This is a genomic window from Chitinophagaceae bacterium, assembly GCA_016717285.1.
GTDB lineage: Bacteria > Bacteroidota > Bacteroidia > Chitinophagales > UBA10324 > JACCZZ01.
This window is the reverse complement of record JADKFU010000005.1, coordinates 1-227,500: the sequence shown is the minus strand read 5'-3', so window position 1 is coordinate 227,500 and position 227,500 is coordinate 1. Positions and strand designations below refer to the sequence as shown.

The window sequence follows — 227,500 nt, the reverse complement described above, 5'->3', positions numbered from 1 at the left end:
ACTTTTATGAGCGGCCAGGATTTGATAAACTTTCTGAGCCATTTTGAAAATCCTCCGCCTGATCTTATTTTTCTGGATATTAATATGCCCTGCAAAAATGGCAAGGTATGTTTGAAAGAAATCAGGAGTATTCACAAATTTGAACAGGTCCCAATAATAATGTTTACTACTTCCTCTAATGAGAAGGATATTCAGGAAACCTTCTCGTATGGAGCTAACAAGTATGTGTTAAAGTCCGACTTTTTTGAAGATGAAAAAGCCATTTTTAAAGAATTATTTGCTCAATATGAGAAAGGATCTCTTATTCACCCGACAAGAGAAAAATTTCTTTTAAAGAAAACGAACAATATCCCGTAAGATACTTGCTGTCTTTTTACTGTCTCCTCGGGCATGCTTCTTGGATGCCCGATGACACAACCCATAAATCCCCTTTTAACTTTCTACCCGTTTCACAGATTTTTCTTGTAAGAAAAATATCAGGATACTATCACGAAGATCTTTTGAATGTTTAAACAGTATTTTTATTAAAACTCCTCCATGAAAGCAGCGCATCCATAGAGAGTTCAAAGGGTGAATGTATAGCATACAATCCCAACTATTTCAAAATAGGTTCTTAAGTACCCAAAAGCAGGATAACAACTGGCGATTTCCTATTCAAAATCGAAAAATTCTTATCAATTTGTGAATCTCAATAATATTTCTGGATGAAAAAATCGCTGCGTGAACTATTAAATTTAAGAAGAGTATTTATTGGAACAGCCCTGACTCTTTTAGCACTTTGCATTTATTCATTTATTCTAATTGAAAACCTGGTGAATGCCTCTAAAATGATGAATCGCACCAATCAGGCTACGCTTTCGCTTCAAAAAATTGCCCTATATATTACCGATGCTGAAACCAATCAACGCGGTTTCCTGCTCAGCGGCGATTCAATCCTTTTAGATAAAAGGGATCTTGCTTTTGCAACGCTGGATAAAGAACTACAAGATCTTAACAGCCTGATTAATAATGACGAAAGTCAATTAAATGATTTTCATAAGCTGATTGAAGAAATTGATGCGAAGAAGGCCTCGATGAAGATCGTATTAGAATCGTATACGGCGCTTGGAACCGACCCTCGTTTCAGAATGAATATGCTCGATGGCGTTCAAAAAATGGACTACATCAAAAATTCCATTAACCAAATGACTGTTGATCAACAAATATTGCTGAATGAAAGAATCAAAATCTTCCGTCAAACGTCTCAGCTTACCCCTCTTTTTGCAATCCTGCTTATGATTGCTTCCATATTAATCCTGTTGTCTTCTTACCGGAAAATTATAAAGGAGCTGAACAATTCAAAATATTTGCAAACGCAGTTGCAGGAACAAAATAATAAACTTGAAGAACGGACAGCGTTTGCAGAAACCATTCTCAATGCTTCCGTCGCATTTGTTCAGGTTTTCGATAAGGATATGAAATTGATTACATTAAATGACCGGGCACTCAATCTATATGGCCAAAGCCGGGCGAATATGTTGGGGAAACATATGGAGGAAATTGTCCCAAATTTTAAACAAACAGATGCATATCCGGCGGTTATGAAAGCTTTGGAGGGAGAAATAGTTCACTATAAACAATACCTGTCAAAGTTCACCGGCCGTTACTACGAATCCTTTTACGTGCCCTTGAAAAAAGGCGATAATATATGGGGCATAATGATCAGTGCGCATGACATCACTGCCCTCATGGAACTGACAGAACAACTAAAAAGAAAAAATGAAGAATTATCTGACAGAAATGATTTCGTTGAAACACTTATTAATTCATCAGTCGACATCATTTTTGTATTGGACCATGATCTCCGCTATTTATCCGTAAACAAGAAAGCAATGGAAGCCTATTCGCTCTTTGGAAATGTGATAGGAAGCACAATATCGGAGGTTAATCCTCTAATTATACAAAGTCCTATTTATGAAGATATCCAGCAAGCATTCAAGGGCATAGCCGTGCATCGAGAAAAATTTAAATCAGGCACGAGCGAAGAATTTTATACGGCTGATATGATTCCTTTAACGAGACATAGCGAAACGTATGCAGTGATGGTTATACTGCACGACATCACCGACTTTTTACATACGCAGGATGAATTAAAAAGAAGCGAATATCAATATCACCTTATGGTTGGAGAAGTGGAAAACTATGCAATTTTTTTCCTCAGTCCTGAAGGTGAAATTAAAAACTGGAATAAAGGCGCGGAAAGAATAAAGGGTTATAAAGAAGAAGAAATAATCGGAAAGAATTTCTCCATTTTCTTCACTGAAGAAGATCGGGCAAAAAACCTTCCGGAAAAAATTCTTGTTAAAGCCATTCAGGATGGAAAAGCTGTTTACGAAGGATGGCGGATGAAGAAAGATAAAAGTATTTTTTGGGCGAGCATTTCCCTAACTTCATTATATGATGAGGAACAAAAATTAATTGGATTTTCAAAAGTTACCCGCGACCTGACGGAAAGAAGGATTGCCGATGAACAGGCTAAAAAATATGCGGAAGAATTGGAGCGTAAGAACAGCACCCTTGAAAAAATGAACCAGGAGTTAAGTGCATTTGCCTACGTTTCAAGTCACGATTTGCAGGAACCGCTTCGAAAGATCAAAACTTTTTCTGCGAGAATTTTGGAGAAGGAAGAGCAAGCACTTTCCGAAACCGGAAAGGATTACTTTAAAAGAATTCTGATGGCTACCACCCGCATGCAAAACCTTATCACAGATCTGTTGTCTTATTCACGCACTACTACCGATACGCGAAAATTTGAGGAAATTGATATCACGGTGCTCCTTGATGATGTAAAGGATGATTTTAAAGAGTTGATACGGGATAAAAATGCAGTAATTGAATCGGAACCTTTGCACAAAGCAATAGTAATCCCTTTCCAATTTCGACAATTGCTGCATAACCTTATCAGCAACTCACTCAAATTTACGCTACCTGAAAAACCACCCCATATCATCATAAAAAGTGAAACAAAATGGGGAAGAGAATTCAACGAAAAAAAACTTAACCCGGCAGGTAAATACTACCACATGATATTTGCAGATAACGGGATTGGATTTGACACACAGTATGAGGAACTGATTTTTGAGGTGTTTAAACGATTGCATAGCAGGCAGGAATATGAAGGGACCGGCATCGGCCTTGCTATCGTTAAAAAAATTGTAGAGAACCACAATGGAATTATAACGGCAGACAGTGCTATAAACAAAGGGACTACTTTTCACATCTATCTGCCATTGGTATAAATAGCTCACCTGCACAGACGTATTTTCATAATTGGACAGAAGCAGATTACGCATCTCCGTATGCAGGAGAAAGTTTAGTCCTCCCTTTTCAGGAAACTTTTTTCTTGCGCGAACTTAAACTTGCTTTTAATTGAGACATCAGATCATCCGTATTGCGGTGCGCTACGGTTAATTTAGGAGTTACAATCTTTGCACCTTTCGATTTTGCCTTTATTACTTTTAATAATTCGCCTGTGTATTCATCTTTATACTTTTTGAGATCAAACTTTCCAGATAACTGATCGATGAGGGAAATAGCCATCTTTAGTTCTTTGGAATCAACCTTGGATTTTCCGGGAATATTCAATTCGCTATAGTCACGTACTTCCTGGCTAAAACGAATTTTATTAAGCACAATAATATCTTCGTAAGGCTTAAGAATCGCCAACGTTTCTTTATTGCGAAGCACGTAAGTGCCTACACCCACTTTTCCTGTTTTTATCAACCCATCACGCAGGAGCGCATAGGCGCGCAATCCATTTTTGTCGGGTTCGAGATAATAGGGCGTATCATAATAAATGGTGTCGATCTCCTTTTCGAGCAAAAAATCCGATATCTCAATCACCTTCGACTTTTTGGCGCTGGCCGCTGCGAAATCCTTATCTGTGATTATTACATACTTGTTGTTTAGCTTATAGCCTTTCACAATGTTTTCCCATGCGACCTCCTTTCCGGTTTTTTCATTAACACGTTGGAAACGGATATTTGACAAATCTTTTTTGTCAAGCATATCAAAATCCAGATTACTTTCCGCAGTAGCGCTATACATCTTTACCGGAATGTTCACCAAACCGAATCCGATAGCACCTGTCCAAATAGGTCTCATTTTTTATTGATTTATGCAAGGGATGTTTCAAGAATCTTCATCAACACTTTTTCTTCAGCAGCCAGACCACTTTTGCCGTCATCTGTTTCAATTTTATCAAGTTGCTGCAGGTAGCTTTGCAGTTTATTGTTTTCATAAAGTGAAATGATGATGGGATGCACGTAATACTTTTTACAAACAGTTCTTGTATTTCCAAGGTGGGAAGAAACCTGATCGAGCGCTTCCACAATCTTTTTCTTAGTCTCCGTCGCGTTTTCACCCGGCCCCAATTCCCTAAACGCAATTAAGGCCTGCAAACTGCCTGCCCAGGTTCTTAAATCTTTAGAAGTATAATCGCTTCCTGCATATTTGCGGATATAATCATTCACCATTCCGGAATCAATTATGTGATAACCACCGGATTCATCCATGTATTGAAACAATTCCTTTCCCGGAACCTCTTTGCATTTTTTCACAATTGCGGCGAGTTTCTTATTTTTCAGACTGATGTTATGATGAACACCTTTCTTGCCTTTAAATGCAAACCTTATCCGGCTTCCGTCAATTGACACATGCCTGTCCTTAAGAGTAGATAAGCCAAAGGATCCATATAATTTTTCATAGGAAGAACTGCCGACACGAATGGTAGTTCGTTCCATCAGACTCACCACTGCAGCCAAAACTTTTTCCTGGGGAATACCCGGCAATGAAAGGTCTTTCTCCATTTGTAGCCGTAATGCCGGAAGGGCTTTGCCAAAGGCATGCAGCCTGTAATATTTAGTTTGATTTCGCAAAAGATTCCACAATGGATGGTACCTGTATTGTTTTCTCTTGAGCAAATCATAACCGGTTACCTGCAGGTGCCCTTTTTCCGACTTACAAATCCAAACATTTTCCCATGCGGGAGGAATTACCAGTTTTTTAATACGATCCAATTGAACCGGATCATCAATCTCCACATCGCCGGCACGATAGTGAAATGTTTTTCCCTTTCGTTCCCTGGCAATTCCCGGTGTGGTATCGGTTACATAAATCAGATTGATTGTCTCGGCGGCTTTAATCGGGTCTTTTCCGATTCGTCGAATCATCTTCCGGGGCAATTCCTCTATATTTTTAGTAGCAGCAAGCATCACGTTGGTTTTGTCAGCCGTTAATAATTTCTCCACCATTTGGATGCAAAAACTGTCCGGTGATATAGGAAGAATCTTCGCAGGCCAGAAATAGATACGAAGGCGCCACCTCTGCAGGTTCTCCCGCTCTTTTCATAGGAACATCGCTTCCAAATTGCGCGTTTTTCTTTGCGCTGAAACTGGAAACTATTAAAGGTGTCCATATCGGTCCAGGGGCCACACCGTTAACGCGAATATTTCTCGATACCAGATTGGAGGATAAACTACGTGTAAAAGAAACAATTGCTCCCTTTGTACTCGCATAGTCAATCAATCCGGGGCTCCCACGGTAAGCTGTAACCGAAGCTGTATTTATGATCGAACTCCCGGCAGGCATATTTTTCAATACTTCCTTCGTAATCCAAAACATAGAAAAAACATTGGTTGAAAAAGTGAGGACTAAATGGTCAGTTTCCAGATCTTCAAGTCTTTCTGTTTCATAATGAATGCCTGCATTATTGACAAGCACATCAATTTTCAAAAATCCTTTTACTGTCTTTTGTACTGCTGATTTACAATTACGTTCTTTGGAAATATCAGTGGCGATTAACATACAACGTCTGCCGTGCTCGACTTCAATTATTCTTTTAGTTTCAATTGCATCGCTTTTCTCATTTAAATACACGATTGAAATGTCTGCACCTTCTTTGGCAAATAAAACAGCTACTGCCCTGCCAATACCACTATCGCCGCCCGTAATGAGCGCTACTTTATTATTGAGTTTACCTACACTTGGTATCCCCTTATTTTCAAATACCGGTTTAGGTTGCATTTTGAATTCATAACCTGGTCTTTGCTGTTGCTGAGGTTTTCGCAAAGTTTTCTTCGAATTCGACTTTTGCATCTGGGAAGAAATTAAAAAATAGGACGCTCAGAGGTGCTCATGGAATCACGTAATGATTTTACATATAAATGAGCCTCTTGCAATTCTCTCTTTTGTTTTGAAATAAGTTGTCGGATATTGACAGGCAGAATGACATCCGCTGTCAAAGCATCATCATAGGTTCTCAGCGCAACGTCTTCTCCATATTCGCAGGAGTTTAAAATAGCTTGCCTGTCATTACCGGCAATTGCCGCTTTCACATCCATCCAAATGCGATATATTTTACCATCCAGACGTGTTCCTTCAACAGGCTTACCATCTAAAGAATGAATTTCCTGCGCCAGCACTTCAGCGAACTGACTGCTTTGGATGGCATATTTTAAAAAAAGTTCTTTGAGTTGATTGTCTACCGTTTCATTGGCGGCTACTTTATAGCCCTCATTTCTATCGTGGTTGATTTGCACCAGTTCGTTTAGGGTGTCGATAATTTTCTGAGAAGAGTTTTCCATGTTGTTTTTTGCCCTTCATTTTCAACAACTAAACCATTTCTTTTTAAATGTGAATTTTGATACTTTACTATGAGAGTCAGCGACCAAAAAAATAGAAGGGTAAAAAAAGGCGTGAAAATTGTTGAGCGGGTTCCCCAAGTGAGTATGTTACTACTCACATGAAATCTAGTACGCTACAGGGAAGAACATCTTCCTTACTTTGTTAACACTACTTAATTTAATAACTTAACCTGTTTTCAACCCACAAAAAAAATACTTTTTAAAACTATGCAGGCTATTCTGATTATTGATGATGACGTGGATATGTGTTTGCTGTTACAACGGTTTCTATCCAAGAATAATTACCGTGCTGATGTAATCCACAGTGGTGCAAAAGGATTGCAACTCCTTAGCGAACACAAATACAACCTTGTTTTGTGCGATTTCCGGTTGGGAGATACGGATGGCCGTGAAGTATTAAAAACCATCAAAGCGTTGTACCCATCGATACCTGTAATTATTGTCACAGGCTATTCCGATATCCGGATTGCTGTGGACGTTGTTAAATTAGGAGCTTACGATTATGTAACCAAGCCTTTAATTCCTGCTGAGGTGCTGAGCATTATTGAGAAAGCGCTTTCAAGTAGTAATTCACCTTCAGAAATAAATGGATTTTCGAATGTAGCGGTGGAAGAATTAAAAGCCAGGCGCGTAAGCCAGGAAACTACTGAAGATTTCTTTGAAGGCAGCAGCACGGAATCAAAAGAATTATATAAGCAAATACATGTAATCGCGCCTACCAATTACAGTGTAATTCTCTATGGAGAAAGTGGTACGGGTAAAGAAGTGGTTGCTAAAACAATCCACTCATTGAGTGAAAGAAAAGATTATCCTTTTATCGCAATGGATTGCGGAACTCTTACCAAAGAACTTGCAGGGAGTGAATTATTCGGTCACGAGAAGGGCGCGTTTACAGGAGCTGTGGCTACGAAGACAGGCCACTTTGAGATCGCACACAAAGGAACGTTGCTGCTGGATGAAGTGGCCAACCTTCCGTATGATGTGCAGGTATCACTGCTACGCGTAATTCAGGAACGTAAATTCAAACGTGTAGGTGGAATTAAAGACATTGATGTAGACGTTCGAATAATTGTTGCGTCCAATGAAAATTTACAGGACGCTTATAAGAAGGGAAGATTCCGGGAAGACTTGTATCATAGGTTTAATGAATTCAGTATTTATGTTCCTCCTTTGAGAATGCGAAAGGATGACATCATGAATTTTGCCTTGTATTTTCTTGATATTTCGAATAATGAATTGAATAAAAAAATCACTGGCTTTTCTCCTGAAGTGATAACACTTTTCCTGAATTATAGCTGGCCGGGGAATTTAAGAGAGTTGCGAAATATTATCCGCCGGGCGGCTTTGCTTACTGATAAAGGAGACGTGAAAACATCAGCTTTACCAATGGAACTTGCCAACCATCACCTCGTTCCTGATCCAGTTAATGGTTCTGAAAATGCAAGCAGTAAACCGCTCGAAACAGATCTCAAAACCGCCGCCGCTGAAGCAGAGATGGAAGCAATCAGGAGGGTATTGAAACAGGTTAATTACAATAAGACCAAGGCAGCAAAAATTTTGAACATTGACAGAAAAACTTTGTATAATAAAATGCGCCATCTTGAAGAATAAGAGTTTCATTAATTCCTCACTATGGGAAAGAATACCACAACCTATCAAAATAAACCAGCGGGACTTGTTTCCTAAACCTTACAATTCCTTAATTTAAAGAGAAGAACACTTGTTAATAAAGATATACTATAAGTTACCCGTTATTGGATGCGATCTTGCAATCAAATTACATGATAAGTTGATTTGGATAAAACGATAAAATGAAACCGCATAAAAATATAGTATGAAGGACAATACTAACGTGCTGATTGTAGACGATGAAGAGGAAATTTGTATCCTGCTGGCTGCCATTATTAAAAGAAGCAACCTGACGCCTGTATTTGTACATAATATCTCTGATGCTATTCAGATGGCTGCTAAGATAAAACCGTATCTGACCTTCCTTGATATCACCTTACCGGATGGAAATGGGCTCGACTTACTCAGTAAATTTTCTTTTCAATATCCGGCGATGAAAGTGGTAATCATCAGTGCTTTTGATGAGTATAAGAGTACCGCGTTAAACATAGGTGCGCATAGTTTTTTGTCTAAGCCGTTCACCAAGAATTCCGTAACGGATCTGCTTACTTCTAAAGTGTAGATATTGTGTATCAGAATTTTATTTCCCATTTCGTAGAATAATCTCCCCTCCATTTTACTCAACTTTGTATTTTTCTAATAAAATTGGCCCTTCAATTAATATTTCCCCCGCGTTTGAATAAAAATAAATGAAAATCAGAATTGGCAGGGTTTTGATAAGTGTATCTGCATTGTTAGCATTTTTCTAAAATAAAATAACATGAACAACCTTCTTTACATTATTGCCGTGATACTTATTATTGGATGGGCATTGGGATTTTTTGTCTATTCAGCAGGGTCCATCATACATGTTTTATTGGTAATTGCGGTGGTTGCAATTCTTGTGCGGGTCATCAGGGGTAATAATCCTATCTGATTTTTTAAAAAAATAAAAAAATAATCAGCTTATGAAATCTGAAATCATGAAAGGAAACTGGAACGAAATAAAAGGAAAATTAAAGCAACAATATGCTGATCTCACCGATGATGATCTGCTGTATGAGGAGGGGAAAGAAGACGAGTTGTATGGTAAGCTACAGAAGAAATTAGGAAAAACAAAAGAGGATATACAAAAACTCTTTGAAGGTACTCTTTAGTAAATTGGCCAGATATGGGTTTGGTAAACTAATTTACTGAAAGGGGTGGTTACAGCCGGTAGTTCTGAAAAGCTATCGGCTGTTTTCTTTTATACAATCCTGGTAATTTAACATGGCTTGTATTATCAACCTGAAATTATTTTTGAAAAGAAAATACCGGTTCCGGCTTCCATTTATGAGGGCTGAAATCAAAGGTGATGATGAATGTAGTTCCACTATTTACCCGGCTCTCCACTTTAATATTTCCTTTGTGGCTAAGTATTATGCTCTGAGTAGTCGTAAGCCCTAAACCTATTCCTTTTGATTTTCCCGTATAATAAGCTTCAAAAATTTTATCTAATTCATCGGGAGCCATTCCTTTACCGTTATCTGATATCGTCACCACACATTTATCGCCTTTACCTTCGGTAGTAAAAATAAGCTTACCCCGTTCTTCTTCCACAGCTTCAATTGCATTAATAATGATATTGAGTAGTGCAATTTTCACCTGTTCACGGTCTACATACACATCACATATGTCGTCGGAATATTTCTTTTCGATCTTAATTTTCTTAAGCTCTAACCGGTCGTGCGCAAGCTCAAGTGTTTCGTCAATTAATGCATTGATCGACAGATCTTCATAATTCAACTTCTCAGACTTGGTGGAGTTGAGCAGGTTAATAATAAGCTGGTTGATTCGGTTGCAATTGCGATCAATCATTTCTATCAGGGTTAATATTGACTCTGAAGGATTGGTCAGTTCATCCTGCAATTGCTGAAGAGCGAGCTTTACATTGGTAAGTGGATTCCTGATTTCATGAGCAATCACCTGGGCCATCCTTCCGGTGAGCGCAAACTTTTCAGCCATGCGTAAATTCTGCTCGTGCCCCAGTAATTTTTCCTGGGTTTGCGCTTGTTTTATGGAGTATCGCATGCTGCGTTCCAGGATGTTGGAATCAATCTGTCCCTTAACCAGGTAGTCAGATGCACCTGCATTCATCGCTTCAAGGTCAACCCGTTCATCTCCCTGACCCGTAAAAATGATGACAGGTATATTTGGATTTTTCTTTCGGACTTCTTTCAGAAGTTCAATACCGGTAGATGTACCAAGCATAAAATCAATGAGCAGGATGTCATAAATATTCTCCTCAATTTTTTTGAGGGCATCGTCATAACCAGGCGACCACTCAATGGAATAAGACTGCGTTTCAATGTCGCTGAGTAAATCCTGAATGATCAGAAAATCTTCCACATCATCATCAACCTGCAATACGCGAATCAAATTTTTCATGGGCAAAAAAATTTAAGTTGAGCGCGGGAGTTCTACCACTTCAAACCAATAATTACCGATCGCCTTCATTACATCAACAAGCGCTTTGTAGGTTACTGGTTTAATAACAAAACTGTTTACACCAAGCTCATAAGTCTTTATCACATCTTCCTCTTCCTTGGAAGTTGTAAGAATTATTACCGGAATTTTCCGGAGTTCAACATTATTTTTAATTTCTGACAGTGCCTGCCTGCCATCTTTGCGGGGCATGTTTAAATCCAGCAGGATGATTCCGGGCTCAATATAACGTTGCATTCCTACTCCTGCTTTTTTGTTAAGCAGGTAATCCATAAGCTCTTCTCCGTCCTTTACAAAAATAAGATCATTGGGCACATTGCATTCCTCAAAAGCTTCCCTGATAATCTCCTGATCCTCTTCATCGTCTTCAGCTATAAGAATAGGTTCTGATCTCTTCAACTTTTTCATTAGGTTCATTCTGATTAGAATTTTGTTTTAATGGTAATGTAATAATGAAGGTTGCACCTTCTCCGGATACTCCATTGGCAACGATTGTGCCTTTATGGTTTTCTACAATTTTTTTACAGAGCGCAAGTCCTATACCGGTGCCTTCATATTCACTTTTACCATGTAAGCGCTGAAAGATCTGGAATATTTTATCCTGGTATTTTTCATCAAATCCAATTCCATTGTCGCGTAATATTATACGACAATGAGTGGGTTCATTTTTAACATTTTGGGACACAACTCCGGAATTTGAAAGCATTTCACATTCAATGGTAATAATGGGTGGCCTGCCTTTCACTACAAACTTCAACGAATTTGCAATCAGGTTCTGAAACAATTGCTGAAGCTGAACTTTCATCCCTTCGATCATAGGTAATTTTGCACACGAAACAACTGCGGATTGCTGCTGTATTAAAACTTCCAGGTCATTTAATATTTCACTGATCAGTTGATTGAGATTAACAGGCTTGTTCTCAAACTGGATAGTGGACATCCGGGAAAAGCTAAGCAGGTCGCTGATCAGCAGACGCATCCGTTGCGCAGCATTATTAATACGGTACAGGTAATTGCGACCGTCTTCACTCAAGGTTTGCCTCTTCCTTTATTTGCAGGCGATCGATGAACGTGAGAATTTTACGCAATGGCTCCTGCAGATCGTGAGAAGCAACATAGGCGAATTGTTCCAGTTCTGAGTTAGAACGTTGAAGTGCCTTGAGGAAATTTTCCAGTTCAATAGCTGATTTCTTAGACTGGGTGATGTCTTGCAAAGTGAGTGTAAATCCATCTCTTAGTTTCACAGCGGTTCCATGAAACCACCGCGAATTACCCATGCTTTCACTTTCGTATTCTCCTTCGAAGGGAACGCCTGTGTTTACGACTGTTTTGTATTGTTGAAATAACTCGTCGAAAGGTTTGCCTTTATAAACCTCGCTATAAAACTTTTCAATAACGGCAGTATCCGGTTTTTTAAGCATTGTCAATGCAGCATCATTCGCTTGAATAAACCGGAAGTCAACGATTTTTCCATTTTCATCACGAACAGCTGCAAATGATTGAATAGCATTTAAAGACGAATTAAAAACACTGTCGAGCAACTGTTGCAACACAAGCCTTTTACGCAATTCCAGCAACGTAAATAGTAGTGGAACTACTACCAGTGCCAGTGCCATAAAAGAAAAAATGGTGATGGTGGTCCTTGTCTGTTTGCGGGATTTTTCCAATTCCGACTTACGAATCTGCATCAACTCCAATTCATTCTGTTTTGATTCCTCTATTTTGCTGGTGATGGCTTGCATTACTAGTTTTCCTTCTAAAATGCCATTAATTGTCATCCTGGACGCATCAAGATTAGTTTTTAAAAGGCCACGCCGTTTCACAATCAGAGAATCAAGAGTCGATAGTCGTTTTAATTGTTTCACATTGTCAGAAACAAGACCATTCAAGGCTTGCATTCTATGATAAATTTCAGGAGCAGCTTTATTGTATACTACGAGGAAAGAAGAATCTCCTGTCAGGATAAATCCACGTTGATTTGTTTCTGCCTCGGTAATTATCGACATCAGGCCATCAAATCCCGAGATGACCTGTTGCGTATGAATTACTTCTTCCACATTCTTTTGCAAATGTGAGATACTGTTCAGAGAAAGATAAATGATTGCCATCACCAATGTAAAAACAATGGAAAAAATAAAGATCATCCTTCGGAAGAGATCACTCTCACCTGGAATCAGCAATTTTTTATCTGGAGGATACTGCCTTACGCCGGTCATAGCTTTTAAATGAAAGCGAATTTAATTCAAATGAACGGTGAATGGCAAAAGAAAAAATGCGAATTGTTAATGGAGTCCTTTTGTAGGACAAAGTTTAAAACAGCTATATCAAGCCAATCAGCACCTCGTTAATCTCAATAGTGAGAGTTGTTAAAAAGAAAAGGGATATTTTTCAAAGTGGCATTTCTGCAAATTCTTGCAAGCAAGCAATACAGTTGTTCTTCATCTACGGGAAATATATGACTGGCTTTTCTTAAGCGGCAAAATACATCCTTTAGTATTTCTTCCGCGACTTTCCAGTCAGGAAAAATTTTCCAGATCACGAGAAGCAATGCATCATGATATACTTCATAGAGTATTTCCAGATCCGTATCCTGCTGTCCTAACCATTCAAATTCTTTAACTTCACTCATTGGCTCCTTTTCGCATTTGTCAGATAACATTTTTCTTAAACGCTTTCATTTAACAGTTTTATGAGAGGAAACCTACCGTCCATCTTTCATTGTTTCCGGTAATTCATTTCTTTTAGAGCATTTTGAAAATCCCAACCCTCGATAATATTAGCCTCCCAGCCGTTGGGATAATTTATGCATTAAGAATTTTTACTTACGGTTGTTTTTTTCTCTATTTCATTAACCTCCGACATAAACTTCTGAACCTCTTCGTCAGCATATGCTCCATACGCATCTGCAAGCGTTCCTTTGATTCCTTCGCTGGTTTCAATCGCATATAAAATAGAATTGGAATCAGGATCACTTTCTCCCTCAAAGCGATAAAAATTTACCACCTTTATTTCTTGCGGTTCATAGGATCTTTCAGCGTTCAGTGCCTGGAGCTTATTTTCCTTCACCATAAAGTTTTCTGTGAATCCTTCCTTTACAAGATTATTAATGCAAGAAATCATTGATTTCATTTCTGCTTTTTCGTTATCCATGCATAGTCAAATTTATTATCATCAAAAAATTTACACAGTCTTGCTTCATCCTTCATTTTTATAGGAATTGTCTTCGGAACCTGGCTGATCTCCTGTTTCAGTGTCTTCAGCGATTGGCTCCTGAACATAATTATCATCGCTTTCATCATGATCTTCTTTTATAGGAGCATGTGCAGGCTGGTCAATTTTTTCCTTTTTCATCGGATCATTCTTATCTCCCTTCTTAGTAAAATCATTGTCTTCTTCTTTCCGCTCAGGCTTTGGTAACGGAGATTCTATTTCTGTAGGCACATTACGATTATCAGATGGTGTTTGGTTTATGCCGTTGCCATTATTATCATTTTTCATATGAATTATTTTTTAGTGAAGAATGATTCTGCATTGTAAAAAGTCGTGCCACAACGCATTCCCTCTTTTTATTTTCAACTGTCCTATTCTTTACCAAAAACATACTTGATTATAATCCATTTGTAAGTGGCTTTTTTACCCAATGCGGGAAGATTACTCTACAGAAATAATCACTGTGAATAACCTCCTGTAATTAATGCATTCGCTTATGGTGGGTTCTTCCGGTTTTTAAAAACTGGCAGGAATTTTAGAAATAGAGAATTGTTAAATTATTATAAACCCTAAAAATTTTAATCATGAATTCTAAAGTATTTGTTGCCGCATTGTCAGGACTTGGAGCAGGTATGGTGATCGGAATGCTCTTCGCGCCTGAGAAAGGTACTGTCGTACGCCAGCGCATCTCAGAGAAAGCATCAGGTTTGAGTGATCAGCTTAAGTCTACCGTTAAAGGCGGTATTGATAAGATTTCTGAACTGGGTGCTACGGCCAGGGAATCATTTGATAACCTTTCAGCTCAAGTCGAAAACCAATAAGCATGTCCGTTCGCTGCACCCGCGAACGGATTCTTTTTTTCCAACCAGCCTTATAATGTTTACTGATGAATAAGACAGAAGAATTATTGCATGAATTGAAAGAATACATTGCGCTGCGGATACGTATAGGGCAATTGATTTTTAGTAATAAAAGCTCAATAGTTGCTTCTTCGCTGATTACTTACATGATCATTTTTATGTTGGCTTTTTTCTTTATACTGGTGTTAACCATCGGCCTCTCCTTATGGATCAGCACTTTGTTTGGAAAATGGTTTATCGGATTTCTCATCATGGCCGGTATTTATCTTTTCCTGGGAGTAATTATTTACAGTTTCCGTAATAAATGGATTCGTCAGCCGATGAATGACCTGATTGTAAAAGAAATTTTTGACGAAGATTAAATCATAACAAACTGCAATGGAAAAAATTAAGACTGCTATTGAACTCAAGAGGAAAATCCGCGAACTGGAATTCAGACGTGTCGAAAAAGAAGAGTTGATAAAAGACCATGTCGGCAGCCTGATAAATTATATCAAGCCCGTAAACGTGCTGAAAAGATCTGTAGTCAATTCATCTATTGTTCAGTCTGCATTTTCCGGGAAAAGCCTGCCGGCCAGCCTGCTGCAGATGGGCGGCGCTTTCCTTTTGAAAAAAGTATTTAAAAATAGAGCCCGCGCAAAGTCAGTTGAATAAATGAATTATGATTGGAAAAGGTGATAACCGACCATCTCATCAATTGGTGATTGGAGAATCTTATGGATTTTTACTCCATATTCAGCAGCAACAGTTTGTAAGAGTTCACGGAAAACAAAAGCAACGGAACCTGTACAACAAAATGGATATCGCGCATAATCCTGATAGTGAGTAATAATATTCCTGAAAAAATCTCTGAAAGATTCTTTTATCAACTCCTGAATGGCAGGGTTTGAAACATGTATTGCTGCAAACGGTACCAGTGAAGCAAGGAAACGGTTTGGGTAAGGTTGCTTGTACAATTGATGAAGCACTTCTTCTCTGTTAAGCGGAGAATAAATTGAAAATGCTTTTTGCAATGTTTCCGGAAGAAGTTTTCGCAAATATTCACGCAAAATTTTTTTACCGATGGCAGCACCACTTCCTTCGTCACCTAATAAATAGCCCAGTGAATCAATATTTTGAATGATTTCTTTTCCATCATAAAGACCACTGTTGGTGCCTGTCCCTAGTATAATAACAAAACCACCATCATTTTTTAACAAGGCTTTTGCTGCACCCAGTAAGTCTGTGCCGATAAAAAGCGTGGTTTGAGGAAAAAAAACACGGAGGGCGTGTTGAACCTGCTGTTTTCGAATTTCAGCACCACAGCCTGCTCCGTAAAAGAAAATGCGGTTGATTACTGTAGGAGATATTAACGGAAGCACCTCTAGCCTGATGACTTCTTCGAGCTCTTCCTTGCCCAAAAAATAAGGGTTCAGGCCACGGGTGGTAAACGCGGAGATCACACCATCATTCATCAACCGCCAATCTGCTTTTGTTGAACCTGAATCAACGATTAATTGAACCATGAATGCTTCTGATTTACCGGACAAATTACGAAAGTCATATCGCAGTGTATATCGTTTTCATCATGAGGCGTAAATAATCATCTGCGGTATGTGAAAATTTTATGAACTTCGCCGCGCATAAAGGCAAAAATTGAAACTGAACCAGTTGCCTTCAAAATCTAAATAAATCATTTTATGTCAATATTGGATTCCATTCAAAAAACATTTCAACCGCAGATTCCAAAATCTTCTTCATTGGTAGTGGTAGGTACGGTGGCTTTTGATTCCATTGAAACTCCTTTCGGAAAATCGGAACGTATCATCGGCGGAGCAGCTACTTATATTTCGTTGGCCGCATCTTACTTCGACAAAAACATCAACCTGATTTCTGTAGTGGGCGGAGATTTCCCCAAAGAACAGATCCTGCTCATGAATGCGCGCGGTGTAAAAACTGAAGGTCTGCAGGTGAAGGAAAATGAAAAATCTTTTTTCTGGAAAGGATCTTATCATCTCGACATGAATACCCGTGATACATTGGTAACCGACCTGAACGTGCTCGCGACTTTTGATCCGTTGGTACCTGAAAGTTACCAGGACTGTGAGTTTCTCATGCTAGGTAATCTTACCCCAACCATTCAAATTACTGTAATCAACAGACTGCGTCGCCGTCCTAAGCTCATTGTGCTTGACACTATGAATTTCTGGATGGAACATACACCGAAAGAATTGGCTGAAGTGTTGACCATGATTGATGTATTGACGATCAACGATGCGGAGGCCCGCGAACTTTCAGGCGAATATTCATTGGTAAAAGCGGCAAAGAAAATTCTGGAACGCGGACCAAAATACCTCATCATAAAAAAAGGAGAGCATGGTGCACTTCTCTTTCATGAAAACAATGTATTCTTCGCTCCTGCTTTACCATTGGAAGAAGTATTTGACCCGACCGGCGCGGGTGATGCTTTTGCAGGAGGATTTATCGGTTACCTTGCACAAACGAACGACATCTCCTATGAAAATATGAAACGTGCCATTATTTATGGTTCCACTATGGCATCTTTCTGTGTGGAAAAATTCGGCACCGAACGGTTGATCAGTATTACTGAAGACGACATAGAAGAACGCGTACAGGACTTCGTGGATCTGGTTCAGTTCGACATTTCGCTGGTCGAGTAAAAAGAGTTTAAAGGGCTTGAAATGTCTGAAGGTTGAAGAGTTTGAAATGTTTAAATTGTTTGAACTGTTTATAGGGTTTATCCAGTATCTAACTATACAATCTAAACAACCTAAACTCCTAAACGAACTAAACCCTTCAAACTCCTAAACCCTTTAAACCCTTCCAACCCTTAGACGAGTTTTCCGATCCGTTCGAATCCTTCAAATACCTGATCAGTATGCGGTGCATCTCTTAATTCTTCCGTGAGATCCTGCCCTGCCCAGTGTTCGTAATGATGTCCGTTGCGCCAGAGCCGGCTATCCGTCAGGTCGTAAATGAATCCATTATAGGCAACCCATATTTGCGGCTTATCCTGTCCATTGCGGAGCGCGAGTTGTGAACGGGTAAATTCAGGCAGTTCAGATTGATTGAGCAATAGCGTTAGATGAGTTTAAAATCAATATTATTTATTGCCTGATAAACGGGAGCTGGTAACAATGATTTTCCGCATTAAATCCGAGCCGGTAAATTCCAGGTGGCAAAGCAGCAACATTAATACTTCCTGAAATTACGGGAGCGGAAAACCATAATTTACCATAGAGATCATAGATGGTAACTGTCGCGATGGCACGTAATCCGCCAACTATGGAAGAGTGCACATTCAGCCAGTCAATGGCAGGGTTGGGAAAAATTTGAAAATCTGAAAAGTGCCTGGGGTCTTCTGCCACTGCGCAGTTTTGAAGATCATTGTAAACGGCATCGAATACCTCCTTTTCCACTGTATAAAATGAAGAAGATGCACCGATAACGTAGGAGAATTTGCTTCCGTTTGTAATAAATATCACTCCATTCTTTAGTGTATCAAAATACATATCACTGATTAATCCATAAGCTTCACCAGGATGACCTGCCATATACTGATCAGGAAAAACAATATCACTGTTGGCAGTACTCGTTGTAACATGAATGCCTAATCCCCACGCTTTAAATAATCCATAATAATCATTTCCATTGGTGCCATTGTACTGCCATTGAATCGCATGCATTAATTGAGTAGTGGAACTTAGGAGAATCGTTACATTATTGTATGTTCCATTGTATGCATGCATCAGCATAAATTTAGCAAGGTCATTTGCACTTACGCGAAGCCCGCCTTGCGGACCAAAGATGAATCCATTGCTTCCGATTACATACTGACTGAGATTCAATGGTGGTGGCAGGGTACCGTTGTAATTATCCGCTTGTGGCACCCAGCTATTTCCAACAAAACGATACAACACTGCAACGTTTGAAATATCCGGCAAATCCTGAATGTTGAAACTCGCTGTCATTTCCAATGGATCGAATATATTTTGTTTGCAGAAAATATCGAAACGCACACCACTTATTTTTTCGATCAATGTCCCGATCAGTCCGAAATTGGAATTGCTATAAGTGAAATAGGTGCCCGGTTTTTTGTTGAGAAAAATGTTACTCGTATAATAACTTCCGCCTGAAACAAAATAGGTATTGATGGAAGGCGGCGGATTCTGAGCATATGTTGCACTGAGAAAATTATCATACTTGCTTCCATCAACAATGGTGGAAGTATGCGACAGCAACATACGAAAGGTGATTGGATCATTCGGATAATGCCAGTTACGGATGGAATAACCAAGATAAGTATTGATGTCATCATCCAAACCAAAAAGGCCCTGATCATACAGTATCATCAAAGCAGTAGCCGTTATTGATTTAGAAATAGAAGCAACCCTGTATAAAGTATTGTCAGTAATAGCAATGTCATCATCAAAGTCAGCAAGTCCGTATCCTTTTGAAAAATTAATTTGTCCGTCGCACACTTCCACTACCGACATACCCATCAACTGATAATCACTTACAATTTGCGCAAGTTGGGTATCCAATGATTGAGCAGTTGATTGTTTAGCATCCAATAATAAGCTTAACACAATACAAACGATAGTATAAATTTTCAGCATGAAAGAATTCCAGTGAAGTGAACAAAATTAATTTCAAAAATGACGGTTGCTTAATGAAGCACATTCGCATTAATCAACTTCTTCATCAATAAATATTCTGCAATCTGAACAGCATTAGTCGCTGCTCCTTTGCGAAGGTTATCAGAAACGATCCAGCAGTTCAGCGTATTCGGTTGAGATGTATCACGACGAATACGTCCAACAAACACTTCATCTTTTCCTTCAGCGTATATTGGCATCGGATAAATATTATTGAAGGGATCATCCTGCACCACTACGCCCGCTGTATGATTCAGAAGCTGATAAATGTCCTTCAGCTCAAAGTCATTTTCAAATTCCACATTCACACTTTCTGAATGACCGCCTTTTACCGGCACGCGTACAGTAGTTGGTGAAACCTGTATACTCTCCTCACGCATAATCTTCCTTGTTTCATTCACCATTTTCATTTCTTCCTTCGTGTATCCGTTTTCAAGAAATGAATCGATATGCGGAAGGCAATTCAGATCAATAGGATGTGGATACGCCATTAATGCAGTTTCACCTTTGCGTTCACTCATGAGTTGATCCACCGCTTTTACTCCAGTTCCACTTACTGATTGATAGGTGGAAACAACAATGCGTTTGATCTTATATTTCAGATGCAGCGGATTCAATACCATTACCATTTGAATGGTCGAACAATTCGGGTTCGCAATGATCTTATCATTTTCCGTCAGAATGCCGGCATTAATTTCCGGAACAATCAACGGCACCAACGGATCCATTCTCCAGCAGGAGGAATTATCAATTACAGTAGTTCCTGCCGCTGCAAATTTTGGTGCCCACTCACGCGAAACAGCAGCACCTGCTGAAAAGATGGCGATATCAGGTTCTTGCTTCACGGCTTCTTCCAAGCCAATTACGCTATAGCTTTTATTGTTGAATAAAATTTCCTTTCCTGCGGATTTTTCAGACGCTACTGCCAGTAATGCTCCTACCGGGAAATTACGTTCTTCCAATATTTTTAGCATGGTTGTACCCACTAATCCTGTGGCACCTACGACTGCTACTTTCATGAATATTTTATTTGAGGCGTAAAAATACACAATGCTGTAATTGCAGCATGCGTCAATTCATATGATGCCCTTTTTAAGACTATCGTGATGCTGAGTGATGATACTGCTTCGACCTCTTGATTTTGTTAAACTGCTGACCGGCAAATTGCAATCCTTCTTCCGAAGTTTATATTGCCTTTAAAATAAATACGGCGTAATGGAAAGGGCGACATCTAAAGTCGCCCTTTCCATTTCCATCGAATATTAGTTGTCCTTTATTGTTTGATAAACGGCAGATCGTATTTCACATTTTCAGAATTAAAACCAAGCCGGTAAATTCCATGCGGCAATGCAGCCACATTGATATTGCCTGAAACTACAGGCGCGTTATACCATAACCTTCCGTACAGATCATAGATCGTTACCTGCTGCATTTCACGAAGCCCGCCACCACCTGATAGTTGATGAACATTCATCCAATCAATCGCAGGATTGGGTACAATCTGATAATCTGATACTTCATGCGTTGAACCTGCAGGTTTTCCTTTGAAGAAATAAACATTGTCAACAAAAACAGTATTGCCTCCTGAAACGAACAGCAATTGCGCAAGGTGGCCCCTGGAAGTCAAATTGGTAAAATTAGCAAGTGGTATGTCAAAACTTACCCAGGCATTGGTGACCACCGCAGGCGAAGTTGTTGCATTGTATGCTAACTCATGCTCGGAATCATCTCCGCCACCGAATAAACCATCTGCTCCAAAATCCACGAGTTTAATGTTGAAGGTCGAAGCATCCGGCGTCCAAATGTCAAGATGGAAATATGTCAAATTGCTGGCATCAACTGTTTGAGTAGTGAATTCAGTACCGCTAAAAACAAGATTGGTGTATTTTTTTATCGAATCACTGGAGCCGATTACATAGCTACTTAGATTGGCCAGATCCCAAACCGCAGACCAGGTATCAACAGGTACATTACTGTAAGCATTGCTGAATAGTGAAACAACTTTTGAAGGAAGTTCCGTAGGAGTGGGTGCAGATACACTAGGTGAAGTAGGTGCAATTGCGCCATTATAGAGATAGACATTGTCAATAAAAGCAGTATTCCCTGCCGAAACAAACAGCAGTTGTGCAAGGTGCTGCTTGGAGGTAAGGCCCGTAAAACTGGAAAGCGGTATGTCAAAAGTTATCCAGCTATTTACTACTACAGCAGGCGAAGTGGTGGTATTGTAGGTCAGTTCATGCTCTGAATCATCACCGCCACCAAATAATCCATCGGCACCAAAATCAACCAGCTTAATTTTAAAGAAGGTTGCATCCGGCGTCCACATATTAACATGAAAACGCGTCATGCTGTTAGCATTAATGGTATTGGTGGTAAACTCAATACCACAAAAGCTGAGGTTACTGTATTTTTTTACTGAATCGCTTGTTCCAATCACATAATCACTAACGTCTGCTGCATCCCAAACTGCAGACCACGTATCTATGGGTACGTTAGAATAGGCATTGCTGAAAAGAGAAATGACATCGGCTGCCTGTTGAGTTGGCGCGGGTGCTGATGTAGTTGGATCGGCTGCGAAAGCAATACTGGCAGATAGGACCAGACAGCAAATACAAACGGAAATTTTTGTTGTGATGTGCTTCATGATGTAAGGGTTTAGTGGTGTGAAAAAAATTTGTTGAATGTATGTCCACTCATCACCTTAATCCTAATAAACCTGCCAGACAAATACCAGACTGCATAAACTTTGGTATCAAATGAAATTTTTGTTGTGAAATAATTCCTGTTTAAGAATTTAGCCGGGTGAAAATTATTTTTTAACGGTATGATAACCTGCATATGCTTCCTAAAATACCTGCCAGACAAATGCTGGACAGCATTAATTTGAATATTAAACCAATGTTTTTTTAAATAAAATGAAGCCAAAAACAGCGAGGAGGGCAACTTCTAAATATTCAGATTTATGCTGTGGATGGTTAAAAATTTACCCTCGTACTGAGGTTGGTATCATAACTGGAACAGGAGAAAATTGCCCGGATTAAACAAAATAATATGCACATTGAATTAAAGTCATTCGCACATCATTATTTAGTGTGCAGACCGGCATTCTGCCAAACGAAATACTTTTATTTTTAGTGATAGGAAGAAAATGTTTCTGCTTAGGTTTACAGTCTGCATCTAAAAATATGAATCTATTCTACCTCATCATTCTGTTGGCCGGCATTTTAGTTTTGATATTCGGCATCCTCACTTTCACGGGCAGGACTTTCTTAAGCAAACGTTCTATCTATTTCTCCGGAATTGAACTGGATAAAAGTATAATTGGCATAGCTTTCTTTTTCCTTGGAATGCTGCTGATCATCATCTTCCTGATTGAAGTGATGGGACCGCATTTTACGAAGGAAGGGTTGTGAACAAAATTTAATTAAACTACAATATTAAAGATCCTTCCTCGTGCAGTGCTTACTGCGTTTTTCCTAAAAACCTTCTTGCACTGTCTGATGCACATATTAATCCTGCCGCCATCATAATCACATCTTTTATTACCAATCTGCCTGCGCCGGATAAGTATGGAAATCCGTATTGCGGGGTGGGAAAATCTCCTCCCAGATTTGGAACATACACTTCAGGGGTTGTAATCAAAAATGTCAACGTAACTGCTGACATTCCAACAGTAAACAGTGCGCCCAAGAGTCCGATTTTAGGAAACCAGATACCCAGGAAGGTGAGCAATCCAATAATTACGATCACTGTTCCTAAGCCGTAAGCAAAAATATAGGTGCCGTTTTCCTTGTGCCAATCAATGTTCTTCTGAACTGTTTTTCCTTCGGGGTTTTTATATTCATTGTACTCCGGTGCTTTTTTGTTATAAAAGAAAGACATCAATGGACTATTCGCAACAAATGGAACAATGCCATCCGCTTCATATTGAAATGCCTTGAGCCCTCCAATCCAAACCATTACGATAAGAATCGATATTCTCGCCAGATTAATAAAATGTTTTTGGCTATTTGCTAAGAAGGTGATGAGTTTATTCATTGTGCTTTTTATTACAATGTATTTTGAAATAGTTTAGACTTTTTGCAATACACGCACCGTTCTGACTTTCAATAAGTGCAAGGCTTGGTTATTTGAGGCTGGAACCCTTTATGATCCAATATAAGTTCTTTTATTCAAGCTGATTGTCAGCGCAGAAAGTAATTTCGTTTTCAATCACCTCATCCGCTTTTTTACCGTCTCTACAATATTCTTCATCCTGTGCAGATTCAGCAAAAATGCAAAACCAAGCTTCACCGGAAAAATGAGGTAATAAAAAAGTATGCTCAAAGGATTAGCGGAAACTTTTACCGGTTCATATCCAAACTCCTTCATGTAATGCGCGCAGGACCGTTGACAAAACCAGATCTCTGTCGGGCTTAGTCCGCCTTTGCCCCAGCTCTGCGCACGATCTGAATTTATACCTTTCACTTCTTTTTTATCCATGCCACTGGAGGAACCAACCTGTGGCACTTCTTTCAGCTTAGCAGAAAATGGAAGTTGAAGAAAAAAGCAGATGCTTTCAATTGCCTTATCAGGATCTTTCAAAAGCGATTCAAACTGAACACTCATCACTCTCCTGTCTTTCACATTATCTCGTGCCCGGATGGCCGAATTCCAGAGTTTGCTGATGGTAAGCGGATGATAGTTGGTCCATGCGCGGATTGTTTCATACCATGTTGCATGAGAGCCACCGAGAAAACGCCGCTTCCATTTTCTTTTCTGTGATAACAATACGTCTCTGGGATCACGCACCATATTGATGAAATAAGAATCGGGAAAAGCTTCCAGTATTTCTGAAATATAAAACACGTTCTGTGGTGTCTGATCACATGGAAATTGCTTCCCGTGTTTTAATGATTCATGCTGAATTACCGCTGCAAAGATTCTTAAGGAAGTGCATTCGCTGCCGGGAATTTCATGGATGATTTTACCTGCTTCATCAAAATATTTCTCCGGCTCCTTCTTCGCAAAATAACCCGCAGCAGAAATATTAATCAGGCGCGCAGCAAGCTTTACACTTTCTTCATTCGATAAGATTTTGTCTTTATCCTTGCCCGACCACATTTGTTCAAAAAAATGGAGCTCCGGAAACGTGTGCACTTTCTCATGATTGCTGAGGATACGTCCCATCATGGTGGTACCGCTTCGGCTGTTTCCTACTACGAAAATAAAGGGCATGGATGCGCTGGAAATTTTGCGCTAAGGTAGCGAAGGGTTTGAAGAGTTTGAATCGTTTAAAGGGTTTTTGAACCCAACCCTTTAAATACCATAAACATGCTAAACAATTCAAACCCTTTATTGTCCTGCTATATAACTCTGCAAATGTTCAATAATACCCTTCTGTTCTTCAATCAGCAACTTTACCACATCGCCAATCGAGACGAGGCCGATTACCTTTGTATTTTCCAAAACCGGCAAGTGCCGGATATTTTTTTCAGTCATCATTTTCATGCACTCATCAATCTCCGTTTCCCTGGTTATAGTGCGCACGTGTGAAGTCATGACTTCGGTAATCGGTGTATCCTTTGAAGCACGCCCCAGCAAGATCACTTTGCGGGCATAATCCCGTTCGGTGAAAATTCCTACTAACTGATCATCATTCATTACCAGCACACCTCCCAGATTCTTTTCTGCCATTAACTTTAACGCGTCATAAACAGTCCCATCAGGTGAAACGGCAAAAATCTGATTGTTCTTACGGCGGAGTATGTCATTTACTTTCATGGAAATAAATTTATGGGTGCTGAAAATGGAATTGGTATGAAATTAAGAAAATTCCACCAACATCAAGCAAGAATATTGCAATTGATCTACCTAAGAATTGTTTGAATCTTAATTTTTTACCACCCCTCTTTGGTCCGCCCCGCCCCGCCCCCCCCCCCCCCCCCCCCGGGGGGGGGGGTTTTTTTTTTTTCCCCAAATTGCTGAAAATAAGTTTGCCGGTCTTATTTTTATATTCGCAATTCCTCATCCATACACATCATGCTGTTATCCAGACGCCTTTTTTCAGTGATTGCCATTGGCGCTGTGATAGTACTGAGTTTTGCTGCTGTTAAAAAAAACGATGCGGAATCCTTCCACAGCAAACTGGAAATGTCATACTTTGATGAAGAAGGTGTTCGCTCTCCAATTGACTCAGGCCAGTACTTTCTGGAATCTATTCGTTGTAAAGGATGTCACGGTTACGATACGTTGCAAGTTGCAAATGTTGATTCAAACGGAACCGACATCAATTTATACGATGATTGGCAAACAACCATGATGGCCAATTCCGCAAAAGATCCGTTGTGGCGCGCAAAAGTGAGTCATGAAATTCTTGTAAATCCCGGCCATGCCGGCGAATTGCAAACAAAGTGCACAGCCTGTCACGCGCCATTAGGGCATTTTACTGCAGTATTTCATGGGGCCACAAGCTACACCATCGACGATCTTATGAATGATACACTTGGCCTGGATGGCGTTTCCTGCGGCGGTTGTCATGAAATAGGAACTGAAAATCTCGGTACTGCTTTCTCCGGTGCAATTCCCTATGACACTACTAAAAAAGAATTCGGTCCCTTTCAAAATCCACTCACCGGACCCATGCAATTGTATGAAGGATTTACGCCAACATACAGTACACACATGAGTAAATCGCAGGTCTGTTCATCGTGCCATACGCTCATCACGCATACAGCAGATCTCGAAGGCAACTATACCGGCAACACATTTATTGAGCAAGCCACTTATCATGAATGGCTGAACTCCGCTTTTTCACAGGATAATATTACCTGCCAGTCGTGCCACATGCCACAATTGAAAGATTCTATCATCATTGCCAATAATATTCTTGCGCTCGCCCCACGCTCACCGTTTAACCAGCATCAGTTTGCCGGAGGAAATGTTTTTATGGTAAACCTGATCAAAGAGAATAAAGAAGCCCTCGGAATTACCGCACCGGATATCAATTTTGATTCGACACTGGCCGCAACCTACCGCCTGCTTCAGCAAAAGACAGTTGGATTGTCCATATTTGTTGACAGCATCGCAACCGATACACTATTTATAAAAGTGCGGGTCAGCAATAAAGCAGGTCATAAATTTCCTTCAGGATATCCCAGCCGTCGAGCGGTATTACAGCTGGTAGTAACTGATCAAAACCTGGATACTGTTTTTCAATCCGGCACTTTCGATTCAAATTTTGAAGTGTTCAATATTGATCCTTCCTATGAGCCACACTACGATGTCATAAAAAAATCGTCCCAGGTTCAGTTGTATGAAATGATTATGGGTGATGTAAACAATGATGTTACCACCGTTCTGGAACGCGCAGATCACATGATCAAGGACAATCGCCTGCCACCGGAAGGATTTGTTTCTACCCATCCTGATTATGATACGGTTCAAATAGTTGGCGATGCACTGAATGATCCCGACTTCAATAAAACAAATGCGGTGGAAGGTTCAGGAATGGATTTCGTGCATTATCACATTCCTGTAAATGGCGTAAACGGAATTTTAAATGTTTATGCCGGCATGTATTTTCAAAGTGTTCCGCCACGATATCTCGAAGAAATGTTTTCATACAGCAGCTCAGCTATTGATACATTTAAGAACATGTACTTTTCTGCTGATCGAACACCTGTCCTGCTGTCTTCAACACAATTGCAGACACCTTTTATATTAGCAGATGCAAATCTTTCAGGCCAATTAAACATCACAGTAAAGAATACGCTGAGTGAATCAGGACTTGTTCAGGTGATCAATAATCAGCACCTGATAATTGGTGACGTGAATATCTATGACGCGGATGGAACATTGCAATCAAATGTTTCGGTTCATGATAATGCATCTTCCATTTCCATTCGGTTGCCGGCGAATAACGGTATGTATTTTTTGGAAGTATTGACCAATCAAGGTCGCTATATTTTTAAAGTCATACGGTTATAAATTATCTTTTGTCATTCTTTCAGCCTGACCCGATAGTTTTTACTACATTTAAAATTCTTTTTCAAGCCACAACAAATAAACCCCATGAGATTTTTTACAAAACTTTCCCTGCTTAGCTGCTTCATCATCCTATGTTGCTTATCAGGAATAAATGCACAGGTAAGTTTCCTGAATGCCAATGCAAAACTTTCCGCAACCAACATTCACAGTGGTTGTCCGGTTGCAGTTATTGACATTAATGGTGATGGCCTTGATGACATTGTGAGGTTGGATCAGGCGCACCTGCTTTACATCGATTACCAGCGACCCGGATTAACTTTCGACCATCATTATATTGGTGATTACGGAGGAGGCTCTTCATGGGCCTGGGGATTGTGTGTGGCTGATGTAGATCATAATGGTTTTAAAGATGTAGTGGCAGGTGGTTATGGTCCGGCTGTAAAAATTATGAAACTCGACAATACCGGCACAGCAGGAGCCTTGTATAGTTTGCCTGCCTCTAATTTCTTTCTTCAGAATGTAAATTTTGCAGATGTAAATAATGATGGCTGGGAAGATATTTTCGGATGTGATGACAATGCTGAAAGTCATATCTGGCTGAACAGCGGCAATGGCAATTACACAGTCTCCTCCATTATTGACTTTGATGTAACCAATACCGACGATTCTGGAAACTATGGAAGCGTATGGACTGATTTTGATAATGACGGCGACGTGGATCTTTACATTGCAAAATGCAGACAAGCGATTAACGATCCATCAGATGGCCGCAGGATTGATGCACTCTTTGTGAATGACGGAAACAACAACTATACTTCTGATGCAGCTTCATACGGACTTGCGGACAGTGCGCAAACATGGACTGCAAATTTCGGTGACATTGATAATGACGGCGACCTCGACGTAATTCAGACAGATTATGACGTACCTGCAAACCTCCTGGAAAATGATGGCACAGGGCACATGACCAATATTACTTCCGGATCAGGTTTTAACATGAGTATTATTCCCATTGAATCCGTGATGGAAGATTTCGATAATGATGGTTTTATTGATATTCTTGTTACTGGAAGTGATTACCAGTTCTTCCACAATAACGGCAACAAGACTTTTACAAAACTGCCCGGCATTTTCGGAACCGACAACATGGAATCTTTTGCCATTGGAGATCTGAACCACGATGGAAAAATTGATGTGTATGCAAGTTATGCCAACATTTATACAAGTCCGACGTCCATTGATGATGTCTATTGGTTGAACACGGTTGCGGATGGCAATCACTTTCTGACCATTAACTTAACAGGAACAACAAGCAATACCGGCGCATTAGGAGCACGCGCGGAAATTTATGGTGCTTGGGGAAAACAAATCCGCGAAGTGAAGGCCGGTGAAAGCTATGGAACCTGCAACACAGCAAGTCTCCATTTCGGAACGGGCACCGCAACAACAATTGATTCTGCGATCATCCGCTGGCCATCCGGCATAATTACTACTATCGTGAATCCGGCAGTTGACCAGTTTATCAGTTTGATAGAAAATGAATGTGTAACACCTGATCTTACGATCAGCAACAGTGGAGGAACAATCATCTGTCCCGGACAATTTGTAACGCTTTCAGCAAGTGATGTTCCTGCCGACTATTCGTATCTCTGGTCAAATGGAGCTACAACGCAATCAGTCACTATTAACAGCACAGGTGATTACAATGTAAAAATCAGTTCCTCCTCCAACTCTTGCATCAGCACTTCAAAAACAATTTCCATTACACAAAATCCGATTGAAATTCCTATTGTTACAGTGTCCGGTGCATTAACTTTTTGTGAAGGAGGAAGCGTGGTGTTGTCAGGTCCACCTTCCACTTCTTATGCATGGTCAAACGGCGCATCCACACAATCAATTATAGTTACAACTTCGGGTTCTTATGCTATCACTGTTCCCGGGACCTGCCAGCTAATTACTTCAGATCCAATCACGGTCATTGCATTGGTATCACCGGAACCGGTTGCCAATGATGTTTACCTGCCTGAACCCGGCACAGCAACACTAACTGCATCCGGTGATGCAGTTTCATGGTATGATGCGCCATCAGGAGGATTGCTGTTGGGCAGCGGAAGCTCATATGTAACACCTTTCGTAACAGATTCTGCAACTTACTATGCAGAAAACACAACTGCATTTGGCGCAGATACTTTTTATGCAGGTCAAAAATACCATGAAGGAAATTTATACAGCGGCAGCACCAGCACCAACAGCAGTATTATTTTTAATGTTTCAAAAACTTGTGTATTGAAATCTGTGAAAGTGTATACCGATACACCGGGTGAGCGATTGATTGAATGGAGAAATCATAATGGAGGAGTTATTCAAAGCGCGATGATTAATATTCCAATGGACTCGAGCCGCATCACACTTAACTTCAACCTGGTTCCCGGTAATGATTATGAGTTGACCACTAATACGAATCAGAACAACATTTTTTGGGGACATGACGGTCCCCGACTCCAAAGAAGCGATGTTGGTGTTGCATATCCTTATGTGATCAGCGATTACATTTCAATGACCGGCTCGCCCAATGGAAGTGAAGTTTACTACTATTTTTATGATTGGGAAGTAGACAACATTCCAACACTTTGCGTCAGTAACCGCACACCAGTAACCGTTTATATTGATTTTGCTTCAGGCGTCTCACAAGTTGATGCTGCAGGCATTTGGCAGGTATTCCCTAATCCGACGGCTGGTTTTGTTACTATAACTTCCGATGTTGCGCAAACCGAACCCATCCATCTGCAACTGGTGGATATTACCGGCAGGATATTGCTGACACAAGTAGAAACCGGACTGAAGCAGGGAGCTACCACTCAGCTTGACCTTAGCGGATTTTCAAGCGGTATTTACTTTTTGAATGTCGAAACTGAAGGTAACAGGCAGCAGCATAAGGTGATTATTCAATAGTGATTGATTTCATTTAATTATCCATCCATCGGATTGGCGCTTCTTCGGCTCCTGCTACTTATCAGCGGTAGCACGTCGCACCACCCATCGGATAGCTACCGAAGTTTTGTGCGTGGTGCCATCCGATGGGTGGAGAAGATTATAGTGGTTTGTCACCAGGTCATTTCTTCATTTCCTGAAAATAAAATACACCGCAAGCACCAGTAATGAAAATCCAACAAAGTGATTCCATCTCCATGCTTCATTCTTAAAAAACAATACTGTAAAAACGGTGAATACAACGAGTGTGATCACTTCCTGAATCACTTTCAATTGAACTAATGAAAACGGTCCACCATTTTCATTAAAACCAATGCGGTTTGCCGGCACCTGGAAAAAATATTCAAACAATGCAATGCCCCAACTGATCAGTACCACAATTATTAGCGGCAACGCGGCAAACCATTTGAACTCGCGGAATTTGAGATGACCGTACCAGGCCAGCGTCATAAATATATTGGATAAAACTAGTAAGCCGATAGTTTGAAGTGATTTCATTTTCAGAGTAGTTAGGTTCTTATTCGAACGGCAAAAATAGCGGAATGTAAAAAACAAATAACCGCGCAGGAGGAAGTATAAACTTTTGCCAGCCTATTTCTTTCTAATTCCTAATCTTTGTCCGGTTCTTACTTACTACCATTCCCAACTAAACTTTTGTTAATGAAGTCCTCATTTTTATTTTTTCGCAAAATATCATTGGCCTGTATCTTATTACTGTTAAGCAATATGGTGCTCCATGCTCAAAACGGATATTACCTGAGAAGCCCTTTGCCTATTTATAATGATGTTGCTTCGGCCTCATTTATTTCAGAAGAAGAAGGTTGGTTTGGATATAAAGGCGGATCGCTGATGCATACTATTGATGGAGGCGACACCTGGGAAGATCAGACATTCCTCACCGAAGAAACAACTATCAGCTCGCTGTTTTTCGCGAATGCAGACACGGGATTTTTACTTTCTTCTTTTCAGTTTGGTTCATTTAATTATCTCTACAAAACCGTGAATGGAGGTGCTGCCTGGAACCTGATCACCAATCTTCCGGTCGGTGGAATTTTTAAATCATTAAATTTTATCAATGGGAAGATCGGTTATGTCGGTGGTGCGGAAAACATCATCTTGAAAACAATTAACGGAGGAAGTACCTGGATTTCTCAATTAACACCCGAAGATGATTACATCAACGACCTTTATTTTGCCGATGCTATCAATGGCTGGGCTGTCGGCACGAATGGTAATATCTTTCATACAAACAACGGTGGTACAAACTGGGAACTTCAATATGAACAAAATAATATCAACTTCACCGGTGTTTCATTTGGCGATGCGTTGCATGGTGTAGCGTGTGGTTATTTGCAAAGTTCTTCGAAAGGAAGAATTTTTAAAACCAATGATGGTGGCATTACATGGACCAGCATTTATAATTACAATGCTGACAAAATTCTGGATATTAAAGTGAACGAGAATGGTGAAGGCATTGCGCTCGCACGCAATTCTTCCAGTGTTATTTATACGCATGATGGTGGTAATACCTGGGGAAGTGCTGCTGTTGACTTTTATGCTCCGCAGGTAGTAGCAGGTAAACAAGGTTTTTTCGTAGGTGGCAATGCCGGACATTTATACAGGAATGACAGCTCCGTAACTGCGTTCACAAAAATTGATCAACGAATTTCTGAAGATCCGTTTTATGATGTGGTGTTTGCTGATCAACAACACGGTTTTATTACAACGTATACCGGACTTCTTAAAACTACGGATGCCGGAGTTACATGGTCTGTAGATCCTTCCATAACAGGTCCGATAGGTGATCTTCAGTTCACTGATCCGCAACATGGATATTTTGAAAAAATTACCTATCCGGGACCCGTAGAAACATTTTACAAAACAACAGATGGAGGAAACACCTGGGGCCAGGTTTCAACAGTGGCCGGTGGGTATTCACCTGTTTTTGTGCGCGATAGTTTAACAGCTTTCGCATTTCTCAACACGCTCTCGGGAGGTTATGGAAATATTTATCGCTCTACCGACGGTTTGCAAACCTGGCAGGCAGTACTTGACTCTGTTCCTGAAATTTATGATTATTGCTTTGTGAATGATCAAACAGGTTGGGCCACAGGTTTCACTTTTTATTCAGGGCGAACGATTTACAAAACATCAGATGGCGGAGCTACATGGGTGCTTAACTATCAAAGCCCTGACATCAATACCACAGCAAGTTGCATCACATTTATTGATCCGTTGCATGGTTTCCTGGGAACTAATAATGGTATGTACCTTGAAACAATCAACGGTGGCGATAGCTGGAATGAAGTGCAGTATGATACAGCCTCCACTGCGTGGCAGGATTACATTCTTGATATTGAATTCATGGATGCGACCAACGGTTTCATGTGGTCTCCTCCGCATGTGATGCATACGAAAGATGGCGGACAAAGCTGGCAAACTGAATACACAGCCGCACAATATGCCTCTATCAGTCATTTTGCATTTGTCGACACAGCTCGGGCATGGCTCGTTGGCCTTTACAATGTGCTCATAGAAAAAAATACTTTCCAGATTCCAACAGGTGCTTCCTCCATAAGTGAATCGCAAGTTAACTGGAATGTATTTCCTAATCCTGCAAGAGATGCAGTCATTCTTTCGGGTGAAACCAAAGCCGGAAATTTATTGAGTGTTGGTCTTACCAATCTATCAGGTCAATCTATGTATGCCACTTCTTTCAACGCAATCAATAACTTTTTTCAATTTACACTTGACTTGAGTCCATACACTCCGGGAATTTATTTCCTGACAATCAGTTCGGAAAGCACCTATGAGGTAAGGAAATTAATTTTAGAAAAATAAATCCGTAGTGTGAAACAACAAGACTGTAAACAGGCTTTCAAAAGCTTTGCGAAATAGTATTGCAGGTCAATTGATCATGCAGGTTATATGCATTTCATCCGGGAAAACCCATCGCAATAGCAGGCAACCTGTTCTATTTCTTAATGAAATTCAAATATTTGTTAATTGCGTGTTAAGTGGTTTTTCGCGTCCGGGATTTTTAATTCCTGATTCTCTCAACCTTTATCATTCAAATACCTCAGCATATCCTGAATAGTTTCTTCCAAAGTATATTGCTGCTTCCATCCTGTATCGTTTTTTAAACGCATGCTGTCGCCATAGATGATGGGTTCATCGGTTGGCCTGAGCAAAGAAGGATCCGTTTCAATATTCAGTTTGATGCCGGTTGCCTTTTCAATCAGGGGAATTAACTCTTTCACCTGGTATACTTTTTCACCGCTCACATTATAAACTTCACCGGCTGTTCCCTTTTCTGAAAGCAAAACCAATGCTGACACAAGATCACGTACATCTGTAATGGAACGCCTGGTTTCCAGCGTGCCCACTTTAAATTTATTCTCCGCTCCTTTCATAATCTTGTAAGCACGCAACACAAAATCAGAAGTAACATCATTGGTTTTTCGCGAACCGGTGGTATTGAAAATCCGGACGCGAATGCAACGAATGCCGAAATTTTGAAAATACTGGAATGAAAGCAAGTCCTGACCAACTTTGCTTACACCATAAGGATGCAAAGGCAATAAAGTGGTGTTTTCTTTTACGGGTGTGTTTTCAGGTGTAAGCGACAATCCATACTCAGCACTCGAACAGGCTACAACAACCATCGGATCATAATCAGGTTCATGGAGGCGAATTTTTTTTACGGCTTCAAAAACATTGATTGTCCCATTCATATTCGTGTTGATGGTTTCAATGGGTTTTTGCCAGGAAACCGTCGGATAACTTTGCGCAGCAAGATGAAATATGGTAGCAGGACGAAATTGATTGATGATGGAAAAAACTTTTTCTGCATCAGTCACATCACATTCAATAGCATTGCAAACGGAAAGTATGTCGTTAACATCAATCGTTGGCTTAAACCAGGTTCCGATAATTTTTTCCTTCGGAAGCTGCGCACGATAACGATCAATAAGATGCGATCCCACCATGCCGGCGGATCCGGTAATCATTACACAATCTGTTGCAACTGACATTGAGAATTGAGAATTATGAATTAGGAATTAGGAATGATGAATGGTGAAGATTGAACCAACCACTAATGACCAATGACTATTGACTATTGACTATTGAGACTAAGGACTCGTTACTTGGTACTCGCTACTCACTTCCCGCCCAGCGCAAGTTGATAGATTTCATTCACCTTCTTACCAATCAACTGCCAACTGAATTTTTCATCCGCCGTTTTTTTTGCATTGATGCGAAGTCGTTTCATTTTTTCTTCATCTTTCAACAACGCCATAATTTTTTCAGCCAGATCTTTTGCATCTTCATTCTTAAACATCACGCCGTTCTCTCCTTCCACAATAATTTTTTTGAACGTATCCAGATCAGACGCAACAATGGCGGCACTGTAGTCCAACGAACGTATCATGACACCACTTGAATAAATTTCCCGGTAGGGAAGCGTTACCACATCTGCTGCCGCGAAATAATAAGGTATGATTTCATTAGCGACATAAGAATAATTGAGAATGCAATCCTTTTCCAGATTCTTTTCTTTAACAATTGCATCAAACTCTTCCTGTTCCACTTTCCAGGGTTTACCGACCACCAGTAATTTCACGTTAGGCATCTGGTCGCGCACAATCGCATGCGCACGCAGTAACACATCCAGTCCTTTTACTTTTTTTATTTGCCCGAAGAAAAGCACCAGTTGCTGATCCACCGGCAGGTTCAATTTTTTTCTTGCTTCTTCTTTGGTGATGGGTGTATTGAATAAAAAATCGGAATCGCCGTGCGGAACAATATGAATCTTACTGTCCGGAAAATCAGGAAAATATTTCTTCAATGAAGTTCTTGCATAATCAGAATGAACAATGATCTGATCGATGGCGCGGCTGAATTTTCCATACTTACCGGGATCAATTTCCTGACCGAACTTATCGAAGCTTTCGATGTCGTGAATAGTCGCCACCACTTTAAATCCCTTTCTGCGAAACAGGTAAAAATTCAGGTATTCCCTTCCTGCAAAATGATATACATGAAAGTGAACCACTTTAGCTCCTGCTTTCGCAGCATCCTTAGCCGCATTCCAGGATCCTATTGCATAGCGAAATCCGCGAAGCAGCTTATTATCTTTTCCGTAAATTTTTTTAAAGGGCTTTACCGTGCGAAAAGGAAATGTAAACTTCGTGTCAAGATCCGTTTCATCGCAGGTATAAAAACTGAGTTCAGTGCCCTGATCAGCCACTGCTTTACATAACCCAAAGTCATAAAAATCATTACCACTGTGTCCGCCGATAGGTTCTACCATGGCAACACGTAGCTTTCTGTTCTCACTCATACCAGCGGCTTAAATCTTTGTTGAGCAATTTTTCAAGTTGCATGATATCAGGTTTGAAGATTGCCTGCATACGATCTACTGTATCATCGTGCTTTACCTGCTTCACTTTCCGGGTGAGAAATAATTTCTTTATCGCTTCCACTTTATGATCGGGAATAATTTTACGCGCTAACAGGCGTAAATTCTTCTGTGAATAGATAGCCCGGAAAAAATTATTGCGCGGTGCAGAATACGTATTGTATTTGCCTTCCAGATCAGGCATAAACGAAGGATCGATATTGAGATAATGCAATACATTAGTAATCATTCCCTGCATATCATCTGACAGTTCATCATAGATGAAAATCCGGACGTTATCTTTTCCGAATACATCAATATATCGTTTCACCTGTTCATAATACAACCCTAACTCTATGTATTGCTGGTACCAGAGATGCGCAAATTTGTGCTTTGAGGTCTTGCTTACAATGTTTTCCAGCGATTCACTTACGTAGCCCAGTTTATGCTCCATAAAATAATGGGAAAAAGCACGGTCAACAGGATTTCGAAGCGACATGATGATCTTTGCATCGGGCGACAGTTCTTTAATTTTTGCCGGAACCGAAGGATAGAAAAGATAGGAAACACTCGCTTCTCCCACTGCTTTGTGACGGCCATTAGCAGTCTCAAACAACTGAAGATATTCTTCTAAAGTGCCAACACCTTTTTCTTTGTGATAAAGATTCTGCTTAACGGTTTCTTCATACGAGAAGTAATTGGGTTCCTTGATGGAACTCATAAAAACTTCCGGATGCTTTTTAAGATAATAGTAAAGGGAAGTAGTACCTGCTTTAGGTGCTCCTACAATAAAAAAATTGGGCAATTTCTTTGTCATAAGTCAGTTTAACCAATCGGGCAACTGCGTAATTCCTTTCCCTCTGAGGAATTCAGCTAACCGTTTATTGTAAGGTTGATAAAGTTCATCCAGAAATTGGCGCTCTTCGGCATTCATCTTTTCGCGTCCACCGGAATTCGCATTTACTTTTTTGTAAAATCCGCGTAAAGTTCGCTTCAATCCGACATTCTTTCTCCAGAATGATTCAAATTTTTTGTTAACAGTAAGCATTGCCTTATGCATCCAACGGTTTTTATACGCAATAGTCTGGTTTTCTATCGCGAAATCTTCCGGTTTATAGATGCTGAAATCGAGGTGGAGCCAATCGCATACTTCTTTCATAAAGCTGAATGCATCCTTTTTCAGATCTTCAAAAAACAGGATTTTAAGATTTTCACTATAAAGATTGTACCAGGCCGGGAGATAATCAATGTAATAACCTTCCTGAATTCCTCTCATAAATAATGCCTCTTCATCTTCGCGGTGTTCATCGATCTGCTGATTAGCAAAAGCGACCGATTTTCGTATAAAATCCTCAAATGTGACATCCGAAGTGAGGTAGGCATTTGCTTTTTTCCTTTCATAAAAAGAAAATAACCGGTCTGCGGGGTTGCGGAAGATGAAAATCATTTTTACATCGCTTCCAAGTTCCTTGCTGATTCTTTCGGCAATCATTTCCTTTCCATAGAGATAACTCGGACTTGCTTCCAGCCGGTATTTCTTTCCCGCTTCACAATGAGAAAAATAGCTTGCATATTTTTCCATAGATGGAATTTCCCTGCCATATCTGAGCGGCATAAAAAATCCAATCTCTTTGGTTGAAGACCCGCAAACATCCGGATGCATGGAAAGATAAGTATACACCGAAGTGGTTCCGGCTTTATGTACTCCTCCAATAATCAGGTTGGGCAATCTCAATTCAGTCATCTGCTGCTATTAATTTAAAACCTGCTTATTGGCCCAGCGGTAATTCCGTTCGGGGTGAAGTTGGATGTAATAGAAAAAATAATGAATGGCCACAAAAGACGCGGCAATGGCCATTCCGGGATCAAAGAAACTTCCTCCGGTCGGAATTCCACGCACGATAAAGAAGATGATGAAAAACAAAATTGCCTGGTAGAAATAGTCCTTTCTGAACTCTTTGCGGAGGCGTTGATGCGTTCTGTAAACCAGCCAGTATTGGGTGAGCCCGAGCATTAAACCCAGTACACCGAACTGATATACGACACCGAGTATTCCAATATCCGACGCATAAAAGTGTCCCAACTCTGCTGTTGGACCGCCAAGCCAGTCGTTGTTGATTTTTCCGTTGCCAAAAAACCAACTGAATGAATGTTTATTAAAGTATTTGAAAGCAATGGCTGTTTCGCGAATACGGGCATCTGCAGAGGCTTCTCCGGTTTCTTCACCCTGTAAGGCAAGAATTACATTGGTGTACATCAATGTCACCCTTTCAAGGATGTCAGGCCGCAACAGCCACAATCCACCAAGCGCCGCTGAGATAAATAGAATGAAGGAAGAAGTATAGTAGATGATTTTTTCCCATGTTGCATTCAATAAAAAATATAACCCTACGGTACCCAATAACGCAATGGAAGTTCCTCTTTTCTGATTGATAAAAAAGATATAGGCGAAAAATCCCATGAAGTACAAAGCGTATTTTATATGGCTTGTTCTTACATATCTTATGAAGTAATAGATAGTTGCAAATGCGAATCCGAAGATATCGAACTCAAACTGGCAACCACCTTTAATGGAATTACAATATACGAACAAGGTACCTGCAAACTGATTGGGATTAAGTCCCAGTATCATCGCCATATAAATCGGAAGATTGAACCATGCGCCAAATAGAAGCGAATCGCGAACCATCGTGAGGTCTATCGATTTTGATTTCAGGAGGTAAAACATGAAAATGCCTGATAAAATAGCCAGCCATGATTTTTCTGCTGACATACCAAGGAAAATAGGTTGACCAAAATAGAAATTCGTAACAAAGCCCGCCTGAATCATGATATAGCCAAGCAACATCAATATGATAACCTCATAAACATTAAATCCTGCCTTTTTGATTAATAGCTTGTCAACGAGGTATACTGTAGTGAATATGAGATATACAAAGAGCATCGGATAACCCCCGAATACCAGGTAGATGAGCGAAAGCGGACTCTTAATGAGTGTTCCGAAAATATTAATGAACAGCAGATAGAGTAAAAATACTTTGATACGACGCCTCCATGTATTATGAATGGCGTCAGCAAATTGAATTGGCGGTTGTGTAAGTTCTAATCCCTGCTGCACGTTCTTTTACCTAAAAGTATTTTAAGGATTAAGAGGGATTCCTTTGAATTTCCTTCTGTCAGATTCTTTAATGCCTTCCCAATCAGGCGTATGATGGGTGCGAAGATAAGATACGGATAGTAAAGTTGGTAGAATAACATCCAGCCGCGGTATTTGCAACACATAAAAAATAATGGCCTTTGTTTACTCTTGATTTCCTTGCCCGTAGTTACACCTTGCTTGTGATATATGATGCTTTGGTAACAATAACCATGCTTCCAGCCTCTTCTAACGCCCCTGATTTCCCAATCCATCTCTTCAAAGTAAGCATAGTACACATCATTCATTAAGCCAACATCTTCCAGAAATTCTCTGCGAATAAAAAGAGAAGCACCGTATACATAGTCAAACTGCACATCATCGCGGTCAAATTGACCATTATCCAATTCTTTCAATCCAAGGTGATAGGACCAGGTGGTCCATTTGTTAAACATCCCACCAATTGCATTGATCTTATCCGGCCAGCGGTACCAGCGAAGTTTAGAACCGATCATCCCTATTTTTTCACCCTTTGATTTATAGACTGCTGCTTTATCTACAAGATGTTTTAATGCATCAAAGTCTAAGGTGGTATCATTATTTAGTAGCCACACAAAATCTCCATCACCTTTTTTCAAAGCGTAACGGGAACCAACATTATTTCCGCCTGCAAAGCCGATGTCTGATTTTGCCTGCACAAAAATGAGTGGATATTTAAAAGGTGCGTTGGGAGCAGCGACTATTTCCAATTGAAGTTGTTGTTCGCTTTCAGTATTTCCTCCGCTTTCTGCTTCCGCAATATCATAGGTAATCCAGGCTGCAGGTTTGTTACAATCAGGAAATGAAAATTTTCTAATTTCATCCGGAGGGTTGAAATTTATGATACGCGTTCCGTCAGCCCATTCTTTGATTATTTGAAGGGAAGCCGGCGTATTATTATCCACCACAACAACTTGAAACTCCTTGTATGATTGCTTCGCTAAGCTTTCAATCGTCTCCACGGTATTATCATGACCATTGAAATTGACAAGAACGATGTATATTTTTGGTTGTGTCATTATGTTTCCGAAACTAATTTTGCATTAAGCTAATCTAACGACTTGAATGACTATGGATTCACTTCTCACTTCTCACTTCACCCATCCACTCAAATCCCTTCCCAGCAACTTCCCCAGCTTCATCACATCATCACGAAAAATGTTGACCAGGAACTTGCGTTCTACCGCCGTGATCTTTGGCAAATCCTTATCAGTATAAAATGTCTTCTTGAATTTTGATTTTACCGATTTAGGGAGAATGCCTTTCAGCCAATCCTTTACTTTCTTCTGTGTGTTTAATTTACCAATGAGTTTATTCCTGGGAATAAAAGAAGGATTAAACTTTTGTGAATAATCTATATGCACATTGGGATCAACGCCCAGGAAGGAAAACATATCCTTCACCACAGCGCCAGCATCTTTTTTAAAGTCATCGAAGAGATAAATGCGTCGCTGCCGCTCAGGAAAAATTTCTATGAATCTTTTCACCTGCTCGGCATACATGCCAATCTCCACATACAAATTGGAAATTCCCCACCCTTTCGGGTCGCGTGCCATGTCTTTCTTCAGGGCAGTCATAAAATCATCTGTTTCATAACCAATGCGAAGATCCATCAGGTAATGACTGAATGCACGATCAACAGGATTGCGCAGCATCATGATCACTTTGGCATCCGGAAATTTTTTAAAGATATTTTTAGCTGCTTCATGAGAATACAAATACGAATTGGTGATTTCTCCGACTGCTTTTTCATCCTTTACATTTTTGAACAACTTTGCATATTGGTCCGCATCTTTCACAAAAGCATGAAAGATTCCCTCCTTCATATCCGTTTCCAAAAATTTTGAAAGGTCTTTATTAAGTGACCTCGCATAGTTGGGGCGGAATTTTGTATTGTCAATATCAGTGGAGAAATGGTGCGTTTCCTTGATCGGTGCCATATAGATTTGCGGATGCATCTTCATATATTCATACAAAGAAGTGGTTCCGGACTTTGCAGCGCCCACCACGAAAAAATTCGGGAGCTTGTTATTTTGTCTTGTATTATTCGTTATCATGTCTTTTTATGCAGGTCATTTTTTTAATAATCAACCCACGCTTTACCGGGTTGTAAATAATTTTTCATTCAAACTTTTTGTGCTTTCCAGATCAGTTAATCCAACTTCCCAAATCACGTTTAATGAGATCCTGCAGTCTTAAAATATCTTCCCTGTAGATTTTCTTTAAAGCCAACCGCGTTTCCGGATTCAGTTCTTTTTTTTCAAGGTTGTATTTGTAAACGGTGCTTTGCACTTTCAACCGCATTTTCCGGCGAAGCTCTTTGGGCAACAGGTTGCCAAGAAATTTCTTTACAGGATTGGGCTTCTTCAAAAATTTATTCAACGCCTCTGACTTAGGTTCACCACTTGCATTCAACTCATCACCAAAGTCGAGCGGTATGCGGTCAATTTCCAAAAAATCTTCGAGTGATTGCACCAACTCCTCAGGATCTTTGCGCAGGTCTTCACTCAGGCATACTTTTACTTTTTTGAAATTTTCAAGATACGCCTTCACCTGCTTGTAATATAAGCCCCGCTCTGTGTATTGATAATCAAAATGCCAGTTTTCAGCTTTGCGTTGCACTTCCATTTTTAAAGCTGCTTCGAAATCGAGCGATTCAGCGCCATCACGAAGCTTGTGCATGTATTGTGAGAAAGCACGGTCGACGGGATTACGCAAAGCCATCACAATATTTACGCTTTGCGGATCAGGATGAATGCACAGGATGTTGGCAATTGTTTTCTCGTAGAAGTACAAGTAAGTTGTAGATGACTCGCCACGTATTTTTTTATCTTTTCCATCTGCAAACAGTGCGAGGTAATCATTTAAATGATTGACGAGGAAACGCGGCTTCGTCACTAACTTTCCATTGTTGATGAAGGTCAACTCTTCTTCAGGCCAGGCAAAATAACCGGGCTCCTTTTTTTTACTCATAAAAACCTGCGGATGCTGATCGAGCGCATAGTGAAGCGTGGTGGTGCCGCCTTTTGCAGCGCCCACGATCAATAAATTCGGCCAGACGTTTTTATCAGTCATGTTTTAAAAAGTCGTTAGTCATTAGTGGTGATTGATTATTGTTCATTGGTTCAATCTCTCCAATTAACTATTCACTATTCACCATTCTTAATTCTTAATTCTTAATTCGCCCCCACCATACCACGTACTTAAATCCCTATGAATTAATTTTTCGAGCTGATGAATATCGTTGATGAAAAATTTATCAATGAGTTGCTTTTCTTTTTGTTTATCAAGCTTAGCATTTTCGGTGGTTGCTGAATTCTTCTTCGCGATAAAACGCTGCAACCACTTTTTTGCGCCGGAAGGCAAGAGCATACCTAAAACATTCCGTACGGGATTTTTTTTCCTGGTAAGTTCATGCACCGCCTTATTCCTTGGTACAGCAGCTTCATTGCTTTTGATCTGAAGATTTAATGCTGCACGTTTCACACCCAGAAAATCCTGGATCCGGTTAAATGTTTCATTCCTGTTTTTGATGAAGTCATCTTCAAAAACAAGAAAAAGCATATTTTCTTCTTTAAAATATTTTTTGAAACGGTTCACCTGTTCAGTATAGTAACCGCGGGTTAAATAACTAAAATTAAATTTTTGTGAAGGATTTGCTTTCAACCGTACTGCTTCAGTGGCAATAGCTTCATCAAATGAAAGCTCTTCAAATCCCTTTCGTTTTGACATCAGGTAATGAGAATAAGCGCGGGAAACAGGATTTCTGAAAATGAAAATGAGCTTAACCTTGTCCCCCAAAGTTTCAAAAATGCGTTGAGCAGCATTCTCTTCATACATCATTGCAGGATCCACTTCACCAATTGCACTTTGATCTTTGCAATCGCTGAAATACGCCTGCTCATAAAACTTAACGCCTTTTGCATACTTCTCTTCGTACACAAAAAACTTCGTTTCCTTCACCTTTTGAGGGAGAAAGATGGAAGGATGTTGTTTAAGAATTTCGTAAAGTGTAGTTGTTCCTGCTTTTTGAGCGCCCACACACAGGAAATTGGGTACTGCCATCTGCACAGTCCGTTTTTATTTGGAAAACCGCAAATGTAACAAAAAGGGAAAGGTGGAGGAAGTAAGAAGTATAAAGTATGAACAAGTGATGTGCCGATGAAGTAATGTACCTATGTGCCGATACTTCGATGTGCAATAGTTTGATGCTTGAATTGTTTGATGATGCAATGACTCAATGACAAATGGCCAATGATTATTTACTAACGACTCAGGACTAACGACTCACAACTTTCTACTCACTACTCATTACTCACTACTAACTACTCAAAGCTACCAGTTTGATCTTCCACAGCACTTTCTTTCTCGCCATTGTCGCCTTTCTTCTTTTTTTCCGGCTTGAGCGCTTGCCGAATCTGCCTGATAAATGTTTTTGGATTTACCTTGAAAAGATCAGTGAAGTCGAGCGTATAAAATCCGTAATAATACCTTATCAGGAAGAAAGGAATCAGGTTCATGATAATAATCCCCAATGTATTTACGCAAGCTGCACCTATAATCCCGTAACGTGGAATAATGATCAGGTCAAGAATGATGGCAAGCACGGTTGTCATAACCATCAGGTTACGGTTGAGCTTCTGTTTACCGGTCATCATTAGAATATTACTGACAGGGCCCGTAGCTGCGTTAACGAACTGGCCGATAGAAAGAATGATGAGCGCCTCGGTGCCTGCAAGAAATTCTTTGCCGAAAATTCCCATAATAAAGGGCGCTAATAAAATAACAGCTACCAGGATAGGTGCTGAGCACCAGAAAATAATCTTAGTGGCGAACTGGGCTGATTCTCCCAGCTCTTTAATCTTTCCCTGTGAAAATAATTCAGCAAACTTAGGTGCTGCCGGTACCAGAAAGGCAGTGAGCGCAATGCGGGTAATGGTGGCCACCTTAAATGCATTCCTGTAAATGCCGACATCTTCGATAGAGGCATATCGTCCCAGAATAAAGGTATCAGCATATCCGCGAACCAGTGAGGCCAATGACGCTACGAACAGCGATATGCCGATCAGGAATTTTTCATTGAACTGCAGTCCCTCTTCCACATCCGTAGAAGCATAGTTTGAATATTTCAGGAAAAAATAACCGCTTAATATTCCTCCAATGGTAACAAAAGACACGTAGGTAATAACAGGCACCACCTTATCATCCGTAACAAAATACAGCACGGAGATGATAATACAGCCGAAGAAAAAATTGCTTACATTTTGAAGCAATGCATAAACCCTGATCTTCTTTAAGCCCCGCAATCCACCGTTGGAAATGTTGAAGATGGTTACCGGCAATAAGGCGATGGTTGCAATTCTGAATGCCCTGGTAACATCGGGATCATCTTTTTGGAATACAACGGTTGCTATCAATGGCGAAAGAAAATAAAGCGCAATGGTAAAAACCAATGCCAGCGGCACAGAAACCATCAAAGATTTATTGTACAGGTCTTTGATCCATCCAAATTTTTTCTGCGCTTTGTATTGCGCCCCATAACGCGTCATCAATGTATCACTGCCCAACTTGGTAATGCTGGCTGTGAAGGTCATCAGACTTTGCGACAGGTTATACAATCCATTTCCTGCAGCACCATACATCCTTGAAATAAGAAAAGTGAACAGGTAGCTGAATCCCATTCCCACAAGACGCGTAGTAAAGGCCGAAACACCACCTTTTACAATTTCATGGTGTTGAGTTTTATCCCCAGACTTTTGCTCCTGCCCTTCCATTGCTTTATCGTCTGTGTTATTCATACGGTAGTGAAGATATCTTTAATATTATTGAAGCCAGTTCTCCAGGTTACGACCGGTAACCTTTGAAAGCTTAGCTATATCATTTCTAAAAAACTCGATCAACCGCTGACGTGTTTCGGGTTTCATGGGTTCGGTTTTTTCCATAAAGTTTTTGGTAAAAAATTCATTCGTCCTTACGCCTTTCCGCTTAGGAAAAAATAATTTATACCCTTGTTTGAAAATATTATCTGACATGAATAACCAACGCAACACCGGATTTTTCCATTTCTTTCCTCCTTTATTCCATTGCCTTGTGTAATCAATAGTAACATCAGGATTTATTTCCAGAAATTTAAAAACACCCTCTAAAACTTCTTTCGGGTTACTTCTGAATTCATCATACCACATGATGTGCACATTCTTAAAATTTTCAAGGTATGACTTCACCGCATCAGCATATAAACCCATCGATTTATACTGCATAAACAGGGTGGAATGATTCGCAAACCGTTCTTCTTCCAGTGCGAGTGCATCTTCAAATGAATACTTCTCATCAGGATTATTGACATGCACAAAATTGTATGCCGAATAAGCACGCTCAACAGGATTCCGCAATATCATCAGAATTTTAACATCGGTGCCCAGATATTGTTTGATGTTTTCAATGGCCGCTTTGTAAAAAAAGAGATACATCACGCTTGCTTCACCAATCGCCTTCTTTCCTTTGGAACCTTCAAACAACTTTACATATTGATCGTAGTCTCCTATCCATTTCTGAATGCGGTCCTGAACTTCAGCAGCAACAAAAAACTGCGGTTCTTTCACTTTAGGCATAAATACATCAGGGTGCTGTATCATATAATTGTACAGCGACCGTGTAGCCGATTTTCCTGCTCCTACTAATAAGAAATTGGGTAATGACATTTTCAATTAAATTAGAAACACAACCTTATTCACCGTTCGATTTAGATTCAAATGGCACTTACAGCTGATGATGAATTGTGGTGACTGTTTTTATCCTGTTTAGATGTAAAAATATTATTAATACTTCTCTTAGAATCTCCCATGATTAATCAATTAATTTTTTTACAAATGCTCTTTGGAACACCATTCGGCTGCGCTCAGGGTTCGGCTTTGCCAGAAGCGCACCCTGAGCGCAGCCGAAGGGTAAGCGATGTAACAATTATATTGATTGGTTTCAAAACAATTCTTATTGATTTGAAATGAGTTTCCTGAGATCGCCGGCAAGATTTTGTGAAAACAAATTCGCGCCGTCTTTATTCATGTGATTGTCAAAGAAGTAATCAAGCTTATTGTATTGCAGATCCTGGCTGTAATCTTTAAAAGGAATGTTGTATTTACTACACACTTCCTGAATAGCCTGATAAGAAGGTTCCATCGCAAACGGTGCTAAAGCAGGCGACATGCTCACATATACCTTCGTCCCTTTGGCTGCAAGCGTGGTGAATATTTCTTCTAAACCCTTTACTTTTTCCGGATCTACCATTTTACCTTTTTCGTTCCTGAGTTTTGCATTCTCTTTGATCAGCTCATCTGCCTTTTGTTTTGAAATCACTCCTTTCAATGGTTTAAAACCGGCATCTGATTTCCTGTTCTTAAAAATACCCGTAAGAATATCAAGTAAGGAAGAATTATAGCGGTATATCATTGATAGCATTTTAAAACGTTCCGCGTTTACTGGTATCACATATTCTTCCATTGCGCCGTGCGTCATCCAAAAAGCTGAAGCAACAGATTCGGAAGGTCCCACGAGAATTTTGCCTGCCTGTTTTCGATCGCGAATTCCCTTAAGTAAATAAATATCGCGCACCTCCGGATAATCCTGGTAATAGGGTGCAAGTACATTCAGCCGGTCATAATGTACATCCTTGTAATACATTTCTTCAGGATTCAAATCAAGAATCACCAGTTTAGGAGCATAGCGACTGAGTGCCATTCTAACAATTGCCTGTTCGTAAAAGATAGTTTGACCATCATGACCCGCATTATAGCAGGAAATTCCCAAAGAATCTGCAATGTATTGAGGATTATAGTTTCTTCTGCCGCGCGAAGAACCGAGGATGATGACATCCTGATTCATTTTAGTGAAGGTGAAGGTGGTTTCTGCAGCAGGTCCGTTTTTTTGCGAAAAATACATCCGGTGTAATACCGCTCCAAACAATTGATCGAATGCAATGATGGCCAGCAACAACAGCAATCCGTTGCGGAAGAAAATCCATAACCTGTTTGAAGAAATCTTCATTGGGTTAGAATTGGAAGTAGATGAACTGGCTGGCATCGAAAACTCCGATTAACAAAATGAGTGAAATGACTCCTGCGAAAAAAAGGTATTTAAGTGTTCTGTTCTTTGGTTCCGGAAAGATGGCATTCTTATCCTTCGTCCAGTCTTCCTGGTAAATTTCCACCAGGAAAAGACAAACAATTCCAAACATTCCATACCACAAGGTGGAAGCATCACCGTTGTAAAATTTTGTGCTTTTGAAACTAAACATTTGTCCGTAATAATACAAGGCATCACTCACAGTTGGCGAACGGAAAAAGATGTAAGAGAAGATGCCGCAATGAAAGGCCATGATAGTGCCAACGACTCTTCCAAACAATGGATGAATACCATACACCAGGTTGTCGAATGCGGTGATCTGCTTTTTAATCACGAGTCTTGAAGCAAGGAAGATGAAGAATACCAGGAAACACAACACATATGTCCAATTGGCACCATGCCACAGTCCGGCTAAAAACATTAATACTCCGAGGTTAAAAATTCCTCTCCATTTTCCTTTCCTATACCCTCCCAACGGTTTAAAAACATAATCACCAAACCAGGTAGTAAGTGAGATGTGCCATCGCTGCCATACTTCACCAACTGATTGTCCTAAATAAGGACGTCTGAAATTGGTCATTAAAGTGAATCCCATCACACGGGCCGAACCGATGGCCATATCGCTGTAGCCTCCAAAATCGCAGTAAAGTTGTATAGCGAAAAACCATGCAGCCACCCAAAAAGTAAGCGGTTCGCCATCGTGCTGGTGTGGGAAATTAAAGACATTGGCTACATAAGCTCCTAAACGATCGGCAACCACTACTTTTTTAAATAAACCCCACAGCATCAGTTTCAATCCGGACACCACGCGGTCGTAGTCAAACTCATGTTTCTCATAAAACTGGTGAATCAGGTTCTGCGGTCGTTCAATCGGGCCTGCTACCAGTTGCGGATAAAACATGACATAAAGCGAGTAGATGCCAAAGTCGCGAACCGGTTTAAAGTTGCCACGATAAACTTCAATCGTGTAGCTCATCGCCTGAAAGGTGTGAAATGAAAGACCTATCGGGAGAATAATATTCAGGTATGGAATATCGAGCTGAACACCAAACAAATCGGTAAGCCAGTTGAGATTTCCCAGAAAAAAATTGTAGTACTTAAAGACAGCCAGCACACCAACGTTGGCAATAATACTCATGAGCAGGTAAGCTTTTCTGCGTTTTCCCTTAGCCTGGTCGATCCAAATTCCTGCGAAATAATCAATTACAATTGTAAAAAGCAGAATCAGGATATAGATGGGAATAAAAAACATGTAAAACACGCAACTGCTCATCAGGAGGTGGAACCACCTGTATTTATGCGGAAGCAAAAAATAGATGAGGGTTACTAGCGGGAAAAACAATAAAAAACTGAACGAGTTAAATACCATATGTTCCCTTGCGCCGGAGTGCTGTTTTCTGTTTGCTGCGTTTTAAAAAGCCGCGCAAATGTAAAAATTATCTTGGGAAGGGAAAAGGAGTGATGGAACTGGATTGGATAAAAAGAAGGAGTAAAGGAGTGTTGAGCGCGCTTTGGACCGATAATATTTTTCCTTCCGCCGGTTTAAACGGATGCCCAACTTTTGAAATAACTCACTCAAAAGTTTTTCTTCTTTTTTGTTCTTAGGCTCAATCAAAATTGTGTTCATGTGTCCCTATTTTTTTGAGAGTGAAATTACACGAACATTTACCAGGCAAGTTAGCATGTGAGTGCACAAAACAAATAGGGTTACCAACTACAAAATTCGCAACATTAAAGAATAGACTGTTGGCAAAAAACAAAAACAATAATCAGAACTCTACAATAAAAAACGGATTGAGTAAATTCTCTTTGTTGTATTGTAAGGGTTGCTTCGTTTCCCAGTTCAGCACTTTTCCGCCGGCAATAGCCACTACCGCATGACCGGCAGCAGTGTCCCATTCCATCGTTGGACCGAAACGAGGATATACATCGGCTTTGCCCTCGGCCACCAGGCAAAATTTCAAAGAGCTTCCTGATGATACAAACTCCACTTCCTTGCCTTGTTGCTTCAACTCCTCAACAAACTGCAATGTTTCATCACTCATGTGTGAACGGCTTCCCACCACATTTACTTTTTGCAGGTCGCGCCAGTTGGCGCCTTTTTGCAAATTACTTTCTGAACCGTCTTCATTGATTTTAAAACTGCCTTTGCCTTTTACACCATACCACAATTGGTTTTTTGCCGGTGCATACACTACACCGAGAATAGGTTCGCCATTACTCATCAAAGCAATGTTCACGGTAAACTCTCCATTCTTCTTGATAAATTCTTTGGTGCCATCTAAAGGATCTACCAGCCAGTACTCAGTCCAGTGCTTCCGTTCATCATAGGCCATCACCTTGGTTTCTTCCGAGATGATAGGGATTTCAGGATATAAAGATTTTAATGCGCTTACGATAATGCCGTTCGCTTTTTGGTCAGCCATGGTAAGCGGAGAATTATCTCCTTTAAGCTCTACAGTAAAATCCTGGGCATAAATTACCATGATTTCGTTTCCTGCTTTGTGAGCGATGTCTATTATTTTATGAATATCAATGTCGTTCATCGGATAGGGTTTGGATTTTTTTGCGCGGCAAATGTAACAAAGAATTTGTGGCGACGGAATGAGATTTTCTTCCATGCAATACAAAATCCATTTAGGTTATAATGCGCCGTGCATTTCCGTGATTCTGTGTCAGGTATTTACTTTATTGATTGCCCGGCGCACGAAAAGAACAGAAATTTGTCATATGCCTCTCTCTCCACAGAACAAAAATTAATGGAAATTGGGAAAACGATCATCAGTAAGTCAAACTGAAAAATCCAACTGAGGCTATAAAGTGTTATTGAGCAACTTCCCTGATGAAAGCAACTGCAAATAGTAATGGTCCTGCTGTACTGAGTGCAATACAGGCAGATGTTTTTCTTTATGAATATCCGTACCGGCAAAATCAACCATTTCATGACGTATTAAATCTCTGGCAACAGCACGGATGCCAGGATTGTAATAACCGGTGAGTGACATCAGGTTAAGCTGAAACAACACCCCGTGGTCTTTGAGTTTTTGATACTCATACATTTTCTTATCATGAAAGTAAGGATACCTTTCAGGATGTGCCAGCACCGGTTGGTAGCCATTCAGATTCATTTTAAAAACTATTTCCTCAATCATGGCCGGACGGCTGTTTGAAGGTAACTCAAACAACACATATTGCTTACCGAAACATAGCAATTCATTTTTCTCCACTATTTCAAAAAAAGTGTTATCAAAGAAATATTCTGCAGCTGCTTCTACCTGCAATGAAATAGTCTGCTCGACGCAGATAGCTTTTAAACGCGCAAGTCCTGAAGCAATGGAAGCAGGTGTGTTGTTATAAAAACCAGGATAGCAATGGGGAGTAGTGATACATTTGCTATACCCAAGATCAGCCATTCCGCGGAGCAGCAGCAAACATTCCGCTTCTGTTTGTGCGCCATCGTCAATTCCAGGAATTAAATGAGAATGCAGATCAACGGTTAGTGGTTGAACAACAGCTGGCTGTTTATTTTTATTTCCTGTTAAGAAATTCCACACGGCAGAATGGATCAGGCTGCTGTATTCTGGTTATTTTGTTCACGCAATTGTTGTCTTTCCAAAAACTTCCTGTTGGATTCTGAAACAGTGCGGGCAACGAGGGTAAATATGGATCCAAGGAAAACTCCTATAATTCCACCGATAATAAAGGCAGTAACTTTTGAAACAAAGGAAGCAGTAGTAGAGAAAACTGGATCATCAACTACCTGTAAAATAGGCGCGGTAGTTAAAATGGTCACTTTTGCCAACTCCACATTGTTTACCGCTGCGGAATACTGCTGATTCAATAAATCACGGTCACGGGTTGCGGCCGTTACTCCAACTTTCCCTTTCTGACGGATGAGGTTGTTGGTTACATCCTGCATATTGGCTACACGGTAATCGAGCGACTTAAGTGCACGACCCAAAGAATCCACACGGCTATCCGCAATACCAAGGTTCTTGCGGTTCAACTCATAAACATCCTCAATGAAGTATTTCGCCGACTTGTCAACCATCAGCTTCATCATGTTCATGGAATAATCAAAATTCCTGGTAAGGAAAGTTGCTGTATTAAAAGGACTCGATTCATCGTATTCCATCGTAAGATTATTGTCGATGATGCTCTGATAAATCAGATTAAGCACACTGTCTTCCAGGCGATTCATTTGTTCAAGCGGCTTGGGAACAAATTTGAAATCTTTAAGTATAGGACTCGCATTCCATCCCTTGTGCAACAAGCTACCTGTTCGCCATTTATATAGTTCTATATAATGATTGGCCATAAGATCTTTTTTCCCATTCATCATCCCTTCCAGCAACAGCGATTCTTTAATGACCCGACGTGATTGAATGAGACTGGCAAAAAATTTATTGTCAAATCCTCCTCCTCCCTTCCCTGTTGAACCCTGCAAACCCAAAGAATTAGCAATGGAAAGTGATGAACTCAACAATCCACTGGAAGCACTCTGACCCTGAATAGCAAAACTTGTGGTAGCGATATATTTAGTACCGTACCACCATGCATACAACAAACCGAGACCTCCAAAAACGAACAACCAAATCAAAATCAAATACCACTTTCTAAGCAGGTAAAAGAAAGATTGCTTGATGCCTGTCCATAATGGCCCTAAATGAATTTCTTCATCGTCCTGGTAAGCGGGTTGTATTTTATAACTATCCTGAGCCATGAAGGCGAGAAAATTTTCTGTTAGAAATTTATTCTGGTTACAAGAATATACAATGTCAGCAGTCCTGTTATTTTGATCATCGCACTCTCGATGAACTGGTTAACATCAAACGGTTCAGCAGGCGTCAATGGTATTGCTGAAGGATCTGCTTGCGGAGTGAATGGCACTACGATATAAGCTCCCTTTTCAACTTTCGGATATTTACGGATGAACGTCCAGCGGCGAGGATCTTCTACAGTCCCGCCCGGCTGAATCACATAGGTACGTACACGTTCCGCATCTTTCGCAAAACCTAGCCCGTAACGCTTGATATAGAATTTTGCGCGGCGACCTTCATGATAAGGTGCATTCAAAAGTCCAAGCGTATCGGCATAAGGATAGTTAATCATTCCTGTAATACTTACCAGGTCATTTGTGGTAGGTATATTGATTACGTCTCCCGGGCGTAAAATAAAGTTGTATTCACTTGACGGATCTTTCATGGCTTTTTCCAATTCCATAAATATGATACCGCGATCATCTTCAGCCCGTACTAGTGTAGCCTGATTAACATTTGCCCATTGAGAAAGTCCTCCTGCGCGATTGATTACATCCACGACTTTTTCTTCTTTATCGTTCATTAAATAATCACCCGGATAAATTACTTCGCCGGTCATACTCACCATACCTGGAGATTCGCCCATAAGCAGCGAACGAACAAAAATAATATCATAAGGCTCAAGGAGAAATGTTTGTGCATCCGTACCAATCATCAATGAAGAATCGATTGGAAAAGAAGCCACCACTTTTTGTTGTGGTGCTGATTTACCATTATCGCCTCTATATCTCGAAATTTCAATTTTAGTGTTTGCCGCTTCCAATTTAATACCACCCGCCGTATAGAGCACATCATTCAAGGTCATTCCTTTTGCATACGGATATTTTCCAGGCAACCGGATTGCACCATTGATAGATACCGATACGGAATCGATGAAGGTGGTTTTGTCGTAAAAGTAGATTTCATCCAGGTTTTTCAAGGTCAGGTTGTCAATAGATCTTGAATCACTGATAATATTAGCAGGATTAAAGGGAATATATGCTGAGGTCATATCTTCATTCTTGCGAATCAAATACGCACGGTCACTCAAAGCATCTCCGCGTAATCCATGCGCTTTCGACAGAACGTCACTGATACGTAATCCTTCTGTGTAATTAAACTCGCCCGGTTGCATTACTGCTCCGCTCACTTTCACAAACTGGTAGAGCTGACTTGGAATAGTGCTGATGAAAACTTCATCACCACTGTACAATTCATATTTGCCTTTAATCCGTGTCAGACTATCAATGTTAACATCAAACAAATTCAGGCGATTGCCTACATATCTTTTTACCTGTACCGATTTAGTGTATGCTTTTGGAGTTAAGCCACCTGCATAATTGATAAGCGTTGTAAGATCTTCTCCTTCTATCAACTCATACTTCATGGGTCGTTTCACCTCACCGGTAATGGAAACCGTTTTCCCGATAGGCGGTACAAAAATGTAATCATTGTTCTGAAGGAAATAATCGTCTGAAGCACCTGGATTTAAGAGGTAAGCATACACATCAAGCGTTTTAACGGTTTGCGCCTGGCGTTTGATGTAGATCTTGCGTAATGATCCCAGATCTGTTGGGCCATTGGCAGCCAATAAAGCATTAAAAGCCGTATTTAAAGCAGGAATGGAATACGTGCCCGGATTAAACACTTCACCCACTATGTTTACACCAATAACCCTTGAGTAAATAATAGTTACTTCAATCTGTGAATTCGGCATATCAAGATACGTAGCAAAACGACTGCGTATGAGTGCTTTTGCCTTATCAAGTGTTAATCCTTTCACATAAATTTTACCAACTCCTTCAGGAAAGATAGATCCGGTCTGATCGACGGTATAAGAACCACTGAAACTTGAATAGCCCCACACATTAATACCAACCTGGTCGCCCACTCCAATAATATAGGTACCTCCAGCCTGTCCGTCAAGTGCACGGTCAAACATGTTTAATGTTTTATTGCGAAAAAAGCTGTATCCATATAGTTCTGACGCAGGCAGTAAAGTTGAATCACGATAGACTGTAATAGTATCAGGGGTGACGGCAACAATAGGTGCAGCTACCTGAGTTGTAACAGGTTTTGGAGCCACATCGGAAGGAAGAACAGTACCAGTTCCAGCCGGAACTACCGACTGATCAGTAGTTGTGGTGGTAGCTTTCTTTTGAGCTTTTGCCTGAATGGGACTGATACCGAGTAATTGTAATGTTGCAGCATTGCCCGTAATGCCCTGCTGTATATATCCATTCTCGGATGGCGTATTCTTTGGTGGTGTGTCCTGTGCAAAAGTCGTTTGCAGGAATGATAACTGAACAAAGAGAACAATCAGTAGTGATAGCCGTAGCAACACGTTCATGGAACATTTTTTAATCTGCGAGATGCAAAAATAGAATTACTTTTCAATTTCTTCGGCCAAAGTAATCATTTTTTAAATCTGAAATGTGCGCCAGCATTATATTTCAGCGCACTCTGACAGTAAAAACAAACCTTAAAGTATCTTCTTTTAAAATCATACATACATTTTGGGGACATGATTTTTGAAAAGCAGCAACACAAATGACTGACCAATTATTCCGCAATAAACCATTGCTTCCTACTATGCAAAAAATTCAGTGGGTGTTTAGCTGATTTAATTATAAACAGTAGCTATTAAAACCAACTTTAATAAATGCATTCCGTCAAAACTCGCTATCCCTATCTTCATTTTTACATTAAAAAAATCATTTTGAATGATATGGACGGCAGCTTCAATTTAACTTATGCTATTGAAAATAAACGAACCGATAACTCATCACAAAATCAATTGTCAGCGCAAAAAAATTCGATCCATCATCGTTTACATTCAAAAAGGTTGCACTATTGGTTCAAAAGCATTCGTAATCCTTCTTCCAATTGAATAGCCGGATGATAATCCAACAACTTTTTTGCTTTGGAAATATCCGCCAGTGAATGTGCGATATCACCTTTGCGTGGTGATTCAAATTGAGGGGTAAGCTCTCTTCCAAGGCATTTACAAATGGCATCGAAAAGTTGTTTCACTGTGTATTGCTCACCAACTGCCACGTTATATACTTCATTCAATGCCATTGAATTTTCAACGAACAATGCTTTGATATTGGCCTGAACCGCATTTTCTATAAAAGTAAAATCCCTGCTGTTTGAACCATCACCATTAATGACGGGTGGTTTATTTTTTTTGATGTCGCGGATAAAAGCAGGAATTACGGCAGCATACGGACCCTCAGGATTTTGACGCGGTCCGAATACATTAAAATAGCGTAACCCTATTAACTCCATTTCAAAATTGTCGCTGAATACGCCAGCGTATAACTCATTTGAATATTTAGAAACGGCATAAGGTGATAATGGTTTTCCAATCTTGTCTTCTGTTTTCGGCAATCCGGGATGATCTCCATATACCGAAGATGATGACGCATATACCAGGCGTTTCACTTTTTTTTCTTTAGCTGCCCACAGCATATTCAAAAATCCACCTGCATTGATATGATTGGTGGTCACCGGGTCAAGAATAGATCGTTGTACAGAACCGAGCGCCGCTTCATGCAGTACAAAATCAATTCCTTCGCAGGCTTGCATGCAATCTTTAAGTTCACGAATGTCACCTTCCAAAAATTCGTAATCTGCATGCTTTTGAAAGATTGCAACATTGTCTTTGTCGCCTGTCAACAGGTTATCCAGCACGCGCACTTTTCCGGCCCCATATTTCAATAAATACTCTACGAGGTGAGAACCGATAAATCCGGCGCCGCCTGTTACAAGAAAAGTAAATGATGAAAGTGGTTTAGAGTGGAAAGGTGTTTGGTACAAGACTGACAGGGTTTGAAGGGTTTATTTTATTGAAAGGTATATGTTGTTTAGCGTTTAAATGGTTCTATGACTCAGGTCTTGATTTATTATCCGGTAATCATTTCAAATTCAGATAGCATTCAGGTTTATACGCTTCATTTATAAGTGTTCGCTGATAGCAATTGTCAATGTTCAAACTGCATGTCGTCCTCTAAATTCATTTGATCAAAATCGAGGTTAAAACAAGTGAAAAAACCTGATAAAATGTTCAGCCCCGCAATCAAGCAGTTTAGGTTACGCCTTCAAAACAACGCTTTCATAAAATTCATTTTCTCGCAAATGTGCAAGGCCGGCAAAATTAATACGCCTAAGTTTTTCTTTGAGGCAATGCAATTGATTATAAGACCGCTTCATAGAAATCACTTTACCAATCGCGAACCAGTCATACCGCCCCTCATTCACCATCTGCCACTTTTATGGGATTGACTTCGGTTTTTACTACCGCTTTATTTGCACCCGAAATATTCATCACCAAAAACCAAAAAAACATGAAATCAAAACTGAACAGCGCCCTTGTAATTCTGTTGGCAATCTTCATTTTACGTGGAACACAGTCGAATGCCCAAAATGCCAACACTACGCTTTCCAATCTCACTTCGCCTACTGCAATCAACCTCAGCTTATTCCCCGCCTCGTCGGCAACAACTGATCTGGGTTCTGCATCCAATAAATGGCGCGATGTTTACCTGGACGGATTTCTTTACCTGGATGGCACAAAGTTTCTAAGCAATGGTGCAGGTTCAGGCTCCACCATGGTTGGGGCATCTTCCGGAATGGGTGCAACGGGTTCTTCAAATACCTTCTATGGTAATTTCAGTGGCTTCAATACAACCTCCGGTTATGGCAACACATTTATGGGAGTCTACGCCGGAAAACATAATGTGGCCGGAAATCAAAATATCTGTATCGGCTACCTGACCGGTGGAGTAGGTATCGAGACTGACTTAGGTAGTAACAACACTTATGTAGGTTCACAAATCAGTTCAGTGACTGCAGGAATAACTAATGCCACCGGAATCGGATACAATGCCGATGTTACAGTGAGCAGCACTGCACGTATTGGTTCAAGCATTACGCGTATTGGAATTGGGAAAGAATGTTCTTCTTCCAGCATACTCGAATTTTCTGCTACCACAGCAAAATTAACAAGCGGTGGCACCTGGACTAATGCAAGTGACAAACGTCTGAAAGAAAACATGGAAGCAATGGATAAGCAAAACATTCTTGAAAAAGTGAATCAACTGAACATTACAAAATGGAATTACAAGGTTGACCGCGATCGAAAATATATCGGGCCAATGGCACAGGACTTTCATCAGTTGTTTGATGTAGGAGATGATACTACTATTTCTACTATTGATCCTTCAGGCATCGCATTGCTTGCTGTTCAGGCGCTGAGCGAGGAGATTAAATTGTTAAAGGAAAAGAACAACAAACTGCAGGTTCAGATTGATGAGTTGAATACAACAGTTTTCGGAAATACGATGGTGGATGGAGCAGCAAAGATTACGATCAGCAATGAAAAAATTTCATCATTGCTTGGTCAGAACATTCCAAATCCCTTTGAAAATAATACATTGATTCCTTTCCGCATTCCTAAAGGATGTATTTCCGCTTCTATCGTTATTTCGGAAGCTGCAACCGGCAGAATCATCACTGCCATCCCCACTTCCTGCAATGAGACACATGTACTATTTGAATCCGCAACACTGGATGCCGGCAATTACATTTATTCTCTCTTTGTAGATGGAAAAGCGATTGATACGAAGCAAATGCAACTCTTCAAATAATCTATTCCTGCTTTTATCATATCGGTCAATAAATTAAAAGAGGCAAATTGAAAGTGATTTCAGTTTGCCTTTTTATTCCTTTAAAAATGAAAACAGTTTTAATCAGCTATTCACGGATGCATCAAACTGCCTGCCTGTTTTAACGGACAATGGTGATTTTTTTACTGAATAGATCCTGACCAATTGCCACTTGCACATTGTAAATACCATCCGGAAGATTTGAAATATTAACCGTTACCCATTTACCTGCTTCAACTCCAATACTTTCCTGTTTGAATACCTCGCTTCCATACAAGTTATAGACTGCTACATTCACAGATCCATGGTTATTGCGCAAGGGGATTTCCAGTTGAAACGTGCCGGACGAAGGATTGGGAAACACCTGAAATGCAATACCTGCCTGCTCTTCTTCATCATCTGTAAAGCGGGTAAGAACAGGATTTTCAATGTTGCATACACTGATTTCTTCCGTTATCGTATCATTCAGCGCAGTTTTAAAACTGTCAAGCTTCTGCCTGTAAATCTGAATAAGTGGTTGATGCGCTGCATCATTAATCAGGTTGGTATTTTCTTTCGGGTCATTAGCAAGATCAAAAAATTCTTCTGTAATCTCATCGCAGTAATAATAGGTGTATTTGTAATGCAGACTTCTCACTGAACGGCAATTTACCGCCGCATCATTCAGCAGCGTTGCCTGATAATAAAAAGTATTCCTGTTTTTCTCACCCGTAAATAATTTATGCATGGATAATCCATCAAGCGGAATAGTATCGGGAACACCGGCGAGATCAAAGAGTGTAGGCGCAATATCAATGTTCAGCACCATCTGATTGGTATTGACAGAACCGGCAGGAAACCATTTCGGGTATCGCATAAACATGGGGACACGCATAGATTCTTCCTGTGGAACTCTCTTTCCCTGCAGGTAATGTTCGCCCATCAAGAACCCGTTATCACTGGTGAAAATGATCAGGGTGCTGTCAAGTATGTGTTTGTTTTCCAAGGCGTCATATATTTTCGTAAGATCCTCTTCCACTCCTGCCATCACCTGGAAATATCCAAGGTAATCCTCTGACAATCCTGCCGAATCCGGTGACACCAGGTTTCCTTCAGTTAGAAAATTGGGATAGTTAACCTCGTAAGGAGCAAAATTATCTGGAATGGGCATCACCTCATTTTCATAGAGATGTTTATCTTCTGTCCGCGGCTTATATGGACTATGGGTTGCAGAATAACAGATATAAATCAGAAAAGGCTCATTCACCCGATTGATGAGCGCGACGGTTGAATCAGTCAGAACATCAGTTACATGACCGACCATATTTTTAGTTGTACCGTTATAATTGAAATCAGCATCCTGGTGACCGCTTCCAACACGTGCCATCCACCAATCCCATCCCGGAGCGGGAACAGGATCCTGATCATTGGCATTCAGGTATTTGCCCATAAAGGCAGTGTAATATCCCTGCTGGTCCATGACGGTGGAAATGGTTGGCAGATAATCGTAAAACATGTCCTTATTACTCTGTGCACCATTGTGATTCGCATAAAGACCCGTGAGAATGCTGGCCCTGCTCGGATTACATAATGAAAAGATGACAAATGAGTTTTTAAAATTAACACCTTCGTTCGCGATGCGATCAATATTAGGCGTTTGAAAAAATGACGGAGCTCCGTTACAGCTATAAGTATCATACCTTGAATCGTCGAGAAGGATCACTATAGCATTTGGTTTTGAAGGTGTAGTTGAGTTGATAAGATAAACAGTATCAAGCGCGCTCCAGTTGCCGGTAGTATCCGAACAAGCTGTCACCTGATACATCACAGGATTTGTTCCCTGAAAAGAAAGCGTGGTGCTGGTAGCTGATCCGGTGGAAACATATTTCCATTTTGTGGCAGTAATCTTTTTATACCGTAGTTGATTTACAGTAGAGGCTACACAGGAATTGGTCCACGAAAAAGTAAACGTAGACGATGCAATAGCGGTTGCTGTAATATTAGTTGGCGGACCACATGGTATACCTGACTGCTCTATTTTAGAATAAGTACTTGCCGAGGATTCTGAACAATGAGAGGACACTGCAAAAGTATAAAGCAGGTTGGGTTGAAGCCCTGTAAATGTGTAGCTGGTAGCTGTAATTTGAGTGGGGATTTCAATCCATGGCCCCGAAGTCCCCTTGTATTTTACAGTATAAAACAGATTGTTGTTAACCGCCTTCCATGAAAGCGTTGCCTGGCAACCTGTTTCTCCTGAAAGCGTAAGCTTTTTAGGATGCTTGGAAGTACATTGTGCCTGCGAATAGTTGACTGAGGTACAAAATGCAAATAGCAGCAAAAAAGTAAAATGTCTCATAAATAAAAAGTTTGAATTATTGTATTACAGAAGAAAAAGAAACTAAGTAAAGATTAAAAGTACCATAAAATAGAAAAAAAATAAGAGACCACCTTCCAGGCCTTTCAGAAATTATATTTTCTATAGTTCCCTTTTCTGAATCACTTTGCTCATGTAAATATTAATCAACTCAACAGATAACCGTCTGATCTTTACCCATAATCCTTGTACATTTGCCATTCGAATAATCACCATGAATTCCACAAAAACTTATTTCATGTTTTCTTCTTTACTAATGCTGGTGCTTTCACAATGCTTAGCTTGTTACGGCAATGCCTTGAAGATTAGCCAGCCAATTCTTCCTGCCTGTGACTCGCTAAGTTTATCAGATTCAGTGAACTCAGCACCGGCCGACGGTCCTGCCGGAATGAAATGGATTGCCGGTGGTGATTTTAATATGGGTGCAGTTACTGATTCAGAGGCGCGTGCTGATGAATCCCCGGTTCATAAAGTTCACGTGGATGGATTCTATATCGATGTTACTGAAGTTACCAATGCTCAATTTGCCGCTTTTGTGAAAGCCACGGGTTATGTAACGACTGCGGAAATCAAGCCCGACTGGGAAGAAATTAAAAAGCAATTGCCACCTGACACACCCAAACCTCCTGATTCCATATTTGTTCCGGGATCATTGGTTTTTGATCCTCCTAATCATCCTGTTCCATTGGATAATATCGGTCAATGGTGGGTATGGGTACATGGTGCCAACTGGAAGCAGCCACTTGGACCAGGAAGCTCCATTGCCGGGAAGGATAATTATCCGGTGATCCAGGTTTCCTGGGATGATGCTGTAGCCTATTGTAATTGGGCGGGAAAGAGATTACCTACTGAAGCAGAATGGGAATTTGCCGCTCGTGGCGGATTACCTGATAAGATATATCCCTGGGGTAATGATAAAGATTATGCAAAACATGCCAATACGTGGAACGGCCATTTTCCTGATAAGAATACAAATGAAGATGGTTATGAATTATCGGCTCCTGTAAAGTCCTATCCACCAAATGGATTTGGTTTGTATGATATGGCCGGAAATGTATGGGAATGGTGCAGCGATTGGTATCGTTTTGATTATTACAAAGATTGCGCTGCCAAATCTATTGTTTCAAATCCAACTGGTCCAACTGAAAGTTATGATCCTGAAGAACCCACCATCCCGAAACGGGTGAATAGAGGAGGATCATTTCTATGTAATGACAGCTATTGCTCCAGTTACCGTGTTTCGGCGCGTATGAAAACCAGTCCTGATACAGGATTGGAGCATTGCGGTTTCCGGTGTGTAATGACCAAAGAACAGTGGGAAACTATAAAGAACAAGCGCGGGAAATAATTAATTTGATCTCCGTTTTCAGAGGATGGCATGATTTTTAGCAAAGCGGGCTCTCGTTGGAAATGGCAAATCTACCAACACCTTTAATGAACAAGTCACTCTTCTTTATTTTGTTGATAATTACTGCTTTAAGCAATGCTGATGCATACTCACAAAGCAGCGGGCGTCACAATAGTCTTGGTGTGTATATTGGGCCTAATTTCAGCAATGTAAATATTACTTCACCTCAACTGAATGCTGATACCCGTTCAGGCTATCAGACTGGATTTTTTTACCGCAGTGGCAAACTTATTTATGGCCAGGCAGGATTGCAATATCAACTTATGAAGTCCAACTTTCAGATGACCGATACAACTCCGGAAGTATCCGGTGATGTTTCGTTTAAAAGAATTCAACTTCCACTTTATGGAGGACTAAACCTTGTTCCGGTTATTAATGGAATACTGAATGTACGAGCATTTGCTGGCCCTGTACTTTCCTATGATTTTAATATTCCACCCAATGATCTTTTGTTGACAGTTGATGATTTTGACCGATTTCGTGTCGATGGTACTGTTGGGGCTGGCTTAGATGTATTGATTTTTTCGCTTGACCTCGGTTATACGTTCGGGTTTTCAAACCTTTTCACGGGCGATTTTGATGGCAAGGGCAATTACGCATTTGTTAACGTTGGTCTCAAATTCTGATCAGGCTTAATAATTCCTTGTTCAACCACATCTATTTGTAATAGTGATCGTGGAAAACTATCTTTGTCGCGCTTTTTAAATAATTCAGGCTACATTAAAAGCACTTTTCCAGTAGCTATCCGGACAGTCAAATAAAGTAAGGCCGTCAGATCGAAGTTCCGGAACCCTCAAATGAATGCTGAAGAATGGTGAAGGTGAGTGCCGAATCATGTCGCACTCAGAGAATAATAGCTTTTAAACCTCAATCATAACATTCCATAATTCCGAACCAACATGAGATTATTTCTTCTTTTACGCAAAAGTCAGTGGATGGTTTTCGCCACTTTATGCATATTGCTGAATTCAACTGCTATAAACACTTTTGCTCAATCAGCCTCCTTTTGGCAGGATGTAAATTCGGGAATGGTGCAATCCTACGGTACCCGCTATTCAACCCCCACTGATTACCGTACACTACAATTAAATATCAGCAGCATGCGTGCGCACTTGCAGACGGCTCCAAAAGAATTTTCCGGGTCAGCGCGCACAAAAAGTCTTGTGCTAAGTCTTCCGATGCCGGGTGGAACAATTGATGATTTTGAAATTTATGAATCACCGGTAATGGCGCCTGAATTGGCGGCTAAGTATCCGGAAATTAAGACGTATGCTGGCTCAGGAATTACCGATCCGCGTGCTCACATCCGGATAGATGTTACTGATTTTGGTTTTCATGCCATGATTTTATCGCCGCGAGGTGATGTATTTATTGATCCTGTGAGCAATGAGAGCACCAGTTATTATATTGCTTACAACAAGAAAGACCTCCACCGTGAATATGCTTTTGATTGCGAAGTGAAAGGAGAAGCAGATGAAGACATACAACTGGAAAAGAAACACAGCACACCTCAATACCGCAGTTCAGGAGATCAGTTGAGGATTTACCGCCTTGCTCTCGCCTGCACAGGGGAATATGCAACAACTAAAGGCGGTACAAAGAGTGGTGCCTTATCAGGAATGACTACCTCTATTAATCGCGTGACCGGCATTTATGAATCCGAATTCGGAATTCGCCTCGAATTGATTGCCAATAATGACACGCTTATTTATCTGGTTGGTGCTACCGATCCCTACACTAACAATGATGGTTTTGTGATGTTGGATCAGAACCAGGATAATATCAATACGCTTATAGGTAGTGCAAACTATGATATTGGACATGTGTTCAGCACAGGTGGTGGAGGTATTGCCGGACTTGGTGTTGTTTGCCTCAATAATCAAAAAGCAAATGGTGTAACTGGTTTGCCAAATCCTACGGGCGATGCATTTGACGTGGATTATGTGGCGCATGAAATGGGGCATCAATTCGGAGGGAACCATACTTTTAATTCAACAACCGGGTCATGCGGCGGAGGAAATCGCTCAGCAGGAACAGCATTTGAACCGGGCAGTGGTTCTTCCATCATGGCTTACGCCGGCATTTGTTCACCTAATGATTTGCAGGCACACAGCGATCCATTTTTTCATGTGGGCAGTTACGACGAAATCTGTGATTTTGCCTTTGAATCTGAAGGTTCTACGTGCCCGGTTTTGGTTGAAACAGGAAACACACTACCTGTTGCGGACGCAGGTAGTAATTTTACAATTCCCTATAAAACCTATTTTAAGTTAACCGGATCAGGGTCGGATGCAGATGGCGATTCATTATCCTATATGTGGGATGAAATTGACAAAGGAGCCGCAACAAATATGAATACTCCCAGTGGGAATGCACCAAGTTTCCGCAGCATGAAAGCTGACTCTGTACCCTACCGTTATTTTCCAAAATTGACAAGTATCATAAACGGTACTATTTCAAATGGAGAGACATTGCCAACTTATGCCCGTTCATTGAAATTCAGATTTATCGTCCGCGATAATCGCCCGGACGGAGGTGGATTAACCTATGATGATACTCCGGTTACGCTTTCAGTTATTAATACCGGCGCACCATTTAAAGTAACATATCCTACCAACGCAGATACCTGGGGAATCAATACGAATCATACCGTTACCTGGGATGTTTCAGCAACTGATGTGACACCCATCAATTGCAGTCAGGTGAATATTCTTTTGTCGGTGGATGGTGGATATACTTACCCTGTCACTTTGCTGGCGAACACTTCAAATGATGGCAGTGAGTTAATCACCCTCCCGAATGATCCTGACCTCTTTACCATCAAGGCGCGCATCATGGTTCAATCGGTGGGAAATGTTTTTTTCGATATTTCCGACCATAATTTTATAATCGATGCAAGCACGGGTATAGAACAAACTGCTTTAACCACCATCCCGGGCTTTTCTCTTTATCCAAATCCTTCCAATGGATTAATCAGTATTTTGGTTAACATGAATGAGCAGGCCGCTGTTATCCTGATTAAGGATATAACGGGAAGAATCATCGCTGAAAAAGCCCTTGGTAAGCTTAGCGGACTACAGGAAATCTCTTTCGATCTTTCAGGGCATCCAAATAATATTTACCTGGCTGAATTGAAAACGGAAAACGGTAGCGTGATTAAAAAGATAGTAAAACAATAAAACACGCTCAGGTTTAGCCTGATACAAAACCTCCATTTATCAGGAATACGCCCTTACGTCTTTCCCTTCCATATAATTGATGAATGCGCGGTTCACGACTTTATTTCCACCTGAAGTAGGATAATTGCCGGAGAAATACCAATCGCCCAAATGGTTGGGACAGGCCTTATGAAGGTCTGAAATAGTTTGGAAAATGATCTGTACTTCAGCTCTCACAGCTTCATCTTTCACCAATTGACTTACTTCATCGGCAATTTCTTCGTCGGTATATAAATCATACAATGCTTTTACTTCATTCACCATTTCATGCAAAGGCTGTTTCATCTGTATCCTGCATTTTTCATACACCTCATCGAGGAAATTATCTTTGCCTTGTTTTTTCAGGAGTGAAACCAATGCACGAAAAGCAATAAAGTCTTTCATCTTGCTCATGTCAATGCCATAGCAATCAGGATAGCGGATTTGTGGGGCAGAAGAAACTATCACAATTTTTTTAGGACCCAATCTATCCAGCATCCGGATAATGCTTCGTTTGAGAGTGGTGCCTCGTACAATAGAATCATCAATCACCACAATGGTATCTTGCCCGGGAACGATGCTGCCATAGGTGATATCATACACGTGTTCCACCAGCTCATTTCTTTGAGAATCCTGCGTAATGAAAGTGCGCATCTTCACATCTTTGATCGCGATTTTCTCCACGCGCTGGCGAAGTGATAATAAATCCTTCAACTCATTTTCGTTGAGATCATTTTTAAGGATGCGTTCCAAACGGTACTGCGTCAGGTGATCTTCCAATCCTTTCATCAATCCATAAAACGCAACCTCTGCTGTATTCGGAATAAAAGAAAACACTGTGTTTTTGAGATCATAATCAATAGCATTAAGTACAGGTGTTGCAAGCAGGTGTCCCAGCTTTTTCCGTTCCTGGTAAATATCCTTATCGCTTCCTCTCGAAAAATAAATGCGCTCAAAGCTGCACGACATTTTTTGTTTCGGCTCTGCGCATTTGAATTCCTCTACATTTCCCTGGCGATCGGCAATAATAGCATGGCCGGGTTTTAATTCATGTACCTCATCTAATGTTAAATTAAAAGCGGTTTGAATCGCAGGCCGTTCACTCGCCACCACCATTACTTCATCACTCTTATAATAGAATGCAGGGCGAATGCCGGAAGGATCACGCAAAGCGAATGCATAGCCAGCACCGGATAAACCTGCCAGCACGTAGCCACCGTCAAATTCTTTTACGGCATTGGCAAGCACTTGTCTGAATTCAATGCCATCACGCAGGCGATTCCGGAAATCATCCTTGCTTACTTCAGTCTGTCGCAATTCAGTGGCCACACGTGTAAGTTCATTTTCAAGATGCCAGGTAACACGATCGAGCACCACGGCTGTATCAGGACGACTGCCATCCTTTTTCCAACCAAGATCTTCAATATTGGTTAGGTTGAAATTACCGGCCATAATCAAAGACCGTGTGGAAGAATGGTGGTTATTGATGAAAGGATGACAACTGTCAATTTCATTTCTACCATAAGTTCCATATCGCAGGTGTCCCAACATCATTTCCGCGACAAAACTCACATTCTTGCGCATCCATTCAGTATCCTCAATAAGCGCAGGATTCATCTTAGTGAGCTTGTCAATATTCTGATGGATTTTCTGAAAAATTTCAGCAATGGCCTGCGGTGAATTGGAACGGTACCTGCTCATGAATCGATGACCCTGATGCGCATTGAGTTTGATCGCACCCACGCCTGCACCATCCTGCCCGCGGTTGTGCTGCTTTTCCATCAACAGGTACAATTTGTTCAGCCCATACAAAGCCGTACCATATTTTTCACGGTAGTAACTCAGAGGTTTTAATAAACGGATTACGGCAATGCCGCATTCATGCTTAACCGGATCACTCATTATGCGGTGCAGTGCATTTTAATGGTGAAAATGAGAATGTAAAGTTAATACAATTCTTACTGAGGAAAGTTTACAGGCGAGGATGATATCAACAGGAGGAAGGGACGTTTAAAATTTGGAAAATTGATGCGCCGATGATTTGATGTGCCAATGTACCGATGAACTGATATGGCAATGTTAATGCACTAATGACTCAATGACTAATGACCTAATGACCATCTAAGGACTAAGGACTTTTACTCACTACTCATTACTCACCATTCCCTTTCAAATATCAAATTTCCCTCATTATACCTAACTTTGCCTTCTTTAGTAAGTATGAGGTGGCCATTAGAAATTAATTCACGTACATCGCATATCATTTATAAGCTCAGTAACATGGACACTGTATCAGGTAAAACAAATCCCCGTAATTGGTTGGTGTTAGGATTTGTGATCACCGTACCGAGTGTTATTTTTTGGTGCCTTGTAGCGTATGGAAGAATTTTCCACGATTACATTTACCTTGATACTATTCTTACATGCGGAGGCACTTTTTGTGTTTTAATATTGAAAGGCCTGTTTCCCCTTGCCAGTTTGCTGATCGCGTACTTTTGTAATAAAACAATACAGCGTCAGGCTATTAGTCAGAATGTATGGCACCGGGAAACCCAAATGATGCGGCTCAACAGAAACCTAATTAACTGGAATGCATTATTGATATTAGTGATGATTATCAGTTATTTCAATAACTGATTTTTGCATCTGCCTTATAGTGGCAGACATTTCAACTCCAGCGTTTTTCCGTCAAATACTGCATAACTGAAGAAACGGATCCAATCTCCCAGGTTAATATACCTGCTTGTCCCGGACAACTGATAGTCGAGTACAATATGACGATGACCAAAAATAAAATAATCCACCCTTTCTGATTTTAATATGGTTCGTGCATACTGAACCAGCCATTCTTTGTCTTCACCCATAAATTCCGCCTGGTCTTCTCCGCTGATGAGCCGGCTGTTTTTTGACCATCGTCTCCCCAACCATACTCCGATATCAGGATGCAGCCACGAAAATAAAAACCTGCTGAATTTTCCCCTGAAAATTGTTTTTAAAAACTTGTACCCATGATCACCTGGCCCCAATCCATCACCATGCGCAATAAAGAAATTCTTTCCTGCAATAGTAATGTGTTGCGGTTCATGATAAACGGGAATGGCCAGTTCCTTTTCAAAGTAATCTTTCATCCATTGGTCATGGTTGCCGGTGAAGAAACAGATGATGATACCTGCATCACGCAATTCCGCGAGTTTACCTAATACCCGCACATATCCGCGTGGTACTACTTGTCTGTATTCAAACCAAAAATCAAAAAGATCCCCGACAATAAAAATGGCTGCTGCATCTGACTTAATCTTATCAAGCCAATGCACAAATTTCTTTTCACGTTCCAATGATGAATCGTGGTCAGGAATGCCAAGGTGTAAATCAGAAGCAAAGTAAACGTTGCCGTTCAGGATTGAAATATCAGTCATTATGCGCCGGGCTGGTCGACGAAAAATACATAAACTTCTTTTGGTCCATGTGCGCCCAGCACCAATGTTTTTTCAATATCTGCGGTGCGGCTTGGGCCAGTAGCAATGGATATCATGGAAGGTGTATTGCCATTGTACTTTTCAGTAATAAACTGAAGTGCTTCTTTCAGATCATAAATCAACTGCGAATTATACGCCAGTACAAGATGCACCGGCGGAAATATGGGAATACTTCTTCCGGATGCCTGGCGGGAACTTACGAGTATGCTTCCTGTACGCGCCACGAGACATTCGCAAAGCGAAATGCCAGCATCAGCTTTCTCCAGACTGTTGCCAACACGTAACCGCCTGAATGCTTTTTGTTGTAAAAAATCCTGCAGATAATATTCCCAGGCAAAAATATTATTCCACTGTTTTTCTTCTGCAAGCGCACTCAAATGGTCAATAAAATCCTTTTCGTTTTCGCAATAAATAAAATTGCCTTGTATTTTGGTAAACTGTTCGGCGAAAACAATGTCAAGTGTGTCAGGGGCAGGGGGGAAAACAACAGCAGCCGTTTCCAGATTTGGAAACGGCTGATCAGTTGCATGTATCAAACCTTTGCGAATGTTTTTTAGAATTCGTTCTTTCGATGTTGGTTCCATGCCTGCCATTTATGCAATTCTGGGCTGAATGTGTCCCGGTTTTTCGATCAGGATTTCTTCCTTCTTTTCAGCAACCACTACTTCTGCAACTTCCGGTTCCTGCTCTGCTGTGGGGGACTCCAGTTCAGCAATGTGTTTTACTTCAAAAGGACGTTTACCAATAAGCCGCTCGAGATCCTGCTGAAACAGAATTTCCTTCTTTAATAATTCCTGCGCTAGAATTTCCAGTTCAGGCTGTTTTTCAGTAAGCAATTTTTTGGTGTGTATGTACGCTTTATCAACCAACGCACGTACTTCCTCATCAATCATCTTCGCTGTTTCATCAGAATAGGGCTTTTGAAATCCATATTCATTCTGAGGATCATAATAGGAAAGGTTCCCTATTTTATCATTCATGCCATAAATAGTAACCATGGCATAACTCAACTTTGTGATTCGTTCGAGATCATTTTGTGCACCGGTTGAGATCTTACCGAAGATCAGGTCTTCTGCCACTCTTCCGCCCAACGTCATGCAGATACTGTCGAACAATTGCTCAGTGGTATATAAAAACTGCTCCTTCGGCATGTATTGGGCATACCCTAGTGCAGCAACACCACGCGGAATGATAGAAACTTTTACCAAAGGGTCAGCATGTTCGAGAAACCATCCGCAGATTGCATGACCTGCTTCATGATAAGCGACAATGCGCTTTTCATCCTGTGAAATGATTTTATTTTTCTTCTCCAGTCCGCCGATTACACGATCAATTGCATCCTGAAAATCACTCATGTCCACTTCTTTCTTGCCTTTGCGTGCAGCAATCAGCGCCGCTTCATTACATACATTGGCGATATCTGCGCCTGCAAAACCTGGTGTTTGTGCAGCGAGCTTTTTCATGTCCAGATCTTTCTGCACTTTAATATTCTTCGAATGCACTTTGAATATTTGCTCACGCCCTACCAGATCAGGCTTATCAATTGAAATCTGCCGGTCGAAACGACCTGGTCGCAACAAAGCGCTGTCCAGGACATCAGGTCTATTGGTAGCCGCGAGAATAATAACTCCTGAATCAGTTCCAAAACCATCCATTTCCACCAAAAGCTGGTTCAAAGTGTTTTCACGTTCATCATTTCCACCCTGCATAACATTTCTGCCACGCGCACGTCCTATTGCATCAATTTCATCTATAAAAATGATACAAGGTGCTTTTTCACGGGCTTGCTTAAACAGGTCACGAACACGGGAGGCACCAATTCCCACAAACAATTCTACAAAGTCAGAACCGGAGATGGAAAAGAAAGGAACCTGTGCTTCACCGGCTACTGCTTTTGCGATCAATGTTTTACCGGTTCCGGGAGGACCGATTAATAGTGCGCCTTTGGGAATTTTACCACCCAGTGCTGTATACTTTTTAGGGTTCTTCAGAAAATCCACAATTTCCATCACCTCTGACTTGGCTTCGTCAAGACCTGCCACATCGGAAAACGTGATGTTTACCTTAGTGCCTTTATCAAACAAAGTGGCTTTTGATTTTCCGAAGTTAAAGATCTGACCACCTGGCCCACCAACACCGCCGGTAACACGGCGCATGATGAATAACCAGATTGCCACTAACAATAATATAGGCAATAACCAACCTAATGCATTGAACCAATCGGTTCTGTTTTCCGGATATACTTCAATGGGTTGGAATGCAGGATTTTTTTCTTTGATTCTTGCTTCAGCATCACTCAGTTTTCGTGTGAAATCATCTACGCTCAGAATCTTAAACCGGTAATGAGGTCCGGGGTTAACGGTATTGAAGTTGGTCGTGGCCACTTCCTTATACTTTTCCTGTTGCAGTTTGTCGGGCTTGATGTACACTTCAACATACTCTTTATTCACAACCACTAATTTCTGTACATCTTCCGACTGAAGCATATCCTGATTTATTTCTTCAAAGCTTATCAGCTTTGAAGCTTTTGTAAACGGAAAAAACTGCAGTCCGATCAAAATAATGGCAATAATACCATAGACCCAATAGATGTTGAATTTAGGGCCATTGGGAGGTACTATCTTCGGTAATTTTCTTTTTTCCTGATTATTATCTTCCATTCCTCGCTATTTTTTTATGAATGCATTAATTGACGTACCATGAAGTGTAAAATTTTATACTGGCGCGATTAACCAATTATCAAACCAAATATTCCGGTTAATCCTGATTCGACTCAATAACTTATTTAGTGAAAAAACTGATTAGATGATGAACTGCATTAACGAATTGAGTCCGGGAAATGTATCCTTTGTTAAATTCAGATAGCACAACACAAATTTAGTCATTATGTTCCTCAATCACGCCATCGCTCCACAATTCATCCAGTTGATAAAACTTCCGTTGCGGTGTTATAAAAATATGTACTACAACATCCACATAATCGAGGAGCACCCATTCCGCATGCTGCAGTCCTTCGTGGTGCCAGGGTTTTTCGCCGATTTTTGTTTCAGTCTGATGCATCACGTTATCAGCAATTGCTTTCACCTGTGTGGTGGAAGGGGCATCACAGACAATAAAATAATCGCATACCGCGTCCTGTATCTTCCTTAGATCAATGCTCACAAGGTGCTCTCCCTTTTTTTCAAGGATACTTTCAATGATGACAGCAACATTGGATAGCTGCTTCTTTTTCCTGGCAGGAGCTTTTTTCTTTACTTTCAGGGTTTTGATAGCGTATTTAAATTTGGGCAAAACTAAAAAAATCTAGTCAATCACACATGCCGGCCACTGTCTTTACAGGTAAAGTGCTCATCGAAGTTGAATCATTGGAATCAACAAATAAGTATGCGCAGGAACTGCTTGCAAAAGAAAATGTATATGAAGGCACGGTGATCAGTGCGGGTTTTCAAACCGGTGGAAAGGGATATGCGGGCAATAGCTGGGAGAGTGCATCCGGCCAAAATCTGTTAGTCAGCATTGTGCTGAAACCCTTGTTCCTGCTTCCAAAGAGTCAGTTTTTTCTGAACCAGGCCATTTCACTGGCTGTCGCGGAAACAGTTAGTGAGGCAACTTACACTGAAGGCGTTAAAATCAAATGGCCGAACGATATTTTTTATGCTGATAAAAAAGTGGGCGGAATACTGATTGAAAATTCAATCCAGGGAAACCAATTGCAACATGCGGTGATTGGTATCGGGTTGAATGTAAATCAGCAAAAATTTTCTGAACACGTGAAGCATGTTACCTCACTTTCGATGATAGCAGGAGAAACGCTGGAGCTGAGAAAAGTATTGATGTTGTTATGTGAAAAAGTTGAATCACGTTATATGCAACTGAAAAGCAACAGGATTGAACAGCTTCAGAAAGACTATATGAAACAATTATACAAGGTAGAAGAAGAAAGCGTGTTTCGCACGAATGGCGAAAGATTTAACGCGAAGATTGTTGGTTTAACAGCAGAAGGAAAATTAATTCTTCAACTGAACGACCATCACGAAGTATTCGGATTCAAAGAGGTGGAGTTTGTGATTCCTTAAATTTATTTGATATGAAATCAGGTAACCGTTAACCACAACTGGTTGCACAACTACCTGCAAAGCAAATTAGCTGATCCTGTTTCTTAGTCAAAATCAAAACCGTTATTAGCTTCCATTTTCGCGCAAAGGCGCTAAGCACGCAAAGTGAATACTCCGTTTTGCTTTGTGATCTTTTGCCTGGCTGATCCAAAAAAACACATTTTATAAACTCCCCGGCTCCACATCGGTTTGGTGTGAAGCTTTCCATCGGTGATGGACCTATATTCAAATTATGGTAAGCTTCATTTGATAGTTGCTGCATATTCCAGCACAAACGGATTATTTCTTTTTTCCTCACCAATAGTGGTAGCCGGACCATGTCCGCTGTAAACAATTGTATCTTCCGGCAAGGTCATCAGGTTATCGAAGATACTCTGCATCAGTTGCTGGTAACTTCCGCCGGGCAAGTCTGTCCGGCCGATACCCGATTGAAACAAAACATCTCCGCTGATCATCAATTTATCTGTTTCACTATAAAATGAAATACTTCCGGGTGAATGGCCGGGCGTAAAAAAGACACTGAGCGAGGAATTGCCAAAGATTACCTTCTCACCAGCTTCTACATACCGGTCAGGAGCAGGTGATGCTTCCACAAAAACGCCATACATCTTTCCAACACTCTCCAATGTTTGCAAAACCACTTCTTCCTTTTTATGCATGAGAAAGTCAACCTTAAAAGTTTCCTTCACCCATTTGTTTCCCAGCACATGATCGATGTGGCAATGCGTATTCAATAACAGCACCGGTTCAAGATCATTTCCCTTTATAAATTGCAGCAGGTCATTTCGCTCGGCCGGCGAGTTACAACCTGGGTCGATGATCACACAGGATCTGGTTTCATCCCAAAGGATGTAAGTATTCTCCATAAAATCGTTAAAGACAAAATGCTGAATGTGAATCATTGTATTCGGGTAAATTGATTAATTTGAACGCTCGAAATGAGCTGAATGTGTTATCGCGTTTGCTTCATGAATGCCCGAAGATAGCTAACGATGCTTTTATACATCATTTCATTTTTCGAAATCATGTGACCGCGATTGTTTTTCTAATGTATTTTTGAAAATAAAGTAAGAAGCTGTGAGCAAGAGTTGCAAATATATTTTATTGATGCTGCTGTGGTGCACCGGTTATTCAACAGTTGCACAAACTACGGATGGTGATTTCGGACAAAACCGAGTTCAATACAAAGATTTTGTTTGGTCTTTTTATCAAACGGAGCATTTCATGGTGTACTTCTATCTCGGCGGACAAGATGTGGGAAAATTCACCATTCTAGATGCTGAAAAAGAACTGACCGACATAGAGAATAAGACAGAATACAAATTGAATGACCGTGTTGACATTCTTGTTTACAACAATCTTTCTGACCTTAAGCAATCCAATATAGGTTATGGTGCAGATCTTAACAATACGGGCGGCACCACCAAGATTCTCGGCAATAAAATGTTTGTGTATTTCGATGGCAATCATCAGCACCTGCGGGAGCAGATCAGGGAAGGTATTGCCAGCATTTTTCTGCAAAACATGATGTTCGGCGGAAGTATACAGGAAGTAGTACAGAATGCAGTATTGCTGAAATTACCTCCCTGGTTTAAAGACGGTCTCACTTCATACATTGGTCAGTCATGGAATACTGACCTTGACAATAAATTACGCGATGGCATTTTAAGTGAGCAGTATAAAAAGATGAACAGGCTCAGCGGCACCGATGCACGTTTTGCAGGGCATGCTGTCTGGCATTATATCGCCGAGAAGTATGGTGAAGCAACCATTCCTAACCTGTTATACCTGACGCGTATTAACAGGAGCATGGAAAGCGGATTCAGCTTTGTGCTTGGCAAATCGGTAAAGGATTTCCTGGAAGAATTCTATCTGTATTATGATGCGCTTTACAAGCAGGAACTGGCTGGCAAAGAATTTCCATCTGAGAAAGACGTGATTCAAAAAAGGGAACGGCGTGGCTTTGTATTTAATCAGTTGCATGTGACTAATGATGCTTCCAATGTAGCTTTTGTGCGAAATGATCTTGGGAAATACAAAGTATGTCTGAAGGATTTAAAATCAGAAAAAACCAAAACGCTTTTTAAAGGTGGTTTCAAAAATATCACGCAGCCCATTGATTATACACAACCTGTTTTGGCTTTTGATCCTACCGGGAAAAAATTAGCCATAGTATATGAAAAGCGAAGTAAAGTGGGCCTGATCATGTATGATCTGGAAGAAAAGAAAAAAGACAAACGATACATCGCGAATTTTCAGAAGGTGCTTTCGATCAGTTTCAGCGATGCAAACACACTGGTTTTGTCGGCCATTAACCGTGGGCAATCTGATATATTCACTTTGAATACACGTTCTTCAAAATTCGAACAGATCACCAATGATTTTTATGATGACCTGAATCCACATTATATCAAGTTGCCAACGCGGCAGGGAATTGTTTTTTCATCGAACCGGCAGGATGATACTTTGCGAACACGGTTTATGGATACGATACGCGCCATAAAAAATTACGACCTGTTTTTCTACAACACAAAAACCAAATCGAAAGAGCTCGTCCGGGTTAATCACACGCCTGCAGCGAATGAAAATAACCCTTCGTTGTTCAATACAGATTATTTTTCTTACCTCAGCGATGAGAATGGAATTTCGAACCGTTACATCGCTTATATCGACAGCCTTTTCGATCACTACGATCAATATTATTACTTTAAAGATTCTACCGTTGTAAATCCCGCGTATAATATTGATTCCGTTATTACTTCCGGGAAACTGCATTTGGATTCTACGCAACAGGTTCCCGTTTACAGAGATACGGTACGGTCATTTCCTCAAACCAATTATTCAAAAAGCATACTCGAGCAAGACGTTGCTACCAGAGCAGGCAAAATTGCACAGGTATTAAAAAACAATGGCCGCTATGAATTTTCTCTTGTGAAAATTCCTAAAGAAGTGGATCGAGCCACTTTGCCGGTGCTGACAAATACCGCGTATGCCAACCAATTGCTGAGAAAGATGGAGCCTACCGTTACCATTCCTGTTGTTATTCCTGAAAAACCAAAGTTGCCGGAAATACAAAGAATGCCTGATTCACTGAAGTTATTCAGCGATTCCACCCGTGCTGACACCAGCACGAAATCTGTACAAAACAGTTATTTTTTTCAAAGCGAGTTTTCTATTTCAACAACACGAAAAATTTTTGATACTTCCGTTGTCAATTCTTCCAATAAAAAGCAACCTGCTTTCAGGTATTCAAAGATTCTTCCGTACAACGTAAAATTTTCAACCAGCCAGGTTGTTACACAGCTTGATAACAGTTTGATCATTACCCGTTATCAACCTTTTAACGGCAATGGTGGTCAGTTTGATAATCCAAACCTTGGTGCATTGTTGCGTGTAGGCATTTCTGACCTGATGGAAGATTATCGTATTACAGGTGGCTTTCGTTTTCCAACTTCTTTTGATGGTACAGAATATTACCTGATGTTTGAAGACCTGAAACACAGGCTCGACAAACGGTACACTGCTTACCGCCGTTCAAAAACAGTTGCCTACGATGCCAATCCGCAATGGTATCTGCCTGTGAATGCGAAACAACGCACTTACCTTGCTGACTTCACGCTTCGCTATCCGATTGATTATAACAGAAGTTTGCGACTCAGCACTTCTTACCGAAACGAACGCATCAACTATTTAGCAACCGATAGTTTCAGCCTGGGACTTGCACAGTACACACAACACTGGGCGGTGATGCGGCTGGAATATGTATTCGACAATACGCTGAAGATTCAAACCAACATATATGATGGATTGCGGTATAAATTTTATGTGGATGCGCAAAGGCAAATTGATCAGAAGAACACCTACCTTTTTGCTGCTGGCGCTGATTTCCGTTACTACAAAAAAATTACCCGTAATCTCATTTGGGCAACACGATTGAATGGCGCTACTTCCTGGGGCGATCAGAAAGTAGTGTATTACATGGGCGGAGTGGACAATTGGTTTGATCCTAAGTTCAGCACTGAAACACCTGTGGATGGAAGTGCGGGCTATGCATTTCAGACGCTGGCAGTTAATGTTCGCGGCTTTCCTCAAAATATACGCAACGGAAATTCCTATGCGCTGGCCAATACAGAAATCCGGTTTCCGGTTTTCTCCTTCTTCATCACTACTCCTATCAGGTCAGAGCTGGTTCGTAATTTTCAACTCGTGGCTTTTGCTGATGCGGGAACTGCATGGCAGGGAATTTCACCCTATGATGAGAACAATCCTTTCAACTCGAGCAATATCACACAAGGACCCGTTACGGTACATGTAAATTATTTCCGTGAGCCTGTTGTGGTAGGTTATGGCGGAGGCGCGCGAACAACCATTCTCGGTTATTTTCTGCGTGTGGATTGTGCACAAGGCATTGACAGCGGAGCCCGACAAAAAGTGATGTGGATGTTTTCGATGGGGACGGATTTTTAGTCGACCATCGGTGCGAAATTGCGCAAGGTCTATTTCCATTGAGCTCCTACTGTTTTTGCAAAGGTGGAATGGCTGCATGGTTAAATTGATACATGGTTTCGGCAAAGCCGGAGAATAGTCCAATTAATAAACAATCACAGTATTTTGAATACCTGTTAGAACACTCCTTTAGTTGGTTGATTCTCTCTTATACCTTTTCATCTGGCAATCACGATTCTGGTTACGGCAGAATTTTGGTTTGAATTAACCTGTATAAAATAAATACCGGGAATAAAGTCGTTTACTTCAAATTGATATTGATAGCTGCCTTCAGACAATTCCTGATCAAGCAATAACTTCATGATTTTTCCTGATAAGTCGGTGAGCGTGATCAGCACTTCTTCATCCTGATGTAATATGAATGACACTGTGATGCTTTCATGCACAATTGCCGGATAGACTTTCAGATCAAAGGTATTCATTACCTGTTCTGATAAACGTTCTGAAGGATCATACTCATCGGCTCCGATGTCAATTCGATTATTGAGATACCTGTTACCTCCATAATAATCCAATTCACCCGTAGCAGGCAGGAAAACAGGATCACCTGCATTTTTACCAGGCGAAGAAGCTGTGAGGTGAAAATTATTTACTGCCGGATTGTTCAGCAAAGGATTCATAAAAAGTGAATTTGCATCTTGTGCCGTGGCACTCTTATAACTGCTGAATGAATTGTACTGTGATCCATCATAATCGAAATGGTTGTTGCCTGGCAGTTCAGAATAGTAGAGGTTGTAATTAAATATATTGCCATCCGCATTTCCCTGCAGGCAATTCAGCAGCAAATTCTGATCACCGCAGTAAAACAGGTTGTTCTTCACTTCACAATTTAAAGCATACTCAATGTACAACTCGCCGGCACCGTCGTGCAACACATCATTCTTGTAACAGGTGTTATTGTAGAATTTGCAATGCTGCACCTTTCCCGTTGAAGGATAGTCATAACCTCCAAAGCTGAGTCCGCGCTTGTCGTTGTTGTAGAGCATGTTATCACGAATGATGTTGTTGGTAGCAGTCTTGCCTTTGTTTTCACAACCGATTTCCATTCCCAAATCACAATCGTGAACAATGTTTCTTTCGATAATGATCGTATCACCACCATCCACATAAATGCCGGCTGCATAACCACCACCATAAATCGCTCTTGCATTGTAAACTGTATTGCCGGAACAAATTCCGTTGCGCGCATTGTCATTGGAGGCTTTGGGACAAGTTCCTTCTCCGCCAATCATATCAATACCAATGTTATTTACATCATGCACAATGTTATTGGTGATTTGAAACAACCGTACATTTCCATTTAGCGTGAGTGCCTCGCTGTGCGCCGGTTCGCAATCATAAATTTCATTACCGTCAATAACCAGGTTTTGAACCGCTTTCGTTTTATGGCTGCCATACACTGTGATGCCCATTGCATTGTCGCCGGTGATGTCGTGGATTTTGCAATTCAGCACTTCGATATGATCTGCATTGCCTTCTATAAACACTCCTGCACCATCATGATTATCGGGCACAGTTGCATTTTGTATTTCCAACCCTTTGATGCGGACGTAATTTTTGTTGTAGAGATTAAAAACATTGTCGCCGTTCCCTGAAACACCTGCTGCATCTACTATCACATGTTCTCCGTTATAATTCTGAACAGTTATAAATCCCGCTGTTGCATTTCCTGATTTCGTAAAATCTATCTTCTCTTTGTAAGTTCCACCTCTTACATTAATGGTACTGCCGGCTGCGACAGTGCTTACTGCTTTTTGAATGGTTTTCCAGGGCGCAGTTAATGAACCGTTGTTTGTATTATTACCGGTTGTGGCGACGTAATAATTTTGCGCTTGTGAAACAGTAGTTACACAAAGCAATATAAAAGCGAGCGTTAAGGATTTCATGATTTCAATTTGAGGTTAATACGTTGTTCACGATTGTTGGTTTCACATTATGTTGTTTCCAAACAGAATAAATTTAAAATTAAGCCTATAGCTTTGCCATTCAGCTATGAATTACAGATACAGCACTCACATCTATCTTTTTATCGCCAACCTGATCTATGCATTAAGTTTCACCATTGCCAAAGACGTGGTGCCCCATTTTATTCAACCCTTTGGTGCGATTGTGATTCGGGTGACTGTGGCATTGACGCTTTTTTCTATTATTCAACTGACCATTATCAGGGAAAAAATAAAACGTGCTGATATTCCACTACTCATACTTTGCGGATTATTCGGTGTTGCGATCAATCAATTGCTTTTTTTCAAAGGACTGAGCATCACCACACCTATCAACGCGTCATTGATGATGACCACCACTCCGATTCTGATCCTGTTACTTTCAGGAATTTTTCACGATGAAAAAATCACCTGGTTAAAAGTAATTGGTGTGCTACTTGGAGCAACTGGCGCTGTACTGGTCATTATTTCAGGAAAAGAACTCACACTTGGTTCCGGACAAACTACAGGTGACATACTGGTGCTCATCAATGCAGCATCCTACGCGGTTTATCTGGTGATCGTAAAGCCGTTGATGAAAAAATACCATCCTGTTACTGTTATCATGTGGGTATTTTTATTCGGTTGGTTATTCGTATTGCCTGTCGGCTGGCATGAATTCGCGATGATTGACTGGTATCCATTCACGCCCTTGTTGTGGGGAGAACTTACCTTCATCGTCATTTTTACCACGTTCTTTGCTTATCTGCTGAATACCATGGCGATGGTGCATGCTACACCTTCGGTAGTCGGTATATATATCTACCTTCAACCCGCACTTGCCACCATCTTTGCGCTTTTGCTGAACAGGGATGAATACCCACTTATAAAAATCATCGCCACGATATTGATTTTCGCAGGCGTTTATTTTGTGAGTGCAAAAAATTCATTCAGTAAAAACATAAAAGAAGATACTATCGCGAAATAACAAAATACTACCTCCTAATACTTTCATTCTTCATTTAATAATCTGATCAATCCATCCAACACATGATTCAATCTATGACCGGCTACGGGAAAGCGGAGCTTTCTCAAAACGGCAAAACCATTAAAGCGGAAATTCGATCACTGAACAGCAAGTTTCTGGATCTCAATCTCCGGTTACCGTTCTCCTTCAAAGACAAAGAGATTGAAGTGCGCAGCCTGATCACTGAAAAACTGCAACGTGGCAAAATTGATCTCTTCATTTCCATTGAGGCAGGCAGTGATGAGAAAAACATTTCGATTAATAAAGAACTTGCAAAACGCTATTACGAAGAGTTGAAATCACTTTCGAAAGAACTCAGGACCGGCAAAAAGAACCTGCTGGAAATGGTGATGCAGTTTCCGGATGTGATTGGTTCTGAAAAAAATAACCATACAGAAGAAGAACTTTCGCCGATGTTGCAAATACTTCGTGAGGCAGTGGAAGATTTACGACAGTTCCGGATCAAGGATGGCGCCGGACTGGAAAAAATATTTAACGGAAATATCACCTCCATTCTTGCGCTGCTTGAGCAGGTGGAAACACATGAGAAAGAACGCATCACCATCATTCAGACAAAGCTGCGCAATCAGTTGTCCGAGTTAGTTTCTTCAGAAGAATATGACCGCAACCGTTTTGAGCAGGAGCTGATTTATTATTTAGAGCGCATGGATTTTTCAGAAGAGAAAGTGCGGCTGAGAAGTCATTGCGATTATTTTTTAAAAGTGTTGGTTGAAAATGATTCCAACGGAAGAAAATTGAATTTCATCTCGCAGGAAATGGGTCGTGAAATCAATACGCTTGGTTCAAAGGCGAATCATGCTACTATTCAAAAGTTGGTGGTGCAGATGAAGGATGAATTGGAGAAGATTAAGGAGCAGTTGCTGAATGTGCTTTGATTGTGATAACGTTTTTTTACTCCTTTCATAAGTATTACAATTATCTGTTAAATTTGACCGCTACTGAAAATTTGAAAACCCTCGCCTTCCTCTCATCACTATTGATGCTGCTGTTTTACGCGGCAGGATATTACCTGCTTTTTACTTTCAATGAATTGCGGATTAAAAAAGAAATGAATGCACTGATCCGTTCAGGCTTAGTTGATGATCACTATGCAGTGTTAACATTCCCGGCAGACCAATTCGAAAACATGAAAGTTGAAACTCATGAATTTGTTTATGAAGGTGAACGCTATGACATTGTAAATGAAGTTACTTCCGGCGACAAGATTATAGTTACTTGTATTCAGGATGAAAAGGAAGCCGCATTGATAAGCAGTCTCCGAAGTTATCTTGGAAAAGATGATTCCGCACCACAAAATCCAGCGCCGGGAAACAACTCCATTAACTTATTTAAATTCCTCCAGACTGATTTTATTACTGCTTTTTCGCAACATTTTCCAACGGTATCAAATTCCAATATCAACGCTGCCTATTCTTTATTTATTTATCAATGGCCCATTACCAGCCTGAATAACCCACCACCGGAATCCATCTGTTCCTGATCACTCAACAATTATTGCCGGCAACATGAATCGCTCTGTGCCAGTGATATCCAATTTATGATTGGTTGTTTTTCATAACAGATAAATTTTCTCTGATACTAAACCCATTTCCAATGAAACACTCTTTCATTTTATTATACATTTTAGTTTTTGCCAGCGTCATCAATTCTTCAGCACAAAATACTTTGCCTGATTCCTTACTTTCGGAACGGGTGATTACACTCGATGAAACAGTGGTGTCCGCCAACAAAGTACCTGAAGCAAAAAAGAACGTAGCACAACAGATTGAAGTCATTTCAGAAAAACAGATCTCGCAATCAAATCCTGCTACTGCCGCTGAAATGCTTTCCAACACAGGACAGATCATGGTGCAGAAATCTCAGCAGGGCGGCGGCAGTCCGGTGCTTCGCGGATTTGAAGCAAGCCGCGTGCTTCTTGAAGTGGATAATGTGAGAATGAATAACCTTATTTACCGTGCAGGTCACCTGCAGAATGTAATCACCCTTGATCCTTCCATGCTGGAAAATACGGAGATACTTTTTGGGCCTTCCTCTACCGTTTACGGAAGTGATGCTTTGGGTGGTGTGATTCATCTTCACACAAAAGATCCGGTTTTAAGTGATGTCAGCGGGGAAATGAATGTGCATGGAAATGCATTTCTCCGGTTTGCATCGGCCAACAATGAAAAAACAGGACATCTTGATCTCAACCTTGGTGGTGCTAAACTCGCGTCTATAACTTCTTTCACTTTTACAGATTTCGATGATCTTGTACAGGGAAAAAATTTAAATGAGACAGCAGACAGCATCTGGCTGCGTCCTTATTATGTGGATCGGATCAATGATATAGATTCACTCGTAAAAAATGACAACATCTATAAACAGGTCTATTCCGGCTACTCGCAATATGATATTCTTGAGAAGCTGTTGTTTAAACAATCAGATCATGTAAAGCATGTATTGAATTTGCAGCTTTCGAATTCCTCTGATATTCCACGTTACGATCGTTTGACAGATCCTGATGGCGATGGGCTGAGAAATGCAGCATGGTATTATGGACCGCAATTGAGAACATTGGCTTCTTATGAATTACATCTTGATGACATGACTGGCTTTTTCAATTCCTACACAGGTCGTCTGAATTATCAATACATCACGGAAAGCCGTCATCAGCGCAGAGTGGATCGCACAGGATTGCAAAACAGAAATGAAAAAGTAGGTGTGTTCGGTTTTGGATTTGATGCGAGAAAAACAACAGAACGCAATGACCTGCGTGTTGGCCTGGAAGGTTACCTGAACTCACTCACCTCAACAGCGGAAGAAGAAGATATTGAGACCGGAGAAATTTCATCGCTGGATACACGCTATCCCGATGGAGACAATACGATGAACAACATTGGTCTTTACGCTACAGATACCTGGAAGATCAGCGATCAATGGGTTTTGAATGGTGGGTTAAGACTTGAATCCATCACCCTGCATTCAACATTCGTAAGCAAAGAGTTCTTTGATTTTCCATTTGATGAAATCAAGCAGTCACACCTTCCACTCAGTGGTTCACTGGGCATCATCTGGAATGGCAACTCCGGGTGGCGCATTGCTGTTTTAAGTTCAACAGGATTTCATGCTCCTGATGTAGATGATCTTGCCAAGGTTTTTGAATCTGCACCTGGCAGCGTTATCGTACCCAATCCTGATCTTGAACCTGAAAGAACATTCAATGTTGATTTGAATGTTTCAAAAGTATTCAGTGATAAAGTGAAAGTGGAACTCGTTGGTTTTGCAACGATGTTTAATAATGCCATTGTAACTGACAATTTCACTTACAATGGTGAAGACTCCATCGTGTATGATGGTGAATTGAGCCAGGTGCTGGCCAATCAGAACAAACGAAAAGCATTTTTATATGGCATGAATGCAAATCTCTTCATTGACTTCACGAACGATCTTTCATTGGTAAGTACGATCACTTACACGAAAGGTGAAATTGTTGAAGATGAAGGAAATGATCCACTCGACCACATTCCACCGGTGATAGGTAAAACAAGCATTGTGTATCACAAAAAAGGATTCCGCGGCGAATTGTTTGCGAACTACAATGGCTGGAAACATATTGAAGATTACAATGGTGGTGGAGAAGACAATGAACAGTATGCAACACCGGAAGGAATGCCTGCATGGTGGACGCTGAACCTGCGACTGCAATATCAAATCAATAAAAACCTGATGGTGCAGGCAGCCTGTGAAAACCTGCTGGATGCCAATTACAGGGTTTTTGCTTCAGGCATCAGTGCGCCGGGAAGAAATTTTATGGTGACTTTGAGAGGGAGCTTTTAACTGATCCGGTATTCTCATTACAGTACATCATGAAAGTTTATTGTCACGAAGGCACAGAATATACAGAAATAATTCTCTATGTATTCTGTGTATTCGTGGCGATTATATTTTCAGTCTGTTTTTATGACATGAATGTCGCAGTACCGGAGAAAAACTAAATTTGCTGCTGTTAGATAAACGACATAAATGTCGTTGTACCTGTTCATGCCATTCAAATTAACCTCTCAATATAAACCTACCGGCGATCAGCCCGAAGCCATCAAACAACTGGTGGAAGGTGTAAATCGTGGTGACAAGGAGCAAGTGTTGCTGGGTGTTACAGGTTCAGGCAAAACATTCACTATTGCCAATATGATTCAGCAAGTGCAGAAACCGACGCTGGTGCTCAGTCATAACAAAACATTAGTGGCGCAACTGTATGGTGAGTTCAGGAATTTTTTTCCGGAAAATGCGGTGGAATATTTTGTTTCGTATTACGATTATTATCAGCCGGAAGCTTACCTGCCTGTTTCCAATACGTACATCGAAAAAGATCTTTCCATCAATGCGGAAGTAGAGAAGTTGAGGTTGCGTGCTACGTCTTCTTTGATGAGCGGCAGAAAAGACATTATAGTTGTAGCGTCTGTTTCCTGTATTTATGGAATTGGAAATCCAACTGAATATACCAATGGAATTATCAGGTTGAAAGCGGGTGAAATACGCAGCCGCAACAGTCTGTTGTATCAATTAGTCGACAGTTTATATTCGCGATCGGATGGTGAAATGAAAGGCGGAAAATTTCGCGTAACCGGAGACACCGTAGATGTATTTCTTCCTTACGCTGATTATGCTTACCGCATCACCTTCTTTGGAGATGTGATAGAAGAAATTGAAACACTCGATCCGGATACAAGCCGTAAGATCGGAAAGGTGGATGATGCTGCGATCTTTCCCGCCAACATGTACATCACTCCAAAAAATCAGTTCAATGAAATCATGAACCAGATTCAGGATGATATGAATCTGCAGGTAGAATATTTTAAGAATATAGGAAAAGTGGTAGAAGCGACCAGACTGAAAGAACGCGTAACGTTTGACCTGGAGATGATGAAAGAATTAGGTTACTGCTCAGGCATTGAAAATTATTCGCGTTATCTCGATCACCGTAATCCGGGTGATCGTCCATTCTGTTTGATTGATTATTTCCCAAAAGACTTCATGATGGTGATTGATGAAAGTCATGCCACCATACCACAGGTGCATGGTATGTTTGGAGGTGACCGTTCCCGAAAACAAAACCTCGTGGAATACGGATTCCGGTTGCCTTCTGCCATGGACAACCGGCCTTTAAATTATTATGAATTTGAAAACATGATTAACCAGGTGATTTATGTAAGTGCCACGCCTGGCGATTATGAACTGGAACAAACGGAAGGCACTTTCGTGGAACAGGTGGTTCGACCAACAGGATTGTTAGATCCGGTGATCGAAGTAAGACCAAGCATCAACCAGGTAGATGACTTGCTCGAAATGATTGACGAACGTGTGAAGCAAGGTGACAGAGTGCTTGTGACCACGCTCACCAAACGTATGGCGGAAGAGCTTTCGAAATACATGACAAGGTTGAATATCCGTTGCCGCTACATTCATTCCGAAGTGGAAACTTTAGAGCGTGTGGAAATTCTGCGCGACTTACGGTTGGGCGTTTTTGATGTGCTGATCGGTGTAAATCTTTTGCGGGAAGGATTGGATTTGCCTGAGGTTTCGCTCGTGGCCATTATGGATGCCGACAAAGAAGGATTTCTTCGCAATGCACGTTCACTCACGCAGATTGCAGGGCGCGCCGCAAGAAACGTAAACGGGCTCGTGATTATGTATGCGGACCAGGTAACCGATTCCATGCAAAAAACAATTGATGAAACAAACCGGCGCAGAGAAAAACAATTGAAGTACAATGAAGAAAATAACATCACGCCCAAAACAATTCTGCGAACCAGGGAACAGATTCACCAGCAGTCATCGGTATTGTTGATTCGGCCGATTGTGGAAGGTGCTTATGTAGAACCGGAAGAAGCATCACTCGTAGCTGATCCTGTAATAGAATACATGACAAAACCACAACTGGAGAAAGTGATTCAAAATACGAAGAAGAAAATGCAGAAGTCGGCAAAGGAACTTGACTTCCTTGAAGCTGCCAGATTACGTGATGAGATGTTTGCGCTGGAAAAGATGATCAAAGAAAAGTTTGGTGCGTAAACATTTCCAACGTCAAATGAAGTTTCACAATTAAACCGCAAAAAAACCTGAGCGATAAATGATATTAAATTCATTCAACTATCAGATAATTATGCATCGGCACAATGGCACATTATAACATCGGCACATCCTAATAAAAATCAACCTCAACAAAAATGAAACAACTCTTCAGCCTTCTGATCTTTTTTCTTCCGCTCGCCTCCTTTGGCCAACAGCAATTACTTGTTTATGAAGACACCGTCAACCATTTCACGATTGGGGTACCAAATGACTGGAGATATGGAGTTCCCAAAAACAAGTCCATCAGTTTTATGGCCACACGAAAATCGAAGGACAGCACAGATGTGGTGCGTGAAAATTTTTCAGTGAATGTGCTGTATGGCAAACCTGCGGACCTTACTACTTCTTACAACGAATTCATAAGTGCTATTCAAAAAGCTCCTGAATTCAAAATTCTTGAAAAGGGAGAAAAAGACATTGGCAAGCGGCATTACAAATGGCTGATTGAAACACACAAGAACCAATACAATAATGAATCTGTAGCTAACTATGTTTACTTTGCCAACAGCGGAAAATCAGTGCTGATACTTACGATGGTGTCGAGTGCAAAAGCATTCAGCAAGTACAGAGTTCTCTATGATAAAATAGCGCAAAGTCTGAAATATTAATCGCTGATAAAAAGACCTGATCAGTAGTGACAATGAAACGCAGCACATCTGCCTGAAAATGGCGGTATCACTTTTATGTTCTATTCCTTTCCTTAGAACTATTCTGACAACTGACCTGAAAGTGCATGCAGATAAATACCTGAACCATAACCCATCTACATCACATTAATTTTGCCGAAGAACACTCAACTTGATGATGCACAAAATAAATTTCGTCAGAACCCTGTTTCTCTTACTGATTGTATTTGCCAATATCGGTTGCGATCAGCTTTCAAAAAATGTTGTCAGGAATCATATCAATCCCACTGAAACTATATCGTTGCTGAACAACCATCTTGTATTGATGAATGTTGAAAATACCGGCGCCTTCCTCAGTCTTGGAGATACGCTGGCTGCTCCGTATAGAATTTTTTTGCTAGCTATACTTCCGCTGTTGGCACTGATTTCAGCATTGATTTACCTGCTCTTCTTTCAACACTACAATATTTTGCTTGCTGTCGGATTGAGTTTTATAGTAGGCGGTGGACTTGGAAATTTGATTGACCGTATTTTACGCGGCTCTGTAACCGACTTCCTGTTTATTCATTCCAGTCTTTTCCGCACTGGAATATTTAACCTGGCCGATGTAGCTATAATGTTTGGAAGTTCATTGTTGATTGTTCCCGCATTGCTCAGCGCAGTAAAAAGACAACTTTCCTGATAAGTTAATGCCACAAAAAAAGCATTGTCTATTTCAATACCAGGATACTTGTTGAAAAATGATCCTCATCAGAACGGACATCCAGTAAATAAATACCTTCAGAGAATCCCGTTACATCAATTTTCTTTTCAAGTATTCCACCTGAAATTTTTAGTGTGGGGAAATACTCCACAACCTGTCCCAATGCATTCGTTATTTTTAAACTTGCAACATCACTTTTCAATGATGCATTGATCCAGATTGAATGACCGGAAGGATTCGGATAGACCTGAAATGTATTTACAAGTTCCTGTTCCGGATCAATTCCGGTGGCTATGATAGAACTATCAAGCAATATATCTTCATCACCGGGCAGGTATTCCGTGCAAGCCATAAATGCCATCAGCATTTCATCCGTAGTATATGGACCTGCTTTAACTGTTATGGGAGGATTATTAGGATTGTAAGGGTTGTTAGCTGTATTATCGTAGAATGCTTCTCCATAAATACGTGCTCCCGCGGGAATTTTCTGAACGTATGGAAACATATAATACATCTGCCAGTGAAAGTTCCAATCGGGAATACTGATTAATGGAATAGAATCACCTTCAATCGTTTTATACCATATCTTATAATTTCTGCCTATCAAATGCATATGTGGCGAAAGTGAAATGAACGACATGTCAACAGGCATGGGTGCTGATTCCTGATAAAAAGATTTTACCGTATTGGCTATAATCTTAAGTGGAGGATTGGTAAGACTTGGCGGATAGTAACCAATTGGAACATCTACCACAACGCTGCGAACGGAACTGGTATCTGTCACAAATTTGAAATTGATGCGTGTGCTGTCCAATGCATTTTGATTTCCAGGTGCGTAATGAATTTCCAACACGTAATCTACACCCGGTGGAACTCTAACACCCCATTTTTCCGGCAACTTCAAAGCATTGCCTCCGGGTGACCAGCCTCCTACATAATATTGCAGTGTTGGAAAACCGGTATCATAATTAAAACCCGGCAAAGGATCTTCCTGGTCAAGATCAAACGAATGACCTGTGCTATCGAAGTATAAGTCAACATGGTGCACAAGCGACCAGTTGCCAGGAATAATTTCTATGGCATTCAGGTATTTCGTTTCTGTATAATCAGAATGAATAACAAAGTACCGGTATTCATCAACGTCGTACTGTGTGGAATAAGTGGGTATCTGAATGGTTTGATCTATACTTGAAAGTGTTGATGATCCATTATTAAAAGCAGGAGGGTCAGGCGCTGATGAAAGATCACCCGCGGGCATTCCGCCATCCACCCATTGGTTAATCGCATCTATTTCAGATGGATCAAGCACTGCTTCATTAGCAAAGTGACGGTACTCCGGATCAGGTGGCCACGGTGGCATGATGTGCGCATTAACCGCAGTCTGTATCGAGAATCCATTGTTGTAAGCATCTTCATAGCTCATCAGCGTAAAGGGAGCGATGTAGCCTTCACGGTGACACGACGAGCAATTGTTATAAATGATGTTTGCAATCTGCGAACTCCAGTCGGGCGTTTGTGAAAAACTTCTCGAAGAAAATAGGCAAAGAAGTAAACAACTGAGGTAGATTCTTTTCATGCAATGTTGTTTTGGGAATTTTAAAAATACAAATTATCAGGTGCTGCCCATATTAATTTTGTGTGAATCAACAGCAATAAAAATTCAGTTGCACTGCCACATTTTTTTCTATTCTTTAATCGCCCAAACCGTTTGAACATCATGTGCTGACAACCAAACCAGATTGTTGGCAGTAACTCTTACTGCGCCGCTACCGGAAGGAGGTCCGTAAACAGAAGCAACTTTATTGGTGGCCGGATCAATTGACGACAGCAATACCTTGGTGGCGCGTACCCAAACCTTGCCGGCACCTGTTGCAATATCTCCTCCGCTTCCCTTTGCTCCTACTTCAATAGTTCTCACAGCGGTATTGGTTTCAGGATTAATGCGTGTTACAGTTCCATCACCCTGGTTGAGTGTCCAGACTCCTCCTTCGCCGGCTGCTAAAAAATGTGGAAGAGGTCCCACAGCAATCGTAGCCACCACCCTGTTTCTCATTGGATCAATACGTTGCACTGATCCACGATCTTCTCCTGCATCATCGTTGGTTATCCATACAGATCCAAACCCAAAAACTGCACAGGAGGAACCTGGTTTTACAGTAATATAGTTCACCACCATATTTGTTTCGGGATCAATCCTTGAAAGTGTTCCTTCCTTGTTAGAAAGAACCCAGACTGAACCGGCACCCACTGCAATACTTAATTCTCCGAAAGGATCCGCTAATCCGGTAGGAATGATACTTAAGACTTCTCCTGAATTTTTATCAATCCGATAAACAGATTTATCATGACAACTTGCAATCCACAATGAACCAAAGCCAACGGCACCTGCTCCACAAGGTTCAGGAATTGCTACACTCATCACAGGAATACTGCTGCCGGCTTTCAACTGGTCAATGCGGTTTACGTTTGTTGCCCAAACGGTAATGCCGTCGGCGACTAAAAAATCAGGGTAGCCGTTAAGCGTAATAGTTGCGATCGCATTTTCTGTGATGGGAATTTCATCCGGCGGTAAAATCGGTTGCTTCATGGACATCAAAACTAAACAGGTGCAGGTAAAAAGTAAACGTTTGTTTTTCATAAAAGTTGATTTTGAAATTTACAGGATGTGAAGGTAGCAACTGATACAACCAGGTAATAATACAAACCTCTTGATAATTCACTTTCGATGCTTCAGAAAATCCTATTTTCAGTTAGGTTGTGTGCTTTGTGATTGGCGGTGGAATTGGAAACCTGATCGACAGGATGCTATATGGCTCCGTTACTGATTTTCTCTTTATTCATTCAGGCATGTTCCGCACCGGCATCTTCAATATGGCAGACACGTCGATCATGTTGGGTTCACTCCTGTTTATTATTCCGGTGTTATTCAATGCAGTAAAAATGCAATTGCGCTAATAAATTAAACCCACATTTTGCATTTCAAAACAGATTTGTGTTTAACCCCGACGTAGAACTGCTTAGGGTTTGTGAAACAATTTCCTTTTTTTACTAAAATGAGCAAACCCAGTCGTAGCGAAGCGGGATTTTTCTATTGAAAAATCCGGGTTAAAGTCGCCTATTGGTTTCTTTTATTCCTTCACCAGCTTTTGAATTGCACTACCCATCTTCACTAAATAAAGGCCGGATTCAAAACCAGTGAGGTCAATAGTACAATCTCCTGCACCCACAGTATGAAGTTGCACCCATCTTTTTCCTGTTACATCATAAATTTCAATCTCAACCTCCTCATCAACATCCATTGCGTGCTGAATAGTAACTGATTCATTCGCAGGATTTGGATAGAGCGTAAATGCAGATTGATCAATTGCCACCGCATTTTTTAATGGCAGCGTGGTAAAAAATTGGGATGCTGACCATGCAGACTGAATCAAAGGAGTTTCCTGGCACTTGTTCCTGATTTGCCATTCATATGGTGAATTGACTGATAAATTCTTGAACACTTTTGACGACTTATCTGCTGCTACGCTAACATTCGTCCAGGCAGTGCTGTTTGTTTTCCTGTATCGCAGTTTGTATTTCACGGAGCAGTTCTGTAACTGCCAATTTGCTTTTGCTGTTGTCGTAGTAATTTTTGTTGTGGAAAGTTGTGTAGGAATAGAACATGCTTGCGGACAAGTGACGGGTTGCTGTTGCGTTACACAATGAACCATTCCGCCCCAACTGAACATATTACGGCAATCTATTCCCACCACCTGTTTATCAGGATACAATCCCTGAACGATTGCAATCGCAACTGCATCATTTTCATCGGCATAAGTTGGCACCAACACCACAGCATTCGCAACATAATAATTCACATAAGAACCCTTTGAATTGGTACTTACCCCTGTAGTGGTCTTCACTACTTTCTTAGTTAACGGCAGATACACATAGTTGTAATGATTTCCATTTTTATTGGTTGCATTGTATAGTGTGTTGATATCACTTTGTGTCACAAACCAATACAGCAGATCATTTTGCTTCATGGTTACGATGGTGGAAGTATCAAGAAATGTGGCAAAGCCATCGATGTGAGAATCAGTGATATCAAAATTTCCTCCGTAAGTACCATCCAGCCAAATGAAATGCGTGAACCCAAGATAGGTAGTCATATACTCCTCCATGTCATCGGTGGTCAATCCAGGATTTCTGCCGTCACCCAGTATAGAGCTTTCTGTTCCCATAAATGTTCCAAAACCATCTGAAGCAACAGCACCACCTTCCAGTTCTACTGTATTCAGGTTGATTACATTCATGTTGAGATCGCCTGCCACCAAAGCGGGAACTACGTTATCTAATGCAAAAGCAGCATCATTACCCCATCCATCAAAGTCCCAATCAGTAGCAGCCATCACATTGCTAGCATCCTTTACGAAAATGGGTCCATTATCTCTTATCCAGTAATCATCAGTTGGATGGATATAAAAATCCACCTTAGCTAAAGAGACACCGGAATCAGTTAGCTTTTGCATCACGTGATCCTGTTCTGCCTGATTGTAAATAATAATGTGAACGTTTTCTCCTTTCACCAATTCCCTGGTCATTTCAACCCAGGCCGGTTCAAAAAATTCGCGGTAACCGGAATAGTAAGTAGAGTCATGTGGCCATGCCAGCCACGTACCTTCATGTTGACTGGTTTCTACCGGCATTGAGTACTGAAGGCTTTGCGATTGCAAAGTGAGGTTGACTGACAAAAGAATAAGTACCGCTGCAAGCAGGCTTCGGTTGATTTTTTTATTGATTTTCATGATTGGCGAATTTAAATGTTGTCTGACTTAGCTAAATGGAATTCACCAAAGCTAATGCAACAGAATAACCGGCAACTATTATTTCTCCCAAAGAATCATTTTTGGGTACAGAATGTATTGACCTATCTTATTCGCTTCCCCAATCTTTCAATGAGTCCATTTCTAAAATCTTTTCCCATTGGAATACTGTGTGTTCCAATAATGATCCTGTTAGCGTTTATTGCTTCTGCCTTTTGAAGATTAATGATAAAGGAACGCTGACAGCGGTAAAACAAAGTCTGTGGCAATTCATCTTCCATGGCTGATAATCCAATCAATGAAACAAGTGTTTTAGCCGTGGTAACAATCTTTACATATTTATGCAGTCCTTCGATGTATAAGATATCACCGAGGTTAATCCTGACAAGTTGCTTGTTTGACCTGATTAAAACAGATGACTGTTCAATTGAGAACTGAGAAGGCACTTTTTGTTTTCTTTCCAACTTCAACACCCCCAAAGCTTTGCCTACAGCTACTTCAAATCTGTCAAAAGTGATTGGTTTCAGCAGGTAATCAATTACATTAAGCTCAAATGCATCTAAAGCAAATTCAGCATGTGCCGTGGTCAAAATGACTTTCGAATGATGTGTGAATGATTTTAAAAATTCAAGACCGGAAAGCTTGGGCATTTCTATGTCAAGAAAAATCAGGTCTACCTCATTTGCATTTAAATACTTTCCGGCTTCAACAGCGGATGAACAAATCTGAACAATTGATAATTGCGGCATTTGTTTTACATGCAATGTTAAAAGCTGACAGGCCAGCAGTTCATCATCCACAATCATACAGGTGTATGTACTATTGCTTGCCATCAAAATTCAAACTGACTGTGAAAACATTATGTAGCTTCTGAATATTTAAATTATACACTTTAGCAAAATAAATATCAAGTTGCGATTTCAAGTTGCTGAGTCCTATTCCCTGCGTTCCCGTTTTTTCCCTGAATGAATTGGCCATTTTAAAAGCAACACTTTTTCCTGTTGTGCTTATTTCAATGCTCACAAAGCCAGTGGGATCCTCGGTAAGATCTCCATGCTTGAATGCATTTTCAACCAGTGTTATAAAAATTAAGGGCGGCACTTTAATTCCTTCAAAAGTTCCTGCGTATCCAAATGAGATGTTTGAACTTCCCGCTATTCGCCGGTACTTTTGAAGCTGCAGATATCGCTCCAACGCTGCTACTTCTGACTGTAACGCCACTTCCTCCTTATTTCCTTCATAAATAAAATAACGAAGTAAGTCAGACAAATCAGCAATCATTTTTGGAGCATCTTCATTTTTAGTGAGTGCCAGTGTGTAGATGTTGTTAAGTGTATTAAAAAGAAAATGCGGACTGATCTGTGATTTCAGGAGTTTCATTTCTGCCTGCAGCTTTTCATATTCAGTCTGAATCCGGATTTTTTCCCGGGTTTGATATTCATTGAAATACCAGGTAAGACCGGAAATAAGAATAAAAAGCGAATGATTTAATATAAGCGAATACACGGCGCGCAAATAATGTTCAGACAGAAGCGGCTCACGCAAACCTGTAACATTATAAAAGAGGAAAACGATTGTTAGCAGTATGAGAATGGAAAACGCATAGAGAAGCATCCTTCGTTTTTGAAGGAAAAAAGGAATGAGCAAAAAAAGATTAAGATAAAATTCCACCATATACATAGAAACTTCAAAACCGGTATATAGCATCGCATAATTAGCCCCGAAAATGTCAATAAAATAATCGAAGGTGTACAAGGCTACGTATAGCCAGAATGCGATATGAAGAGCCACCTTTTTCATCTGAAAGAAATCGAAAGGTATCAAACCCTGACTGTTTTGTAAACCTTCGGATCCGTCTTAATTTAGTGACATACAGTGTTGATGCTACAATTCATTGATCATAGCCGAAATCTTCTCAAAGGCATCTTCATCTTTAATCACATATTGCTCAGCGCCCTGATGTATAGTTTCCAATGCTACAGAATACCGTTCCTGACTGGAAAGGATGATTATATGGATGCGTGGATACACTTTTTTTATGGTATGCAAAAGCTCCAAGCCTCTGGCGTCAGCCTTTTGCCCCGAGTTCATCTCATAATCAATAATTACAACATCCGTTTCATCATCAATATGCTTTAAACATTCTTCACCAGTATAATAAGTAAACACCTGATGACGAACATTGCGTGTGAGATAGTTGTATAAAGCATCCGAAAGTGCAGGATCATCATCAACTATAAATATTTTCCTGGGTTTGCTGAATTCCATTGTTTTTTTTCTGGAAGACAAAAATAAGAATATGGATTAAACGAAGAATTTTCCTTTGAAAAATTTAGCCCTGCAAACCTGTGATGGTTGCAGGGCATGGTGTTTATTTTTAGCTTAATGAATTACGCATGCAGTTAGTCCGATGCCGCTTCCACTGACCGTTCTGCCTGTGCAATATGCCTTTCAATATGGTAAATCACAAAGCGCAAAGTATCACCAAGTCGCAACCTGATGTATTTCGACAAGGAGATCGCTGACTTTGTTCTGGTAAGATTGATATCCTTCGCTTGCTGTAACAAAGAAATTAATCGTTCCAGTTGTTTTAAGAACCGGTCAATAGTGGTAATACTTAAATGAGTATACATGGGATTTTTGTCCTTCAATGTTTTCATTTTTTTCATCTTTCCGTTTTTTATCAGCATCAGGTTGGCAAAATAGTTTCCGAGTAATCCACTTTTAAAAACAGTTGAGGCTGTTCCCTTTTTTTGCGACAGTATTTGTTTTTCCATTTCAGGAAGATAAAAATCTCCATACAGGTTCAGGTGTTCAATACATTCCAAAGCGCTCCATGTTTCCGCGCTTTTTCTGAAATTCAATTTTTTAGGTTGCATACTTTTTAACTGGTTCACTTTCGCGGTAGCTTTCTCCAATCTTTCTGAAAGATCATGGATGAGCAGGTTTGATTCAATAGTCATGGAAGTATTTCTTTTGAATGCAAAGTTGCCATGAAGAAATTTACGCCGCCTTGATTGAAATCAAGAATTACGAATCCGGCTTAGTGTTTCCGGAGTCATTCTAAGATAAGATGCAATATATTTAAGCGGCACTTGCTGAAACAGGTCAGGGCTCCTTTGTAACACCCTTTTTAATCTTTCAGTTACTGATACGGTAAGCAAATCAATCTCTCTTTCAATTTGTTGCGTAATCAGTATTTCCAGCAAGGCAGCGTATTGTTTTATATTTTCTGCATTCCTGGTCACTAACTGCCGGAAGTCTTCCTTGGAGATCATCTTAAGAGTTGTTTTGCGAAAGGTCTGAATATAAAATTCAGAAGGCGTTGCTGTGATAAAAGAGCTTAATGAGTTGATAAAGGAGCCTGGATAACCGAAGCGGATGGTCTGCTCTTCAAACTCTGACAACCGAAATATTCTTACAGCGCCTGATTGAATGAAATAAAGATTTTTCTCCACCTCACCTTCTTTCAAAATAAAATCATTCCCTGCAAAAATCTTTTCTACGCCTACACTTTCAAAATATTCAGTCAGCGTGTCAGTAAAATGCTGATGGTGCATTTCTTTTAGTTTGTATCTACCGGGAATTCCGGAACACATTATCAAATGTTTGCATTCACTTTAGTACCCCACCTGCAGTAAAAACTGTTGCTGATACTAAACTCGTTGCTTCCGCATTTGCAGCTATAAATAAAAAATGGGTGGCTTATGCTTTTTCTTTTACCCGTGCATGCAAGCTCCTGATACGCAGCGAGAGCATAATCTCAAACAAGGCGAGCACAATCATTTGCAATCCGAAAAAGATCATGAGCGTAAGATTTGAAATCAATGGATTTAGACTGATGTACAATCCCGCGATAATTGTTAGTGCAGCAAGTAACAAACCCAGCCACCATTGTTGATGACCTTTGCGTTTGAATTCCAGTGCTGCAACTACTGCTATCGCTCCGGACATGATGGCCCAGAATCCAAAGATGATCGTGAAAATAATGAGTGAAGAAACAACCGACCGGAGCACCATCCATCCAAACAAAATATCAAGTACGCCACGTGCAACGATCCAGCCCTTATGGTGCATCTCATTCCAGTGGCCGATTATTTCAATCAGGTAAAGCACACCGGCTGCTATGGCAAGGTAACCTACCAACACGGTGAATCCCAATGCAGATTCAAGAGGATTCACAATCATATAAATGCCTGCTGCCAGGAATAACAATCCACGGAGCAAAGGCAGGTACCAGTATTTAAGCAAATGTTGTATCATCAGATTATTTTTTTGAATGGAAGTGATAAAATGAAGTGGTAAGAAATCATCACAAAAAACGAAAACTTGTTCAGAGTTACAACTAAAACGTGACGCATGAAGGATTGCTTCGTTTTATGCAGATAAACATTGATCAGCTGCCATTTCAATCCTAACCTGCTGCAGCGGATATTTCACTAAATAAAGCAAAGCAGATCGCCTGCATTCATTTCGTTGCAATTGAAAAAATCGCTCAATAACCTGACATAAATCATTATCAAACAATTTCCGGTTTTGGAACTTTGTGGCAGTTGTCAATAAAAAATGATGGAATGCAACATTTTTTTAGCGCAATCTGCAACTTCGTTTTAACGGTGCCGCTTTATTTTTCATGGCCTCACCTTAGGGCGCAATCGCCCCGGATTTCCATTTCACGCGCCAACGGTTTAGTTAGTGTCACTGCATTCCATCCGGAGATACACAAGTCGCGCAATCTTCCCGGTGATAATTTTCATGGTATACTCTTTCCAACCTTTCATCGATTCGATGAAAAAAAAAATCAAAATGAAAACAGGATTTAAGGATTCATTTTTAATGGCTATAATGATTTTGTCCTTTTCAATGCCAGTAGAAAAAGCAATTGCTCAAACATGGTCAGATGTCGGAGCCGGCATGTGCGACTGGATTAATGCATCCGTAGTTTACAATGGCGACCTGATTGTGGGAGGACGATTTACATGTGCAGGTGGAGTACCGGCAAACTACATAGCCAAATGGGACGGCAATTCCTGGAGTGCGTTGGGTTCAGGCGTGAATGGCTGGGTGAATGCGCTCACCGTTTACAACGGTAAATTAATTGTGGGTGGTCAGTTTTCTCAAGCCGGCTCAACTACTGTTTCAAACCTCGCCAAGTGGAACGGAACAACCTGGTCTGATGTGAATGGTGACGTTGGCAGCATCGTTTCTTCCTTAACTGTTTACAACAACGATTTAATCGTTGGCGGCTATTTTACAGATGCAGACGGCTTCCCTGCTAATTATATAGTGGGTTGGAATAACTCAGCAGGTTGGTTCAACCTTGGCAGCGGCATGAACTCGCAGGTGATGACGCTCAATGTGTACAACAATGAATTGATTGCCGGAGGATTTTTTACAACTGCCGGTGGTGTTACTTCAAATCATATTGCTCAATGGGATGGCACCTCATGGGCTTCCTTAGGAGATGGAATTGGCGGCATTGTTTATTCACTGGGTAACTACAACAATAATCTTGTTGCCGGAGGATTGTTTCTCAGCGCAGGAAGTGTAAATGCAAATCACATTGCCATGTGGGACGGAACAAACTGGTCGGCCTTTAGCAGTGGAATGGCAGGAGATTTTTATCAATATGTATTCGCACTTACCACTTACAAGGGCAATCTGTTTGCAGGCGGTTACTTTACCGAATCCGGCGGCATCACTACGAATGGTATCGCAAAATGGGATGGCACCTCGTGGAGCAGTCTTAACGGCGGATTCTTTTATAACGGATCCAATGCGTTTGGAGCGAATACGCTTTGTGAATATAACGGAGATCTGTATGCAGGCGGATTGTTTACCACAGCAGGAGCTGAGAATGTGGCACACATTGCTAGTTGGAATGAAATTGCAACCGGCATCAACCAAATGCAAAACCCTGCCATGACGATAAAGAATTTTCCGAACCCGTTCAGTGCATCAACAGCAATATTTTACAAAGCAGAAAAGGCAGGCCATGTGCAACTCCTGTTAAATGATGTTGCAGGAAGGGAATTAAAAATACTTGTTGATGAATATTTGCAAGCCGGTAATTACACTTATGTGTTAGACGGTAATGCATTGCCGTCCGGAATTTACATGCTGAAAATAATTTCAACAAACATTAATCAATCCATCAAGCTAATTAAAGAGTGAAACAGGGGCATACCTTATTACAGTTTAAGTATTTATAATGAAGGCAATGAAGCAGAATGCCGGCGAGCAACTGAATAAATTGATTCCACTACAATTCGCAATAAGCATTTGTAAGACTAATTTTTTAAGTACGAAAAGCGCTTATCATTATTTTCCTGCATCTGTTTTATCCTTATTTTTTGTTTTGCTTTCTTCACTTGCCAATGCAAATGTAACCATCACAGTAGGTGGTCTCGCCAATACATCTTATACACTGAGCAACCTCACTTTTCCCGCTTATTCTGCACTTGGCACCATCGTTATTTTAGAAGGCGCCACAAATGATATATCACAGACAGGCGGAAACCTGATTCTCGATTGTCCTGCCGGTTTTGAATTTCAACCCGGAGTTGGTACTGCTTCCAGCACCGTTGCGCCTGACATTGTCAGCGCAATCATCACCAGCGTTACCGCTGCTCAGATTACGATCTCCGTGGTAGGAAACGGAGCAGGCACTGCCTGTTGCGATCAGATTACCATCACTGGAATTTTTGTAAGAGCTGCCACACTTTGTCCTGTTGCATCAAACGGAAATCTTACCAAAAACATAACTAGCACACAAACCATTACAGGCGTTGCAAATGGAACTACGAGCTTCGGAACTTTATCGCAATCAGCATCCTCACTAACCACCAATGCTATTTCAGGATCACCCTTTTGCCAGGGCGCTTCGTTGAGCGTGCCTTTCACCGCTTGCGGATTTAATGCCGGAAATATTTTCACTGCTCAGTTGTCGGATGAGACGGGTTCATTTGCCGCACCGGTTACGATCGGAACTTTATCCGCAACTGCATCAGGATCCATCAGTGCAATTATTCCGGGAGGTACTGTTCCCGGCGCATCTTACCGGATAAGAATAATTGCCGGTAACCCTGTTGTAACCGGCACCGATAACGGCACGAACTTAACAGTCAATTCACCTTTGATTACAGGAACTCCTTCTTATGTTCCTGTTTGTCCTGGTGCCGCTATTACGATTCCTTTCTCGGTTAGCGGCGGATGTGCAGTCTTCAATGCAGGCAATGTATTCACGGCTCAACTATCAGATGCAGCGGGTTCGTTTGCTGTGCCTCTCAGTATTGGTTCTGTATCATCCATTACCAGCGGAACCATCAATGCCGTCATTCCCGGAGGAACGCCTGTTGGAACAGGTTATCGCATAAGAGTGATCAGTTCTAATCCCGCATTCACAGGTACTACCAATGCAAACACAGCAAGCGTAACTAAAAATTTATTTGCAAGTCATTTGAACTGGCAGATTCTCTGGTCATCAGGTGATCAGTTTGATGTGGGTGATATTGGTTCTACCGTACAATTTGGAACGACACCACCATCAGGACAAAACGATATTATCACCACCGCTTACTTTCCGGTTTTGCCAACTTCGTGTGCAACTTCCTTCGGATCAGGCACCTACATCACCTTCGGTGCCACGCAGGCACGCATCGTAAATTTTAACGGACCTGCAGCATTCACCATTGCTCCGCTGGCAACATTGCCTTTAAGTACAGCAACGATCTGCAATGGAAGTATCATCAATGTAAAATACACGGTGCCATCATCGTGTACTGCCTTTGCTGCAGGAAATGTATTCACTGCAGAATTATCAGATGCAACAGGATCATTTGCTGCACCAACTGTAATTGGTTCACTTTCTTCCACTACATCAGGCACCATTGTCGCAACAATGCCACTTGCTTCAGCCATTGGAAATTATTACAGAATAAGAGTGAAATCTTCGAATCCCGCACTTACCGGAAACAACAACGGCGTTGATCTTTCCAATCAATCGATCACTGCAACCGTAACAGGATCTCCTTTTTGTGCCAACAGCACCATCGGCGTTTCATTTACGGTCGGATGTACTTCCTCATTACTGGCAGGAAATGTTTTCACAGCGGAATTATCAAATTCTTCCGGTGGATTTTTATCCGGAACAACTGTACTGGGCACATTGACTTCTACTGCAGGCAGTGGTACTATTCTCGCTTCCATTCCTTCCGGGACCATTGCCTCCGGCAATTACAGGATCCGCGTAAAAAGTTCAAACAATGTTTTTACTGGAACCGAAAACGGGAGTAACATCACCATTACCGCTCCCTGCAATTCCGTTTCTAATTCCTTTATTCAAATCATTGGTGAAACAAATCAGTCCGCAATTTATTCCGTTCAACTCACTGCTGCCGGTGGTTACACTGTTTTGGGAAATGCAGGCAGCAACAATGCCAATCCGGGAGACTACTATCCCGCTGTTGTGTACCTGAACACAGCTGATATATTTTTAACCAACCTGAATCCTGACGGCAGTATCCTCTGGCAAAAATCGTATGCCGTGATCCAATACAACGCCTACTATCATGTGCTCAGGCATGAGCCGACTGCTGATGGCGGATTCATCATCGCAGGTGGCGTTGACAATGGATGCAGCCCGTCAGGTTCGTCGTGCTACACACGCCCGATGCTTATCAAGACCACTTCAGATGGCACGGTTCAATGGAGCAAGACCTATGATTGTTACGCCAGCATATTCGCATGGGGCGGCTGGGCCTTTTCAGTAAAGCAAACTACCGACGGAGGTTACATTGTTTGCGGGCCGCAAATGGAGGGCTATACAGTTCCGTATCTCATGAAGCTGGATGCAAACGGAAATGTTACGTGGAAATATTCTTATGGTTCTAACGGTGGTGCCATCTGTTGTACCGAAGAAGCACGCGCTGTGCGGCAGACAAGTGATGGAGGATATGCATTGTTAGCGCCCGGTGGTGATTACAGCATGGGTGGATCTTTCGATCTGATCAAAGTGAATTCCACGGGAGCAATGCAGTGGTCGAACTCGTTTCATTACGGCTCCGGCACAGGTGGCGGACAAGACCTGCAGACTACAACAGATGGTGGCTTTATTATGACGGGCAACTCCACTACGAATGGTATTTTTCTAGTGAAAGCAAATGCCAGCGGCGCGGCGCAATGGGGAAAAACATTCAGCTACAGCGGAGGCATGAGCAATGCCGTGTGCCAGACTACTGACGGCGGTTTTGCCATCACAGGCACTGCCAACGGAGATATCATTTTAATAAAAACAGACGCTTCCGGTGCTTTAACATGGGCAAAGGCATTTAACCTCGGTACTATCGAAAGAGGCATGGATGTGAAACAAACGCCCGACGGCGGATTCGTGATTGCCGCATACACCAACAGTTTCGGCAACAAAGGCATACTGATAAAAACCGATGCGAGCGGAAACAGTGTTTGTTGCGGAACAGATATTACTGCTTTAATAACCATTGGATCCGGAGTAACCACCGGTGGTGTGGCTTATGGAACAACTGCTTCAGCATTGTCATTGGGCGCTACATCGCAAACCGTAAGTGCCGGCGGAACTGTTTCAGCAGGTTTGATCTGTAGTTCCTTAGTCACTCCGTTACCCATTGAATTAATTTCATTTAAAGCAAAACTACTTTCAAATAAAACAGTGCTTACATCGTGGATGACGGCTTCCGAAATGAACAACGATTATTTTACGGTTGAAAGAAGTATTGATGCGGAAATCTTTGATGCGATTGGAAATGTGAATGGTGCAGGCAACTCGATACATCAGCAGATTTATTCTTTAGTGGATGAAAAACCATTTTCAGGCATCAGTTATTACCGGTTGAAGCAAACTGATTTTGACGGAACAGTTACTTATTCAAACATTGTGGCAGTAAAAAATTACGAACCCTTCTACGTCAATGTGTATCCGAATCCTGCAAACAGTGTTTTATACTATGACGTATTTTTTGAAGACGATGAAAACATAACGGTGCAGGTGACAGACATGGCGGGAAGAATATTGATCAATCACCAACAGTTAATGCACAAAGGAAATTCCACTGCAACTCTTGACATTGAATCATTAACACACGGAATGTATTTCTTAAAATTAAATGCTGCGCATACGGTCTTTCAGGCACAGTTCATCAAACAATAAAACAGCATGTAATCAAAAACCTGATTCACATATTATCAATTACCTGCTTACTGTTACATCAAAATATTTGCGATGCGCAGGTGATCAATACCGTAGCCGGAACGGGAGTCGCCGGCTACAATGGTGATGGAATAACTGCTGTTACAGCCAAATTATATTATCCGGCCGGCGTTGCGATTGATGCGGCAGGAAATATTTATGTGGCCGATATGTCTAATGCCTGCGTTCGTAAGATAAATGCAGCCACCGGCATCATTAGTACTGTTGCCGGCAACCCCGGCATTGCACCCGGATTTTTTGCAGGTAACGGAACGCCCGCAACATCCGCAACATTCAGTTGGTATGTTTTGGGAGTGGTTCCTGATGCAACCGGAAATATTTTCATCGCCGATGCAGGCAGTAACATCATTTGCAAAGTAGCAGCCGGCACCGGCATCATTACCATCTTCGCAGGCATCAACGGAAGTGCAGGCACAACAGGTGATGGCGGAAGCGCTTCAGGCGCAAGATTAAATTATCCGGCAGCCATGGCGTTTGATGCGGGAGGAAATAACTTATATATCGCCGATTGCTACAACCACAAGATCCGCATGATATCCATCAGCACAGGCATCATCACTTCGGTGGCAGGAACAGGCACCGCAGGTTCAACCGGCGATGGCGGACCTGCCACTGCTGCAAGGTTAAATTATCCGGCAGGCATAGCAGTGGATGTGGCAGGAAATATCTACATCGGTGATGGCGGAAATAATAAAGTGCGGAAAATAACACTCAGTACCGGTATCATTACTACCATAGCAGGAACAGGCACGGCAGGATTTTCCGGCGACCTTGGTGCCGCTACCGCCGCAAAATTTAACGGGCCGCAGGGATTGGCCGTTGACGCAGCTGGAAATGTTTACATCGCGGATCAGGGCAACAACCGTATCCGGAAAATTACTGCCGGCACGAACATCATCAGCACGATTGCCGGATCCACAGCGGGTTTTTCCGGTGACGGTGGCCTTCCTGAACTCGCGAAACTCAATGGACCCTGGTCGCTTGCGGTGGAGACCAATTGCAATTTAATTATTGGAGACAATGTAAATAACCGCATTCGTAAAATTACAGGTCTTACAGCTTGCACGCCACTGCCGATCGAACTGCTTGATTTTAACGCAACCAACTACGGCAATCAAACCCTTTTGAAGTGGGAAACCGCTTCGGAACTGAACAATGATTATTTCACTGTTGAACGAAGCAGCGATGCGAAAACATTTGAATCCATCGCAATCATAGATGGTGCAGGCATTGCAACACATCAGCATTCATATTCCTACACTGATGAAAACCCGTATGAAAACATCAATTATTATCGCCTGATGCAAACAGACTTTAATGGAATTTTTTCTTATTCCAAAACAATTTCCGTTATCCATTACAGGAGTGATACGTATCTCAACCTCTATCCCAATCCATTTCAAAACAGTACCACTATTTACTATGCTATACCCGAAGCTGCAAACGTGCGGATTGATATATATGATGCTGAAGGACATTTAGTGCAGCAGGTAATAGATGAAAATTGTTCTGTTGGAGCATTCAAAACAACACTCAATTGCAATCATCTCTCACCTGGTGTTTACCTTTTAAAGTTTCATGCTAATGATGAAATACTTATCAGGAAGATCGTTTTGCTTCAATAGTTCTTAGCAATTAATATCTTAGAATCCTTCGGGAATTATTCACTGCTGCGTTCGCATTAAGCGGGCGCGGCAGTGATGTTTATTGCAAGTATCTGTTTATTGATGATGCAGATCATCCCTGCCGATATGATCGCGGTATTTTAATTAAACCTGATACCTGACAAAACTCATCATTGCGCCTCTCCAATATCATTGTTTAGCACCTGAGCGCTCACGAATTTTGAGTTTTGACATTCGACTTTAAAAATCTCGCGTTATGAAAAACAATAAAAAGAAATTGACCTCTGCGTCAGGCATACCCTACACAGAACACGAAAATTCAATGACGGCCGGCCCACGCGGTCCGGTTTTGTTGCAGGATTATATTCTTCATGAAAAGATGGCGCACTTTAACAGGGAGCGGATTCCGGAAAGAGTGGTGCATGCAAAAGGAACAGGTATGTTTGGTAAATTCACAGTAACAAATGACATCACCAAATTTACCAAAGCGAAGCTCTTCAATAAACCGGGAAAAGAAACGAAGGTGTTTGTCCGCTTCTCCACAGTAGGAGGCGAAAAAGGTTCCGCCGATGCTGAACGCGATCCACGTGGCTTCGCCGTTAAGTTTTATACGGAAGACGGTAACTGGGATCTCACCGGCAATAACACACCGGTATTCTTCATCAAAGACCCGAAAAAATTCAGCGATTTCATTCATACGCAAAAACGGGATCCGAAAACAAACACCAAAAGTCCAACGATGATGTGGGACTTCTGGTCGCACAACCCTGAAAGCCTGCATCAGGTATTGATCCTCATGAGTGACCGTGGAACACCTTTCAGTTATCGCCACATGCATGGATTTGGCAGTCATACTTATTCATTCATCAATGATAAGAATGAAAAATTCTGGGTGAAATTCCATTTTATCACACAACAGGGAATTAAAAACTTTACGGATGCAGAGGCCACCACCATGAAAGGAAAAGATCCGGATCATGCACAACGTGACCTGGTGACATCAATTGAAAAGGGTGAATTCCCTAAATGGATTTTGAAAGTGCAGGTGATGCCGGAGCGCGATGCTAAAGATTACCGTTGGAATCCATTTGATCTCACCAAGGTTTGGTCGCACAAGGATTATCCACTGATTGATGTAGGTGTGTTAGAACTGAATCAAATTCCTGAAAATTATTTCCGGGATGTAGAGCAAGCAGCCTTTGCACCGGCAAACGTGGTGAATGGTATCAGCTATTCGCCGGATAAAATGTTGCAGGGCAGATTGTTGTCCTATCCAGATGCGCAACGTTATCGCCTCGGTGTGAACTTCGAGCAAATTCCGGTTAACAGATGTCCGTTTGAAGTAAACAACTATCACCGTGATGGACTAATGCGCGTGGATGAAAATGGTGGAAGTGATCCGAATTACCTGCCCAACAGTTTTGACAATATAATCGCTGATGAAAGCTACAGGCAGTTGCCTATGGACCTCGAAAGCACAGTTGCTGATTGGTATGATCGCAATGCGCCAGGTGAAAATGATCACTATACGCAACCTGGTTTATTGTTCCGTAATGTGATGAATGACACACAAAAGAAAAATACCATCAACAACATTGTCGGCGCAATGCAAGGCATAAGCGGTGCTAAAAAAGAAGAGATCATGCGCCGCATGATTCACCATTGGTATATGGTGGATGTAAACCTCGGTTCTGCTATCGCGAGAGGACTGGGACTTGCTACTGATCCGTTTGTATTACCGGCTGAAAAGAAACAACGTCCGGTGATGGCATAACAAAAGTTCAGGCAATTAACTTATTCCGGCATTTGCTGCGATCAAACACTGTAGCAAGTGCCGGAATTTGTTGGAGTTGATGGAAGAGTTTGTATTGTTTAGATTGTTTATGTTGCTTATGTTGAATTGCACCATTGAAGATGGGTTCATGGTTTGGTAATATGTTCCGGTAGCGTTCTTCAAAAAAAATAACTACTACAATACGGACAGAAATTTCACACAAAAATGCTGGAGAGTGGCATACGTAAAAAAAGAAAAGCGGGCAGTACCCGCTTTTCAAATCATTAAATTAATGATGAAGTTTATTTCATTCCACCCAACATCCCCAACGCAGAAGTAATCGTGGCAGGATCAAAATCTTTTTCGAAGATTTTCGGATCAAGGTTGGAAACAAGTGTTGATGCCATCGGAGCAATCTGCTCCAGTGAAGTGGCTTTCTTCAAACTGTTCATCATGTCCATCGGAGGAGTCCATCCGTTCAAGAAGGAAGTGGACTTTAATCCTCCTGCCAACTGCACAACAGAAGTGCCAGCCGCCGCCATATCACTTGGATTCATCGACTTTAAACTACCGAGGTAGTCATCCATTGATTTTTTAAATGTAGGAGTGAATGAACTCGACTTGATGTTGCTGGTAAGGTCCGTCATCACAGAACTGAAGCTCATGGCTGACATCGATTCTCCGCCAACAGTCTTAACAGCATCCATTGGATTTTGCGCTGCAACTATACCGCCCGTCAAAACAGCAGCGAGCAGAAGGGAAAACATTTTTTTCATGGGTTTGGTTTTTTTTCAAAAGTAACATACGTCTTGCAGAATTGTTTACGTATCCGGAAAATTCATGATAATGTCACTTGCCGGTTTGATTAAAATCTGTGGCAGCGGAAAGTTGGTATAATTAATTCTTCAACAATGTTTTCACCTCCAGATTTTTTCCCTGTCGTATCGCTACAAAATAAACACCCGGTGAAAATCCGGTGACATCAACGTTGTATGACTGATCATCTTCACCAGGGACTAAAGAGGCATTATACATCACCTGTCCCATCAGGTTGCTGATGGTTATAGTGGTGGGTGCGTCAAACTCACCATAAAAATTAACAGTTTCTGTGGCAGGGTTCGGACTCATTTTAAAAGGAAGCGTATCACCGATGATAACTGCATGGATTGATTCAGGATTACATTTTATCAGCCAGCATTCCCGTATTTTTTTGTCTTTCTTCAAGGTATCAAAATATTGAATTTTCAGAGCGGCCAGTTGATCGCGGAGATCATTCAGAACATTCTGGTAATCGGGCTTGTAAATCAGGTTCGTTGTCTCCAGTGGATCGGCATTCAGATCATACAATTCTTCTGTAAAATGGTCACACTGACTCTTAACGTATTTATAATCCTTAGTCACAATACCACGCATGGAAGGATTGTCACTGTCTTCCACCACATCGCAGGTGCTGTTGCCCAGCTTAATATTTTCAAACAAAAAGGCATCGCGTTGCACTGCTCCTGAAATCAGTTTTTGAACTGAAGTGCCCTGAGGATGATACGCGCTATAGTTGATTTTCGCCGCATCCAGGATCGTTGGCATAATGTCAATATTCAGACAAAAGAAATTTCCATCCACCACTGTATTGGCCGGATACCAGGCCGGATAGCGGATAAAAAGTGGCAGGTGAATAGATGGATCATATACTTTGCCTTTCCCTTTCAACTCATGTTCACCATAATTGGCTCCATTGTCAGATAGAAAAATAATCATGGTATTATCGAGCAGGTTTCTGCTTTCCAGAATGCTGAAGATGTCTGTTACATTATCTTCTACTGCAAGTATTCCGGCGTAATAGTTTTTGAAATCTTTCTTAATATCTTTTTCTTCTGTATATAATTTGTCTGTGTCCTGATAAAGAAATGACGGATACCATGCGCTGAACTGGTAGAAGTTATCAGGAATGGGCATTGTTTCATCATCATAAATCCCGTCGTATTGTGGTAACGGCGTTACAGGACGGTGCGGAGAAGGGTGACCAATAGTTACAAAAAAAGGCGTATCCACTTCACTCAGGTATCTGTGCACTGTATCGTTGATAATATTTTCTACATGACCGGTCATGGCCTGTTCTGTACTGTTGAAATAAAAGGTAGGATCCTCATATTCAATTTTGCGGGAGGTAACAAACCAATAATCCCAACCATCTTGTTTCTTGGTTGCAATATGATACTTACCGATCATTCCTGTGTGGTATCCTTTTCCGTCAAGAATCTCCGGAACTGTTTTAATGCTGGGTTTGATGAAGGTGCAGTTATCTGTGGCACCATGACTGTGAGGATACAAGCCTGTCAACAAGGTAGCGCGCGATGGAATGCACAAAGGATAGACACAGAAGAAATTGTCGAACCGCGCTCCTTCATTCGCAATTTTATCTATCGAAGGTGTTTGCAAAAACGATGGGCCGCCGGTCATGCTGAAAGCATCGTAGCGAAGATCATCCGCAATAATCATAATTATATTAGGCCGGCTGGTTTGAGCGTAATCTGAATAGCTATTCAAAACAAAAAAAACAACGAGGAGCGGAAAGACTAACTTCATAATCTGCACATTTTTGCAAATGTATGAACTCTGGAAGGAAGTATGAATTATGATCTATAAGTTATGAGTTGATATATATATCTGTTGACAAAGTCTGTCATTAGATGTACTGTAACTGCATGTTGAGCTTTTACAAAAAAAACATCCATCGGATAGGTTGCTGCTAAATGCTTCGTGACCTATCTGATGGATGCCTGCAATTATAATTCAAAAATAAATTACTTCACCACCTGGAATTTACCGGTAATCTGTTCCGGTCCGTCTTTTAGTATTACAAGATACATTCCATTATTAAGAGATGATACATCCATCGTTTGACGGTCAGTGCTATTATTCCATACTTGTTCCAAAAGTGTTCTTCCTGATAAGTCAACAATACGTACGATGGATTTTTCATTTAGCATTGCGTGATGCTCCAGCACAATAAAGTTGCTGGTGGGATTTGGATAAACAGTCCATTGCGCACCCAACGTTGAAGTGGCAGGAATACCAACCACGTAACTTGGCAACAATGTTCCACCTTCATCGTGATAACGTGCCACCCATTCCTGGTAATACTGATTGGCGATGCTTGCATTGTGCACCACCACTGTGTTTTCATCATTTTTTGTTTGTGCAGAAGTGCTCCAGTTATGTGAACCGGTGAGAATAACCGGATCCAATCCGGGGGCATTCGCATCTACCAACATGTATTTATTATGAACGAGATAGGAATGGCTGGCAACAAACAAAGTGCCTGCCATGTGACTTGCAAGAATGCTGTATGCAAAAGAACCATTGCTGGTATCATCAATCACACCACCGCCCCAAACGCCCTCACTCGTGCGATCGTCAATGGCGTAGGAAATACTGAAACGTGTGTCAGCAAAAACACATAATTCAAGGTCATGATCTGCAGAAGTAGCGGTGCGTTTGATCTCAGCTTCGGTGTCATCACTCGGACTGAAATACAATTCCACCCTGTTTCCGCCTATCACAAATTCCTTCGGCGTATTGTTCGTTTTATCAGGTCCGAATACACCGCTCCACATTTCATTGAACTCTACCTGGTAAGCTTTTGCGATACTTTGATCCTGGAAGATGATCACATTGTTTGCATCAGAATTGATCTGCTGATTTGTAAAATTCATAGAACCTGTCCAGAGAAAAACTTTGTTCGGGTCTGCCGCGCCAGCATCCATAATTACAAATTTGTTGTGCATGATGCCATAATCAATCCCGGTAGGACTCAGTTTTTTATTGGCAGCTCCAATATTCAATTGTGCCCATGCTGCACCATCCATGTTGTCACCATCTCCAATCACCCTTACATTAACGCCTCTGTTATAAGCCGCATTAATAGCATCCACAATACCATTGTCGTTATCCATATTGTAAATGGCAATATCCATAGTATAAACAGTTCTGTTCATGTATGCAATCAACGTATCATCTGCTATTTGCGGAAGACTTACCGCATTGGTTCCTTGTGCTACCGTATTATCCACCGAACGGGTGAAATAGGTTTTGATGACGCCTGAAGAAAGTGATTGGGTGATCATAGTGGCAACAGCAGAAAAAGAGGTATCGCCTGTACTGCCGACTGATACTCCTTTCAAATAATAAAGTGTGGCAGCGGTTAAGCCACTTAAAGTGATGGTGTGATCAGTAACTAAGGTGGCGTTGCTTGCTTCACTTCCAAACGTTGGTGTTGTTCCATAATAAATCACCGTAGTTCCCGGATTCAAAGTATTAAATGAAACATCAAATGATGTGGTTGTAATGTTGCTTTGGGAAAGTGCATTGGTAAAAACCGGTGGATTACCGGCGAGTACAAAATCATCGAGGTCACGCGGAATCAGTTGGTAAGTGGTCTGGTACTGACTCATGATACCAATAATATCAAGTGGTGTATTAGGAATGGGCGTGCCGGCAATATTAGAAGTGTGAATGGTACGAACCTGCGCGCTGGTTACGCTTCCATCAGTCGCCTCATAATTCACATCAGCACTTGCTGAGAAACTGCCTACGCTGATGAAAGTTGAATTGTTGAAACGAACAAGTCTTGACTCATAGTTTTCTGTATAGCCTGTCGCCATGTTCACTACGAACGGCTCGGGCAATGGATTTCCTGAACTGATAACAGAATAGCTGCTGACAGGATTTATTTCAATCAAGTTATTGTAGAAGTCGAGCACGCCGGTAATTTCCACACTGTCGCCACGCTGAACAGTAGCTAACGAAGTTGAATAAGCAGCGATGCCTCCTGTAGGATCCTGCAAATAGCGGATCGTTCCCAGTTCACCGGCATTAGTCACAATGCCACGCACGGTAACGGTTGATCCCTCTGCCATCGTTCTGGCAGTGGAGATGGGGATTTCTGCCTGGGCAACAACAAAAACGAACAGACAAAGAAAAATGGAGAGGAGATTTTTTTTCATGGGAGTTTTAATGAGGCGCCAAAGATATTCAAGGTTGGAGAGATAACCTGATTAATTTATTGTTATGGTAAGAAAAACGGGGCGATTGTTGGGGGGAAGGGAGTAGTGAGTAAGGAGTCGTTAGTCCTGAGTCCTTAGTCGTTAGTATTGCAATAAGGAAGGAGCTGGTAAAATTACCTTCAGTATAGTTCGTGGAACTTTGGCGGGACTTCTATTGGTGATCTGTGTATTGTTTCAAGACTAACATCGTTTCAAATTATTCAACCAATAATTTCAGATGTTGCTTTTCATTTTTTGTTTCTACTTCAACAATGTACAATCCGGCGGCCAACTGTTCTGTATATTTTATTACATTAATTCCTGCCGGAAAAATTTTATTACTTATTAAAACATCTGCAATATTATAAAGCCTGACAGTCTTCTCTTCTTTAAGCAAGTGATTGCTGAGTGTTATATAAAATGAATCATGTGCAGGATTTGGAAAGCAGGAAATGGAAGCAGCAACTGCAGATGCATCAGGAATTCCGGTTACTGCAGATTCAGTCACTTTAATTTGCTGGTTCACCGGCACATTGATCAGTATTGTATCATTGCCCGCCGGAAAATGAACCTTGACACTGTCTATTATTGTCGCATCGCCCAATCCAAAGTGAGCAGTTAAACTATTCTGTGAGCAGTAACCTGATTGCGCGGTAATTTCCCTCATTTGCCAAACGGAATTTCCATTGATAGTGGCCTTCACTTTTACCCTTGCACCAATCGCTGACTTGTTAGATTGTGTTCCCGCCAGTTCAATTTTAATCCACTTATTACCATTACCATTGTTCATATAAAATAAATCAGATGGATTGGCACCAACGCCACTATTCTTGCAAGTTGCAAACACAAGGTCCTGGAAGCCATCATTGTTGGCATCGCCCCACGCGCATCCATATGAACAGGGTGTGGTGAGATCATCCATACTGTTCTCATCGCGTTCAAAAATTCCGCTGCCATTGTTTTTATATAGAAAATTGAGGATGGTTCCATTGCAGAATCCATTGCTCACTGCAAGATCAAGATCACCATCGTTGTCATAATCAGCAAAGGATGAACTGTATGAACAACCACCATCCGTTACTGCATCACCTGTGGTGATTTCAGTAAAGTTTCCTGCGCCATCATTGATATATAACTGGTTTTTTTGAGTGGTATAAAATCCTGAATTGGCGGTGTACACATCAAGGTCGCCATCATTGTCCACATCGCCCCAGCTTGCGCTCATCGTGCTTCGGTTATCATTCACCAGCGGACCGGTTGTAATCTTGGTGAATGTACCATCATCGTTCCGGTAGAGGTTATTTTCTTCTGAACTTTCATTTACAACATATAAATCAAGATCACCATCATTGTCAAAATCTGACCAGGTTACGCCACGGGAAGTTTGCACATCATTGACAGCTGAACCTGATGTGATTTTTGTGAAGCTCCCATCGCCGTTATTATGAAACAAAAAATTATGAAAATCACCTTCACTATTACTGACATAAGCATCCAACCATCCATCGTTGTCATAATCGCCCCAGCTGGCTGTTTCAGAATAACCGGTGTTGGTGCCAAGCGCATTACTGCCGGACTTCGTAAAAGTGCCGTCACCATTGTTTACAAAATAATAATCCACCTTATCATACCACGTAACAGCCAGCACATCCAAATCGCCGTCATTATCTGCATCAGCAATCGTTGCGCCATCATAAGGAGCAATCGTGGTTACGATGTCATCTCCTGAAACTTTGGCGAAGCTTCCATCTCCATTGTTGAAGTACAGAAAACTCACGCCACCTGCAGAAGGTCCGTTGGTGATAAAAATATCGTCCCATCCATCATTATTCAGATCCACAAAATTTACGCTGCGGCTATCGCCACCGGTTGTTACAACGGGACCTGTAGTAACTGCTGTAAATAGTTGTCCGTATGCTAAACAGTATTGAAAGATCAATGCAGTTAAAAGTATTTTTCTTTTCATGCTTTATTAATTTTCCACAAATCACGGCCAGATTCATTGCAGGATTTGAAAAATGCGACGAAGCATTCATTATAGTTGACAGACAACCTATTAATTTAATGTTTATGAATGATCGTTTTGAACTGGTTGTTTATCTTGCTAAAGCAGTCGTTGATCTCATGGTATCTGTTATTCACCAACTTACTCCGATCTTGCATTCATGAAAAACCGCATCGGGCTTCATGTCTTGTTTTGGGGAACGTACCTGTTTCTGAAAACTTATGTGAATGTTTTCCTCATCAACTATTCATACTTCAATCTCCCCTGGGACGTAAGAATTGCAAAATCATTTCTGCCGGAAGCCATTCTGCTGCTGCCTAAAATGCTGATCGCCTATTTCCTGATGTATTATTTAATTCCCCGCATGGGAAAAGAAAAAAAATGGCGATTGACTGCAGCAGCCGTTGGCGTAATGGCGCTCTGCTTACTGACTTATCATGGCCTGATTCAGGTGGTCATCATGCCACTGATACACCATGAAGTGCCTGAACAAAATTCTGTTTCTGAAGGCATCTCGAGGTTCATCTGGCGCATGCTTGATTTACTAACCGTGGCAGGAGCAGCCTGCACGTTGGCACTGATGCGCAAACAATTAAAAGATGCGAAACGTGAACAGCAACTGATAAGGGAAAAACTGCAGTCGGAATTGAATTTTTTACGCGCGCAAACAAATCCGCATTTTTTATTCAATACATTGAACAGCATTTATGCGCTGGCACGAAAACAGGCACCTGAAACTGCACAGGTGGTGATGCAACTTTCAAAATTGTTGCGTTACATGCTGCATGAATGCAAAGAAACTTTTGTACCACTCGATAAGGAATGGAAAGTGATTGAAGATTATATTGAACTGGAAAAAATCCGTTATGGTGAGAGAGTACAAGTTACCTGTCACACTTTCGTTTCCAACCTGCAGGCACCGGTGGCACCTTTGCTACTATTGCCGGTAGTTGAAAACGCATTCAAACATGGTGCTGGTAATAACCGGGGCAAAACGACTATTTCGATCAACCTCGAAGAACAAAAAGGCCACCTGATTTTCGAAGTAAAAAATAATATAGAATCAGAAAGCGAAAACAATGTTGCGTCAACAGCGTCGGGCATAGGGCTCAGCAATGTGAAACGGCAACTCGAATTGTTGTATCCTGTTCATACCTTTGAAACTTTCAGGAACAATGGCTTTTTTACCACGCTGCTAACCTTTCAATGGGATGACCAAACTGCATTGCCTGATCGTTGAAGATGAGCCACTGGCCGCAGAAGTGCTGACCGATTATATTCGACAGGTCCCCTTCTTACATTTTGTAGCATGGTGCAGCGATGCGGTGCAGGCGATGCAGGTGCTTCGTGAACAACAAGTGGATGTAATTTTTCTTGACCTTCATTTGCCGGCCGTAAAAGGTTATGAATTACTGAAGACTTTAACACACAAGCCCCAAATCATCATCACCACCGCTTATCATGAATATGCGTTGCAGGGTTATGAATGGCAGGTGACTGATTACCTGGTAAAGCCAATTGAGTTCAGCCGTTTTTTACAGGCTGCAAATAAGCTTGTGGCGCCTGTTGCGTTGCAGCAAACTCCTTTAGCTTCTTTGTTGAAACCTGCCGGATATATTTTCGTGACAGTTGATAAGAAGCAGGTAAAAATTTTATTCGCTGAAATTTTATTCATCGAAAGTCAGAAGGATTACTTAAAGATCGTAATGAAAAACAAAACGTTAGTCACACGGCAAACGATGCATGAAATGGAGCAACTGCTTCCGGTTGATCAGTTTATACGCAGCCATCGTTCTTACATCGTCTCAAAAGTTGCCATAGAAAAATGGGATGCCACTGAGATTGAAATAAACGGGCAACTGTTACCTATTGGCAGAAACTATCGTGAAGAGGTTTTGAAGTTGTTGAAACAATAAGTAATTGCAATGCTGCAAGTCTTCTTCCATACCAGAATTTCATAGAATTTCACTTCTACTCTTTAAACTTCCCATGAATGTTCAGCTCCTGAGATTATTCCTCGGAAAAATTAAATAGCTACCTGAACATCATGAAATTAATCATCATTCCAGTTCAAATAAGCAATGAAATTTTTCTCCTTAATTTAACCTGTAATCTCAACAGCATGTGCCACTTTTGTTGATGAGCATTCATTATTCCCTAACAATTTTAAACTATAATGCTATGAAAACAATGCATACAAAAACCTACGCGACTTTTATTTTAACATTGCTTTTAATGGCTTTTATGATACCGGACAACAACGCGCATGCACAACTGGTTTATTCCACTATCCTCGATAACTCCGGCTTTACGGCTGATCTTGACAACATCAATGGTGCCTCACTCACTTTTGACGGAGGTGTGATTGCAGCGGGACAGATCATGAATAATGCAAGCGGAAAAGCATGGGGACCCGGCATTGTAACGAAACTTAATTCGGATGGAACTCCGCTGTGGTGGTATGGCATTGAATCATATCATCCCGATAGCATAACAATCCAGGGAAACGATTTGAGATTTGCCGATGCTATAGAAGATGCCGGTGGCAGCCTGGTGGCAAGTGGTCAATACAAGATTGCAGGCAGAGATAAAAGTGACGCGATCCTATTGAAAATAAATTCAGCCGGAACGATACAATGGTTCAAAAGATACCATTTGAATGCAGAACATGCACCGGGAATCATTATAAGTGACCTTGCACAACTGCCCAACCACAAATATGTTGCAACAGGTGTGGCCGGTGAAGGTTACAGCAAAGGTGGTTGGTTGTGGTTTCGCACCGATGTAAACGGAGGTAATCCGATTGTTAAAACTTTCTGGCATTCGAAGAGAGCAGCGGGAGTAAATATCCTTCCGCAGGCAGATAATTCTTCTGTAGTTGCATGGAATAGCGGAACAAATGGAAGCGACGGTGATTTCTATCCCGTCTTCTCCCGCGTTGACGCAGACGGCAATCTTCTAACTGAAAAATGGGTGGTGTTGGATTACAATTCAATTCTTACCGATTGCATTCAAACAGCGGATGGTGGTTTTGCTGGCGTTGGATGTGGTGTTTCGGAATCCTTCTTACTGAAACTGGATGCATCCCTGAATGTTCAATGGATCAGGAGTTGGCCAATTGGCAGTGCTGCAAGCGGCTCCAACGTTACACCAACCTTCAAAAACGTTATAGAATTATCATCCGGAAATTTCGACATCTCCGGAGCCTATTTTCCCACACTCAACCCATCTGTTTATGAGAACCTTTTGGTGACCACTGATGGAAGTGGAAACATCATTTCAGCAAACACCCTCAGCCAGTCTGCAAGCACACAGGAAAAAGTACAACGTTCTCTTGAGTTGCCGGATGGAAGAATCATTTCTCTCGGATTTGTCGGTACCAGCAACAACACAAGTGACATCTCTGTATTTCATGAAAATGCAGCAGGTGTAACCGCCTGCACTTCCACTCCATTAAGTATTTCTCCCACCTCAAGCGGAGTTTTGTTTGAGAAAAATAAACCACTCATCAGTCCAACGGTTTATACAGTCAACATTCAAAAAGATACGCTGACGATAAAAACAACTTTCAATCAAACAACAATTTGTTCGCCGCTGCATCTTACCGCTGAGATTGAAAATTCAGACTTCCATGTTTATCCAAATCCAACAAGTGACCGGATTACGATCAACTTACCTGATAACCGCTTTGATGAAACGTTTGAATTAATCATTACAGGAATAGATGGAAGAGTACTGATAAAAACCATCATCGCAGAAACTACTTCAGACATCAGCGTGCAATCATGGCCCGCAGGATTATACACTTACCGGTTAAGCGCGAAAGATGGCACGCAAACCACCGGCATTTTTGTGAAGCAATAAATAAAGCGTTAAGTAAGATTACTTCAATCAAAGTCGTCATTTTTTTCTCCGCAAATCCGGATGAATACTATGACGACTTTCATTTACCATCGGACTGAAATTATCAAACCTTCTTTCCAAACATATAACTCAACTGCACAAATACCTCATTGTATTTGACAGCACCTCTTCCCCACAACCATGATCCTGCACCTGCCTGCAAATCAAAACGGTTGTCATAAATCAAATCCAGGATCAGGTAGCCACGCAGCGCTTTTGAATTGTTGAAGTTGTTATTTTTATACGGACTATAAAATCTATCACCAATATCTGGTTGTCCTCCATTGCCAAGGCCACCTGTATAATCGAGCCAGAATTTAGGAAGCAGTGTAAACTGATCGTTGATTTTTAAAGAATAACCGCCATTTACCCCCAGGAGCAATTGATCGGAATACGCTGTTCTTTTGAAATGCAGGTTGGTGCGTAAGTTGTATCCTGCGAATGCCTGCAGGTACAATGCGCCATCTTTAAAAAAGGAATGACCCGTATGCAATATAAAAGCGAAGTCGCGGCCATTCAAACCACGCCATTCACTACCGGCTTCCACAATCGTATCGCGCACAGAGTAAGAAGTATCATTCGCTTCATCATTATAGGTGTAGTTTAAATACTGATAGTTGTATCGCGTGTAGGCATATCCCGGTTGCTGGTATAAATCAGGTAAACGCGTATTCACCTCCAATGCCATAGGCCATGCATTATGAAGAAACTGGTATTTCAAGCTCAACCATGAATCCGTAAAACCGGAGTTGATTTCCCACTCTGCATAGTGATAGGTGCCGTTTTCGCCTATCATCATATTTCCTTCCGAATCTAAATACGTATGCAGTTGGTTGGTTTTTGGATCACGGGTCTGTGCTTCTCTTCCTACCAGCCAGTTCAGTGTCCAATCGAGCTCCAGGTTTTTTGCAATGCCAATGGATCCCTGGAAATAATAATAGCGGAAATCGTGAAACTTACCATCTACGGTCACACTGTCCGGTGGTCTTGTCAATGCAAAACTATCTACGTCATCCGTAAGATTTTTGGGTGTTCCATTTGGATCCAGGTGAAAATGCTGCCATCGTTGTTCGCCCACTTTACGGCTGAAACCAAAACTGAGGTTGGTTTGGCCCTGACCAAGCACCCACGGACCACCTGCATAAGCATTGCCTGGTTGAAAAAGCACTTCAATCATTATGAGGAGAACGAAAATGATTTGATAGGGTGTATTTTTTATTTCTTTCATTTGATGACATGGATTAGAAATTTATAACTCGTAGCGGCGAAAACGGATTTTAAAATTGGATTTTAAAACTCGTGAAAAAATCTTTTTTTTTCAAATCATTTTCAGCAGCAAAAGGAAAAAGTTGAACCGATTGATATTCTTTGATAACAAATTTTAACGTTGCTACAAATAGAAACCAATCCTTTTCAAAGAACTGTTAACATGAGTTTAATAATTATGAATGAAATGTTAATCAGGCAGGAATGGATACAAGAAGGCTAAACTCAAAAAAATACAACCTCACCATTTAAATTTAAATATTACGTCATCAATCAAAAAATAAGGAATGGGTGAAAGCAATCATAAACTTATTTGAAAGATAATTATCTTCGATTGTATTAACACAAAATATCCGACACATGAAGCTAACAGATCAGATAGCAAAAAACTTCAGAGACGTTTTTTACGGTGGTAACTGGACGTGGGTTAACCTGAAAGAAACACTCACAGATGTAACCTGGCAGCAAGCTATTGAGAAGGTTTATGACCTCAACACGATCGCGATGCTGGTTTACCATATGAACTATTATGTAAGAGTAAGCACAAAAGTTTTAGAGGGTGGTCCTCTTGACGGAAAAGATAAAGACAGCTTTGACCTTCCGCAGATTCGTTCTCAGCAGGATTGGGAAACATTGCTTGACAACATGTGGAAAGATGTCGCAAATTTTGCCACCCTGATTGAACAGTTGCCGGAGCAAAAGCTTTGGGAAACTTTTGTCGACGAGAAATACGGTAACTATTACAGGAACATCCATGGAATTATTGAGCATGTTCATTATCATTTGGGACAGATTGTGGTAATCAAAAAAATTCTATTACAAAAGAATGAAGAGGATGAGCTTAAATCTGATTAAGATCAAAGCATTTTCTGAAGAAGCATTCATTAAAATAAAGTTGCATAAAAATGACTGTACTGCATAAACAGCCAACATTTTATTTTCCAACATTAATCAGGCAAATCTTAAAGCAACTTTATGGCAAAAAATAAAACAGTTGAAACCAAGGCAAGCGTTGCCGGTTTTTTGTCGAAAATAAAGGATGCAAAAAGACGGCAAGACTGTTCGGCAATAATTGACCTGCTTACCAAACAAACAGGACTCGATCCCAAAATGTGGGGAACAAGCATTGTAGGATTTGGAAGCTACCATTATAAATATGAAAGTGGCCGCGAAGGAGATGCGCCGCTTGTAGCTATTGCATCAAGAGCGAATGCAATTGTCTTTTATCTTTCTGCCAATTTTGAAAAAAGAATTGAATTGTTAGAAAAATTCGGAAAACATAAAGCTTCCAAGGGCTGCGTCTATATTCAAAAACTGGAAGACATTGATACAGCCATATTGGCGAGGATGGTCAAAAATCACATGGCGCATATTAAAAAGTTATATCCGGGTTAGCATTGAGAAGAATAATTATAACAGCTTAGTACTTTGATAGTAATATTGGGCAGGCACAAGTTTTCCTTGCCTCAAGGCTTTACTAAGACTTGCGCCAGTCGAGAGACAAAGTGAAAAGCGCTAAAAGATAGAAGTAACTTTTAAACTATTTTCGATTGTGGTAGTTTGCAAAAAAAGCGCTCCCGATTCGAGAGCGCTTGCAGTCCATCTGCGCTAAGGCTTCGATGAATCAATCTTAAGTCTTCAAGTCTTACATCTTACGTCTTTTCAATTGCGTCTTACTTTTGAATCACCATCTGCTTCGTATCAATCACTTTTCCATCCACATACAAAGTGTACGAGTACGTTCCGCTTGAAAGAATTCCTGCATCAATACTCAAATGATCTTCATTACACGAAACCGGAATCACACTTACCACTTCACCCAAAGCAATATTGGTAATCATGATAGAGGCATCATGACAGTTTTTTGGAATGCGGAAAGGGATGAGTGTTGAGTTGTCGAATGGGTTGGGGATGTTTTGGCCTAAGATTGTTTCGGGTTTTGAGTCCAGGGTTTTTAGTTCAGCGAAACCGCTGTTCATTGATGATTGACTTGAAATCATTTCTGATTTAATATTTGCAATCTCGATTTTAAGGTTCTCATTTTCTTTCTTCAGATTTTCAAGTTCTGAATTTTGCCTTACGTCTTCCGTCTTAAGTCTTAAGTCTTCATCAGCAAGCGCTTGTATTCCCAAAAACAAAACGCCTGTTTTATCCATAGATGAAATCGAACTGTCATCACCCACTTCAAACAGTTTATGAAATTCCTGTGCCATGGGACCAATGTGATATTCATCTCTTGTTCCGGTGTACATCCATTTTGAAATTTTCAGTTGTTGAATTTTTTCGAGAAATAAATTCTTATCAAGCTCGGTGATGTTTTCTTTTTTGCTTGCGTCAGAAATATCTGTCCATACACCGCCCACTGTGAGGTAAGCTCCATTTCCATTGGTTGCTCCTGTTCCTACTTTAATTGCTCTTGTAGATGGCGAAACACCGAAACCCCAACCAATCACTGATGAATTTCCGAACCTCATATTATTGGAAACACTAACCACAGCGCCATTGCCAATTGCAGTACTATTGATGAGGCCGGTAGCAGCTACATCAGCATCGTATCCTAAAGCGGTGTTATAAGATCCACCGGTGTTGTTACTAAGAGCGCTATAACCATTAGCGGTGTTATTAGATCCAGTGGTGTTGTCATAAAGGGCGTTATAACCATTAGCAGTATTATTAGATCCAGTGGTGTTGAAAAAAAGGGCAGCATAGCCGATTGCAATGTTGGAATTTCCGTCAGTGTTGGAATAAAGAGCACCATAGCCGATTGCAGTGTTGTAATCTGCAGAAGTGTTGTGATAAAGCGCTGATACACCATTAGCAGTATTGGAATTTCCAGAAGTGTTGTTATGAAGCGCTGAAATACCATTAGCGGTGTTATAAGCTCCAGTGGTGTTGGAATAAAGGGCAGCACTACCATTGGCAGTGTTGGATAATCCAGTGGTATTGGAATAAAGGGCTTCATCCCCGATGGCGGTATTGTCATTTCCAATGGTGTTGGAATAAAGGGCTTCATTACCATTGGCCGTGTTATCCTTTCCAGTTGTATTGGAATAAAGAGCATAAGCGCCGATTGCGGAGTTGTTATATCCGGTTGTATTCGAATAAAGCGTTCGATGACCATTGGCGGTGTTGGAATCTCCCGTTTTATTGGAATAAAGTGCTGCATTGCCATTGGCAGTGTTGGCAAACCCGGTGGTGTTCCCAAAAAGGGCGCTATTTCCATTTGCGGTGTTGGAATTTCCAGTGGTGTTGGAATGAAGTGCCTTCCAACCGATTGCTACATTTGCTGATGCGTCATTAGCAGCAAGGGCGCCAAATCCGATGGCAACATTATTAGAGTTGATCGTATTTGTGCTGAGTGCAGAATCACCAATTGCCACATTCCCGGTTCCTTCTGTATTCGATCTTAAAGATTGAACGCCTATTGCGATGTTTGAATTTCCGGTAGTGTTGTACGCCAAACTCTGATAACCGACAGCTACATTGTACTTGCCAATTGTATTCCAATACATGGCTTCATATCCGAAGGCATGATTTTGACTGCCATCAGTATTGTGGTACATTGCATAAGGACCCGTAGCCAGATTGAAATTGCCCTGGTTATTTGAAAACAAAGCATGATTCCCAACGCCCGTATTATCACTTCCGGTGGTATTTTTAAATAAAGCATTATTTCCTGCAGCAGTATTTGAAGTGCCGGTGCTATTGACTATTCCTGCACTTTGGCCAACAAACACATTGTCTGAAGTATTTGCAATAAAGGGTTCACCATCTAAATAGAAGGTGCCTGCTGCATACAGATCTTTCCAGCTAAACGACAGACTGCCAAGATCTAAAGCGTTGGGTGATGCCGGCAAGAGCGCAACATTTACTGCAGTAGGTGCTGTAAGATTACCGAGTGTTTTGTTGGCGCCGCCTTTGGGAGTTACTGCTGACCAACTGCTTCCATCATAATAATAAAATCCGGGTGTGCTGTTGGTTTGGAAAATAAGTAACCCAAGTGCAGGAGCCACAATTCCATCGCGTTGATTTTTTGTCATTCGGGGAACAAGCACTCCTTGTGTTGTGCTTGTTACATCAAGCAATGACGATGCATTGGGTGTAAGTGTTCCAATACCTGCTGCACCGTTTGGCGGAAAAATATTTGTTTGAGAAAAAGATAGGTGTGTTATAAAAAGAAAACTTAAAACAAAAAATAGCTTTACTGAATTTGAAAATGTTTTCATGGTTAGTTTTTTGGTTGAAAAAAATGAATATCACAATGTAAAATAATTCTCATGCGTGAAGACACATAAAACACGCTCTCGCCTCGAGAGCGTGTTTAGTTTTTAGTTTTTAGTCTTGGATCATATGTCCTGCCTCGCAGGAGTTTTTCTCCAATCTATTGCTGCAAAATGACCTGAGTTGTATAAGTCCTTTGCGTTGTAGTTAACCTTACAAAATAGATTCCGTCAGGCGTTTGATTGTTGAAAGTGATTTCCTTTGGAAATTGTCCGTATCCGGAAGTGGTTTTTTCAAATAGCATCTGCTGCCCAAGTGCATTCAGCACTTCAATGGTTGCTGTTTCATTTTCATCATTTGTAAAACGGACAGTAAATTTTCCGTTTGAAGGATTGGGATAAATGCTGATTCCATCTGTGCTTTGTTTTTCACCTGATAATTTACAGGACTTGGTTACCGTCACCTGCGGTGATGTTTTGGTACAACCATTGTTTTTAGTTACCACAACTTTATAACCTGCTGCAGTGGTGGCAGTAAAGTTCTGATTGGTTGCACCATTGATTTTGCTGCCGTTTTTCTTCCATTGATAAGAAAGGTTGGTGCCGGCATTGGCCTGAAGCACTACTGAACCTGTTGCACAAATATCGAGATTGCTCAAAGGTGTGATGATTGCATCGGGCTTGCTCAATGTCTTGAGTGTGCTTGTTGCAGAAGTGGAACTGCAGTTGAAAGCGTTACTCATCGTAACTGAATAATCACCCTTAACTCCGGTAGTATATGTTGCTGCTGTTGCATTATTGATATTCGCGCCATCCTTTTTCCATTGGTAGGAAATACCGATTCCCGCTGTTGCTGTAAAGATTACATCTGTGCCTTTGCATACTTCCACAATACCTGTTGGAGAAATAACTGCTACCGGATTGTTTTCATCAACTTGTCCGTTGCAGTTGTCATCAACCGTATTGCAAATATCTGTTGCATTTGGATTGATCAATGAATTGGCATCATTGCAATCGGTGTTATCGCTTACAAAACCTGTTGGAGCTGAACAGGCAGTAACGCTGTTCAATAAAAATCCAAATCCATCATTGTCTGTATCCGCATAGAAAACCGGTGCAGGAGAAAATTCTGCTTTTATAGAATGATTTGCTGCAACATTGCTGAAGGTAAAAGTTGAAAGAGGTCCTTGTGAAATCCCGTCAACCAATACATCACTGATGCAAAAGCCGGATTGCGGATAAATAGTAAACGTTGGTGCTGCGCCACCATAAGCTAAAACATTTCCGGCAGGATTGATGGAACCGTTTACCGTTGCAGTTGCATCAATGGTAAAAGGTGCAGGAATTTTCCATAACTCATTTCCATTGATTGGATCACTTCCGGATATCAGTACCGCACCATTCAAATAGGTAATCAAGTCAAAAGAGTAAGCGCTGAAAAACGGATCATTTCCTGTTACAAGTTCAGTCCCGGCTGTTGTACCATTTGTTTTCCATAAGCTTCCGCCGTTTGAATATTCATAAGTTTCAAAAAACATTACATCATTTATGCTTGCAATACAATACGGATAGGAACCTCCCGGGCCGGGATTAATATCCTTTAAAAGAGACAATACTTCATTTGTATCAATCACATAAGGCTCACTTCCCGGGTAAGAAGGGGTTGCACTAAAGATCAATGATCCTTTTAACTCACCCATAAATGCAACATTGGAAGAACCAACTCCCTCTTCAATATCTGCGAATAGCAACGTGCCTGCCGTAGTACCGTCTGTTCTCCATAATTCATAGCCATGAACCTGGTCATTGGCATTAAAATACACGAATCCATTCCTGGTGGCAAGAAAATACGGGAAACCGGTGGCGGCTCCCGGATTGATGTCTTTTACTAAAACTGTTCCAGCGGAAGTTCCATCTGTTTTCCATAATTCTGTTCCGGTAACTGCACTGGTTGCCCTGAGTAATTGTGTTCCATTCAACGAGGTTAAAAATGCCGGAGAAGAGTTGGCGGTTCCGGGATTGATATCTTTTACTAAAACAGTGCCTGCTGATGTGCCATCCGTTTTCCATAATTCTGTTCCATTCACCGCATCTGTAGCACTAAATAAAATTGTTCCATTCAGGTCTTTTAAGAATGCGGGATCAGCACTTGATGTTCCTGTAAAAATATCCCGTAACAAAACAGTGCCCCCTGTTGTGCCATCTGTTTTCCATAATTCTGTTCCATTACCTGAACTAGTTGCGCTCAAAAGCAATAGTCCATTTACGCTGCCAATTAAGTATGGATTTGAGCTGCCTCCGAAAAATGCAGTATTGATATCCTTTACTAAAACAGTTCCGGCTGTGGTGCCGTCTGTTTTCCATAATTCCGTTTGATGAAAAGCATCTTTTGCTTTAAAAATTACAATGCCGTTGAGTTTGGATATTATTACCGGATCTGAACCGGTAGCACCTGCATAAATATCTTTTACCAAAACAGTTCCGGCTGTGGTGCCGTCTGTCTTCCACAATTCTGTTCCGTTAACAGGATCTGTTGCTCCTATAAGAACAACGCCATTTAAGTCTGCAATAAAATAAGGAGATGAGCCCGGGGATCCATGGTTAATATCTTTTACCAAAACAGTTCCTGCTGTTGTACCATCTGTTTTCCATAATTCTTTTCCATTGTTTGGATCATTTGCTGAAATAAGAATGGTTCCATTCAGGTTGGCTAAGAAATGTGGAGTTAAACTTTCGGTTCCCGGAGAAATATATTTCACCAATTCCGCTACTTGTGCAGACAACGACATGGTTGTCCAGCTTAATAAAATTGTGAAGGTGAATTGTTTCATTCTAAAAAGTGATTTCATAGTTGTGGTTTTTAAAGTTTTGAATGTGAATGTTGGCTTTGCTGTTTTCCGAAATCGAAATGGATGTTGAATGCTATCCGAAAAAATAGTTTGCAAAAGTAGGATGTGAGTAAGAGCAAGTAAACTCCCAATTCATGGGACAGGCTGAAAAGCGCTGAAAAGTGGGAATATGCGGATGTAAATAAAAAAGCGCTCCCGATTGGAGAGCGCTCGCAGTTTGCAGTTTTTAGATTTTCAGTTTTTAGTCTTACACCTCACATTTTATTTCATACATCTTACGTCTTACATCTCACTATTCATCGGCACGTCAACTTCCAATCTCCGAGTCAACAAAATATATATCAATCTCTCCCTTGTTCTTCGCCTGAATTTTTCCACGATAAGTGCAGTGAAATTTATCTTTGATCAACTCATAAGTGGCGCCGCTGATATTTACTTTACCGATTTCGCCGGAAGATTCCATGCACGAAGCGGTGTTCACCGTATCGCCCCAGATTTCATAGGCGAATTTTTTGATCCCTACAATTCCTGCTACAAGAGCACCGGAATGAATGCCCAATCGCAAATCAAAAAAAGTATTCCCTTCTTTTTCCCTTTCCCTTTTGTTGCGCGCAATAAATTCCTGTATGTCTAATCCTGCTCTTACCACATCTTCAGAATGTGTTTTATTTGAAACAGGCAAACCTCCTGCACACATGTAGGAATCACCAGCGACAATTTGGTAGGCGCCCCTGAAGAAACCTCACTATCTCCACTGCCATTTTTCTTTACCTTTGCCCGCACTTAAATTCTTCATCCCTAATTAATCCTGATGTCATTTCTGGTTTTGGACAAGGTTGTGAAAAATTATGCCACCACACGGGCAGTTGATGAAGTGAGTTTCTCGGTAGAACCACAAACCATTTTCGGAATGCTCGGCCCCAACGGCGCGGGCAAAACCACCACCATCCGCATTATCACCACCATTCTTACCGCAGATTCCGGAAGCGTGCTCTTTAACGGGCAACCGCTTGCTGAAATTCATTCTGAAAAAATGGGTTACATGCCGGAAGAACGCGGACTCTATAAAAAGATGAAAGTATGGGAGCAGCTTGTTTACCTCGCACAGTTGAAAGGCATGACTGGCCGCGATGCAAAACGCAGCGTGTTTGAATGGATGGAGAAATTCAACATTAAAGACTGGTGGAATAAAAAAGTGGAAGAGCTGTCGAAAGGCATGTCGCAGAAAGTGCAGTTCATTGCTACTGTTATTCATAAACCACAACTCATTATCCTCGATGAACCTTTTTCCGGTCTCGATCCCATCAATTCAAATCTTATAAAAGATGAAATTGAAGAGCTGCGTAAAAACGGCGCTACCATTATCTTCTCCACGCATCGTATGGAACAGGTGGAAGAAATCTGCGAAAACATCATCCTCATCAATAAAGGAAAGATTATACTGAATGGAGGTGTGAGTGATATCCGCCGGCAGTTCAGGAAAAATGAATTCAGCATTCACTACGAAGGAAATGCACCACGACTTTCACCCGAACATTTTGCAGTGATACGCGAAACGGATCATGAACTGGTAGTAAAAACCGACGCACATTTTTCTTCCAACGATTTGCTGCGCGAACTGGTAAATCAACAGGTACATGTGAAATCCTTTAATGAATTGTTGCCTTCCTTAAATGAAATTTTCATCACGCAGGTAGAAGGAATAAGCCATGAATAAAATATTGCTCATTATCCGACGGGAATATCTTACGAGGGTGAAAAAAAGAATTTTTCTCATCACTACACTCCTTGCGCCGCTGAGCATCGGAGTGATTACGTTACTGCCGGTATACCTTGCAAGCCATGGGACACAGGAAGAAAAAATCGCGATCTATGATGAGTCCGGTATTTTTTCTGCACAAATGGAAAACAAAGATCACCTGACTTTCGGCCACATTAATGCAGCCAATGTGCCGTATGATTCTTTGAAGAAGAATTATGCCGCATCAGGATTTTCCGGCATCCTGCGAATCCCCTCTTATTTCACCATTGAGAAGCCTGCCAACATTGAATATTACAGCACCGATCAACTCGGACTCATCACGCACGCCGGCATCGAAGATCAGTTGAATGAAATAATGCGCCGCGAACGGCTCAAGGCCGCCAATATTTCACCGGAGGTTATGGAAGGTTTGAATGCACCGGTGAACCTGGTGCAGGCAGATTTGTCGATGAGCACAGCAGAAACTTCCACTGCGCTGGGCTATGTGATGGGCTTCATGATTTATATTGTGATGATCACTTATGGCATGATGGTGATGCGCGGCGTGATGGAAGAAAAGAACAACCGCATTGCCGAAGTAATTACCTCATCAGTAAAACCATTTCAACTGATGATGGGGAAAATTATTGGCATCGCCCTGGTAGGACTCACACAGTTTATTATATGGATTGTGTTGTCAGGTATCATCATTTCCGTACTGAAAAGTTTTTATGGCGGCGACCTGAGTGACACACAAAATATGGCCGGTATGAATGCGCAGTATCAACAACAAAATATGTCAGGCATGGCCGGCTTCATCACCGACCTTGACAAGTTACCACTTGGATTGATTGCCTTTGGTTTTGTCTTTTTCTTTTTAGGAGGATACCTGTTATATGCTTCCATCTTCGCGGCTATCGGTGCAGCATCCGGCGAAGAAGGTGATCAGTCACTCACATTCATTGCCACCGTACCCATCATTATTTCCATCGTCATCATGATGTCTGTATTGAATCAACCCAACAGCCGGTTAGCAGTTATCTCTTCATTGATTCCATTCTGTTCACCCATAATAATGGTGGGAAGATTACCGTTTGGTCCTCCGGCATGGCAGATTATTTTGTCAGCAGTATTATTGATTGCAGGTTTTGTTTTTATGGTGTGGGTGGCAGGAAAAATTTACCGGACAGGCATTTTGATGTATGGAAAGAAAGTGACGTTGAGGGAGATGATGAAGTGGGTGAGGTATTAATTATGATGAATGATCATGTGCCAATGACTCAACTAAGGAAAAACGACTAACGACTTTTTACTCACTACTTACTACTTTGAAAACTTTCAAATCAACTGCCTTACTGCTACTTATTATCGCAATACTTACCGGTTGCGGAGAGAAGAAACCGAAGCCGGTTAGTAATTCTCCAACTGAAGTACCAGCCAAAACAACTGTCAATTTGGTAGTGCCCGATTTCAATGCTGATTCTGCTTTTACATATGTTGCAAAGCAGGTTTCGTTTGGTCCGCGTATTCCGGGAACAGCAGCACAGGAAAAATGTGCCCAATGGCTGTATACCCAACTGAAATCATATTCATCCAATGTTGTACTGCAGGATGTGAAAGTGGAATTGTACAACGGAAAGAAAGTGCCTTGCAAGAATCTCATCGCTTCGTTCAATCCTGAAATGCAAAAAAGAATTTTGTTGTGCGCGCATTGGGATACACGCCCATGGAGCGATCAGGACAGCCTGGATAAAAAAAGTGCATTTGATGGTGCTGACGATGGAGGAAGTGGTGTGGGAATCTTACTGGAAATTGCACGATTACTCAGTACTCAAAAAACAAATGTTGGAATTGACATTGCTTTATTCGATGTGGAAGATTATGGCCCACCCTACTGGGATCCACTGGCAGATCAAGAGAAACCGACCGCTTATTGCATCGGTACACAACACTGGGCCAACAATCCTCATGTTGGTAATTACCGCGCCTACTTTGGTATTTTGCTCGACATGACAGGCGCCAAAAATGCAACGTTTCCGCAGGAAGGCCTTTCACTTAAGTTTGCACCCTCCGTAGTAAAAAATGTTTGGGACACCGCAAATGATCTGGGCTATGGAAATTATTTCGTTTACAGCAAGACCAATAGTATTACCGATGATCACGCTTTTGTGAATTCAATAAATGGTACGCCCTGCATCGACATCATTAATATGAATAGCACAGGTTTTGCAAAGCACTGGCATACACAACAGGATAATATGTCGATCATCGACAAAGCAACTTTGAAAGCTGTCGGTCAGACATTGTTGCAGGTAATCTTCAAAGAAGCACCGGGAGCATAGGATCGCAAGTCACGGGTCATTTTACATCTTACCTTTTCCCTTCAATTCGGTTGATTATCATCAACTGAATACATCGATTTTCCAAAGAATTTTGCTGCAGCATGTCTTATGTTAAACAATTTCATATTCTTCTATCCGAACATAAATTTTTTCCACTTACGAAATTGACTTAACTTGAATTATCATTTATTCGAACAGCAATGGTTGCAGCAAGCTGTCGCAAAAAACCGGTTAATGCTACTGTGGAGTGGAGCATCAATGTATCATCGTTAGCAAGTGGTGTCTACCTTCTTGAATATAAAAAAGGCGGTGGTTCTGTTATTAAAAAATTCGTGAAAGAGTAACAACTTCCAATTCTCAAATTTCTAAAACCTAAACCCATGAAAAAAGCTACTCTTCTTTTTGCTTCCTGCTTTCTTCACGCATCACTAATTTTTTCTCAATCACCGGTTGTAAGCTGGCAACAATCTTTTGGCGGCAGCAGTGATGACTTTGGGAATGATATACAACTGACTTCGGATGGCGGATTGATCGTTGGTGGTTCAACAAATTCTACTAATGGTGATCTGAAAAAATTAAACCACGGACAGTCTTCTGATTTCTGGATCATGAAGCTCGGTGTGAATCACAAGGTAAAATGGTCTAAAACATATGGAGGATCTGATAATGAAAACCTCTTTTCCATTCAGCAAACAACGGACGGAGGTTACATAGCAGTGGGTTCTTCGGAATCAATTGACGGTGATGTAACGGAGCATGAAGGCACAGGTGTTTATCCTGATCTCTGGATGGTGAAGTTGGATGCTAATGGTGTGATTGAATGGCAAAAATCTATTGGAGAACAGTATGCAGATGTCGCTAATAGTGTTCAGCAAACGGTGGATGGAGGCTATATTGTTGCAGGCTTTACAAACGGCAACTCAGTTTCTGTAGGCCAGTATTGGGTCATAAAGCTGGACGCTTCAGGAAATATTTTGTGGGATAAAACATATGGAGGCACCAACAACGATGTGGCCACTTCAGTGCTGCAAACACAAAATGGTGAATACATTGTTGGAGGTTATTCTTATTCTGACAATGGAGATGTCACTGGTCATCACGGAAGTGGACCATCAAGTGATTGCTGGTTGGTGAAGCTTGATGCTTCTGGAAATTTAATCTGGGAAAAATCACTGGGCGGAAGTAGCAATGACGTAGCCAATGCGATCAGGCAAACCAATGATGGTGCATTTATTTTTGCAGGATATACATTTTCAACGCAGGGAGATGTAACAGGGAACCATGGTGGCGCTGATTATTGGCTGGTTAAAGTTTCCGATGCAGGAGAATTATTATGGCAGCATTGTTATGGCGGAAGCAACAACGATTTTGCCAATGATATTGAGCTGACTGAAGCGGGAGGATATTTAATTACCGGCACCTCACTTTCAAATAATGGTGACGTAACAATTCACTATGGTGCGGAAGATTTTTGGTTGATCGAAACAGATAATAACGGGGATATTATTTGGGAAAATACTTTTGGCGGAACGAATACAGACCATGCATTGGCCTTTTGTTCTTCGCCTGGTGGATCGCAGTATGTGATTGGCTCATCAAAATCTACCAATAATGATGCAGTGGGAAATAATGGATATAACGACTTGTTACTGCTTCAGGTTGGTAATGTTCCGGTAAATACGATCAGTCTTCCGGTTGTATCGGACAATAAACCTTGTTGGGGAGAAGATATTCTATTGGATTTCACAGCTACCGGAACTTTCAATGTTGGGAATGTTTTCACTGCAGAAATAACGAAGAAAGATGTTTTTACAAAGGTGTATAAAATTGGATCCGTAGTTGGAACGGGTTCAGGCGAGCTTACAGCCACCATTCCATTTGATCTTAATAAAGGAGACCATTCTTTACGGATTGTAAGCTCAGATCCACCAATCGTAAGCGATGCACTGATGAATGGCATTTTTTTGAGGTGTCCTGGCATTCCCACTGAGGGAAGGACTACAAGCAACATAACAGCAACCACCGCAAAGATAACGTGGAAACCCAGCGGTGGCTGTCCGATATCTTACAAAGTAAAATGGAGAATCGCCAGTGGAAATAACAGCGATAATAATTTTGCAGACGTAACGGATACTACCTATGTTCTTACAGGATTAACTCCCAATACAACTTATATCTGGCAGGTTGCCACACTTTGTGTCGAAGAACCGGAACTGCTTACAAACTATTCACTCATCAAAGAATTTACAACCAGTCCGCTGCGATTAAATGCAACAGTATGGAGTAATGGATTGGAAATATTTCCAAATCCTGTGCAAAATACTTTGAGCATTAAATCTGAAATAGAAATGAACGCAACTATTGAAGTCAGAAATCTGATAGGAGAAATTTTAATGGTGTCACCGTTGAATGCATCCGAGACTCATTTGGATGTTTCATCCTTTTCCGCGGGATCCTATTTATTACTATTAAAAACAGATACGGAAACAATTGTCAGAAAATTTGTGAAAGAATAATGGCAATTAAATAATTCTCAAAATGAAGTGTTTTTTAAATAGTTTAGTTGATCAAGACAGGTCGTGTTGCAATAAATATTCAATGCAAGAAAACCTTGCTACTTAAGTTTTCAAAAATCAGACGTGAAGAACTTACGCAGCATTTGACATTACTACGCACCAACTTTTATAGCAATGAGTAAAAAAGAAACGCAGGATCTGCTTAAATTTCTCAAACCTTTCGATGCTGAGATAACTGAAATAGTTTTATGGTTGCGGGATTTCGTGTGGGACTTGTATCCAACAGCAAATGAACTTATCTACGACAATTATAATGCGCTTGCTTTTGGATGGTCTCCAACTGATAAGGTAGGACATACCTTTTGCTCCATTGCTGTCGGCCGCACCAGCAGGAATATTCACTTCGGATTTTATTGGGGAAATGAAATAGACGATCCTGAAAAATTATTGATTGGAAATGGTAAGCAATACCGTTACCTGCTGGTAAAAAATGAAAAAGATTTTCCTGAAAATTATCTTAAAAAATTATTGAAAGAAGCATATGCCAATTCACTGGGAAAAGTGAAAGATCCAAAACAACTGAAACAGGGAGTAACCATTGTAAAATCTGTTTCGCCTGTTAAAAGAGCATTGAAAAAGAAATCCACTGGCAAGAAAAAATCAAACTAGTGCTTTCATCTATTACCTGAACTTCCCTTGCCGCGAATGATATCTGCTCATAAAAAATAAAGAAGAAATATCACGCAATAATATTACCGCTTCGTTTTATTTTTTAACCATTCCGTGATATCGAAATAATCAAACTGGTGCCTTTCGAAGCGGTCTTTTTTCAGTGCCGTAAATTTTTTTAATTGCTCAGCAAAAAAATCGGCAGGATTTTTCCGGCGGTGCAATGTTTCCAGCTTCACTGCAAATTCTGATAATTGTTTTTCGGTGCGGCTGATATCTTTCTGCCTTACCATAAACCTCTTTAGTCCTGACACGAGGTAATTCAACACATCAAAGCTTCCGTCATCATAATGCAACACCACCTGGAGTACCCGTGCCAGCACGTTCAAATCATGGTGAATATTTGCCGCTTCATCACGAAGAAGTTGTTCAACCAGTTGAGCAGCTTTCTTCCGATCCTTGAGGTTGAAAGAGGCTGTTGCAAGTGCGAGCAGTGTTTCCATCCGGATGCGGGATTCTATCACATTGCAATACCTGTTAAAAAAAACTTCCTGCTGCTGAATAGAAACAAGCCGTTCCGGCAAAGTGTGTGTATGAATCGCGACACCAATTTCCATTTTAAATGTCCATGAAAAGATTACCATGCGGAATCGTTTTGAAGCAACACGTTTTATCTCATTTGAATCCGGAAGTTCTTTTAAGTGACGGATCATTTTCAGCACCTCATTAAACTGGCCTGTGCGGTAACGCGAAATCAATAATTCATTTAAAGCCCCGAGGTAATTTCCAGGAGCTGCTTCCAGAAAATGACGGTGGAGCTGATAAGCATTGATCTGCTGCGAAAGGTGCACCTCTGCTTTTTCGAAAAGAGAAGTGGCCATATAATACGATGACCAGATATTATGAAACAAGCTTTTCGCGCGAAAACTGATTGCGTTGCGTTCCTGCTTTAAAACCGTTTGCCCCATGATTTTTTAATGGCTGCATTGCCGGCCACCCTTTTAGCATCGCGGTGTTTCTTGAGCAGTATGGAAAGTGAAAGCGCCAGGTAAGCCAGTTCGCCATAGTTATTGAGCTGCGCAATAAATTTTCGCTCATCCTTATTGATCCTTTGCAATTCTTTGCCCATGAGCCGCGGCTCCATCATCACCCGTGCCAGCGTGTATTCCTTGTGCAACACTTCGAGGAGCACTTTCCAGTCTTCAAATTTCAAAGCCAGTTCCCGGGCACGGCTAAGGGTAGCACCACTTTCATGGTACAACGCTTTTTCATTTAAGATGGCAGCATCCATCATCAGCTCTTTAAGCCGGAAATCAACCGACCTGCTTTCATGAAAATTGCGCAGTGTTTTTAACAGGAAATGATACAGTTGCACCTTGATAACAGATAAGTGCCTGATAAATGATGCTTCCTTCAGTTGTAATTTCAGTTCTGACTCATTATAAACTTCCTGCTGATCGATACACTTAAACAGTTTTACAAATGATGTTGAATCCCGCTGTGAAGCGGCGGTGATCGTAAAATAACGCTTCTCGCTTTGTGTAAGCGAATGGATGAGCCTGTAAAGCGACTGGGATTGGTTCGCCATAAATGGTGATGTGTTTTTCGCTTTTTTTTAGCGGCTATCGTGAAGCATGATTGGAAGAAAGGCAAGAGCTTCCCTGATCAGGAAATATAGTGATTCAACACCATTAAAGATTTAAATACCTTTTTTGAGATGCTATCATAAATTTCTTTGAAACTTAATCTTCAGGCAATTTGCGATTGTATAATCCGCTATTCCATAATAGTTACAGTATGTTACCATGAATAAAAAAACCTGGTTATAATTGAGAAACTCAAATTGTTATTGGCTCATAATTTAATTTACATAATAGTTCAGGTTAATGAAGATACCGACCCAACTAGATGTAACTTTAAAAGTTAAACCATAAAATGAATACTATGAAAACAAAACTATTACTATCCATTTGTACAGTGCTCTTATTTGTGAATGCACAAACAGGCAATGCTCAAAACACCACCACCATTACCATTTCTTTTGATGAATGCAAAACAGGCATGGAACGAAGTGGTGCTGTATCCATCCCTGCTCCGGATGTGCCCGATTATGCTGCCTACACCTGGACCTGCGGCGGCACCCTTTGTATTGGCCGAACATTAATGGGTGTTGATTTAAGTGCTATTCCTGCCGGATCCACCATCATTGATGCACGCCTTTCTTTATACGCTGATCCGCAATGCACGTATTTGGGTTACTATGGTGAACCCACTTACGGTTCCCTTTAATCGTGGTATTGTAAGGAGAATCACCAGCGACTGGGATCCTGCAACAGTTACCTGGAATAACAAACCTTCCGTAACCAATATGCACCAGTTGAAACTCCACAGCAGCAACAGCCTTACACAGGATTATGAAAACCAGGATGTTACTCACCTGGTGCAGGATATGATCGATTATCCATCTTATGGTATTCTGATTAAGATGAATGATGAGGTCAACTATTACAAGAGTCTGATCCTGGGTTCCTGCCTTAATGCTGTGGAATCACTACGACCCAAACTCGTAGTTACTTATTCTACAAATGCTAGCATTGAGAAAAAGAATTTGACCACAGGAACACAACCGGAAGTGGAGACTTATCCCAATCCTGCTTCAGATCTGCTCACTTTTGAATTCACAGATTTCAGTGTGCAGGATCAGATTCAAATTTCAGTTTACAGCATTACAGGTCAATTACTGCGGAGTGAAACTACAACGTCCTCAAACAGCTATGTGATGGATATTGCGTCTTTGAACAACGGCATCTATTTCTTTAAAGCAGAAAGCAAAAACAGCCATAACAGCTATTCCGGAAAGTTTATGAAGCAATAAATTAACGTATCAGCAAAGCGCCATGTCCTCAGTTTAAATCTGAAGACATGGCGTTTTGATTTGTTGGTTTCCTGACCTGAATTTATGAAGCAGGAAACAATTCCGAAATATGTCTGATCAACTCCGGAAAATAATTACCGAAATCCGTTTCCACTTCCTCATAATGAGTCCGCAAATCCCAGGTCGCATTTTCAATGCCCGGATTATTTTTAATTCTTCGCGACATGCCTGTTAATGACCGCTGAATGCCTTCGAGATGACCATAGTTCAACAACCAGTTTTCTTTTTGCATATAAGGAAACATATGTTGATACCGCTCCGGCATTGCATCATAATACTTTTCAAATACCTTATAGGAATATTCCGTAAAAAAAAGGAGCGGCATAGAAGAATAGTGCTGCCAGTTTTTTGCAAGAAAATGATCATAAAATAAATCAATCAGTACAGATGAATAGAGTCCATACTTTTCGCGGAAAAAACTTTTGCTGTGCTTGACTATTTCATGTGTGTCGGTAAAAGTATCGATGGCGCGGTGCATCACGATACCCTTCGAAATCTCCGGCTCAAAATCCAGGTATTTTTTTCCTTTCACACCGTCTGCAATAAAATTTCCCACCATCATTTTTTCTGAATGCTGAGAAAGATATAAGTGAGCGAGGTGGTTCATAAAAAAGCAAAACTAAACGTAAATCCTTAAGTGATGTGCAATGTAGTACGAATCAGTGTTCGACAAATTTCCTTGTAGACCCGTGCTTTCGTAGCAATAAATTCAGAAATGATTAGCTACAGATGCATGGAAAAGCACGGAGGAAGAAACACCACCTGATTTTTTCCCCAGACATCCGCATTCATTCTCCATGCAGAACCTCAAAATCATCTGGCGTCGCCTGCCGATGGCAACCTGAAATCCTGCCCGTTGAAATTTTCTTCCGGCATCTGAATCACGATAAATTCATGTTTCGCTTCCCTGTGACAACTGTTGCATTTCTCAATTAAAGCATGATAAACAGGAATAAAACGGGAAGTATCATTTTGAAGCAACACACTGTCAACAGCTTTCAAACCGGGTTCCAGTAGTTGATGCAATAATGCGGAAATATCAATGCCTTCCTCCACAATTGATTTATCAGACAACTCCTGATATGCTTCTTCCACTTCATCCAGATAGAATTGTGCAAGCGGGCCATTCTTATGCTGAAGCGACAATCCGAGTTTCAAAGTGTAATACTGAATGTCGCGCATGTGCTCACCGAGATGAATGTCCGCTGCCGTAAATGCTTCCTGATTTTGAGTGGACTGTTCTTTTTCATTTTGGGAAGTACAGGAAATAACCATTGCACCGACTGCCATCGCGAAAACAAAACTGCCAGCTATTCTTTTCATTTGATTTACGTTAACACTTTTGTGCAATTTAGCCGACATCCGCAACATCAAAAAAGAATTTAAAATTGAACCAAACCACTTCCATATTGTGTTACGTACATTCTTCAAAATAATTTTTAGAAAATCATGAAAAACTCAATATTAGTTTTGCTCGCATTCGGATTTCTCTCACTGAGTGCCTGTGCGCAAAATCAAACCAAACCTGAATCCACTTCAAAAACAACTTTTCCCGTTATGAAAACAGATGCAGAATGGAAACAAATACTGACGCCTGAACAGTTTAACATCCTTCGCGAAAAAGGCACCGAAAGAGCTTTTACCGGTGCTTACTACGACAATCATGAAAAGGGAACTTATTACTGTGCTGCTTGTCACCAGGCACTTTTCAGTTCAGAAACAAAATTCGAATCAGGAACCGGATGGCCCAGTTTCTGGCAACCGGTCAGCAAAACTGCTGTCGCCGTCGGACATGACAACAGCTATGGAATGGAGCGCGATGAAGTATTATGCAGCAATTGCGGCGGCCACCTTGGTCACGTGTTTGATGATGGACCAAAGCCAACGGGATTGCGGTATTGTATGAATTCCGGTGCGATGAAGTTTGAGAAGAGTGGAGAGTAGGTAGTAGTGAGTCAAAGTCATTAGTCCTTAGTCCTTAGTCCTTAGTCCTTAGTCCTTAGTCGTTAGTCGTTAGAAGGTCATGAGTTATTGAGTCATTTGTGCATTAAGTCATTGGTACTCCTGATAATCGGTACATAAGATCATTGCCGTATACGCAATTCAAATCATCGGCACATCAATTTTCCAAACTTCCTGCCTCAAGTCCTATATTTGCCCCGTTTTTGAAAACCTCGGTGCCCATTGTTGATGTAATCATTCCGGCCTTTAACGAGCAGGAATCCATTGGTATGGTGATCGCGGGCATCGATAAACAACTGGTGCGGGAAATTGTAGTGGCAGATAATAATTCAACTGATCGAACAAGCGTAAATGCAACCAATGCAGGGGCAACGGTTTTATTGGAAAAGCGCAAAGGTTACGGAGCTGCCTGCCTGAAAGGAATGAGTTATCTCCAAAATAAATCCGTACCACCCGATATTGTGATTTTCATTGATGGTGATTATTCTGATTTTCCGGAGGAGATGAGCCAACTGATTGAACCTATCGTAAAAAATGATATCGACTTCGTAATTGGCTCACGCGCCTTGGGTAACAGGGAACGCGGTGCCATGCAGCCCCAGCAGGTTTTCGGAAACTGGCTGGCAACACGCCTGTTGTATTTATTTTATGGCGTGCGCTTTACAGATCTTGGTCCGTTCAGAGCAATAAAATGGGAGGAATTACAGTCATTGGGCATGGTCGATAAAAATTATGGGTGGACAGTAGAAATGCAATTGAAAGCTGCAAAAAATAAACTTATTTGCACGGAAATTCCTGTGAGCTACAGAAGACGCATTGGAATTTCTAAAGTGTCAGGCACAGTAAAAGGAACCATATTGGCGGGTTACAAAATCATAACAACTATCTTTAAATATCTCTGAAATGGAATCCGTGGCAATTATTATTGTGATCATTTATGCGCTTTCGCTTTTCTGCATTTTCCTTTACAGTCTTATTCAGTTAAGTCTTCTGATAAGCTATCTCCGTAATAAACGCGCTGCACAAAAAAACGGCGCTGAAGAAACAGTATCACTTATTTCATTTCCCTGGTTACTGTTCAGTTACCGGTTTACAATGAGTTGTATGTTGTTGAACGATTGATGGAAGCAATTTCGAAATTCGATTATCCGAAAGACAAATTACAGATTCAGGTGCTTGATGATTCCACTGATGAAACATCAGATCTTATCAGGAAAAAAACTTACGAACTGCAAACACTCGGATTTGATGTGCAACACATTCAACGCGAAGTACGCAAAGGATTCAAAGCAGGTGCACTTGCGCATGCATTGGATAGCGCAACCGGAAAATACATTGCCATTTTTGATGCTGACTTTGTGCCGCAACCGGATTTCCTGCTAAGAACGTTGCCTGAATTTAAAAATGAAAAAGTGGGCATGGTGCAAACTCGCTGGCAGCACCTGAATAAAAATCATTCTCTCATCACGCGCTTGCAGGCATTTGGATTGGATGCACATTTCACGATAGAACAAACCGGTAGAAATGTTGCTGGTCACTTCATCAACTTCAACGGCACTGCAGGCATCTGGCGGAAAAAGTGCATTGATGATGCCGGCGGCTGGCAATCAGATACGCTGACAGAAGACCTTGATCTCAGCTACCGTGCGCAGTTGCGTGGTTGGAATTTTGTTTACAAAGAAGATATCGGAACACCTGCAGAATTACCGGTTGCTATGAATGCATTAAAGAATCAGCAATTCCGGTGGAACAAAGGAGCAGCGGAATGTGTGCGCAAAAATCTGATTCTGTTTTGAGAAAAAGCGGCGTGAGCTTTTCCACCAAGTTGCACGCGGCATTTCACCTGATGAATTCTACTATTTTTATTTTCATCATGACAACCGCGATATTGAGCATTCCAATGCTTTTCATCAAGCATCAATTAGACCAATTCAGCAACCTGTTTTTATACGCTTCCTTTTTCTCATCAGTTTGTTGATTCTTGGATGTTTCTATTTTTTCTCCGAAGCGCAAGGGGATAAAAAATTTCCGCGCAACCTTGCCAAATTCCTTCTGATTTTTCCACTCTTCTTATCCGTTAGCATGGGACTTGCCTTACACAATGCAGTTGCGGTGCTGCAGGGTTATTTTGGGATGAAGAGTGCTTTCATGCGAACGCCCAAGTTCAACGTGCCAAGCGGACAACAGGATTGGAAACAAAACCGTTACCTGGAAAAAACAACCAACTGGATCACAGTTTCGGAAGGTGTGCTTGCATTATATTTTATTTCAGGGATCGTGTTTGCCTTTTTATTGAAAGATTACGGATTGCTTCCCTTTCACGTATTGCTCTCCTTTGGATTCGGATTTGTCAGCTTCTATTCTTTCGCGCATTCTAAGCCATTACGATCAAAGTCTCCTACGTTTCGCTGGCGGTTTAAAATGGCCAGAAACTGAGGATTGCATGGCTAAGTGGTTTAATAGCTAAGTTCAAAAGCTCGGGAACAGCCTATTCTGACAGGTAATAGTTATTGGTCATTAGCCATTAAATCATCGGCTCATCAGCACGTTAATTTCATTGGCACATCAATTCATCACCTAATAAAAACGCTGCCACGTTAAGCCATTGACACATCGGCACATCAAAACCATTGGCACATCCTGCTGCACTTCATAGCTCCAACTTCCCCTATCTTCGGAAAAAGTTCTTGTCGTGATTTTCAGAAAAGGTCAATTTGAACCCGTCCGCCACCTGCTGCCATTAAATGCATTTACCTGGGGCATGCTGTTGCTTTCTTTGTGCTGTTATCTTTTTAATGGCTATGGTTTATCGCGCGAACAATTCACTTTGCATTTTACCTGTTACCTGTTGCTTTTCGCTGCCTATCTGCAATTACTAAAAAGAAATGAGCACTCGCAGCATGATCAGCCCGGATTTAAAAACACCGAAGGACTAAGTGCAGAAAGCACAAGTCTGTTATTAAACCGCAAATCAGATTTACAAATGCTACTTGCTGCAGCAATTGTTTTTCGTTTGGTGTTTCTTTTTTCAATGCCTTCCTTGTCCGACGATTATTTCCGGTTTTGCGTGGGATGGATTTATGTGGACGCACGGTGAAAATCCCTTCACTATCATTCCATCAGCTTATTTACAGGAAAGCGGGCCTCAGCCGGATTATTTGATGGAGTTATTCAATGGCATGAATTCTCCGAAGTACTATACCGTCTATCCACCCGTCTGTCAGTTTATTTTCGGCATCAGCGCCCAATTGTTTCCATCCAATTTATCGGGAACGGTAATCGTGATGCGAACCTTCTGCATTGCTGCCGAAACAGGAACGATCATTTTGCTGTTAAAAATTCTTGCACATTTTAATTTACCAAGAAGAAATGTTTTGCTCTATGCATTAAATCCATTGGTAATTATGGAAGGCAGTGGCAACCTGCACTTCGAGGTCATTATGATCTTTTTTTTAGTGCTGGCTATTTATTTACTGATTCAGGCAACTCATTACATAAAACCTGTTGAAGAACCCTTTTCCTTTTTTCACCCAAACAAACATCTCTGATTACAAACGAACAATCAAAAAACAAAGCGTATCAGCAATCTCGGATAACCAGACGCAAGATGATTTATTCAGCACTCAGTTTTTCCGCCGCCATTTCAGTAAAACTTATTCCATTGTTGTTTCTTTCGTTTCTCATCAGGCGCCTGAAATGGAAACATAGTTTGCTCTATTTCTTCATAACCGGATTTTTTTTCCTGTTGCTCTTAATTCCTTTCCTGAATCAGCAACTGCTCACACAATGGGGCAGCAGTCTGCAATTGTATTTTCAGCATTTCGAATTCAATGCGAGCATTTTTTATGTGGTAAGGTGGATTGGTTTTCAATTCGTACACTATGATATTGTCCGGCAGGCCGGTCCGTGGTTGGCAGTCATTACATTTATTTCTATTTTATTTTTCGCAGTAAAAGAAAAAGAAAATTCGTGGAAATTTTTCTTTCACGCAATACAATGGTCACTCACAATTTATTTGCTGCTGGCAACCACCGTGCATCCATGGTACATCATTCCTTTGGTGATGTGTTCAGTAGTTACGGGTTATAAATATCCGCTGGTATGGTCATTATTTATTGCGCTGAGTTATGCTACTTATCAAACAATTCCTTACCAGGAAAATCTGGCATTGGTTGCAATTGAATATGCAGCGGTAATTGTGGTTTTAATTTTTGAATTGAACATTTTCAGAAAGAAAAAACAACTACTGTTTCCTCCTTCACATTAAACGCAAAAGTCAGGAAATAATAAAGACGGACAGCTATATATTATTGTATAATTGTTCACCTCATTGGCACATCGGCTCATCAAAGCGACATAAAGATCGTGCTACTACAAAAACCGATCTCCTTTATTCCGTTTTATATCAGCTACAATTTGCTTGATCTCCTGTTCCTGATCCTTACGGCAAATCAGCAGCACTTCTTCTGTATCAACGATTATATAATCTTCCAATCCCTGCAATACCACCATCTTTTTTTCAGGCACCATCACCATGCAATTGGTAGCATCGTAGATCATCACATTCTTTCCGGATACGGCATTGCCGAGATAATCTTTTGCATATTGCTCGTATAATGAAGCCCAGGTTCCAAGATCACTCCACCCAAACTGTGCAGGTATCACGCACACATTTTTTGCCTTCTCCATAATCGCCGTATCGATGCTCACATTCGGACACATTGAAAAAGCTTTGGCAACAAATTCCTTCTCGCCCGGCGTATTGTAAACTTTTTTGATTTCCTTGAATACATCATTCACTTCAGGCAAATAATGGTGATAGGCATTCATCAGTGTTCTTACATTGGAAATAAAAATGCCTGCATTCCATAAGAAATCACCGCTGCGGTAAAAAGTGGTGGCAATATCAAGTGGTGGTTTTTCTACAAATGTTTTTACTTTAAACACTCCATCTTCCTCCATGTCTTCTATGTATTGAATGTAACCGTATCCGGTATCCGGCCTGGTGGGACGAATACCCAATGTTACAATGATATCGCGCTTCTGCACCACTTTCAAAGCTTTCTGAACCGCTTTGTCATATTGGTCTTCGCGCAAAATCATGTGGTCACTCGGCGTGATGATGAAGGAAGCGTTGGTATCAATGGATAGTATTTTATGACCAGCATAAGCAATACATGGCGCCGTATTTTTCCGCGCAGGTTCCAACAACAGGTTTTCGTCATGGAGATCCGGAAGTTGCTTCGTTGCAATGTCGCGGTAGGATTCGTTGGTGATCACAAAAATCTTATCCGGTGCAAAACTCCGCAGCAATCGTTCATACGTCATCTGCATCATTGATTTGCCCGTTCCGAGAATGTCCAGAAACTGCTTCGGCATGCGACTCTTGCTCACGGGCCAAAAGCGACTGCCTATGCCGCCTGCCAACATCACTGCGTATTCGTGCTTTTTCATAAAGTGCTAAAGATAGGATTCGCGATTAACTATGAAGCATGGGATTTGAATTGATGAGATAATGTGCCAATGAAATTAATGCGCCGATGTGCCGATGTTTTAATGACCAGATACTTTATGACTCAATGACTAATGACTATCTATAGACTAAAGACTAAAGACTAAGGACTAAGGACTCACGACTTTCTCACTACTCACTACTCCATCACACCAATCCTTCCTTCAACAAATCATGCACATGCACCATCCCTAAATATTGACTTTTATCTTTCACAATCACCTGTGTTATTTTATGACTGCGCATCAGGTCGAGTGCATTGATAGCGAGTTCGTCCTTTTTAATGGTAAGTGGATTTTTGCCCATGATATCTTTCGCTTTCAGCAGATCCATGGATGATTTCTTTTCAATCATTCGCCGGAGATCGCCATCTGTAATAATGCCGGTCACCTGATTTTTCTTATTCAAAACGGCTGTCGCACCTAACCGGTTCGACGTAATTTCAAGAATCACCTGATGAATAGAATCACCTTCCTGCACCATCGGTTTCTGATGCTGCACATAGAGATCACTTACTTTCAGATAAAGTTTTTTTCCCAACGCACCGCCGGGATGAAATTTGGCAAAATCTTCCGGTGAAAAGCCACGCATCTTCAACAGGCAAACGGCCAACGCATCGCCTAAAGCCATCTGTGCAGCAGTGCTGGCAGTTGGAGCCAGGTTATTCGGACATGCTTCTTTGGAAACAGTAGTATTTAAAACAAGATCAGCGTGCATAGCAAGATAACCTTTGGTATTTCCTACGATTCCAGCCAGCAGGTTGCCATTATTTTTTACCAATGGCACCAATAATTTAATTTCAGGGCTATCGCCGCTTTTGGAAATACAGATGATAATATCTTCTTCACGAATCATTCCCAGATCGCCATGAATGGCATCTGCCGCATGCATATACATAGCAGATGTTCCGGTAGAGTTAAAGGTGGCCACCAATTTATTGGCGATAATGGCACTCTTGCCGATTCCGGTAACCACTACCCTTCCCTTACTGTTATAGATTTTTTCTGCCAGCGTTACAAACTGCTTATCCAGAAGTTTTACCAGCCGGGCAATGGCATCGGATTCAGTGAACAAAGTCTCCCTTGCTGTACGTAGAATGGAAGCGCTAGTAATCTTCAAGGGCGTAAAAAACTATTCTGGAAATGATATTTGAAAATGATTACCTTTCGTCTATTGCAAAAATTTCACGTAGAAGTACAGTTGGAAAAATAATTCTTCCTGAATTTTTGTAAAAGTATTAAAATTCCTACTTTTAGATAGTTGAACCTTTACAACTGCCGGTCCGGCTTACGCTAAAAGCACATCACTTTCGGGTTGACTGGGGTTTCCCGAAAAAATCGGATCAACAACATCAAAAACACAAACAAAGAATTGCTACCTGTATGCAACAGGTATTTTTGAATTTGAAACAACAGAAAGTAACATGGCTAAGAAAGCGGTAAATGAGAGCGCGGTGAAGGAAAGATCATTGAAAGTGAAACCACCAAAACCCACGAATGGAACAAAAACGGTGGATAAAGCTGATAGGATAGACATTGTAAAAAACTGAACAGGAGACCACAAGGCCGGCGAAAAACGGAAGAGACTTAGACGAAGCAGGCGAAAAAATTCTGAAAGTGATGCATACCGTTAAGAAAGACGGCAAGCTAAACCTCAGAGATTCGCTTCATGAATATTTCCGGGTTCGATAATTTTAAAGGTGCACAGGAGAGAATCATTCAGAGTGTATTAAATGGCGAAGATACGTTCGTTATTATGCCTACAGGCGGCGGAAAATCACTGTGCTACCAGTTGCCTGCCATCCTGCTCAAAGGAACAGCTATCATTATTTCACCGCTGATTGCGCTCATGAAAAACCAGGTCGATCAGATTCGTGGTTACAGCAGCAATGATAACATCGCTCACTTTCTCAATTCTTCGCTAACAAAAGCACAAGCCAAAGAAGTAAAGAAAGACCTTGTTCGCGGCGTTACAAAAATGTTGTATGTAGCACCGGAAACATTGACGAAAGAAGAAAATATTGATTTCCTCAGCGGACTGGATATTTCATTTGTCGCGGTGGATGAGGCACATTGCATCTCCGAATGGGGACATGACTTCCGTCCCGAATACCGCAAGATCAAAGGCATGATCGAAAATATGGGCAACCGTATTCCGATCATGGCACTCACCGCAACAGCAACACCCAAGGTTCAATCAGATATTTTGAAGAACCTCGACATGAGTGAGAAGAATATCTACATCAGTTCCTTTAACCGTCCCAATCTTTATTACGAAGTACGTCCGAAAGGAAAGAAAGAACCTACGCTGAAGCAGATCGTAAAGTTTGTGAAAAGCATGTCGGGCAAGTCAGGAATTATTTATGTGCTGAGCCGGAAATCCACTGAAGAAATAGCTGAATTTTTAACGGTCAACGGAATCAGGGCGGCGGCCTATCATGCAGGCCTGGATGCTGCCACGCGTTCGAGCCGTCAGGATCAGTTTCTGATGGAAGATATTGATGTGATTGTGGCCACCATTGCATTCGGAATGGGCATTGACAAACCTGATGTAAGGTTTGTGATTCATTACAATATTCCCAAATCGCTGGAGAATTATTACCAGGAAACAGGACGCGGCGGACGCGACGGACTGGAAGGTAAGTGTATCGCTTTTTATAACTACAGCGATATTCTGAAACTGGAAAAATTCATGCGCGACAAATCGCAAAGTGAACGCGAGATGGGCGGGCACCTGTTGATGGAAACGGTGGCATACGCGGAAACATCTGTCTGCCGCCGGCGATTTCTGCTCCATTATTTTGGAGAGAAATACGACAAGGAAAACTGTGGCAAATGTGACAACTGCCTGCATCCGAAAGAGCAGATGGAAGGAAAAGATTTCATCAAATTGCTTGTCCAGGCGGTAGAGGCTGTGAATGAAAGTTTCACGATTAATTATATCGTTGACATTCTTTGCGGCAACAAACACAACCAGGTTACCATGTTTAAGCATGATCAACTGCCCATCTTTGGTGCAGGCAAAGATCATGATGATCATTTCTGGAATTCCGTTTTGCGCCAGGCGCTGCTTCACAACCTCATTACCAAAGACATTGAAAATTACGGCGTAATCCGGCTGAGTGAAAAAGGCCGCAAGTTTTTACAGAAGCCGCATTCCATCATGATTTCCATTAATCATGATTTCGATAACCTGGAAGATACGGAACCGGAAGGAGGCACCAGCGCGCTTGATCCAACGCTGTTAAACATGCTGAAAGATTTGCGCAAACGATACGCGAAAGAACGCAACCTGCCACCTTTTGTATTGTTTCAGGATCCTTCACTGGAAGATATGGCCACACAATATCCAACCACACTGGATGAACTTTCCCGTATCATGGGTGTGAGCAAAGGAAAAGCCACCAAGTATGGTAAACCATTTGTGGAAGTAATTGCCGCTTATGTAGAAGAAAATGAAATTGAGAAACCATCTGAAATGGTAGTGAAATCGGTGGTGAATAAATCAGGCATCAAAGTGTACATCATTCAGAATATCGATAAAAAAATTCCACTCGACACCATTGCACAAGGCAAAGGCATGAAGATGGAACAATTGCTGGAAGAAATGGAATCCATCGTTTCCTCCGGTACACGCCTCAACCTTGATTATTACATAACTGATCTTATTGAAGAAGACCGGCAGGAAGAAGTATACGATTATTTCCGGACTGCCCATTCTGATTCACTGCAGGATGCTCTCGGCGATCTCGGCAAGGATAATTATTCGATGGAAGAGATTCAACTGATGCGGATTAAGTTTATGAGTGAGATGGCGCATTAGGGAATTAGGAATTAGGTAGAACGAACTTCAGTTCGTTAACTAAAATTCACCTACTCTTCTTAGCTTGCACAAGCAGTAATCAATCATCCTTTTTGTAGGTGCATTATGCTTGTGCTTCGCAACATTTTCTATTCATTCCCCTTTCAGTTGGTGCTTTTACACCTGCGCAAGTTCCTGTTTATGCTGGTTCCGTGGGTGATATTGATGCTCATGGTTTCAGGAAACCTGCTTTCCAGACTTGGCTTTCATTACCTGTTTCTTGATCCTGAATACTTCGGAAAAGTAAACTTCATCAGCTTTTTCTTTATCGGCATTGGATTAGGTGGGTTCATCTTTGTGTGGAACATCACCAGTTATATTCTCAATAGTTTTCGTTTTCCTTTTCTCGCTACTTTTAAAAGACCATTTCTCCGTTATACGCTCAACAATGCTTTTTTTCCACTGCTGTTTATCATCGTGTATTTTTATTCGCTCATCCGTTTCCAGTATTACTCTGAGCTCAAATCATTTTTTGAAGTCATCTCTTACCAGGCCGCACTCATCAGTGGCGTTGCATTGATGCTCATTATTTCTGTGGCAGGATCGCTGAATATTCATATTGAAAGGTTTATTCAGCGCAGTGCACGAAATCAACCTGCACCGCGAAACAAAAAAATCCCGCTGGCGAACACTTTGAAAAATAAAGCGGCGGTACTTTTTTCGCCGGAGATACGTGTTGACTTTGTGCTTATTCATCCATTCAGAGTCCGCCCGGTTCGAAGTGTAAAACATTACCAGGCAGAAGAACTGATGAAGGTTTTCAGGTTGCACCACAAGAATGCACTCACGATAGAAATGGTGGCTTTATTGATCATTATAATGCTGGGATTTCTCAAAGAGATTCCGCTATTCCAGATTCCCGCAGGAGCAAGCATTTTGTTGCTGCTCACGATATTGCTTGCACCCATTGGCGCACTTTCTTATTGGTTGCGTTCCTGGGCGGTAACCGCTTTCATCGGACTGCTGCTTGTTGCAAACCTGCTCGTGAAGTTTGATTTTATCAATCATCGGAACAAAGCATTCGGAATGGATTATTCCCATCCTGCCTCCTATAATCTTGCTGCTATAGAAAGTGCAGTGTCACCGGCTTTGTTGCAAAAAGATCACGCAACAACATTGAACATTCTTGAAAAATGGAAAGAGAAAGTCGCGCCCTATTATCATCCATTGCAAAAACCTCCGCTCATTGTAGTTAATGCAAGCGGCGGAGGATTGAAGGCATCGCTTTGGGCATTCAGGTTGATGCAGGTTGCAGACAGTGTAACAGGCAATGCTTTTTTTGATCACTGCGTATTCATCAGTGGTGCTTCGGGCGGTATGCTGGGAATGTCCTACTACCGTGAATTATACCGTTCAAAAAAATTAGGCGACCCGATCGATCTTCAGAATTCTCGCTACGTTGATAATATTTCAAAAGATATTCTGAATGCCATCTCCTTTACTTATGTAGTAAATGATGTATTGTTTCCGTGGCAACGATTCAGAGTCAATGGTTATACCTACCGGAAAGACCGTGGTTATATTTTTGAAAGAAGATTCAGCCAGAACACTGGATTTGTAATGGATCGCTCATTGGCAGATTATGCACCTTTTGAAGAAAACGCAACCATTCCAATCCTCTTATTTTCTCCTACAATTATTGATGATGGCAGAAGGCTGCTCCTGTCCTCTACTCCCCTTTCTTATCTCACTGCGCCGCCACAACGCAGCACATCCACCAATGATATGAAGGTAGATGGTATTGATATCCATTCTTTTTTTGGAAAACAAAACGGTGCCAACCTTCCGTTCATGACAGCAGTAAGAATAAATTCCACGTTCCCGTATATCATGCCAAATGTCTATTTGCCCACTACGCCTGAAGTGCAGGCAATGGATGCGGGACTGCGCGATAATTATGGTTTTGAAACTACGTATCGATTCTTGTTTGAATTCAAAGACTGGATCAATCAAAATACTTCACGCGTCATCATTGTACAGGCACGCGGAGATTATGCAAAGAATTATGAACCGGTTGTAAACGAACATCCGTCGCTCATTCAGAAGCTGCTCGATCCTATCAGCAGCTTGTATGCGATCTGGAGCGATTTTCATGATTACCACCAGGATGAATTAACTGGCCTTGCTGACAGCTGGCTGGATGTTGACCTGAACATGATCTCTTTTGAATATGTACCGGAACAAAAAGACCAGGTAGCTTCTATGAGTTTTCACCTTACCACCCGCGAAAAACAGAGCATCCTGTCCACGATGGAAAATGCAGAGAATAGAGCTAAGCTGAATAAACTGGTGGTGTTATTGTCTCATTAAGTCATCCTGAACTTGTTTCGGGATCTGTTGCGAAAGGACGGATGCCGAAATAAAATCGGCATGACAGTAATGGAAATTATAAAGCACCCACGCAGCAGTCATCCTGAACTTGTTTCAGGATCTGTTGCGAAATAGACGGATGCCGAAATAAAATCGGCATGACAGTTAATGGAAATTATAAAGCACCCACGCAGCAGTCATCCTGAACTTGTTTCAGGATCTGTTGCGAAAGCACGGATGCCAAAATAAAATCGGCATGACAGTTAACGGAAATTAAACACCCAGAGCGCTCCTGGTTTGAAGGACGGATGCCGAAATAAAATCGGCATGACAGTTAATGGAAATTATAAAGCACCCACGCAGCAGTCATCCTGAACTTGTTTCAGGATCAGTTGCGAAAGCACGGATGCCGAAATAAAATCGGCATGACAGTTAATGGAAATTATAAAGCACCCACGCAGCAGTCATCCTGAACTTGTTTCAGGATCTGTTGCGAAAGCACGGATGCCGAAATAAAATCGGCATGACAGTTAATGGAAATTATAAAGCACCCACGCAGCAGTCATCCTGAACTTGTTTCAGGATCGCGGGCGAAATAAAATTGTTGCGAAATAGCCCGCAGGCTGACGGTTGCAGATAGACGGATGCTGAAACGGGTTCAGCATGACGGTTCATCGGAGCTGAGGTCGTAATTCGAAAATTGTTTTTCAGAATTGGTTCAACAGTAATTTTTTCAGGATCCCACCCCTATCATGATAATCAAAATCATAATAATCATTATCATCATAAAAAATCACAGTTCAGACAATTATTGAATCATCATTCTCCTTGTAGTAAAGGAAGATCCGGATTGCATGCGGATAAAATACATACCAGCAGGAAATGTTTGATTGAAATAAAATGAAGACTGGTATTTTCCAACAGTTACTTTTTCATGCAGCAAAGTCTGCAGGCGCACTCCTGAAATATTGTACAATGCAACATCGATTGAAGTATTGGCAAGAACCGTGTACGAGATGAAAACTTCATCATGAACCAGATTGGAAACCAGATCAAAAGAAACCAGTGACAGTGCAACATCATCAATTCCCACTTCAGCTCCCGGAATCGTAAAAGTGCCCGTCATCGAAGGCAGATCAGGAACACTGATGTAGTGATAAGTTCCGGGTACAGTAGCAATGTAAGTGAAACTGGTGTGCATGCTATCGAGCAATTCATTCCATTGCTCAGCTCCTTCAGGAATACCATTGGCTGTGGTGGTATGAAATCCCGACTCCCATTGCCAGGTGATAGTGTCACCACCGGCAACCGTCAGCGTGTCGGGTGAAAACTGAAAATTTGTTACGGTTATGATGTGTGTGGTTGCCGTTGCAACGGAAGGTATGATTGTCGCGAAAGTCAGCAGGCAAAGCAGGTTGTAAAAATATTTTTTCATCTTCTTGTTTTCATTTCAAAACCGTTTCTAAAAAAATGCAGTCTTATACGGATAACGTTCCATGTAAAGCTGCTTCACAAGGTCATACATTTTAGTACGCAATGCATCGATGTTTTGCTTTTCTGTAGCGGAAATAAAAATCGCATTTCCATTCGTTTGCTTCGACCAGCTCTGCTTTAAATTGCGAAGTAACTCTTCTTTCACTTCAGGCGGCAGCAGTTCATCAAATTGCTTTTCCTCATACATATCCATCTTGTTAAACACCAGCAGTGTTGCTTTCTCCAACGCACCAAGCTCTGCCAGCGTTTCATTTACCACACGAATCTGTTCTTCAAACTTCGGATGTGAAATATCAACCACATGTAAAAGTATGTCTGATTCGCGCACTTCATCCAGCGTTGATTTAAAACTCTCTATCAAATGATGCGGCAGCTTCCTGATAAATCCAACTGTATCACTTAACAGGAAAGGCATTCTGTCCATCACAACTTTTCGCGTTGTTGTATCAAGTGTTGCAAAAAGTTTATTCTCCGCAAACACTTCCGATTTGCTGAGCACATTCATCAAAGTTGATTTACCGACGTTGGTATATCCCACCAAAGCAACGCGAATCAATTCGCCACGCGATTTCCGTTGTGTCTGACTTTGCAAATCAATTTTTTCAAGTTCTTTCTTCAGCAAAGAAATTTCCTGCTTCACAATCCGGCGATCCGTTTCAATTTCTTTTTCACCCGGGCCACGCATACCAATACCTCCACGTTGTCTTTCAAGGTGCGTCCACAATCCTTTCAACCTTGGTAATAAATATTGTAATTGTGCCAGTTCAACCTGTGCTCTTGCCTGCGCCGTTCGTGCACGGCTGGCAAAAATGTCAAGTATCAGGTTGCTGCGATCGAGGATTTTGATCTTCAGCTCCTTTTCAATATTAAATATCTGTTTACCTGTAAGATCATCGTCGAAGATGGCAAGGTCCACTTCTTTTTCTTCCACGTATTTGCGGATCTCTTCCAGCTTTCCTTCGCCTATAAATGTGCGTGGATGTGGTGACTGCAGCCGTTGCGTGAAGCGTTTCAAAGTTATGGCACCTGCAGTTTCAGCAAGAAATGCCAACTCATCAAGGTATTCAGTCAGTTGTTCTTCCTTTTGTCCCTGGTAAATGAGACCAATCAAAACCGCTTTTTCCTGTTGGTGTTCTGCTTTTTGAATTAAAGACATGTAGACGATAACCTGATAAAAGGTAAATTTTCGCTGCAAGATACAGGATTAAATACTTTCAGGAATTTTTGGAAAGAGAATGGCGGACCACAATTTTCTTTTCAAGTGTTTTTGGCAAAGGCACTAAGCACGCAAAGAAAAACAAGCCTGAACATCATTCAATCATTTCAAATTATCCGGGATGAAAAAATACAGTTCGCAATCTGCGTTATTTCAAACCCTGCTTTTGTTTGTAAGTTTCAACCAGTTGTAACAGGTATTTATTAAATTTTTATAAATAACTAAATTGTTACCAGGCAGACTATGAATGGCTGAAACAAATCAGAAACTAATTACCTGTAGATTTATAAATCATTTTCTCAGGAGAAAGTAGTTATTGAAATTGGCTGTGAAGACACAGCCGAAGTCGCCGTCTTTTGCGTCTTCACAAACGGCTATAAGAGTATTGTGCATTCATTTTCATTTCAAACCGTATTTCGTTTTGTAAGTTTCGTACAGTTGCTTCTGAGAATTATCAAGGTTGATATCACGACCCTGAATAAAAGCACGTTCAATATTGCTGGTTCGCATATCGAGAACATCTCCTGTTGAAATAAGGATGTTTGCGTCTTTTCCTGATTCCAAAGTTCCTGTTCTGTTATCAATACCCAGAATTTTAGCGGTGTTTGCACTAATGGATTTCAATGCATCTTCTTTGCTTACGCCATGTGCGGCAGTAGTGCCGGCAATAAAAGGAAGATTGCGTTGTTGCCAATAACCACCAATGCTGAGACAATACATAACGCCGGCCTGTTGCAACATGGCAGCAGTGTGATAAGGAACATCCACTTTTGTATCGTCTCCATCAGGCAATGAATGCGCATCACCTAAAATAACAGGAACATTATTTTCCTTCAGCAAAGCGGCACATTTATACGCATCGCTGCCACCCACCAACACCATGTTGATGCCCAGGTCTTTTGCAAACTGAACGGCATTCATTATTTCGCGGACATAATTCGTATGGATAAAAACAGATTTTGATTTATCGAAGACACCTTTCATCGCTTCGAAATTGATGTTGCGTTCAGTGTGCGCTGATTGTTGATTGTATTGTTGTGCTTCCAAAAAATAACTGCGGATTTGCTGCACCTGTTTTTGATAATCATCATTTACAGTAACACCGGCTCCGTTATCGTTGAAATCAAATTTGAAATAAGAAGGCCAGTTAAGATGAATGCCATCATCGGCTTTGTATTGCGCATCTTCCCAATTCCATGCATCCAGTTGCATGATGGAAGACGCACCTGAAATAATGCCGCCTTGTGGCGTTACCTGCGCCAGCAAAACGCCGTTGGAACGCACCGTTGGAATTGCTTTTGAATCGGTGTTGTAAGCGATAAGACTCCGTGTTCCCGGATTAAAATCTCCCACTTCCGCATAATCGTTGGTGGCACGCGCCGCTTCAATTTCATTCAATCCAATATTAGTACACGGTGCTATGAATCCCGGATACACTTGCTTACCCTTTGCATCAATTATTGTTGCGCCGGCAACAGGAGCACCACTCGCCGCGCCAACATAGTTAATCTTACCTGCGGAAAATGCGATGGCTCCATTTTCAATTACTTGTCCGTTGCCAACATGAATGGTGGCGCCGGTAATTACAACAGGAACTGTTTGCGCTCCAACGGGTGCAATGCGTTGTGCTGCTGATTTTTCGTGTATAAAAAAACAGGAAGGCGAGCAGTAGTGAAATGTATTTCATGATCGACTGATTGAAAATTATTTTTTTAAAGAAAGGTGTTGATTCTAATTTGAAATCCAATCTTATTAGTGTATTCGTGTTAAGGTTCAATTGATGCCAAAGTTTATCCACATAGACTATTGCCCAACATCCTTCCCATCCGTCATCGAATCACAATCCCATTCGCGGTTGAATTCAATTTTAATTTTTTCTGTTGGTGCGCCATCCTTTTTTGCCTGTAGCATTTTATTAATCAGGCGTGTGCGCTCCTGTTGTATCTGCTGCTGATGTTGCGCATCTTTTTCAAGACTGAAAAAACAAATACCATCTACGAGTGTCATTTCCGGTGATGCATAAATGGAGAGCGGATCATTGTTCCACAAAACAACATCGGCGTCTTTACCAATCTTAATACTACCCACCTTATCGTCAACATGTAGCATTTTCGCGGGATTCAGCGTGCATAATTTCCAGGCTTCTTCTTCACTCAATCCACCATATTTTATACTCTTCGCGGCTTCCTGGTTTAACCTGCGCGCCATTTCAGCATCGTCAGAATTTACTGCCGTCACAACTCCAACTCCTGTAAGTATTGCAGAGTTGTAAGGAATGGCATCATACACTTCATATTTATAAGCCCACCAATCAGAGAAGTTGGAAGCATAAATATTCCTTGCTTTCATTTTATCTGCCACTTTGTATCCTTCCAATATGTGTGTGAAGGTGTTCACTTTAAATCCCATTGAATCTCCTACATGCATCAACATGTTTATTTCCGATTGCACATAAGAGTGACAGGTGATAAATCTTTTTCCATCCAATATTTCTACCAAAGCATCCAACTCAAGATCCCGGCGTGGAGCAATCGCAGTTGATTTCTGCTTGGCAGGAATCGCATTGTAAGCAGCCCATGATGCTTTGTAATCCTTTGCGCGGATGAATGCATCATACATGGTTTGTTCCACGCCCATGCGCGTTTGCGGAAAGCGACTCGTATTAAAATCGCCCCAATTGGATTGCTTCACATTTTCACCCAATGCAAATTTGATGAAGCCGGGCCAACCCTGAAACTTCATGGCTTCCGGTGAATAACCCCAACGGAGTTTTATCAATTGTGTTTGTCCGCCGATGGAATTCGCCGAGCCATGTAAGACCTGCGCGGCTGTAACACCACCCGAAAGTTGTCTATAGATATTGATGTCATTCGGATAAATGATGTCGGCCACTCTCACTTCTGAAGTAACAGATTGTGTTCCCTCATTCAATCCTTGCGCAGCAGCAATGTGTGAGTGTTCATCTATAATCCCTGAGGTAAGGTATTTTCCGGTCGCATCGTATACTTTCACATTGTCCGTGGCCGGAAGATTCTTTCCGATTTTTTGAATTTTGCCACCGGAAATAAATACATCCGTATTCTGTAATATGCCGTCGCTTTCATTCGTCCATACCGTTGCATTTTTGAAAAGAAAATTTTCCTGCTTTGGTAATGATGCGTTTCCATAACCCACGAACGGATATAAAACCGTTCCTTCCGCTTTAGGTTTTTCTTTCTTTTTGGAAGTGTCTGCTTTTTCCTGGTAAGCAGCAGTAAAATTTGCAGTCCAGTTGATCCAGTTGCCTTTCGGATCCTGACCGCTGCCGGCAATATTTTTATCTTTCCAATAACCGCTCAGCCGGTACATCTCTTTACTGCTATCAGCGGGATAACGGAATGAAATAGAAACCAGATCATCTTTTGTGGTGAGGATGGCTTTCAGTTTTTCCTTGTCATTTAATTTAATCGACGCTTCAGGTGATGTTGCTGTTCCTTCCACCATAAGATTTAAGTTGGAAAGTGTTCCTGCTGTCAGATTATACGTGCCTCTTGAATCTTTAAGATCATAACTATTCACAACATACTGCATGCCCTTCACCCAATTCTGATAAATGATATTTTTTTCTTTAAACACACTATCAGAACAAATAATGAAGTTGGCGACTTTTCCTTTTTCCAATGTTCCAACCTGGTCAAGCACACCCATCAGAGAAGCTGGCGTGTAGGTGAGTGCTTTTAATGCTGCTACCGGACTCATTCCATAATCAATAGCAGTGCGCAGATTTTTCCAGAAATCATTTTTTGATTTGAGCGAAGCGGAAGTGATGGCGAATGTTATTCCCGCTTTATCCATCGCAGCAGGATTGGCAGGCGCCATTTCCCAATGCATCAACTGCGCCAATGGAATCTGCTCCGCATCGTAAGGATCTTCTACATCCAAAGCAACCGGGAAATTTAACGGAACAATAAATGCATCGCCGGTAGCTTTCACATCATCAATGCGTTCATATTCATCTCCGGCTCCCTTTATAATGTATTTGATGTTGAATTCATCACCAATTTTATCGGCCCGCAAAACGGAATACACGTCCCCCACTTCAAACACTTGCGGAAGTTGCAGTGCTTTATTCAATGCATCCAGTGATAAATTTGTTTCTGCTTTTCCATTGGTTGATTTATACCATTGTGCATCATAATAAGTCTGACGCAACAAAGCAATGCTGCCCATTAAGGAGGAAGGATAATCCTGCGTGGAAACTCCTTTGTTGAAAGAATAATATGCTGCCGATTGATCTTTCAGCAGCATCTCATTACTTTTTTCTTCCCCCAATAAAACAACTGCTCCGGTTCCGCGAACGATGCCATCCTTCTGATGGGAGGAAACGGTTCCGAAACCTAATTCACGAAGCTCTTTTGCCTGATCCGTTTTTACTTCAAACAATTCATTGCAATGAATTTCAGGATGAACAGCCTGGTTCCAGTTGTAAGCACCATTTTTATTCGAAAGAAATTGCGGACCACGCGGACCTTGTTGCTGATTTTTTGCAACTGCCGGCATTCCATAATCGGAATAGATATCAATGAAAGACGGATAGATGAATTTGCCCTGAAGATCCATCACAATAGCACCTTTGGGAATGCTGATATTTTGTCCGACCGATTCAATTCTACCATCACGAATGATCAGCGTTGCATCTGCAATCATGGTCTGATAGTCGGTGAAAATATTTGCATGCGTTAAGGCGTAAAGCTTTTCCCGTTCATCCTTTACACCGTTACGCGGAAATGTTTGTTGTGAAAATGAATGCTGAGAAAAAATCAACAGCAGCAGAAAAATGATGATTCTTTTCATGAAGGAGCGCAAATTGAAATGACCTTTTTGGAGAGATGTTAGATGGCTAAGCAATAATTTGCGGCAAAGTAAAAAAAATTTCCTCCTTTCCATTCAACACTTCGACAACCTGATCAATTTCAGCAATACACCAGATTAATTATTCTTTCGCGCAAAGTCGTTAACCCCGCAAAGAAAACATAGCTTCCTGCTTTGCGGGCTTTGTGCCTTTGTGAGTATACTCTTTAAACACGCTACCTGTAACAGCATTACTTCCATAAAAAAAAGCTTGAAAAACCTTCATAATAGCAGTATTTCATGTAATGGGTAGTTATCAACATTATTCAACAGATTCGGATGGTTCTGATCACCATCAGATTCCTGAATGGTGATTCCATGTTGCATTTAGTTTTGGCCAAACTGTTTACCAGATAAGACTTTTAAGGCAATCACGACGCATTGACCAAAAAAATTCATGGTCATTATCTGACGTTCCAAAATGTGGATAAACAAAATATTCTTATCTTGTAAATCCGTTTGAATCCATTTCAAACGGCATTCCCGAAAAAAAGCCGCTCCATGAATTTTGAAAAGGACGTATTTATCAGTTACGCTCACGTGGACGATGTGCCGATTACGGAAGGCATGAAGGGCTGGATATCAGAGCTTCACGAGTATCTTCAAAACCGTGTTTTCCAGTTAACAGGCGTCAAACCCGTTATCTGGCGCGATGCAAGGTTACAGGGCAATGATTTTTTTGCACCTGAAATTGTAGCGCAGTTTCCCAAGCTGAAAGTATTGGTTTCCATCATCACTCCGAGGTACCTGAAATCGGCCTGGTGCACCAAGGAAGTGGAAGAATTCTTCAAAGCTGCCAATGAAAACGGAGGCATTGAGGTAGAGAACAAAGCCCGCATTTTCAAAATCATTAAAACACCGGTTAATCGTAATGAACAACCGGAAAAGATCCGCGAAATATTAGGGTATGAATTTTACAAAGTCGATTCCGCATCCGGAAAATTTACGGAGTTCGATAAAATGTACGGACAGGAATTGCAGCAGGCCTATTATGCAAAAGCCAACGATGTGGCCCAGGATATAGCCAAGCTGATAATGGCATTAGATCACGTTGACTCCCCAAATGGAAATGGCAACGGCAAAGCTCCGGCAAATGCCATTACTTATGATCCTACGAAAGTAAGCTCCGGCAAAAAGATTTACCTGGCTGATACTTCCTATGACCAGAAAGAATACCATGAAAATGTAAAACGCGAACTGGAAGACACCGGATTTACTGTTTTTCCAAACAAAAATCTGACACCTGTAGCTGATCTGATGAAGGGCGAAGTGGAAGATTTTATGAAAGACTGCTCACTGTCGCTCCACATCATTGGATCTTCCTATGGATTGGTGCCGGAAGGAACTGATAAATCCATCATCGCACTTCAGAACGAAATTGCAGCAAAGCAAAGTGCTGAAAAAGGATTGAACCGTTTGATCTGGATTCCTCCCAATGTAACTACGGAAGATGCCAGGCAACTCGCTTTTATTGATCAGTTGCGGCATCAGGAAGTGTTGCAAAGTGGATCAGATTTATTAGAAGGAACCATTGAAGAATTCAAGTTCGCCATCTTCGATACCATTCGAAAACAGGAAGCAAAAGAAAAAGCAGAAAAGGAAAAAGCACTGGAAGATGCACGTAAGAAAGCACTTGATGAGGAAAAGAAAAATCAAACAAGCGCCGGTGTAATTCCAACAGCAACACCTGCTGTTGATGCCGGACCTCGCATGGTTTACTTTGTTTGTGATCAACGCGACTTGAGTGATACCAAACCCATTGAAGATTTTCTTTTCGATAGTGGTTATGAAGTGATCCTGCCGATTTTTGAAGGCGAAGAAGCGGATCTGCGTAAGGAACATGAAGAGAATTTACGCACCTGCGATGCTATTCTTGTTTATTACGGCAATGCAAATGAGCTATGGCTTCGTAGCATGACAAGAGATCTATTGCGCCTTCCGGCACTTGGCCGCACCCAACCCTTGCTGGCAAGTATTGCCTATCTCGCACCACCGTCATCAACTCAGAAAGAACGTTTCCGTTCGCATGAGCTGACAGTCGTAAACGGACTTGCAGGATTTAATCCTGAAATACTCAATGACTTCAAAGCAAAACTCAAATAACCCGGTAATTAATGGCTGACATTACCAAATTGAAGAATCCATTTGTCGGGTTGCGCGCTTTTGAGGAAAACGAGGATTATCTCTTTTCGGGAGAAGTGCTGAAATAAATGACTTGCTTAAAAAATTCGCTGCAAGCCGTTTTCTTGCAGTAATCGGATCTTCCGGCAGTGGCAAATCGTCATTGGTAAAATCAGGATTGCTGCCTGCTGTTTACAGCGGTTTCCTGTCTGTTGGAACTAACTGGCGTGTCGTTACTTTTCGTCCGGGCAATGATCCTATCGGGAACATGTCGAAAGAACTTGCGCGCGAGGGTGTTTTATATGAAGAAGTTGCTGCCTCCAGAATTCCATACCAACCGATTATTGAATCAACACTGCGCCGAAGTGGAGGTGGTTTGATACAGGCTTACCGGCAGGCACACCTCGCTCCAACAGAAAACCTGTTGGTGGTTGTTGATCAGTTTGAAGAGTTGTTCAGGTTCAGCAGGTACGAAGCAGAAGCCAATGATGGGAAAAGCGACGCGCTGAATTTTGTGAACCTTTTGCTGACTGCAGCACAGCAGCAGGATTTTCCGGTGTATGTGCTGCTTACTATGCGCTCCGATTTCCTCGGCGACTGTGCACAGTTTCGTGGTTTGCCCGAGGCCATAAATGCAGGTCAATACCTCGTACCACGCATGACGCGGGAAGAAATTCGAGAAGCGATTACCGGACCTATTGCAGTTGGCGGTGCACAGATTGCGCCGCGTCTGGTAACCCGCGTACTGAATGATGTTGGAAACAATCTCGACCAGTTGCCGATTCTGCAACATGCAATGATGCGTACCTGGGATACATGGCAAATGAAAAATCAGCCGACTGTTCCCATTGACTTACCGGATTATGAAAAAATAGGCACCATGAGTAAGGCGCTTTCGCAACATGCGGAAGAAGCTTTTGCCGAATTAAAAACAGAAAAACAACAGCTCACTTGTGAGCTGATGTTTAAAGCGCTTACCGATAAAGCTGCCGATGTACGTGGCACGCGAAGGCCTACAAGTGTAGAAGATTTATGCACGCTTACCAATTCAAATGTTGACGAAGTAATTAATATCGTTGAAGTTTTCAGAAAGCCCGGCCGCACTTTTTAATGCCGCCTCCTGATGTTGCTTTATCAGAAAAATCTATCATCGACATCTCGCATGAGAGCATCATGCGTGTGGGAACGATTAACAAAATGGACCGATGAAGAAGCCATGAGTGCAGAGGTTTATCTGCGCTTGTCGGCAGCAGCACAATTGTATGAAGAAGGAAAAACTGATTTGTGGCGCAACCCTGAATTAGAGATTGGCCTGAAGTGGTATCGCGCGAATCAACCCACTGCACTGTGGGCTGACCGGTATGATAATAATTTTGAGAAGGCAAAAGCTTTCCTGTTCAAGAGTGAAGAAGAAGCCATTGCATTACAAAAAGAAAAAGAGCGTGCTGCAAGAAACAGAAGGAGATTGGCTGCCGGCGCTATCATCTTTTCGCATTGCTGGCTGTTGCTTCTTTTGCGACAATGGTGTATGTAAACGGTCAGAGAAAAATTGCGGTTACAGAAAGAGCAAAAGCAGATACCGCAAGAATGGTGGCAGATTCAGCTAAAATTGAAGCGGATTCACAAAGGCAAATTGCAGAGTCACAAAAGGAAATTGCGGATTCACAAAAGCAGGTTGCAGAATCACAAAAGGAAATTGCCGATTCATTAAAAGATATTGCAATTCTTGAGAAACAAAGAGCGGTGACAGCAAGAAAAGATGCAGAGACACAAAGAAATATAGCCGAAAATCTTCTTGAACAAACGTTAAAACAAAATCGCCGCATCGCTGCATCTGAATATCAGAAGCTCATTCGAGAAGGACCAACTGACGAAGATTCAATCAACAACGGCTGAACTACAAATACTATTCTTACTGGTGGCACCTCGTGAATTTACAGGAGGATCCGAACAACAAGGCAGATGTAAGAAATGATGAACTGTACGATAAGCTGTATTACAGTTTGATATTGGGAAATTATAAAAACGACAGCAAGAAAGAGAATAAGGATTATGTAATGGATAAAATAAACGATGGTGGTCCAACCGGTTACGTAGCCGAAAAGTATTCTTTGGGGAACGGTCATGACGTAACCATCAGCAATGATAAGCTGCAAGTGCTTTACAATGGCAATTCTGAATTAATGCCACGAAGAATCAGTGCACTTGCAGTAGACAGTGCAGATAAGATGTTGTTGATTGCAACAGAAGACAATGTACTGACTGTTGAAATGCTGAACAGCCAATATCAACAGGTGAATAAATACAAAATTCCAATGGGTGGCCAGGTTACAGCATTGGATTATGATGCAGGAAGTGATGTGATTTTTTCGGATTGCTCACCGGTGAAATCGGTTATATCAATTTTATAAAAGACAGCAGGAATCAGCCGGTGTATAAAACCAACTGGATTCAAAAGTTACTGCTATTGATTTCTTCATGCGTGAAAAAATAAAGCCTGCTATCTTCTTGCAACAAGCATCAGGGGACAAGCAATAGTGTATGAAGTGGGATCAACTCCGGAAAAGCTGGCGGATTTCTTAAGAGCAAATAAAAAAGTTGTCAGGCATTGAATTGCCTGAGAATATTGGTGATATCAAATTTGCCAAATACCTTACAAAACACAAATCAACCGAAAACCGTGTGGAGCTGGTGACAGTAAAAAACACTCTTACCTCTGGAATCCATTTGTGGACGAACTGCTGGCTGAACTTGATGCGCACCTTGATCCGCTGGTTTTAGCAGACAGCACGGCAAAAACTAAATATTACAAATGAAAATATTCAGTCAAATCATTCTTCTGTTTATTTTGATGTGTTTGTACGGGCATTCCTTTGCGCAATGTAATTTGTCTGTATCCGGAACAAGAACAAATGTTACCTGTAACGGTGCGGCAGATGGCTCCATTCAAATAACAATCAGTGGCGAACAAGGTGACATTACCTATCTCTGGAATGATGGTGCCACTACACAGAATCGCTCCGGATTAGTGCCTGGAATCTATACAGTAACAGTAACTGATGATTTTGTTTCAAACTGCAACAAAAAAAGAACCTTCCAGATTACAGAACCGGATGCTTTGGAAGTCAATGCGATAATAAATAATGCAACCACTCCTGGTGGAAATGATGGTTCAATCAACATTACGGTAAACGGCGGTACTACACCTTACAGTTTCTTGTGGAGCAATAGTGCAACTACTCAAAATATCAGCAGCCTTTCAGCAGGCGATTATACCGTTACTGTAACAGATGAAAATGATTGTGTTTTTACTGAAACATATGCTGTCAGCGATGCATCCCGCCAGATACAGGTTTTCCCTGCTTCGCCTTCCATTTGTGCCGGAAGTGGCAATGGAGTTCAGTTAATTGTTACGGCTTTTGGTGCAACTGCTTATGAATGGTCTCCTTCAACCGGTTTAAGTGCAACCTCCGGCGCTGCTGTTGTTGCAACTCCGTTAGTCACCCAAACATATACGGTAACAGCAAGCAACTTATCCGATTGCGCTGCAATAATTACGGTTACCGTCCATCCAATTCCAACAGTGGATTTAATTCCTGACGCGGTTTATTGCAATAGCGCAGCAGCAACCGGTATAAATTTTACGGGTACACTTGCAGGTGCAGTTTTCATTGGTCATCCGATAAGAATATTGGATTCGGCACTTCAGGTCTCAGTAATATCAATTCCTATGTTGCAACAAATTCCGGCAACGAAACAGATACCGCAACCGTAACTGTTTATGCAACCGCCAATGATTGTGAAGGCGCTGCATCTGTTTTTAAAATCCTGGTGCATCCCACGCCTATGCTGGATTCCATTGCTGATCTTACTTTTTGTAATGAAGAAAACAGTGTGGGTATTCCTTTTAGCAGTAACGTGACGGGTTCCACTTTTTCATGGACCACTAAAGATGCAGTGAATATAGGATTCGGCACAGCGGGTGATGGAAATATTCCACCATTTGTGGCTTTGAATGCAGGGGCGGTTACGAAAACAGCCGTTGTAAAAGTTGTTGTTACAGCAAAGGGTTGCAAAAGTGCGAAACCACCATCAGATTTTTCCGTCAATGTTTTACCAACTCCTGTCATGAATCCGGTTTCGGACAAAACATATTGTAATGGCGAATCAATTCCGGGAATCAGCTTCAGCAGTGATCCATCCGGTGATACATATAGCTGGACCAGCAGCAGCAACATCGGTTTTGGTGTTGCAGGCACAGGAAATATTCCGGGCTTTGTTGTATTGAATAGCGGTACAAGTACGATGACCTCAACTATAACTGTATTTGCTGTTAAAGACGGTTGCAACGGACCGGTAGCATCATTTACAATTTCTGTAATTCCAACTGCTGTTTTTACCAGTTCAAAATTTGAAAGTGCTTGTAATGGAAGTCCATTTGTTTATACCGGGACTGCCAATATCAGCGCCACTTTCAGTTGGACCAGACCGCTTGTTTCAGGAATCAGCAATGCAGCCGGTTCCGGCACAAACAATATCATCAACGAAACACTTCAAAATATCACCAATGAATCCGTAGTAGTATTTTATTATTTTCAATTAAACAGCGGTGGCAACTGTATTAGTTATGATACGCTGCAACTCACCGTTTTTCCTACAGCAGGTTTGAATAGTTCTTTAACGGAATCAGTTTGCGACGACGCTCCCTTTGTTTACCTCGCTACCAGCGAAACGCCCGGAACAATATTCAGTTGGAGCAGGGCTGTTGTACTGGGCATCAGCAATCCTGCAGGTTCAGATACGATCAACCTGATCAATGAAACACTTGATAACACAACGCCAGATGATATTGATGTTATTTATTCTTTCACTATTGGATCCGGTGGTTGCCCTGCAAGTAGTCAGCATTTAATTGTTACAGTAAAAGCTACACCAGAACTTAGTGACCCGGAAATATTCTTTTCTATTTGCAATGATGCAGTCTTTTCAAAAACACTTTTAACGGTAACGGATAACACAACCATTTCATGGAACCGGCCTGCTATTCCGGGTATCAGTCAGGGTACCAATAGTGGCACAGACGAGCCGATAAATGAGTTGTTGCATGATTCAATAGCCAATCCTGTTACAGCACTCTACATTGTTACCTTATCACATCAAAATTGTGAAAAACATCAGTTTGTTATTTGTAACAGTTAATCCAACACTCACTTTAACTTCCGACACAGCATACACCATCTGCGATAGCATTCCATTTGTTTACCAGGCCGAAAGCGCCGCCGTCGGAACTGGCTTCAGTTGGAACAGAGCCGCTGTGCCCGGCATCAGCAATCCAACGGCTTCAGGCAACATCAATCTGATCAATGAAACACTTACAAATACTTCCAATATTCCTATAGTTGTTGATTATGTATTTACGATGACTATTGATACCTGTTCTTATTTACAAAATGTACATGTTACGGTAAACCCATCTGCGAAAGTTGATCCTGTAGCCAATAAGATTTATTGTAATGATGTGTTGGTGACAGGGATCCCGTTTAGCAGCAATGTTACCGGTGCTGAATATTTCTGGTCAGGCACACTTGATATTGGTTTCGGAACAAATGGCAGTGGTAGCATCCCTGCTTTTGATGCCTTGAATGCAGGAACCTCTCCTATCATTGATACAGTTGAGGTTTACGCCAAAGCTTATTTGTGCGATGGTCCGGTATATTCCTTTACCATAACCATTAACCCTACGCCGGTGCTGAATAGCGATGCTGATACTACCCTTTGTAATAATATGCTCTATGTTTACCAGGCAGAAAGTCTGACACAAGGCACCACCTTCTCCTGGGTCAGGCCACATATAAATGGTATCAATCCTTTCAGCAATTCAGGTACAAATAACTTTGTGAATGAAACGCTGACGAACACCACCCAAAACCCCATCACGGTAGAATATATTTTTTCTTTAACGATTGATACCTGTACGAATCTGCAATATTTGCAGGTGACCGTAAACCCTACACCTGAAATGAACAGCGCCTCAGATACTTCCATCTGCGACGGAGTTCTCTTTAATTACCTCGCTACGAGTTCAACAAGCGGAACCCACTTCAGTTGGAGCAGGGATAGTATTGCCGGTATTGGCAATCCTGCGGGAACTGGAGATGATAGTCTGATAAATGAATCAATAGATAACGTCACCTTTGCGGCGGTTACCGTTTATTATGATTTCACTTTAACCTATACCAATGTGGTAACCTGTGAAAACCATGCTATACTGAGTGTGAAGGTAAATCCGTCACCGCCGCTGCCTTCATTCACTTCTCTTTCACCCGATGCTGTTCCGGTAACAGTTTGTGGTGGATCAGGCAATATCAATTTTAATATTGATCATCCGCAAGGTGCCAATGGTGTCACTTATCTGTGGACCGCTAATCCTCCTGATGCTGTGGAGATTGGCAATGCAAACAATCCGAACACAGTTATCTCTTTCAACAACACAACCGGTCAGGTGGAGATCAAAGTCATCGCTTTCAACAATGATTCATTAGGCGGCTGTCCGGATTCCGTGATACAGGTAGTAAATGTTACAACCAATCCTGATTCTATTGCAGAAAGAAAAATTATACTGAAACAGCCAGGCAACGTATTGGTTTATCCTGATAACTCCATGTCAATTGACAGCGGTTACCAATGGGGTTATGATTTAAAAATGAATGATACGATTCTTGGACCTCCACAGAATATTCCCGGCCAGGTGTACCAGGTATTTGTTCCGGAATCAAAATATCTGAGCGGATCACAATTGGATACCTCAACTTATTGTTTTTGGGTTTTGCTCAAAAGAAGCGACTGCCAAAGCAAGGTATATTACAATGGACCGTATGCTCCTCCGGGAAAACTGATTGATGAAGGAACGGATGCTGCTATAAAATTGAAGACTTACCCGAATCCGACAACCGGCAGTTTCAATCTTCTCCTCACCGGAAACATGTACGGAAGCATTGAAACAAAAATTTATAACACGTTGGGTGAAGTGATCTTTATTACAAGCTTCATCAAGAATAATTATGAAAGTAATGAAACCATCAAAGATCTGAATTTACCTAACGGTGTTTATTATCTTGAATTGGAAAGCAGTGATCATCAAAAAAAGGCCACGCGGATGGTGGTGGCGCATTAAATGCAAAACAGGATGAAATATACCCTTACACTCTTCATATTTCTGCTTCCGGTAATTACCATTGCACAAACCGGCAAGGCTAAATCTGATACTGCTTTGATCAACGACCTGATCAGTTCGTGGAATGTCGGTTTGCATGAAGATGGAAATGAAGCTGTTAATATCAGGGGCTTTAATAAATTTAAAGAATTGTTTTGGCGCGATGCTACAGTTGATGATGAGATTGATGCGACCTTCCATCCAATGTCGTCAGATGATCCTGCTCCTTATAAAACTTCCACAAAAACATTTGAATTCTATGCACATGATCTCGCTCTGCATTTCAGAAATATAAAAATCGAAATTGCTGACATCACATATGACAGAACTTTTAATGCGCATGATACCATCATAAATGTTACGCTTACCAAAACTACTTCAGGAGAAAAATTGCGGCAATATGTTTTTGATGCAGATTCCAGTCGCGCGCTTGCACTGAACCTGATAAAATATAAGTATGATAAGCAGTCCATCGAAATCGGCAAAGATGACACCGGCAAAATTGTTGCAGCAATCAGGAGCGTGAGAGAAACAGGAAGTCCTGCCTTTCACTTTATAGCAAAGAATACGATGCTTATACAATTGCGCGTGAAGAATGATACGATGAAGATCAACAGCATCCGGATTACTGCAACAGCTTATGATAGTTGCACCAATGATGCGGACAACGACGGCGTGATTGATGAGGAAGACAACTGTAAAGAACAACGCGGCGACCTGACTGCGAATGGCTGCACTGACAGTGACCTCGACGAAATTGCAGATACAGAAGATGACTGCGATTTTATTTATGGTTCAACCGGAAACAATGGATGTCCTTCCGATTTTTTTGTTTCTAATTTCGATATTACAGAGTATGTCGGATTCCAGTTGAATTCAACACAACTAAACATGCCGGAGCCTGATCAGCTTGGTTACAACGAGGTTGACTTAATTGAATCTCAAAAAGGAAGTTTATCAAATCCCGGCTTCAGCATCAGTCCTGTTATTGGTGTGGACCTCTCTTATTTTTTCGGCAAGAGAAAGAAAAACTTCGGTATTTCAATAGGTGCGAACTACACAAAATTTACAACTACTTATGAAGTTACTGCGCCCGCCGTTTATGTCTTCAAATCAAATGATGGCACCAATGATTATCGCCGTGTTGTTACGCTGGAAGAAGGTTCAAAGGAAGACCTGACCTACAGGATCGCAGATTTTCCATTGTACTTCAAGTACCGGAAAATTATACTTCCAAAAGATCCGGCCAGGTTTTACAAATGGGAAATTGAGTTCAGCGCCGGGCCTTCTTTCATGTTATTTACCAATTCCTCTAAATACAACTCCACTGTTGATTTTGAAGGACTCTACCAGGTTGATTCCATCAACAAAAATGATTTTACCTATTACAACAATTTTGATTACAGCTCCACCTGGAATGTTTTCATGACTGCAGACAGCATCAATGCGCAATCCCAAACGCCAGGCGCTCAGGCTGTGTTTGATATGTTAAATGAGGCAGGATACGATTTTGCTTCCGGTAAAAAATACAACGGCGAAACAAAAAATTTCACCCGAAGCAACATTGCCTTCCATGCAAAATTTGATGCCTGTTATAATTTCAACGACAATGACAGGTTTGCTTTTAAGTTTGGCGCCAATGTAGTGTTCGCACCAATGGCTGATAAGTCGTCGGGTTATACATTCGTTGATAAAACTACTGACGCTTATAAATCCATTTACGAGGGAAATGCGAAGTCAAATTATTTTGCATTTGGGGCTAGTGCGGGATTGGTGTTTAGGTGGTAGAAAAAATGGATTGATTAAAATTTACTCCACATCCTTGTAATCTAAAGAGATAATGAATGCCGGCAAGTTCTCTGCTAATGATTTAACCTTCTTCTTTTTTTTACTACCCCAATTAATATAGAATAATTAAATAATGTTAGAATAAGGATTACATTGTTGCATAAATCTTCATGTCATTTTTATAAAAACTAAAAAAATGCACAAACTAATTCTATCGTTACTATTCTTATTCTTCTCACTATCTTCCAATGCTCAAATATGGTATTTCGGATTTAATGCGGGAATCAAATTTATAAGTGGATCAACATCCTCTTTTACTACGCCTCAAGGTAATACGAATTCCAATGAGGGATGTGCAGTAGCAAATGATGTCAACGGGAATATCTTGTTTTATACTGATGGTGTCTCAGTATGGAATAGAACTAACAGTGTGATGTTGGATGACAACAATCAGCCTGTTCAATCCGGAAATGGATTAGATGGTAACGTCTCAGCAACTCAAGCAGCCATTATTGTTCCCAAGCCTAAAGCAAAGAATTGCAGGGATTGCAAATGCGATACATTTTACATTTTTACCGTAAGCAGTGGACAAGGTGCTGTACATGGCATTGGGACGCCTGCAGGCGGATATGATCCGAGTCTTTTTGCGTATGGATTACGTTTTACAACAGTTGTGTTTGATGCTAACCATTTAAATGGATACATTCCCAGCGCAACAAAAAATCTCCCTTTAATAACTTGTGTATCTGAAAAATTAACGGCTATTTATGATGCCACTACTAACAGCTATTGGGTATTGGCCCACGGCTATGATCCACATGATGGTTTTAACATTCCTCCATCATCAAGCCCTAATCACACTAAGCGATTTCTTTGTTATAAGGTAACTGCTGCCGGAGTGACTACTGTTCCTTTAGCCGGCAACGCTCCAGCCTTGTCGACACCGCAAGAACCTACAAATATTTTTACTAATGCTAATACTCAGGCTAATGGCGAAAATGCAGTGGGCCAAATGAAGTTTTCTCCGGATGGAAAATTGGTTGCACTGGGAGTCTATACTGATAGATATGTGGAGGTGTTTGATTTTAGTATTAATACCGGACTACTTTCTAATCCCAAAAAGTTTCAATTCCCCGGTTCGCCAGCAGGATTTATTTATGGATTGGAGTTTTCCCCGGACAGCAAGCAACTATTTGTAGGAGGGAATTCAAGTGTAAATAATTCTGTCTATCAGATTAACATTGGATTAATCAATCTCAATATCCCCAATTTTACCAATCCTAATATTCTATCTTTTTCCTCACAGTATATTACACAAATAATTCCTCCCCCAATAACAAATGCAAGTGTTCCTGACTATGGAGAATTCCAATTGGGCCCTGATGGAAAGATTTATATAGGCAGGAGAATTCCGATAGTAATTAATTCAACTGCATATCATCTAAGCGTTATTCCCACCCCGATTAATTATCCTGCCAGCATCGTACCTAATGGAATTCAATTATCAGGTATTACCCAGGGCGCATGGAGTTTGCCTACCGTTGTAGTGAATGCGTTAAAAACCACCTGCCCGATTGATTCCTCTAAGGATTGTTCAACTTGCAAGACGGCCTTGGGTTCTGCAAGTATTGCATTGGGTAATAGCACTGCTTATCCAACTTATAACTTGCAGGGAATTCAATTAAATTTTACTGCTCTCACTTCTTTGCAACAAGTGACGGTGAGCATTGCAGACCTCTCATACAGTTGGGATAAAAAAGATTGCAAGAATTGTAATATAGATGCTATAAGTGGAGGATGCTTATTTCCTGCAACTGCTAATCAATCCATGGGCAACCTTGTGTGGAATAACCAATTCAACATAGTGTTGCCTCCAGGAGCTAACAACAATGAATGTCCCGGACAATTGCAGTGGGATTTAGGCAATCCATTGGCACCTGGAACGTATTCAACTCCGATGAATTTATCATTGCCTGTTTCTAATGTACCCAGGGATTGTAAACTCATCATTAATAAATTATGTGTCCGTGTCACATATAAAGATATTAATTGCAATGTATGTGATACCCTCATTTGCCTTTGATAAGAGTTGGATAAAACAAATTCTTATTTAAGAATTCAGTGAAAGCGGTCGCTTGATAAAATAAAGCACAAACATTCCTTGCCGCTAAATGAGGCATTATTAATCTCGGTGACATAAGTACGAGAGCATTGATGAAAGATATTAATTTGAATTTTCCATTTCACTCCACTCGAATTAAAGCCACACAACCAAGTGATACATTCAGCAATAAAGCGACGTTGAATAAAAAGGGAAGTTTTTCATGCTGTAATTTTTATATGATAAAGAATGAATGACAGGTAACCAGCACAGATATGAAATCAAATTTCATAAAACTGAATCCAACTTCAATTGTATTATTAAGAAAAGAAGCAAGTGTTTCACCTTTCAGTTGAACAACAGTAAAAAATATGCCCTACAGCCTTGATCCTAGTTGCAGGACATTGTATTAACAGATCAGACTTACTGCTTCAGTAATTTTTTCGAAGCTGCATGACCTGCGTCATCAGTCATTCGTACAAAATAAATTCCCGGTGTCCATTCACTTACATCCAACGAAAGCGTTGTTCCGCTGATCACACTTTCCACTGTTAGTTTTCCCGTTACATCAAAAACCTGCAGTGTGATATTTCCTTCAAATCCATTATAGGAAATGGTCGTACTGCCGGTTGAAGGATTAGGTGATAAGAACAGATCTGCAATAGATGCGTTGTTGGTTATGGTCATATCCGTTGCAGTTTTAGCAGGAAGAATATTCACCGTATAATCTTCCACTTCTCCGAGGTTGAATATTTCACAGGGTGACGGTGCGGCTCCGTGTTTCATGGATACACGCATGCGTGTAGGTCCGGTAACTGCTGTGGCCGGCACGCTGAATGTATGTGATTCCCAGCCGATCTGCGTCGATTTATAGGCAACCTCTTGTTCACCTGCATCAGTAAAATCACCATCCTGGTTATAGTCAATCCACACACGCCAATATTCTGTAGATCCATAAGGGTTCATGTCCGCGCTCAGGGTGATATCATAACTTCCACCTTGCAACAGGTCCACACTCAGGTAAGTATAATCGGCATAGCCGCCATCACTGTCCGGTGTGCTATTGAGAAGTGATCCAAGGTAAACAAGGTCGATCCATTCTTTGCTTGCATCCAATCCTTTGGAAGCACAATAGCCCGTGCCAAGTGTAGTAAATTGTGCCGCCGGCGAAAAACCGGTAGGACCACTGTTGCAAACGGCTTCGACTTTGTAATTATAAGTAGTTCCTTCGGTTAGTGAGGTAAGGGTAAAGCTTGTGGTGTTGGTTGAAATTTGAGTCCACACCAGTGAGGTGGAAGTCTTGTATTGTATGTGGTAGAGATAAGCATTGGCAACAGGAGACCAACTGATGGTAGCAGACTGATTCGCAATGGCTGATACATTGATATTCACAGGCACATTGCAGGGATCAGTTCCGGTATTATCGAGAAGATGGACGAGTAAAGTATTTACACTTCCTACCACGTAGATGCTTCCATTTTTAGCGATTGCAATTCCCACTCCTTCATTGTATTCATTAATGGTATCGAGCGCATACACCCATTCCTCAGTTCCCGCTGTGCTGTATTTAACTGTCACCATTTGTCGCTTGCCGAGATTGGAACCACCCGGAAATGGACCACCGATTCCTGCCACGAAAATATCACCGTCTTTATCAACGGCCATCATACCCGGTATCTCATCATTGTTAGAATGTTTATCATACCGCTTCGACCATACAAGTGCACCATTGGCTTTTATTTTAAAAGTGATCCAGTCCACGTAAAGGCTTCCCGGAGGATTTTGATTGCCATAAGCCATTATTGCTATGGAATTATCAGTGCTGCTGTATTCCATTCTTGAAGCAAGATCACTTCCACCGAAATCATAGTTTTTTTGCCATAACAGCGAACCCGTAGGATTGAATTTATAGACACGCACATCACCGCTGAAGTTGGGAGATACCCATGTCAGAAAATAAATATTACCTGCTTTATCAAATGCTGCATCTTTCCCGCCAATACCCTCCTGAATATTATTCCACAAGCTGGTGCCGGTTGTATCCAGTACCCAATGCGTTGAATTAGCACTCGAGTAGGCAGTAACACCTGCAACGGCAATCCTGTCGGCTTTGAGGCGGATGTTGTTTACAAAATGAAAAGAGGTGGATGAAGTAAATGTTTTTGCACTAACCCACAGAAGGGTTCCTGCGGGAGACACCTTTACTACCGTGAAACCGGAAGGATAACCTGTAACGCCACCAGAAGTTCCGATGTAAACATTACCTGATGAATCCATCTGGCTGGTAATCTTCGTCCAATACATGCTGAGCGGACTGTTTTGAAAGTAGCTGTAATCCCCATCTATATTTTTCTTGTAAACAAGGTTTCCATTAGGATCATATTTTAGAACGATCAGTGAGTTCGCATGCTTTCCTTCGCTGGGTGAAGTATAGCGAAAACCCACTACTACCGGATTTCCTTGAGGATCAATATGTATCCAGGAAGGGTATTCATAATTAAAAGGAATGGTAGTGGTAGAACTCACCTGCCACAAAAAATTGCCAAATTTATCGCGCTTGGTAAAGTAAATGCCGCTGCTGTGCGTGGTGGTATAGACATTATCTTTTTTGTCGCGGGCAACTGCAGTGCCCGAATTGGAAAGAATGTTATCAGTACTGCGGATCCAGTCAACTGAAACGCCGGCAAAAGAGATGGTAGTTATAAGTAACAAGACTAAAGAGAAAAGAGTATTTTTTTTCATGGTTAATATTTTTATTTAATGTTTCAAGTTAATTATATCATGTGGGGAACGGATTCAAAGACTAAACCGCAATCTTAAGGTGAAAATATGTTGCCACTGCCATTCGAACCATTCAATATCCTTAAACAAGGAAAAGGAGTAGCTGAACCTGTTGAATCTTATGTTAAGGACCCTTGACGACTATCTTATCATCATCAATATATTGGCCTTATGCTTGTCGAAAGAATATCATCCGGCAGCGACGAACCGAAAATAAAATACACATGAAAGTACCGCAGCTGTATAATCAGAGAACGTTTCATCGCTTCCAGACGGAAAACAGAATGACTGATTACCCAAACAATGAAGATTTAGGTACTCAGCATGGGAAATTATTTCCCCCTTTTTCTAAAAATATCATAGTTAAATCATTTTAATTCATAAAAAAATAATGTGATGGGACAAATGGATTATTACAAAAAAGAGCATGAAAAATCTTTCGGATCAAAGACCAATAAGGAAGTAATTCCTGTAATAAGAGTTCCTGAAACACGGCGCGAGTATATCATTGGTCCCGGTGACACACTTTCCGGAATCGCAATGAAATTTTATGGAAAGGAAGACTGGAAAAAAATATATGAAGCAAATAAAAACAAAATCAATACGCCAGATTTGATTAATCCCGGGGTCAGGATCATCATTCCCTGAATTATATTTTTTAGCATGAAAATGATCATCAATGCTGAGATTACGCTTGAATCCTGATGGAAGAGTGCACAGTTAATATTCAACCGATAAGTCAGTGATATCTCTTCAAGAATAAGAGTCATCGTTTGTTACTATTCCTATCATAAAATCCTTCGAAGCAATAAAAAACTAAGAGCACCTGTAAAAAAACGAGGTCACCTTTTCAGATGACCTCGTTAATATATTTTTTTATGATTTGATTATTCCACTATAAATTTCTTCATCAATAATTTTTCACTATCAGTATGGATAACCATCATATAAGAACCTGTTGAAAGTGTGGAAGTTGAAAATGTCCATGTATTGATTCCCTTATTGGCTAAGCGGGTTTCTTCCAGCATCTTCTGGCCCATCACATTAATTATTTCAATAGTGCAGTTACTGCTGTTAAGTGCATTCCAATTAACGGTAAACTGACCACTGGTTGGATTGGGGTAAAGTGAAAGCGCATCCTGGCTGGAGGCAACTCCGGTTTTCATTGGAGAAACATCTATCACATGAAATATTTCACCTCCTTCAATGTCGGCTGAATATAATTCTCCATGAATATCTTCGCCAAAAGTAACATACTCAAAAGCACCTTCCTGCAGCACATCTGCGCTGAGCCATTCATTATTTTCCTGATAAAGAACACGGAACATGCCACTGCAATAATCGTTATAAACATATTTTCCATAGAGGTTGGGGAATTGAGAACCACGATATACAAAACCACCAATAACAGTGCAGTCGCCATTCTGATGCTTGTAATTATATATGGGAGCTGTAAGCACATCACTCTGATCGCAGTTGGCAGGTTCAAATTTATGTTTTCCTTCTTTGCAGTCCCAACCATAATTTTCACCACCATTACTAGCTGCCGGCTGATAATTAACTTCCTCCCATTTATCCTGTCCTACATCAGCAATCCAAAGATCGTTCGTCAAACGATCGAAGCTCCATCGAAACGGATTGCGCAATCCCAACGCCCAGATTTCCGGCGCATATCCTGCAACGTTCACAAAAGGATTAGAAGGGGGAATTTTATAAGCAGTTTCAGAATTAACATCAATCCGCAACATTTTACCCAGCAATTCAGCGGGATTTTGTGCATTCTCAAATGGATCACCGGCATCTCCTCCATCACCTAACCCGATATACAAATATCCGTCTGCGCCAAACCGAAGACAACCTCCATTATGATTTGCAAAAGGTTGTTTCACTTTCAGTATTATCTTTTGACTTAACGGATCCGCCTTGTTAGGATCATTTGGCATTACCTGAAACCGCGCAATCCTGGTATTTCCTTCCAGTGTGATGTAGTTGACATAGAAATACCCGTTTGTTGCGTAATCAGGATGAAATGCAAGTCCGAGTAAACCCTGCTCTGCGCCATCATACTTAACCCTTGAAGTAAGGTCAATAAATGGTTCGGCGGATTTATTTCCATTCTCATCTACTATCCAGATTTTTCCGGGTTGCTCGACAATAAATAAACGGCTGTCGCCGCAATTTTGGATGTCAAGCGGATGGTTAAAACCTTCCGCAAAATCTTCCAGCTCTAATTCCGGTATTACGGTTTGTGCAGCGCAAAAACTTACTGTCAGCGCCAGAGCGAACAATGTAAAATAGCTTTTCATGAGTCCTTTTTTTTAGTGATTAAATTATGGTTTACAATAAATGAATGCAGAAGATCGTGCACGATTCCTGAGTACAAGATCAGTTAACAATAAATGTTCCGCACCATAATCATATATTATTGTTATTGCATTTGAATAGTTGTCATTTCCCTTATAACAAACTTCATTATTGAGTTATCCTTGCATTTTGCCTCGCATTTTTAGTCAGCACATTTTTTTCATTTACCTGAAAAATAGTTTTCAGGAAGAAAAACAACCTTCAGTATTGTGTAAGTTGTTCCCCTGATACCACTTTAATTCCTCATTTGCCATGAGCTATTGAATTTTCAGATGGCCATGAAACATTTAATTATATTGCTATTCGTCATAATTGGCATTCATTATATATATTAAATTACAGTTTAATAAAACCTGATTTACCCGATTTTAATTTTGAGCGATATTCCTTTGGTCAGCATTTTTTAACAAGTTCTATTGAACAATCGGATTTTCAATCCAATAATAATCTCCCTCTATCTTTCAGGATAAAATGTTTTACAATGGTTGATCCTTCTCAACCGACCTCTGTCTTTTTTCAAAAAGCACCTGAAAATCTTATCTTAAATAATCGCAGATGCAAAGAATTTAAATACCTTGAGAAGCTGTAATGCAACAAGGCAAATAATCACTCATCATTGCAGAAAGATTAAACATTCATTTAAAGATTTCATGTTGATCCGGAAACATATACTCCTCTTAAGTGTATTGCTGTTCCTTATTACCAATTCCGCTTTCGGACAGGAAAAAGTAATTACAGGTACTGTGTCTTCTTTGGAAAACGGCGAACCGGTTGCTTTTGTAACCATTGTTGTGAAAGGAACCAACAATGGAGCAAGCACTGATCTGGATGGAAAATATTCTATTCAACAGTTGTCAGCGGCTGATACACTTATTTTCAGTTTTGTCGGTTATGCGACGCAAAAAATTCTTGTTGGAGAACAGAAGGTCATCGATGTTAAGTTAAAGGCTACTTCCCAACAGCTCGATGAAGTGGTGGTTACCGCTTTAGCAGTCAACCGTCAGAAACGCGAGCTCGGCTATTCAACAGATAAAGTGGATGGAGCAGAAATCCAGCAATCCAATTCACCCAATGTGCTGAATGCACTCACCGGCAAAGTATCCGGTGTGCAGATCACCAACCCTGATGGTGTTGACGGAGGCACCACACGCATCACCATTCGTGGCAACAACAGCATTGACGGAAACAATCAACCATTAATTGTTGTGGATGGAATACCGATCAGCAACGATCCCGGATTGACTGACATCGGCAGAGGCCGCGACTGGGGTTCTGCCATCAACAATATCAATATGGAAGATGTGGAAGACATCACGATTCTGAAAGGTGGCGCAGCGTCTGCATTATATGGTTCAAGAGGCGCGAATGGTGTGGTGCTCATCACCACAAAAAGAGGAACACAACAAAGAGGGTTGGGTGTCACTTATAATTTTGCTTACAAAATAACGCATCCTTATCGCTACCGCGATGTGCAAAATACTTATGGAGGTGGCGCTCCTTCGGGTTTATATACACCACCTGATTTCAACTATGCACCTGATGGCACGCCGATGCTTCCGTCATTATCTACGGATGCTGATTTTGGTTACCCTGGTTCCGCGGTATCGTGGGGCCCTGCCTATAATGACCAGATGATTTTATGGTGGGATAGCATCATGCGGCCATGGTCACCACAACCTGATAATCTGAAGATACCTTTCAAAAATGGTTACAGTGCCACCCATAACATTGCAGTGGAAGGTGGTGGCGAAGCGGGCACGTTAAGAGTCTCGCTGACAAGAACAGATAACACGCCGATTGTTCAAAACAGCAACTATAATCAGACTACGCTCAGCACTAATTCACTGTTGAAAGTTTCTGACAGAATCAGTCTCGGTTTTACAGCCGCATTTACTAACTACCATCGGCTCAACAGTCCCATGCTTGGTGAAGATCCAAGCGCTTTTACGAAAGGTCTTTTGTACTCCTGGCCGCGCAGCTATCAGGGCGAAGATCTTTCGCATTATGCACTGGCTGATGGAACACAAGATCCGTTGGAAGGTTATCCTTACCTGTATATCGATCAGCATTTGTGGTGGAATTATTACAACAACAACACAACACTCGACCGTACCAAACTAACCGGCGGACTCACGCTTAATTATAACATCACTTCCTGGCTCAATTTCACCGGTCGCACCGGAATAGATTATACCTACGATGAGTATGAGCAGAAAAATAAACCTACTGATCTGATCGGCTTGATGAATGGATATTATTCGGTAACCCAACAGCGCGATCGCAGTTATAATTATGAATTTTTGTTTACTGCTACCGCGAATAAAATTTTTAATTCGGATGTGAACGTGCGGTTCAATGCAGGAGGTTCGAGCTGGGACCGTGACATGTACAATCAAACTGCACATTCCGGAACATGGTATTTTCCAAACTGGTATAGCTTATCGAATTATACAGCAGCGGTGTATGGTCAGGATGCAGCAGGAAATATTATCGTGATCAATAAAGGCGATGATCCTGCAACACTGATTCCCCAATCAACTTTCTACCGGAAAAGAATAAATTCCTTGTATGCATTTTTAAATCTCTCTTATAAGAATTACCTGTTTGTTGAACTCACCGGTCGCAATGACTGGACCTCTACCCTACCGGAAAATGCCAACTCCTATTTTTATCCGGGCATCTCCGCCAGCTTCATTGCATCGGATGCTTTTCATTTCAAAAGCGACAAGCTCAGCTTCTTAAAGATAAGAATGGGTGCATCGCAAACAGCAACCGATACCGATCCTTACCTCACGGAATTTTATTATACCACCGGACTTTTTGGTGGTGATCAATATTCTACTTTTCCCAATACCATTCCTCCCGTTGCCTTAAAACCACAACGGGTGAATTCCTTTGAAGTCGGAACCGGTCTTGGCTTCTTCAACGACCGCCTCACCTTTGATTTCACCTGGTACTATAAGTATTGCTTCGATCAGATCATTTCACTTCCGTTGCCTGCTTCTTCCGGTGCTCCTTTGGTTTCTATCAATGAAGGTGTACTGAGCAACCGTGGAATTGAAATCACCTTGAATGCAACAGTGGTGCAGCAAACATTTTTTGCTGTTAAAACAGGATTGACATTTTCAAGAAACAGGAATACAGTTGTCAGCTTGGGTGATTATGCCGATACGTATATTCTTGCAGATATCTGGGGAGAAAACGGTCCGCAGATGGCATTGCATGCAGGAGATGATTTCGGAACCATCTTAGGATGGGATTATGTCTACAAAGATGGACAACCTGTTGTGAGTGATGATGGAAAGAAATATGAAATTACAGATACCCGCGTCCCGATAGGAAATGCATCACCGGATTTTCTTGCAGGATGGACCACAGAGTTCCGGTATAAAAATTTCACGCTGCGTACATTGATTGATACGAAGTGGGGCGGCGATATTTATTGCGGTTCCTACGTGATTGGTTTGCAGACAGGTCAAAGCCCTGAAACACTTACGGAACGTGATGGCGATGGATTGCCTTTTACAGATGCGGAAGGAAATGAAAGTAATACAGGCATTATTCTTCCCGGCGTGCATGAAGATGGAACGCCGAATGAAACGATCGTTCATTATTACTATAAATATCTACCGAATGCAGGCGGATGGGGTCATTTTCTTTCGTCGCCCGGCATTGTAGAAGATACGTGGGTGAAGTTTCGTGAAGTAACTTTATCCTATTCACTTCCCTCCAGCATAGTGAACAAGCAAAAGATTTTCCAGGAGCTGTCTCTTTCCATCACCGGCAGGGATTTGTTTTACATCTACACTACGGTTCCAGATAACATCAATCCTGAAGGACTGATGGGAGCAGGTGATGCGCAGGGATTTGAATGGGCATCACTTCCGGGTACGCGATCTTTTTCTTTTGCCATCAATGCGAGATTTTAAATGAAAGAAATGAAGCAATTATTTTTCAATACTGACAAGCTGCAATTTCCCATTTACTCAGGCAGAATGCGTTTGCTTTGTATAGCATGCTTCTTTGTCTTTTCAACAACTTCCTGCAGAAAGGATTTTGAAGAGATCAATAAAAACCCAAACGGATTTACTACTGCCAGTGATGGTTCACTTTTTAATTCCGCGATCAGTTCATTGCAATCAGGATGGAATGAACAGCTCTATGTAAATATTTCTGTGGTGTATAAGGAAACACAATTGGTGGCCTTGCCGCAAGTTCGATGGAACAATTATACACTGGGCACAGAAGAAATCTGGACGAACTATTATACGATACTTCCGAACCTTCGTGAGTTGGAAAAAAGATTTCAATCGCTTGATACCAGTGTCGCAGAAGTAAAGAATATGATGGCGATGGAAAAAATTATCCTCGCCTACAAGACTTTCAAGGTGACTGATTTGTTTGGCGACATTCCATTTTCGGAAGCAGGCTATGGATTCCAGGATGTAAACCAGTTGCATCCGAAGTTTGATGCGCAGGAATCCATCTACAAAACTTTGTTGAATGAATTGCAATGGGCTTCCCAACATTTAGATCCTGCAGCAACCACAGCAGAACCTTTTCTCACTTTCAAAAATTTCGACAATTTATTTTTTGGAGATGTATTGAAGTGGCAAAAGTTCGCGAATTCATTGCGACTGCGCTATGCCATGCGCATGGTAAACAAGGAACCTATTCTTGCAGGTGACATCATTAAAGAGATCTTCGAAAATCAGCAACCTGTGTTTGGTGCCAATGAATTTGGTCAGTTGAACAATGATCCCAACGAATGCGCTGCCTTGTATCCTTACCAGTTGGGTTACCGGAATGAAAGCAAAGGATGGTCGTTCAACCAGTCAAAAGATGTAAGAATGGGAACCAACATCTGGCACTTGCTTTCGAAACACGACAGCACTGATGGCAGCGGCATTTTCGATCCGAGAGCTTATTACTTTTTCGAAACCAATAATAACGGTGATTGGGTTGCTTTCCCTAACGATCCTCCAACTGCCATTCCTGATGGTGGCATTCCTTATGAATACCATCGCGATCTCAATTATACTATTAAAGGAGCTGACTGTTTGTATTCACCTGTAAACTATTACATCGCACGAGATATGGATTACCAGCCTGACATTTTAATAACAGGAGCAGAAGTACTTTTCATCAGAGCGGAGGCTTACCTTTTAGGAATCGGTGTTGCAAAAGATGTGGGTACTGCAACCTCTGCATTTCTGGATGGCATTCAGTTTTCGATCAGCTTTTGGGAGCATGTAATGAACAACTCGAAGCTGCCGCCAGGTGCGCCATTTTCAAACAACATCACAGTGCCCTCCAACTTAAATTTCTTTTCAGTGCAAAATAACCTCGGCTTTTTTACCGGCGGTGAAGACGAACAACTGAAAGAAATATATGAACAATGCTGGATCGATATGTTCAGGCAACCGCAGGAAGCATTTGCATTGGCAAGACGAACAGTGTTAACTCCTCATGAAGGAAATCCGAGCGAAGTGTATCGTTTTCCGATTCCACCTTCGGAGGTTTCTTATAATGAAATGAATTGGATGAGTGCGATTGGATCGTTGGGGGATAATTTGAATGAGAAGGTGTGGTGGATGAAATAACGCTCCCCTGATTCGTCTGCGACGAATCTTCCCCTTTCTGCGAAAAGCAGAGAGGGGGTGCCTCACGCAGTGAGGTGGGGAGAGTCCAAAAACTTATATCAGTATCTAAAAACTATATCAATCATATGAAACATCAAACCCTACCTATTCATTTTGTCTTTTCCCGCGAACTTAGAAGGAATCAAACTCCAGCAGAAAAGCTCTTATGGGATAGCTTCGTAACAGAAAATTAAATGGATTTAAATTTCTTCGTCAACATCCCATTATTGTATCGAAGGTGGACCGTAGAACAAAGTTCTACATAGCGGATTTTTTTTGTGCACAAAAGAAAATTGTTGTGGAGCTTGATGGAGGAATTCATGCCCTGCAGGTTGAATACGATAAGGAAAGAGATCTTATAATGAAGGAACTGGGATTGATGGTTTTGCGATTTACAAATGACGAAGTATTAAAGAATGTTTATGAGGTGTTAGCAAAAATAAAGCAGCAACTTCATATACCTAATGAAGTGATTTAACTCTCCCCGTCCCACTTCGTGAGACATCCCACTCTGCGAAAAGCAGAGAGGGGACGGTTCGTCGCAGACGAATCAGGGGAGAGTACACCTCACACAAAAAGCTAACTATTTTGCCATATTTTCATACTACATTTACTTCTAAATCTTTTACTGAAAATAATTATTCTCCCATGAAAAAAAGTTACCTAAAGTTTCTTACTTCCCTAATCCTTTGCACGCAATTAACCTTTAATCTCCACGCCCAATCCAACCAATACCTCGACTTCGACGGCGTAGATGATTACGTAAGTGTCGAAAACGGTTCTGCAGCCATTGCCGGCGGAACAGGCATTACCATGACCGGTTGGTTTTATGACAACGCTCTCGGCTATGGACAAGGCATGATGGGCTTTCGAGCAACCTCCTGTGGCTTTTATATGATTCAGTTGAACAATGGCTCCATAGAATGTCGTTTTATAAATTCCGCGAATACACTCTATGAAGTGGTGGCACCTAATTTTACGACTGTACCACAAGTGTGGCAGCATTTTGCATGGGTGTATAACGGTTCTTCTTTAAGTCTGTACGTGAATGGTAGCTTATCAGGAACTGCTCCGGCATCAGGCAGCATTACAAATACCGTTACACCTTTCGCTATTGGTAAAAGCATCCTGAGTGGTTTCAATTTTCTCTACAATGGAAGGATAGATGAAGTTTCTGTGTGGAACAAAGCGTTGTCGCAGACAGAGATACAGGACATGATGGACAACGAGCTTACAGGCACAGAACCCAATTTGAAGATGTACTACAAATTTAACCAGGGCGTGCCCGGAGCAGACAATACCGGCATCAGTGCATTGCTTACAGAAGTAAATACGCCAACCTATGATGGTGATCTCTTAAATTTCGCACTCAACGGAGCCACCTCCAATTTTAACGGAACGCTCAATGCATCTTTTCAATCCATCTCTTTTCCACCTGTTCCCACCAAGCTTACTTCTGATCCGCCTTTTAATCTCACTGCAAGTTCCACTTCAGGATTGGCCGTGAGTTACACTGTTCTTTCCGGACCTGCAACAGTGAATGGAAACACGGTAACACTCAACGGCACTCCCGGAGCCGTAACGATTCAGGCAGATCAAGCCGGTAATGGTACATTCGATCCTGCCGCCCCCGTATCAGGTACCTTCAATGTCGTAGATCCCGCTGCGAATGTTGCGGTAATTGTTCCACTTGATCCGTTGAATGCAACAGATGTTTATATGCCGGAGCTTGGGACGATGCAGTTAGCTGCAATGGTTACGATTCCTGATACACCTTTGTTTGCTGTGCAGAGCGTGGAGTTTATCATCAACGGTCAATCACTTCCTGCCACTGCTCATGCCAATAATCATTACACTGCCTGGTGGACGCCACCTGCTTATGGCGCTTACACCATTCAGATTTCTTCTACCAGTAATTTCGGTGCGGTGGTTACACAGAACGTAGATATCAATGTAGTGCAGAGTGTTTCCGATATCAACAACGTAGTTGCATTCAACGGACTGTGGTTGGATTCAGGAACACCATCATTGATCGCCAGCGGAAATCTTCCTTCTTATGTCGGCGCTTTCGATACCATTATTGCCACCTTGAGCGTGACGTGCCCGACGGGTGGATGCGATCCATGGGACAGAGTGGCAAGCGTAGATGTGATGAGCAAAGAAGGAGAATGGTTTGAAGTGATCCGGTACATCACCCCTTATGGAGTGCCTTGTTCTCACAATATCGACTTGGCGGATTACATGTCGATGCTGCAGGGCAAGGTTACCTTCCGGGCGAATTGTCTTACACTCACCAATGGTTATGTGTACGAGTTGAAGTTCAATTTCAAACAGGGCGCTCCTGCTCATAAATACAGCAAGGTGCAACAGGTATGGAAAACCATTTATCCCTTCGGCGATTACGCGAACCTGCAACCAGTGCCTGCTTATAATTTCAGTTATCCCGAGCTGGCTGTAGCATCCAGGTTGAAGCTGGTGAGCACCGGCCACGGATGGGGAACGCTGAATACTTCCAATGCAGCAGAGTTCTACAATGCCACGCATGACATACAGGTGAATGGTGTGAATGCATTTTCGCAGCACAACTGGACCACGTGCAATCCTAATCCTGATGGTTGTTCTCCGCAAAACGGCACCTGGACTTACAACCGTGCGGGCTGGTGTCCGGGCTCTATTGCAAAGCCGTTTGATTATGATATGACCCCTTATATTTCAACCGCCGGCATGAGTCTCGATTATAAATTTTTGTCCACGTATGTAGATCAGTGTCATCCTGACAATCCAAATTGCGTGACAGGCACTACATGCTCTGATTGCAATGATGGTTTTAATCCAACACTCGATGTCAACTGCAATCTCATTACCTGGTTTGATAATCCGGATGCTATAACAGCGATTAATGATATTGCACCTTTTACATTCGTTATTTATCCGAATCCATCCAGCGGCACCTTCATCCTCAACGGAGATATGGCCGCGCATAAAAATTATACCGTCACAATATTTGATGTGATGGGACATGCCATCAAATCCTTCAAGTGGAACGGACAAAAAACCACGATGGATCTTTCGAATTATTCGAAAGGAGTTTACTTAGTAGAAGTACGCGATCAGATGGAGAAGGTGTTTAAGAAAGTGGTGGTGGAGTAGAAATAAAGTGTTGAAAGACTGCTTGCGGTTTGAAACATACACGGCTAAAAAATATTATGAAAGTAAATTCAGTGAACAGTTTGAGTTGATTGTTATTTCAAATAGCGATTTCAGTTCATCGGCAGAAACACTATCAAGAACAAACCAAGTGAATTTAATTAGAAGAAAGCAACTTGAAAAAATGCTTTCCGAAAATGAAGTAACGATTCAAGATGTTTACTAACATGAAAGTCAGAGGATGCGAAAAATATAGCCAATGAATAGTTTTCATATTCCATTCACGTTCATGATATAAATTCCCCAGTAATTGCAGTTACATCCATACCAGCTCAATCAATCGAACTCATATTACCATACCTGTCGCCGGTCTTGGTGGTGATAGGAATGATGCTTTCCAAACGGTCCAGGTCAGACTTCGACAAGGAATATGCTGTAGCAGCAATGTTTTGTTCCAGGTAACTGATTCTTTTAGTTCCCGGAATGGGAAAAGCGCCTTTTGCAATAGTCCAGGCTAATGCCAGTTGCGTAGTCGTCACTCCGTTGGTCGGGATTTTATAATCCCGTCCTTTTGAGCAATTGGATTTTCAATCCAATAAAAAACCCCTTCACCAGCTCAAGTTCAAGCAAAGTCCAGGTGCAAGCAAAAACTTTTTCAGCTTTGCACAAGCTATCAGGATTTTATCAATTTATCTACTTCATCTTTTAAACCCGGCAGATGTCGCACGATGATCAGCCAGATATTATCATCCTGCACAGAATCATATTCGTGAGCGATAATGTTTCGGAGGGCAATAATTTTTCTCATATCGGAAATAGCAATTGCGGGATTAAGTTTGCGTAGATCTCCAATTGCTTCACCTATAATCAGTAACTCACGCTCTACGGCCCGCTTAACAGTATAAGCAGCTTTGAAGTCATTAAATGATTTTATACCCTGAATATGAACTGCAATCCCTTCAACAGCATTGAATACATCCGTGAGTAGTTTTTTTTCATCATCACTCATACAATGCAGTCTTTGTACTGTTCAGTTTCTTAATAAAGTATGGATTTCGCAGAGAACCCTCTGTAAGCAAATCAATTTCTCTTCCAAGATAATCTTCAAGACGGAACAACAGATCAAAATATAATTCACCTTTCTCCAGCGGATCAAGTTTTTCAGGAAAGGAAATCACAAAGTCCACATCACTCTGATCTGTAAAATCATCTGTGCATACAGAACCAAAAGCATACGCTCGATCTACCTTATGCTCTCTGAAAATCCGAATTACTTCCGGTAACTTTTGCTTAAGAAATGAATTCATCATTGATAAAAATTTACACCTGCTATTGTCAACTTCCAACTTCACTACAAAGCAAATAAAAAAAGCACAAAACGTTGATGCTTTTTCATTTCAACTGTTATAATTATAATTTCAACGTTCGCATGCGAATGCAACACTACAACTCGCAATTGCTGATTATCTTATCAATCAATCGAACTCATATTACCATATCTGTCTCCTGTCTTTACAGTAATTGGAATAATGCTTTCCAACCGGTCTAAATCTGCTTGTGATAATACATGTGCTGTCGCTGCAATATTTTGTTCCAGGTAACTGATTCTTTTTGTTCCCGGAATGGGTAAAGCGCCTTTTGCAATCGTCCAGGCTAATGCCAGTTGCGTAGTCGTCATTCCTTTTTCAATTGCCACTTTTTGAACTTCATTCAACAGTTCAATATTTTTTTGAAATTGCTCGCCCTGGAATTTAGGCACCGTTCGTTTGAAATCATTTTCGGGGAAATCCTCAGGTGTTTGAAATTTGCCGGATAAAAATCCACGGCCTAACGGAGAATAAGCCACTAAGGTAATTCCCAATTCCTCCAGGGTATCCATAATGCCTCTTTCTTCCACACTTCGCTCAAAGAGAGAATATTCTGTTTGCACTGCTGATAAGGGATGCACGGCATGTGCCTTCCGAATGGTTTCCGATGATACTTCGGAAAGTCCGATGTATTTTACTTTGCCCTCTTTCACTAATTCAGCCATAGCCGCAACGGTTTCTTCCACCGGTGTATTTTTATCCAGGCGATGCAGATAATACAAATCAATATGATCCGTGTTCAAATGTTTGAGGGAGCGTTCTGCTGCCTTTTTTACATACTCCCTTTTGCCATTTACTATCCAGAGTGGTTTACCATCGTCATCAATTTCGCTTCCGAACTTGGTGGCAATAATGTATTGATCCCGGTTCCCTTTGGTGGCTTTTGCAATGAGTTGTTCATTTAAGAAAGGACCATACAATTCAGCAGTATCCAAAAAGTTTCCGCCCAGTTCCAAAGAACGGTGAATGGTAGCGATCGCTTCTTTTTCATCGGATTTTCCATAAAGGTCTGCTCCTGCAAAGGGCGTCATGCCCATGCAACCCAAACCGATTTGCGGACCTGTCAGTCCCTGTGTTCCTATTTTTAATTGTTTCATGGTGTACTATTTTTTGATGGTGATGCAAAGCAATAACTATTTCGCTTAATAATATTGTAGATACATCATGGCTCCTCAAAGGGGCGCTTTTCTCCTGTACCTTACTGTCGCTCCGATTGAACATTTTGGTCAACGTCAGCTTGACTAAAGTTTTGCTGACTCCATTTTTTTGCGCCCTTCGGCTGCGCTCAGGGAGCAAAAAAATTCACCCCGGAGCGAAGCCAAAAATCCGGTCGCTGAGCGGAGCCGAAGCTGTCCCTGAGCGGAGCCGAAGCTGTCGCTGAGCGGAGCCGAAGCGTGAAGATTTTTGTGATGAGAATATTATGATACCATTAAATTTATGTAGCGAACCAAACACTTTCACTAAGAGAACAGAAAGGCAGTACGACTCATTCTCCTAACAGCATTATTTATTTCGGGATTTTATTACTTTAGCTGAGCTTACTTTTCTCACCTTTCAACCACCATTCAAAAACCACAACTATGATCAGAAACCTTACGCGCAAAGTGTTGTTGGCAAATTTTGCAACGATACTTTTTTCAGCCGCACCGCTGCTGACCTTTTCACAATCGGCGACTGCTCAAAAGACTGCCATCTCCTTAGTGTCTGATGACGGCAATACTACCGTTATCAGTTTTAACCCCGGAGCCATGGTACAGCAAACAGTCAACACACCGGCAGGCAATGCCGTGGTGATAAAAGTAGATGCCGGAACGCCGATGCTGCAGAAGGATTTTCCGGATCTTCCGAAACTCACTACCAGCATTATTATTCCTGATGATAAAAATATGCAGGTGACAGTTTCTTCCAGCAGCTATACTGATTTTGAAAATGTGAAGGTAGCTCCCTCCAAAGGATCACTGAAAAGAGATGTGCAGCCTTCCGATGTTCCTTACGTATATGGCAGCGTATACCAGGAAGATGCTTTCTTCCCGCAACACCTCGCTGAAATGAGGGATCCTTACATCCTCCGTGATTTCAGGGGACAAACCGTGATCGTGTATCCGTTTCAGTATAATCCTGTTACCAAAACATTGCGCATCTATTCTGAGATCACGGTAACTGTTTCACCTAAAGCTGAAGGCACAGCGATTAATATTTTAAATAAGAATTACAACGACGACAAGATTGCAACCGAGTTCGATCGCGTGTATACGAATCATTTCCTCAATTACCAAAAGGATACCCGTTACACACAACTTGAAGAAGAAGGAAACATGCTCATCATCAGCTATGGCAGCTTTATGGATGAGATGCAGCCGTTTGTTGACTGGAAAAGACAAAGAGGAATGCCTACCGAAATGGTGGATGTTGCAACCATTGGAAACACCAAAACTGCTATTAAAAGCTATGTGGCAAATTATTATAACACGAATGGTCTTACATTTCTGCTGCTGGTAGGAGATGATCCACAGGTAAAAACAAGCAGCACCAATGCGGGTGATTCCGATAATGACTACGGATTTATCTCGGGCAATGATCATTACCAGGAAATTTTTGTGGGACGTTTTTCGGCCCAGACCGATGCCGAGGTGACTACCCAGGTGAACAGAATTCTTGCCTATGAAAAAACACCTATTGATGATAATTATTTTGCAAAAGGTATTTGTCTCGCATCCAATGAAGGTCTCAACATTGGTGATGATGGTGAAGCTGATTACCAGCATGAAGACCTCATCCGCACACAGTTGCTCGATTATACTTACACCGATGTTGCTGAATTATTTGATGGCACACATGGCAATGTAGATGCAGCAGGCAATCCTTCCGACAATAATCTCAGAGACCTGGTGAATGCAGGAGCTGGCATTATTCAATATACAGGTCATGGCAGCACTACAAGCCTGGGTACTACAGGCTTTAACAACGCTGATGTAGGCACGCTCACCAATACAACCAAATGGCCTTTCGCCTGGATCGTTGGATGCTCTGTAGGCGCTTTCAGAACAAGTACCTGCTTTGCTGAATCATGGGCACGCGCTACCAGCAATGGTCAGCCAACAGGTGCTTTGTCGTCTTTTATGTCCACCATTTTACAGTCATGGGCCGAACCCATGGAAGCACAGGATGAGATCAACCTGATCCTGACTGAAAGCTATGCAAACAAGATCAACAGAACCTTCGGTGGATTATCCATCAACGGATGTTTCAGCATGAATGATAAATATGGCAACAGTGGAAATCAAATGACTGACACGTGGATCATTTTTGGTGATCCTTCTGTTGTGGTTCGCACAGCGCAGCCTACTTCTTTTTCGGTATCTCACGATCCAAGCATTTTTCCCGGAGCAAGCACCTTTTCCGTAGCATGCGACATGGAAGATGCATTAGTTGCGCTTACAGTGAATGGAACCATATTGGCCACTGCAAAAGTTTCCGGTGGCATTGCATCGCTTTCATTCAATCCCCTTGTAAATGAAGATCCACTTACGCTGACTGTAACCGGTTATAATAAAACACCTTACCTGGCGACTATTGCGGTAAAGGCTCAGTCCTCCGGTCATGTAGTAGGAGGTTACCAATTAATGAATGATGCTGTGCTCTCTTCTTTATCCGGAACGATAACTTACGGCACTACGCTTCCCAACCTTACACGAATGGAAAATAACTTACCAGGAAACGCCATTTCGGTTTACCCTAACCCGTTTGACAAGCTGGCTTCCATTTATTACAACCTCCCGTCAGATGCTGCTGTAACAGTTACCATTTACAATCAAACCGGTCAGGAAATAAAGAGGTTAATCGACAATGAAAAACTGGCTGAAGGTTCCTACCAATTTACGTTTGATGGAACTTCCCTACCTCCCGGTTCTTATTTCTGCCAGGTGGTGATTGATGGAAAGCCACAGGTTACAAAGCTGCTTATTGCGAGGTAATCAGTAAAGAATTTTAATTTTCAAATATGGAAGAGCTACTGCAAAAAAACAGGAGCTCTTCCTGTTTTAAAAGGTTCAATTACCCGCGCGTTGATATTAGTAATTTCAGGTAACATCTCACTCAGTGAGCAAAAAAATTTGGTTGATGAGGAGTCGAAGCGTGAGGATTTTTGAAAATACAGCCTCTATTTTTTTACGCCCTTCGGCCGCGCTCAGGGAGCAAAAAAAACAAACTCACGTCCATTTGTAGCATACTATGGCTTTCATTGCTTCACAAATAGTTTTTGTGTTCCATTCACCTTCATGATATAAATTCCTGCCGGGAATGCAGTTACATCAATTGACGCTTGTAACTGATGATTGTTAATGGTTACCATGCCATTCATCCACAAACGCCCGGTGATATCAGTAATTTCAACCAAAACCTCTTTTTCATTTTCCATCACACCGGTGAGTGTAACCTGTTCTTGAGCAGGATTGGGATAAATAGTCCAACTGATTTTATCATTTATAACATTATTGATTCCAATTGTATTCAATAATCCATATACCAGAAATTTTCCTGAAAAGGTGGGAACGTACACTTTACCATTTGCAATGGTCGGACAAACAAATTTTGCAAATCCACCGATAGAATCATTGGCGAGGTTGAGCTGTGAATTCCATAATTCATGTGAAAGGTCAGTGGCATCATAAGCACGTAAAATACCTGGCCGGGTTTGCTGATTGGCATCACCACTCAGTGGAAGGGTGGCCCATAAAATTCCGGAGCCCGCAGCATTTCCATTGGAGGAGATCGAAAGCATTCCCCCGGGTTGTCCATTGCTTGCGCTCACTGCACTCTGCATGGCCTCGGGCTGATCGAGTTGCTGCGTATTGTAATTGATACGATAAGCGCGCAGGTGCTGATTGGAAGGCCAGATATAAATGTAATCATCTGCTTCACTGTGCCAATACACCGCGCCACCATGCAACTGATTGTTGGTGCCCATGGAGAATTCCTGGATCACATGATCGGCAGCAACATCCACGCCGCCCATCGTGTCGCGGTTAACAATATACACCTTACCTTCCTTGCCACCACTGATGGCCCAGTTGGTGCCGGGCACCAGCAAAAGTCCCTGCGAGCCCAGATCAATGTCGTACGTTTCGAGTACATCAAAATTCATGGGTGTAAAAAAGCTGAGTACTTCCAGTGTGTTACCGGTCGGATGTAATTTCAAAAAACTCTCACCACGATTTGTAATGTCTGCAGGATTTCCGTTTTCACCCACCGAACCATTACCGGTTGACAGATACAGGTTGCCGTCATCATCGGCACTGATACCTTGTCCGCTCATCCAGATGCCCGCGTTGTAACCGGTAGGTGAATCCATCCAGACACATTTCTGTTGTAGTGTGCCGGCATCATAACCGATCACCCAACCATGATAAGGACCCCAATCGCAATGAGAGGCCCATGCGATGTAGACAATTCCATTCACGAGCGTAATCGCTGGCCTTTGATTTTGTTTTTGTGAATCGAAAGCAATCGTATCGTTCACACTGCCATCACCTGTGCCCGGATATTTTGCTTTGATCAGTACAGGACTGAATGATTGCTCATTGCCATTGGTGATATTCAATGCATGCAGCCATTGTTCATAGCCGCCGCTATTCTTTTTATCTCTGCTTACAAAATACATCGTTTTGGAAACCGTATCAATCACCGGTGTTCCCACAATACCCATATTGCCGGAGAAATCCTTGTAGTTTCCTCCGCAGGCGCCTGTCATGTCGGTGTTTTTTACGACTGCAGTTCCTGCAGAGGTGAAATTCTGTTGCCAATAAGGTGTTGCTAAAGACGCATCATCCGCATCAAAAGCATAGACGCTGTTATTCACGGTAGTAACATATACCACATTCTTTTTTCCAATGCCTGGGAGATCTAAATTACTCACCACCAATGGTTGTGTATAAATCTGATCATCTACGAAACGCGTGAAGAGTTTTCCGAAATTATTCTGATACACATTCGCGACAGTGAGCTGTGTTTCGTTGAGATTGGCACCTGTGCGTGCAAGATCATTGTGTTGTGTAAGCACCGAAACCTGTGCAGCAGCAAACAATGAAATTACGGAACCGATAAAGAGTAGTATTGACCTGAGCATAGAAATAATTTCATTAAAGGTAGTGTGAAGTGGACAATAGATTTTAAATAAATAATGGAATAACTTTGATGATAACATAAGTTTTCCCGGACTCGTTTCGGAATAGCGCTCAAAAATTTTGTAACTTCCATTTTTTAAAACCTTAAAAAAATAAATGATGATAACTAAACTTCCTTTGATCATTTGCACTACGATTGTACTGCTGTGTGGCTGTGTAAGCACCAAAAAGTATCAGTCGCTGGAATCTGATAACAAAACTTTGCAAGCGAAGAATGACGCGATTTCACTGGACAATATCAATTGTCAGAACAGTCTCTCTTCCGCCAACGCACGGGTTACCGGACTGCAGGATCAGTTAACCGCAGAGCGCAGTAATCTGCAGGCTTTACAATCGGCATTGGACAAGTGCCTTACTTCGAGCGGCCAGGGCAATGTGAATATTTCCAAACTGGTGGATGAGATCAATGCTTCGAATAAGTACATCCAGGCATTGGTTGCTTCTAAGAATAAGAGTGACTCTCTGAATATGTTATTGACTAATAATCTTACAAGATCATTAAGCAAGGAAGAAATGCAAGACGTGGATGTGCAGGTATTAAAAGGAGTGGTGTACATCTCTCTTTCCGATAACATGCTTTACAAATCAGGGAGCTTTGAAATAGCTGATAAAGCATCGGCCACCTTAACGAAGATTGCAAAAATCATAAAAGACTATGGTGATTATGATGTATTGATTGAAGGCAATACGGACAATGTGCCCATTTCACAAACCAATATCCGCAATAACTGGGATCTGAGTGTGCTCCGTGGATCTTCTGTAGTGCAGGCATTACAGAATAACTATGGTGTAGATCCGAAACGTCTTACTGCTGCAGGTCGCGGAGAATATAATCCGATCGCAAGCAATGATACGGATGCAGGAAAAAATCTGAACAGACGTACGCAGGTTATTATCACACCTAAGCTGGATCAGTTTATGGAGTTGATCAATAAAGCACCGGAGACGGATTCAACTGGTGTGAAGAAGTAGGATTTAAAAAAATCCGGTCGCTGAGCGGAGCCGAAAAATCCGGTCGCTGAGCGGAGTCGAAGCGTGAGGATTTTTAAAATGATCATTTATTTTTTTCAGCTCTTCTGATATTTTTTGCGCCCTTCGGCTGCGCTCAGGGAGCAAAAAATCCGGGCGTTGGGCGAAGAAAACCCCAGCCCGCTATTTTTCTTTTTGCGCCCTTGGCTGCGCTCAGGGGCAAAAATTCCGGCCGTTGGCGAAACTGAAATATCCGGTCGCTTAGCGGAGCCGACGCGTGAGGATTTTTAAAATGATCATTTATTTTTTTTCAGCTCTTCTGATATTTTTTGCGCCCTTCGGCTACGCTCAGGGAGCAAAAAATCCGGGCGTTGGCGAAGCTGAAAAATCCGGTCGCTGCGCGGAGCCGAAGCGTTAGGATTTTTAAAATGATCATTTATTTTTTTCAGCTCTTCTGATATTTTTTGCGCCCTTCGGCTGCGCTCAGGGAGCAAAAAATCCGGGCGTTGGCGAAGCTGAAAAATCCGGTCGCTGAGCGGAGCCGAAGCGTTAGGATTTTTAAAATGATCATTTATTTTTTTCAGCTCTTCTGATATTTTTTGCGCCCTTCGGCTGCGCTCAGGGAGCAAAAAATCCGGGCTTTGGCGAAGCTGAAAAATCCGGTCGCTGAGCGGAGCCGAAGCGTGAGGATTTTTAAAAATGCTTCCTCCTATTTAATTACCTCCTTAAGAATTTCTTTACGATAGTCAGGCGAATATCTGTCCATCAACGTTGAAAAACCGGTGTTTGTCTTTTTTATAAGTGCTTCTCTGATGATTGCACTCAACTCAACAGCAGAAGTTATTTGCGTAATCACTTTTCCTAAATTAAGCGCTTCGAGTCTTTGCATATTGTATTCCTGTTCGAAATGACTCGTGATTGCCAGCACAGGAATGTTGTGAGACAAGGCCTGGTAAAGAGTTCCATTTCCACCATGACATATCATCAAATCTATAATGGGTAATAAAAACGTGGTGTTCAAAAAAGGTTTTGCAATGACGTGCCTGCCGTGAAGAATTGAATCATGATCACCTGCTGTAATGATATTGAATTCATGAAAGCGTGCATCATTTAACAAACGAAGTTGCGCCCAGTCGCCTGTGCTGCCAAGTGCAACAAGAATAACAGGTTTATCTTTTTGCAATCTCTCCACGACAGCTGTTTCACTATGGTCAGATGAATAGTAGAGTGGCCCAATCACATGGTATTGCCCGGGCAGTTTTTGCTGGGGAAATAATTCCGGTACATCACAAATCAAAGTCTGATCACCTTCGAGTTCATCCAAATAATTCATTTCCTTTTTCAGTCCATAATTTTTCCGAAGTTTCTTAAAAGGCCGGTGCACTTTTTTAAATGCCAGCTGTTCTGCAAAACGGGTAACTGAATCAGCTACGTGTACAGGAAGCCGGCCTAAATATTTTTGTGCAGGATGTGATTGCGGTAATCTCCTGGTAGCCGCATAGTACTTTGTCATGTAACCATTAACAATGGAGATATAAGTCACCTTACATTTTTCTGCTGCCATCTTCAGTGTAAAGGAAGCATCACCCACTACGAAATCAGGATTGTACTTTTCAATTGCAATTACCTGACTTTTAAATACACGCTCCATATCCTGATGATTTAACCACGAGAAATCAAATTTTTTTGAGCAGGCCATAACATAGTCAGCCTCAAATGTCTCGCATTCAAATACCGGATAATCATTCAGCCATTCTTTATACCGTGCAGAGTGAAGAAAGATAATTTCACAACGATCCTTAAGCTCATTCGCCAGTTGCAGACAACGCAGGTAATGAGAAAGCAGATCAAAAGGAAAAAAAAGCAAGCGGGGCTTCTTCATTTTTTTTCTTGTTGCCGCTTCAAAAGATACTCCATACCGGCAATATTCAATAACAACAGCAACATGCCATAAAAGATATCTTCAACAGGAATCGTGGCTATTCTTGGTCCGAGTATTTCCATTTCATTGTACCATACCACTTCTCCATCGATCCATAAACCGGTGAGTATTCCATTTACAAGCAGAAAAGGGAGCAGCAGAAACAGGTAGGAAAAATAAAACCGCGAGAGAAAATCTGCACGACGTAAAAAAAATATTGTGGCTGCAAGAAGCATGAAAGTAAAAAAAGTATACATCTTGTCTGTATTGAAAAGAGCAACTATCGTGAGGGAAACTATAAGTATTGCTGAGATAGTATTTTTCAGCGGCAGCAAAACATCTTTGTGAATAAGTATCTTAAAACAATGGTAAGTAAACACACTGGCATAGGGAATACAGATGAAAAAAAGCAATTCTTCCAGCGGTAGTCCGATTAAATTGATGCCGCTGGTATAAACAGGATTAAATCCCCAGGCACCAAACTTTGTGAAGAATATATCCCACGTGATAAAAAAAATGGCTGTCAAAAACATAGCAGGAAAAAAAGCCGGCCATGCTTTATAAAATTGAAGTTTGGGATGAAAAGTAAATAGCAGGGGAATGGAAATGGTGGCAATGTTGATGAGAAGATAAGTGTCTTTCATTGCTGCCTTTTTGATTTCAGGGCTTCCCTGAAATATTTAACAGGTGCCCAAAGCATGCCGAAGCATTCACCATCCTCTTTGTTCAGATGCTTGTGATGTACTTTATGCGCTTTACGTATAGCGGCGAAATAAGTGTTCACAGCGGTGAAATGCACAGTGATTCTCCGGTGAATAAATACATCATGCACCAAAAAATAGGCAAGTCCGTAAGCAGTAATTCCCAGTCCCATCCATAAGGAAGGTGGTGCACCACCCTGCGTCACACCATTATAAATAAGCAATATTCCGGGAACAGCAAAGAATACAAAGAACAGGTCATTTTTCTCCAGGAAGGAATCACTTTCCTTTTGATGGTGGTCCTTGTGAAAATGCCATAATATACCATGCATAATATACTTATGTGTAAGCCATGCAACGGCTTCCATTGCTGCAAAAGAAAGGAGAAAATAACCGGTAGCTGCTAATGCACTCATATCGGATGATAATTAATCTGTTTACAGGTTTTCACTCAACTGTTGTTTTTCTTTTTCACTGCAATAATTACTGCTCAGCAAAAAAGAAACAATCATTTTCTGCAGTGCGGCATCATTGGAAATCGAACCAAGGTTCTCCATAATAAACTGCTTGTCCTGTGCTATATTTTCCTTATAGCCGAGGAATACAGGAACGTTGGTTTGAACGCTGAAGCGAAGATACCGCAATTCAATATTCATGGAATCTGATTGAACAGCACTGTTCAGATGATCTTTTCCTTTGTCGAAGTACAACAGTTTATTGACAGGATTAAATGAATGATAGCATTTCATAAATTCCGCCATGGCCCTGTATCCGAGCAGAATGCCGCCATCTTTTTCTGTAACCTGCTTCATTTCATTGTAAAACACTTCTGCCGCTGAAGCATCCCTGGATGCTTTATAAAATAACTCACGCAATCTGCCCGCATCATATGCGCTTCCGTTCAGTGAAAAAAGCGTGGTAAGTATCATCAGGAAAAGTCTTTGTTTCATAACATCCTAAGCTTATCAAGTACAATTGAATTCAGCATCAATAAAATTTTTTTCTGATTTGAAATTCTCAGCCTTGCGTTCATCAGATCAGAGGCGGAGGCGCTGGTTATTTTCTTAAACAATTTGAGGTAATAAGCATACGCCACATGAACACCCAGTCTTGCACCATGGGGAAGCTGCATAATTCCTTCTCTGGCTACTCTGAAATCTTCTTCAATTTCACTTTCAATATCGTGCTTGTCTTCCTGTCTGAACCTTTGAACATTCACGTTAGGGAAATACGTTCTGCCCCTGATTTCATAGTCGCTCTTCAGATCGCGCAGAAAATTTACCTTTTGAAATGCAGCTCCAAGTCTTCTCGCAAACGGATAGAGGTGATTATATTTTTCGACATTATTCTCAGTAAACACTTTCAAACACATCAGTCCAACCACTTCAGCCGACCCCAGAATATATTCATCATAATTATACCTGTTATAAACCTGTTCAGTAAGATCCATGGCCATGCTATCCAGGAATTTATCAATCAGGTCGCGATCAATATCATATTGATGTACGGCTGCCTGGAAACTGTTCAACACCGGGTTCAGTGAAATCCCATCTTCGATGGCTTCATACGTCGCTGAACGAAACCGCTGAAGAAGTTTGTCCCGGTCATATCCATGAAACGAATCCACAATCTCATCTGCACATCTTACAAAACCATAGATGCCATAAATGGGTGCGCGAAATCGCTTATCGAGCAAATGAATACCGATTGAAAAACTGGTGCTATACAGACCGGTAATCATCTTACTGCATTTTGCACTGGCCTTGTCAAATAGATCTTTCATCAGTTCAGGAATTTTTTAACTTCATTAGCTGCTATTTCACCAGAGATGATAGAAGTAGGAACGCCCGGACCTGGCACCGTCAATTGACCTGCATAAAATAGATTCCTGACCTTGCTGCTTCTCATGGAAGGCTTCAATATTCCGGTTTGCAAAAGTGTATTGGCAAGTCCATACGCATTCCCTTTGTATGCGTGATGGTCAGCCATAAAATCGCTTATGGAATAGGATTTCTTATAAATGATATGCGGTAGAATTTCTTCCCCTGTTAATTTTTCCATCCTGCTGATGAGCAGTTGAAAATATTTCTCACGCACTTCTGGTGAATCGTCATTCAGGCCCGGTGCAACCGGCATAAGGAGGAACAGATTTTCACATCCATCCGGCGCAACAGAGGGATCGGTTTTGGTTGGACAAGATGCATAAAACAATGGTTCAGTCGGCCACTGTGGACGATTGTAAATTTCATTGATATGCTTATCAATGTCGTGGTCGAAAAAAAGGTTGTGGTGTTGAATATTCTTAATGCGCTTACTAACACCGAGGAAAAAGATGAGACAGGATGGGGCCATCGTTCTCTTCTCCCAGTACTTTTCAGAATAGCGACGAAAAGGTTTCTCCAGCAGCTTTTGTTCGATGTGATGATAATCAGCACTGGCCACAACCGCGTCGCATTCGAGGCTACGGCCAGAGGTACTGCAATGAGTTATAGCATGATCACGCATAGAAAAAGCATCAACTTCTGAACCTCGGTGAATCGAAGCACCATTTGCTTCTGCAATTTCCCGCATCGCTCCTACTAATTTGTGCATGCCACCCATTGGATACCATGTTCCCTGCATAAGTCCTGAATAATTCAATAAGCTATACAGCGCAGGTATTTTGTCAGGGGATGCTCCTAAGAACAAAACCGGGAACTCCATGAGTGATAGGAGTCGTGGGTGCCGGAAATATTTTTTGATGTGTGAACGGAAAGACGTGAACAATGAATAGCGCCACATTCCTTTGAACAGCGGCCAGTTCAAATATTCCGTCCAGGAGAGGCCGGGATGATAGATGATTTCCTTCATGGCTGTTTCATACTTGGCTCCTGCTTCCTTCATGAATTCTTTGAATTTTCCGGATGCACCGGGCTCTGTTTTTTCAAACAACTCTTGTATTTCCTCCGGTTCTGAAGGCACATCCCAATAATCATCTTTACCGAAGAACATTCTGAAGGAAGGACTTATTTTTTTCAATTCATAAAAGTCACTGGCCGTTTTGCCGAAGGAATTAAAAAAACGTTCAGCGACACCTGGCATCCAATACCAACTGGGTCCCATGTCAAACACAAATCCATCTTCTGAAAGCACCTTCGCACGACCACCTACTTCGTTGTTTTTTTCATGTACCTCAACAGTATAACCCTGCCGGGATAAAAATGCAGCCGCAGAAAGTCCCGAGAATCCGGCACCTATCACAATTACCTTTTTATTTTTCGGGCGCATCTTCCGGGTTCAGTCGTTTTTACAATTTTGATATTGCTTTCGGTTCAAACAAGCTGGTTGGAATTTTGTTTAATCTTTTTAAAATATTCTAAAATAAAATTCATGTGTGACTGTAAGATTGATCCTATTAATCCGGCATAATGATCATAGCGAGAAACTAAAGCATTAAATTATTTATAAATGTATAGTCAGGCTGGCTAAAAAATCCAGTCGCTGTGCGGATCTGAAGCGTAAAAACGAATAGCTTTACCTTGCTGCATTAACAACTCAAAATTGCGACCTACTAATATGACATCTTCAGCCATTTCCATTTCAGGAGCAACCTTCAGTTACTTCAAAACAGGCAACGGTTTTCCATTGGTCTTCCTTCATGGTTTCTGTGAAGATCATACAATCTGGAATGACTTTATTATTCCTTTTGCTGAAAAGTATACAGTGCTGTTACCTGATTTACCGGGCTTTGGTAAGTCAGGTTTACCAAACCAACCCTGCTCGATTGACTCTTATGCTGATTGCATTAAAGCTATGCTAGACGCAGAAAAAATTTCTTCCTGTGCTGTCATCGGTCACTCTCTTGGCGGATATGTTACGATGAATTTTGCAGAGAGATATGGAAATTGTCTTTCAGGTTTCGGGCTATTTCATTCATTTGCTTCAGAAGATGATGAAGCAAAAAAGAAAGACCGTGAGCGTGTTGCAAATTTGGTGAGAACGAAAGGAGTAACGCAGTTTGTAAACGAACTCTACAACAATCTTTTCGCTGAAGAATTTAAAACCGAAAATGAACAGAAAATCAATGCATTGAAAAAACATGGCGCTGAAACTTCTACCGCTGAAGGAGTGGCCCAGGCTTCTTTAGCAATGCGAAACCGCCGCAATACCATTGAAGTGTTGAAACAAGCTACGGTGCCAGTGTTATTTATTATTGGAAAAGAAGACAAAGCAATTTCGCCGGAAAAAACGTTGCAACAATCGCATCTGCCAGAACGCTCTGTAATCAGCTTGTTGGAAAATGTTGGTCACATGGGAATGGTGGAAGCGCCGGAAAAATGTCAGCTTGCGATCAGTGAATGGCTATCACTTATTTCCTGAAGTGGTATCTTTTGCTTCCCTTATTTTAACCAATAAATCTTTTGTTTCTTTCACATCCTGATCATCATCTTCTCCGGCTTTAATTGCCTTTAAAGCATAGGTTTCTGCATCATCATACCGTTTGCCTTTATAAAGTAATGCAGCATAAGTATCCAGCACTTCGTATGATTTGATTTTTGCTGCTCTTGCATCTAACCAACCCAGGGCTTGTTTGATCACATCAGGATCATCACATTTTTCATAAATGGGCCAGCAGAACTGGTTCAGGTATTCAACATCAATAGCAGGATCACTCTTCAATTCGGCATCAATGGCATCAGCATATTGCTTCCATTGCCCGGTGCTTTTATAAAAATTGATTTGCCAAACAGGCAATAACTCTGCTGACTGTTCAGGAATATATTTCTGCACCATTGCAGTTGCCGTGTTCAACTCTTTTTCATCTTTATTTTTCATAGCGATACTTACATGCTTGTAGGCCGCTTTCTGCACTGCATCTGATGCTTCATTCTTATAAAGTGATTGATACTTCGCATAATTGTCAAGGAAAAATTGCTCATACTTTCCCGGAAAGGAATAAACATACATCACGTTCCAGCTCACTTCAGAAAACTTATCTTTTTGTTCATCCAGAAATTGCACCACTTCGTCAGCATTGTGACGTACAGGCGTTCCTCCATCCACTTTAAATGCATCTTTATAAATGGCAGGAAAGCCGGGATCAAGCACTTTAGAATCAAAGGCATAAACCTTTTGCTCTTTAATTGAAAGCGCCTTTTGAAACGGCTCCATGAATTCTTTCTGATTGGAAGTATAACCAAGACTTCTGGAAACCAATTGTCCTTGCGGATTAAAAAACAACAATGTCGGATAGCTGATTACTTTAAATTTCATCGCAATAGCAGCAGTAGGTGATTTTTCACAATCCGCTTTGAAAGCAACAAAGTTTCCATTCACAAAATCCGCCACCATAGTATTGCTATGAAACATTTCAGCATCCATTCTCTTACACGGCCCGCACCAATCGGTGAAAGCATCTACCATGATGTACTTGTTTTCCGACTTGGCTTTTTGCTGTGCTTCCTCCCAGGTACCGGTGAAGAAGTTTACGTTTTGGGCGAGCGCGAATTGCGAAAAGCAAAAGGTCAGTATTGCTATGATATAGATTTTCATGGGGAGAATTTTTTGCAAGTTAATAATTTGAGCGGATGGTGAATGGTTTGCCTTATGATCAGTTGCTCTGCTAATACTTTTATTTATAGCAACATTTTGGCACTCATCTATAATTAACCGCTGAATTGATTTAAATGTAAATCATCGGCAACCATAAATAGTGAAAAAACTTCCTTTATCTTGATGCGGTAAATAGTATAAAACACCCATTGATTTATGGCATATGAAAATCAACATTCACTTTTTGAAAGAATAAAGCAAAAGCTTGATCCGAATCTATCATTTGTAGATGAGGTGGCCGACCTGCTGGGGTTAAGCAACGATAGTGTTTACCGAAGGTTGAGAGGTGAAACGGCCCTCACTTTCGAAGAAGCGCTTGTGCTTGCCGGTCATTTTGGAATTGCACTGGAAGATTTCTCTCGCGTCAAAAACAAGGATTCGGTTTTATTTGGCAGATCCACCTTCAGGGGAGAGGCCTCCGACTTTGATGAATACCTAACGAAAACGGAGCAATATCTTAAAGCATTCGCGGAAGCAAAAACCAAAACCTGTTTTTTTGCTGCCAAGGATATTCCTGTTTTTCACTTTTTCCAGTTTCCTGAATTTGCTGAATTCAAATTATTCTTTTGGTTAAAAACCATGCATGGCAATGCGGCTATAAAATCCGCAAAATTTGATTTCAACATCATTCCTGAAACCATACTTAAAAAAGCTATCGGTCTCGCGAAGCTGTATTTTACTATTCCAACAGTTGAATTGTGGAATGACGATACCGTAAATACTGCTATTCGACAGATCCAATATTTTAGTGAAGCAGGATGGATGACCAATGAGAGCGTAACGAAAAAGCTTTGTGATAAACTGATTGAATTGGTTGAACTGCTTGCAATTCAGGCGGAATCCAATTCAAAATTCTGGAACGGTAATCAGGTGCGACCGGAAACATCTTTTGATCTTTACTACAATGAATTGACCGTGCTTGATAATTCCCTGCTGTTTAAATCTGAGAGTTCACAACTGGCGCTCGTCGGTTATCATTCTATGGATTATCTTTTCACTTCTCACGCGGGCTTCTGTTCTGAGAGCGATACCTACTTTCAGAAACAAATGCGGAAGAGCATTAAGATCAGCGGCACTGCGGAAAAGGAACGAATAAAATTCTTCAACAGGATTTATGAGAAGATCAATGCGCTGAAACAGAAATGATGTTGCAGTTTAAAAATCAATCCTGTAATAAAACAACGGCAGCCTTCCCAACTGGTAATTTTCCTGGATCACGCTACGTGACGGATCATCATCGTTAGGAATGTAGGTGAGACCCAGAATATTCTGCGTGTCAAAAACATTCACCAGGTCTAGACCAATTTCATGACTCATTTTTTTTGCATTGATCCGGTAATTAAATTTCAGGTCGAAGCGGAAGTATGGTGCAAACTGCAATGAGTTTCTTCCTGCATCCTGATAGATTACTTCTTTCTGAATCTCACTTTGCAAAGTATCAACAGGGCCATACCAATGGCCTCCTTCGGTGGTGAGCTTAGCGCCGATGCTGAATGTGTTTTTCTTTCGTACGGTGAATTCTTTCGTGCCCAATAAATTCAAAACATACTGTGCATTGAAATCTGAATTACGAGCACTATCATCGCTTCCTTTATACGTTGACTGAAACAACGAACCGGTAATCATGAAAAAATATTGCCGGTAAAAAACACGCTGCAGTGTAAGTTCTGCTCCGTAATTAACGCCTGTGCCTGCGTTCTCCAATGGCAGTGGAAAAAACCGGGAGAAGCCAACGCCGGTATTGATGAGTGAGAAAGAAGACGTCAGTGTATCAACCGGAACATTAAACAAGTATTGATAATAAACTTCTGCTTTCAAAAAATAATGCTCAGCAAATAACTTGCTGTATGATCCCACAAAATGCATCGACTTTGTAAAATCCATGTCGAGATTGTGAGGTTGCAACGGTTTATTCAATGAATCCTGCAAACGATAGAAATAGAGATACAGATTTTGCTGCTGGCTATGCAATCCTGTTCCAAAGGCAATCAACTGGTTGTTTCCCAAATCATATTGAATGCCCAATCGTGGTTCAAAAAGTGAGACGCTGTTGCTCAATCCGAAATATTGCGCATGCAATCCGACATTAAAGGTGAGTCGATCATTGGGTTTGTATTTGAATTGCATATAAGGCTGAATCAGCGATGTAGTTCCTTTTGAATCCCATCGTGTATAGTATTGATAGTAATAAGCAGAAGTGCTGTCGAGGTTGCGCGTGGAGTCCATATAATTATATAGCAAAGCTTCCGCTGAAAAACCGGCCTTCATCAACCAATGAGAATTGAATTTATGATTGATAGCCGCAACCGCGGAAATTCTCGATTCCTTAAAGGTATAATCAAGAATAGGGAGTAATGAATCCAAAGCATAGTTGCCATCACTACCAATGTGGCGATAAACCAGATCGTGATGAGCAATCACTGCATTACCCTGTGCAGCCACAGTGGCTTTCATGTAGGTTCGGGCAGAAAATGTTTTGGAATAAGTGATGCCGGTGATGCCCATCTTCGAATTGAAATACTGATCACGGTCACTTTGTGCATATAAATCTGCTTCCGGCTTTTGCTGATCGCTGATGAGAATATCTACCTTACTTAATCCACCCATCCCGAAAACAGATAGGGACGCATTTTTCTTTAAAGGAAAATTCAGGCGGAAAAATCCATCCTGGTAATTGGGAATGGAATTCGTTCCGATGTCTATTCCCAGCACATCAAACAATTGCAAGGTGGAGTAGCGATAGGTTGCGAGAAAAGATGATTTATGCTCTTTTAAAATCGGACCTTCTGCCATTGCTTCCAATCCTAAAAAACCAACCTGGCCACTGAACTCATATTTTTCATTGTTGCCGTTGCGCTGGAACAAATCAAATACACCTGAAATAGTATTGCCGAATTCAGCGGGAAAAGCGCCGGTGAAAAAATCGGAGTTCGCTAAAAATTTATTGTTCAGAATGGTCACAGGGCTTCCTGTTGTTCCCGGAATATTAAAATGATTGGGGTTCAGCATGGGCACTCCTTCCATCTTCCATAAAACACCACCGGGAGAATTGCCACGTATCACAATATCATTTCTTGAATCATCAGCACCCTGCACACCTGCAAAGTTGGAAGCCATGCGTGCAGGATCACCACGACTGCCGGCATATCGATCTGTTTCTTCAATCGTAAATGGCCGCGCACTCACCGTTGCCATTTCGTTTCGTGTTTCACCCGGCTTGAAAGCGGTTACCACCACTTCATCGATCACATTCACCGATTCATTTAATGCTGCATTAAGGATTACTTCTTTCGCGGAAGTGACAATTACATTGGAAATGGTTTGTTCTTCATAACCAAGATAACTGAACTTCACCTTGTTCCTGCCCAATGCAACAGCGTCCAATCTGTATAAGCCATTTTCATCGGTGGCAACTACTTTTGAAATGATGCTGTCCTTATAAAGAATCACATTTACGCCGGTGAGTGGAATTTTTGAATCATAATCAGTTACTGCGCCGCGAATAACCTGCCCTTGCGCAAAGCCGGAAGCACACGATACAAGAATAAAAAAGTAGAAGAGGAAAATGTTTTTCATAGCTTCAACGGTGACAAATGACTTTTTTTAAAATTTCGACGTCTGTCAATCCTCCTCACAATATCTGGTAATCAGCACTATTTTTTCATTCGTTGTCCATGTTTCAATGTCATACTCTTTCTCTTGTTTTATTAATGATCCGGTTATTCCTCCAGCAAGCGCTCCCGGAATCGAGAATATCAATCCTCCCAAAAGCGCATCTCCACCTGCACCGAAGTAACTATGTTCCCCACTTGACATATCCATAAAAAGCGTAAACGATGATCCCACACCGAAACCCACTGCTGCGCCAATCGCAGCACCTCTAACCTCTTTGCCTTTTCTCACTTTAGTAATTGAAACAACAGCATCCACCGGCAGCTTCACATTCGTGTCCTGAACAGAAAGAAATAAAGTATCAAGCCTGACAAACTTCATTTTCTTTACGATGATAACAGAAGCATCCTTTTTTTTAATTCGCCAATAGGAACCTTTGATATCCTGCGCAGATGCATCACCATTCATTAAAATAGTGACGATTGTTAATTGTATACAAATCAAAACTAATGGTACATGAATTTTTTTCATAGTAAATTATTTTCTCATTTTGAGAGCGTGGTTTATTTTTATAAAAAGAAAGTTTTAGCATTTCAGAAATTAATACAACGATACTGATTGTGATGTTAATGATCATTCAGCAAAATGCAGCTTTTTGAAACCCTTACTTTTTTTCCTCCAAACATTATTTTTCAACACAAAGATTTCTCAAGGCAACTTCCTTTTGCACGATGTTTTTATCTGAAAAATCATAGACCTGATTTTTATTGTTGGACACTGAGATAACTGCTCCCGTTCCTGCCCCCGCAAGAGTCCCCACAATCAATCCTGTATAAAGCGCAGTAAAATCTGCATCGGAAGGCCATCCCCAATATGGATCAATCTCATTGGGCCCTGCAACCGATCCGATAAACATCCCAAAAAAGAATCCTGATAAGGTGCCAACAACAATATTGCGACCGTATCGCGGATACTTCACTCGCAGAATACCTGCAACATCATCAATAAAAATTTTTCCTTTACAATTTTCGCAGTTGAAAAACAACGTGTCACCAATGATGCGATTGAATCTTGAGGACGTTATAGTATCACCTTGCCTGGTAATAATCATCCAATGATTTCTTTGAGGAACTGCCTGCAATTTAAAGCTTGAAATTAAGATCGAAATCAGTGTGATTAATACTTTTGTCAGTGGAAGTTTCATGATGAAAGATTAAATAAAAATTAAGTGGCCTTTATGGTTTACCAGATCTCAAATAGCAATCCTTTATGATGCTTTTTACCGTCACTGCAAAAAACATTGCAGCATTGAAGAGGAGGTGTGTTTTTCATAGTGTTGATTTTTTGGTTAGAATTTGATGCCGAATTCATACAACAAAGAAATACCTGTCGCACTCTGATTGGAAACGGAAACAGGCATGGACTTTCTTAAAATTTGCAGAAAACGCAACCATGAAATAAAACTCACTTGCATAGTGGTTGTGATTTGCATTATTCGCAATTAAGCCGGGTGATTTGCCGTTCCTGCAAAATGTAGTCGCACTTTATTTTCGTTTTTAGTTTAGGTCAGAAAAGAAAAATCAAAAATTCAAAAAAAGGAAAGCTTTCCATTTATTCTTTAGCCCTTCCTGTGAGAGGCGGTTCGAAGAGAAGCATTAAGATTACAATGCATCAGTAAATCGCCTGTACTCTTTGGGAAAGGAGGTTCTGTATGAAATTTATTTGGCAATGGAATTTTTATAACTCTTTTTGTTAAGCGTGAAATAAGCTCCCATGCTCAATGTGGTGCAGGGGAATTGATCAGCATCCGTCAAATTAATTGAATAGCCGAGCTGCAACTGTAACTTCACATATTTCCATCCACCACGCAATGTGAATGCAGGTTCCGCCAGGATAGAAAATTTTGGAGGACCGAATTCATTTTCATAATACTCGTCAATTGCCGACTGCTGCTCAGCATAATTCAATCCGCACATCCTCAAACTAAATGCACAATCGAATGCGCGTGATGTGTAACCAATAGAAGGCTGCATAAAGAAGCGTTGGTAGTTCAATGTATTTATGACCGTTGAATTTGAAGTATAACTATGCAATGATCCGAATCCAATGCCTCCATATGCATCGAACACACCACTTGTTCCAAGTGTATGATAATAGCCAGTCCCCACTTCAAATAAGGAATGGTTTCCGTTTACTGAAAGAGATCCTGCAAGTAACAAGTTGGTCATCAATCCAAGGTGATGGGTTACTGCATAAGCGCCTTGAGCTTCATATCCTGCATACTCAGTTCCTCCGGCGGCTTCATATACTCCCGCACTGAGTGCAAGCTCTCCTTTCTCCTCAAGGAGTGGGACATTGTGTGAATTGGGAGCATAGGTCACCGTACAACTGTTTAGAAATACAGTTATCACTGAAAATAAAAATGCATTAGCGGGACGAGTTTTCAAAAAGAGGTACATAGTCATTGTTTTATTGCGGTAACAAAAAAATCAGCTGAACAAGGGTTGGTAAATGATGTGAGTGAATCATTGCTGTTTTCAAGTATTGAAAACAATTTATTTCTGTCAGCTTTTAAATTTCCATACTCTCAAAGCTGGTCTTGTGCAGCAAATGGAAATGTGAAACAAGTGCTTCCCCAAGCTTTTCACATTTATATTCCACTCCAAACTCATCAGCTGTTTTTTGAATGATGCTTGTGATAGCAGCATAGTGAATGTGTGAAGTTGACGGAAAGAGATGATGTGCTACATGAAAATTAAATCCTCCAAAAAGGAAATTGACCATCTTATTATCCGTTGCGAAATCATGGGTGGTGCGCACCTGGTGGATCGCCCAAGTGTCCGTCATGTGCCCGTTTTCATCCGGTCGTGGAAATTCCGCATCCTCACCTACATGAGCCGTAAGCAATGCCATCACCGCCAATCCACTCATGGTAAAATGCATGATCAGAAAACCCGACAACACCGAAATCCACATAGTGGGGCTTACTATTGCGGGTAAGGCAATCATAAAAAACAGATGATTGAATTTGCAGAGGATCATCAGCGGCAATACCCATTTGGGAATAACTGATTTCCATCTGCGATAATCTTTTGTATCGCGGGAGATAAACCAGTTAAGCGAAAAGAATAAATACATCACCGGCAAATAAAATTGTTGCAGGCGGTGATACTTCCGATACGGCTCCTGCTGGGATAGCCTGATCAATCCGGACTGTTCGATATCAAGATCCCATCCTACAATATTTGGATACGGATGGTGCATTTGCAAGTGCCGCTTTCTCCAGAAATAGGAACTCGTGCCTGACCATTCAAGCCAATGACCGGCCATTGCATTTAATTTTTTGCCTGCAAACAATGCTCCATGCATGGACTCATGCACCACATTTAAAAAGATGAGGAAGTTGCAGATGCCAAGAGCCAGATAAGCAACAAGAATCTGTTGTGGCGAAGAAGCCATGAACAACAGGTAACCATACGCACCGAAGTATGATCCGCCAAATGCAATCACCTTTGCATGTGCAATGTTGAATTTCTTTTGGGCGGCTGATTTCATATACTGTTCAACGCGGCTTCTGAGTGTTGCATAAAAACCATTCTGAGGTTCTTTCCGGTAAGTGATCTTGTGGTAGTTCATAAAAATTAATTTACTGCTGTTAAATATTTTTAAGTTGTGTTTTATTCAAAGCGCCATTGCACATTTCTTAAATTCCGCCGCAACTATTTTATTGGTGATGAAAGCAGGAACAATTTTTTCGAGCACCATCATCAAACGGTTCAATGCGCCGGGTATGACAATGGATTTTTTGCGCAGCAACTTGTTAATGGCTTCATTAGCTACCTCTTCGCAGGTAAGTGCGCTTGCTTTGGCCAGCCAACCGTGGTGGCTGAGCCGCAAGGCCGTTTCAGCATTACTGATTACACCTCCGGGACATAGCACGCTGACGTGAATGCCTGTATGTTTCAATTCATGACGCAACGACTCAGAAAAAGTGATAACAAAAGATTTCGTTGCCGCATAAACATCTTTGAAAGGCACAAAGAAAAATCCGCTCATACTGCCCAGGTTCAGTATATATGATTGCGAATGCTGACGCAGATCGTTAATCATTAAACGGGTGAGCAGAGTGAGCGCCACAACATTCAGTTGAATTTGTCTTTGATAGAAGTCTGAAGAAAATTTTTCAAACCCTCCTGTGCAACCGATGCCGGCATTGTTAATCAGCATATTCACTTGCAGTTGATGACGATGAATCCATTCCACCACTAATTCGCAGGCGGCAGGCTGGGTAAGATCTATTCCAAGGTGAAAGACTTTAACACCATAGGTATAATGCATGTACTCTACTGTTTCCCGCAACTCTATTCCGGGCAATGCAATCAACGCGAGGTTCATGCCTCTTTGCGCGCAAGATTCGGCAAGTGCTTTTCCGATTCCCGAACTAGCTCCGGTAATGAGCGTGAAGGTTGACGATTCAATCTGTTTCATAGGTAGGGTGTATTATGTTTTCTAAGAAAGTGGTTTGATTGGCTGGCGTGGAATATTTCCTTCGCCACCATTTTTCCTGGTAGGCAATCACAAAAAATTCATAAGAGACTGCGAAAGAAATGTGTATCAAAGCAGCACTGATCCATGTGGATGTGGCAAGCACTAACCAACACAGCAGGCCACCGAAAGGCACTGCGTACAACACTTGTTTCCTTCCGCGATGAATGTGAAGCAGTGCATAGATTAATATATTGAAGAGTATAGCTAGAGGCTTTCCAAGCAATAGAAAAGTTGCAGAAAGTAAAACACCCCGAAACAGAAATTCATAAGCAAAAAGATAAACTGCCCACGTGCTTTGATTGAACAACAATGTGGAGGCGCTCCACACTTTTGCCCGAAACAACGGATATCCGTTGCGGTTGCTTGCTTTTCGGGTGGCAAAAAAGTTATTGACTAAAATGGTTGTGCAGGCAACCGGTACGAGGTAAGAATTTTTTATAGAAATTTCAAAAAGCTCACCTTTTGAAACAGTTACCGGACTTAGTATCAGCAACAATACAGCAGGTACACCTCCAAGAATTACAGCACCACTCAAACGTTCATATAAAATCCACGAACGTGAGCCAATGGATCCAGAAGCACCCTTCATTATCTTTTTTACACAGGGCGAAAACAATAACCCGTAATAACAAGCTAAAGCCGAAATAACAAGAGCGATGTTGCCTAGAGCCGGCAGTGGAAGAGCATTCATGGTTGCGGCGAGGAGGATTTAAGTCTGAGAAAAACAGTTGACAATGGTGTTTCCATTTCTACTTCTCTGCAAATGCCCTTTTGATAGCGGTAATAATTTTTGTGACCATCCGGTAATTCGAGTAAGTAGTTTCCATTATGGAGATCTTTGACTGGAATTGACTGTAGGAAATTCTCGGAGAATATTTTTTGCAATGAATTTGGTTCCAGGAAATAAAGTGTAGAAATACTGTTATAAATAGGATGACTGCTATAAGAGGTGTCGCCTTCCATATCAATAAAAAGATATCGTCCATTTTGCCAAACAATGTGATTATTTATTCTGGGCACTCCGTTTACCGTTCGCACCATGCCCGCTTCCCTTAATTCACCCGCAACGTAAGTGCTGCTGAGCCGGATATCCACTTTTACATCAATAAGAAATGACACTATCACATGAGTTTCCACCAGGTACTTTACCTGATCACTATTGCGTACGATGCATGTCTTCACATTTCCGATGGTTTTGTTATTCCTCATAATCTCATAAGTGCAGGTAGTTTTTTGCGCATGTCCATTGTGCGAGATCAAAAGCAGGCCTGCCGTCAACAAACATTTAATAACAACTGAAAAATCAACGATCATTTTTGTTTGCTGAGTTGCAGAAGTACCTCTTCTGAAGAGAAAATATTTCATCAGGTGGTATAGTATGAATGAGGATAGCATTTCTCTGTGTTTGCGTTTTAAAGTTTTTCTTTTCGAAGTAAAGATGTGGGCAGGCAGAAGGTCATTCAAAACGGAATACCGGTCTGACAATCTGTGGAATTATTAAATTGTCGTTATATAATAGCGTTCAACGTAATTTCTGTTTGCAGATAATTAAAAATCACGTTTCAAAATTGCGATCAGTATTTATTGCAAGAATTTGCTTGAATAAACAATACGTTTAAAAATAATCGCAAATTATTTGTTTGGTGAGGTAGGAAGTAATTGATGTGCCGATGTGTCAATGATCTAACTTGCCGATGACCTAATGACTCATATCTCATGACTATTGATTAATGAATGACTATTAGACTGAAGACTAAATGACATATGACTATTGACTTCGAATAATACAATCTAAACCCTAAACAACATAAACCATTTATAAACCCCAACAAGCCACGCAAATATCTTTACTTTACTCCTTCTAAAACCCACTCCCATGTTTATCGTCGTACTTGCCATCATTGCATTAATTGTTGGTTTTGTTTTGCAATCCAATGAACGAACACGCGCCGTTTCACGCGTTATAAAAGTAATTGCGGTGGTGATGATTGTTGTTGGACTTGCTTCTTCCTGCATCGTTCAGATTGAAGCCGGAGAAGTTGGTGTTCCCACCTTATTTGGTAAAGTAAGCGGCCGCATTCTCAACAGCGGGTTGAATATTGTGAATCCATTTGTGGTGGTTAAAAAGTTCGATATCCGGACGCAGAATTATACAATGGCCGGTTCTTATGATGAAGGAGACCGTGTTGGAGAGGATGCCATGCGGGTTCTTACCTCAGATGGATTGGAATTGGTGCTGGATGTGTCCGTTCTGTATCGTGTGGTACCTACAGAAGCACCGAAAATACTTAGCACCATTGGCGAAAGTTATGAAGATGTGATCGTACGGCCGATAGCGCGTACAAAAATACGCGACAATGCAACGAGTTATACCGCGATTGACCTGTATTCCATCAAACGGGAAGAATTTCAACAAAAAGTTTTTACAAGTATCGAAAAAGAATTCAGGGTGCGTGGAATGGAACTGGAACAAATGCTGGTGCGCAACATCACCCTCCCTGAATCAGTGAAAACATCTATTGAATCAAAGATCCAGGCAGAACAGGATGCTCAAAAAATGGAATTTGTATTACAGAAAGAAAAACAGGAAGCAGAGCGCAAACGCGTGGAAGCACAAGGTATTTCCGATTACCAGCGCATCGTGAGTCAAACCTTAACCACTAATCAATTGCAATACGAAATGATTAAAGCATACAAAGAACTTGCACTTTCTGCCAATGGAAAAGTATTGATCATGGGTGATATGAAAGGTGGTGTGCCTATAATCATTGGTGATAAATAATGTTATCTTTTCATGTTGCTTTTATTATCTCTGCATTGTTGCATTGCTAAATTGTTTAATTGCTGTTGCTATAGAATCCCAACAATTTAACAGTTTAACAATTAAGCAATTCTATTCAATGAATTCCGATTACTATTTCCCTGGCACAACGCCTTTTTTCTCCTATTTTTGCCGCCTCAATATAGATATGAATTAAGATGGAGACGAAAGGGTACTCGCCTGAACAACTGGCGAAAATTGTAAAAGGCAAGTTGATTCAAAATGCTGCTGATAACTATATAGAACACATTGTGCTTGACAGCAGGAAGATCAATTATTCTGAGCACGCTGTATTTTTTGCTTTGAAAGGAATCCGCAGGGATGGGCATCATTACATTGCCGAGCTTTATGAAAAAGGTGTCCGCAATTTTGTTGTGAGCGATACACCTGAATCAGGCTTATTTCCGGAAGCAAATATTATTAAGGTAAAAGATACTGTACAGGCGTTACAGTTGCTGGCTGCGAACCATCGCAGCAGGTTTACCATTCCTGTAATAGGTGTGACCGGCAGCAATGGCAAAACGATTGTAAAGGAATGGTTGCATCAGTTGTTGCAACCAGATTATCATATCATCCGAAGTCCCAAAAGTTATAATTCGCAGATCGGTGTTCCATTGTCTGTGTGGCAAATGAACGACATGCATCAACTGGCCATCTTCGAGGCCGGCATTTCACAACCGGATGAAATGCAGAACCTGCAGAAGATCATTCAACCTACGATTGGCATTTTCACGAATATAGGTAAAGCTCACGGCGAAGGATTTCTGAACATCCGCCAGAAGATCAATGAAAAATTGAAACTGTTCATTCATGCAGATATAATTATCTATTGCCGTGATTATCTCGACATCAATGAATGCCTGATGAATGCCAAAGCGCAAATGAAAAAAGCAGATCCTGATTTTGAGGGTTTGAAAACTTTCTCCTGGTCAAAAAATAATCTTGATGCCGATGTGCAGGTAAAAAGTATTGTCAAGAATACCGGGCTCACATCTTTCGCTGGAACAAAAGGAGAAATATTTTCCTTCGCCATTCCTTTCATTGATGATGCTTCCATAGAAAACGCTGTTCATTGCTGGATGCTTATGCATCATCTCGGTGTGTCTTCGCTGGTGATTGCACAACGGATGCAGGATCTCAACCGGGTGGCCATGCGATTGGAGATGAATGACGCCATCAATAATTGCTCGTTGATCAACGACAGCTATAATTCAGATTTGAATTCACTGGCGATTGCATTGGATTTTCTGTCGCAGCAAAAACAGCATGAAAAAAAGACGCTGATACTTTCCGACATTCTCGAAAGTGGCATGAGTGATGAAAAACTATATCGTGACGTGAGTCACCTCGTCCTTTCAAAAGGTGTTGACCGCCTGATCGGAATTGGTGCAACTATTTCGAAACAGCGGGAATTGTTTGCGGGAAACAGCAAACTCGCGACTGCATTTTTCCCCTCTACCGAAGCGTTTCTCGAAGCATTTTCCGGGGATCTGTTTGCTGACGAAACCATCCTGTTAAAGGGTGCCCGGCCTTTTGCATTTGAGCACATTGGAAAACGGCTGGTGCAGAAAGCACATGAAACCATATTAGAAATTGACCTGAATGCGCTGCTTCACAATTTAGCTGTATTCCAGAGTTTGCTGAAACCGCAAACGAAGATTATGGCGATGGTGAAAGCATTTTCCTATGGCAGCGGAAGCTTTGAAGTTGCTAATGCCTTACAATTTCATAAAGCAGATTATCTCGCGGTAGCATATGCAGATGAAGGGGTAGAGCTCCGGAAAGGAGGTATCACGATGCCTATCATGGTAATGAATCCCGAACAAAAGAGCTTTGATGCAATCATTCAATATCAACTGGAGCCGGAATTATACAGCGTAAGATTAATGAAACAATTCATTCATTCGGTTTCCATTAGCCGGATAAGATTAAGGAAGCCTACCCCATTCACCTTGAACTTGAAACAGGAATGAACCGGCTTGGATTCAATGCAGATGACCTGGAGGAATTGCAACAACAACTTTTGCAAATTCATTGCTTCGTGTGAAGACTATTTTCACGCATCTTGCCGGAAGTGAAGATGCTTCCCTCGATGATTATTCACGAATGCAGATTCATCGTTTCAGTATGATGAGTGGATCAATTATTAAACGCCTCAATTATCCTGTTTACCGACATGTGCTTAATTCCGCAGGCATCTCCCGGTTTCCGGACGCACAATTTGAAATGGTAAGACTCGGCATCGGACTATATGGAATTGATGCTACAGAAAAAGTGCAACACCTTTTAAAAAATGTTAGTACCCTGAAAACCACGATCTCGCAAATAAAAAAAATAGCCGCGGGTGAAACGGTTGGGTATGGCAGAATGGGTATGGCTTCCAATGACCTGATGATTGCTACAGTGGGTATTGGATACGCAGATGGACTTAACAGAAGCTTAAGTCGTGGTGCAGGCAAAATGATGGTTCGCAACAAACTTGCACCCATCATCGGAAACATCAACATGGACATGACGATGATTGATATCACCAACATTCCGGATGCTGAAGAAGGTGATGAAGTGATTGTTTTTGGTGACGCCTTGCCGGTTCAGCAATTGGCGCAATGGGGAAATACGATTCCTTATGAGGTGTTGAGTACGATTTCGAGGAGGGTGAAGAGGGTTTATTACCAGGAATAATGAACTGTTCTAATGGATGATATTAATATTTTATTATCTTGTTATTTCAAAAAATATATTTTATGAAAAACAACTCCTTATTTCTTGCAGCCCTGCTTCTGATTGGAGTGAGTGCCTTCGCTCAAAATCCTTTGACAGACAGCTTAATCGCTTATTATCCTTTTGATGGAAACGCGCTCGATGCGTCCGGAAATGGAAATGACGGAACAGTGAATGGAGCCACATTAACAACGGACCGGTTTGGAAACCCGAACAGCGCTTATAAATTTGATGGCACGAATGATTACATCGAATATATAGCTGGTTCAAAATTTAAACCTGAAACTTTTCCTGTCAGCATGACTGCATGGCTGAAATCCAATACTCCTTCAGATGTAGGCACATTTTTTAAGAACGACAATGCCATCAATGTGTATACAGGATTTATCTTTCAGATACAGGTAACCTGGGGAGGTGTGTTAGAAGTGCATTATGGTGATGGAGGAACTTCAAATTCCTATCATAGACGTTCTAAAGGTGGATTGGTTCCGATCAATGACAACCAATGGCACTTTGTTGCCTGTGTTGTAAGAGGACCCACTGATATGGATTTATTTATCGATTGCAATTACGATGAAGGATTTTACGATGGAACCGGAGGTGAGCTTGTCTATACAAATGCCGACGGAACTTCAGGCATATATGATGTGGTTGCCGGAACTTATTATTACAAAGGGGCTCTTGATGAATTGCGATTCTACGATCGTGAACTTACACTCAATGACCTGCTGACGATTCACTCCTTTCCCAATCCTTATGGAACACTATCCGTAGCCTTAGGCACCGACGTTAATATTTGTCCCGGAGGAGAAGTAACACTTAGTCCGGTTGTTACAGGTGACATTCAATCTTATGCCTGGTCAAATGGCGCTGTGTCTTCTTCATTGATTGTGGATGAACCCGGACCATATTGGGTTTCAGTCTTTGATGGTTGTTCTTTTGCTTACGATACTATTAATGTAATCATGAGTAAACCCATCAGTGTATACTTACCGGAAGATACAATGGTTTGTATGAATGGATCACTTTTGATTGATGTGGGAAGTTTCTACAACAGTTATCTTTGGTCGACTGGTGAAACAACCTCTTCCATTCTCATTACTGAACCGGGAGTTTATGAAGTGACCGTTGAATTAAATGGATGTTATGCAAGTGATTCAGTAAATGTGACACAGGAAATTTGTGATGGAATTTCAGAAGTAAGCCAACATCCTATTTCTCTTATTTATCAACCTGACAATCATATCGTAGAAGTAACATGTGGCACTGGTTGTAATCCTCAAAAAATTTATGTTGAACTTTTAAATTCTATTGGACAAAAAGTGTTTCAATCAGATCCGATACTTTTAAGTGATAATACCTCCTATTCATTTCAATTACCTGACGACATTTCCAATGGTGTATTTATTTTAAACCCAGATTTAGCAGTTGAAAACTTAGGGTAAAGAAATGTACGGGTATATTGAAGAAATATTGACCTTAGTTGGAGTAAGCAAATCTTACAGTAAGCGCGATGTCATTAGCAATAGAATTCAGTGATAAAAAGGTTACTCCGTGGGGAGGACTGATTTTGATGAAAGAACTGTTGGATCGGACGGGGATAAGAGAAAAATTGAGGACCCTTGGTCTTCCCGAGAGCCACAGCAATAACAGCATTGATAGTTTAACAATGGTCGAATCATTCTTTGCATCGGTTTGGATTGGAGCAACGGCGTTCAGCCAAACAGCGGTGATCAAATTGGATGATACGATCAAAGAAATATTCGGATGGAAGCGTATACCGAGCGGAACTACTTTTGGAAGATTCTTCAAGAAATTTTCATGGGAACAAAACAACCGGATATTTCCGGAACTGAATCAGTGGTTTTTTAATCAGGTTCAATTGAAGAACTATACGCTCGATGTTGATTCTTCAGTCATTACCCGATATGGAACAGGAGAGGGAAGTTTGATTGGCTACAATCCCATGAAAAAGGGAAGAACTTCCCATCATCCATTGTTTGCTTTTGTGAGTGAATTAAGAATGGTGGCTAACTGCTGGCTTCGAAGTGGCGATACGGCAAGTGCAACAAACATCATCGCGTTCTTAGAAGAAACCCTGGCAATATTAAAAGACAAAACGATTGGCTTATTCAGAGCCGATTCTGGTTTTGCCAGCAATACAGTATTTGAATACCTGGAACAACGACATATCCCATATGTAATAGCAGGCCGGATGCATGCTGTTTTGCAATACAAAATTAAAGACATCAAAAACTGGATTGCTATTGGACAAGGAATCTGGATATCGGAAATAGAGTATCAAGCAGCACGATGGAAACAGCCCAGAAGGATGGTAGTGATCAGACAAGATGTGCAGATACGCCCCAAAGCAACTGGTAAACAACTCAGGAAATTATTTGATGACACTTTGTATTACCAACACTACCGCTACCACAGTTTCATTACCAATCAGACACTGCCTGCCAAGCAAATATGGGAGCAGTACAAAGAGCGGGCAGATGCGGAAAATCGCATACAGGAACTCAAATATGATTTTGCACTGGAAGGATTTAACATGAAAGAGTTTTTTGCCACCGAGGCAGCGATGCGAATGGTCACAGTAGCCTATAACCTGATGAGTTTGTATAAACATGTAACCTCGCAAACAAGCGCCCAGCAACGGCTTCACAGCATCAGAATCAACTGCTTTGCAGTCGGGGGTTGGATTGTAAAACAAGGATCAAAACGCATTCTCAAACTTGCCGTTAGAATCGAAAAACGACCCTGGATGGAAGGATTATTGAAAATAGTACGAGATGTGGGAATGCCATTATCTCTTAAAACTTAATTCCTACTGCAAAATCCGGGTTAAACGTTAAAACTGATAGTGAAAGCCTTTTAAGGAAAGTAATTACCTGTTCACGGTAGTTTTTTATCCCACCACTTCCATCAGCGTTCTGAATAACACGAATTTATCTTTATAACGTTGATTGAATTCTTCCCGTAGTGCAGTAGCATAGACATCGATATAATAATTGAATTTTTCCAGGCTCTCACATTGGTATTGAATAACGTAAGTCGAATCTTCATCATCAGGCTGGTCAAGCAATCTGCTGATGCGTGCTTCAACAAATTGTCCGGTCAGGAGTACATCAGGAATATGCCTGGTCTTCATCCAGTGCAGCCATTCGGTTTCCGCGTCTTTTGCGATTTGTATGGTTACGTTGTAGAGGAGCATGGTTAGTAGTGGGTAGCGAGAATAAGTCGTTAGTCGTTAGTAAAAAGTCATTGGTCATTGAGTTGTTGAGTCACTATCTGGTTGATGGGTTAGGTGTTAATAATCGGGGCATCGGCACATCATATTATCGGCACATCAACTCACCGCAACACCGCCAACCGGTCTCCATCCAATTTCACCAGAATAAACAGTAAGATAGTAAATGACCACAATGAAGAACCACCATAACTTATAAAAGGCAACGGAATTCCTATTACAGGCATTAAGCCAATCGTCATTCCAACATTAATCAACAGGTGAAAGAAGATGATTGAAGCAACACCATATGCATAAATCATCGAAAATCTTGATCGCTGTCGTTGTGCAACATGCAGTATCCGCAAAAGCAAGGTGAGGAAAAGCAGCAGCAAAAGCGTGCTTCCTAAAAAATCCATATTCTTCGCCAATCGTGCAAAAAATAAAATCAGTGCTTTGCTCCGGCACAAAATTATACTTGGTAAGTGTTCCCTTTAAAAATCCCTTTCCCCACAAGCCACCAGAACCAATTGCAATTTTTGACTGTCTGACATTGTAATCAGCGTCTTTTACCTTTACTTCCTTACCTAACAAAACACTCACACGTTGTTGCTGATGCGGTTCCAGTAAATTATTGAACACAAAATCAGTGGTGAGTACATATCCCGATGACAACACAAATGCCGCGATCAATGTGAAAAGCACTTGCCTGTTTCTCCGCGAAAAAAAATAATAACAGTCCTCCAATCAAAAACAAAATCAGTATCAGTAAGTATTTATCAATTACCAATGACAGCACGGAAAGCATGATCACATATAAACCAATGGCCAGGTAGGAGCGTGGTAAGCCGAAACGAAACATCACCAGGAAAAAAGCAACATATACAATTGATGACCCTGCATCGCCCTGTAACAATATCAGTGCAGCAGGAAACATAAAAAATGTGATTGCAATAATTCGGGTCCGCATCAGCTTCATGTTAATGTTCATGCCGCTCAGGTATTTGGCAATCGCAAGGCTGGTCGCGAATTTTGCAAACTCAGAAGGCTGCAACTGAAAACTTCCTATATCAATCCAGTTCTTATCTCCTTTCACAGTGCTGCCAATTACAAATACTGCCAATACCAACAACATCACAGCACTGTAAATAACATATGCAAACGCAGGATAAAACTTGCTATCCGTCAGTAATACCGCACCAGCCAGCAGAGCTGCTCCCATGATCCAGAGAAACTGACGGCCATAAGCACGATCAATATCAAAAATGCTTGGTTGCAGTTCATCGTAAGTTGCAGCAAAAATCGATAACCAGCCAATCAGCACCAATGACAGGTATAAGCTGATCATGATCCAATCAATTCCTTTATTAACGGGCCGTTCCAATCAGGTTTGATTATTGAAATAAGATGGGTGGTAAACATTCGCTCTTCAAGGTATTTCCTGGGTGCAGAAATGGTATCATTCAAATATTTTTCCATCATTAAACTCGCGATGGGCGCTCCATAAGTTGCACCGAAACCCGCATTTTCCACAATCACCGCAATTGCAATCTTAGGATTTTCAATCGGTGCGTAACACACAAAGAGAGAGTGATCATCTCCATGCGGATTTTCGGCCGTTCCGGTTTTTCCTGCAATGCTTACACCTGGAATCTGTGCAACCCTGCCTGTTCCTGCTTCCACTACCAATTCCATCCCTTGAATTACCAGGTCAAAATAGGATGGATCAACCGGCACGGTGTGTTTTACAATTGTTTTCTTCAATGTCGAATCATCATCAATAATCTTTTTCACCAGGTGCGGTGCTACCCAATAACCTCTGTTTGCAATCGCAGCTATCACATTGGCCATTTGCAACGGTGTTTCACCCAACTCACCCTGGCCAATACCAAGAGAAACCACTCCAACAGAATTCCATGAACCTTTGCCATAAATTTTATCATAATACGCTGATCCGGGAACAAAACCATATCCTTCATTCGGTAAGTCGAGCCCTGTTTTTACACCAATACCAAATGTGGCCAGCATGGCTTTCCATTTATCCAACCCTTCTGCTACATTTTTTGTGCTGTCATGATCTATCGTTCTTCTGAAATAGTTACAGAAATAACTATTGCAGCTATGCTGAATGGCATTGGAGACTCCGGGAACAAAACCTGAATGATGACAACCTACTCTCAAACTTCCCACATAATACGCTCCCGGACAAGGATACGTGCTGAACTCATGTATGGAGCCTTCCTGCAACCCTATTAATGCCAGGGTAGGTTTATACGTTGAGCCTGGTGGATAAGAAGCTTTGATTGGGCGGTTGAACAGTGGATTGGAACTGTCAAGCAACAGCTTCCTGAAATTTTTCCACGATCCTGGCCTGTAAGTAAAGATGGATCGTAACCCGGACTGCTTACCATTGCCAGCACTTCGCCGGTAGCAGGTTCAATAGCAACCACACTTCCAACTTTGCCATTCATCAATTGTTCACCATATTGCTGTAATGTAATATCCAGCGAACTGATCATGTTGAACCCGGGAATAGCGGCGGTATCAAATTTTCCCTCATTAAAACTACCCTGCTCACGGTTATGTACATCCACCAAAACAAAGCGGGTTCCTTTTACGCCACGTAATACTTTTTCATAAGACTGTTCGATACCTCCGGTGCCAACATAATCACCCTGCCGGTAATATCCGTTTGATTGTTCTATTTGTTTGGGAGTTACCTCACTAATATAGCCAAGTGTGTGTGCCGCCGAATGATAAGGATACGCGCGCACTGTTCGCACCTGACCATAAAATCCGGGGAAACAGATAGAGTTCTTCCTGCACAGTCGCATACTTTTCTACCGAAATTCCTTTTACAAACAAGGAAGGTTTGTAACGCGAGTATTGACTGGCTTTGCGAAGTGTTTCCTTAAAAGTGGTATCCGAAATACCAAGCAGGTCACAGAAGCCCAGCGTATCGAGTTCTTTCACCTGCCCCTGGGACTACCCACAGATCGTATTCTTTTTGATTGTCGATAATTAGTTTCCCATTACGGTCAAATACCAATCCGCGCGCAGGAAACACAGTGACCTGCCGCAACACATTTGCATTCGCAAGCTGTTTGTAATCCTTATTGACAATTTGGAGATAAAAAGCCTGGCCACAAAAATGGCCACTACAATCACCATGGCATACTGTAAAGTAAAACGTCGTTGCTGAAATAAATCGGTCATGATGGCTCCGTTAAACTAACGGATAAAATATTATTTGGAAAGCGGCAGCAAAATTACATTTCGAAATATGATTCTCAACAGTTGTTTCAAAAAGATATGCAGAAAAAATAACAGTGTGTGCCGGCAAAGCAGTATTCACAATATCGCCCGTTTCTTTCGCCTGTAGAATAAATATTGCAAGGTCACCATCAGTGCACTGATATGGCAGTGCTTACTGCAATCTTGGAGATCACGAATAAAAATTGACTAAAACTCAATGTTTCTATCATGAAAAAAACCAGGTGATGCATGAATACCAATACCGATGCATAAACCATAAACCAAAGAAAACCCATTGAAGCGATAGTGGGTCTGTCTTCCGGCTGATAACCTGCCGCGGGCCTTAATAGATTGATCATGTAAGGACGAAGAAACGCCACCACTGTTGTTGCAGCAGCATGCAATCCAAGCGAATTGGAATACAGATCAATCACAATTCCGCACAGGAAACCAATGATGAGCACCAGCGATGGCGGAGTTTCAAAAGGAAGCAACAGAATGAACAGCGGATAAATGTAGGGGTTGAATAAACCATGAAGGTGTACATTATTAAGAATCATCACCTGTGCAAAAGCAAGCAAGGCAAACCGTATGAAATATCCGATGATCCTACTTAACATCTTCCGTTTTGTTAACCAGTGAATCTATTTCGCCGCTCATGAGATTATTGACAACATACACGTAGTCCAGTTTGTTAAAATCCGCTGTCAGCCTTACCCTTATATTGTAAAAATTGCCCGGTTCCTTTAATGAGAAACGTTCAATGGTTCCGATAGGAATATCATCCGGAAAAATACGCGAAACACCACTCGTAAAAAATAGTATCACCGTTGTGTAATTGTTCCTGACGGGTGATCTCTTCAAGGTTTACGAAATTTGGACTTTCTCCATCCCATTTGATCGTGCCACGACTTCCTTCCCTTCTCACACGTGCACTCACCGTTACCTGCGAATGAAGCAAAGAATATAAACTGGCAAAATGATCGGATACATTCTTTACAATACCAACCACACCTGATGGACTGATTACAGCCATGCGGGGAGCAATTCCCTGATCGCGGCCTTTGTTGATGATGATATAATTATTAATACGATTCGTGGAAATCTGTACCACTTCCGCTGGAATATAGGCGTAAAACTGTCTGCCTGCTGAGTCTTTCTTTACCTGCACTTTCGAGGTATCTACATAAAAAGAAGCAGCCTGGTTCGTGCGTAACTGCGCGTTCTCCATGGCGAGTTCTTTGTTATGTTCGCCCAATCTCAGGTATCCTGTTACTTCTGTATAAACGGTAAATGATTTTCCCACCACCTCATCGCTGATATTGAGAATGGCTGCGCGCTGATAGCCGCTGTTTTGAATCATCAATACCACACAGATCACCTCAAGGAAAAGGAAAAGGAAGAAAGCACGGTAATGATAAATAAAGGAAAAGAGATTACGCATGCCGGAAATAATAAGTGGTCATTCGTTAGCAGGTTTTAATTCCACACTTTATTTGGAATGACGCCCAATGCCGTTAAGTCATCAGGAAAGGGAAACGGTAAATATTTTTTAAGGCAATGCCGGTTCCCGCACTACAGCGCGCAACGGATCATCCGCCACACTTACCGGAAGTTTTGTTTTCAGGGAAAGACGCTTATCCAATCCACGAAGCAACGCGCCACCGCCGGTAAGATGCAATCCTGAGCGATGAATATCAGAAGCAAGTTCAGGTGGCGTAGTTTCTAATGCCTTCAGCACTGCTTCTTCAATTTTGAAATGGATTTATCAAGCGCATGTGCAATTTCCTGGTAATTAACAGTGATCTGCTTGGGAATACCAGTCATCAGATCACGGCCATGAACGGCAAAATCTTCCGGAGGATCGTCTAAGTCTACAATAGCTGCACCCACGTTGATCTTGATCGCTTCAGCAGTTCGTTCACCTACCAGCATATTATGCTGGCGACGGATATAATCCATGATGTCAGCAGTAAATTCATCGCCGGCAATACGAATGGATTGATCACATACAATGCCGGCCAATGCGATCACCGAAATGCCGGTTGTTCCTCCTCCAATGTCAATGATCATGTGTCCGACAGGTTCTTCCACATCAATACCGATACCCAGGGCTGCGGCCATTGGTTCATGTATGAGGTAGACTTCACGTGCGCCGGCCTGTTCTGCAGAATCACGCACAGCTCTTCTCCACTTCCGTGATGCTACTCGGGATACAAATCACCATGCGCCATGTTGGCGTAAACAAAAAATCCTTTCGGGTTGATCATTTTGATCATCTCGCGGATCATTGTTTCTGCCGCGTTAAAGTCGGCAATCACACCATCCTTTAATGGACGGATAGTTTTCAGGTTGTCGTGGGTTTTCTCATGCATCTGCATGGCTTTCTTCCCAACGGCTACCACCTTATTGGTAGTGCGGTTGATGGCTACTATGGATGGTTCATCCACCACCACTTTATCGTTGTGTATAATGACGGTATTGGCTGTACCGAGATCAATCGCTATCTCCTGCGTCAGAAAATTGAATAATTTCATCGTGTATTTTCCCTGTAGCGGGCTGGTTTCAAAAATTGCGTGCAAAGTTCAAAAAAAGAAATGAATAATGGTGGGAATTTTATTGAGAGCAGTTGAGGAGGTCATATGCTGGTGTATTGATCTGATGATCTGGCATTGATTTGATGTGCCGATGCGCCGATTTTGATACCTTAATTTTTTTAGTCTCCATAATTTAATTCAGCTTTTTCAATTAAAATGGGCCTATGTTACGACCTACGAAAAAATAAACCACTTAAAACCGACCATTCACAAGTGAATCATAATTGCTTAGCTGATAGCAACCTGTATATTTCAATAAAATCCTTTACACGGTCTAAAATACCAACTGCTTCTTTTCCGTTTTCGTAAATTTACCATCTTTCGAAAAGAGAGTCCGACAAATGCAGCGTAGCTACTATTCCGTATTCCAATATTTAATTTTATGGTCCTTCCTTTTTATTGGTGAAAACAAAAACGTGAATGCACAGGTAATATGCGACACTTCTTTTCAGCAAAACAACTCGTTGACAGTTTCCTTTTAGGTCAGGGATTCGTGCAGGCAATATATCATTTACAGGTCCCAAAGTTGGTATTGCGTATTTCAGGAATGAAACAAATGCTGTCGGTATTGACGATGGCATCCTGCTTTCCACCGGCAGCGTATTTAATGCCAATGGCCCGAATAATACACCCTACATCACCACCAACTTCATGGATCCCGGTGAAGAAGCGGCCGAAAGGCGACCGCGATCTGAATAAGATTTGCCGGAGCGTAACGTATGATGTAAGCATTTTGAATTCGATTTCATTCCTTTCAACAATCACATTTCCTTCTCTTATGCTTTCGGGTCTGAAGAATATCCTGAATACGTAGGTTCCCGTTACAATGATGTTTTTGGATTTATCATTGATGGTGAAAAGCTGAATAATAAAAATCTCGCAGTGATACCGAAGACCCTTCTACCAGTTACCATCAATACTATTAATGACAAAGAGAATGAAGGATATTACATCGACAACGACTATTTCAAAAGTAGAGCTGAAGAAAAATCTTCCCGGACAGAAGAAAAATAAAACCCAATTATACCCTCAGCGACACTTATGAGATCAATAAAAAGAAACTGAAGAAGCTCAATCAGAATCTTGTGAATTCGGTGCAACACGATGGCATGACTGTCGCTCACCGCTTCCGCTTATGGGTTCCGTTTAAGAAATACCACACGAAAATTGCCATCGGCGACGTAGGTGATCCGCAATACGATTCCGGTGTATTTCTCGAAAGAGGTTCATTCATCAGCAAAAAGATCCCGGCCAAACTAAATTTAAAGATTATCAGGACCTGAGCGCCAAACAATTTCGACAGCATTTTTGGTTTGAAAACCGGTGTCACAAAGCCACTAAAAGATTCTATTCAAAGGAAGAAGCTGCGTATGAACGGTTCAATGTCACGAATATTAATTTCGAAACGGCCTCCTATACCATTCCCGATACATCCAAAGATGAATTGAAAGGCCTTACCAATTACCTTAAAGGACATACCCGTTTTAAATGTGAGCTCTATGGCTATACCGACAATCAGGGATCAAAAAATACAATCAGCGCCTGTCAGAAAGCCGTGCAAATGCCGTGATGAGTTTTTTGGTAGCCAATGGCGTTACCTCCTGCCAAAATTGAAATTGCCGGTTATAATTTCGAAAATCCGATTGCGGACAATACGAATGAACGCGGTAGTGCAATGAATCGGAGGGTGTGGAGATTATTTTGGGGGAAGAATGATTAGTTATATGCTAAAAACCAAATACGTAACAAAGTGCTAGTGGTTATCTTTTGCAACTTGTTTAATCCTTTATAGTCTGAGTCATCATAAAAACAAATTACTATTTGGAATGAAATTTTTGTGATAGTATTCATCACTATGTGGATGAATCTGTTCCATGCGGCTGCAACAGTTGTAAACCGATCCGATACTTTTTGTTTGCAGACAAAGAAGTGCCTGACATTGGCATTTTTAAACCGGCACCTTTTGGGTTTATGAAAACACTACTACCGGTGAACGCGACAGTGTAATCGTAACTTCATTTGACTACCGGGCGGACACCATTTTTGATAGCTGTAAAGACAAGCAGGTAATTATGAATTACTCGGAAGGTTACTATACTTACTCGACCAGCTTCTTTTATACTGTAAATTATGTTTCTACCGTGAAAGTGGGACAAGGATTGCTATGGTTAAAGAGAATTATCCGGCTGGACACTTTATTTTCTACTGGTGCCCGCATTGATACCGGATATTGTAATGTGATTGACACCTCAATGTTTTTCGTAAAGTATGCGAATGTTTATCAGCGCATTGACTCTTCCTCTGATTTATATAATGGCAGATTAGTGCGTTTTTACGCTGCTCGAATTATGGTCATTATCAAAAAGAAGATTTTTTATCGGACAGTACCTAACTTCGTACAATTTAAAATTATAGCGAAACAGGTTGGAATCTGGTAGTTCACCCTCCGGGACACGCGATTTGTAACAATTGGTGTTTCCCAACATCGCTGGACAACAACAACAATTGTAAACCAAGAGAAATAAAAATGTCGCCCCCCCCGGGCCGGACGAAACAAATGGAAGATTGTTAATGCTTCAAAGTGTCATCCGTGTTCCCATCCTTCCCTAATGCCTGAATCACGCTCAACTTGAAAACCATTGGTATTCCATATTCATCGTACTTATCAATAGAATCTTTATCGCGCAATAGATCCTCCCGCTGAAGAATGGCAGCAATGCCTTCCCTGTATGCAACTCTACGCAATCGCTGAAAGGAAAAAGCATCGGAAATCAATACCGCGCCTTGCAATTGAAAACCGGATTCCTTTGGCTTTGTGAATCGCCTGGTTCAATGCATCACTACGAGATGTTTGTCCTGCAGCCCATTTCCTACCAGTTGACTGTTTTGGCCAATACAATCGTACTTTATTTCAGATGCTTGACACATTTTTCGCCAAACAATAAATTCGATATTTGTTCGCTGTTGGTGAAACTTTGTCACTGTTTTTAATGTATCAGGCGTTGCAAGCGCTTTGTCTTTATTTTGTTCAATCACACCATTCAATAGGCCTTGAAAGCGCTATTTCCGATCCTTTTTCTGCAGCATAATGATCCGGTTCTTTTCTGTTTCGGTGAATAATCAACGCATCCTGACCCGGGGCCGGAGTAATGATCACTTCAAAATATTTCATTGATTTTTCCGCAACCGTCTTGCTCACCTTCCGTTCAGCACAATGATGCCACCAAACGCTGAAACCCGATCACCTGCCAACGCTTTGATCCACGCATCAACTAAATCCGGCGCTTCTGCAACACCGCAAGGATTGGTATGTTTGATGACCGGACAGGCCGAGTTGATCAAATTTCCGGCAATCAATGCAACAGCGGCATCAATATCTACTAAGCTGCCGTTATAAGATACTTCCTTACCGTTGTTGATCGAAGAGTTCGTTCAAGTCTCCGGAAATAAGTGCCTTGCGATGTGGATTTTCACCATAGCGCAGCGATTTGCTTTGTCAACATACTTTCTTTAAACGTTTACGGCGCTATCTTTATTGAAATAATTAAAGATGGCAGTATCATAATGAGAAGTCACGTTGAATGCTTTCACAGCAAAATTACGGCGGTCTTCGTTGCAGTTCTCCCATTTTTGATTGCAACAGCCGGAGCAGATCAGCATATTCATTTCGCGAAGCACAAATCAATACATCATTGTGAAATTTTTTGCTGCCGCGCGAATAAGTGAAATGCCGCCAATGTCAATCTTCTTGCCAATTCCGATTCGTTATTGGTGGAAGCTACTGTTTCTTCAAACGGATAGAGTCAACTATTAAGAGATCAAATCGATGGAATTTCATGCTCTTCATTTGCGCCATATCTGAAGACAATGCCTTTCGCCAAGACTGTTCTCCGAATGTTGATCCTGATGAAGCGTCTTCTCACGACCACCTTAAATTTCCGGAAAGTCCAAACTTTCAACAGCAACTCAACGGTATATCCAAAGATTTAATAAACGCTTCTGTGCCGCCGGTTGAAATCAACTGTACGCCTAATTCGTGTAGTTTTTTCACAATGGGTTCCAATCCATCTTTATGATAAACGGATATCAACGCGCGTTCAATCTTCAAATCACCATGTCGAGGGTTAATTTTCCGTGTGCTAAAGAAAAGGAAAAGAAGGTTAAGGTATGACGTATCGGGTGATTGATGTACCGATGGTTTAATGTGCCAATGATTTTGAGGTGTTACCGTGCCGTGATGACCGGGATGTAGAAATGTCAAATTATTAAATACAAGCAAAATAGATTCTTCCTTCGTTAGGCATGACAATCGAGGGAAGTAATGACCAATGACTATTGACCATTGGCCATTCTACTATTTCACTGCTTCCAAAAATCTTCACCGGCTTTACATTCATCCTTATGCTGTAGTCTAAACGTTTTCAATCGCATATTTACGCAATGATCCATGGCTTCCAACATCATCCGTCACCACATTATCAGTTTCATATCCTCTTTATCGATTGTAGTCACGCGCAACATTTCATCCATTAGTTCAATCAGGCCTTTCCAAT

The 227,500-nt window shown here is 41.3% G+C and carries 179 protein-coding genes and 8 pseudogenes (1 of these 187 cut by a window edge); 81 read left to right on the top strand and 106 right to left on the bottom strand.

The genetic code is table 11. The features are described 5' to 3' along the window. Together IPO83_10920 and IPO83_10915 are read left to right on the top strand one after the other, a co-directional pair. Positions 1-357 carry the 3' portion of a response regulator gene (locus IPO83_10920; GenBank protein ID MBK9731779.1) on the top strand. The gene continues 111 nt to the left of window position 1, outside the view, so only the last 357 of its 468 coding nucleotides appear in the window; the start codon falls outside the window, past its left edge; it ends in the stop codon at positions 355-357. Positions 358-704: 347 nt separating this feature from the next. Further along, entirely contained in the window at positions 705-3,278 is a 2,574-nt protein-coding gene (locus tag IPO83_10915) for a PAS domain-containing protein (protein MBK9731778.1), read from the top strand. A gap of 88 nt (positions 3,279-3,366) precedes the next feature. Here the strand turns inward: IPO83_10915 and IPO83_10910 are convergent, their stop codons facing one another. Genes IPO83_10910 through IPO83_10895 form a run of 4 tightly spaced genes read right to left on the bottom strand, consistent with a single transcriptional unit; the run spans position 3,367 to position 6,623 of the window. After that, positions 3,367-4,143 carry a Ku protein gene (locus IPO83_10910; GenBank protein MBK9731777.1) on the bottom strand — a complete coding sequence of 259 codons (777 nt, stop codon included), beginning with the start codon at positions 4,141-4,143 and terminating at the stop codon, positions 3,367-3,369. Positions 4,144-4,154: 11 nt separating this feature from the next. Beyond that, entirely contained in the window at positions 4,155-5,252 is a 1,098-nt protein-coding gene (locus IPO83_10905) for a DNA topoisomerase IB (GenBank protein MBK9731776.1), read from the bottom strand. Positions 5,253-5,265: 13 nt separating this feature from the next. Then, the gene (locus IPO83_10900; protein MBK9731775.1) at positions 5,266-6,135 is read right to left on the bottom strand and encodes an SDR family oxidoreductase; all 870 of its coding nucleotides are present in this window, start codon (positions 6,133-6,135) and stop codon (positions 5,266-5,268) included. 11 nt (positions 6,136-6,146) lie between these two features. Beyond that, the gene (locus IPO83_10895) at positions 6,147-6,623 is read right to left on the bottom strand and encodes a PA2169 family four-helix-bundle protein (protein MBK9731774.1); all 477 of its coding nucleotides are present in this window, start codon (positions 6,621-6,623) and stop codon (positions 6,147-6,149) included. 267 nt (positions 6,624-6,890) lie between these two features. On the opposite strand from IPO83_10895, the gene IPO83_10890 reads away from it, so the two are divergent. The 4 genes from IPO83_10890 to IPO83_10875 all read left to right on the top strand — a co-directional run bounded on the left by IPO83_10890 (position 6,891) and on the right by IPO83_10875 (position 9,448). Continuing rightward, the gene (locus IPO83_10890) at positions 6,891-8,294 is read left to right on the top strand and encodes a sigma-54-dependent Fis family transcriptional regulator (protein ID MBK9731773.1); all 1,404 of its coding nucleotides are present in this window, start codon (positions 6,891-6,893) and stop codon (positions 8,292-8,294) included. Between the two features lie 223 nt (positions 8,295-8,517). Next, a complete protein-coding gene (locus IPO83_10885; protein MBK9731772.1) occupies positions 8,518-8,874 on the top strand; it encodes a response regulator in 357 nt (118 codons plus the stop codon). 198 nt (positions 8,875-9,072) lie between these two features. Then, entirely contained in the window at positions 9,073-9,228 is a 156-nt protein-coding gene (locus IPO83_10880) for a lmo0937 family membrane protein (GenBank protein ID MBK9731771.1), read from the top strand. 31 nt (positions 9,229-9,259) lie between these two features. Further along, positions 9,260-9,448 (top strand): CsbD family protein, encoded by a 189-nt coding sequence (locus tag IPO83_10875; GenBank protein MBK9731770.1) that lies wholly within the window; start codon positions 9,260-9,262, stop codon positions 9,446-9,448. Between the two features lie 136 nt (positions 9,449-9,584). Here the strand turns inward: IPO83_10875 and IPO83_10870 are convergent, their stop codons facing one another. The 7 genes from IPO83_10870 to IPO83_10840 all read right to left on the bottom strand — a co-directional run bounded on the left by IPO83_10870 (position 9,585) and on the right by IPO83_10840 (position 14,273). Further along, positions 9,585-10,718 (bottom strand): response regulator, encoded by a 1,134-nt coding sequence (locus IPO83_10870; protein ID MBK9731769.1) that lies wholly within the window; start codon positions 10,716-10,718, stop codon positions 9,585-9,587. A 12-nt stretch (positions 10,719-10,730) separates the two neighbouring features. Beyond that, a complete protein-coding gene (locus IPO83_10865; GenBank protein ID MBK9731768.1) occupies positions 10,731-11,183 on the bottom strand; it encodes a response regulator in 453 nt (150 codons plus the stop codon). Next, entirely contained in the window at positions 11,143-11,808 is a 666-nt protein-coding gene (locus tag IPO83_10860; protein MBK9731767.1) for a hypothetical protein, read from the bottom strand. The genes IPO83_10865 and IPO83_10860 overlap by 41 nt, the downstream gene beginning before the upstream one ends. Beyond that, positions 11,801-12,991, bottom strand: coding sequence for a CHASE3 domain-containing protein (locus tag IPO83_10855; GenBank protein MBK9731766.1), 1,191 nt, complete (start codon positions 12,989-12,991; stop codon positions 11,801-11,803). Before IPO83_10855 ends, IPO83_10860 begins: the two co-directional genes overlap by 8 nt. Before the next feature lie 134 nt (positions 12,992-13,125). Beyond that, positions 13,126-13,404, bottom strand: a complete 279-nt coding sequence (locus IPO83_10850; GenBank protein MBK9731765.1) for a hypothetical protein — start codon at positions 13,402-13,404, stop codon at positions 13,126-13,128. Positions 13,405-13,583: 179 nt separating this feature from the next. Next, complete coding sequence (locus tag IPO83_10845; GenBank protein ID MBK9731764.1) at positions 13,584-13,925, bottom strand: hypothetical protein; 342 nt, start codon at positions 13,923-13,925, stop codon at positions 13,584-13,586. A gap of 45 nt (positions 13,926-13,970) precedes the next feature. Further along, positions 13,971-14,273, bottom strand: a complete 303-nt coding sequence (locus IPO83_10840; protein MBK9731763.1) for a hypothetical protein — start codon at positions 14,271-14,273, stop codon at positions 13,971-13,973. Positions 14,274-14,569: 296 nt separating this feature from the next. Here IPO83_10840 and IPO83_10835 point away from each other — a divergent pair, with 296 nt between their 5' ends. The 3 genes from IPO83_10835 to IPO83_10825 all read left to right on the top strand — a co-directional run bounded on the left by IPO83_10835 (position 14,570) and on the right by IPO83_10825 (position 15,499). After that, entirely contained in the window at positions 14,570-14,806 is a 237-nt protein-coding gene (locus tag IPO83_10835) for a YtxH domain-containing protein (GenBank protein ID MBK9731762.1), read from the top strand. Between the two features lie 65 nt (positions 14,807-14,871). After that, the gene (locus IPO83_10830) at positions 14,872-15,207 is read left to right on the top strand and encodes a hypothetical protein (GenBank protein ID MBK9731761.1); all 336 of its coding nucleotides are present in this window, start codon (positions 14,872-14,874) and stop codon (positions 15,205-15,207) included. Between the two features lie 16 nt (positions 15,208-15,223). Then, positions 15,224-15,499, top strand: a complete 276-nt coding sequence (locus tag IPO83_10825; GenBank protein ID MBK9731760.1) for a hypothetical protein — start codon at positions 15,224-15,226, stop codon at positions 15,497-15,499. Between the two features lie 5 nt (positions 15,500-15,504). Here IPO83_10825 and IPO83_10820 read toward each other — a convergent pair whose 3' ends face one another. Continuing rightward, a complete protein-coding gene (locus IPO83_10820) occupies positions 15,505-16,350 on the bottom strand; it encodes a hypothetical protein (GenBank protein MBK9731759.1) in 846 nt (281 codons plus the stop codon). Positions 16,351-16,524: 174 nt separating this feature from the next. On the opposite strand from IPO83_10820, the gene IPO83_10815 reads away from it, so the two are divergent. After that, positions 16,525-17,505 (top strand): sugar kinase, encoded by a 981-nt coding sequence (locus IPO83_10815; protein MBK9731758.1) that lies wholly within the window; start codon positions 16,525-16,527, stop codon positions 17,503-17,505. Between the two features lie 170 nt (positions 17,506-17,675). On the opposite strand, the gene IPO83_10810 is transcribed toward IPO83_10815, so the two are convergent. From IPO83_10810 to IPO83_10795, 4 genes are all read right to left on the bottom strand, one after another. After that, positions 17,676-17,921, bottom strand: coding sequence for a cytochrome b5 (locus IPO83_10810; GenBank protein ID MBK9731757.1), 246 nt, complete (start codon positions 17,919-17,921; stop codon positions 17,676-17,678). A 31-nt stretch (positions 17,922-17,952) separates the two neighbouring features. Next, entirely contained in the window at positions 17,953-19,464 is a 1,512-nt protein-coding gene (locus IPO83_10805; GenBank protein MBK9731756.1) for a serine hydrolase, read from the bottom strand. Positions 19,465-19,514: 50 nt separating this feature from the next. Then, the gene (locus IPO83_10800) at positions 19,515-20,522 is read right to left on the bottom strand and encodes an aspartate-semialdehyde dehydrogenase (protein ID MBK9731755.1); all 1,008 of its coding nucleotides are present in this window, start codon (positions 20,520-20,522) and stop codon (positions 19,515-19,517) included. A 254-nt stretch (positions 20,523-20,776) separates the two neighbouring features. Next, on the bottom strand, positions 20,777-22,147 hold the full coding sequence (locus IPO83_10795; GenBank protein MBK9731754.1) for a T9SS type A sorting domain-containing protein: 1,371 nt from the start codon (positions 22,145-22,147) through the stop codon (positions 20,777-20,779). A 541-nt stretch (positions 22,148-22,688) separates the two neighbouring features. Here IPO83_10795 and IPO83_10790 point away from each other — a divergent pair. Then, positions 22,689-22,916 (top strand): hypothetical protein, encoded by a 228-nt coding sequence (locus IPO83_10790; protein ID MBK9731753.1) that lies wholly within the window; start codon positions 22,689-22,691, stop codon positions 22,914-22,916. A gap of 49 nt (positions 22,917-22,965) precedes the next feature. Here the strand turns inward: IPO83_10790 and IPO83_10785 are convergent, their stop codons facing one another. From IPO83_10785 to IPO83_10775, 3 genes are all read right to left on the bottom strand, one after another. Continuing rightward, positions 22,966-23,541 (bottom strand): YkgB family protein, encoded by a 576-nt coding sequence (locus tag IPO83_10785; protein ID MBK9731752.1) that lies wholly within the window; start codon positions 23,539-23,541, stop codon positions 22,966-22,968. Positions 23,542-23,715: 174 nt separating this feature from the next. Then, positions 23,716-24,720, bottom strand: coding sequence for a sulfotransferase (locus IPO83_10780; protein ID MBK9731751.1), 1,005 nt, complete (start codon positions 24,718-24,720; stop codon positions 23,716-23,718). Between the two features lie 117 nt (positions 24,721-24,837). Then, entirely contained in the window at positions 24,838-25,266 is a 429-nt protein-coding gene (locus IPO83_10775; GenBank protein ID MBK9731750.1) for a CBS domain-containing protein, read from the bottom strand. A 258-nt stretch (positions 25,267-25,524) separates the two neighbouring features. Between IPO83_10775 and IPO83_10770 the strand changes: the two genes are divergently transcribed. Further along, the gene (locus IPO83_10770; protein ID MBK9731749.1) at positions 25,525-27,471 is read left to right on the top strand and encodes a T9SS type A sorting domain-containing protein; all 1,947 of its coding nucleotides are present in this window, start codon (positions 25,525-25,527) and stop codon (positions 27,469-27,471) included. Between the two features lie 84 nt (positions 27,472-27,555). Next, positions 27,556-30,423 (top strand): VCBS repeat-containing protein, encoded by a 2,868-nt coding sequence (locus tag IPO83_10765; protein MBK9731748.1) that lies wholly within the window; start codon positions 27,556-27,558, stop codon positions 30,421-30,423. 168 nt (positions 30,424-30,591) lie between these two features. On the opposite strand, the gene IPO83_10760 is transcribed toward IPO83_10765, so the two are convergent. Further along, a complete protein-coding gene (locus tag IPO83_10760) occupies positions 30,592-30,960 on the bottom strand; it encodes a DMT family protein (GenBank protein MBK9731747.1) in 369 nt (122 codons plus the stop codon). Between the two features lie 162 nt (positions 30,961-31,122). On the opposite strand from IPO83_10760, the gene IPO83_10755 reads away from it, so the two are divergent. Next, positions 31,123-33,303: a T9SS type A sorting domain-containing protein gene (locus tag IPO83_10755; protein MBK9731746.1), complete on the top strand. Its 2,181-nt coding sequence runs from the start codon at positions 31,123-31,125 to the stop codon at positions 33,301-33,303. Between the two features lie 215 nt (positions 33,304-33,518). Here IPO83_10755 and IPO83_10750 read toward each other — a convergent pair whose 3' ends face one another. From IPO83_10750 to IPO83_10665, 18 genes are all read right to left on the bottom strand, one after another. Continuing rightward, entirely contained in the window at positions 33,519-34,496 is a 978-nt protein-coding gene (locus tag IPO83_10750) for a GDP-mannose 4,6-dehydratase (protein MBK9731745.1), read from the bottom strand. Positions 34,497-34,624: 128 nt separating this feature from the next. After that, positions 34,625-35,806, bottom strand: coding sequence for a glycosyltransferase family 4 protein (locus IPO83_10745; GenBank protein MBK9731744.1), 1,182 nt, complete (start codon positions 35,804-35,806; stop codon positions 34,625-34,627). Further along, the gene (locus tag IPO83_10740; GenBank protein MBK9731743.1) at positions 35,799-36,680 is read right to left on the bottom strand and encodes a sulfotransferase; all 882 of its coding nucleotides are present in this window, start codon (positions 36,678-36,680) and stop codon (positions 35,799-35,801) included. The genes IPO83_10745 and IPO83_10740 overlap by 8 nt, the downstream gene beginning before the upstream one ends. Positions 36,681-36,683: 3 nt before the next feature. Next, on the bottom strand, positions 36,684-37,607 hold the full coding sequence (locus tag IPO83_10735; GenBank protein MBK9731742.1) for a sulfotransferase domain-containing protein: 924 nt from the start codon (positions 37,605-37,607) through the stop codon (positions 36,684-36,686). Positions 37,608-37,616: 9 nt separating this feature from the next. Further along, positions 37,617-38,981, bottom strand: a complete 1,365-nt coding sequence (locus IPO83_10730; GenBank protein MBK9731741.1) for a hypothetical protein — start codon at positions 38,979-38,981, stop codon at positions 37,617-37,619. After that, positions 38,966-40,057, bottom strand: coding sequence for a glycosyltransferase family 2 protein (locus IPO83_10725; protein MBK9731740.1), 1,092 nt, complete (start codon positions 40,055-40,057; stop codon positions 38,966-38,968). Before IPO83_10725 ends, IPO83_10730 begins: the two co-directional genes overlap by 16 nt. A 72-nt stretch (positions 40,058-40,129) precedes the next feature. Beyond that, positions 40,130-41,095: a sulfotransferase gene (locus IPO83_10720; GenBank protein MBK9731739.1), complete on the bottom strand. Its 966-nt coding sequence runs from the start codon at positions 41,093-41,095 to the stop codon at positions 40,130-40,132. A 91-nt stretch (positions 41,096-41,186) separates the two neighbouring features. After that, positions 41,187-42,113, bottom strand: a complete 927-nt coding sequence (locus tag IPO83_10715; protein ID MBK9731738.1) for a sulfotransferase — start codon at positions 42,111-42,113, stop codon at positions 41,187-41,189. Positions 42,114-42,200: 87 nt separating this feature from the next. Next, positions 42,201-43,103, bottom strand: a complete 903-nt coding sequence (locus IPO83_10710) for a sulfotransferase domain-containing protein (protein ID MBK9731737.1) — start codon at positions 43,101-43,103, stop codon at positions 42,201-42,203. Between the two features lie 260 nt (positions 43,104-43,363). After that, a complete protein-coding gene (locus IPO83_10705) occupies positions 43,364-44,836 on the bottom strand; it encodes a flippase (GenBank protein ID MBK9731736.1) in 1,473 nt (490 codons plus the stop codon). Positions 44,837-44,860: 24 nt separating this feature from the next. Then, a complete protein-coding gene (locus IPO83_10700; protein MBK9731735.1) occupies positions 44,861-45,739 on the bottom strand; it encodes a sulfotransferase domain-containing protein in 879 nt (292 codons plus the stop codon). Positions 45,740-46,025: 286 nt separating this feature from the next. Further along, a complete protein-coding gene (locus IPO83_10695) occupies positions 46,026-47,078 on the bottom strand; it encodes a hypothetical protein (protein MBK9731734.1) in 1,053 nt (350 codons plus the stop codon). Positions 47,079-47,082: 4 nt separating this feature from the next. Continuing rightward, entirely contained in the window at positions 47,083-48,525 is a 1,443-nt protein-coding gene (locus IPO83_10690; GenBank protein MBK9731733.1) for an MBOAT family protein, read from the bottom strand. Between the two features lie 400 nt (positions 48,526-48,925). Beyond that, a complete protein-coding gene (gene cysQ, locus IPO83_10685) occupies positions 48,926-49,702 on the bottom strand; it encodes a 3'(2'),5'-bisphosphate nucleotidase CysQ (protein MBK9731732.1) in 777 nt (258 codons plus the stop codon). Between the two features lie 267 nt (positions 49,703-49,969). Continuing rightward, positions 49,970-50,710, bottom strand: a complete 741-nt coding sequence (locus IPO83_10680) for a hypothetical protein (protein ID MBK9731731.1) — start codon at positions 50,708-50,710, stop codon at positions 49,970-49,972. Positions 50,711-50,721: 11 nt separating this feature from the next. Then, entirely contained in the window at positions 50,722-51,879 is a 1,158-nt protein-coding gene (locus tag IPO83_10675) for a hypothetical protein (protein ID MBK9731730.1), read from the bottom strand. Between the two features lie 20 nt (positions 51,880-51,899). Beyond that, positions 51,900-54,305, bottom strand: coding sequence for an SLBB domain-containing protein (locus IPO83_10670; protein MBK9731729.1), 2,406 nt, complete (start codon positions 54,303-54,305; stop codon positions 51,900-51,902). Positions 54,306-54,805: 500 nt separating this feature from the next. Further along, entirely contained in the window at positions 54,806-55,777 is a 972-nt protein-coding gene (locus tag IPO83_10665; GenBank protein ID MBK9731728.1) for an SDR family oxidoreductase, read from the bottom strand. Positions 55,778-56,304: 527 nt separating this feature from the next. On the opposite strand from IPO83_10665, the gene IPO83_10660 reads away from it, so the two are divergent. Next, positions 56,305-57,606 carry a tail fiber domain-containing protein gene (locus IPO83_10660; protein MBK9731727.1) on the top strand — a complete coding sequence of 434 codons (1,302 nt, stop codon included), beginning with the start codon at positions 56,305-56,307 and terminating at the stop codon, positions 57,604-57,606. Between the two features lie 139 nt (positions 57,607-57,745). Here IPO83_10660 and IPO83_10655 read toward each other — a convergent pair whose 3' ends face one another. Then, positions 57,746-59,959: a sulfatase-like hydrolase/transferase gene (locus IPO83_10655; protein MBK9731726.1), complete on the bottom strand. Its 2,214-nt coding sequence runs from the start codon at positions 59,957-59,959 to the stop codon at positions 57,746-57,748. Between the two features lie 232 nt (positions 59,960-60,191). Between IPO83_10655 and IPO83_10650 the strand changes: the two genes are divergently transcribed. The 3 genes from IPO83_10650 to IPO83_10640 all read left to right on the top strand — a co-directional run bounded on the left by IPO83_10650 (position 60,192) and on the right by IPO83_10640 (position 64,564). After that, entirely contained in the window at positions 60,192-61,325 is a 1,134-nt protein-coding gene (locus IPO83_10650) for a formylglycine-generating enzyme family protein (GenBank protein MBK9731725.1), read from the top strand. 86 nt (positions 61,326-61,411) lie between these two features. Next, positions 61,412-62,011 (top strand): outer membrane beta-barrel protein, encoded by a 600-nt coding sequence (locus IPO83_10645; GenBank protein MBK9731724.1) that lies wholly within the window; start codon positions 61,412-61,414, stop codon positions 62,009-62,011. 273 nt (positions 62,012-62,284) lie between these two features. After that, the gene (locus tag IPO83_10640; protein MBK9731723.1) at positions 62,285-64,564 is read left to right on the top strand and encodes a T9SS type A sorting domain-containing protein; all 2,280 of its coding nucleotides are present in this window, start codon (positions 62,285-62,287) and stop codon (positions 64,562-64,564) included. Positions 64,565-64,603: 39 nt separating this feature from the next. Here the strand turns inward: IPO83_10640 and IPO83_10635 are convergent, their stop codons facing one another. Next, entirely contained in the window at positions 64,604-66,484 is a 1,881-nt protein-coding gene (locus tag IPO83_10635; GenBank protein MBK9731722.1) for an amidophosphoribosyltransferase, read from the bottom strand. Between the two features lie 378 nt (positions 66,485-66,862). On the opposite strand from IPO83_10635, the gene IPO83_10630 reads away from it, so the two are divergent. Beyond that, positions 66,863-67,219 carry a hypothetical protein gene (locus tag IPO83_10630; GenBank protein ID MBK9731721.1) on the top strand — a complete coding sequence of 119 codons (357 nt, stop codon included), beginning with the start codon at positions 66,863-66,865 and terminating at the stop codon, positions 67,217-67,219. Positions 67,220-67,233: 14 nt separating this feature from the next. Here IPO83_10630 and IPO83_10625 read toward each other — a convergent pair whose 3' ends face one another. From IPO83_10625 to rsfS, 4 genes are all read right to left on the bottom strand, one after another. Then, positions 67,234-67,998, bottom strand: a complete 765-nt coding sequence (locus tag IPO83_10625) for a UDP-2,3-diacylglucosamine diphosphatase (protein ID MBK9731720.1) — start codon at positions 67,996-67,998, stop codon at positions 67,234-67,236. Continuing rightward, a complete protein-coding gene (locus IPO83_10620) occupies positions 67,998-68,642 on the bottom strand; it encodes a lactate utilization protein (protein ID MBK9731719.1) in 645 nt (214 codons plus the stop codon). Before IPO83_10620 ends, IPO83_10625 begins: the two co-directional genes overlap by 1 nt. A gap of 9 nt (positions 68,643-68,651) precedes the next feature. Next, on the bottom strand, positions 68,652-70,718 hold the full coding sequence (gene ftsH / locus IPO83_10615; GenBank protein ID MBK9731718.1) for an ATP-dependent zinc metalloprotease FtsH: 2,067 nt from the start codon (positions 70,716-70,718) through the stop codon (positions 68,652-68,654). A 217-nt stretch (positions 70,719-70,935) separates the two neighbouring features. Further along, positions 70,936-71,319 (bottom strand): ribosome silencing factor, encoded by a 384-nt coding sequence (gene rsfS / locus IPO83_10610; GenBank protein ID MBK9731717.1) that lies wholly within the window; start codon positions 71,317-71,319, stop codon positions 70,936-70,938. Between the two features lie 56 nt (positions 71,320-71,375). Here rsfS and IPO83_10605 point away from each other — a divergent pair, with 56 nt between their 5' ends. Next, positions 71,376-72,134 (top strand): biotin--[acetyl-CoA-carboxylase] ligase, encoded by a 759-nt coding sequence (locus tag IPO83_10605; protein MBK9731716.1) that lies wholly within the window; start codon positions 71,376-71,378, stop codon positions 72,132-72,134. Between the two features lie 281 nt (positions 72,135-72,415). On the opposite strand, the gene IPO83_10600 is transcribed toward IPO83_10605, so the two are convergent. After that, positions 72,416-73,075: an MBL fold metallo-hydrolase gene (locus IPO83_10600; GenBank protein ID MBK9731715.1), complete on the bottom strand. Its 660-nt coding sequence runs from the start codon at positions 73,073-73,075 to the stop codon at positions 72,416-72,418. Between the two features lie 205 nt (positions 73,076-73,280). On the opposite strand from IPO83_10600, the gene IPO83_10595 reads away from it, so the two are divergent. Further along, on the top strand, positions 73,281-76,640 hold the full coding sequence (locus tag IPO83_10595) for a hypothetical protein (GenBank protein ID MBK9731714.1): 3,360 nt from the start codon (positions 73,281-73,283) through the stop codon (positions 76,638-76,640). A 197-nt stretch (positions 76,641-76,837) separates the two neighbouring features. Here the strand turns inward: IPO83_10595 and IPO83_10590 are convergent, their stop codons facing one another. Next, entirely contained in the window at positions 76,838-78,565 is a 1,728-nt protein-coding gene (locus IPO83_10590; protein ID MBK9731713.1) for a right-handed parallel beta-helix repeat-containing protein, read from the bottom strand. Positions 78,566-78,671: 106 nt separating this feature from the next. On the opposite strand from IPO83_10590, the gene IPO83_10585 reads away from it, so the two are divergent. The 7 genes from IPO83_10585 (at position 78,672) to lspA (ending at position 87,068) form a co-directional block, all read left to right on the top strand. Then, entirely contained in the window at positions 78,672-79,589 is a 918-nt protein-coding gene (locus IPO83_10585; protein ID MBK9731712.1) for an EamA family transporter, read from the top strand. A gap of 62 nt (positions 79,590-79,651) precedes the next feature. After that, positions 79,652-80,524, top strand: a complete 873-nt coding sequence (locus tag IPO83_10580) for a YicC family protein (GenBank protein ID MBK9731711.1) — start codon at positions 79,652-79,654, stop codon at positions 80,522-80,524. Between the two features lie 71 nt (positions 80,525-80,595). Then, complete coding sequence (locus IPO83_10575; GenBank protein MBK9731710.1) at positions 80,596-81,129, top strand: hypothetical protein; 534 nt, start codon at positions 80,596-80,598, stop codon at positions 81,127-81,129. A gap of 113 nt (positions 81,130-81,242) precedes the next feature. After that, entirely contained in the window at positions 81,243-83,465 is a 2,223-nt protein-coding gene (locus tag IPO83_10570; GenBank protein MBK9731709.1) for a TonB-dependent receptor, read from the top strand. A gap of 198 nt (positions 83,466-83,663) precedes the next feature. Beyond that, positions 83,664-85,700 (top strand): excinuclease ABC subunit UvrB, encoded by a 2,037-nt coding sequence (gene uvrB, locus IPO83_10565; protein MBK9731708.1) that lies wholly within the window; start codon positions 83,664-83,666, stop codon positions 85,698-85,700. A gap of 155 nt (positions 85,701-85,855) precedes the next feature. Next, positions 85,856-86,368, top strand: a complete 513-nt coding sequence (locus IPO83_10560; GenBank protein ID MBK9731707.1) for a hypothetical protein — start codon at positions 85,856-85,858, stop codon at positions 86,366-86,368. 196 nt (positions 86,369-86,564) lie between these two features. Continuing rightward, positions 86,565-87,068 (top strand): signal peptidase II, encoded by a 504-nt coding sequence (gene lspA, locus IPO83_10555; GenBank protein MBK9731706.1) that lies wholly within the window; start codon positions 86,565-86,567, stop codon positions 87,066-87,068. Positions 87,069-87,096: 28 nt separating this feature from the next. Here the strand turns inward: lspA and IPO83_10550 are convergent, their stop codons facing one another. Further along, positions 87,097-88,665 (bottom strand): T9SS type A sorting domain-containing protein, encoded by a 1,569-nt coding sequence (locus IPO83_10550; protein MBK9731705.1) that lies wholly within the window; start codon positions 88,663-88,665, stop codon positions 87,097-87,099. A 108-nt stretch (positions 88,666-88,773) separates the two neighbouring features. Then, positions 88,774-89,727, bottom strand: a complete 954-nt coding sequence (locus IPO83_10545) for a YncE family protein (protein ID MBK9731704.1) — start codon at positions 89,725-89,727, stop codon at positions 88,774-88,776. A 164-nt stretch (positions 89,728-89,891) separates the two neighbouring features. On the opposite strand from IPO83_10545, the gene IPO83_10540 reads away from it, so the two are divergent. Beyond that, positions 89,892-90,044 carry a signal peptidase II gene (locus IPO83_10540; GenBank protein ID MBK9731703.1) on the top strand — a complete coding sequence of 51 codons (153 nt, stop codon included), beginning with the start codon at positions 89,892-89,894 and terminating at the stop codon, positions 90,042-90,044. A 173-nt stretch (positions 90,045-90,217) separates the two neighbouring features. Here the strand turns inward: IPO83_10540 and IPO83_10535 are convergent, their stop codons facing one another. The 7 genes from IPO83_10535 to IPO83_10505 form a co-directional block, all read right to left on the bottom strand. Then, positions 90,218-91,876, bottom strand: a complete 1,659-nt coding sequence (locus tag IPO83_10535; protein ID MBK9731702.1) for an agmatine deiminase family protein — start codon at positions 91,874-91,876, stop codon at positions 90,218-90,220. A gap of 122 nt (positions 91,877-91,998) precedes the next feature. Continuing rightward, a complete protein-coding gene (locus IPO83_10530; protein ID MBK9731701.1) occupies positions 91,999-92,727 on the bottom strand; it encodes a response regulator transcription factor in 729 nt (242 codons plus the stop codon). Then, entirely contained in the window at positions 92,714-93,694 is a 981-nt protein-coding gene (locus tag IPO83_10525) for a sensor histidine kinase (protein MBK9731700.1), read from the bottom strand. The genes IPO83_10530 and IPO83_10525 overlap by 14 nt, the downstream gene beginning before the upstream one ends. 84 nt (positions 93,695-93,778) lie before the next feature. Continuing rightward, positions 93,779-94,162, bottom strand: coding sequence for a response regulator (locus IPO83_10520; protein MBK9731699.1), 384 nt, complete (start codon positions 94,160-94,162; stop codon positions 93,779-93,781). Positions 94,163-94,296: 134 nt separating this feature from the next. Next, positions 94,297-94,857, bottom strand: coding sequence for a DinB family protein (locus IPO83_10515; protein ID MBK9731698.1), 561 nt, complete (start codon positions 94,855-94,857; stop codon positions 94,297-94,299). A 60-nt stretch (positions 94,858-94,917) separates the two neighbouring features. Then, positions 94,918-95,493: a Crp/Fnr family transcriptional regulator gene (locus IPO83_10510; GenBank protein MBK9731697.1), complete on the bottom strand. Its 576-nt coding sequence runs from the start codon at positions 95,491-95,493 to the stop codon at positions 94,918-94,920. A 106-nt stretch (positions 95,494-95,599) separates the two neighbouring features. After that, positions 95,600-96,157: a DUF308 domain-containing protein gene (locus IPO83_10505; protein ID MBK9731696.1), complete on the bottom strand. Its 558-nt coding sequence runs from the start codon at positions 96,155-96,157 to the stop codon at positions 95,600-95,602. A 543-nt stretch (positions 96,158-96,700) separates the two neighbouring features. Between IPO83_10505 and IPO83_10500 the strand changes: the two genes are divergently transcribed. The 4 genes from IPO83_10500 (at position 96,701) to IPO83_10485 (ending at position 105,536) form a co-directional block, all read left to right on the top strand. Then, the gene (locus IPO83_10500) at positions 96,701-98,068 is read left to right on the top strand and encodes a T9SS type A sorting domain-containing protein (GenBank protein ID MBK9731695.1); all 1,368 of its coding nucleotides are present in this window, start codon (positions 96,701-96,703) and stop codon (positions 98,066-98,068) included. A gap of 37 nt (positions 98,069-98,105) precedes the next feature. After that, positions 98,106-102,077: a T9SS type A sorting domain-containing protein gene (locus tag IPO83_10495; GenBank protein ID MBK9731694.1), complete on the top strand. Its 3,972-nt coding sequence runs from the start codon at positions 98,106-98,108 to the stop codon at positions 102,075-102,077. An 80-nt stretch (positions 102,078-102,157) separates the two neighbouring features. Further along, on the top strand, positions 102,158-103,762 hold the full coding sequence (locus IPO83_10490) for a T9SS type A sorting domain-containing protein (protein ID MBK9731693.1): 1,605 nt from the start codon (positions 102,158-102,160) through the stop codon (positions 103,760-103,762). Positions 103,763-104,018: 256 nt separating this feature from the next. After that, positions 104,019-105,536, top strand: coding sequence for a catalase (locus IPO83_10485; GenBank protein ID MBK9731692.1), 1,518 nt, complete (start codon positions 104,019-104,021; stop codon positions 105,534-105,536). Between the two features lie 302 nt (positions 105,537-105,838). On the opposite strand, the gene IPO83_10480 is transcribed toward IPO83_10485, so the two are convergent. The 4 genes from IPO83_10480 to IPO83_10465 form a co-directional block, all read right to left on the bottom strand. After that, positions 105,839-106,312 carry a hypothetical protein gene (locus IPO83_10480; GenBank protein ID MBK9731691.1) on the bottom strand — a complete coding sequence of 158 codons (474 nt, stop codon included), beginning with the start codon at positions 106,310-106,312 and terminating at the stop codon, positions 105,839-105,841. Between the two features lie 121 nt (positions 106,313-106,433). Beyond that, on the bottom strand, positions 106,434-108,119 hold the full coding sequence (locus IPO83_10475) for a sulfatase-like hydrolase/transferase (protein ID MBK9731690.1): 1,686 nt from the start codon (positions 108,117-108,119) through the stop codon (positions 106,434-106,436). 218 nt (positions 108,120-108,337) lie between these two features. Further along, the gene (locus tag IPO83_10470; protein MBK9731689.1) at positions 108,338-110,539 is read right to left on the bottom strand and encodes a T9SS type A sorting domain-containing protein; all 2,202 of its coding nucleotides are present in this window, start codon (positions 110,537-110,539) and stop codon (positions 108,338-108,340) included. A 256-nt stretch (positions 110,540-110,795) separates the two neighbouring features. Continuing rightward, complete coding sequence (locus IPO83_10465; protein MBK9731688.1) at positions 110,796-112,544, bottom strand: VCBS repeat-containing protein; 1,749 nt, start codon at positions 112,542-112,544, stop codon at positions 110,796-110,798. A gap of 199 nt (positions 112,545-112,743) precedes the next feature. On the opposite strand from IPO83_10465, the gene IPO83_10460 reads away from it, so the two are divergent. The 3 genes from IPO83_10460 to IPO83_10450 all read left to right on the top strand — a co-directional run bounded on the left by IPO83_10460 (position 112,744) and on the right by IPO83_10450 (position 116,447). Continuing rightward, positions 112,744-113,823: a histidine kinase gene (locus tag IPO83_10460; protein ID MBK9731687.1), complete on the top strand. Its 1,080-nt coding sequence runs from the start codon at positions 112,744-112,746 to the stop codon at positions 113,821-113,823. Beyond that, positions 113,795-114,499, top strand: a complete 705-nt coding sequence (locus IPO83_10455; GenBank protein ID MBK9731686.1) for a response regulator transcription factor — start codon at positions 113,795-113,797, stop codon at positions 114,497-114,499. Before IPO83_10460 ends, IPO83_10455 begins: the two co-directional genes overlap by 29 nt. Before the next feature lie 265 nt (positions 114,500-114,764). Further along, a complete protein-coding gene (locus IPO83_10450; protein ID MBK9731685.1) occupies positions 114,765-116,447 on the top strand; it encodes a T9SS type A sorting domain-containing protein in 1,683 nt (560 codons plus the stop codon). 103 nt (positions 116,448-116,550) lie between these two features. Here IPO83_10450 and IPO83_10445 read toward each other — a convergent pair whose 3' ends face one another. Then, positions 116,551-117,714 carry a hypothetical protein gene (locus IPO83_10445; protein MBK9731684.1) on the bottom strand — a complete coding sequence of 388 codons (1,164 nt, stop codon included), beginning with the start codon at positions 117,712-117,714 and terminating at the stop codon, positions 116,551-116,553. A 398-nt stretch (positions 117,715-118,112) separates the two neighbouring features. Between IPO83_10445 and IPO83_10440 the strand changes: the two genes are divergently transcribed. Further along, positions 118,113-118,607 (top strand): DUF1572 family protein, encoded by a 495-nt coding sequence (locus tag IPO83_10440; protein ID MBK9731683.1) that lies wholly within the window; start codon positions 118,113-118,115, stop codon positions 118,605-118,607. A 120-nt stretch (positions 118,608-118,727) separates the two neighbouring features. Next, positions 118,728-119,147 carry a DUF1801 domain-containing protein gene (locus IPO83_10435; GenBank protein MBK9731682.1) on the top strand — a complete coding sequence of 140 codons (420 nt, stop codon included), beginning with the start codon at positions 118,728-118,730 and terminating at the stop codon, positions 119,145-119,147. Positions 119,148-119,425: 278 nt separating this feature from the next. Here IPO83_10435 and IPO83_10430 read toward each other — a convergent pair whose 3' ends face one another. The 3 genes from IPO83_10430 to IPO83_10420 form a co-directional block, all read right to left on the bottom strand. Next, the gene (locus IPO83_10430) at positions 119,426-121,978 is read right to left on the bottom strand and encodes a tail fiber domain-containing protein (GenBank protein ID MBK9731681.1); all 2,553 of its coding nucleotides are present in this window, start codon (positions 121,976-121,978) and stop codon (positions 119,426-119,428) included. Between the two features lie 155 nt (positions 121,979-122,133). Continuing rightward, positions 122,134-124,821, bottom strand: a complete 2,688-nt coding sequence (locus IPO83_10425; GenBank protein ID MBK9731680.1) for a T9SS type A sorting domain-containing protein — start codon at positions 124,819-124,821, stop codon at positions 122,134-122,136. 307 nt (positions 124,822-125,128) lie between these two features. Then, positions 125,129-125,518, bottom strand: coding sequence for an adenylate/guanylate cyclase domain-containing protein (locus tag IPO83_10420; GenBank protein ID MBK9731679.1), 390 nt, complete (start codon positions 125,516-125,518; stop codon positions 125,129-125,131). A 114-nt stretch (positions 125,519-125,632) separates the two neighbouring features. On the opposite strand from IPO83_10420, the gene IPO83_10415 reads away from it, so the two are divergent. The 6 genes from IPO83_10415 (at position 125,633) to IPO83_10390 (ending at position 132,089) form a co-directional block, all read left to right on the top strand. Then, positions 125,633-126,538 carry an ATP-binding cassette domain-containing protein gene (locus tag IPO83_10415; protein ID MBK9731678.1) on the top strand — a complete coding sequence of 302 codons (906 nt, stop codon included), beginning with the start codon at positions 125,633-125,635 and terminating at the stop codon, positions 126,536-126,538. A 37-nt stretch (positions 126,539-126,575) separates the two neighbouring features. Next, a complete protein-coding gene (locus IPO83_10410; GenBank protein ID MBK9731677.1) occupies positions 126,576-127,814 on the top strand; it encodes an ABC transporter permease in 1,239 nt (412 codons plus the stop codon). Positions 127,815-127,890: 76 nt separating this feature from the next. Further along, complete coding sequence (locus tag IPO83_10405) at positions 127,891-128,904, top strand: M28 family peptidase (GenBank protein MBK9731676.1); 1,014 nt, start codon at positions 127,891-127,893, stop codon at positions 128,902-128,904. A 200-nt stretch (positions 128,905-129,104) separates the two neighbouring features. Continuing rightward, entirely contained in the window at positions 129,105-129,248 is a 144-nt protein-coding gene (locus IPO83_10400; GenBank protein ID MBK9731675.1) for a T9SS type A sorting domain-containing protein, read from the top strand. A 36-nt stretch (positions 129,249-129,284) separates the two neighbouring features. Continuing rightward, positions 129,285-131,420 (top strand): T9SS type A sorting domain-containing protein, encoded by a 2,136-nt coding sequence (locus IPO83_10395; GenBank protein MBK9731674.1) that lies wholly within the window; start codon positions 129,285-129,287, stop codon positions 131,418-131,420. A gap of 174 nt (positions 131,421-131,594) precedes the next feature. Then, positions 131,595-132,089, top strand: coding sequence for a hypothetical protein (locus tag IPO83_10390; protein ID MBK9731673.1), 495 nt, complete (start codon positions 131,595-131,597; stop codon positions 132,087-132,089). 83 nt (positions 132,090-132,172) lie between these two features. On the opposite strand, the gene IPO83_10385 is transcribed toward IPO83_10390, so the two are convergent. Then, complete coding sequence (locus IPO83_10385) at positions 132,173-133,057, bottom strand: hypothetical protein (GenBank protein ID MBK9731672.1); 885 nt, start codon at positions 133,055-133,057, stop codon at positions 132,173-132,175. Beyond that, positions 133,039-133,677 carry a hypothetical protein gene (locus IPO83_10380; protein ID MBK9731671.1) on the bottom strand — a complete coding sequence of 213 codons (639 nt, stop codon included), beginning with the start codon at positions 133,675-133,677 and terminating at the stop codon, positions 133,039-133,041. The genes IPO83_10385 and IPO83_10380 overlap by 19 nt, the downstream gene beginning before the upstream one ends. 356 nt (positions 133,678-134,033) lie before the next feature. Between IPO83_10380 and IPO83_10375 the strand changes: the two genes are divergently transcribed. Together IPO83_10375 and IPO83_10370 are read left to right on the top strand one after the other, a co-directional pair. Next, a complete protein-coding gene (locus tag IPO83_10375) occupies positions 134,034-134,378 on the top strand; it encodes a hypothetical protein (GenBank protein ID MBK9731670.1) in 345 nt (114 codons plus the stop codon). Further along, entirely contained in the window at positions 134,299-134,964 is a 666-nt protein-coding gene (locus tag IPO83_10370; protein MBK9731669.1) for a T9SS type A sorting domain-containing protein, read from the top strand. The genes IPO83_10375 and IPO83_10370 overlap by 80 nt, the downstream gene beginning before the upstream one ends. An 82-nt stretch (positions 134,965-135,046) precedes the next feature. Here the strand turns inward: IPO83_10370 and IPO83_10365 are convergent, their stop codons facing one another. Further along, a complete protein-coding gene (locus IPO83_10365; GenBank protein MBK9731668.1) occupies positions 135,047-135,631 on the bottom strand; it encodes a DUF479 domain-containing protein in 585 nt (194 codons plus the stop codon). Positions 135,632-135,837: 206 nt separating this feature from the next. Continuing rightward, complete coding sequence (locus tag IPO83_10360) at positions 135,838-136,347, bottom strand: hypothetical protein (GenBank protein ID MBK9731667.1); 510 nt, start codon at positions 136,345-136,347, stop codon at positions 135,838-135,840. Between the two features lie 126 nt (positions 136,348-136,473). Between IPO83_10360 and msrB the strand changes: the two genes are divergently transcribed. The 6 genes and pseudogenes from msrB to IPO83_10330 all read left to right on the top strand — a co-directional run bounded on the left by msrB (position 136,474) and on the right by IPO83_10330 (position 141,253). Beyond that, on the top strand, positions 136,474-136,968 hold the full coding sequence (msrB, locus tag IPO83_10355) for a peptide-methionine (R)-S-oxide reductase MsrB (GenBank protein ID MBK9731666.1): 495 nt from the start codon (positions 136,474-136,476) through the stop codon (positions 136,966-136,968). Positions 136,969-137,201: 233 nt separating this feature from the next. Continuing rightward, the gene (locus IPO83_10350; protein ID MBK9731665.1) at positions 137,202-137,888 is read left to right on the top strand and encodes a glycosyltransferase family 2 protein; all 687 of its coding nucleotides are present in this window, start codon (positions 137,202-137,204) and stop codon (positions 137,886-137,888) included. Position 137,889: 1 nt separating this feature from the next. Next, positions 137,890-139,422, top strand: a pseudogene (locus tag IPO83_10345) (glycosyltransferase). Between the two features lie 256 nt (positions 139,423-139,678). Continuing rightward, positions 139,679-140,083 (top strand): hypothetical protein, encoded by a 405-nt coding sequence (locus tag IPO83_10340; GenBank protein ID MBK9731664.1) that lies wholly within the window; start codon positions 139,679-139,681, stop codon positions 140,081-140,083. Between the two features lie 82 nt (positions 140,084-140,165). Beyond that, entirely contained in the window at positions 140,166-140,534 is a 369-nt protein-coding gene (locus IPO83_10335) for a hypothetical protein (protein ID MBK9731663.1), read from the top strand. A gap of 59 nt (positions 140,535-140,593) precedes the next feature. Further along, positions 140,594-141,253, top strand: coding sequence for a hypothetical protein (locus tag IPO83_10330; protein ID MBK9731662.1), 660 nt, complete (start codon positions 140,594-140,596; stop codon positions 141,251-141,253). 104 nt (positions 141,254-141,357) lie between these two features. Here IPO83_10330 and IPO83_10325 read toward each other — a convergent pair whose 3' ends face one another. Together IPO83_10325 and IPO83_10320 are read right to left on the bottom strand one after the other, a co-directional pair. Further along, entirely contained in the window at positions 141,358-142,440 is a 1,083-nt protein-coding gene (locus tag IPO83_10325; protein MBK9731661.1) for a mannose-1-phosphate guanylyltransferase, read from the bottom strand. Positions 142,441-142,645: 205 nt separating this feature from the next. After that, positions 142,646-143,617 carry a KpsF/GutQ family sugar-phosphate isomerase gene (locus IPO83_10320; protein MBK9731660.1) on the bottom strand — a complete coding sequence of 324 codons (972 nt, stop codon included), beginning with the start codon at positions 143,615-143,617 and terminating at the stop codon, positions 142,646-142,648. A gap of 549 nt (positions 143,618-144,166) precedes the next feature. Here IPO83_10320 and recQ point away from each other — a divergent pair. Together recQ and IPO83_10310 are read left to right on the top strand one after the other, a co-directional pair. Then, entirely contained in the window at positions 144,167-146,320 is a 2,154-nt protein-coding gene (recQ, locus tag IPO83_10315; protein MBK9731659.1) for a DNA helicase RecQ, read from the top strand. Between the two features lie 180 nt (positions 146,321-146,500). Further along, positions 146,501-148,669 carry a patatin-like phospholipase family protein gene (locus tag IPO83_10310; protein ID MBK9731658.1) on the top strand — a complete coding sequence of 723 codons (2,169 nt, stop codon included), beginning with the start codon at positions 146,501-146,503 and terminating at the stop codon, positions 148,667-148,669. Positions 148,670-149,477: 808 nt separating this feature from the next. On the opposite strand, the gene IPO83_10305 is transcribed toward IPO83_10310, so the two are convergent. From IPO83_10305 to IPO83_10290, 4 genes are all read right to left on the bottom strand, one after another. Further along, entirely contained in the window at positions 149,478-150,104 is a 627-nt protein-coding gene (locus tag IPO83_10305) for a T9SS type A sorting domain-containing protein (protein ID MBK9731657.1), read from the bottom strand. Between the two features lie 27 nt (positions 150,105-150,131). Beyond that, positions 150,132-151,319, bottom strand: a complete 1,188-nt coding sequence (hflX, locus tag IPO83_10300) for a GTPase HflX (GenBank protein MBK9731656.1) — start codon at positions 151,317-151,319, stop codon at positions 150,132-150,134. 459 nt (positions 151,320-151,778) lie between these two features. Beyond that, positions 151,779-153,026: an amidohydrolase family protein gene (locus IPO83_10295; GenBank protein MBK9731655.1), complete on the bottom strand. Its 1,248-nt coding sequence runs from the start codon at positions 153,024-153,026 to the stop codon at positions 151,779-151,781. Between the two features lie 156 nt (positions 153,027-153,182). Next, complete coding sequence (locus tag IPO83_10290) at positions 153,183-156,212, bottom strand: amidohydrolase family protein (GenBank protein ID MBK9731654.1); 3,030 nt, start codon at positions 156,210-156,212, stop codon at positions 153,183-153,185. 558 nt (positions 156,213-156,770) lie between these two features. On the opposite strand from IPO83_10290, the gene IPO83_10285 reads away from it, so the two are divergent. From IPO83_10285 to IPO83_10240, 10 genes are all read left to right on the top strand, one after another. Next, positions 156,771-158,372: a TIR domain-containing protein gene (locus tag IPO83_10285; protein ID MBK9731653.1), complete on the top strand. Its 1,602-nt coding sequence runs from the start codon at positions 156,771-156,773 to the stop codon at positions 158,370-158,372. Between the two features lie 112 nt (positions 158,373-158,484). Next, complete coding sequence (locus tag IPO83_10280; GenBank protein MBK9731652.1) at positions 158,485-159,501, top strand: hypothetical protein; 1,017 nt, start codon at positions 158,485-158,487, stop codon at positions 159,499-159,501. A 51-nt stretch (positions 159,502-159,552) separates the two neighbouring features. Then, the gene (locus tag IPO83_10275; protein MBK9731651.1) at positions 159,553-159,924 is read left to right on the top strand and encodes a hypothetical protein; all 372 of its coding nucleotides are present in this window, start codon (positions 159,553-159,555) and stop codon (positions 159,922-159,924) included. Continuing rightward, the gene (locus IPO83_10270; GenBank protein ID MBK9731650.1) at positions 159,885-160,286 is read left to right on the top strand and encodes a hypothetical protein; all 402 of its coding nucleotides are present in this window, start codon (positions 159,885-159,887) and stop codon (positions 160,284-160,286) included. Before IPO83_10275 ends, IPO83_10270 begins: the two co-directional genes overlap by 40 nt. A gap of 32 nt (positions 160,287-160,318) precedes the next feature. Further along, a complete protein-coding gene (locus IPO83_10265; GenBank protein ID MBK9731649.1) occupies positions 160,319-160,801 on the top strand; it encodes a hypothetical protein in 483 nt (160 codons plus the stop codon). A 401-nt stretch (positions 160,802-161,202) separates the two neighbouring features. Continuing rightward, positions 161,203-162,165, top strand: a complete 963-nt coding sequence (locus tag IPO83_10260; GenBank protein MBK9731648.1) for a SprB repeat-containing protein — start codon at positions 161,203-161,205, stop codon at positions 162,163-162,165. 56 nt (positions 162,166-162,221) lie between these two features. Further along, positions 162,222-163,589, top strand: a complete 1,368-nt coding sequence (locus tag IPO83_10255) for a hypothetical protein (GenBank protein MBK9731647.1) — start codon at positions 162,222-162,224, stop codon at positions 163,587-163,589. Beyond that, positions 163,555-165,564, top strand: a complete 2,010-nt coding sequence (locus IPO83_10250; protein ID MBK9731646.1) for a T9SS type A sorting domain-containing protein — start codon at positions 163,555-163,557, stop codon at positions 165,562-165,564. Before IPO83_10255 ends, IPO83_10250 begins: the two co-directional genes overlap by 35 nt. Before the next feature lie 12 nt (positions 165,565-165,576). After that, positions 165,577-167,391 carry a hypothetical protein gene (locus tag IPO83_10245; protein ID MBK9731645.1) on the top strand — a complete coding sequence of 605 codons (1,815 nt, stop codon included), beginning with the start codon at positions 165,577-165,579 and terminating at the stop codon, positions 167,389-167,391. Between the two features lie 196 nt (positions 167,392-167,587). Further along, positions 167,588-169,474: a WD40 repeat domain-containing protein gene (locus IPO83_10240; protein MBK9731644.1), complete on the top strand. Its 1,887-nt coding sequence runs from the start codon at positions 167,588-167,590 to the stop codon at positions 169,472-169,474. A 441-nt stretch (positions 169,475-169,915) separates the two neighbouring features. On the opposite strand, the gene IPO83_10235 is transcribed toward IPO83_10240, so the two are convergent. Continuing rightward, positions 169,916-172,234 carry a T9SS type A sorting domain-containing protein gene (locus IPO83_10235; GenBank protein ID MBK9731643.1) on the bottom strand — a complete coding sequence of 773 codons (2,319 nt, stop codon included), beginning with the start codon at positions 172,232-172,234 and terminating at the stop codon, positions 169,916-169,918. Positions 172,235-172,669: 435 nt separating this feature from the next. Between IPO83_10235 and IPO83_10230 the strand changes: the two genes are divergently transcribed. Then, positions 172,670-172,921, top strand: a complete 252-nt coding sequence (locus IPO83_10230; GenBank protein MBK9731642.1) for a LysM peptidoglycan-binding domain-containing protein — start codon at positions 172,670-172,672, stop codon at positions 172,919-172,921. A 239-nt stretch (positions 172,922-173,160) separates the two neighbouring features. Here the strand turns inward: IPO83_10230 and IPO83_10225 are convergent, their stop codons facing one another. Then, complete coding sequence (locus tag IPO83_10225) at positions 173,161-174,579, bottom strand: PQQ-dependent sugar dehydrogenase (protein MBK9731641.1); 1,419 nt, start codon at positions 174,577-174,579, stop codon at positions 173,161-173,163. Positions 174,580-175,287: 708 nt separating this feature from the next. Here IPO83_10225 and IPO83_10220 point away from each other — a divergent pair. From IPO83_10220 to IPO83_10205, 4 genes and pseudogenes are all read left to right on the top strand, one after another. Then, entirely contained in the window at positions 175,288-178,566 is a 3,279-nt protein-coding gene (locus IPO83_10220) for a SusC/RagA family TonB-linked outer membrane protein (GenBank protein ID MBK9731640.1), read from the top strand. A 9-nt stretch (positions 178,567-178,575) separates the two neighbouring features. Beyond that, entirely contained in the window at positions 178,576-180,240 is a 1,665-nt protein-coding gene (locus tag IPO83_10215; GenBank protein MBK9731639.1) for a SusD/RagB family nutrient-binding outer membrane lipoprotein, read from the top strand. Between the two features lie 125 nt (positions 180,241-180,365). Beyond that, positions 180,366-180,757, top strand: a pseudogene (locus tag IPO83_10210) (endonuclease domain-containing protein). Between the two features lie 170 nt (positions 180,758-180,927). Then, positions 180,928-183,429, top strand: a complete 2,502-nt coding sequence (locus IPO83_10205) for a T9SS type A sorting domain-containing protein (GenBank protein ID MBK9731638.1) — start codon at positions 180,928-180,930, stop codon at positions 183,427-183,429. A gap of 329 nt (positions 183,430-183,758) precedes the next feature. Here the strand turns inward: IPO83_10205 and IPO83_10200 are convergent. The 4 genes and pseudogenes from IPO83_10200 to IPO83_10185 all read right to left on the bottom strand — a co-directional run bounded on the left by IPO83_10200 (position 183,759) and on the right by IPO83_10185 (position 185,890). Continuing rightward, a pseudogene (locus IPO83_10200) lies at positions 183,759-183,968 on the bottom strand (aldo/keto reductase). A 131-nt stretch (positions 183,969-184,099) separates the two neighbouring features. Continuing rightward, the gene (locus IPO83_10195; GenBank protein MBK9731637.1) at positions 184,100-184,435 is read right to left on the bottom strand and encodes a DUF86 domain-containing protein; all 336 of its coding nucleotides are present in this window, start codon (positions 184,433-184,435) and stop codon (positions 184,100-184,102) included. Further along, the gene (locus IPO83_10190; protein MBK9731636.1) at positions 184,428-184,736 is read right to left on the bottom strand and encodes a nucleotidyltransferase domain-containing protein; all 309 of its coding nucleotides are present in this window, start codon (positions 184,734-184,736) and stop codon (positions 184,428-184,430) included. Before IPO83_10190 ends, IPO83_10195 begins: the two co-directional genes overlap by 8 nt. A gap of 161 nt (positions 184,737-184,897) precedes the next feature. After that, the gene (locus IPO83_10185) at positions 184,898-185,890 is read right to left on the bottom strand and encodes an aldo/keto reductase (GenBank protein MBK9731635.1); all 993 of its coding nucleotides are present in this window, start codon (positions 185,888-185,890) and stop codon (positions 184,898-184,900) included. Between the two features lie 483 nt (positions 185,891-186,373). Between IPO83_10185 and IPO83_10180 the strand changes: the two genes are divergently transcribed. Then, complete coding sequence (locus IPO83_10180; protein ID MBK9731634.1) at positions 186,374-188,767, top strand: T9SS type A sorting domain-containing protein; 2,394 nt, start codon at positions 186,374-186,376, stop codon at positions 188,765-188,767. A gap of 263 nt (positions 188,768-189,030) precedes the next feature. Here IPO83_10180 and IPO83_10175 read toward each other — a convergent pair whose 3' ends face one another. Beyond that, positions 189,031-190,917, bottom strand: coding sequence for a T9SS type A sorting domain-containing protein (locus tag IPO83_10175; protein MBK9731633.1), 1,887 nt, complete (start codon positions 190,915-190,917; stop codon positions 189,031-189,033). Between the two features lie 157 nt (positions 190,918-191,074). On the opposite strand from IPO83_10175, the gene IPO83_10170 reads away from it, so the two are divergent. Beyond that, positions 191,075-191,947: an OmpA family protein gene (locus IPO83_10170; GenBank protein MBK9731632.1), complete on the top strand. Its 873-nt coding sequence runs from the start codon at positions 191,075-191,077 to the stop codon at positions 191,945-191,947. 706 nt (positions 191,948-192,653) lie between these two features. Here IPO83_10170 and IPO83_10165 read toward each other — a convergent pair. From IPO83_10165 to crtI, 6 genes are read right to left on the bottom strand one after another with little or no spacing between them, the layout of a single operon-like run. Next, a complete protein-coding gene (locus IPO83_10165) occupies positions 192,654-193,826 on the bottom strand; it encodes a hypothetical protein (protein MBK9731631.1) in 1,173 nt (390 codons plus the stop codon). After that, on the bottom strand, positions 193,823-194,509 hold the full coding sequence (locus tag IPO83_10160) for a lycopene cyclase domain-containing protein (protein MBK9731630.1): 687 nt from the start codon (positions 194,507-194,509) through the stop codon (positions 193,823-193,825). The genes IPO83_10165 and IPO83_10160 overlap by 4 nt, the downstream gene beginning before the upstream one ends. Next, the gene (locus tag IPO83_10155) at positions 194,506-194,982 is read right to left on the bottom strand and encodes a sterol desaturase family protein (protein ID MBK9731629.1); all 477 of its coding nucleotides are present in this window, start codon (positions 194,980-194,982) and stop codon (positions 194,506-194,508) included. The genes IPO83_10160 and IPO83_10155 overlap by 4 nt, the downstream gene beginning before the upstream one ends. A gap of 21 nt (positions 194,983-195,003) precedes the next feature. Then, entirely contained in the window at positions 195,004-195,516 is a 513-nt protein-coding gene (locus tag IPO83_10150; GenBank protein MBK9731628.1) for a hypothetical protein, read from the bottom strand. Next, the gene (locus tag IPO83_10145) at positions 195,513-196,349 is read right to left on the bottom strand and encodes a squalene/phytoene synthase family protein (GenBank protein MBK9731627.1); all 837 of its coding nucleotides are present in this window, start codon (positions 196,347-196,349) and stop codon (positions 195,513-195,515) included. Before IPO83_10145 ends, IPO83_10150 begins: the two co-directional genes overlap by 4 nt. After that, on the bottom strand, positions 196,349-197,833 hold the full coding sequence (gene crtI / locus IPO83_10140) for a phytoene desaturase (protein MBK9731626.1): 1,485 nt from the start codon (positions 197,831-197,833) through the stop codon (positions 196,349-196,351). The genes IPO83_10145 and crtI overlap by 1 nt, the downstream gene beginning before the upstream one ends. A 288-nt stretch (positions 197,834-198,121) precedes the next feature. On the opposite strand from crtI, the gene IPO83_10135 reads away from it, so the two are divergent. After that, positions 198,122-198,925 (top strand): alpha/beta hydrolase, encoded by an 804-nt coding sequence (locus IPO83_10135; GenBank protein ID MBK9731625.1) that lies wholly within the window; start codon positions 198,122-198,124, stop codon positions 198,923-198,925. Here IPO83_10135 and IPO83_10130 read toward each other — a convergent pair. Then, positions 198,911-200,098: a thioredoxin family protein gene (locus tag IPO83_10130; protein MBK9731624.1), complete on the bottom strand. Its 1,188-nt coding sequence runs from the start codon at positions 200,096-200,098 to the stop codon at positions 198,911-198,913. The two genes, IPO83_10135 and IPO83_10130, sit on opposite strands and share 15 nt — an antisense overlap. Positions 200,099-200,314: 216 nt before the next feature. On the opposite strand from IPO83_10130, the gene IPO83_10125 reads away from it, so the two are divergent. Beyond that, entirely contained in the window at positions 200,315-201,304 is a 990-nt protein-coding gene (locus tag IPO83_10125) for a hypothetical protein (protein MBK9731623.1), read from the top strand. A gap of 9 nt (positions 201,305-201,313) precedes the next feature. Here the strand turns inward: IPO83_10125 and IPO83_10120 are convergent, their stop codons facing one another. The 8 genes from IPO83_10120 to IPO83_10085 form a co-directional block, all read right to left on the bottom strand. Further along, positions 201,314-203,734, bottom strand: coding sequence for a TonB-dependent receptor (locus IPO83_10120; GenBank protein ID MBK9731622.1), 2,421 nt, complete (start codon positions 203,732-203,734; stop codon positions 201,314-201,316). A 45-nt stretch (positions 203,735-203,779) separates the two neighbouring features. Beyond that, positions 203,780-204,301, bottom strand: a complete 522-nt coding sequence (locus tag IPO83_10115) for a hypothetical protein (GenBank protein MBK9731621.1) — start codon at positions 204,299-204,301, stop codon at positions 203,780-203,782. Positions 204,302-204,455: 154 nt separating this feature from the next. Further along, positions 204,456-204,974, bottom strand: coding sequence for a hypothetical protein (locus tag IPO83_10110; protein ID MBK9731620.1), 519 nt, complete (start codon positions 204,972-204,974; stop codon positions 204,456-204,458). A 514-nt stretch (positions 204,975-205,488) separates the two neighbouring features. Further along, a complete protein-coding gene (locus IPO83_10105) occupies positions 205,489-206,229 on the bottom strand; it encodes a hypothetical protein (protein ID MBK9731619.1) in 741 nt (246 codons plus the stop codon). Positions 206,230-206,341: 112 nt separating this feature from the next. Further along, complete coding sequence (locus IPO83_10100) at positions 206,342-207,406, bottom strand: acyl-CoA desaturase (GenBank protein MBK9731618.1); 1,065 nt, start codon at positions 207,404-207,406, stop codon at positions 206,342-206,344. 45 nt (positions 207,407-207,451) lie between these two features. Then, on the bottom strand, positions 207,452-208,258 hold the full coding sequence (locus IPO83_10095) for an SDR family NAD(P)-dependent oxidoreductase (GenBank protein MBK9731617.1): 807 nt from the start codon (positions 208,256-208,258) through the stop codon (positions 207,452-207,454). Beyond that, positions 208,245-208,907, bottom strand: coding sequence for a CPBP family intramembrane metalloprotease (locus IPO83_10090; GenBank protein ID MBK9731616.1), 663 nt, complete (start codon positions 208,905-208,907; stop codon positions 208,245-208,247). Before IPO83_10090 ends, IPO83_10095 begins: the two co-directional genes overlap by 14 nt. A gap of 98 nt (positions 208,908-209,005) precedes the next feature. Beyond that, positions 209,006-209,713, bottom strand: coding sequence for a hypothetical protein (locus IPO83_10085; protein ID MBK9731615.1), 708 nt, complete (start codon positions 209,711-209,713; stop codon positions 209,006-209,008). Between the two features lie 481 nt (positions 209,714-210,194). On the opposite strand from IPO83_10085, the gene IPO83_10080 reads away from it, so the two are divergent. From IPO83_10080 to IPO83_10065, 4 genes and pseudogenes are all read left to right on the top strand, one after another. Beyond that, a complete protein-coding gene (locus IPO83_10080) occupies positions 210,195-211,100 on the top strand; it encodes a prohibitin family protein (GenBank protein MBK9731614.1) in 906 nt (301 codons plus the stop codon). A 197-nt stretch (positions 211,101-211,297) separates the two neighbouring features. Then, positions 211,298-213,821, top strand: a pseudogene (locus IPO83_10075) (bifunctional UDP-N-acetylmuramoyl-tripeptide:D-alanyl-D-alanine ligase/alanine racemase). A gap of 62 nt (positions 213,822-213,883) precedes the next feature. Continuing rightward, positions 213,884-215,305, top strand: a complete 1,422-nt coding sequence (locus tag IPO83_10070) for a LamG domain-containing protein (GenBank protein ID MBK9731613.1) — start codon at positions 213,884-213,886, stop codon at positions 215,303-215,305. Between the two features lie 68 nt (positions 215,306-215,373). Further along, a complete protein-coding gene (locus IPO83_10065; GenBank protein ID MBK9731612.1) occupies positions 215,374-216,690 on the top strand; it encodes an IS1380 family transposase in 1,317 nt (438 codons plus the stop codon). 84 nt (positions 216,691-216,774) lie between these two features. Here IPO83_10065 and IPO83_10060 read toward each other — a convergent pair whose 3' ends face one another. The 7 genes and pseudogenes from IPO83_10060 to IPO83_10030 all read right to left on the bottom strand — a co-directional run bounded on the left by IPO83_10060 (position 216,775) and on the right by IPO83_10030 (position 222,887). Next, positions 216,775-217,080, bottom strand: a complete 306-nt coding sequence (locus IPO83_10060) for a DUF4286 family protein (GenBank protein MBK9731611.1) — start codon at positions 217,078-217,080, stop codon at positions 216,775-216,777. A 140-nt stretch (positions 217,081-217,220) separates the two neighbouring features. Continuing rightward, positions 217,221-218,443 (bottom strand): annotated as a pseudogene (locus IPO83_10055) (rod shape-determining protein RodA). After that, a pseudogene (mrdA, locus tag IPO83_10050) lies at positions 218,440-220,266 on the bottom strand (penicillin-binding protein 2). The pseudogenes IPO83_10055 and mrdA overlap by 4 nt, the downstream one beginning before the upstream one ends. A gap of 233 nt (positions 220,267-220,499) precedes the next feature. Next, entirely contained in the window at positions 220,500-220,970 is a 471-nt protein-coding gene (mreD, locus tag IPO83_10045) for a rod shape-determining protein MreD (GenBank protein ID MBK9731610.1), read from the bottom strand. Further along, positions 220,960-221,178: a rod shape-determining protein MreC gene (locus IPO83_10040; GenBank protein MBK9731609.1), complete on the bottom strand. Its 219-nt coding sequence runs from the start codon at positions 221,176-221,178 to the stop codon at positions 220,960-220,962. Before IPO83_10040 ends, mreD begins: the two co-directional genes overlap by 11 nt. Then, entirely contained in the window at positions 221,132-221,794 is a 663-nt protein-coding gene (locus IPO83_10035; GenBank protein ID MBK9731608.1) for a rod shape-determining protein MreC, read from the bottom strand. Before IPO83_10035 ends, IPO83_10040 begins: the two co-directional genes overlap by 47 nt. Positions 221,795-221,867: 73 nt before the next feature. After that, positions 221,868-222,887, bottom strand: a pseudogene (locus tag IPO83_10030) (rod shape-determining protein). Between the two features lie 549 nt (positions 222,888-223,436). On the opposite strand from IPO83_10030, the gene IPO83_10025 reads away from it, so the two are divergent. From IPO83_10025 to IPO83_10010, 4 genes are all read left to right on the top strand, one after another. Beyond that, positions 223,437-223,646 (top strand): choice-of-anchor L domain-containing protein, encoded by a 210-nt coding sequence (locus tag IPO83_10025; protein MBK9731607.1) that lies wholly within the window; start codon positions 223,437-223,439, stop codon positions 223,644-223,646. 48 nt (positions 223,647-223,694) lie between these two features. Continuing rightward, positions 223,695-223,961, top strand: a complete 267-nt coding sequence (locus IPO83_10020) for a choice-of-anchor L domain-containing protein (GenBank protein MBK9731606.1) — start codon at positions 223,695-223,697, stop codon at positions 223,959-223,961. Beyond that, positions 223,937-224,230 (top strand): choice-of-anchor L domain-containing protein, encoded by a 294-nt coding sequence (locus IPO83_10015; protein ID MBK9731605.1) that lies wholly within the window; start codon positions 223,937-223,939, stop codon positions 224,228-224,230. The genes IPO83_10020 and IPO83_10015 overlap by 25 nt, the downstream gene beginning before the upstream one ends. Positions 224,231-225,019: 789 nt before the next feature. Then, the gene (locus IPO83_10010; GenBank protein ID MBK9731604.1) at positions 225,020-225,385 is read left to right on the top strand and encodes a hypothetical protein; all 366 of its coding nucleotides are present in this window, start codon (positions 225,020-225,022) and stop codon (positions 225,383-225,385) included. A 130-nt stretch (positions 225,386-225,515) separates the two neighbouring features. Here the strand turns inward: IPO83_10010 and IPO83_10005 are convergent, their stop codons facing one another. From IPO83_10005 to IPO83_09990, 4 genes and pseudogenes are all read right to left on the bottom strand, one after another. Next, positions 225,516-225,722, bottom strand: a complete 207-nt coding sequence (locus IPO83_10005) for a hypothetical protein (GenBank protein ID MBK9731603.1) — start codon at positions 225,720-225,722, stop codon at positions 225,516-225,518. Between the two features lie 253 nt (positions 225,723-225,975). After that, positions 225,976-226,119 (bottom strand): hypothetical protein, encoded by a 144-nt coding sequence (locus tag IPO83_10000; protein ID MBK9731602.1) that lies wholly within the window; start codon positions 226,117-226,119, stop codon positions 225,976-225,978. A gap of 23 nt (positions 226,120-226,142) precedes the next feature. Continuing rightward, entirely contained in the window at positions 226,143-226,367 is a 225-nt protein-coding gene (locus IPO83_09995) for a hypothetical protein (GenBank protein ID MBK9731601.1), read from the bottom strand. Between the two features lie 90 nt (positions 226,368-226,457). Continuing rightward, positions 226,458-227,076, bottom strand: a pseudogene (locus IPO83_09990) (hypothetical protein). Positions 227,077-227,500: the final 424 nt, after the last annotated feature.

Coding starts and splice junctions, on each gene's coding strand:
- IPO83_10915 (MBK9731778.1), top strand. CDS start 705: ATGAAAAAATCGCTGCGTGAACTATTAAATTTAAGAAGAGTATTTATT.
- IPO83_10910 (MBK9731777.1), bottom strand. CDS start 4,143: ATGAGACCTATTTGGACAGGTGCTATCGGATTCGGTTTGGTGAACATT.
- IPO83_10905 (MBK9731776.1), bottom strand. CDS start 5,252: ATGCTTGCTGCTACTAAAAATATAGAGGAATTGCCCCGGAAGATGATT.
- IPO83_10900 (MBK9731775.1), bottom strand. CDS start 6,135: ATGCAAAAGTCGAATTCGAAGAAAACTTTGCGAAAACCTCAGCAACAG.
- IPO83_10895 (MBK9731774.1), bottom strand. CDS start 6,623: ATGGAAAACTCTTCTCAGAAAATTATCGACACCCTAAACGAACTGGTG.
- IPO83_10890 (MBK9731773.1), top strand. CDS start 6,891: ATGCAGGCTATTCTGATTATTGATGATGACGTGGATATGTGTTTGCTG.
- IPO83_10885 (MBK9731772.1), top strand. CDS start 8,518: ATGAAGGACAATACTAACGTGCTGATTGTAGACGATGAAGAGGAAATT.
- IPO83_10880 (MBK9731771.1), top strand. CDS start 9,073: ATGAACAACCTTCTTTACATTATTGCCGTGATACTTATTATTGGATGG.
- IPO83_10875 (MBK9731770.1), top strand. CDS start 9,260: ATGAAATCTGAAATCATGAAAGGAAACTGGAACGAAATAAAAGGAAAA.
- IPO83_10870 (MBK9731769.1), bottom strand. CDS start 10,718: ATGAAAAATTTGATTCGCGTATTGCAGGTTGATGATGATGTGGAAGAT.
- IPO83_10865 (MBK9731768.1), bottom strand. CDS start 11,183: ATGAAAAAGTTGAAGAGATCAGAACCTATTCTTATAGCTGAAGACGAT.
- IPO83_10855 (MBK9731766.1), bottom strand. CDS start 12,991: ATGACCGGCGTAAGGCAGTATCCTCCAGATAAAAAATTGCTGATTCCA.
- IPO83_10850 (MBK9731765.1), bottom strand. CDS start 13,404: ATGAGTGAAGTTAAAGAATTTGAATGGTTAGGACAGCAGGATACGGAT.
- IPO83_10845 (MBK9731764.1), bottom strand. CDS start 13,925: ATGGATAACGAAAAAGCAGAAATGAAATCAATGATTTCTTGCATTAAT.
- IPO83_10840 (MBK9731763.1), bottom strand. CDS start 14,273: ATGAAAAATGATAATAATGGCAACGGCATAAACCAAACACCATCTGAT.
- IPO83_10835 (MBK9731762.1), top strand. CDS start 14,570: ATGAATTCTAAAGTATTTGTTGCCGCATTGTCAGGACTTGGAGCAGGT.
- IPO83_10830 (MBK9731761.1), top strand. CDS start 14,872: ATGAATAAGACAGAAGAATTATTGCATGAATTGAAAGAATACATTGCG.
- IPO83_10825 (MBK9731760.1), top strand. CDS start 15,224: ATGGAAAAAATTAAGACTGCTATTGAACTCAAGAGGAAAATCCGCGAA.
- IPO83_10820 (MBK9731759.1), bottom strand. CDS start 16,350: ATGGTTCAATTAATCGTTGATTCAGGTTCAACAAAAGCAGATTGGCGG.
- IPO83_10815 (MBK9731758.1), top strand. CDS start 16,525: ATGTCAATATTGGATTCCATTCAAAAAACATTTCAACCGCAGATTCCA.
- IPO83_10805 (MBK9731756.1), bottom strand. CDS start 19,464: ATGCTGAAAATTTATACTATCGTTTGTATTGTGTTAAGCTTATTATTG.
- IPO83_10800 (MBK9731755.1), bottom strand. CDS start 20,522: ATGAAAGTAGCAGTCGTAGGTGCCACAGGATTAGTGGGTACAACCATG.
- IPO83_10795 (MBK9731754.1), bottom strand. CDS start 22,147: ATGAAGCACATCACAACAAAAATTTCCGTTTGTATTTGCTGTCTGGTC.
- IPO83_10790 (MBK9731753.1), top strand. CDS start 22,689: ATGAATCTATTCTACCTCATCATTCTGTTGGCCGGCATTTTAGTTTTG.
- IPO83_10785 (MBK9731752.1), bottom strand. CDS start 23,541: ATGAATAAACTCATCACCTTCTTAGCAAATAGCCAAAAACATTTTATT.
- IPO83_10780 (MBK9731751.1), bottom strand. CDS start 24,720: ATGCCCTTTATTTTCGTAGTAGGAAACAGCCGAAGCGGTACCACCATG.
- IPO83_10775 (MBK9731750.1), bottom strand. CDS start 25,266: ATGAAAGTAAATGACATACTCCGCCGTAAGAACAATCAGATTTTTGCC.
- IPO83_10770 (MBK9731749.1), top strand. CDS start 25,525: ATGCTGTTATCCAGACGCCTTTTTTCAGTGATTGCCATTGGCGCTGTG.
- IPO83_10765 (MBK9731748.1), top strand. CDS start 27,556: ATGAGATTTTTTACAAAACTTTCCCTGCTTAGCTGCTTCATCATCCTA.
- IPO83_10760 (MBK9731747.1), bottom strand. CDS start 30,960: ATGAAATCACTTCAAACTATCGGCTTACTAGTTTTATCCAATATATTT.
- IPO83_10755 (MBK9731746.1), top strand. CDS start 31,123: ATGAAGTCCTCATTTTTATTTTTTCGCAAAATATCATTGGCCTGTATC.
- IPO83_10750 (MBK9731745.1), bottom strand. CDS start 34,496: ATGTCAGTTGCAACAGATTGTGTAATGATTACCGGATCCGCCGGCATG.
- IPO83_10745 (MBK9731744.1), bottom strand. CDS start 35,806: ATGAGTGAGAACAGAAAGCTACGTGTTGCCATGGTAGAACCTATCGGC.
- IPO83_10740 (MBK9731743.1), bottom strand. CDS start 36,680: ATGACAAAGAAATTGCCCAATTTTTTTATTGTAGGAGCACCTAAAGCA.
- IPO83_10735 (MBK9731742.1), bottom strand. CDS start 37,607: ATGACTGAATTGAGATTGCCCAACCTGATTATTGGAGGAGTACATAAA.
- IPO83_10725 (MBK9731740.1), bottom strand. CDS start 40,057: ATGACACAACCAAAAATATACATCGTTCTTGTCAATTTCAATGGTCAT.
- IPO83_10720 (MBK9731739.1), bottom strand. CDS start 41,095: ATGATAACGAATAATACAAGACAAAATAACAAGCTCCCGAATTTTTTC.
- IPO83_10715 (MBK9731738.1), bottom strand. CDS start 42,113: ATGACTGATAAAAACGTCTGGCCGAATTTATTGATCGTGGGCGCTGCA.
- IPO83_10710 (MBK9731737.1), bottom strand. CDS start 43,103: ATGGCAGTACCCAATTTCCTGTGTGTGGGCGCTCAAAAAGCAGGAACA.
- IPO83_10705 (MBK9731736.1), bottom strand. CDS start 44,836: ATGAATAACACAGACGATAAAGCAATGGAAGGGCAGGAGCAAAAGTCT.
- IPO83_10700 (MBK9731735.1), bottom strand. CDS start 45,739: ATGTCATTACCCAATTTCTTATTAGTAGGAGCAGGAAAATCGGCTACA.
- IPO83_10695 (MBK9731734.1), bottom strand. CDS start 47,078: ATGAAGATTTCTTCAAACAGGTTATGGATTTTCTTCCGCAACGGATTG.
- IPO83_10690 (MBK9731733.1), bottom strand. CDS start 48,525: ATGGTATTTAACTCGTTCAGTTTTTTATTGTTTTTCCCGCTAGTAACC.
- cysQ (MBK9731732.1), bottom strand. CDS start 49,702: ATGAACGACATTGATATTCATAAAATAATAGACATCGCTCACAAAGCA.
- IPO83_10675 (MBK9731730.1), bottom strand. CDS start 51,879: ATGGCTCAGGATAGTTATAAAATACAACCCGCTTACCAGGACGATGAA.
- IPO83_10670 (MBK9731729.1), bottom strand. CDS start 54,305: ATGAACGTGTTGCTACGGCTATCACTACTGATTGTTCTCTTTGTTCAG.
- IPO83_10660 (MBK9731727.1), top strand. CDS start 56,305: ATGAAATCAAAACTGAACAGCGCCCTTGTAATTCTGTTGGCAATCTTC.
- IPO83_10655 (MBK9731726.1), bottom strand. CDS start 59,959: ATGAGACATTTTACTTTTTTGCTGCTATTTGCATTTTGTACCTCAGTC.
- IPO83_10650 (MBK9731725.1), top strand. CDS start 60,192: ATGAATTCCACAAAAACTTATTTCATGTTTTCTTCTTTACTAATGCTG.
- IPO83_10645 (MBK9731724.1), top strand. CDS start 61,412: ATGAACAAGTCACTCTTCTTTATTTTGTTGATAATTACTGCTTTAAGC.
- IPO83_10640 (MBK9731723.1), top strand. CDS start 62,285: ATGAGATTATTTCTTCTTTTACGCAAAAGTCAGTGGATGGTTTTCGCC.
- IPO83_10635 (MBK9731722.1), bottom strand. CDS start 66,484: ATGAGTGATCCGGTTAAGCATGAATGCGGCATTGCCGTAATCCGTTTA.
- IPO83_10630 (MBK9731721.1), top strand. CDS start 66,863: ATGGACACTGTATCAGGTAAAACAAATCCCCGTAATTGGTTGGTGTTA.
- IPO83_10625 (MBK9731720.1), bottom strand. CDS start 67,998: ATGACTGATATTTCAATCCTGAACGGCAACGTTTACTTTGCTTCTGAT.
- IPO83_10620 (MBK9731719.1), bottom strand. CDS start 68,642: ATGGAACCAACATCGAAAGAACGAATTCTAAAAAACATTCGCAAAGGT.
- ftsH (MBK9731718.1), bottom strand. CDS start 70,718: ATGGAAGATAATAATCAGGAAAAAAGAAAATTACCGAAGATAGTACCT.
- IPO83_10605 (MBK9731716.1), top strand. CDS start 71,376: ATGCCGGCCACTGTCTTTACAGGTAAAGTGCTCATCGAAGTTGAATCA.
- IPO83_10600 (MBK9731715.1), bottom strand. CDS start 73,075: ATGATTCACATTCAGCATTTTGTCTTTAACGATTTTATGGAGAATACT.
- IPO83_10595 (MBK9731714.1), top strand. CDS start 73,281: ATGCTGCTGTGGTGCACCGGTTATTCAACAGTTGCACAAACTACGGAT.
- IPO83_10590 (MBK9731713.1), bottom strand. CDS start 78,565: ATGAAATCCTTAACGCTCGCTTTTATATTGCTTTGTGTAACTACTGTT.
- IPO83_10585 (MBK9731712.1), top strand. CDS start 78,672: ATGAATTACAGATACAGCACTCACATCTATCTTTTTATCGCCAACCTG.
- IPO83_10580 (MBK9731711.1), top strand. CDS start 79,652: ATGATTCAATCTATGACCGGCTACGGGAAAGCGGAGCTTTCTCAAAAC.
- IPO83_10570 (MBK9731709.1), top strand. CDS start 81,243: ATGAAACACTCTTTCATTTTATTATACATTTTAGTTTTTGCCAGCGTC.
- IPO83_10560 (MBK9731707.1), top strand. CDS start 85,856: ATGAAACAACTCTTCAGCCTTCTGATCTTTTTTCTTCCGCTCGCCTCC.
- lspA (MBK9731706.1), top strand. CDS start 86,565: ATGCACAAAATAAATTTCGTCAGAACCCTGTTTCTCTTACTGATTGTA.
- IPO83_10550 (MBK9731705.1), bottom strand. CDS start 88,665: ATGAAAAGAATCTACCTCAGTTGTTTACTTCTTTGCCTATTTTCTTCG.
- IPO83_10545 (MBK9731704.1), bottom strand. CDS start 89,727: ATGAAAAACAAACGTTTACTTTTTACCTGCACCTGTTTAGTTTTGATG.
- IPO83_10540 (MBK9731703.1), top strand. CDS start 89,892: ATGCTATATGGCTCCGTTACTGATTTTCTCTTTATTCATTCAGGCATG.
- IPO83_10535 (MBK9731702.1), bottom strand. CDS start 91,876: ATGAAAATCAATAAAAAAATCAACCGAAGCCTGCTTGCAGCGGTACTT.
- IPO83_10530 (MBK9731701.1), bottom strand. CDS start 92,727: ATGGCAAGCAATAGTACATACACCTGTATGATTGTGGATGATGAACTG.
- IPO83_10525 (MBK9731700.1), bottom strand. CDS start 93,694: ATGAAAAAGGTGGCTCTTCATATCGCATTCTGGCTATACGTAGCCTTG.
- IPO83_10520 (MBK9731699.1), bottom strand. CDS start 94,162: ATGGAATTCAGCAAACCCAGGAAAATATTTATAGTTGATGATGATCCT.
- IPO83_10515 (MBK9731698.1), bottom strand. CDS start 94,857: ATGACTATTGAATCAAACCTGCTCATCCATGATCTTTCAGAAAGATTG.
- IPO83_10510 (MBK9731697.1), bottom strand. CDS start 95,493: ATGTGTTCCGGAATTCCCGGTAGATACAAACTAAAAGAAATGCACCAT.
- IPO83_10505 (MBK9731696.1), bottom strand. CDS start 96,157: ATGATACAACATTTGCTTAAATACTGGTACCTGCCTTTGCTCCGTGGA.
- IPO83_10500 (MBK9731695.1), top strand. CDS start 96,701: ATGAAAACAGGATTTAAGGATTCATTTTTAATGGCTATAATGATTTTG.
- IPO83_10495 (MBK9731694.1), top strand. CDS start 98,106: ATGAAGGCAATGAAGCAGAATGCCGGCGAGCAACTGAATAAATTGATT.
- IPO83_10485 (MBK9731692.1), top strand. CDS start 104,019: ATGAAAAACAATAAAAAGAAATTGACCTCTGCGTCAGGCATACCCTAC.
- IPO83_10480 (MBK9731691.1), bottom strand. CDS start 106,312: ATGAAAAAAATGTTTTCCCTTCTGCTCGCTGCTGTTTTGACGGGCGGT.
- IPO83_10475 (MBK9731690.1), bottom strand. CDS start 108,119: ATGAAGTTAGTCTTTCCGCTCCTCGTTGTTTTTTTTGTTTTGAATAGC.
- IPO83_10470 (MBK9731689.1), bottom strand. CDS start 110,539: ATGAAAAAAAATCTCCTCTCCATTTTTCTTTGTCTGTTCGTTTTTGTT.
- IPO83_10465 (MBK9731688.1), bottom strand. CDS start 112,544: ATGAAAAGAAAAATACTTTTAACTGCATTGATCTTTCAATACTGTTTA.
- IPO83_10460 (MBK9731687.1), top strand. CDS start 112,744: ATGAAAAACCGCATCGGGCTTCATGTCTTGTTTTGGGGAACGTACCTG.
- IPO83_10455 (MBK9731686.1), top strand. CDS start 113,795: ATGACCAAACTGCATTGCCTGATCGTTGAAGATGAGCCACTGGCCGCA.
- IPO83_10450 (MBK9731685.1), top strand. CDS start 114,765: ATGAAAACAATGCATACAAAAACCTACGCGACTTTTATTTTAACATTG.
- IPO83_10445 (MBK9731684.1), bottom strand. CDS start 117,714: ATGAAAGAAATAAAAAATACACCCTATCAAATCATTTTCGTTCTCCTC.
- IPO83_10440 (MBK9731683.1), top strand. CDS start 118,113: ATGAAGCTAACAGATCAGATAGCAAAAAACTTCAGAGACGTTTTTTAC.
- IPO83_10435 (MBK9731682.1), top strand. CDS start 118,728: ATGGCAAAAAATAAAACAGTTGAAACCAAGGCAAGCGTTGCCGGTTTT.
- IPO83_10430 (MBK9731681.1), bottom strand. CDS start 121,978: ATGAAAACATTTTCAAATTCAGTAAAGCTATTTTTTGTTTTAAGTTTT.
- IPO83_10425 (MBK9731680.1), bottom strand. CDS start 124,821: ATGAAATCACTTTTTAGAATGAAACAATTCACCTTCACAATTTTATTA.
- IPO83_10420 (MBK9731679.1), bottom strand. CDS start 125,518: ATGTGTGCAGGAGGTTTGCCTGTTTCAAATAAAACACATTCTGAAGAT.
- IPO83_10415 (MBK9731678.1), top strand. CDS start 125,633: ATGTCATTTCTGGTTTTGGACAAGGTTGTGAAAAATTATGCCACCACA.
- IPO83_10400 (MBK9731675.1), top strand. CDS start 129,105: ATGGTTGCAGCAAGCTGTCGCAAAAAACCGGTTAATGCTACTGTGGAG.
- IPO83_10395 (MBK9731674.1), top strand. CDS start 129,285: ATGAAAAAAGCTACTCTTCTTTTTGCTTCCTGCTTTCTTCACGCATCA.
- IPO83_10390 (MBK9731673.1), top strand. CDS start 131,595: ATGAGTAAAAAAGAAACGCAGGATCTGCTTAAATTTCTCAAACCTTTC.
- IPO83_10385 (MBK9731672.1), bottom strand. CDS start 133,057: ATGGGGCAAACGGTTTTAAAGCAGGAACGCAACGCAATCAGTTTTCGC.
- IPO83_10380 (MBK9731671.1), bottom strand. CDS start 133,677: ATGGCGAACCAATCCCAGTCGCTTTACAGGCTCATCCATTCGCTTACA.
- IPO83_10375 (MBK9731670.1), top strand. CDS start 134,034: ATGAAAACAAAACTATTACTATCCATTTGTACAGTGCTCTTATTTGTG.
- IPO83_10370 (MBK9731669.1), top strand. CDS start 134,299: ATGCACGCCTTTCTTTATACGCTGATCCGCAATGCACGTATTTGGGTT.
- IPO83_10365 (MBK9731668.1), bottom strand. CDS start 135,631: ATGAACCACCTCGCTCACTTATATCTTTCTCAGCATTCAGAAAAAATG.
- IPO83_10360 (MBK9731667.1), bottom strand. CDS start 136,347: ATGAAAAGAATAGCTGGCAGTTTTGTTTTCGCGATGGCAGTCGGTGCA.
- msrB (MBK9731666.1), top strand. CDS start 136,474: ATGAAAAACTCAATATTAGTTTTGCTCGCATTCGGATTTCTCTCACTG.
- IPO83_10335 (MBK9731663.1), top strand. CDS start 140,166: ATGAATTCTCCGAAGTACTATACCGTCTATCCACCCGTCTGTCAGTTT.
- IPO83_10330 (MBK9731662.1), top strand. CDS start 140,594: ATGATTTATTCAGCACTCAGTTTTTCCGCCGCCATTTCAGTAAAACTT.
- IPO83_10325 (MBK9731661.1), bottom strand. CDS start 142,440: ATGAAAAAGCACGAATACGCAGTGATGTTGGCAGGCGGCATAGGCAGT.
- recQ (MBK9731659.1), top strand. CDS start 144,167: ATGAATATTTCCGGGTTCGATAATTTTAAAGGTGCACAGGAGAGAATC.
- IPO83_10310 (MBK9731658.1), top strand. CDS start 146,501: ATGCTGGTTCCGTGGGTGATATTGATGCTCATGGTTTCAGGAAACCTG.
- IPO83_10305 (MBK9731657.1), bottom strand. CDS start 150,104: ATGAAAAAATATTTTTACAACCTGCTTTGCCTGCTGACTTTCGCGACA.
- hflX (MBK9731656.1), bottom strand. CDS start 151,319: ATGTCTTTAATTCAAAAAGCAGAACACCAACAGGAAAAAGCGGTTTTG.
- IPO83_10290 (MBK9731654.1), bottom strand. CDS start 156,212: ATGAAAAGAATCATCATTTTTCTGCTGCTGTTGATTTTTTCTCAGCAT.
- IPO83_10285 (MBK9731653.1), top strand. CDS start 156,771: ATGAATTTTGAAAAGGACGTATTTATCAGTTACGCTCACGTGGACGAT.
- IPO83_10275 (MBK9731651.1), top strand. CDS start 159,553: ATGAGAGCATCATGCGTGTGGGAACGATTAACAAAATGGACCGATGAA.
- IPO83_10260 (MBK9731648.1), top strand. CDS start 161,203: ATGAAAATATTCAGTCAAATCATTCTTCTGTTTATTTTGATGTGTTTG.
- IPO83_10245 (MBK9731645.1), top strand. CDS start 165,577: ATGAAATATACCCTTACACTCTTCATATTTCTGCTTCCGGTAATTACC.
- IPO83_10240 (MBK9731644.1), top strand. CDS start 167,588: ATGCACAAACTAATTCTATCGTTACTATTCTTATTCTTCTCACTATCT.
- IPO83_10235 (MBK9731643.1), bottom strand. CDS start 172,234: ATGAAAAAAAATACTCTTTTCTCTTTAGTCTTGTTACTTATAACTACC.
- IPO83_10230 (MBK9731642.1), top strand. CDS start 172,670: ATGGGACAAATGGATTATTACAAAAAAGAGCATGAAAAATCTTTCGGA.
- IPO83_10225 (MBK9731641.1), bottom strand. CDS start 174,579: ATGAAAAGCTATTTTACATTGTTCGCTCTGGCGCTGACAGTAAGTTTT.
- IPO83_10220 (MBK9731640.1), top strand. CDS start 175,288: ATGTTGATCCGGAAACATATACTCCTCTTAAGTGTATTGCTGTTCCTT.
- IPO83_10215 (MBK9731639.1), top strand. CDS start 178,576: ATGAAGCAATTATTTTTCAATACTGACAAGCTGCAATTTCCCATTTAC.
- IPO83_10205 (MBK9731638.1), top strand. CDS start 180,928: ATGAAAAAAAGTTACCTAAAGTTTCTTACTTCCCTAATCCTTTGCACG.
- IPO83_10195 (MBK9731637.1), bottom strand. CDS start 184,435: ATGAGTGATGATGAAAAAAAACTACTCACGGATGTATTCAATGCTGTT.
- IPO83_10190 (MBK9731636.1), bottom strand. CDS start 184,736: ATGATGAATTCATTTCTTAAGCAAAAGTTACCGGAAGTAATTCGGATT.
- IPO83_10185 (MBK9731635.1), bottom strand. CDS start 185,890: ATGAAACAATTAAAAATAGGAACACAGGGACTGACAGGTCCGCAAATC.
- IPO83_10180 (MBK9731634.1), top strand. CDS start 186,374: ATGATCAGAAACCTTACGCGCAAAGTGTTGTTGGCAAATTTTGCAACG.
- IPO83_10175 (MBK9731633.1), bottom strand. CDS start 190,917: ATGCTCAGGTCAATACTACTCTTTATCGGTTCCGTAATTTCATTGTTT.
- IPO83_10170 (MBK9731632.1), top strand. CDS start 191,075: ATGATAACTAAACTTCCTTTGATCATTTGCACTACGATTGTACTGCTG.
- IPO83_10165 (MBK9731631.1), bottom strand. CDS start 193,826: ATGAAGAAGCCCCGCTTGCTTTTTTTTCCTTTTGATCTGCTTTCTCAT.
- IPO83_10160 (MBK9731630.1), bottom strand. CDS start 194,509: ATGAAAGACACTTATCTTCTCATCAACATTGCCACCATTTCCATTCCC.
- IPO83_10155 (MBK9731629.1), bottom strand. CDS start 194,982: ATGAGTGCATTAGCAGCTACCGGTTATTTTCTCCTTTCTTTTGCAGCA.
- IPO83_10150 (MBK9731628.1), bottom strand. CDS start 195,516: ATGAAACAAAGACTTTTCCTGATGATACTTACCACGCTTTTTTCACTG.
- IPO83_10145 (MBK9731627.1), bottom strand. CDS start 196,349: ATGAAAGATCTATTTGACAAGGCCAGTGCAAAATGCAGTAAGATGATT.
- crtI (MBK9731626.1), bottom strand. CDS start 197,833: ATGCGCCCGAAAAATAAAAAGGTAATTGTGATAGGTGCCGGATTCTCG.
- IPO83_10135 (MBK9731625.1), top strand. CDS start 198,122: ATGACATCTTCAGCCATTTCCATTTCAGGAGCAACCTTCAGTTACTTC.
- IPO83_10130 (MBK9731624.1), bottom strand. CDS start 200,098: ATGAAAATCTATATCATAGCAATACTGACCTTTTGCTTTTCGCAATTC.
- IPO83_10125 (MBK9731623.1), top strand. CDS start 200,315: ATGGCATATGAAAATCAACATTCACTTTTTGAAAGAATAAAGCAAAAG.
- IPO83_10120 (MBK9731622.1), bottom strand. CDS start 203,734: ATGAAAAACATTTTCCTCTTCTACTTTTTTATTCTTGTATCGTGTGCT.
- IPO83_10115 (MBK9731621.1), bottom strand. CDS start 204,301: ATGAAAAAAATTCATGTACCATTAGTTTTGATTTGTATACAATTAACA.
- IPO83_10110 (MBK9731620.1), bottom strand. CDS start 204,974: ATGAAACTTCCACTGACAAAAGTATTAATCACACTGATTTCGATCTTA.
- IPO83_10105 (MBK9731619.1), bottom strand. CDS start 206,229: ATGTACCTCTTTTTGAAAACTCGTCCCGCTAATGCATTTTTATTTTCA.
- IPO83_10100 (MBK9731618.1), bottom strand. CDS start 207,406: ATGAACTACCACAAGATCACTTACCGGAAAGAACCTCAGAATGGTTTT.
- IPO83_10095 (MBK9731617.1), bottom strand. CDS start 208,258: ATGAAACAGATTGAATCGTCAACCTTCACGCTCATTACCGGAGCTAGT.
- IPO83_10090 (MBK9731616.1), bottom strand. CDS start 208,907: ATGAAGGGTGCTTCTGGATCCATTGGCTCACGTTCGTGGATTTTATAT.
- IPO83_10085 (MBK9731615.1), bottom strand. CDS start 209,713: ATGCTATCCTCATTCATACTATACCACCTGATGAAATATTTTCTCTTC.
- IPO83_10080 (MBK9731614.1), top strand. CDS start 210,195: ATGTTTATCGTCGTACTTGCCATCATTGCATTAATTGTTGGTTTTGTT.
- IPO83_10070 (MBK9731613.1), top strand. CDS start 213,884: ATGAAAAACAACTCCTTATTTCTTGCAGCCCTGCTTCTGATTGGAGTG.
- IPO83_10065 (MBK9731612.1), top strand. CDS start 215,374: ATGTCATTAGCAATAGAATTCAGTGATAAAAAGGTTACTCCGTGGGGA.
- IPO83_10060 (MBK9731611.1), bottom strand. CDS start 217,080: ATGCTCCTCTACAACGTAACCATACAAATCGCAAAAGACGCGGAAACC.
- mreD (MBK9731610.1), bottom strand. CDS start 220,970: ATGTTAAGTAGGATCATCGGATATTTCATACGGTTTGCCTTGCTTGCT.
- IPO83_10035 (MBK9731608.1), bottom strand. CDS start 221,794: ATGCGTAATCTCTTTTCCTTTATTTATCATTACCGTGCTTTCTTCCTT.
- IPO83_10010 (MBK9731604.1), top strand. CDS start 225,020: ATGAATTACTCGGAAGGTTACTATACTTACTCGACCAGCTTCTTTTAT.
- IPO83_10000 (MBK9731602.1), bottom strand. CDS start 226,119: ATGAAATATTTTGAAGTGATCATTACTCCGGCCCCGGGTCAGGATGCG.